The 177,955-nt window shown below is 44.1% G+C and carries 148 protein-coding genes, 3 tRNA genes, 1 rRNA gene, 1 pseudogene and 2 riboswitches; of the genes and pseudogenes, 30 read left to right on the plus strand and 123 right to left on the minus strand.

From position 1 onward, the window contains the following. The coding region (locus DWX28_RS03760; RefSeq protein ID WP_147342074.1) for a transposase at positions 1–285 on the plus strand (285 nt) is incomplete at its 5' end. Positions 286–326: 41 nt separating this feature from the next. Here the strand turns inward: DWX28_RS03760 and DWX28_RS03765 are convergent. The 12 genes from DWX28_RS03765 to DWX28_RS03820 all read right to left on the minus strand — a co-directional run bounded on the left by DWX28_RS03765 (position 327) and on the right by DWX28_RS03820 (position 9,323). Continuing rightward, complete coding sequence (locus DWX28_RS03765) at positions 327–710, minus strand: DUF4145 domain-containing protein (protein WP_118251885.1); 384 nt, start codon at positions 708–710, stop codon at positions 327–329. An 809-nt stretch (positions 711–1,519) separates the two neighbouring features. After that, positions 1,520–2,383: an aldo/keto reductase gene (locus tag DWX28_RS03770; protein WP_118251886.1), complete on the minus strand. Its 864-nt coding sequence runs from the start codon at positions 2,381–2,383 to the stop codon at positions 1,520–1,522. A 13-nt stretch (positions 2,384–2,396) separates the two neighbouring features. Continuing rightward, entirely contained in the window at positions 2,397–3,164 is a 768-nt protein-coding gene (locus DWX28_RS03775) for a carboxymuconolactone decarboxylase family protein (protein ID WP_118251887.1), read from the minus strand. 28 nt (positions 3,165–3,192) lie between these two features. Beyond that, complete coding sequence (locus tag DWX28_RS03780; RefSeq protein WP_118251888.1) at positions 3,193–3,663, minus strand: flavodoxin; 471 nt, start codon at positions 3,661–3,663, stop codon at positions 3,193–3,195. A 127-nt stretch (positions 3,664–3,790) separates the two neighbouring features. After that, positions 3,791–4,669 (minus strand): LysR family transcriptional regulator, encoded by an 879-nt coding sequence (locus DWX28_RS03785; protein WP_118251889.1) that lies wholly within the window; start codon positions 4,667–4,669, stop codon positions 3,791–3,793. 186 nt (positions 4,670–4,855) lie between these two features. Continuing rightward, complete coding sequence (locus tag DWX28_RS03790) at positions 4,856–5,698, minus strand: hypothetical protein (RefSeq protein ID WP_022213325.1); 843 nt, start codon at positions 5,696–5,698, stop codon at positions 4,856–4,858. Then, a complete protein-coding gene (locus tag DWX28_RS03795; protein WP_118251890.1) occupies positions 5,695–6,477 on the minus strand; it encodes an ImmA/IrrE family metallo-endopeptidase in 783 nt (260 codons plus the stop codon). The genes DWX28_RS03790 and DWX28_RS03795 overlap by 4 nt, the downstream gene beginning before the upstream one ends. A 65-nt stretch (positions 6,478–6,542) precedes the next feature. After that, positions 6,543–6,911 carry a helix-turn-helix domain-containing protein gene (locus DWX28_RS03800; RefSeq protein ID WP_015513317.1) on the minus strand — a complete coding sequence of 123 codons (369 nt, stop codon included), beginning with the start codon at positions 6,909–6,911 and terminating at the stop codon, positions 6,543–6,545. A 360-nt stretch (positions 6,912–7,271) separates the two neighbouring features. Next, positions 7,272–7,802: a flavodoxin family protein gene (locus DWX28_RS03805; protein ID WP_118251891.1), complete on the minus strand. Its 531-nt coding sequence runs from the start codon at positions 7,800–7,802 to the stop codon at positions 7,272–7,274. 21 nt (positions 7,803–7,823) lie between these two features. Next, positions 7,824–8,519 carry a metallophosphoesterase gene (locus tag DWX28_RS03810; protein WP_022213322.1) on the minus strand — a complete coding sequence of 232 codons (696 nt, stop codon included), beginning with the start codon at positions 8,517–8,519 and terminating at the stop codon, positions 7,824–7,826. Between the two features lie 3 nt (positions 8,520–8,522). After that, the gene (locus tag DWX28_RS03815) at positions 8,523–8,864 is read right to left on the minus strand and encodes an arsenate reductase family protein (protein WP_022213321.1); all 342 of its coding nucleotides are present in this window, start codon (positions 8,862–8,864) and stop codon (positions 8,523–8,525) included. 75 nt (positions 8,865–8,939) lie between these two features. Continuing rightward, positions 8,940–9,323, minus strand: coding sequence for a hypothetical protein (locus DWX28_RS03820; RefSeq protein ID WP_118251892.1), 384 nt, complete (start codon positions 9,321–9,323; stop codon positions 8,940–8,942). A gap of 217 nt (positions 9,324–9,540) precedes the next feature. On the opposite strand from DWX28_RS03820, the gene DWX28_RS03825 reads away from it, so the two are divergent. Then, complete coding sequence (locus DWX28_RS03825) at positions 9,541–10,389, plus strand: DMT family transporter (RefSeq protein WP_022213319.1); 849 nt, start codon at positions 9,541–9,543, stop codon at positions 10,387–10,389. Between the two features lie 78 nt (positions 10,390–10,467). Here DWX28_RS03825 and DWX28_RS03830 read toward each other — a convergent pair whose 3' ends face one another. The 4 genes from DWX28_RS03830 to DWX28_RS03845 all read right to left on the minus strand — a co-directional run bounded on the left by DWX28_RS03830 (position 10,468) and on the right by DWX28_RS03845 (position 17,501). Continuing rightward, on the minus strand, positions 10,468–13,839 hold the full coding sequence (locus tag DWX28_RS03830; protein WP_118251893.1) for an EAL domain-containing protein: 3,372 nt from the start codon (positions 13,837–13,839) through the stop codon (positions 10,468–10,470). 892 nt (positions 13,840–14,731) lie between these two features. Next, entirely contained in the window at positions 14,732–15,664 is a 933-nt protein-coding gene (locus tag DWX28_RS03835; protein ID WP_118251894.1) for an AEC family transporter, read from the minus strand. A 3-nt stretch (positions 15,665–15,667) separates the two neighbouring features. Then, a complete protein-coding gene (locus DWX28_RS03840) occupies positions 15,668–16,225 on the minus strand; it encodes an NUDIX hydrolase (RefSeq protein ID WP_118251895.1) in 558 nt (185 codons plus the stop codon). Continuing rightward, positions 16,212–17,501 carry a DNA polymerase Y family protein gene (locus DWX28_RS03845; protein WP_118251896.1) on the minus strand — a complete coding sequence of 430 codons (1,290 nt, stop codon included), beginning with the start codon at positions 17,499–17,501 and terminating at the stop codon, positions 16,212–16,214. Before DWX28_RS03845 ends, DWX28_RS03840 begins: the two co-directional genes overlap by 14 nt. Before the next feature lie 377 nt (positions 17,502–17,878). Between DWX28_RS03845 and DWX28_RS03850 the strand changes: the two genes are divergently transcribed. Next, positions 17,879–18,613 (plus strand): hypothetical protein, encoded by a 735-nt coding sequence (locus tag DWX28_RS03850; protein WP_243002322.1) that lies wholly within the window; start codon positions 17,879–17,881, stop codon positions 18,611–18,613. A 237-nt stretch (positions 18,614–18,850) separates the two neighbouring features. On the opposite strand, the gene DWX28_RS03855 is transcribed toward DWX28_RS03850, so the two are convergent. The 4 genes from DWX28_RS03855 to DWX28_RS03870 all read right to left on the minus strand — a co-directional run bounded on the left by DWX28_RS03855 (position 18,851) and on the right by DWX28_RS03870 (position 24,083). After that, a complete protein-coding gene (locus DWX28_RS03855) occupies positions 18,851–19,555 on the minus strand; it encodes a hypothetical protein (protein WP_118251897.1) in 705 nt (234 codons plus the stop codon). 137 nt (positions 19,556–19,692) lie between these two features. Then, the gene (locus DWX28_RS03860; RefSeq protein ID WP_118251898.1) at positions 19,693–22,206 is read right to left on the minus strand and encodes a glycoside hydrolase family 3 protein; all 2,514 of its coding nucleotides are present in this window, start codon (positions 22,204–22,206) and stop codon (positions 19,693–19,695) included. Positions 22,207–22,215: 9 nt separating this feature from the next. Continuing rightward, positions 22,216–22,449: an HPr family phosphocarrier protein gene (locus DWX28_RS03865; RefSeq protein ID WP_118251899.1), complete on the minus strand. Its 234-nt coding sequence runs from the start codon at positions 22,447–22,449 to the stop codon at positions 22,216–22,218. Between the two features lie 65 nt (positions 22,450–22,514). Further along, positions 22,515–24,083 carry an alpha-L-rhamnosidase-related protein gene (locus tag DWX28_RS03870; protein ID WP_118251900.1) on the minus strand — a complete coding sequence of 523 codons (1,569 nt, stop codon included), beginning with the start codon at positions 24,081–24,083 and terminating at the stop codon, positions 22,515–22,517. Between the two features lie 145 nt (positions 24,084–24,228). Here DWX28_RS03870 and DWX28_RS03875 point away from each other — a divergent pair, with 145 nt between their 5' ends. Both DWX28_RS03875 and DWX28_RS03880 read left to right on the plus strand, forming a co-directional pair. Beyond that, the gene (locus tag DWX28_RS03875) at positions 24,229–25,281 is read left to right on the plus strand and encodes an AraC family transcriptional regulator (protein WP_118251901.1); all 1,053 of its coding nucleotides are present in this window, start codon (positions 24,229–24,231) and stop codon (positions 25,279–25,281) included. A gap of 123 nt (positions 25,282–25,404) precedes the next feature. Then, positions 25,405–26,763, plus strand: coding sequence for an MATE family efflux transporter (locus DWX28_RS03880; protein WP_118251902.1), 1,359 nt, complete (start codon positions 25,405–25,407; stop codon positions 26,761–26,763). A gap of 15 nt (positions 26,764–26,778) precedes the next feature. Here the strand turns inward: DWX28_RS03880 and DWX28_RS03885 are convergent, their stop codons facing one another. Next, positions 26,779–28,584 (minus strand): glycoside hydrolase family 2 protein, encoded by a 1,806-nt coding sequence (locus DWX28_RS03885; RefSeq protein ID WP_118251968.1) that lies wholly within the window; start codon positions 28,582–28,584, stop codon positions 26,779–26,781. 325 nt (positions 28,585–28,909) lie between these two features. Here DWX28_RS03885 and pckA point away from each other — a divergent pair, with 325 nt between their 5' ends. Further along, positions 28,910–30,514, plus strand: a complete 1,605-nt coding sequence (gene pckA / locus DWX28_RS03890; RefSeq protein WP_118251903.1) for a phosphoenolpyruvate carboxykinase (ATP) — start codon at positions 28,910–28,912, stop codon at positions 30,512–30,514. Positions 30,515–30,640: 126 nt separating this feature from the next. Beyond that, on the plus strand, positions 30,641–32,428 hold the full coding sequence (locus DWX28_RS03895) for an alpha-amylase family glycosyl hydrolase (protein WP_118251904.1): 1,788 nt from the start codon (positions 30,641–30,643) through the stop codon (positions 32,426–32,428). A gap of 125 nt (positions 32,429–32,553) precedes the next feature. On the opposite strand, the gene DWX28_RS03900 is transcribed toward DWX28_RS03895, so the two are convergent. From DWX28_RS03900 to DWX28_RS03910, 3 genes are all read right to left on the minus strand, one after another. Continuing rightward, positions 32,554–34,038, minus strand: a complete 1,485-nt coding sequence (locus tag DWX28_RS03900) for an AAA family ATPase (protein WP_022213676.1) — start codon at positions 34,036–34,038, stop codon at positions 32,554–32,556. Between the two features lie 40 nt (positions 34,039–34,078). Further along, on the minus strand, positions 34,079–36,271 hold the full coding sequence (locus tag DWX28_RS03905; RefSeq protein WP_118251905.1) for a DNA topoisomerase III: 2,193 nt from the start codon (positions 36,269–36,271) through the stop codon (positions 34,079–34,081). A gap of 82 nt (positions 36,272–36,353) precedes the next feature. Then, on the minus strand, positions 36,354–37,019 hold the full coding sequence (locus tag DWX28_RS03910) for a response regulator transcription factor (protein ID WP_022213678.1): 666 nt from the start codon (positions 37,017–37,019) through the stop codon (positions 36,354–36,356). Between the two features lie 158 nt (positions 37,020–37,177). On the opposite strand from DWX28_RS03910, the gene DWX28_RS03915 reads away from it, so the two are divergent. Beyond that, positions 37,178–38,104: a diacylglycerol/lipid kinase family protein gene (locus tag DWX28_RS03915; protein WP_118251906.1), complete on the plus strand. Its 927-nt coding sequence runs from the start codon at positions 37,178–37,180 to the stop codon at positions 38,102–38,104. Positions 38,105–38,179: 75 nt separating this feature from the next. Here the strand turns inward: DWX28_RS03915 and DWX28_RS03920 are convergent, their stop codons facing one another. Next, positions 38,180–39,193, minus strand: a complete 1,014-nt coding sequence (locus DWX28_RS03920) for a glycosyltransferase family 2 protein (RefSeq protein ID WP_118251907.1) — start codon at positions 39,191–39,193, stop codon at positions 38,180–38,182. Between the two features lie 23 nt (positions 39,194–39,216). Further along, positions 39,217–40,263, minus strand: coding sequence for an A/G-specific adenine glycosylase (mutY, locus tag DWX28_RS03925; protein ID WP_118251908.1), 1,047 nt, complete (start codon positions 40,261–40,263; stop codon positions 39,217–39,219). Between the two features lie 179 nt (positions 40,264–40,442). Here mutY and DWX28_RS03930 point away from each other — a divergent pair, with 179 nt between their 5' ends. Then, positions 40,443–41,063, plus strand: a complete 621-nt coding sequence (locus tag DWX28_RS03930) for an HAD family hydrolase (protein ID WP_022213682.1) — start codon at positions 40,443–40,445, stop codon at positions 41,061–41,063. 70 nt (positions 41,064–41,133) lie between these two features. Here DWX28_RS03930 and DWX28_RS03935 read toward each other — a convergent pair whose 3' ends face one another. The 9 genes from DWX28_RS03935 to gap all read right to left on the minus strand — a co-directional run bounded on the left by DWX28_RS03935 (position 41,134) and on the right by gap (position 56,521). Next, positions 41,134–41,430: a DUF3784 domain-containing protein gene (locus DWX28_RS03935; RefSeq protein WP_022213683.1), complete on the minus strand. Its 297-nt coding sequence runs from the start codon at positions 41,428–41,430 to the stop codon at positions 41,134–41,136. Positions 41,431–41,451: 21 nt separating this feature from the next. Beyond that, positions 41,452–43,305 (minus strand): L,D-transpeptidase family protein, encoded by a 1,854-nt coding sequence (locus DWX28_RS03940; protein ID WP_118251909.1) that lies wholly within the window; start codon positions 43,303–43,305, stop codon positions 41,452–41,454. Between the two features lie 261 nt (positions 43,306–43,566). After that, positions 43,567–48,753, minus strand: coding sequence for an Ig-like domain-containing protein (locus DWX28_RS19805; protein ID WP_243002324.1), 5,187 nt, complete (start codon positions 48,751–48,753; stop codon positions 43,567–43,569). A 211-nt stretch (positions 48,754–48,964) separates the two neighbouring features. Beyond that, a complete protein-coding gene (gene gpmI / locus DWX28_RS03950; protein ID WP_118251910.1) occupies positions 48,965–50,506 on the minus strand; it encodes a 2,3-bisphosphoglycerate-independent phosphoglycerate mutase in 1,542 nt (513 codons plus the stop codon). 84 nt (positions 50,507–50,590) lie between these two features. Further along, positions 50,591–51,739, minus strand: coding sequence for a DUF2974 domain-containing protein (locus DWX28_RS03955; RefSeq protein ID WP_118251911.1), 1,149 nt, complete (start codon positions 51,737–51,739; stop codon positions 50,591–50,593). A gap of 51 nt (positions 51,740–51,790) precedes the next feature. Further along, the gene (locus tag DWX28_RS03960) at positions 51,791–53,086 is read right to left on the minus strand and encodes a homoserine dehydrogenase (protein WP_022213725.1); all 1,296 of its coding nucleotides are present in this window, start codon (positions 53,084–53,086) and stop codon (positions 51,791–51,793) included. Positions 53,087–53,278: 192 nt separating this feature from the next. After that, on the minus strand, positions 53,279–54,028 hold the full coding sequence (gene tpiA, locus DWX28_RS03965; RefSeq protein ID WP_022213724.1) for a triose-phosphate isomerase: 750 nt from the start codon (positions 54,026–54,028) through the stop codon (positions 53,279–53,281). A 153-nt stretch (positions 54,029–54,181) separates the two neighbouring features. Then, positions 54,182–55,378 (minus strand): phosphoglycerate kinase, encoded by a 1,197-nt coding sequence (locus DWX28_RS03970; RefSeq protein ID WP_118251912.1) that lies wholly within the window; start codon positions 55,376–55,378, stop codon positions 54,182–54,184. Positions 55,379–55,501: 123 nt separating this feature from the next. After that, positions 55,502–56,521, minus strand: coding sequence for a type I glyceraldehyde-3-phosphate dehydrogenase (gap, locus tag DWX28_RS03975; RefSeq protein WP_015541145.1), 1,020 nt, complete (start codon positions 56,519–56,521; stop codon positions 55,502–55,504). A 209-nt stretch (positions 56,522–56,730) separates the two neighbouring features. Here gap and DWX28_RS03980 point away from each other — a divergent pair, with 209 nt between their 5' ends. Beyond that, on the plus strand, positions 56,731–57,549 hold the full coding sequence (locus tag DWX28_RS03980) for a histidinol-phosphatase HisJ family protein (protein WP_173905207.1): 819 nt from the start codon (positions 56,731–56,733) through the stop codon (positions 57,547–57,549). A gap of 55 nt (positions 57,550–57,604) precedes the next feature. Further along, positions 57,605–59,902 (plus strand): alpha-amylase family glycosyl hydrolase, encoded by a 2,298-nt coding sequence (locus DWX28_RS03985; RefSeq protein WP_199611796.1) that lies wholly within the window; start codon positions 57,605–57,607, stop codon positions 59,900–59,902. A 145-nt stretch (positions 59,903–60,047) separates the two neighbouring features. Here DWX28_RS03985 and DWX28_RS03990 read toward each other — a convergent pair whose 3' ends face one another. From DWX28_RS03990 to DWX28_RS04090, 21 genes are all read right to left on the minus strand, one after another. After that, on the minus strand, positions 60,048–60,473 hold the full coding sequence (locus tag DWX28_RS03990; RefSeq protein WP_118251913.1) for a DUF1810 domain-containing protein: 426 nt from the start codon (positions 60,471–60,473) through the stop codon (positions 60,048–60,050). Between the two features lie 57 nt (positions 60,474–60,530). Further along, entirely contained in the window at positions 60,531–61,286 is a 756-nt protein-coding gene (locus DWX28_RS03995; RefSeq protein WP_147342075.1) for a hypothetical protein, read from the minus strand. Beyond that, positions 61,279–62,058, minus strand: coding sequence for a hypothetical protein (locus DWX28_RS04000; RefSeq protein WP_118251915.1), 780 nt, complete (start codon positions 62,056–62,058; stop codon positions 61,279–61,281). The genes DWX28_RS03995 and DWX28_RS04000 overlap by 8 nt, the downstream gene beginning before the upstream one ends. A 28-nt stretch (positions 62,059–62,086) precedes the next feature. After that, positions 62,087–63,073, minus strand: coding sequence for a M15 family metallopeptidase (locus DWX28_RS04005; RefSeq protein ID WP_243002325.1), 987 nt, complete (start codon positions 63,071–63,073; stop codon positions 62,087–62,089). Between the two features lie 17 nt (positions 63,074–63,090). Beyond that, positions 63,091–64,104: an NADase-type glycan-binding domain-containing protein gene (locus DWX28_RS04010; protein ID WP_147342076.1), complete on the minus strand. Its 1,014-nt coding sequence runs from the start codon at positions 64,102–64,104 to the stop codon at positions 63,091–63,093. A 195-nt stretch (positions 64,105–64,299) separates the two neighbouring features. Continuing rightward, positions 64,300–65,751, minus strand: a complete 1,452-nt coding sequence (locus tag DWX28_RS04015; RefSeq protein ID WP_118251917.1) for a vWA domain-containing protein — start codon at positions 65,749–65,751, stop codon at positions 64,300–64,302. Positions 65,752–65,784: 33 nt separating this feature from the next. Next, positions 65,785–65,928, minus strand: a complete 144-nt coding sequence (locus DWX28_RS19330) for a hypothetical protein (RefSeq protein WP_158565275.1) — start codon at positions 65,926–65,928, stop codon at positions 65,785–65,787. A 152-nt stretch (positions 65,929–66,080) separates the two neighbouring features. Then, positions 66,081–67,118, minus strand: coding sequence for a serine hydrolase (locus DWX28_RS04025; RefSeq protein ID WP_118251919.1), 1,038 nt, complete (start codon positions 67,116–67,118; stop codon positions 66,081–66,083). A 1-nt stretch (position 67,119) separates the two neighbouring features. Further along, on the minus strand, positions 67,120–68,376 hold the full coding sequence (locus tag DWX28_RS04030; protein WP_147342077.1) for a serine hydrolase: 1,257 nt from the start codon (positions 68,374–68,376) through the stop codon (positions 67,120–67,122). Between the two features lie 32 nt (positions 68,377–68,408). Beyond that, the gene (locus DWX28_RS04035; protein ID WP_118251921.1) at positions 68,409–71,813 is read right to left on the minus strand and encodes a hypothetical protein; all 3,405 of its coding nucleotides are present in this window, start codon (positions 71,811–71,813) and stop codon (positions 68,409–68,411) included. A gap of 15 nt (positions 71,814–71,828) precedes the next feature. Further along, positions 71,829–73,256, minus strand: a complete 1,428-nt coding sequence (locus tag DWX28_RS04040; protein WP_118251922.1) for a TRAFAC clade GTPase domain-containing protein — start codon at positions 73,254–73,256, stop codon at positions 71,829–71,831. A 21-nt stretch (positions 73,257–73,277) separates the two neighbouring features. Continuing rightward, positions 73,278–73,919 (minus strand): hypothetical protein, encoded by a 642-nt coding sequence (locus DWX28_RS04045; RefSeq protein WP_118251923.1) that lies wholly within the window; start codon positions 73,917–73,919, stop codon positions 73,278–73,280. Next, a complete protein-coding gene (locus DWX28_RS04050; RefSeq protein WP_118251924.1) occupies positions 73,909–75,864 on the minus strand; it encodes a hypothetical protein in 1,956 nt (651 codons plus the stop codon). The genes DWX28_RS04045 and DWX28_RS04050 overlap by 11 nt, the downstream gene beginning before the upstream one ends. A gap of 106 nt (positions 75,865–75,970) precedes the next feature. Continuing rightward, complete coding sequence (locus DWX28_RS20320) at positions 75,971–80,179, minus strand: tubulin-like doman-containing protein (protein ID WP_118251925.1); 4,209 nt, start codon at positions 80,177–80,179, stop codon at positions 75,971–75,973. Between the two features lie 367 nt (positions 80,180–80,546). Next, positions 80,547–83,087: a vWA domain-containing protein gene (locus DWX28_RS04060; protein WP_118251926.1), complete on the minus strand. Its 2,541-nt coding sequence runs from the start codon at positions 83,085–83,087 to the stop codon at positions 80,547–80,549. A 67-nt stretch (positions 83,088–83,154) separates the two neighbouring features. After that, the gene (locus DWX28_RS04065; protein WP_118251927.1) at positions 83,155–83,934 is read right to left on the minus strand and encodes a hypothetical protein; all 780 of its coding nucleotides are present in this window, start codon (positions 83,932–83,934) and stop codon (positions 83,155–83,157) included. A gap of 14 nt (positions 83,935–83,948) precedes the next feature. Then, positions 83,949–84,158 carry a hypothetical protein gene (locus DWX28_RS04070; RefSeq protein WP_118251928.1) on the minus strand — a complete coding sequence of 70 codons (210 nt, stop codon included), beginning with the start codon at positions 84,156–84,158 and terminating at the stop codon, positions 83,949–83,951. A 3-nt stretch (positions 84,159–84,161) separates the two neighbouring features. Further along, on the minus strand, positions 84,162–84,971 hold the full coding sequence (locus tag DWX28_RS19505) for an HNH/ENDO VII family nuclease (RefSeq protein WP_173902065.1): 810 nt from the start codon (positions 84,969–84,971) through the stop codon (positions 84,162–84,164). 30 nt (positions 84,972–85,001) lie between these two features. Then, a complete protein-coding gene (locus DWX28_RS04080) occupies positions 85,002–85,274 on the minus strand; it encodes a hypothetical protein (protein WP_118251929.1) in 273 nt (90 codons plus the stop codon). Positions 85,275–85,286: 12 nt separating this feature from the next. After that, positions 85,287–85,574, minus strand: coding sequence for a hypothetical protein (locus DWX28_RS04085; RefSeq protein WP_118251930.1), 288 nt, complete (start codon positions 85,572–85,574; stop codon positions 85,287–85,289). A gap of 23 nt (positions 85,575–85,597) precedes the next feature. Further along, positions 85,598–88,867, minus strand: coding sequence for an FtsK/SpoIIIE domain-containing protein (locus DWX28_RS04090; protein WP_118251931.1), 3,270 nt, complete (start codon positions 88,865–88,867; stop codon positions 85,598–85,600). A 400-nt stretch (positions 88,868–89,267) separates the two neighbouring features. On the opposite strand from DWX28_RS04090, the gene DWX28_RS20725 reads away from it, so the two are divergent. Further along, positions 89,268–89,588, plus strand: coding sequence for a helix-turn-helix domain-containing protein (locus DWX28_RS20725; protein WP_373090108.1), 321 nt, complete (start codon positions 89,268–89,270; stop codon positions 89,586–89,588). A 301-nt stretch (positions 89,589–89,889) separates the two neighbouring features. On the opposite strand, the gene DWX28_RS04100 is transcribed toward DWX28_RS20725, so the two are convergent. The 4 genes from DWX28_RS04100 to DWX28_RS04115 all read right to left on the minus strand — a co-directional run bounded on the left by DWX28_RS04100 (position 89,890) and on the right by DWX28_RS04115 (position 94,682). Beyond that, positions 89,890–92,427: an HAD-IC family P-type ATPase gene (locus tag DWX28_RS04100; protein ID WP_118251933.1), complete on the minus strand. Its 2,538-nt coding sequence runs from the start codon at positions 92,425–92,427 to the stop codon at positions 89,890–89,892. A 110-nt stretch (positions 92,428–92,537) separates the two neighbouring features. After that, positions 92,538–92,978 (minus strand): Fe-S cluster assembly scaffold protein NifU, encoded by a 441-nt coding sequence (gene nifU / locus DWX28_RS04105; RefSeq protein ID WP_022214975.1) that lies wholly within the window; start codon positions 92,976–92,978, stop codon positions 92,538–92,540. Positions 92,979–93,027: 49 nt separating this feature from the next. Next, positions 93,028–94,212, minus strand: a complete 1,185-nt coding sequence (gene nifS / locus DWX28_RS04110; RefSeq protein WP_118251934.1) for a cysteine desulfurase NifS — start codon at positions 94,210–94,212, stop codon at positions 93,028–93,030. 35 nt (positions 94,213–94,247) lie between these two features. Then, positions 94,248–94,682, minus strand: a complete 435-nt coding sequence (locus DWX28_RS04115) for an RrF2 family transcriptional regulator (RefSeq protein WP_118251935.1) — start codon at positions 94,680–94,682, stop codon at positions 94,248–94,250. 125 nt (positions 94,683–94,807) lie between these two features. Between DWX28_RS04115 and DWX28_RS04120 the strand changes: the two genes are divergently transcribed. Both DWX28_RS04120 and DWX28_RS04125 read left to right on the plus strand, forming a co-directional pair. After that, positions 94,808–96,145 carry a polysaccharide biosynthesis protein gene (locus DWX28_RS04120; RefSeq protein WP_118251974.1) on the plus strand — a complete coding sequence of 446 codons (1,338 nt, stop codon included), beginning with the start codon at positions 94,808–94,810 and terminating at the stop codon, positions 96,143–96,145. 204 nt (positions 96,146–96,349) lie between these two features. Continuing rightward, positions 96,350–97,390: pseudogene (locus DWX28_RS04125) on the plus strand (3-deoxy-7-phosphoheptulonate synthase); the annotation flags it as partial. Positions 97,391–97,523: 133 nt separating this feature from the next. Here the strand turns inward: DWX28_RS04125 and xerD are convergent. Both xerD and DWX28_RS04135 read right to left on the minus strand, forming a co-directional pair. Beyond that, complete coding sequence (gene xerD / locus DWX28_RS04130) at positions 97,524–98,408, minus strand: site-specific tyrosine recombinase XerD (protein WP_118251975.1); 885 nt, start codon at positions 98,406–98,408, stop codon at positions 97,524–97,526. Between the two features lie 231 nt (positions 98,409–98,639). Then, the gene (locus DWX28_RS04135; protein WP_022214969.1) at positions 98,640–99,233 is read right to left on the minus strand and encodes a stage II sporulation protein M; all 594 of its coding nucleotides are present in this window, start codon (positions 99,231–99,233) and stop codon (positions 98,640–98,642) included. A 140-nt stretch (positions 99,234–99,373) separates the two neighbouring features. On the opposite strand from DWX28_RS04135, the gene DWX28_RS04140 reads away from it, so the two are divergent. Together DWX28_RS04140 and DWX28_RS04145 are read left to right on the plus strand one after the other, a co-directional pair. After that, a complete protein-coding gene (locus tag DWX28_RS04140) occupies positions 99,374–100,525 on the plus strand; it encodes an IS91 family transposase (protein ID WP_109216978.1) in 1,152 nt (383 codons plus the stop codon). A 59-nt stretch (positions 100,526–100,584) separates the two neighbouring features. Then, entirely contained in the window at positions 100,585–100,764 is a 180-nt protein-coding gene (locus DWX28_RS04145; RefSeq protein ID WP_109216979.1) for a hypothetical protein, read from the plus strand. A gap of 149 nt (positions 100,765–100,913) precedes the next feature. Here the strand turns inward: DWX28_RS04145 and rny are convergent, their stop codons facing one another. The 17 genes from rny to DWX28_RS04230 form a co-directional block, all read right to left on the minus strand. Then, positions 100,914–102,473, minus strand: a complete 1,560-nt coding sequence (gene rny, locus DWX28_RS04150; RefSeq protein WP_022214968.1) for a ribonuclease Y — start codon at positions 102,471–102,473, stop codon at positions 100,914–100,916. A 117-nt stretch (positions 102,474–102,590) separates the two neighbouring features. Then, positions 102,591–103,091, minus strand: coding sequence for a regulatory protein RecX (locus DWX28_RS04155; protein WP_022214967.1), 501 nt, complete (start codon positions 103,089–103,091; stop codon positions 102,591–102,593). Between the two features lie 8 nt (positions 103,092–103,099). Further along, a complete protein-coding gene (gene recA / locus DWX28_RS04160) occupies positions 103,100–104,161 on the minus strand; it encodes a recombinase RecA (protein ID WP_022214966.1) in 1,062 nt (353 codons plus the stop codon). 277 nt (positions 104,162–104,438) lie between these two features. Beyond that, entirely contained in the window at positions 104,439–105,887 is a 1,449-nt protein-coding gene (glgA, locus tag DWX28_RS04165) for a glycogen synthase GlgA (RefSeq protein ID WP_022214965.1), read from the minus strand. Positions 105,888–105,981: 94 nt separating this feature from the next. After that, positions 105,982–106,791: a sporulation transcription factor Spo0A gene (spo0A, locus tag DWX28_RS04170; protein ID WP_022214964.1), complete on the minus strand. Its 810-nt coding sequence runs from the start codon at positions 106,789–106,791 to the stop codon at positions 105,982–105,984. A gap of 206 nt (positions 106,792–106,997) precedes the next feature. Next, on the minus strand, positions 106,998–108,224 hold the full coding sequence (gene spoIVB, locus DWX28_RS04175; RefSeq protein WP_022214963.1) for a SpoIVB peptidase: 1,227 nt from the start codon (positions 108,222–108,224) through the stop codon (positions 106,998–107,000). 103 nt (positions 108,225–108,327) lie between these two features. Continuing rightward, entirely contained in the window at positions 108,328–110,019 is a 1,692-nt protein-coding gene (gene recN, locus DWX28_RS04180) for a DNA repair protein RecN (RefSeq protein WP_118251937.1), read from the minus strand. Next, complete coding sequence (argR, locus tag DWX28_RS04185; RefSeq protein WP_022214961.1) at positions 110,013–110,468, minus strand: arginine repressor; 456 nt, start codon at positions 110,466–110,468, stop codon at positions 110,013–110,015. Before argR ends, recN begins: the two co-directional genes overlap by 7 nt. A gap of 18 nt (positions 110,469–110,486) precedes the next feature. Continuing rightward, complete coding sequence (locus DWX28_RS04190) at positions 110,487–111,347, minus strand: NAD(+)/NADH kinase (RefSeq protein WP_022214960.1); 861 nt, start codon at positions 111,345–111,347, stop codon at positions 110,487–110,489. Between the two features lie 25 nt (positions 111,348–111,372). Continuing rightward, entirely contained in the window at positions 111,373–112,182 is an 810-nt protein-coding gene (locus tag DWX28_RS04195) for a TlyA family RNA methyltransferase (RefSeq protein ID WP_022214959.1), read from the minus strand. Then, positions 112,179–114,041 carry a 1-deoxy-D-xylulose-5-phosphate synthase gene (dxs, locus tag DWX28_RS04200; RefSeq protein WP_022214958.1) on the minus strand — a complete coding sequence of 621 codons (1,863 nt, stop codon included), beginning with the start codon at positions 114,039–114,041 and terminating at the stop codon, positions 112,179–112,181. Before dxs ends, DWX28_RS04195 begins: the two co-directional genes overlap by 4 nt. 16 nt (positions 114,042–114,057) lie before the next feature. Then, positions 114,058–114,957, minus strand: coding sequence for a polyprenyl synthetase family protein (locus DWX28_RS04205; RefSeq protein WP_118251938.1), 900 nt, complete (start codon positions 114,955–114,957; stop codon positions 114,058–114,060). After that, on the minus strand, positions 114,935–115,150 hold the full coding sequence (xseB, locus tag DWX28_RS04210; protein ID WP_022214956.1) for an exodeoxyribonuclease VII small subunit: 216 nt from the start codon (positions 115,148–115,150) through the stop codon (positions 114,935–114,937). The genes DWX28_RS04205 and xseB overlap by 23 nt, the downstream gene beginning before the upstream one ends. After that, entirely contained in the window at positions 115,138–116,349 is a 1,212-nt protein-coding gene (xseA, locus tag DWX28_RS04215) for an exodeoxyribonuclease VII large subunit (protein WP_022214955.1), read from the minus strand. Before xseA ends, xseB begins: the two co-directional genes overlap by 13 nt. Positions 116,350–116,353: 4 nt before the next feature. Continuing rightward, positions 116,354–116,884 (minus strand): transcription antitermination factor NusB, encoded by a 531-nt coding sequence (nusB, locus tag DWX28_RS04220; protein WP_118251939.1) that lies wholly within the window; start codon positions 116,882–116,884, stop codon positions 116,354–116,356. A 58-nt stretch (positions 116,885–116,942) separates the two neighbouring features. Continuing rightward, entirely contained in the window at positions 116,943–117,329 is a 387-nt protein-coding gene (locus DWX28_RS04225; RefSeq protein ID WP_118251940.1) for an Asp23/Gls24 family envelope stress response protein, read from the minus strand. Between the two features lie 114 nt (positions 117,330–117,443). Further along, positions 117,444–119,033, minus strand: a complete 1,590-nt coding sequence (locus DWX28_RS04230) for a peptide chain release factor 3 (RefSeq protein ID WP_022214952.1) — start codon at positions 119,031–119,033, stop codon at positions 117,444–117,446. 181 nt (positions 119,034–119,214) lie between these two features. Between DWX28_RS04230 and DWX28_RS04235 the strand changes: the two genes are divergently transcribed. Continuing rightward, entirely contained in the window at positions 119,215–120,132 is a 918-nt protein-coding gene (locus DWX28_RS04235) for a LysR family transcriptional regulator (protein ID WP_118251941.1), read from the plus strand. 57 nt (positions 120,133–120,189) lie between these two features. Here DWX28_RS04235 and DWX28_RS04240 read toward each other — a convergent pair whose 3' ends face one another. The 16 genes from DWX28_RS04240 to DWX28_RS04315 form a co-directional block, all read right to left on the minus strand. Further along, complete coding sequence (locus DWX28_RS04240) at positions 120,190–120,948, minus strand: SpoIIIAH-like family protein (protein WP_118251942.1); 759 nt, start codon at positions 120,946–120,948, stop codon at positions 120,190–120,192. A gap of 10 nt (positions 120,949–120,958) precedes the next feature. After that, positions 120,959–121,342: a hypothetical protein gene (locus tag DWX28_RS04245; protein WP_227222093.1), complete on the minus strand. Its 384-nt coding sequence runs from the start codon at positions 121,340–121,342 to the stop codon at positions 120,959–120,961. Continuing rightward, positions 121,230–121,832, minus strand: a complete 603-nt coding sequence (locus DWX28_RS04250; protein WP_118251944.1) for a stage III sporulation protein AF — start codon at positions 121,830–121,832, stop codon at positions 121,230–121,232. Before DWX28_RS04250 ends, DWX28_RS04245 begins: the two co-directional genes overlap by 113 nt. A gap of 8 nt (positions 121,833–121,840) precedes the next feature. Beyond that, a complete protein-coding gene (locus DWX28_RS04255) occupies positions 121,841–123,058 on the minus strand; it encodes a stage III sporulation protein AE (protein ID WP_118251945.1) in 1,218 nt (405 codons plus the stop codon). Then, positions 123,055–123,441, minus strand: a complete 387-nt coding sequence (locus DWX28_RS04260; RefSeq protein ID WP_022214946.1) for a SpoIIIAC/SpoIIIAD family protein — start codon at positions 123,439–123,441, stop codon at positions 123,055–123,057. The genes DWX28_RS04255 and DWX28_RS04260 overlap by 4 nt, the downstream gene beginning before the upstream one ends. Before the next feature lie 12 nt (positions 123,442–123,453). Beyond that, entirely contained in the window at positions 123,454–123,648 is a 195-nt protein-coding gene (spoIIIAC, locus tag DWX28_RS04265) for a stage III sporulation protein AC (RefSeq protein ID WP_022214945.1), read from the minus strand. 18 nt (positions 123,649–123,666) lie between these two features. Then, a complete protein-coding gene (locus DWX28_RS04270) occupies positions 123,667–124,197 on the minus strand; it encodes a stage III sporulation protein AB (RefSeq protein ID WP_118251946.1) in 531 nt (176 codons plus the stop codon). Continuing rightward, positions 124,191–125,147 carry a stage III sporulation protein AA gene (gene spoIIIAA / locus DWX28_RS04275; RefSeq protein WP_179978645.1) on the minus strand — a complete coding sequence of 319 codons (957 nt, stop codon included), beginning with the start codon at positions 125,145–125,147 and terminating at the stop codon, positions 124,191–124,193. The genes DWX28_RS04270 and spoIIIAA overlap by 7 nt, the downstream gene beginning before the upstream one ends. Before the next feature lie 10 nt (positions 125,148–125,157). Then, entirely contained in the window at positions 125,158–125,925 is a 768-nt protein-coding gene (locus DWX28_RS04280; protein ID WP_118251947.1) for an O-antigen ligase family protein, read from the minus strand. 82 nt (positions 125,926–126,007) lie between these two features. Next, positions 126,008–126,556: a 4'-phosphopantetheinyl transferase family protein gene (locus tag DWX28_RS04285; RefSeq protein ID WP_118251948.1), complete on the minus strand. Its 549-nt coding sequence runs from the start codon at positions 126,554–126,556 to the stop codon at positions 126,008–126,010. After that, complete coding sequence (locus DWX28_RS04290; protein ID WP_118251949.1) at positions 126,553–128,382, minus strand: ATP-dependent helicase; 1,830 nt, start codon at positions 128,380–128,382, stop codon at positions 126,553–126,555. Before DWX28_RS04290 ends, DWX28_RS04285 begins: the two co-directional genes overlap by 4 nt. A 10-nt stretch (positions 128,383–128,392) precedes the next feature. Beyond that, the gene (gltX, locus tag DWX28_RS04295; RefSeq protein ID WP_118251950.1) at positions 128,393–129,841 is read right to left on the minus strand and encodes a glutamate--tRNA ligase; all 1,449 of its coding nucleotides are present in this window, start codon (positions 129,839–129,841) and stop codon (positions 128,393–128,395) included. A gap of 72 nt (positions 129,842–129,913) precedes the next feature. Beyond that, complete coding sequence (gene acpP / locus DWX28_RS04300; protein ID WP_022214939.1) at positions 129,914–130,147, minus strand: acyl carrier protein; 234 nt, start codon at positions 130,145–130,147, stop codon at positions 129,914–129,916. A gap of 93 nt (positions 130,148–130,240) precedes the next feature. Next, positions 130,241–131,482: an FtsW/RodA/SpoVE family cell cycle protein gene (locus DWX28_RS04305; protein WP_118251951.1), complete on the minus strand. Its 1,242-nt coding sequence runs from the start codon at positions 131,480–131,482 to the stop codon at positions 130,241–130,243. Positions 131,483–131,610: 128 nt separating this feature from the next. Next, positions 131,611–134,460, minus strand: a complete 2,850-nt coding sequence (locus DWX28_RS04310; RefSeq protein WP_022214937.1) for a hypothetical protein — start codon at positions 134,458–134,460, stop codon at positions 131,611–131,613. A 50-nt stretch (positions 134,461–134,510) separates the two neighbouring features. Next, a complete protein-coding gene (locus DWX28_RS04315; RefSeq protein ID WP_118251952.1) occupies positions 134,511–136,580 on the minus strand; it encodes an efflux RND transporter permease subunit in 2,070 nt (689 codons plus the stop codon). 229 nt (positions 136,581–136,809) lie between these two features. Here DWX28_RS04315 and DWX28_RS04320 point away from each other — a divergent pair, with 229 nt between their 5' ends. Further along, positions 136,810–137,430, plus strand: a complete 621-nt coding sequence (locus tag DWX28_RS04320; protein ID WP_022214935.1) for a TetR/AcrR family transcriptional regulator — start codon at positions 136,810–136,812, stop codon at positions 137,428–137,430. Positions 137,431–137,470: 40 nt separating this feature from the next. On the opposite strand, the gene DWX28_RS04325 is transcribed toward DWX28_RS04320, so the two are convergent. From DWX28_RS04325 to DWX28_RS04340, 4 genes are all read right to left on the minus strand, one after another. Continuing rightward, positions 137,471–138,571 (minus strand): ABC transporter ATP-binding protein, encoded by a 1,101-nt coding sequence (locus DWX28_RS04325; RefSeq protein WP_022214934.1) that lies wholly within the window; start codon positions 138,569–138,571, stop codon positions 137,471–137,473. Between the two features lies 1 nt (position 138,572). Next, the gene (locus DWX28_RS04330) at positions 138,573–139,637 is read right to left on the minus strand and encodes a FecCD family ABC transporter permease (protein WP_022214933.1); all 1,065 of its coding nucleotides are present in this window, start codon (positions 139,635–139,637) and stop codon (positions 138,573–138,575) included. Positions 139,638–139,651: 14 nt separating this feature from the next. Beyond that, the gene (locus tag DWX28_RS04335; protein ID WP_022214932.1) at positions 139,652–140,818 is read right to left on the minus strand and encodes an ABC transporter substrate-binding protein; all 1,167 of its coding nucleotides are present in this window, start codon (positions 140,816–140,818) and stop codon (positions 139,652–139,654) included. Between the two features lie 69 nt (positions 140,819–140,887). After that, positions 140,888–144,106 (minus strand): hypothetical protein, encoded by a 3,219-nt coding sequence (locus DWX28_RS04340; RefSeq protein ID WP_118251954.1) that lies wholly within the window; start codon positions 144,104–144,106, stop codon positions 140,888–140,890. Between the two features lie 184 nt (positions 144,107–144,290). Further along, positions 144,291–144,476: riboswitch (cobalamin riboswitch) on the minus strand. Positions 144,477–144,704: 228 nt separating this feature from the next. Here DWX28_RS04340 and DWX28_RS04345 point away from each other — a divergent pair. Further along, positions 144,705–147,959, plus strand: a complete 3,255-nt coding sequence (locus tag DWX28_RS04345) for an Ig-like domain-containing protein (RefSeq protein WP_158565276.1) — start codon at positions 144,705–144,707, stop codon at positions 147,957–147,959. 131 nt (positions 147,960–148,090) lie between these two features. On the opposite strand, the gene DWX28_RS04350 is transcribed toward DWX28_RS04345, so the two are convergent. From DWX28_RS04350 to DWX28_RS04370, 5 genes are all read right to left on the minus strand, one after another. Beyond that, a complete protein-coding gene (locus DWX28_RS04350) occupies positions 148,091–148,708 on the minus strand; it encodes a hypothetical protein (protein WP_243002327.1) in 618 nt (205 codons plus the stop codon). Between the two features lie 91 nt (positions 148,709–148,799). After that, on the minus strand, positions 148,800–150,233 hold the full coding sequence (locus tag DWX28_RS04355) for a sirohydrochlorin cobaltochelatase (protein WP_118251956.1): 1,434 nt from the start codon (positions 150,231–150,233) through the stop codon (positions 148,800–148,802). A 133-nt stretch (positions 150,234–150,366) separates the two neighbouring features. Then, a riboswitch (cobalamin riboswitch) is annotated at positions 150,367–150,564 on the minus strand. Positions 150,565–150,618: 54 nt separating this feature from the next. After that, on the minus strand, positions 150,619–151,269 hold the full coding sequence (gene thiE, locus DWX28_RS04360; protein ID WP_118251957.1) for a thiamine phosphate synthase: 651 nt from the start codon (positions 151,267–151,269) through the stop codon (positions 150,619–150,621). Between the two features lie 5 nt (positions 151,270–151,274). Then, positions 151,275–152,567 (minus strand): Na+/H+ antiporter NhaC family protein, encoded by a 1,293-nt coding sequence (locus DWX28_RS04365; RefSeq protein WP_118251958.1) that lies wholly within the window; start codon positions 152,565–152,567, stop codon positions 151,275–151,277. Positions 152,568–152,576: 9 nt separating this feature from the next. Beyond that, entirely contained in the window at positions 152,577–153,080 is a 504-nt protein-coding gene (locus tag DWX28_RS04370; RefSeq protein WP_118251959.1) for an NUDIX hydrolase, read from the minus strand. A gap of 166 nt (positions 153,081–153,246) precedes the next feature. Between DWX28_RS04370 and DWX28_RS19815 the strand changes: the two genes are divergently transcribed. From DWX28_RS19815 to DWX28_RS04385, 3 genes are read left to right on the plus strand one after another with little or no spacing between them, the layout of a single operon-like run. After that, positions 153,247–153,582, plus strand: a complete 336-nt coding sequence (locus DWX28_RS19815) for a spore coat associated protein CotJA (RefSeq protein ID WP_243002329.1) — start codon at positions 153,247–153,249, stop codon at positions 153,580–153,582. Beyond that, entirely contained in the window at positions 153,579–153,863 is a 285-nt protein-coding gene (locus DWX28_RS04380) for a spore coat protein CotJB (RefSeq protein ID WP_022214923.1), read from the plus strand. Before DWX28_RS19815 ends, DWX28_RS04380 begins: the two co-directional genes overlap by 4 nt. Before the next feature lie 3 nt (positions 153,864–153,866). Continuing rightward, positions 153,867–154,505, plus strand: a complete 639-nt coding sequence (locus DWX28_RS04385; RefSeq protein ID WP_118251960.1) for a manganese catalase family protein — start codon at positions 153,867–153,869, stop codon at positions 154,503–154,505. 76 nt (positions 154,506–154,581) lie between these two features. On the opposite strand, the gene DWX28_RS04390 is transcribed toward DWX28_RS04385, so the two are convergent. Further along, positions 154,582–155,121: a flavin reductase family protein gene (locus DWX28_RS04390; protein WP_022214922.1), complete on the minus strand. Its 540-nt coding sequence runs from the start codon at positions 155,119–155,121 to the stop codon at positions 154,582–154,584. Between the two features lie 131 nt (positions 155,122–155,252). Between DWX28_RS04390 and DWX28_RS04395 the strand changes: the two genes are divergently transcribed. Then, entirely contained in the window at positions 155,253–156,440 is a 1,188-nt protein-coding gene (locus DWX28_RS04395; RefSeq protein ID WP_022214921.1) for an MFS transporter, read from the plus strand. A gap of 72 nt (positions 156,441–156,512) precedes the next feature. Here the strand turns inward: DWX28_RS04395 and DWX28_RS04400 are convergent, their stop codons facing one another. After that, a complete protein-coding gene (locus DWX28_RS04400) occupies positions 156,513–157,064 on the minus strand; it encodes a biotin transporter BioY (protein ID WP_118251961.1) in 552 nt (183 codons plus the stop codon). A gap of 151 nt (positions 157,065–157,215) precedes the next feature. After that, entirely contained in the window at positions 157,216–158,139 is a 924-nt protein-coding gene (locus tag DWX28_RS04405; protein ID WP_022214919.1) for a mechanosensitive ion channel family protein, read from the minus strand. Positions 158,140–158,326: 187 nt separating this feature from the next. Between DWX28_RS04405 and trkA the strand changes: the two genes are divergently transcribed. Then, a complete protein-coding gene (gene trkA / locus DWX28_RS04410) occupies positions 158,327–159,682 on the plus strand; it encodes a Trk system potassium transporter TrkA (RefSeq protein ID WP_022214918.1) in 1,356 nt (451 codons plus the stop codon). 14 nt (positions 159,683–159,696) lie between these two features. Further along, a complete protein-coding gene (locus tag DWX28_RS04415) occupies positions 159,697–161,136 on the plus strand; it encodes a TrkH family potassium uptake protein (protein WP_022214917.1) in 1,440 nt (479 codons plus the stop codon). Positions 161,137–161,493: 357 nt separating this feature from the next. Here the strand turns inward: DWX28_RS04415 and DWX28_RS04420 are convergent, their stop codons facing one another. Continuing rightward, a complete protein-coding gene (locus DWX28_RS04420; RefSeq protein WP_118251962.1) occupies positions 161,494–163,176 on the minus strand; it encodes a glycosyl hydrolase family 18 protein in 1,683 nt (560 codons plus the stop codon). 238 nt (positions 163,177–163,414) lie between these two features. After that, positions 163,415–163,636: a hypothetical protein gene (locus DWX28_RS04425; protein WP_022214915.1), complete on the minus strand. Its 222-nt coding sequence runs from the start codon at positions 163,634–163,636 to the stop codon at positions 163,415–163,417. A 638-nt stretch (positions 163,637–164,274) separates the two neighbouring features. On the opposite strand from DWX28_RS04425, the gene DWX28_RS04430 reads away from it, so the two are divergent. Beyond that, positions 164,275–165,015: an adaptor protein MecA gene (locus DWX28_RS04430; protein WP_022214914.1), complete on the plus strand. Its 741-nt coding sequence runs from the start codon at positions 164,275–164,277 to the stop codon at positions 165,013–165,015. A 51-nt stretch (positions 165,016–165,066) separates the two neighbouring features. On the opposite strand, the gene DWX28_RS04435 is transcribed toward DWX28_RS04430, so the two are convergent. After that, the gene (locus tag DWX28_RS04435; protein WP_022214913.1) at positions 165,067–165,270 is read right to left on the minus strand and encodes a DUF1858 domain-containing protein; all 204 of its coding nucleotides are present in this window, start codon (positions 165,268–165,270) and stop codon (positions 165,067–165,069) included. A 227-nt stretch (positions 165,271–165,497) separates the two neighbouring features. Between DWX28_RS04435 and DWX28_RS04440 the strand changes: the two genes are divergently transcribed. Then, on the plus strand, positions 165,498–165,671 hold the full coding sequence (locus DWX28_RS04440; protein ID WP_022214912.1) for a DUF362 domain-containing protein: 174 nt from the start codon (positions 165,498–165,500) through the stop codon (positions 165,669–165,671). A gap of 41 nt (positions 165,672–165,712) precedes the next feature. Here DWX28_RS04440 and DWX28_RS04445 read toward each other — a convergent pair whose 3' ends face one another. The 7 genes from DWX28_RS04445 to rpsF form a co-directional block, all read right to left on the minus strand. Then, entirely contained in the window at positions 165,713–166,240 is a 528-nt protein-coding gene (locus DWX28_RS04445; RefSeq protein WP_022214911.1) for a MerR family transcriptional regulator, read from the minus strand. A 166-nt stretch (positions 166,241–166,406) separates the two neighbouring features. Then, positions 166,407–167,735 carry a replicative DNA helicase gene (gene dnaB / locus DWX28_RS04450; RefSeq protein ID WP_022214910.1) on the minus strand — a complete coding sequence of 443 codons (1,329 nt, stop codon included), beginning with the start codon at positions 167,733–167,735 and terminating at the stop codon, positions 166,407–166,409. Positions 167,736–167,752: 17 nt separating this feature from the next. Beyond that, the gene (rplI, locus tag DWX28_RS04455; RefSeq protein WP_022214909.1) at positions 167,753–168,199 is read right to left on the minus strand and encodes a 50S ribosomal protein L9; all 447 of its coding nucleotides are present in this window, start codon (positions 168,197–168,199) and stop codon (positions 167,753–167,755) included. Further along, positions 168,196–170,250: a DHH family phosphoesterase gene (locus tag DWX28_RS04460; RefSeq protein ID WP_118251979.1), complete on the minus strand. Its 2,055-nt coding sequence runs from the start codon at positions 170,248–170,250 to the stop codon at positions 168,196–168,198. Before DWX28_RS04460 ends, rplI begins: the two co-directional genes overlap by 4 nt. A gap of 200 nt (positions 170,251–170,450) precedes the next feature. Further along, the gene (rpsR, locus tag DWX28_RS04465; RefSeq protein WP_005427218.1) at positions 170,451–170,714 is read right to left on the minus strand and encodes a 30S ribosomal protein S18; all 264 of its coding nucleotides are present in this window, start codon (positions 170,712–170,714) and stop codon (positions 170,451–170,453) included. 32 nt (positions 170,715–170,746) lie between these two features. Next, on the minus strand, positions 170,747–171,205 hold the full coding sequence (locus tag DWX28_RS04470) for a single-stranded DNA-binding protein (protein WP_118251963.1): 459 nt from the start codon (positions 171,203–171,205) through the stop codon (positions 170,747–170,749). 73 nt (positions 171,206–171,278) lie between these two features. Beyond that, positions 171,279–171,566 (minus strand): 30S ribosomal protein S6, encoded by a 288-nt coding sequence (rpsF, locus tag DWX28_RS04475; protein ID WP_118251964.1) that lies wholly within the window; start codon positions 171,564–171,566, stop codon positions 171,279–171,281. Positions 171,567–171,852: 286 nt separating this feature from the next. Here rpsF and DWX28_RS04480 point away from each other — a divergent pair, with 286 nt between their 5' ends. The 3 genes from DWX28_RS04480 to DWX28_RS04490 all read left to right on the plus strand — a co-directional run bounded on the left by DWX28_RS04480 (position 171,853) and on the right by DWX28_RS04490 (position 175,776). After that, positions 171,853–173,142 carry an L-cysteine desulfidase family protein gene (locus DWX28_RS04480; protein WP_118251965.1) on the plus strand — a complete coding sequence of 430 codons (1,290 nt, stop codon included), beginning with the start codon at positions 171,853–171,855 and terminating at the stop codon, positions 173,140–173,142. Positions 173,143–173,177: 35 nt separating this feature from the next. Continuing rightward, positions 173,178–174,401 (plus strand): dicarboxylate/amino acid:cation symporter, encoded by a 1,224-nt coding sequence (locus DWX28_RS04485; RefSeq protein ID WP_118251966.1) that lies wholly within the window; start codon positions 173,178–173,180, stop codon positions 174,399–174,401. Positions 174,402–174,513: 112 nt separating this feature from the next. Further along, positions 174,514–175,776, plus strand: coding sequence for a dihydroorotase (locus tag DWX28_RS04490; RefSeq protein WP_118251967.1), 1,263 nt, complete (start codon positions 174,514–174,516; stop codon positions 175,774–175,776). Here DWX28_RS04490 and DWX28_RS20730 read toward each other — a convergent pair. The 6 genes from DWX28_RS20730 to DWX28_RS04520 form a co-directional block, all read right to left on the minus strand. Next, positions 175,706–176,098 carry a hypothetical protein gene (locus tag DWX28_RS20730; RefSeq protein WP_330417615.1) on the minus strand — a complete coding sequence of 131 codons (393 nt, stop codon included), beginning with the start codon at positions 176,096–176,098 and terminating at the stop codon, positions 175,706–175,708. The two genes, DWX28_RS04490 and DWX28_RS20730, sit on opposite strands and share 71 nt — an antisense overlap. Positions 176,099–176,338: 240 nt before the next feature. Next, positions 176,339–177,271: a bile acid:sodium symporter family protein gene (locus DWX28_RS04500; RefSeq protein WP_022213274.1), complete on the minus strand. Its 933-nt coding sequence runs from the start codon at positions 177,269–177,271 to the stop codon at positions 176,339–176,341. A gap of 122 nt (positions 177,272–177,393) precedes the next feature. Further along, positions 177,394–177,464 (minus strand) — tRNA-Cys (locus tag DWX28_RS04505). A gap of 27 nt (positions 177,465–177,491) precedes the next feature. After that, positions 177,492–177,563, minus strand: a tRNA-Glu gene (locus DWX28_RS04510). A 37-nt stretch (positions 177,564–177,600) separates the two neighbouring features. Then, positions 177,601–177,673: transfer RNA gene (locus DWX28_RS04515), tRNA-Asn, on the minus strand. A gap of 72 nt (positions 177,674–177,745) precedes the next feature. Next, a 23S ribosomal RNA gene (locus DWX28_RS04520) occupies positions 177,746–177,955 on the minus strand; the annotation flags it as partial.

Below are 177,955 nucleotides of genomic sequence, written 5' to 3' on the forward strand. Positions count from 1 at the left end.
ATGCAGGAGCAAAATATCTGCCTTTTTGCCCTGAAGCGTTCTAACAGTAAAGAAAACTGGACAAAATCTGTGCGTCAATTAATATTCAAACAGAGAAGGCGGGTAGAAACTGTGTTTTCACAGCTAACTGGTCAACTAAATGCAGAAAGAGTGCTGGCCAAAAGCTTTCAGGGATTATGTACCCGCCTGGTCAATAAAGTACTGGCGTACAATCTCTGTATTGCATTAAACAGTATTTTCAATGAATCCTGCGAACTTGGAAAAATCAAGGAATTGATATTCTAAAAATTTTAGTTTTCCAATAATTACAGGGATTCTTTGCGCATTTACAGGTTTTCATATAATTTATTTGAAGTAGCACAATAGGTTAAATTATATGCCATCTCTAGCAAAATCCTTGCCCTGTCCGTTGATTCACATCCTACATGGACAGCATCGTTTCTTGCCCTTCTGATGGAATACAGAATATTGTCAATATTTTCAGGAATGATGCTTCTGTACTTAAGTACGCGAATCAAATTGGACTGTCTGGTATCTTCAGGTAATTCAATTTTTTCATAGGCAAATATTCCCCGAACTATCTGCTCTGCCAACATTCCAATTTTAAAAATACAGGCATTTGGATCACTATACAAATAAGATTCTGCCGTTTCTCCCAGCAAAGCCAGTTCTATCCAGTATTTTTCCAGAAAACTAAAATTTGATGCCATAATATCTCTCCTTCTGTATTATCGAGATTAACTTTTATATCTATATCTTCTGTCAATACGGTATCCCTTTTCCAGACTTCATTAGGCATTTTCTTGTAATCGCCAACAACAAACCATTCTTTCCTTAAATCATTGGTACCGTACTTTAATAAGCTTTGCTGTCAACGCTGATCTTGTATGATCTATGATCACCAGAATATTTTACTATCTTCTCATCACGTAAAATATCCAACAAATTCAGTGGCTTGTTCAAACGCTCCGATACATTCCACTTTTTCGCCTTTCAGCGACAGAAAGATATTTTATCTACTCTCCTTCAACTACAATTAATATACCACGCCATCGACAACAAATCTATTTTCTTCTTTCCATGTTTTAACACCATAATCCACTTTACATATTTATATTATTTTCTAACTTTTTAACATTTCTATACTTTCATAGTATTGCTTGATTACGTGTGTAATCTACCATTCTAGCACCACCATTTTCTATCAAATCCATTGCATAATCCACAGATGAAAAGTATTTTTATCATAGTTTTATTTCTCCTTGATTTGCCCCGGAATGCCCCATGAATCAGGCCTGGATTCAATTGAGAGCACGAAAAAATTTCTTTGCCACTGCATCAGACTTTCTTTGTTACGCCCTCATATAACGAAACGCTCAGAGGGTAAAATACAATGGGCAAATGCAAAAAAAGCTATAAGACTCCTTTTTTTGAAATCTTATAGCTTTGCTATTAATGATATTAAGTTGTTATTCAATATTTAGATTACCAACGGATTGTTAGATTGTTGTTATATTTCTTACATCTTTCCACCATAAACAGGGAAAATCCCACTGTCACCATAGCTCTTAATTTTCTTAAAATTCTTTAACAGTTCCATGTCTTCAGCACTAATTTCAAAATCTAGTTCTGCATTACTCTTCATATGTTCAGGATTACTTGTTTTTGGCAGAGAAATTGCACCAAGCTGAAGCGTATATCTAATGCAGAGCTGTGGAACAGTCACACCATACTTCTTTGCAATCGTAGTTATCTCCGATTGATTTAATATTTCACCATGCGCAATTGGTGAGTATGCTTCTACAACAATATTATTCTTCTGGCAATATTCAACTAACTCTATCGGCGTATTACTGATATGAAGAAGAATCTGATTTACCATTGGCTTAATCTTTGCTGTTTCAAGAAGACTTGCAATATCTTCAATCAGAAAATTGGAAATTCCAATTGCCTTAAGTTTTCCTGCCTTATAAGCATCCTCAAGAGCTTTCCATGCTGCTCGATTTCCCTCTACATATCTGTCTTCACACTGATTAACTTTTACCCAAGGTTGCGGACTGTGGATAATCATCATATCAAGATAATCTAGTCCCATCTTTTCAAGTGTCTCATTGATTCCTGCCATTGCTTCCTCATAGGTTTTATGCTCTGCTGCAACCTTTGATACAACAAACAGCTTTTCACGCGGAATACCACAAGTTCTTACTCCTTCACCCACGCCACGCTCATTGCCGTATGCCTGTGCCGTATCAATATGTCTATAGCCAATCTCTACTGCTGCTTTTACAGCATCAGCAGCCTTATCATCATCAATAAACCATGTTCCAAGACCGAGCTGTGGAATTTTCACTCCATTATTCAATACAATACTATTATCAAACATTTCATTCACCTTCCTATTGTAATTTCCCATATTCTTCATCACTTACCGGTTCAAGCCATTCATTAGAACCATGTTCGCCCGGAACTTCTATTGCCAGATGGCTAAACCATTCATCCGGTGCGGCGCCATGCCAGTGTTTCACTTCTGTCGGAATATTGATGCAGTCGCCTGGCTTCATTTCTACAGCTTCTTTACCTTCTACCTGATAATATCCTCTTCCGGCAACACATACCAGAATCTGTCCTCCGCCACTTTTTGCGTGATGAATATGCCAGTTATTTCTGCATCCAGGTTCGAATGTCACATTAAAAATTCCAACCTGAGAAGTAGAAATCGGTGCAAGAAAACTTCTGCCGGAAAAATACTGTGCAAATCCATCATTTGGTGCACCAATCGGAAACATCATTTCTTTTGCATGCGCACACATTGCTTCCTCTTCGTATGGCAAATCTCCTTCGCCTGCTTCCCATACTTCCTTTGCAAGATTGAAAACAGCCCATGCTTTTGGCCAACCTGCATAGAATGCGACATGTGTGATCACTGCAGCAATCTCTTTTTGTGTCACACCATGATTTTTTGCATTTTGAAGATGATATTTTAAAGAAGAATCCGTAATTCCGGAAGCCATCAGAGCAACCACTGTAATGATACTTCTTGTTTTTACATCGATATTCTGGTTATTCCAGTTTTCACCGAAAAGCACATCATCGTTAAAATGTGCAAACTCTGGTGCAAATTCACCAAGTGCATTTCTTCCTGCTGTCTGTATTATTTTTCCCATATTATGTATCCCTCCATAGCACTGTTATTTATAAAGATTTTACCCAATCACTGATTTCCTGTTTAGTTCCACGATTTAACAAGCTGCCTTCTGTAATAACTGCATCTGGCGCGGACAGCTGTAATTCCTTTATAGTATTACCGAATCCGCTTCCACCGGATGTTGCAAAAAGCACGATCTTTTTACCGCCAAAATCATAAGTTTCCAAAAATGTATTGATGATTGTCGGAGCCACATACCACCAGATTGGAAATCCAAGAAGGATCTCATCATAAGAACTCATATCCATTTCTTTTTTTATAATCTCCGGTCTGTATTTCTTATCACTCATTTCCACACTGCTTCTGGATTTTTTATCCATCCAGTCAAGATCAGCCTTTGTATATGGAATCTTCGGCTCAATCTCAAATAAGTCTGCTTTTGCTTCCTCTGCAATCATATCTGCTACTTTTTTTGTTGTTCCACTTGCACTGAAAAATGCAACTAATTTTTTACACATAATACAAAACCTCTTTCCTTGCGTATTTTTCACAGAAAAAATAGATGTATAAGATTCACATTCATCTTACACATCTATTTTAAGCTCCATCGCCTCATTATGTCTAATGCTTATATTGAATTTTGTTTTATGCCCGAAAAGCATTTATTTCTTCTATTATTTTACGGACTGCCAGCGAATATGGGATGTTCCGTCTCCAGGCAATCACAGTGCTTGTCGTGATTTCAGGAGAAATTCTTCGCTGTACAAGAATATCCTCCCGCCAATACTTTGCAGCACCTTCGATCGATACCGGATACCCCAGTCCATTTGCCGCCATAACTCCGGCATTTGTTCCAAGATTACTTGTAAAAGCAATCTGCAGTTTCGAAAAGTCTTTCCCAAACCAATTGGCAAGTTCGCTTTGAACATTCATTCTTTCTGGCAGAATCAATGGTTTTCCAATGAGATCTTCTTTTTTTATAAACTCTTTTTCTGCCAGCGGATCATCTGGGCGCATTCCAACACACCAGTGGTCACAATCCGAAATCCGAATATAATCCAGCCCTTCAGTGTCAACCGGTTCCATGAATAACGCAATATCTACAAGACCCTTATTCATCATCTCATACACCGTATCTGCTGTTGCAGTATGAAGTACAATCTGAACCAGTGGGTATTTTTCTTTATATGTTTTGCATATTTTCGCCAATGTTTCTACTGCCGCAAATTCACCACAGCCAATGGTTATGGTACCCTCCACAACATCTTCTTTCCTGTTCAGTTCCTTAAGCGTCCTTTCCTCAAGATTAAGGATCTCCAGGGCACGCCTTTTTAATAGAATCCCCTCATCAGTAAGTGTAATTTTCTTCCCGCTTCGAATAAATAATGTTATTCCCAGGTTCTCTTCAAATGACGCCATTTGTCTGGAAAGCGTTGGCTGGGTAATATGCAATTGTTCTGCTGCTTTTGTAAAGCTCTGTTCTTTTGCTACTGTCAAAAAATAGCGTAATAATCTTAATTCCATATCTTTATATTCCTACAAATTTTTCTTGTAACCATTCTATCATGTTGCGTCCCAAACATCATCTATATCATTAATGTGACATTTTACAGCCTTGGAACTTATTCCTGACGTCATTGTCATTTTTTCTGAGGGACATTCCGAGGGAGATCCCGAGGGACATTGTAATTCAAATTTAGCATCACAACTTTAAAAAATAATATGCACAGTTTTATCAGAAACAAGTTTTGCAAACAATTCGTTATTTACTAATTCCGTAACCAATACGATTGCATGATCATCCTGTTCTTTACTATATGTGATTTTCCGTACATCTTTTCTATATTCATTAATATCATCTATATTGATTTTTCCTTCTCTTGCAAGTTGGCATAATATAGCATCATTACTCTTGTAAGATATTGGCACAGGCGCTTTTGCAGCAAATACTTTTCTTAAATCAGTCTCTGCTTTTCTTTGAAAATCATATGTATCACCATCTTGAGAATATATAGTCAGTGTCTTTGTTTCAGGGTAATACCATGATATTATCTCAGACAAAATCGTAATTGATACCTCACCAGCATTTTTCTTTTTTATTCTACCAGTAGACAGCATCTCTTCAGAAATTGGCCATTCATCATATAACCTTTGAATCCACTCTTCATATGCTTCCATATCAAGCGGATCCACTTTTTCAACATGACGACGCAAATAGCTTCTGATTCTTGCCAACTGGTGCGTTGATGCCAGGACTATCTGATAAAGATTTCCTTCTTCGTTATTTGTTAAATCCGAATATGATTCCTCTTTAATGCAGTATATCGGGTATCCCATTTCTATTAATCCTTGTACATAATTAGCTCTTCCCGGAGCATCATTTATTTCAGTTAACACCCATTCCGGAATCAGAATCAAATCATAATCTTTCAATATGTCCTCTGGTTGTATGCCTTTCATTTTCAGTCCCTGCATAAAAGAGATTGATGAAGTATCTAAAAGAGCGATATGCTTTTTATCATCTATGTTTTCAATTTTTTCTATATCTATCATTCGCTCCTCCTTGTTATCAGAGCTATTTCAGCCATAATATTCTTTAAATACTCCTCATTATCTTCATGATAACGAAGCTCAGGATTTTCATCTCTTGTCCTCTTTATTTTTTCTTGTAAAGAAGACGTATTGACAACATAAGAAGGGCATACCAGACTGTCGTCCAATCCAAGCATTCTGAATCTGTTTGGTAAATCATCAAACTGAAGGTCAAATACTTCTTTGATTTTGCCACAAAGCTTTTCATTTTCACTTTGTATAGCATATTCATATAAAGATACCAACACTGCTTTATATGGTGCTTGAAATGTTGACATACAATGGAATATTTTTGAAACAAACTCTGCTTCCGGAAGTTCTGTAAAATACCTGTCAACACCATTTAACAGCATACATGCTGCAAAATACTCCGCTTTTCTCTCTTCTAGTGTATTATCAGTTTCAATAAAATGGTCAAATGATACTTTATCAAATATCAAATGATATATCTCATGCCACGCTGTAAAATATTGGTTTGCTCTGGGGAGTGCAGTATTTATAACAGGAATAATCTTTTCGTCCTTAACAAATATAGCACCACTCCAATATTTATCTTCTATAGGCATCTGAATCAAACCAAAGCCCTGTAAAATTAGTAGTGCAAGTTGTGGAGCTGATGCAACTTTCATTATAGATGGATTTGTCTGGAGTCTAATTGCCTGTGCTAGAACTTCCTCTTTAATCTCATGATTCTTTTTTATAACAAGCTCCAAGTTTTGGGCAGTAATTAATTCACTCATCTAATCCACATCTCCATTTCATTTCGATTGACACAAAACTGCTATTCGGTAAATTATAGGTACCTTTAATAATAAATCGCACACAAATCAATTACATCAAGAAGTAAATTATACTGCTTCTTTGCTGTTTCGTTCATTTCATGATCCATCGGTGCGTTCTGTGAATACACCGTTGCTGTAGAGAGCTTTGAGGGAGCTGAATGATACAACATCAAGTCTTCTACCGTCATATTGAGTAATTTCAGTATTTTCTGCAAATGGCGATCAAAAGAACTCTTGCTGTCTATACTACCATTCAGCAACTTATCAAGAGTTGGTCGTGAAATATCTGCCTTTGCCGCAAAGGATACTTTTGTATACCCCATATCTCTAATACAATCTTTTAACTTCGAAGCCACCAGACTTCTCTGTTCAAATAATTCATCAAACTTCATTGTGATGACCTCCTTTTCTCTTTTCTACCCTAATTATATTCAAATAAAGAGTATTTATCAATAATATTGTAAAATATTTTTTTACATTTTAACACTATTTTTCTCTTCTATTTGTTTGCAAAAAAGCCATAAGATTTCTCTTTCCAAAATCTTACAGCTCATCTATCATGTTGCATCCCAAACATCATCTATATTTACATGTAATATCTGCACAAAATACCGTGGGTTATTTTCGGGTTATTTTCTAACCGCCTATGCCCTCCAGACCGTGATTTTACTGGCTTTTTGGCGAAGCTTTCAAAGAGTGCCGTGGCAAACGAATAAAACTCTTATCATCACTATCCCCTCTCTTCTGAGCACTTATTTCTCCAGTGCTTTTCCTAACATCTCAAACTCTTTCATCGCCTCAATATCTTTCGCCAGTTCATCTTTGCCATTTGCGGAGTATGGTTTGTAAAACAGAACATCCCATGCCAGATAGTCTGCTATGCAGTCAAACTGGCTCTTGATCAGATCATACTGTTTATCCCCTGCCGGAGCACCGCCAATAACAATGATACCGACTTTTTTCTCTTTCATCTGCATGCCACGGCAATAGCATTTGTCGATAACCTGTTTGATCTGTGCTGTGATTCCCCACCAGTAAACCGGTGTTGCAAAAAGGATCATATCTGCTGCTGCGACCTTGTCGATGGTCGGGTTTGTGTCGTCTTTGTCCACACAGCCCTTATGACATTGACAGGCGCCGCAGCCTTTGCATGGAGCGATATTCAGTTTGTCCGGATTAATGACTTCAATCTCATTTCCTTCAGATGCCCCTTTGATAAAAGAATTAATTGCTGTTAAAGTATTTCCTTTTCTTGCGCTTCCGTTGATGATTACGATTTTCATAGTTTTTCCTCTTTTCTGACTTTATAAAATTCGTTCCGGTCTGAACCTCAGATAATCTGATGAAACGAGCCGATACATGATTCCATTTACCTCTCCCTTGAAGCTGTCATCATATCTTTCCCTGCCATGGCAGTGAGAATAGATCACCTGCTCTGCGCCGTATTCTTCTGCCATCTGCGTGAAGGGGCTTTCCTGCTCTCCGATGGTCGTCGGGGGGTAATGTAAAAACATGATAAACTTAGAATATCCGTCTGCTTTTGCTTTGTCAAACGATGTCCTCAGCCGCTCCACCTCCCGCTCCCTGATCTTCAGGAAATGTTCTATTGAATCTTTTCCCTCATAACAATATCCCTTGGTTCCGACCAGCGCATAATCTCCGTAATTGTAATAATTATTCTGAAGAAACTGAAGCCGGCCCTCAAAGCTGTCATTTAATCTGGCAGTTTTCTTTGCGTCCCAGAACATGTCATGATTTCCACGGAGCAGGATCTTCCGCCCGGGAAGTTCCTCAATAAATTTAAGGTCCGTTTCGCACTCTTCAAGATTTCTCCCCCAGCTATGGTCTCCTGTGATCACGATCGTATCTGTATCCTTCACACATTTTGTGACATACTTCTGGATCTTCTTTTCATGATTCTTCCATATCGGATCAAAGACTTCCATCGGCTTATCCACCGAAAATGCCAGATGAAAATCCCCCATCGCCCACAATGCCATATCCTATTTCCACCCTTTCCATATATCCGGCTGATATCCAAGCGTTGACTGCTTTCCATTTCGAACTACAGGTGTCCTGATCACCTGCGGATTCTCTAGTATCTTTGCCAGCTTGTCCTCATCCGCAATATATTTAATCAGCGCAAGCGTATCCTTATCCTTGCCTTCCCAGTTGATCATATTTTCCAAACCACCATTTGCCTGTGCAACCGATGTAACTTCACCCTTGCTCATACCTTTTTCTTTCATGTCAACAAATTGATATTTGATGCCGCGCTCCTTGAAAAAGCGCTCTGCTTTTCTGGTATCGCTACATTTTTTGGTTCCAAATATCTGTATGTTCATAAAATTTTCATTCCTTTCTTTTCCATTACTGTAACGTATATTCATTATTTTTTCTGTATTTCAAACTAATCAACTCTAGTGTACTGCGATCCATCTGAACTCTTTATTCAGATCCAATGTTTTCACACCAATCTTATTCCCATCCATCATGTAACTTCCGTCCGGCGAAATTGCTTCTTCCGTTCTGGCATATAACAGTAGTCCTGAAACTTTCCCGTTGCCTGTCACATCCTGATTCTTTACATAGGTAAAAATCTGATACAGATTTTCAGAATGCAGTATCGCTTTATCATAATGATCTCTCAGGATTTTTTCATAATACTTGGTATCTATGATCAACACCTGATCTCTGTATTTCAGAAGAGTATCCGTCTGCATTACCGGAAGAAAACGGACCATACTTTCCTCTGTCCCCTCAGACAGATTCCACTTCACCTGCGCAGATCGGATTTCTGCCAAATACGAATGATGCTTCTATAACTGTAATCCCTTCTATCTCAATATTCAGAGAAATCATCATTGATAAAAATAATCATAGCATGGAAGCTTTTTACAGTAAAGCTATTCACAAAAAACTTCTTTCCCTCCACCGCCTGATATGTTACACTGAATTCTGATTTTACAAATAAAAAGGTATCATCCTCATCGGGATCTGCCTTCACACAGGGAGGAAAAATTGTATTATTTATTACTATCTATCACTTTCAGTGCATTCGTATCAATTACAATGCGTCTTTCAGACAAGCACATCCGAAACAATATGACCATGTTTCTCTCAAATTATGCTGTCTGTATCTTATTAGCCATATTATTTGGCTTACGTGTCAACACATCCGCATTTTCAGAAGGAGTGATTTTTCCAATAGGCATGGGACTCATCAGCGGAATTATGTACCTTGTCAATTTTATTCTGCTTCAGGTCAATATAAACCGAAACGGCATTGTATTATCAACAACATTTATGAAACTTGGCGTTATCGTACCAACCATTATGGCTGTTGTAGTTTTTCATGAAACCCTGACCCTTACCTCCATTGCCGGTATCTGTCTTGCACTGATCTCCGTCGTTATCATTAATCAGAATCCGAACGAAGTCAAAAATCAAAATGTTTCTTACCAGTTTTCTTTGTTATTGATTCTGTTAGCAGCCGGAGGTTTCACGGATTCTCTTGCAAACATCTACGACAAATGTGGTTCAGCATCCCTGAAGGATCTGTACCTGCTTTGTACATTTCTCTTCGCATTCCTGTGCAGCCTGATTATAAAGACTTACAAGAAGCAGCGTTTTACTTTCGCTGATCTCGGATGGGGAGCACTTATCGGTATACCAAATTATTTTTCCGCCAGATTTCTGCTACTGTCACTTTCACAAATGCCGGCAACCATCGTATATCCTGTATATAACATCGGTACCATTGTGTTTGTTACTATTACAGGTATGATCTTTTTTAAGGAACGTTTATCACTTAACAAATGGATCGCAATGGGAATCATTTTTCTGGCACTTTTCCTGCTTAGCATTTAACCAGCATCAGTGCCTCGATATGTAATACAGAAAAAAATATCCGATACAGAACGCTTATGTTTCTATACCGGATATTTTTTATTTCTTCTCTATAAATTGTCTTACAAACTCATCATAGCCACAAGGTCTTCCCCAGAAAAATCCCTGTCCGAAATCTGGTTCAAGCTTCTGGATCTTTGCCCATTCTTCCTGGTTTTCAACACCTTCAATACAAATCTTCAAGCCAAGATTATGGATCATCCTGCAGAACTGTTTCAGCAGATAATACTCTTTTTCATCTGCCACAGCACTCGATGTAAAAGAACGGTCAATTTTGATGATCTCCGGATCAAGTTCACTGAGATAATGGAAATTAGCATAGCCGGTTCCAAAATCATCCAGTGCCAGTTTAATTCCCATACGCTTTAATTCCTTTAGGAAATGCTGCGTATTAATATCTCCCTCCAGCAGATCACTTTCCGTCAGTTCAATATTCATTGCTTCCGGTGAAAGTCCTGCTTTTTCCATCTCGTCTGCAATATCTATGATCACATCTGACTTTGATACCTGTACCTGGGAAATATTTATATTGACTTTAAATCCAGGAATCACTTTTCTGATCTGACTACATTTTTCCATTGCTTCTTTCATCATCCAGCGTCCTACCGGAATGATCAGGCCTGTCTCCTCCAAAATTGGAATAAATTCTACTGGAGATACCATTCCAAACTTTGAAGAAGAAAAACGCATCAATGATTCAGCTCCACTGAGCCTGCCACTTTTAGCTTCGATCACTGGCTGGTAAAATGCCACAAATCCCTGGAATCCATTTCTTGTCGCCTCTCTGAGTTCCTGTGTAATTTCTCCTTTTCGAATAAACCGACTATAGTCTTTTTCATCAAATATATAACAACGATTTCTTCCGCGCTTCTTTGCCTCATTCAATGAAAAATCCGTCAGCTTCATAACTTTTGAATATTCAATATTCTCAGAACTGTGCAGAGCCAGACTTCCTCCTGAAATTGTATACATTACCTCAAAATCATTTTCTTCAACAAACTGATCGATGGACTCTCTGATCTTTATAAAAAGTTTTCCTGCCTCTTTTGTATCATCCGAGGAAACATCCAGAATTAAAAATTCATCTGCCATCAGTTTATATACTCTTTGTTTTTCTGACATACACGAAGAAATACATGCCGCTGTTTCTCTCAGTATAAAGTCTCCATATTCCATACTGAATTTCTCATTAATTTCTTTAAAATGATCAATTCCAACACGCAACAGATATCCCTTCTTCCAGGTCGGAACCGGATTACTTATGTATTCACGGAAACCAGTTTCACCCAAAAGCCCGCTGACATTGTCCGCTTTTTGTTTTCCACCAATCTCATTGATGCAGCCAATCATATAAAGAGGCTTCATTTTGGCATCACGTATCAAATGTCCCTTGCATTTGATCCAGACAGGCCTTTTTTTCAGATCCATCCAGCGATACTCCATATTGTGAGTACAGCGCTCTGTACTTAGCAGATCATCAAATTCTGCTTTCAGCTTTGCATAATCAGGCCCATAGACAAAATCTCTGTGATACTCCATTACCTTGTGAAAAGCATTTTTCGGAATACAGAATCGCTCCAGTGCCTGTGGCGCAATATAATAATAATCTGTCCTGAAATCTATAACATACGGATAATTATCGGTGGTAGGACTGATAAGATCAATCATACTGCAAAGCTCATCCAACGGCATATCCTGATATTTTTTCTCGTGGAGGATCACTTCATCAATAATATCTTCTGCAGGATGTTTTTCCATATAGGAAAATGTATTTTCCGTCCCCGTTGTCTTTGCAACTTTTTTCCTGCGTTTCTGGCGATACAGCATCGTATCACTTCGTCTTACTATGTCCTTAAAATCAATATCTGTATTCGGAATATAATATGCATATCCTGTTGAAATACTCAACTGATAACTAAGATCACGTGACGTTTCTTTCAGAGTCCGTTCCAGTACATTTATGCAGCCAGGAATCTGTTCCTTTTCCTCACTATGATACACATATGCAAACTCATCACCGCCAATACGAAAACAGTTTTTTTCATTTTTGAACGCACGCCGGATACACTGGTAGCAAAGCTTCAGTGCTTCGTCTCCCTTTTCATGTCCGAAATTGTCATTGATCTCTTTCAGATTATCTACATCAAGTAATACAACACCTGTCGTCCGCAGCTCAATTTCCTGCTCATCCAGATATTTGATCATGTTTTCGTAGGCATTTCTGTTCATCGCTTCCGTCAGCATATCCATATTTGCCATCTTCTGCAGATATGCAATTTTCTGTTTCTGAACATACTGGTCATAATATCTGTATACCTGTATCCAGATCAGCGAAACAATAAATCCCATGGTTCCAAGCGGAAGGAATATGGACGTAGTTTCAAAATTTCTGATATAATACAAAGCAAGTTCTGCCGCACCAGATACCATTATGATATACAATGGATACTTAAACTCCCGTGCTGCTTCATTTTCTATTTTTTCTGCCTCATAATGAATCAGCATCAATGTATAGACAACTGTAACCAGCATTAATATATGCGTCATCGGAAGCATAAGGAAAATATCTATGATTCCTGCACACTGAAGTATGACCTGTACTGCCATATTCAGCAGGAACAAAATTGCCAGGTATAACGCGCCTTTACGATACTTGCTTTTGCAGATATCATATAAAAGAAAAGTAAATGGCACCGGAAATAGCAAAAAGGAAAAAAGATCCACAAAATAAAGAGTTCTTCCATCCGGGATCAGAAACTGCATAAATCCACACTGCTGCAATGACCATATCGCAATCAGCAAAGAAAAGATTCCAAGATTCAATAAAATCTCATTTTTGCCCACTGATTTTGCTCTGTTCTTTTTTCTCATACTCGAAAAGTACAAAATCAGACTGACTGTCCCAGAAAACAAAATCCCACAGCTGATAAGCAATATCCCGAAACTGTCTTTCAGAATTCTCAGGACACAATCGCCCCTCGTTCCAAAAGAAAGTGAAAACTCATTTCCATAGTATTTCGAATATACCGGAAGTATCCGTACCTCCAGTTTTTTCCCTGCACTATTCTCTGGAAGATCTACAATATGCCAGCAAGAACCCGGTGATTTCAGAAATTTGGGGGTATTTTCATCTCTGCCATACTGGTAAATTTCCTCACCGTCAAGAAGGACCTCAACAGCTGTATGCGTTGTTTTAAACAAAAGCGACCGTTGTCCATTAAACTCCTCCGGCAAAACCATATTCTCTGTCCTGATCTCGCCATCCACTTCCTGCGTCGCTTCAAATGTCACCGTACCGTCAAAAGACAGCTTCTCTCTCGACGTGCTCTGATTATATATCCATGCAGAAAAAACAATGGCAAACAGCCCGAAGGTAACCAATGCGATCCATAGTCTTTTTTGTACTTTCATATTTCCCCTCATCCATAAATTTAATAAACAAGTGTAACTTTTTTAGTATACACCTTATCCGCTTATCTGACCAGAGATTACGGGGATTTTGTTCATTTTCTCTACTGTGACTCTTCCCAATACTCCTCTGCATCCTGAACATCTTCAAATTCGTCCATATGATCAAAATAAAACTCCTCTGGATCATCATAATCTTGTACATCATACATGTCCTTGGCATTAGATAATTATTCATATCCAATGCCATTACTCTATTTATTTCTTGTAAATCTTTACTTACTTTAATATCATCTTTATTTTCCTTTAACTCAACTGTCCTAAGTAATTCAGGCTCAATTATTGTTTATTCGTAACTGTTCAGTACCCTCACAGTTACGAGTCAAAATGCATTCCAAATCACCTTCGGTGATGGCATTTTGCCTTGTATGTCTCGGGATTTTGGCAAAAACATGCCAAAACACCTCGCGGGATACTACCTACTGAATAGTTATGTTTATTCATTTCTTCAATATCCTAAAAAGCGCTTGCAATACCAACAATTTTATTATACAGTATTATTGTTATTATATTTTGTTAGAACTCAGTATTTTAGGCTTTCTGAGTCTTGGAGTCACAGCGGAGATAATCACTCTATTTTTAATGATAATACAAATTGTTATCGCTTTAAAGGGAGAGATGCCTATGTGTTCAAACAATAAATTGGTGGTATACGGCGCGTACGGGGTGGTCAATTTATCTATTCTCCTTAAAATACTGGTTCAAGCGCGCTTAGGAGGTTCAAATCCTCCCCGTCCCGATTATTACAGGTTGCCTTTTGCAACCTTTTTTTATGTCAAAAGACACCAACCTCTCAGTCAGTGTCTCAATCTCTAATCTCAATTATTCAATTTCCTCACATCACCATCTCAAACAATCCCACCATCACCGGCATAGTCGCGATCGACAGCAGTGTCGTTAATACATACAGCGAACTGGAATACGCCGCGTCTTTATCATAGAGCTGTGCCATGGAAGTGACGGTTGCGCAGGCGGGTGTTATGGAGGCGAGGTAGACAGTCAGAAGAATCTGTTTAGAATCCTGTATGCTGGCGAATGTCTGGATTACTTTCATCAATCCCAAAACAAACACCGGGTAAATGAACAGGCGCAGTGCGGCGGAAAGGTAGATTCTTTTTCTGGTGAATACAGTTTTCAGTGGGACTTCTGCGATGACCATTCCTGCCAGAAGCATGCCGAGTGGACCGATCATGTTGTTCATCATGTTCAGGACGTCCTGGGCTCCGGAGGGGAGCTGGATTCGGAAGATGAACAGTACTACTCCGGCTATGATGGAGATGATGTTTACGTTCAGAAGTACTTTTTTCCACTCGAGTTTCTCTTCTTCGCAGAGCATATTTTTGCAGTGAGTCCAGATCAGGATGAGCTGGACGGCAATGTAGGCACTGGAGTAGATGACGTATTCCTGACCAAGTAATTCCTGTACCAGCGGGATTACGAGGATTCCTGCGTTTGAATAGATGAGCGTTGCGCGTTCGATCACGTCTAAATGGAGTGGTTTTTTCAGGATTGCGGTGAGGAGCAGAAACAGGATATGTACTGCAACTGCTGCCGCGCATGCCAGAAGCAGGCCTTTCTGAACATCGGGTGTGTATTCTACCTGAAAGGCATTCAGAATCACGCACGGGATGACCAGATAAACCATGATCACGGACACGCTTTTGCTCTCCGATGACTTCATAAGTCCGGCTTTTACAACTGTATATCCCATAAACATGATCACAAAAAGCTTTATGATTTCTTCCATTAATAATAAACTGATCTGCATTTTTTACACCTGCTTCTTTCTCAAAAATCTCCGTACCACCTCAAACCCGCCGCTCGGCACGCAGAATTTGTCTCGGGATTTCTGGCATTCTTCATACGTGTCTTCGAGGTCGAACCATTCTACAGATTCTACTTCTTCTTTCTGTAAAACAAGGTCATTGATGTCTACCGGCTGGCTGTAGATGTAGACGAAGGCTAGTTCTTCGTCGCGGAACAGTTTGCCGTGGAATTCTTTGGCGAAGGAGATGGGGAAAGTTCCGGCGAATTGGAGCTGGACTGGAGTGCCCTGGATGCCGAGTTCTTCGTGGAGTTCGCGGAGTGCGGACTCCAGGGGCTCATCTCCGGCCTGGATGTGACCTGCGGAGGAGGTGTCGAATTTGCCGGGGAAGGAGTCTTTGTTCTTGGAGCGTTTCTGGAGTAAAACTTCGGTTCTTCCATCTTTTTGGCGGATGATCCAGATGTGAGCGGTTCGGTGAGGGATGCCGTCTGTGTGTGCTTTCTCGCGGGTTACTGTCTTGCCTGTGGGATTTCCTTTTTCGTCTATGATGTCAAATATTTCCATTGTCGTCTGTGCCTTTCTTCGCTTGTCTGCCGCGTTTTGTTTCGAGTTCATTCTGCATCTGTGCGCGGGCTTTTCGCGCGATGCCGGAGTTGCTGTTCATGATGCTCGCGCGGGTGATCTTGTCGTTGCCGTATTTCTGCCGGATCGTATCGAGTGCCGCGTCCAGTTTCCGGTGGCGTTCTTTGTTTTCGGTGTTTTCAAATAAGGATAACTGTTCGTATTCGTCGTCGGAAAGGTTCGTGAGTGCTACTCCAATCAGCCGGAGGGGTTCGCCTTTCCAGAATTCGCGGAAGAGTTTTTTGGCCTGTTTGTATATCTCGTCTGTCACATCTGTTGCATTCTGGAAGGTTGCCTGGTGGGATTTCTTTTTGAAGTCCAGGGTACGGAATGTGACGGCTACGGACAGGCATTTTTTCTGCTGCCTGCGCATTCTTGTGGCTACTATATCGCACTGTTCCAGAAGGATCGGGAAGACCTGTTCCAGCGAGATAATATCTTCATTAAAGGTGGTTTCTGCGCTGAATCCTTTTGCTTCGTCTGCCTGTTCTTTGACCGGAGAATCATCGTTTCCGAGGGCATACTGGTGGAGCTGGTGTCCGTTTTTGCTGCCCAGTAATGCCTGGATATCAGTCTCTTTTGCGCGGGCAAGATCACCGATTGTATGGATGCCGATTTCGTTCAGTTTCTTCTCAGATGCTTTGCCAAGAAAGAGCAGGTTTCGGATAGGAAGCGGCCACATTTTTGTCTCGATCTCATCTGGAAAAAGGGTATGGACTTTGTCTGGTTTTTCAAAATCGGATGCCATCTTTGCCAGCAGTTTGTTGGTAGATACGCCTACATTTACGGTGAATCCCAGTTCTCTGTGTATCCTGTCTTTGATCTCATGGGCGGCTGCGATCGGGTCCGGATAAAGCAGGGACATTCCTGTCATATCGAGAAAAACTTCATCGATGGAAAAGGATTCCATGATCGGTGTATAGGAAGCACAGATCTCTTTAAACGCTCTGGAGCATTTCACATAGAGCTCAAAATCACTCTGTACGATCACGAGATCCGGGCATTTCCGAAGTGCCATTGCCATCGGTTCTCCTGTCTGGATTCCGTATTTTTTTGCCGGAATGGATTTGGCTACTACGATTCCGGTACGCTTCTTCGGATCACCGCCAATGCATGCCGGAATGTCCCGAAGATCCGGCAGTCCCTGGTCTATCCTTCGCACGGATTCCCAGGAAAGAAACGCGCTGTTTACATCTATATGAAAAATCAAACGGTCCATACTTATCCCTTCCTTTCGCTGTAGTTTCATCTCTTACATATGTTCGAAGTAGGTTGCCACGTCCAGATATGCCTCTATCAGTTCTTCCAGTGTCATTTTGCCCTCTACAAAAATCAATAATACCAATCTTTTCTTATTATATCATGCTCTGTCGGGCGCATCCTACAAAATTTTACATTTTTTTGTATCCAAGCAGTTGCTTTTACAATGGAAGCTCCAAAAAACTGTCGTTTATCTACTTTACAAACACGCAAATTTTTTATAAAAAAATAGAAAAAAGGGAGTTTTATTGGACTGAATAAAGAGTATAATAGAAAGTGTAAGAACAAATAGGACTTGCTCATATCAGTATAAAATAGAAAGGTTAAGAAGCAGATATGAAGATTACATCCAGCTATGGCGTAGAATTACGAAAACATAATATCCCGATACGTCAGACGCTGGATGTTTACAGGTCTGCTGTCAGCTATCTGACAGAAATTTATGAGCAGGTATGGGAAGAACTGGAAAGTATTCAAAAAGCTAAGAAACGTTTCAATGAAGCAGAACACCTGATACATACAACGAAAAAGAATCAGACCCGTTTTGATTTTGATGTTCTTTTCCCAAAGATGCCTTGCTACCTAAGAAGGGCAGCCATCCAGCATGCCCTGGGAAGCGTATCCTCTTCCAAAACTCGAATGAGATTGTTGGAAAAATCAGTCCAGATAGAAGGAAAGCCGAAACTTGTATATGAGAACCATGCAGATATAATTGTTTTCGAATACCTGAAGACAAAAGGAAAGATATCCGGGAGAAAGAAACAGAGACTGCATCTGTGGAGAAAACGGGATATCCAGAAACGCTGTGAGCATCAGGCACACAGAAACGGGATGAGAATATCAAGGATCTGCGCATGGAATACCAGCAGGCTTGCGTATGATGGAACAGGAACGGTTGCCCATGATTCAAGAACTCACAGCCTGTGTGTGTTTCAGACAGGAAAACGATATAATTGTGACTTGTCAGCATCGTACAATATTGGAGCAAGATATTTTATCAGAGAACTTTTACCCCCTTCCGGTAACGGAAAGGTCTTTGCTGGAGGCAAAAGTCCCTGCAGTAAAACGTAGAACCTCATGTGTTTATGCGGACCTGAGGAAACTCAGTTCAGAAATGAACTTAAGGGCCACATAAATGCAGGCAGATATACAGCGGACTACCTGTCATGTGGGAACCTGCCGTATCCGGCATGCACCAGTTCTGTCTGCATTGCAATTTATATGCTCGTATAAAATAATTGTGCAATATAAAAGAGAGCTCAAAAGGCAGTTTCGCATGGCCGATTCTTCCTTTTCAGGTCTCTGTTTTTATTCTTTTTTCTGGTATTTTGTGCGGAGCAGCCATTTCTGGTCGATGACTTTGAGTTCTTCTCCAAACCGGATATGAAGGCTTACGGAACCTGCTCCCTGTTCGATTTCTTCAATGCATCCTTCTCCGAATTTCGGATGACAGATCACTTCTCCCACCTCATATTTCACGATACTTGCCTGACTGTTTTTGTGCTCCTGCTGCCTCCTATATGTGTCACGGATTGCCACAGTCTTGTCGTGGATCGGACTTTTGAGTTTCTTTTCGTAGTCATGTTTCATCAGGGCTTCCCCTGCCTTGTAGTAAGGTGTCGGCGCGGCCCCTACCAGAGAACAGCAGTATTTCCACGCGCTTCCGTGAAGTCCTGGCTGCCACTGATATTCACGTGGGATCGTGATATGATGTTCCATGTAGTGGGCATATTCGTGTCTGTAGAGATCCATCCGTTCTTCTTTTGTAAGAGGATTTTTTACCCCGTATCCTACGAAGAGAAGGGAAAAATGAAAGTGTTCTTTTTCATGATGCCCTGCTCTTGTATAGGAACCCAGAGTGTCTGTTTCAAATCCAAAAGTGATCGGGATCTGGGCTCCGCGAAGATGAAATTTCCGATCCAGTTCCCGGTAGAGGGCACGGATCTGCGCCGTCAGTATTGTCGTTTCTTTCTGTAGTGTTGCATACAGATCTGTATAATTTCTGTCGTCCATGATTTCTCCATTTGTATTTCGTTCACTGATTCTCTATCATATACTGAACTTGCCATCTTGTAAACCAAAAACATGCACAAAAACAGGACAACATATAGCTTTCACTACTGCTGTCCCGTTTCTATCTCATTTATTTTTTACTGAAGATACTGGTTAGATTTCCAGATCACACTCACCAGTCGTGCGATACACGCTTTCAGGTCTTCGATCTTAAGAGTTCCCTCTGCCAGTTCTTTGTGCATATTATCGTGATCTCCGAAGCAGCCCGGCATTACCAGGTCGTTTCCTGCTCTCATGCAGCCGGATGCTGTACAGTTATCTCCCTGTTCTGTAGTCGTCCAGTCTGTCATGATCGCACCTTTGAATCCCCATTCATTTCTTGCGGACTCTGTGCAGAGATCATAGTTGTTTGCTGCATGAACACCATTGATCAGGTTGTAGCTGGTCATGATGGATATCGGCTGTGTCTGTCTGATCGCGATCTCGAATCCTTTCAGATAAACCTCGCGAAGTGCACGCTCAGATACAACGCTGTCTGATCCCATACGGTTGTCTTCCTGATTGTTGCATGCAAAATGTTTGATCGTTGTTCCACATCCATAATTGGACTGCACGCCCTCTGTCATAGCTGCTGCGATCGTTCCGGATACATATGGGTCCTCTGAGTAGTACTCGAAGTTTCTTCCACAGAGCGGATTTCTGTGGATGTTCATTCCCGGTGCCAGCCAGAGTGTCACGCCGAAGTGCTCCATCTCGGTTCCGATCATTGCTCCGACTTCGCGGATCAGCTCCTGGTTCCAGGTCTGTGCAAGCAGAGTTCCTACCGGAATCGCTGTACAGTACTGATAATATCTTTCCCCCGGAAGTTCTCTGGAATCATCATAGAATAATCCACCTTCCAGACTGAATTCGAACGGCATGCTGACAATGCTGCCTTCATTGACATGATAATATTTCATCAGTCGAAGTCCTGCCGGTCCGTCTGCAAGGACGATGCTTGCAAGTCCTTTATCTACAGCACAGCGGTGTGTCTCTCCTGCAGAACCCGGAACAGAAATGCCTGCTGCCCCAAGGTTTCCCCCCTGTGCTTTGCCCGGGTCTCCGGCTGCCAGATCGATCAGTTCTTCTTCTGTCAGGGTATTTACAAAATCCATCGCCTCTCTCTCATAGAGGTCGGCATTTTTCTTATATTCTACAGTCTCTGTCGTAATGTCTGCCGCATGAAGTTCCAGAACGGTCATCGCCTGCTCTCCGGCAAGTTTCTCTGCTGTTTCTGTGCGTTTTGCTGTTCTGGATGGTTCCTGTACGATTTCTTCCAGATCCTGTTTCAATGGGAAGAGGTTTTTGACCTGACGTTTCGTCACTGTGGCATCCAGTTTCATGCCTCCACAGAGTTTCGCACTGGCAAGGCTGTTTCCGATCCAGATGCCGTAGAAGCCTTTTTCCAGGATCCATGCTGCGCTCTCTTCATCGTAGGAAGTCAGTGCATCTACTGTCACTTTCATGGTGACTTCTTCTGTTTCGCCAGGTTTCAGTTCGGCAGTCTTGGCGTAAGCTGCCAGACGGTGTGCTTCTTTTTCCAGAGTGCCTCCCGGCAGGGATGCATAGACCTGTACGACTTCTTTGCCAGACACTTTGCCTGTGTTCTTTACAGATGCTGAAATGCTGATCTTTTCAGCGGATATTTTTACCAGACGGTAGTTGCTTATCTCAAAGTCTGTATAGGAAAGTCCATATCCGAAGCCATAGCGGACCGGAACTTCAAAGGTATCGAAATAACGGTATCCTACATAAATTCCCTCTTCGTAAAGCTCGGTCTGCACATTTCCGTTATTATGTGAAAACTTCTCAGAATTCGGATAATCCTCATATTCATATGCCCAGGTATCTGCAAGTTTGCCGGATGGATTTACCTTGCCGGAAAGGATGTCGGCAACTGCATTTCCGCCTTCCATGCCAGGCTGTACGATCACCAGAAGTGCTTTGATGTTCTCGAATTCATCCATGAAGGAAAGATCCACCTGTGCGCCTGCATTGATCAGAACAATGACATTTTTGTAATATGCACAGATGTCTGCAAGTATCTGATATTCGTCGTCGTTCAGATAATAATCGCCCTTGTCAGCAGTACGGTCGGAACCTTCTCCTGCGATCCGGCTTAGAACATAGATTGCTGTTTCCGTATCTGCGTCCTCAGCTGGTTTCTGTACCTGATCTCCGGCTGGCATTTTGAATGGAGTGGTGCTGTATACCGAAAAGAAATCCATGGTGTCCGCGCCTTCACCCGTTTTTGAAAGGATACTTCTCTTCCATTCCTGGCGTGCATTCTCGTAGATCTTGTCGTAACTTGCGATCCAGTCTTCTGTTGTCACCTGAAATCCGGCGTTTTTGATTCCCTGGAAAACGGAAACATTTTCACGTTCATTGACATCTCCGGAACCTGTTCCTCCTTTGATGGTTCTTCCTGCGCCTGCGCCATAAAGTGCAACGTTGCTTCCGGCTTTCAGGGGAAGAAGATTGTCTTCGTTCTTAAGAAGGACGATTCCTTCTGCTGCCGCACGGCGTGCAACCTTGCGGTGTTCTGTCTCCCATGGCTGAACTTTCGGATCTGTGGTGCCGGAAAATGCTCTCTCTTTCAAAATTCGTGTCATGATTATTCCTTATTCCTCTCCAATAAAATCTGCAAATGTTTCTTTTATTTTCTGCTCATCCTCCGTACCTGCATTCAGGATCAGCGGCTTGCTTAAGTCCAGGCTGAAAATTCCCATGATGGATTTTGCATCTACATAATATTTACCGCTCTGCAGATCCATATCACAGTCAAATTTACTGCAAAGTTTGTTAAATTTATCTGCGTCCTGCATAGATACGATCTTTACTGTTAATTTTACCATAATCTGACTCCTTTTTCACGCTTTTATTCAGGCGGATCTTCCGACCCGCCCTGCTTATTGTTTATTTAGTTAAAGTACTTTCTGAGAAGATAAGTCGGTGTGCAACTCCATGCGTGGCAGTAGCTGTTTACAATGCTGCTTCCATATGGGGATTCTGCCGGGTTTTCCGGATTGTAGAGTTCCCAGAAGGTATCTGCACCGTGGCTGATCATGCCGCCCCAGTAATATTTCATGTATTCCATTGCCTGGTCTTTTTTGCCGCACATCAGAAGTGCTTCCACATAATGATGGTTCATGTACGGAGAGACCATTCCTTTTTCCGGTTTCAGCTCATCCAGCTTATCGAGCATTGCACTGCCTTCTTCGATGCTGACTGCACCTGCAAGGATTAGCCATACCTGGCTTGCGTAGTTGATCTGTTTTTCCTCGCCACTTACGAACAGGCCTGTTTTCTCATCCAGAAGATATTTTCTGACTGCTGCAGTCTTTTCTTCTGCTTCTTTTGCAAGTTCTTCTGCTTTTGCTGTATCTCCAAGGATCTCTGCGATCTTCTGTACTTTTTTTGCACAGTAGATGTAAACGCCCTGCATTGCAGTCTGTTTGTTCAGTCCTTCCGTCCAGTCGATGAAGCCCCAGAATCCTTCGCCGTTTTTCATCAGATGTCTCGCATCAAACTGCTCTCCGGCGATCTCCATCTGGCGGTATGCACATTTGCTTAAATCTTCCAGCGTTTCTCTGTCGCCGGATGCCTCATAGTAATCCAGAAGTGTTGCGCCGAAAAACATGGAATAGTCCAGAAGGAAGGTATCATCTACGATAAATTTTGGCTCTGTAAACAGGCAGGCACTTACCTGACCGTTGTCTTTTGTCTGTCCTGCAAACAGGTACAGGCATCTTTTTACCAGATCCATGTTGTGGAATGTTTCGTAGTTTGCAAGTGCCTGAAGTCTCAGGTCTCCGAGCCACAGACGGCGGTCTCTCTTCGGTCCGTCCTCAAAAACGGACTGCATACAGTTGTGCAGGGTACGAAGGCTGACTTTGTCCAATTTACGGATCATTTCGTCATCACTCTCTACCGGTTTCACATCTTCCATGCGGACAGAAGAAACACTGGTGCAGTATACATCTTCCACTACCATCTGCCATTTCAGTGAGGTATCGATTGCCTCGATCTCCATATAACGGAATGCGTATCTTCTTGGAAGTTTCAGTTCTGCCGGAAGGACATCGATATGGATGAATTCTTCCTGGATCCAGCCACGGCTGATCCATCCATCATAATCTGCAGAATCCTCAGTCATCTCTTTTGCGATCTCACCAAATTTCAGTCTGAAAAATGCCGGTGCATCCTGCGGGCTTCCCACAGAATTCAGTTTCAGAGTGACATATCCTACCTGATGATCACCGAAATCCAGGCAGATCCTGTCGCCTTTTGCCATATGATAGGTGGAAAGATTTTCGATGTCATCTTTTTTCGAAACTTGCGGAAAAACCTCCTCTGTCTTTACGATATCTACGATAGAAACCGGACGGACTACTGTCTTGATAAGTTCCGGTGCACACGCTTCTGCTTTTTTTACAAAATCATCATTGGTTACTCGAACCATATTTAAATCAATACTTACTGCTGGCATTCTGCTTTTTCCTCCAATTTTTTCTATATATCACTTTACCTTTTTCTGCTGTATTTTCCAATTGTCTTTTTTTCTGTAAAACAGTGATGTTTTTTTCGATAGATATGCGCTATACTTTTATTACATAATAAGGGAGAGGTTCTATATGAAACTTACCAGAGAAGAATTTCGGAAATACATCTTTTCTTACAATGAAGATGAAGCCTTTTATAAAAAACTTTATTTACAAAAAAAGAAGGATTCTGAGACATTTCAGGACTACTGCCTCAATCTGGATCGAAACTTTATTTTGGAACATCACCTGTATGTTCCTGAACTTCTGAGCGGATCCTGGTCTCCTTATATGGAAGAAAAAGATTTCTTTCAGGATACGGTCGAGAATATCATGCTTTACAAGCACTACCGCTACACGCCTGTTTTTTCTCATAAGCATGAATTTTTTGAGATCCTTTGTGTGTATGACGGCACTGCTGATACTACGATCCAGGGGATACGGCACACGCTGCATACGGGTGATATCTGCATCATCCCGCCGAATACCACGCACAGTGTCGGGATCTTTGATGACAGCACGGCTTTTAATATCCTGGTGCGCAGTACGACGTTTCAGTCTACTTTCTTCCAGTCACTGACGGCTGACAGTGCCCTGGCGCAGTTTTTTGCACATGTGCTGTACCGCAAGACGGAGGGAAATTATCTGATCTTCCATAGTGGAGATGATGTACGGATCCGAGATATGCTGGAAAATCTCTATATTGAGTATCTCGGCCACGAGAAATACAGCTATACCTTTCTCAACTCCATGCTGGTCATGTTCTGGGCGATGCTGCTTCGTTATCACGAGAACGATATCGAATCCATACTTACAAAGGATACTGCCGGAAATTCTGTCACAGAGATCCTGAACTATCTGAACCAGCATTACCAGACAGTTACGCTGAGCGAGACAGCCAGCCATTTTGGTTACAGTATTTCCCATTTCAGCACCCTGATCAAAGAAAGTACCGGAAAAACTTTTCTTCAGATCATCCGGGATATCAAGCTGAATCAGGCGTGCCGTGCACTGCGGGAAACTTCCCTGAGCAACCCTGCGATCTGTGAACTTGTCGGATATGAAAGCCCGGAACATTTCATGCGTACTTTCAAGAAAACTTACGGGATGACTCCCGGTGAATATCGCAGGAAAAATAAGGAATAAATTTTCACAAAAATAAAGTTTTTTTATCTTCCTGACTTTTTTTGTATATCCTCTTTACAATCCTCGAATCCTGTCGTATCTTAAAGACAGGTGAGAAAATCAATCAATATCGAGGTTTATGTTATGTGTAAAAATTCAAAGAAAAAGGCCCGTTCGATCACGATGACGACGGGCTCTTTGTGGAGAAATATTTTTCTGTTCAGTATTCCGCTGATGTGCTCTCAGCTTCTGGAAGTTATCTTTAACTTAAGCGACGTTGCTGTTGTTGGCCGGTTCGCAGATTATAAGGCACTTGGAGCGGTCGGTTCTACGACGCTGCTGGTAACATTGTTTGTGGGATTTCTGATTGGTATGGGCAGCGGTGTTAATGTCCGGGTCGCCCACGCACTTGGCTCCGGGGACCGACAGGTCACTGAGGACACCATTCATTCAGCTCTGCTCCTCTGTGCACTGATGGGACTGCTGGTCGGTGCTGTGTGCTTCTTCTTTTCCGGCGGGATGCTTAAACTTTTGAACACCAAGGATGATCTGATCGGGCAGGCTTCCCTTTACCTGAAGATTTACGCGGTCGGTCTTCCTGCGATGGGTGTTTATAACTTTGGTAATGGAGTGTTAAGTGCCCGCGGAGATACGAAACGCCCGCTTTATTATCTGGCTGCAGCCGGTGTTCTGAATGTTATTTTGAACCTGTTTTTTGTCATCGTATTACATATGGCAGCCGCGGGTGTTGCCACAGCTACTGCGATCGCACAGTATGCTTCTGCCGCTCTGATCATGACGCATCTGCTTCGCCGCAGGGATGAATGCCATGTTTCACTGAAAAAAGTCAGACTGCACAAGGACACCAGCATTGCCATCCTGATGATCGGGGTCCCGGCAGGTATCCAGAATGCGATCTTTGCGATCGCAAACCTGTTCGTGCAGAGCGGTGTCAATTCCTTTGATACCTATATGGTCTCCGGAAATGCGGCGGCTACCAATGCGGACACGATCATTTATAATGTCATGTATGCTTTTTATATCGCATGTTCCAGTTTTATGAGCCAGAACTACGGTGCAAGAAACAAAAAAAGAGTTCTGAAGAGTTACTTTATCAGCCTGTTTTATTCCTTCAGTATAGGACTGATCCTTGGACTGCTCCTCTTTCTCTTTGGTCATCAGTTCCTGTCGCTGTTTGCCACGGATGCTGCCGTTATCGATGCCGGCATGCAGCGGATCAAGATCATGGCGTTTTCTTACTGTGTGTCCTCTTTTATGGACTGTACGATCGCCGCATCCCGTGGGATCGGAAAGACCATCATCCCGACGATCATTATCATCATGGGCTCCTGCGTCTTCCGTATCATATGGATCTACACGATCTTTGCCTGGGTCCACACCATCCCGGCACTGTTTCTTCTGTATCTGTTTTCATGGATCATCACATCGATCGCAGAAATCATCTACTTTACTGTCAGCTACCGGAAACTCAGCGTCCGGTAGCTGATTTTTTATTCTTTATTGAAAAGGCTCGATCTTCCGCACTTCACGATCATAAGTAAAAACACCGTTGACCTCTTCTTCCACATCTGTCCACTGTGTGTAGATACTGGCACTTAATCCCTGTGGGATCAGATTTCGCACACCACTCCATCTTTCGAGGAAACGCTTCTCGTGATCTTTTTTGTTTTTGCAGATTCCATAGCCGTATAGTTTTTCTTTTGCACAGTGACCTGGTTCCCGATAGCTGTAACCGCCAAATTCTGAAAGAACGGAAGCCCTCTCTCGTTCCGGGCGGATGAACAGTTTGAAGAAATAGTTATGCAGGCTGGAAAAATCTCCGCCTCCCTGGTCAAACCATCCACTTGCCTGATCGATCAGCCGGTTCGGATCAAGTCTGCGGACGATCCTGGTCATATCCTCTGTCTGAAACTGTCCCCAGCCTTCGTTGAAGATCACCCATGCCGCAATGCTGGGATGATTTCCAAGAAGCCGGATCGTCTCTTTCATTTCCCAGATAAATTCCAGGCGGCCGGCTTTTGCTTCTCTGGAAAGCAGTCTCGGATAAACGTCACGCATTGGGATCCGAAGCCAGGAAAGCAGAGTCGCACCGTAAGTTACAAACCAGTGTTTATAGTAACTTCCACCATTGACCATATCCTGCCAGACTACGATTCCAAGTCTGTCGCAGTGATAATACCATCTCTGCGGCTCGATCTTGAGATGCTTCCGCACCATGTTGAAGCCGGTCTTTTTCATTTCCTGGATGTCAAAGATCATCGCTGCATCAGATGGCGGCGTGTACAGACTCTCCGGCCAGTATCCCTGGTCGAGCACGCCATTCTGGAATTGTACTTCGCCGTTAAGACAGATCCGCGGGAATTCCTCATGAACTTTCGTTTCCAGAGAAAACTTCCGCATGGCGAAATAGCTGATGGCTCTGTCGTCTCCCAACTTTACTTCAAAATAATAAAGATACGGAGTTTCACAGTTCCACAGAGAAATGGACTCAATCGGGATCTCGATCCATTTGTCACTTACAGCCTGTACTGCTGTTTCCAGCATATCCTCTGTAGAAATCTGTGACGGTTTCACTACCGGATCTGGATAAAGTCCTGGTTTTCGTATTTTTATTTCTATCGGAAAATTTCTGGAAAGTTTATCCACATTCTTTTTATCTGTACTATAACTGGAACTTACTTTAATCCTGATAATCTTTTTCTCGATATCCGGAACTGTTTTTATTTCTTTTATGTAGGTTTCCGGCACTTTTTCCAGCCATACTGTCTGCCAGATGCCGCTCTGGGCGATATAAAACATGCCGCCTGCATTAAGTTTCTGTTTTCCCTTCGAATGGTAGGAAGTATCACTCAAGTCTTTGACAGCTACTATAAGTTCATTTGCGCTTTCCTGCGCGTATCTGGAAATATCCACTTCAAACGGAAGATATCCTCCCGTATGACGTTTCACCTTATGTCCGTTAATCCGAACTTCACAGGACTGATCTACCGCACCGAAATGGAGCAGGATGCGGTTTTGCCCCTTTTCTCTGTCCCAGCCCGGAAGATCGAAATTTCTCCGGTACCACAGATATTCATCTGGTTTAAGCTGACGTCCGACTCCTGAAAGAGCTGTCTCAGGCGAAAACGGCACGAGGATCCTGCCCTCATACTGCTGTGGCTGTTTATTGTCTATAGTAAAAGCATAATCCCACCAGCCATTGAGGATCTGATAATCTTCTCTCATCAGAAGTGGTCTCGGATATTCCTCCAGCACATGATCCCTGTCGAGATTTTTTCCCCATCTTGTGTAAAGCTGCTTCATAAGATTCCCGTCCTTTCTGATGATATTTCTGCCTGGTGATGCCAGCAAATGCTTTCTATATTATATATAGAAGATTTTTTTTTATTCATTGTACATTTGGGGAATACTTATGTCAAGAAAGCAGGATAATGCTGAAATCACTGCCCAAACATGACATGAAGTGTTAAATTATTATCATTTTTTCAAAATTTAATGGTTTTTTTATTGCTTTTATTGATGAATTATGTATAATTAACTCTATGAGAAGTTGGCGCGTTCCACTTCTTAGAGGTTATAGGAAGCCAGCATGTAGATGGCTCTATTAAAGAAGAGAGGTAAATGTAAGATGGCAAAAATCGATTTAACTAAGTATGGCATCACTGGCACAACTGAAATTGTGTACAATCCTTCTTATGAAGTATTATTTGAGGAAGAGACTAAAGCAGGTCTTGAAGGATTTGAAGTAGGCCAGGAAACAGAACTCGGCGCTGTTAACGTAATGACAGGTATCTACACCGGACGTTCTCCTAAAGACAAATACATCGTTATGGATGAGAACTCCAAAAATACAGTTTGGTGGACTTCTGATGAATACAAAAACGACAACCATCCGGCTACTCAGGAAGCATGGACAGTAGTTAAGGATCTTGCTAAAAAAGAACTTTCCAACAAGAGACTTTTCGTAGTTGATGCATTCTGCGGTGCTAACAAAGACACTCGTATGGCAATCCGTTTCATCGTTGAAGTTGCATGGCAGGCACACTTCGTAACAAACATGTTCATCAAACCAACAGCTGAAGAACTTGAAACATTCGAGCCAGATTTCATCGTATACAATGCTTCCAAAGCAAAAGTTACAAACTACAACGAACTTGGTCTGAACTCTGAGACAGCTGTAATGTTCAACATCACAACTAAAGAGCAGGTTATCGTAAACACATGGTACGGCGGAGAAATGAAGAAAGGTATGTTCTCTATGATGAACTACTTCCTTCCACTTAAAGGAATGGCTTCCATGCACTGCTCTGCAAACACAGACATGAACGGTGAAAACACCGCTATCTTCTTCGGACTTTCCGGAACAGGTAAAACAACTCTTTCCACAGACCCGAAACGTCTCCTGATCGGTGATGACGAGCACGGCTGGGATGACAACGGTGTATTCAACTTCGAAGGCGGATGCTACGCTAAGGTTATCAACCTTGACAAAGAATCTGAGCCAGATATCTACAATGCAATCAAACGTAACGCTCTTCTTGAGAACGTAACAGTTGATGCAAACGGAAAGATTGACTTCAACGATAAGAGCGTAACAGAGAACACTCGTGTTTCCTATCCGATCGACCACATCGAAAAAATCGTTCGCCCGATCTCTTCTGCACCGGCAGCTAAGAACGTAATCTTCCTGTCCGCAGATGCATTCGGCGTACTTCCTCCAGTATCTATCCTGACAGAAGCTCAGACACAGTACTACTTCCTGTCCGGATTCACAGCAAAACTTGCTGGTACAGAGCGTGGAATCACAGAGCCTACACCTACATTCTCAGCTTGCTTCGGCCAGGCATTCCTGGAACTGCACCCAACCAAATATGCAGAAGAGCTTGTTAAGAAAATGGAAAAGAGCGGAGCAAAAGCTTACCTCGTTAACACAGGATGGAATGGAACAGGCAAACGTATCTCCATTAAAGACACTCGTGGTATCATCGATGCTATCCTCAACGGAGATATCAACAACGCTCCTACCAAGACAATTCCATACTTCAACTTTGAAGTTCCTACAGAACTTACAGGCGTTGATACAGGAATCCTTGACCCACGTGACACATACGCAGATGCTGCTCAGTGGGAAGAAAAAGCAAAAGATCTTGCTGCAAGATTCATCAAGAACTTCGCTAAATATGAAGGAAATGAAGCTGGTAAAGCACTTGTTGCTGCTGGTCCTCAGTTATAATTTCATATTTGAACCAAAGAGGGGCTGCCGTACATACGGACAGCCCCATTATTTTTTACCGGGCATGTTCTGTTTCATGCAGCATTCCGGCGATAAAAAAATAACTACGAAACGAGATGATAACCTATGAGTTGGTACAATGAAGCAATTTTTTATCACATCTATCCACTTGGACTTTGCGGTGCACCGAAACAGAATGAGTACACCACTCCTGTCCACCGTCTGAACACTCTCCTCCCATGGATCAACCACATCAAAGAGATCGGATGCACCGCCCTGTACATCGGACCTCTCTTCGAAAGTGTCGGACATGGTTATGAAACCACCGATTATAAGAAGCTTGACTCCCGTCTTGGAACAAACGAAGACCTGACCGCTTTTGTCAAAGCATGTCACGAAAAAGGCATCAAAGTAATCTTCGACGGTGTATTCAACCACACAGGACGTGATTTCTTTGCATTCAAGGATATCCAGAAGAACCGCGAACATTCTCAGTACCTTAACTGGTACTGCAATGTCAATTTCTGGGGAAACAATGAATACAATGACGGATTTTCCTATGACAACTGGGGCGGATACAATCTGCTTGTCAAGCTGAACCAGCGAAATCCGGAAGTTCAGAATTATATCTGTGATGTGATCCGCTACTGGGTTTCTGAGTTTGATGTCGATGGAATCCGTCTGGATGCCGCTGATGTCCTGGATTTTGATTTCATGCGTGCACTCCGCCGTACTGCCGAGGAAGTCAAACCTGATTTCTGGCTGATGGGTGAAGTTATCCATGGCGATTACAGCCGCTGGGTAAATGGCGAGACACTGCACAGTGTCACAAACTATGCTCTGCACAAAGCTCTTTACAGTGGACACAATGACCATAACTATTTCGAGATCGCACATACAGTGAAATATCTCCAGAACATGGGAAATCTTGATCTGTACAACTTTGTTGACAATCACGATGTAGAACGAATCTACACCAAACTGTCCAATAAAGCGCATTTTAATCCGGTTCATGTACTTCTTTATACTCTTCCGGGAGTTCCAAGTATCTATTATGGTTCTGAGTTTGGAATTGAAGGACGCAAGGAACGTTCCTCTGATGACAGCCTGAGACCTGCCCTGGTTCTTGCAGACTACGCAGATGCGAAAGAAACAAATCCATGTACAGCTCTGGTTGCCGCTCTTGGAAAGATCAGACAGAATACCCCGGCTCTGAGCTACGGAAGTTATGCAGAACTGCAGCTTACTAACCGCCAGTTTGCTTTTGCCCGTGATCTGGACGGTGTGCGCGTGGTCGTAACTGTCAACAATGATGACAACGATGCTTGGATGAACCTCCCTGCTGGAAATGCATCTGAATATGTCGGCACTCTGACCGGTCAGAAAGTTTCTGTCGAGGGCGAACGCATCAATGTATGTGTTCATGCAAACAGCGGTGAGATCTGGGTACCTGCCGGTGATATGCCGGAGTACACGCCTGTCAAGGTAGAGGTGAAGGAAAAAGCTGTTAAAGAATCTGTCAAAGAAGAGACTCCTGCTGCCGAAGAGACTCCTGCTGCCGAAGAGACTGCTGTTGCTGAAGAGACTACAGTTGCTGAAAAAACATCTGCCACAAAGACAGAGGAAAAAGAAACTGCTTCCGAAAGTACAGATGTAAATACTATCAGCACTGCCACAAAGGAAACTGCCGCTACAGAAGAAAAAGTTACCGAGGCATCAGAAAAATCCACAGCAAAAGAACCTGTCAAGGTTGACCCGAACAAGGCTCCGGAAGCCATGACCGTCGAAGAACTCCAGGCTGCCATCCTTGCAAAGATGGCTAACAACGGACCTGTCACCGATCAGATGAAAAAGACTGTCGATGACAACATCTGGCATGATTCTCTTGTAAACTGGCTCAAGAGTTTCCGATAAAATCAAAGAAACATATCTGCAATATCAATTTACGCAGATAATATACAGACAGAGAGCATTTCCACTATGGATCTGCTCCCTGTCTGTATTCTATACTATTTTGTTTATATACTGATCTTTGCGCCTTACTCAAATAATTTCTTCACCATCTCTGCATCAAATGTTACAGAGGATACCTTATTTACCTCGATCTGATACAGCGCATTTGCTGCGATATGCTCTGCCGCCTGCTCCAAATCACGGATTCCTGTAGTATCCGCAAACTGCTCGATCACTGCATCCAGTCCATCCGGTGCGATCACGCACTCTTCTTCTCTTAAGTTCATTCTCTTGAGAACTTTTGGAAGGGCAAATTTGGAGAAGATGACTTTCTTCTCTTCTGCTGTATAATCCGGAAGTTCAATGACCGCAAAACGGGACATTAACGGTGCACTGATCTGTGCTTTGTCATTTGCTGTTGCGATCGGATATACACCGACGGTCGGAACCATACATTCCATGTAGTTGTCTGTGAATCCCAGGTTATCGAGAAGTGTCAGAAGCACGTCTGCCGGATTTCCGTTTCCTTTACCGTTGGTTGCTTTATCCAGCTCATTGATGATAAATACAAGATTGGATTCTCCTGCCATGGAAAATGCCTCCATGATGATTCCCGGTTTGGCATTGGCATAAACACGGGAACTTCCTGTAAGCTGCTCAGGATCGTTGATGGAACTCATATCAAGAGTTGTCCACGGAAGTTTCAGGATACGTGCTACGGCATATGCGATCTGGGATTTACCTGTTCCTGCCGGTCCTACAAGCAGAAGTCCATACGCCGGAAGTGTATGGGTACGGTTAATCTGAATGATCGTCTCGATGATTCTCTGTTTTACTTTCTCCATTCCGTAAAGTTCTTCGTCAAGAATACGGCGTGCCTCTACCGGGTCGATGGATTCAAAGTAATTATTCTTCCACTGGATGTTCATCATAATGGACAGTGCTCTCTGTGCATGTCTTCTTTCTTCCTGAGAGACCTCATGGGAACGTGCTACGGCAAGGTTTCGTCTTGCCCAGAGGCGGATGTTATCCGGCATGGTCCTTCCCGCACAGGTCATAAAGTCTGTGATGCTCTGGATACTGGTGAGCTTCATGTTGTCGCCCTCTTCATTCTCGTCCTCGTTCTCTGGAAGTTCTGTCGGTGCATTGCTTGCGAGCAGACGCTCGATCATAAACTGAAGAAATCCATCCTCTGCAGAAAGCTTGGTGCCGCCTCCGAATGCGGTCTCTCGGATCTTGTAGACTGCATAGCCTTCTCCAGTATTCTGTCCTGATAATCGTACACTGATATGGTTTTCACCAAGCCATTTGACAAGGCTTACGAAACGTGCATCGATCTTGAGGATATCTGCCGGGAATACGCCATCCTCTTCTTTGAATTCAAAAGAAGATTTCTGGTTTGGATTAGAGAATACGCCACAGGAATGATGATTCCACTGGCGGCTTGTGTTGTCCAGGACCAGGATCGGTTTCTCCGGAGATGGTTTTGTTTCATTGGAGCGGAATGTGGTGTAGGTGCATTCCGGATCTTTCTTTTCGGTTGTTGCATTGCTGAAATCAAATACAGGCATAACGGCTTCTCCTTTATCTTAATTATTTTGTAGTTTTGTATCAGTCGAGTTTCAGTCCTGCCAGCGCCTGTGCAAAAGCGTTGTTTACCGGCTCGTTGGCTTCTTTCTGCTGCTGTTTCAGGTATCGCTGGACATCACGTTTCTTGACTCCTGCCCCTTCTTTCTCTCGTCTTGCCTGGAAAGAAGACAGTTTTTCTTTGTAACCGCAGGCACATACGAAGGTTTCTTCTTTGCCTTTGACCAGCATTTCCATACGCTTGTGGCATTTCGGACAGCGGGCATTTGTTGTTCGTGAGATCGTCTCACGGTAGCCGCACTCTCTGTCCTGGCAGACCAGCATCTTGCTGTTCTTTCCGTTGACTGCCAGAAGACGCTTGCCACAGATCGGGCAGATCTTGTTCGTCAGGTTATCGTGCCGGAATGTTCCCGGTCCCGTTTTTATCTCACTGACGATCTCATTTGTATAGTCGCGGATATCACTCAGAAAGGTGTCCTGTCTAAGTTTTCCTTTCGCAATGTCAGAAAGTTTCTTTTCCCAGTCTGCTGTCAGTTCCGGTTTCTTTAAGTCCTCCGGAACCAGTTCCAGAAGCTGTTTTGCTTTGGAAGTCAGATAGATCTCGTTGCCTTTCTTTTCCATCATAAAGCTGTGGAAAAGTTTCTCTATAATGTCTGCCCTGGTTGCTACGGTTCCAAGTCCTCCCGTTTCTCCCAGAGTCTTTGCAGCCTGTTTGTCCTTCGTGGAAAGGTATTTGACTGGATTTTCCATCGCTGCAAGCAGTGTTGCCTCTGTGAAACGTGCCTGGGCTTTGGTCTTGCCGGAATTCAGGTGTACCTGTGTGATACGAAGTTTCTGTCCCTTTTCAAAGACAGGAAGTTTCTGGTCTTTGAGTTTTTCTTCTTCTGTGTCGTCCTCTTCCTGGAATCCACCCTCGTAGACTTCTTTCCAGCCGGCACTTAAGACTGTCTTTCCGTTGGCAGCAAAGGTATAACCGCCTGCTGTCCCCTCCATTGAAGTCTGCTCGTATTCAAATGGCGGATACAGAACACTTAAGAAGCGTTTTACCACCATATCATAGATCTTGCGCTCTTCGTTTGTCATATGGTCAAGCTGCACGAACTGCTCTGTCGGAATGATCGCATGGTGGTCACTGACCCGTTTATCGTCCACAAAACTTCCATTTGTGCGGATCGGTTTGTTCAGAAGTGCTCCTGCCAGTTTACGATACGGACCTGTACCGCAGGCCTTGAGTCTTTCTTTGAGTGTCGGGACTACATCCTTGCCGATATAACGTGAATCTGTTCTCGGATAGGTCAGGACTTTGTGATTTTCATAAAGGCGCTGCATAATATTCAGGGTTTCCTTGGCAGAAAATCCGTATTTCTGATTTGCCTCTCTCTGGAGAGTTGTCAGATCATAGAGCCCCGGTGCCATTGTCTTCTTTGGTTTCTTTGTGATAGCAGTGATCTCGATCTGTCCATTCTGGACGCTCTGTGTGATCTCCTCTGCACGTTCTTTCTGGAAAGTACGGAAGCTTCCGCTCTTTGGATCTTTCCAGGTCCACTGTACTTCTCCTGCCTGTAAAGATATTCCATAGTAATCCTTCGGTTTGAAGTTTCGTATTTCTTCTTCGCGCATTGCTATGATCGCAAGGGTAGGGGTCTGCACACGACCGCAGGAAAGCTGCGCATTGTATTTGCAGGTCAGGGCTCGTGTTCCGTTTATTCCTACCAGCCAGTCTGCCTCTGCTCTCGCCACAGCCGCTCTGTACAGGTTATTGTACTCTCTTCCATCTTTAAGATTCTGGAATCCGTCTTTGATCGCTTTGTCTGTCACGGATGAGATCCATAATCGCCTGATTGGCTTATGGCATCCGGATTTGTCCAGGATCCATCTTGCTACGAGTTCGCCCTCTCTTCCGGCATCTGTGGCGATGATGATGTCTCCGATGTCCTTACGGAAAAGCTGCGTCTTGACCGCCTGATATTGTTTCGATGTCTGGCGGATCACGACCAGCTTCATCTTATCCGGCATCATAGGGAGCGTCTGCATATCCCATTTCATGTACTTCTTATCATATTCTTCAGGATCTGCCAGAGTTACCAGGTGTCCTAGTGCCCAGGTCACAGCATAGTCCTTTCCTTCCAGGACTCCGTTCCCTTTCTGATTACAATGGAAAACCCTTGCAATGTCTCTTGCCACGGAAGGCTTCTCCGCAATTACCAATGATTTCATTTATTCTAAATCCTCTCAGAAGTTTTCTCTGAAAATGAGTATATCATAGAATTGCATTTTGACCAACAAAAAAGGAAGATTTTCATCTTCCTATCTTGTAACCGACGCCCCGTACTGTTTCGATCAGATCTCCGGCACTGCCAAGTTTCTGCCGCAGCGTACGGATATGTACATCCACTGTTCTGCTTTCTCCATCAAATTCATAACCCCAGATCTGGTTCAGAAGCTGTGTTCTGGAAAGGACCATTCCGCTGTTCTTAAGCAGCAGGCACAGCATCTCATATTCCTTAAGTGTCAGGGTAACCGGCTCCTGGTCAACAGTCACTACATGGCGGACCGGGCATACATAAAGGTTCTCAAGCCGGTATTCTTCTGCGCCTTTGTCCTCTGCTCTTCGAAGTGCTGCCTTGATCCTGGAGATGAGTTCCATCATCCGGAACGGCTTCGGAATATAGTCATCTGCACCGCTGTCCAATCCCATCACGACATCATATTCGCTTCCCTTTGCTGTCAGCATGATGATCGGAAGTTTCCTGGTGTCCGGTCTTGTCCTGAGTTTCTTAAGAATGGAGATTCCGTCCTCCTCCGGAAGCATCACATCCAGAAGGATCAAGGACGGAACCTGTTTCTCCAGTTCCTTCCAGAAAAGGGATGGGCGTTCGAATCCTTTTGCATCCAATCCCTGACTTTTTAGTGTATATACCACAAGCTCGCGGATACTTTCATCATCTTCTACCAAGTAGATCATTTATTTTTACCTCTCTCATTTTTCAATTTAAGCCAAGTATACGCACGCTTCGTAAAATCTTTAGTCTTTTGACTGTTAAATCTTTGTAAAGGCAAGTCCTGATTGTAAATTACAGAAAACAATGTTATCATAAAAAAAGAATCGTTTTGGAGGATATTATGTATTATTTTATCGTAAATCCTAATTCCCGCTCAGGGAAAGGTGCTCTTATATGGAAGGAACTTCGCAGGACTCTTCGACAGAAACATATTTCTTACAAGGCTGTCTTTACCGGATACCGCGGTCATGCGGTCAAACTGGCGGCTTCCGTCACAGCAAAAGCATCACCGGAACATCCTGTTTATCTGATCGCAGTCGGCGGTGACGGTACGATCCAGGAGGTTCTTTCCGGTGTTAAGGATCTGTCCTGTATTTATTTTGGTTATATCCCGACAGGATCCGGGAATGATTTCTGCCGCAGCATGCAGCTCCCACAGGACCCGCACGAGGCACTGGACTGCATCCTCAAAAGAAAACACATCGCATCCATGGATGTCCCGGTCATCTCCATCAAGGGACGCAAAAGTCATTTCGCGATCAGCTGCGGTATCGGGTTTGACGCTGCAGTATGCCACGAAGTAAGCGTCACCCCTATGAAAAAAATACTTAACCGTGTGGGCCTGGGGAAACTTGTTTATCTCTTTGTCGCGCTGAAACAGCTTCTGTTCCTGAAGCCTGTTCCTGTGACACTCCGGATGGATGAAGAACGTATCTACCCATTCCACAAGGTATATTTCGCGGCAGTGATGAACCAGAAATACGAGGGCGGCGGCTTCAAATTCTGCCCTGATGCCAGCCCTTCTGACGGATATCTTGATGTAATCGTTGTCGACGGACTGAGCAAGCTTAAGGTTCTCTTCTGTCTTCCGACTGCATTCTGGGGCAAGCATACACAGTTCACCGGAATCCATATCTTCCGCTGCAAAAAGGTCGAAGTATTCAGTACTGTCCCACTTGCGGTACATAAAGACGGAGAATCCGCCGGCATTCAGGAGACTTTTTCCGTTTCTATCGAGAAAGAACCGGTGAAGATCATTCTTCCGTAAACAGAAACTATTAAAGGCTTTCGACAGGAATTATCGTATCCCTGCTGAAAGCCTTTCGTTTCTTATATTATTTCTTTAGTTGAATCCATAGAATTTCTGGCATACTTTATAAGCTGCCACGAACATCTTTCTGCCGGCTCTGCCTGGAAGATTTGCTGCACGTCCGAGGACACTGTAGCGAAGTTTATGGTACAGCCAGCGGTCCAGCTCACGGATGTATTCCATGAGTTCTTTTTTCTTATCGAGTGCTTCCTGTGTGCCGGCGCGTACCAGCATGATGGAAGAAACTGTTGTGATGATATCCAGGTAACTGAGCATATATTTCTTCAGGTGCTTGTTACTGAACTGACATCTGTGGAAAGCATCTGCCATCAGTTTGTTGACTCTGATCTGCTGGTCGATCCTCTTGATCATAACCCTCTCATTTACAGACTGATCATCACGGCCAATAAAGTAACGATAAAAATTCACATCCAGATAATACATGTTCTGAACATATGGAAGCGGCTCAAATGCAAACAGGTTGTCTACATAAAACGTATGCTTCGGAAGCTCCAGACCACATTCGTGGAGCAGTTCAGTACGGTAGATCATGGAATGCATGAGGAGATATTTTCCCTTAGGCATACGCACCTTGTCCCACTCAAAGATTTCGTTTACCGGGAGACAGTGTCTGTACTGCATGACCTTTTTCCTTGCTACGCCCTGTTTCTCATATACGAAATTGCTGATCAGAAGATCAACCGTCTTTGGTCCGCGGATAAGTTCTTCCAGAGTCTTGAGGATCTGCTCATACGCTTCTGCATTTACCCAGTCGTCGCTGTCCACGACTTTAAAATAAAGTCCGCTTGCATTTCTGATTCCTGCGTTGACTGCTTCGCCGTGACCGCCGTTTTCCTGGTGGATTGCCTTGACGATCGTCGGATATTTCTTTGCATAAGCATCTGCAATCTCTGCTGTGCGGTCGGATGATCCGTCATTTACGACAAGGATCTCCACATCTTCGCCTCCTACAAGAAGGGAATCAATGCACTTCTCCATATATGCTTCTGAATTATAACATGGAATTGCAATACTTAAAATTTTCATCGGTATTATTCCTCCTGTGTGTGTTATTCCCTGATATATTTTGTGTACGCGCTGAATGCTGATGGGATCGCATATTGATCGTCGGACTGCCTTTTACCGACAAAAAGCAGATCATTCTGACGGATTTCTTCCAGTGAGGAAACACGGACCCTGTAGGCAGTCATCCTCCATTCAATATGTGAAAAAATATGCTTTGCTTCCGGAAGTGCTTCTATACGAAGCGGTTCCAGATCCATGGCTTTGACGCTCTCCAGTACTTCCTCTTCAGAGAGATGTCCCTTAAGATTCGGAAACTCATATAATCCCGCAAGAAGTCCTCTCGATGGACGCCTGCGGATTGCTGTCTTTTCTCCATCCTGGATCACAAGAACGGTCCGATCTTCCAGCTTCCTGTCTTTCTTCTGTGCTTTGACGGGAAATCTGTCGATCGTTCCATGAGCTCTTGCCCCGCAGCAAAAAGCCACCGGACAGACATCGCATTTGGGTTCGCCATTTGGCACACAGACAACTGCGCCGAGTTCCATCAGTGCCTGATTGAAATCTCCGGGGTACTCCCCTGGCATGATCTCCTGAAGCTTATTTTCTATCCGTTTCTTTACAGACTGCTTCATGATATCACCATCATCCTCTATAATCCTGGTGATCACGCGAAGTACATTTCCATCTACTGCCGGAACCGGTATATCATAAGCGATCGATGCAATTGCTCCTGCTGTATAGCTTCCGATTCCCTTAAGGGAAAGAAGTTTCTCGTAAGATGCCGGAAGCACACCATCATATTCCTCCACAACCGTCTGTGCCGCAATCTGCATATTCCGGACGCGGTTGTAATACCCAAGTCCCTCCCACAGTTTGAGAAGCTTCTCCTCCGGGCACTCTGCAAGTGCCGCCGGATCCGGAAGTTCTTCTGTGAACCTGCGAAAATATGGCTTCACTGCCTCCACTCTCGTCTGCTGCAGCATGATCTCCGACACCCAGGTATAATAGGCATTGTGCCGGTCTCTCCATGGAAGGCTGCGCTTATTCTGCCTGTACCACTCTGTCAGTGGCTTTACAATGTCATTCAGCATTCTTCTAGTCCTGTCTTGTTTTTTTGTCTTATTATTATCAGTATCAGTAAACAGTACCCTCAGTATACCATAAATCCCGCTAAAAGACAGTTGATTTTTTTTATTTTACCATATAGAATATGAATTAAGGCAATTTTACCAGTATGATAAATCTCATTTTTTCCTGAAAGGACTATATTATGGACAGTATTATTTTTGATGTAGATGGAACTTTGTGGAATTCCACCGGAATCGTGGCGAAAGCCTGGGAAAACTATCTCCGCAATGTTGAACAGATCGAACTTCCTCTGACGGCTGAGATCATTGCTTCTATGTTCGGACAGCCGCTTCCGGATATTGCAAAGCAGATTTTTCCAGATGCCTCCAGAGAAGAACAGCTCCGTCTGATCGACCGATGCTGTAACGCAGAGCATGAAGCACTTCTTAAGGAATGCGCCCCTCTGTACGAAGATCTGGAGAAAGCCCTCCAGCTTTTAGCTGAGAAATACCCGCTGTATATCGTGAGCAACTGTGAGGCCGGCTATATTGAAGTATTTCTTGAAGCCACCGGCTTCGGCAAATATTTCAAAGGTCATCTGTGCAATGGTGATAACAATCTCGATAAGGGTTCCAACATCTCCCTCATCGCCAGAACTTATGATATGAAATCCCCGGTTTATGTCGGTGACACTATGGGAGATTTCCTTTCCTGCCGCAAGGCTGGCGTTCCGTTTGTCTTTGCTTCCTATGGATTCGGAGATGTACCGGAACCGGATGAGATCATCCGTAAGCCAATGGATCTCGTCGATCTTTTTTGTTAAAAAATATCCTGAAAAGTAACAGGAGCGTGGAAACTTCGAAATCGTTTCCACGCTCCTGTTTTGATTATTTTTATTTCTTTTTGCATTTGTATTTGAGGTAAAGTCCAAGTCCTACCATAACGAGCAGTAACAGAATCACATAAATGATTTCTGATGCTATTCCCTCTGTATAGGAGTCAATTCCTGTCAGAATACCGATCAAAATCAGTGCCACGCCGGAACCCTTGGTCATCTTGGCTTCATCGTATTTCGCTTTGCGGAGTTCTGCATTTCCTCCTTTGAGTAAAAAATCTCCGTGTCCTGTCAGAAGCAGGATTCCTGCGATCAGTGCTGCTGCCGTAAGCAAAAAATCAAATGATTTTCCCATTATTTTCTCTCCTGTAATTCTTTAGTAAAAGCATACGATCGGAACGTCATACTGAATCAGATCATACAGTACCTCTGCATTTTCCGGTGGAAGATTTATGCATCCATGGGATCCACTTGTCAGATAAATATCACCGCCAAATTCGTCTCTCCAGTCTGCATCATGGAAACCAATACCTCCGTCAAACGGCATCCAGTATTGTACCGGCTGTTCATAATAATTTGCAGTTCCCTTCTGTCCGCCTCTCAGTACATCCGGACTCTTCTTATAATATAAGGTGAAGATACCGGCATGTGTCTGACGGTCAGCATAACTCATATTACCGGACACAAAATCTGATTCAAAAATATTCACACCGTCCTGATAATAGTACATATGCTGTTCACTGAGATCCACTTCAATATAAGTATTACCCAGGTCATTCACACCATAAGCATTCGCTGTCTGAGAATAAACAGGTTCCCGCGTTGTCTGTGTTCCTGACTGAATCTCCTGACTCAGCTGAGCAGTTTCTGCCGCCTGATCGATCTTCCATCCATAGACGGAACTGGATACATACACTGTTCTTCCGCTTGTTGCCTGAAACTCTCTCTCTGTACCAACAGTATCATAAGTTGCTGCAAGCTGTGCAACATAATCTGCCACGTGCTGCTGGAAAGAATTGTCATCCCATACCAGCTGACCTTTCTCATCAAACTGCATCCAGTCCTTAATCGTATTACCATCCAGTGTCGTACTCTGGTCACCAAATGTATAAGTAATGCTTGCCTTCGTATAGTTGTTGCATGCTTCCAGTGCTGACTGAAGTGCCGGATCATCCTGGGTCACTTCTGCGGATACGTAAGCATCCTGGTTATCACTGAAATCTATACTTGCTTCATTAGCTTCCACTGCCGCATCAAGAAGTTTGTATGCTTCTTTGATGTTCAGTTTGCTTCCCTCTGTTTCCGGTACGATCACAAACTGATTATCCCGAAATGCCACATAGGCATTCTCCGGTTCTACCTGATTCTCGGCCTGTGCACAATTCAGAGATTTGAGCTGTTCCTGAAGAAGTGTCTTATTATAGCCGACATTCTCGGATACGGTGTAGCTTTTCTGTTCGTAGAGACCCCTGATCCATTCATATGGTTTCTGTTTCTTAAGAAGCTGAAGGATTTCGCCAGTAGACATATACTGGTAATCAATGTCCTCGCCTCTGATCGTCTGCGCAGCTATATTTCTGGAAGAAACTTCAATGGAGTATTCACTGAGTTTTTCTGCCATAAGCTGCTCTACTTCATATGCTGTCTTCTGCGAACAGTCAACTCCATTGATCCAGGTTCCCTCAAAGAAACGATCTGTAAAATAATAACTGATTCCGCCGTAGGCACATCCACCCAGAACTATTATCATCAGCATCACCAGACCAAAGATTTTCAGGCCTTTGTGAGTTTTCTTCTTGGCTCTGGTTCCTGGTGGAACATCTGAATTCTGATCCAGCTCATCCATTGGAACATAAATTACCGGACCGGGACGTGCTGACTTGTGTCTGCTTCGAACTGCCGGAACTTCTTCCTCTTGTTCCGGTTCTTCTTCCATCACTTCTTCTGATTCCTCTTCATCTGCTTCTTCCGAAGAATCAGTCCATACTTTTGTCTTCTCGTAGTCGTCCTCAGTTTCCCTTATCTCACGATTTTCCTCGTCCGGAGCTTCATTATCTGGTTCTTCATCTTCCGGATCCTCGTAATCAACCTGTATATCGTCAAACTCATCCTCGTCATCATCCAGAATTTTATCCAATGTCGCATTGATTCTGTCTTCGATATCTGTAGTCTCATCTGGTCTGCCTACATCATCCTCCGGCAAAGTTCCCTTATTTTCTTCGTTGTTCATTCTATACTCCCCTGCAATCAGCAAAATGGATGAATTCCTCATTGCTGCCATTTTTCTGTAACGCTTCTATTATAACATACTTCTGCCTTTTTGCACCTTAAATTGCATCTTTTTTTATGAAATGCCAAATTTCTGCACAGGTGTTATATTATGTTATTTCTCAGTATAACAAAAAATCTTTTATTTATTGTATCCTTGCTTATACTTTCTATTCCCGCAAAAAACGCGGGATACATTTCTGCATCCCGCGCTTTGGTTAAATTACTTTGTAACTTTTACCGTAGTTTTGTATACTGCTTTTCCGGATTTTACCGTGATCACGGCACTTCCTGTTTTTATTCCTTTTACTCTCCCATTTGCATCTACTGTCGCGATTTTCTTATTGGAACTTGTATAGGTTATTTTTTCCTGGCTGGTAAACGGATAACGAGCAGGTTTTAACGTAATGGTTTTTCCCCGTTTTACGCTAAGACTTCTGGCAATGCCGGTAATCTTCTTTGTTGTTACCTGGTTGCTCTGGACGGTAACTGTTATAGTTCTGCTTGCACCGCCGGCGGTTTTGACCAGTACTTTTACAGCTACTGCCTTTTTGCTTGTGCTTCTCTGAGCTGTCAGCCGGATATTACCGTTTTTGAGTTTTACAGCTTTTAAAACAGAACTTTTTGCTGAACTTACCAGTTTCACGTAATCTCCGTTTTTGAGACCGGATGATTTTATGGTTACTGTTTTTCCTCTCTGAAGCGGGAATGCATATGCTGAAAGATTCAATGCAGCTTTTAATTTCGCTGTTTTTCTGGTTTCTTTCTTTTTGCAGACACTGCAGGTTCTCGTTTCCTGTCCCTGTGCAAATACGGTTGCTTTCTTGGTTACAGTGTATTTGCCCCATTTATGCTTGCCTGTCGCCGGAATATCTGAAAGAGTTTTCTTTGCCTGGCATGCGGTACATTCCTGATGGCGTTTTCCTGCTTTGCCGCAGGTTGCATTGCTGTCTGTCACAGTTTCCCAGATATGACTGCATTCTGCATCTTTGTCATATACTGTAGGGAAATAGCAGTTTTCTTCGGCAATTTTTTCCCACACTTCATTTCCATATCTGTCAATGTGCCGTTCTTCGGCAATCAGGTGGAGATCACTCTGTCCCTGAGCTATACGACGCAGTGTCGGAATTGCTTCTTCATTCACTGCCTCCCATACTGTTTCGTCGTATTCCAGACGAATTCTGACATTCTCGTCATCCTGTATTTCTTCCCATTCCTGCGTTTCATCGTTGTACTTGAAAATACCAGGATGATGTTCATTTAAATCAATTGTTTCTCCAACGTTTGGATTCGTATCAATGATCTCTTTCAGTCGGATCTGTGCTGAATACTCCTTCACTGCCTGAGCATAAATCTGTGTTTCTACACTCCACAGCGGATTATCTTCCTCATCTCTTTCTTTTGAAACTACTCTTAATCCAACAAAGATCTCCTGATCCTGAACATCTTTGGCTTTGATCGTCAGTGTATTGCCTTCGATATTTACATATTCAACAGCATTTTCGTCATAGGAATCCTCTATTAATTCAAATTCATACTCTGAACTGTCAACTTTTTCGCCATCCAAATGTTTCGCATCTCTGCGATATACGGAAAGGTCATACCGTTTTTCCTCATTTGCAAGAATAGAATCACTGTTGTTTTCCGGTATACAGTTGCACCAGTAAAAGACATCTGTTACAGAAATATTGAAAAATCCTTTTTGCTGGTTTCCATGGATATCTGTATAGGTAACTTCGATTTTTGTCTCTCCCGGTTTTTCTGCTTTCATGCGCCATCCGTTTTTGAGGTAGGCAATGCTATAAATTTGTTTATTTAAGGTTTTGACTTTTGTTATCTTTGCCTGAAGCAGTTCTCCATATGGATGCTCCGGATTTTCGACGTAGCAGTTCAGGTTCTGATTCAGCCATACGTTTTCGCCAGGAACAGTTTCCAGTGTTGCTCCAAAATTAATATAATATTCTTCAACATTTTCTTTGCCGTAAAGACCAGACTGGCATGTAAATACTTCTGTTCCGTTTATTTTTATGTGCGCCCGTACTTCAAACCAGTATTCGCTTCTGTCATTCTCCTCCAGCCATTTATCAGCTTTGCAGAGTTTTGTTCCATTAATTACAAGTACGCTGTCGTCACCTTTTTTCTCGGACCAGAACTTCTGACTGGTCGGTACCAGAGTGAACTGGTCGTTTTCATTTTCATCCACGTCTGTCCGGTATCCAACTTCCCATTCGACGGAGACATTCTTTTTGTCTTTGAGGCTTTCTGTATTTAACTGAAGTTCACCGGTTTCGCCATCAAAGAAATATGTAGAATCCTCACCCTGTCTCATATTCTCAAACCAAACAGAATAATCCAGTCCGTCAAACCAGTATTCACGGCGGCCGATTTCATTTCCATCTTCGTCTCTGGCAATTACATTTACCCGTGTACCATCTGTTGTATTTCTTCTCAGAATCGGGAACTGATCTTCGGAAGCTTCGTTTGTCCAATGGTTTGTGTCATATTCGAAATCAAAAGTCACATCGTCTCTGACATAAGGTTCTTCATTTTCTTTGATGTGTTCTACTTTGATTCCACACTGAGTCAGATCCAGCGTTTCATTTACATTAATATTCTCTATACTTTCAGGATAAAGTACATCATACTCTTCGCAGACTTCGATATGCGGGTTATTGTATGCTACATCTTCCCAGGTTTCATTTTCTGAAGGAATCATCGCTTTCAGGAGAATATCGGTTCCCCATGTTTCTTCTCCTGATTTAATCGTAAGTTCATGTCCGTTGATCTCCACGCTTTTCAGCAGGTTTGTCTCATACGCATATCCGTTCTCGTCTGGTGCAAATTCCAGTTTCCAGTCCTTAACTTCCTCTGAACCCTGGTCTTCGTCACTGTGTCTCCAGTCATGCGTCAGAACAAAGGAAAGTTTCATCTCGCTGTTTTTCAGCATGCAGCTGCCATCTGTCGGCCACTGTGGTTCCAGAATAAATCTGTCACTGTTCACATAAAGATTAAAACTATGCTGCTGTTCTTCACCGGAAAGATTATCATACGTGAGTGTTACTACCGCTGTTCCGAATCTCTTTGCCTGAATGTTCCATCCGTTTTCATCCTGATACTCAACTTCGCAGACTGGTGTTTCATCCTCTTCGTCCTCAGCATTGGAAACAGTCACATCTGCTACAGCAAAATCGAAATTTCTTCCGTCAGGATTTTCCTGATTCTGTACCCATCCATCATAATTTCTGTTTATCCAGTAATCATCGTCCATCAGGATCACTTCATCTTCTGGCAAGTAATAATCCTCACGTGTCTCTCTCGGATTAATACCCGCCTGAGTCATATATACGTTTTCCTCTCCGACTTTTACAGATGCACGTACTTCAAACCAGAAATTATTTCCTACATTTTCATCAAGCCACCTGTTTGCATTCCAGAGTTTTTGTCCATTGATTTCAAGTATACTGTTATCTTCCGTTTCTGACCAGAAAATCATCTCTTCCGGTAATTCCATATCTGAGGTAAACTTATCGTCCCCGCCATTCTGGTCATCTGTTCTATAGCCTACTTCCCATGAAATGTAGGTGTCTCTGTCATTCAGGTTCTCCGTGTTTAATTTGAGTTCACCATTTTCATCGCTGAAGAAATAGGTGGAATAGTCCCCCTCTCTCAGATTTTCAAACCAGATCGAATAATCAAGATCATCAAACCAGTATTCGCGGCGGCCAATTTCATTGCCATCTCCATCTCTGGCAATCACATTTACCCAGGTACCATCTGCTGTTTTTCTTCTCAGAATCGGAAGCTGTCCGTCTGCCGCTTCATCTGTCCACTGATTTGTGTCGTATTCAAAATCATATGTTACATCGTCTCTGATATAAGACTCTTGATTTTCTTTGATGCGTTCTACTTTCAGATCACAGGTATTAAAATCCAGAACATCTCCTGCTTGAATATTCTCTATGCTTTCTGGATAGAGTACATCATACTCTTCGCAGACTTGAACAGGGATATTGACATAACTGTATGTCGGTTCTTCTGACTCATCCTCTGACGGATGCAGTGCTCTGAGGGCAATACCAGTTCCCCATGTATTGTCTTTTGATCTGATCGTAATCGTATGTTCTTCTCCATGAACCTCAACATCCAGAAGATTTGTGTCATATGCGTATCCACCCTCATCCGGATCAAGCTCCAGAGTCCATCCAGTCATATCTTCCGATCCCTGGTCTTCATCGCTGTTTTTCCAGTCGTGATGCAGGACGAACGAAATTGTCATCTCACTGTTTTTCAGCATATTATTGCCGGATGCCGGCCACTGTGGTTCCAGAGTAAATTTATGTCCGTCTACATAAATTCTGAAACTGTGCTGCTGTTCTTCGCCGGAAATATCCTTATAAGTAAGTGTTACTATTGCCGTTCCGAATCTCTTTGCCCGAATATTCCAGCCATCTTCATCCGCCAGCTCAATTTCGCAGACTGGTGTTTCATCCTCTTCTTCGGGTGCATTTACAACAGATACATCTGTTAATTCCAGTGCAATATCACCGCCGTTCAGATACTCCTCATTTTCTACATAACAGCTGTAGTTGTATCGACCTACCCAGTAATTCCAGTCTGTCAGAAGCACCTCATCATCTGGAAGGTGATAATCTTCTACATGCTCTCTCGAATAAAGCCCTGCCTGTTCCTGATATACCGGTTCGTCATTACCTTCTGTATTCACATACGCACGTACTTCAAACCAGTACTCGTCTCCTTTGTTGTCGCTGAGCCATCTGATGGCTTCCTGTAATTTCGCTCCATCAATTTCAAGAACACTGTTGTTCTCCGCATTTTCTGACCAGAAAATCATCTCTTCCGAAAGACCTGTATCTGTGGTAAACTCATCATTTCCAAGTCCGCCCGGATCATTTGTTCTGCTTCCCACCTCCCATGAAATAGAGGCATTTTTTCCATTCAGATTCTCTGTGTTTAATCGAAGTTCCCCGTTTTCATTGTCAAAGAAATACGTAGAGTATTCGTCATCTCTGAGGTTCTCAAACCAGATTTTATATTCTTCTGGATCCTGATTATTTTCTTCTTCACCTGCGGAAAATAATGGTTCCTCCTGAATCTCTTCATCCACTTCTTCTGCCGTGATTTCTGATTCTTCTGTTTCCTCGATCTGTGGTTCTTCCGCTTCTTCCACTACAGGTTCTTCGATCTCCTCTGACTGAAAATCATCCTGAATCTGTATTTCGGCTGTTGCATTCTCATCCTGAGCAGCCTGTTCTTCCGTAGTTTCTTCCTCATGTACTTCCTGTACATCTGTAAAATCCAGTTCATCTGCCAGTACCGTAAATGAATTGCCACTAAGCGTCACCGTCGTCGCCAGCAGCCATGCCAGCATTCGTTTTCCTTTAGGTCTCATTCGCCTTCCTCCCTTTTTTATGTCGGTATTTCGATATACCGCATTCTTTTTTACATATTTTTAGTATATAGAAAATATTCAGAAAAGGCAACGTTTTTCTTAAATACGTCCAAATTTTGTGAATTTTCTCTCCCCCCCCCTTGTTTTTTGTGCAAAAAAATGCTCCTGCATACCATTTGATATGCGGGAGCGTTTTTAGAAAATTTATTATTTATTTCTCGATCAGAAGGCTTTCTCCTGTCATGTCTGCCGGCTGTTCCATTCCCATTAACTGGATCAGTGTAGGAATGATGTCTGCCAGGCATCCGTTCTCTCTCAGAGTGTATTTCGGATCTGCATTTACAAGGATGAACGGAACCGGATTGGTTGTATGTGCGGTCCATGGCTCGCCTGTCTCATAGTCGATGAGCTGCTCTGCATTTCCATGGTCTGCACAGATGAACATCTGTCCGTCTACTTCCTTGAGGGCTTCTACTGCTCTTCCAACGCATCCGTCAACAGTCTCGATTGCCTTAACTGCTGCTGCCTGAACACCGGTATGTCCTACCATGTCAGGGTTTGCGAAGTTGATGATGATCACATCGTATTTGTCAGATTTGATCGCATCTACCAGTTTGTCACAAACTTCCGGTGCGCTCATTTCCGGCTGGAGGTCATAAGTAGCAACTTTCGGGGATTTTACAAGGATTCTGTCCTCGCCTTTGTTCGGCTCCTCAACACCACCGTTGAAGAAGAAAGTAACGTGTGCGTATTTCTCTGTCTCAGCGATACGAACCTGTGTCATATCATGAGCTGCAAGATATTCGCCAAATGTATTCTTAAGCTGAACTTTGTGGAATGCAACCAGCTTGTTCTGGATCGTCTCATCATAATCTGTGAAACATACATAGGTAAGATCCAGTTTCTTAGTTCTCTCAAATCCCTTGAATTCGTCATCGCAGAATGCTCTGGTGATCTCACGTGCACGGTCAGGACGGAAGTTGAAGAATACTACGGAGTCTTTGTCCTGAATCTTGGCAACCGGCTGTCCGTCCTTCTCAATAACTGTCGGAAGTACGAATTCGTCTGTCTTGTCGTTGTCGTAAGAAGCCTGAACTGCTGCAGCTGCGTCTGTACCCTTGACACCCTCGCCCTCTGTCAGTGCTTTGTATGCAAGTTCTACACGATCCCAGCGGTTATCTCTGTCCATTGCGTAGTAACGTCCGGAAACAACACCGATCTGTCCAACACCGATTTCTTTCATCTTAGCTTCAAGCTGCTCTATGAATTCCTTACCGGATGCCGGCGGTGTGTCACGTCCGTCGAGGAAGCAGTGTACATAAACTTTGCTCAGTCCCTCTCTCTTGGCCATCTCAAGCAGTGCGTAGAGATGAGTATTGTGGCTGTGTACACCACCATCAGAAAGAAGTCCCATAAAATGTACAGCAGAATCGTTTTCCTTCGCGTTCTTCATTGCTGCGAGAAGTGCTTCGTTCTTGAAGAAGTCGCCGTCGTTGATTTCTTTGGTGATTCTGGTAAGTTCCTGATATACGATGCGGCCTGCACCCATATTCATATGACCTACCTCAGAATTACCCATCTGTCCATCCGGCAGACCTACTGCAAGTCCGCTGGCATTTCCCTTAACAAATGGATATTCTGCCATTAATTTATCCATAACAGGAGTTTTTGCTTCGTAGATCGCATTTCCCTCATGTTTGTCATTCAGTCCATAACCATCCAGGATCATTAAAACGGTTGGTTTTTTGCTCATAATGTTCTCCTTTATTGTATATAGTTTCTCTGCATTTTGCAGAATGTGTGTAGGTGTTTCTTTCTATTATATAGTACCAAAAATTTAGAATTTTTCAAGGATTTTATCGGAAAAGCTCTGCGGTAAAAATGGGATTTTTTCCATGTCAGGAAGTTTCAGCTGCTCCAGCCATCCGCCGAACAATGCGAGAAAAAGTTCCTGCACCATTTCTCTTGATTCCGGGGCAAAACTTTCAATCCGTTTTAGCATGGCAGTGAAGCTCTTGAGACCACCTGCCTGGATCTCACTTAAATTCTCAGAGCCAGACGCTTCGATCGTGGAAAAAAGATCTTCGATCAGGACTTTTTTCTGTTCTACATCCATGCCGTCGATCCACTTGTGCAGAATACTGACAAAAGTTTCTGCCCTACTGCTCAACTGTTCTTTGCTGGCGAAATGATTTCCACTGACTTCCCAGGAAAAACCGTCGTGCTGCAGCAGCCCCTTGTTGGAACTTGCAACAAGAACCGGTTCTTTGGAATGCTCCAGAAGTGTTCCGATGATCGAATATTCTGGAATGATCCTGGTGACTTTTGGAAGAAGTGCTTCTGTTTCAGGAAGTTCCAGAAATTCTCTGGAAAATCCCGGTCCGTCATTTGAGTAAACCTGAAGGATCCACGGATGGAGCTCTTTGCACATCACGGCACCGTAAACAGCAAGATTTCCACCTTTGGAGTGGCCGCCGACGCGGACCATTTCCTGTAAACTGCCGGCAATCCTTCTTAAATATTCCACTGCCCTCTCCTGCGCCGGAACAACGCCCGTACTCAGATTAAAATCTTCTTTCCAGCCGACGATCGTATCATCGGTCCCGCGGAAAGATATATAAGAAGTTCCATCACTCAGACAAATTTCCACCGCCGAAAACTGCTGCGCTTCCTCCGCCACGATCTCATTCACATAATTACGGATCACACACTGTCCGAAGCGTTCGGTCTTTGCCATTTCAAGCATCATAAACGGTGCAAAGCGGATAAAAGATTTGTCTTCTTTGAGTTCTTTCTCAGTATGAAGCTGAAGAAATTTCTCTGTGAGCGCTTTGAGTTCTATTCCATTCTGGCTGGCTGCTTCCGGGATCCCATCCAGATTGACATAGGAAAAACATGCCAAGATCAGATTGTCTACGTCATTAAATTCTGACTGTGTAAAGGGAAGATCGCCTCTCCACTCGATATAGTCCATGATATTTCCCATATGCCGCACTCTCCTTATATTTATTTCCAATCACATACGTTTATCTGAATCTTATTCCCCGTAAACGCGAAGCATGCTGCTGATCTTGCGCACGGAGCTTCTGCCGCTTAATTCTTCCATTGCTGTACGGAAATCTCCCTCACGAACCTGGGCAGTGATCACAACAACCTCTGCACTTTCCTCTGCACGGGCTGCCTTCTGGATGATCTGTGCAACACTGACTCCGTATTTTGCAAACACAGCGGTCATCTCAGCCAGCACACCGCAACGGTCCTCTACGATCAGCCGCATGAAATAACGATTGTGGGTGTCTGCCATTTTCTTTACCGGGATTTCCTTGTAGCAGGTACATCCGATACGTCCACAGCAGTCTGCTTTGATGTTTCTTGCAATCTCAAAAACATCTCCGACAACAGCACTTGCTGTCGGAAGTTCGCCGGCACCACGTCCGTAGAACATTGCATTCTCAACTGCATCTCCGTTTACAAAAACGGCATTATAAGAATCGTTGACTGTTGCAAGCGGATGATTGCTTGGGATCAGCATCGGGCAGACATATGCCTCAATCCCTTCTTCTGTATTCTTTGCTACTCCGAGGAGTTTTATGTCACAGCCCATTTCTTTGGCGTATTTGATGTCTTTGGCTGTGATCTTGGTGATTCCTTCGATGTATACGTCGTCAAAAACGACTCTGGAATTGAATGCTACGGAAGCAAGGATCGCCACTTTACGTCCTGCGTCGAGTCCCTCGATATCTGCGGTCGGATCTGCCTCTGCGTATCCAAGCTCTGTCGCAAGAGCCAGTGCATCCTTGAATTCCATTCCTTCCTGTGTCATTTTGGTCAGGATAAAGTTGGTTGTTCCGTTGACAATACCCATAACTTCTGCCATGTGATTGCCTGCCAGACATTCTTTGAGCGGACGGATGATCGGAATTCCACCTGCAACTGCTGCTTCAAAGAGGAAGTCCACATGATGTGCCTCTGCTGCATCAAGAAGCTCCTTACCGTGAACAGCAATCAGGTCTTTGTTCGCGGAAACTACGTGTTTTCCTGCATTCAGAGCTGATAAAATGTAAGTTTTTGCCGGCTCGATGCCGCCGATCAGCTCGATCACCACATCGATCTCCGGATCATTTACGATATCATCCCAATTGTTTGTCAGGATCTTCGGATCATCTACCTTGGCTGCTGCTTTCTCAAGATTGCGCACCAGGATCTTGCTGATCTCTATTTCGCTTCCAAGTTTCGGGATCATTTCTTCTTTCTGATTTTTTATTACTTTGTAAACACCTGTACCTACTGTACCAAGACCCAGAAGGGCTGCTCGAATCACTTTTTTCTCCATTGGAAAATGGCTCCTTTCTCCTCGTCCCTGTTTATTTTATTTCAGGGTGTATTCTACCACTCGGTTTTTATAGTATGGCATAAAATGGCTTTTGTCAAGCGCGGACATTTGTACGTGTATGAAAAATACAAAAAGCCAGATACTTTACACCTGACTGGTCCAAAGTATCTGGCTTTATTAATTATCGTTTTATTATTTGTAGCAAACGATCTTTCCGAAGTCTGGTTTGAGGGATGCTCCACCAACAAGACCTCCGTCGATGTCAGCCATAGCAAACAGTTCTGCTGCATTTCCTGCATTTACAGATCCGCCGTACTGGATACGGATAGCTTCTGCTGTATCTGTATCGTAGATCTCAGCTACGCACTCACGGATACCTTTGCAGATTTCCTGAGCCTGCTCGCTTGTAGCAGTTTTGCCTGTTCCGATAGCCCAGATTGGCTCGTAAGCGATAACCATAGTTTTAGCCTGCTCTGCTGTTACGTTCTGAAGGCCAACTTTAACCTGCTGACGGATCCAGTCCATAGTGATTCCCTGCTCTCTCTGCTCAAGGGATTCTCCACAGCACATGATCGGTGTGATGCCGTGCTCAAATGCTTTGAGGACTTTCTTGTTAACGTCTTCGCTTGTTTCTCCGAAGTAGTCTCTTCTCTCGGAATGTCCAAGGATAACATATTTAACACCAGCGTCTACCAGCATAGCCGGAGCGATCTCGCCTGTGTATGCACCTTTTTCTTCGAAGTACATGTTCTCTGCTGCTACAGCAATGTTTGTTCCTTTGCAAGCTTCTACAACAGGAACGATGTCGATAGCCGGAACACCGAATACTACGTCAACTTCGTCGTTCTGTACGAGTGGTTTCAGAGTTTCTACTAATTTAACTGCTTCACTTGGAGTCATGTTCATTTTCCAGTTTCCAGCGATGATTTTCTTTCTTGCCATTTTTATTATCTCCCTTTATATTGTAATTTGACCAGCCATTGTTCGCCTGGCTCTAAATTCACACTGCGTCTGCGACTTGCGTTCATTAAGAGCGGCGAACCAAGTAAACGCTAAGTTCTGCCTGCGCCTACGGCTTGTCAATCACTAAGCTTTTTACTTGTCGTTTGCTGCTGCTACACCTGGCAGTTCCTTTCCTTCGAGGAATTCCAGGGATGCTCCACCACCTGTAGAGATGTGGGTCATCTTGTCGCCATAACCAAGGATGTTAACTGCTGCTGCAGAGTCTCCACCACCGATGATAGTTGTAGCTTCAGTGTCAGCAAGTGCTTTGGCAACTGCTTCTGTACCATGAGCAAAGTTCGGCATTTCGAAGCAGCCCATCGGTCCGTTCCAAACAACAGTCTTGGCATCCTTAACAGCGTCGCAGAAAAGCTGCTCTGTCTTCGGTCCGATGTCCATTCCTTCCCAGCCATCCGGGATGCATCCACGGTCTACAACCTGAATGTTGCAATCGTTGGAGAAATCATCTCCGATTCTGTTGTCAACTGGAAGAAGAAGTTTAACACCTTTTTCTTCTGCTTTCTTGAGCATGTCTAATGCATACTGAAGGTAATCATCCTCGCAAAGGGAATTACCAATGTGTCCGCCAAGTGCTTTGGAGAATGTGTAAGACATACCGCCACCGATGATCAGAGTATCAACTTTGTCAAGAAGGTTGTTGATAACAGAGATCTTGCTGGAAACTTTAGCTCCACCAAGGATAGCTACGAATGGTCTCTCCGGATTTTCAACAGCATTTCCGAGGAATGCAATTTCTTTCTCCATCAGATATCCAACTACTGCTGTATCCACATATTTGGTAACACCAACGTTGGAGCAGTGTGCTCTGTGGGCTGTACCAAATGCGTCGTTTACGAATACATCGCAAAGAGAAGCCAGATCTTTGCTGAACTCATCACCGTTTTTGGTTTCTTCTGCACGATAACGTGTGTTTTCAAGAAGGATAACTTCTCCGTCTTTCATTGCATCTACAGCTGCTCTGACAGTATCATCAACAACAACCGGGCTCGGAACGAATTTAACTTCCTGTCCGAGAAGCTCTGTAAGACGTTTTGCAACAGGTGCAAGAGATAATTCCGGTTTCGGCTCTCCCTTCGGTTTGCCAAGGTGTGAACAAAGAATGATCTTTCCGCCATCTGCGATCAGCTTCTTGATTGTAGGAAGAGCTGCTACAAGACGATTCTCATCTGTAATTTTGCCGTCCTGCAGAGGTACGTTAAAGTCACATCTTACCAGAACTTTCTGGCCTTTTACATTGATATCATCAACGGATTTCTTGTTTAATCCCATGCTAATATTCCTCCAAATTCATAAAAAATGGGTCCGGTCCAAATCAGACCGGACCCTGACTGAGTCTATTTGTGCTATTGCTCAATGCAATAACCTGCTCCACACTCTAACTTATGGACTTGATTAAGCGTTCAGAAGTTTGCCGAAGTGTTTGATTGTACGAACCATCTGGCTTGTGTAGGAGTTTTCGTTGTCATACCATGAAACAACCTGTACTTCTGTTGTGCCGTTCTCAAGTGGCAGAACCATTGTCTGAGTAGCATCGAACAGAGAACCAAATCTCATACCAACGATATCGCTGGATACGATCTCATCTTCGTTGTATCCGAAGGATTCATTAGAAGCTGCTTTCATAGCTGCGTTGATCTGCTCTTTTGTTACGTTTCCTTCAACTACTGCTGTAAGGATTGTTGTAGAACCTGTTGGGGTTGGTACACGCTGAGCGGATCCGATCAGTTTGCCGTTCAGTTCTGGGATAACCAGACCGATTGCTTTAGCAGCACCTGTGCTGTTCGGAACGATGTTAACTGCAGCTGCACGGGATCTTCTCAGATCGCCTTTTCTCTGCGGTCCATCAAGTGTCATCTGATCGCCTGTGTAAGCGTGGATTGTGCACATGATACCAGATTTGATCGGTGCAAGATCGTTAAGAGCCTTAGCCATTGGTGCAAGGCAGTTTGTTGTACAGGATGCTGCGGAGATGATCTTATCTTCGTTTGTAAGACCTTCGTGGTTTACATTGTAAACGATTGTCTTAAGGTCGTTTCCAGCCGGAGCGGAAATAACAACGTGTTTAGCACCTGCATCGATATGAGCCTGAGCTTTGTCTTTGGAGGTATAGAAACCTGTGCACTCGAGAACTACGTCTACACCGATTTCTCCCCACGGAAGTTCTGCAGCGTTAGCTTTTGCATAGATTTTGATTTCTTTTCCGTCAACTGTGATGGAATCTTCTCCTGCTTCTACTTTGTCAGCCAGAGCGTATCTTCCCTGTGTTGAGTCATATTTTAATAAGTGAGCCAGCATTTTCGGGGATGTAAGGTCGTTGATAGCAACGATTTCAAATCCTTCTGCTCCAAACATCTGACGGAAAGCCAGACGACCGATACGGCCAAATCCATTAATTGCAACTTTTACTGCCATGATAAATTCCTCCTATGAATTAAATGGTTGATTATGGCGTTTGTTAAAGAAACGTCAACCTATTGCATATTGTATCGAATCTCGTACAAAAATTCAAGTGCATTTTAAAAAAAACATGATAAAAAATGTGTAAAATAGAAATGAAAGCGTAGCACGAAGCATTTTCTCATGCTATAATAGGTGCAGTTCATGTAAAGGAGGACAGAAAAATGTCAAATCAAATCTTATGGGACTGTCATATGCACTCTTCTTTTTCTGCAGATTCTGACACTCCTATGGAAGATATGATCCAGGACGCGATCCGACGGGGACTTCATGGTGTATGCTTTACCGAGCATCTTGACCCGGATTACCCGCCGACTCCGGATAATGAAACTTTTGAACTGGATCTGTCTGCCTATCAGGAAAACCTTTTCATGCTTCGGGACAAGTATCAGTCGAAACTGGATGTCCGTTTCGGGATCGAGCTTGGGCTTCAGCCGCATCTGGAACATTCTTTTAAGGAACTTCTGGAATCGGTTCCTTTTGATTTCGTGATCGGCTCTTCTCATGTCGTCCATGGTCAGGATCCTTATTACAGGGAATTCTTCAAGGGGCGTAAGGAATCGGAATGTTATATGGAATATTTTGAGTCCATTCTTGAGAATCTGGCTGTATTTTCGGAAATGGATGTTTACGGGCATATCGACTATGTGGTACGATATGGTCCCAACCAGAACCGCGAATACTCTTACGGACGCTATCAGGACATTCTTGATGAGATCCTGCGGACGATCATTTCCAAGGGCTGCGGAATCGAGCTGAACACCGGAGGGTTCCATTACGGGCTTGGCGAGCCGAACCCCTGCCGTGCAGTCATCCGACGCTACCGACAGCTTGGTGGGGAGATCATCACGATCGGTGCCGATGCACATGGTCCGGACAAGATCGCCTATGCATTTGATAAAGCGGCAGATATTCTTGCCGACTGCGGTTTTACATATTATACTGTCTTTAAAGACCGTAAGCCGGAATTTATAAAACTGTGATTTTATGATTCGGGCTTTATAATATAAGAAAAAACAAACAGGGAGGAAATAAATCATGGCAAAAAAACGCCTTCAGAAAAAACGTGAAGCAACCAAGACTGCTGCTTCCAAAAGTACAGCACCTGTGAAAGAAGCTGTAAAAGTAGAGGCTGAAACGGCGAAAGTGGAAACTAAGAAAGTGGAGCCGGTTAAGGTCGAAACCAAAAAAGTTGAACCAGCAAAAGTCGAGACTACTAAGACTGAGCCGGTTAAGGTCGAAACCAAAAAGGTTGAGGCCGTCAAAGTCGAAACTACCAAGACTGAGCCGGTTAAGGTCGAAACCAAGAAAGTTGAACCAGTCAAAGTTGAGACCACCAAGACAGAACCTGTGAAAGTGGAAACTGCCAAAACAGAATCCGTCAAAATTGAGTCCCACAAAGAGGACACTGCTAAAGTAGAAACTTCCAAGACAGAAGCTCCTAAAGTTCCTGCCAAAGAAGCGGCTGCCAAGATTCCTGCAAGAGATGACGATGCGATCTACTGCGAGCGTCTTTCCAGACATCTTGACGAGCTGAAATGGCTCTACTGTGAACTGTATCAGGACAATCCGTATGTTACCATGCATCTCAATGACCTGCTTACTGTACTCAAGAAATTTTATGATATGAGAAGCAATGACCTCAAAGAATCCGATATCCGCCGTGCAAAGGACCCGAAATGGTACAAGCGCAATGATCTTACCGGAATGATGATGTATGTCAATGCTTTTGCAGGTACGCTCTCCAATCTGGAAAAGAAGCTGGATTATGTACAGGAATGCAATGTAAATTATCTCCATCTTATGCCTCTTCTTGAGTCCCCTAAAGGACGCAGCGATGGCGGATATGCAGTTGCTGACTTCCGTAAGGTACAGGAAGAGCTCGGAAACATGGATGATTTTGCACATCTGACTTCCGAATGCCACAAACGTGGAATCAGTGTCTGCCTGGACTTTGTTATGAACCACACTTCTGAGGATCATGAATGGGCAAAACGTGCACGCGCCGGTGAAAGAGAATATCAGGACCGCTACTTCTTCTTTGACAGCTATGATATTCCGTCTCTGTACGAGCAGACCTGCCCACAGGTATTCCCGACTACTGCACCTGGAAACTTCACATGGCTGGATGATATCCATAAACATGTCATGACCACTTTCTATCCATACCAGTGGGATCTGAACTACAGAAACCCGATCGTTCTCAATGAGATGATCTTTAACATGCTTTACCTTGCAAACCAGGGTGTTGATATCGTCCGTCTTGATGCTGTGCCGTACATCTGGAAACAGCTTGGAACCAACTGCCGTAACCTGCCACAAGTTCACACCATCGTTCGTATGATGCGTATGATCTGCGAGATTGTCTGCCCGGGCGTACTGCTCCTTGGGGAAGTTGTCATGGCTCCTGAAAAAGTCGTTCCATACTTCGGAACTGTAGATAAACCGGAATGCCACCTGCTTTACAATGTAACTACTATGGCAAGCACCTGGCACACCGTTGCAACCAGAGATATTTCTCTGCTCCGCCGTCAGCTTGATATTGTTGCCGGACTTCCGAGAGATTATGTGTTCCAGAACTATCTCCGCTGCCACGATGATATCGGCTGGGGTCTGGATTATGATTACCTTGAGAACTTCGGAATCCAGGAAGTTCCTCACAAGAAATATCTGAACGATTTCCTTACAGGAAAATATCCGGATTCTTTTGCAAGAGGCGAGCTGTACAATGATGACCCGCGTCTTGGTGATGCAAGACTCTGCGGTACTACTGCTTCTCTCTGCGGTATTGAACGTTTCGGATTTGAAGGAAATGAAGAAGGTGTTGACCGTGCGATCCGTTATGACATCACACTGCATGCATTCATGCTTTCACAGTCCGGTATTCCGGTCATCTACAGTGGTGATGAAATCGGACAGCTCAACGACTATTCCTACAAAGATGATCCTGACAAGGCAGCTGATTCCCGTTACCTCCACAGAGGAAACTTCCGATGGGATCTCGCCGAGAACCGTAATCGTCCGGAAACTGTTCAGGGCAAACTCTTCCCTGTACTTGACAAGCTGGAACATCTCCGTATGGAACACAGCGTATTCAACAGTGAGGTACCGATCCGCACTATTGATACCTGGGATGATTCTATCCTTGCTCTCGTGCGTGAAAACGATGATGAGAAATTCATCGGTATCTATAACTTCAGTGAATTTGACAAGGTTGCATGGATCAACGAAGACGACGGTATGTACACTGACCTGATCTCCGGCCGCGAACTCGAAGCCAAAGGAGTGCAGATTCCTGCATTCGGATGCTTCTGGCTGTGCAGACGGAAGAAATAGACTTTTTCTGTAAAATAAAAATCAGCCCTGTGAATCATGAAAATTTTGATTCATGGGGCTGGTTTTTATTCCTGTATTTTCTATAGAGAATAAATCCATTTCGTAAGCGCTTACTCCATTTCAGTTCATCCACTGCATTTTCGTATTACCCATTTTCTTTCGAAAGCATTTTTAATGTCCGCCCATCTTTATGTCCATTATAAAATTTTTCCAGTACTTTCTCAAAAACAGCATTTTCCGGGTCTGCACAGGCAAATAAGGTCATGGAAGATTTCAGTTTCATGTCATCCGGTCTTCCCATGATCTGAGTTGCATTGTCATTGTCCAGATTTAATAATGCTTCTGAAATTTTCTGTAAATGCTTTCCCAGATATGGATCCTGCAAAAATGCCTTTGCCTCATCCAAGTCCACTATGCCATAAAAATCTGAAGTATAGCTTCGTCCCAAACCTTTCAACTGCGGAAAAATATACCATATCCAATGACTTTCTTTCCTGCCGTTCTGGATTTCTCTGAGAGCCTGTGCATAATCCCGCTGCTGTGCCTCCGTAAATCTTTTTAAATTATTCATACTACTTCCTGCTCCTTTCCTCAAACCTCTGGCATAGGTTGCTATCTTTTGTCACAATCACAAGCTTACTATTGATTCTCTGATCAGTTTCATTCCTACATCAAAGATAATTAACCAGATAATCAATCCAAGTACAGAACCACCAATCATCCCTGGCATTCCCTTTAAAATGCCAATATACAAAGCCAGACTCATAGCATTGATTCCATAAGATTTTATCATACCGCCCACAAGCATTCCTGTCAGTCTCCACAAAAATGCTTTTAACATAGATACGCCAGATTTTATCAATGGAATAAGCGATACCGCAAACACCCCCACTACTGAAGCAACCGCAACGATTACAGAACTGATGTTGCCCAGATTATTTTTAACGTATTCTATAATCATCGTTGTAAGATACGCTGCCAACAACGCCAGTATCGGGGCTGAAATCACATTAACAGCCAGTTCTTTCATTTTGTAGACTGCGCCTTCCATGTATTCTTCCCGTTCTTTATAATTACTCGGTACTTTAAGAAAAAGACCTGTCAGGGCAGTTCCGGCGAACGGCTGAAGAAATGCCATAATCGCCAGTTTCAATATATCTTCCAATATTGTTACATTTGAAAATACCGGAATATTATTCTGATACTTCAATATTTTACATACTATATCTGTAATCTGCTTCGCAAATGGCAATGTTCCCATAAGACCGCCAAATGCTGTATAAAACTCTTCATCCAACATCATTTTTCTAAAAGAGGATGCCAATAATACTATGACAATAACTGCAACAGTTTTACTGATTCCTTTGTTAATAATTTTAGACACGTAAATCCAAGAACCTTTCTATTATAGTTTTTACACTTTCGTCATCTGCTCCGTATTTTGAGATCATTTTTCTTTTTAAAGCTTCTCCCTCCTGTTTATACATCCTCCGTGCGTCTGTCGTTCTTGCTTCACAGAAATCCCAGTAAATTTTTTCAGCTGTATCCTTATATTCCCAATACTCATCGGATCCATTGATCAACCCATATCTTTTCTCTTCATTCACTGAATTTGAATAGTCAGAAGTACGTCTTACCTCTCTCCGGTTTACCTTTGGCTTTTTTTCGTAGTCGTCGTTATAATCATCCTCATAATCGTCTTCGTAATCATTTCCATATGAAGGAGACGACCAGTCTGAATTATACTTCTGTTTTGTTTTTTGAGTCTGCCGCTGGTATGTGGTAGTTTTCCTTGTTCCTCTTGTTTTCTGATCTGGAACTATAGCTCGATAAACAAGATATAGTGTCCCAACAGTAACCAATACCTCCATTATCGGCCAGGCCACTATAGAAATATCTCCTATACCAAATTTATAAACCCGGATTCCAAGCATCACTACTGTGCTTATCACACTTATTATAACTGGATGTGTCTTTTTTACAGCCAAAAAGACACATATAATCCAGAATATAAAACACAAAAATCCATTTACTTCTGCACCGCCTTCTGCCCTCGACACTGCCATAAATGATGCGATCATTGAAATCCATATAATACAGAAAAACATAATAAATCCATTTTTAATTTTATTAAATGCATATTTTAACTTTTCCACACCTTTTCACTCCTAACTGTCACCATTATCAGTATAACGGCTTTTCAAAATGCTGAAAATCTTTTATTCCGTTACTCCAGTCACCACCCCAGGAAAATCCGAGGTTTGTAAATATCTGGTAACAGATATCCTCATGTGTTATTACATGATCCAGCCCACTTGTTCTGTCCAGATATTGCTGTGCATTCTCATGATAACAGCTTCCATTTCCATTTCCATCATATGTCACATACGGATTCTGCTGCGAGTTGATATCAATCGCACAGCCATACGCATGATTTGAAAGTTTACTGCTTCCCGTTGCGGTTCTGTAACAAAACGCGGATGTATTATTCACTTCAATGGATGCATTGTCACTGGTGACGCCATCTCCTGTCCAATAATTGTCAATAAGATACATACTCTGGATTTCATAATGTTCTTCATATAATGATTTGAATGCACTGAGAAAATCTTCGGCAAGCTGTGCGTTGACAATCACTTCTCCTACCTGCACATTTCCATCAAAATTATAATGCAGAACTTTCAAGTATCTGAGATCTGCCAATCCTATATCGTTATTTTCTCTGTATGATTTTCCGATAATTCTGTTATAGACTGCATCTCCCTCTACAATTTCATATGCCTGAAAATAACTGTCCAGGTTTGACCAGCTTATCTTGGAAACATCTACAATGCTTCCCACTTCCAGATCTGTAATTCCACTTTGTCCACTCTGTGTGATCTGTCCGTCAACTGATTCATTTTGTTCCTGATCCTCTACTGTGGTCTTTTCTATACTTTCTCTGTTTTTATCTTCTTCCTGTTTCTTCTCGAATTCTGTGATTCTTTTCTCCAGATTATTATTGGCTTTATTCACTTCTTCGATCTGTGCTGCAATTGTCTCTATCTGCTGCTGTATGATTTCCAGAGAATTTTGGCTTTTCTGATATTCTCTTACTACCACAGTACTCATTACCGCCAGAGCAACAATGCAGATTCCCCACATAAAAATTTCCAGAATCTTTTTTTTCATTTTCACGCGCCTCCCTCTTATATTCCAAAAGCCCTGACATCTGTAATCGGAGTATCGTCCCAACTAGTTCCTGCATGAACCCCCTCGATCGTCAGGCTCAGATATTCTGTCTCATATGGGTAACTCAGTTCCACCCAAAATTCCTGATATTTATCTGGAAAATTAATTTCTGTACTGAAATCTTCCATTTGAATTCTAAGACAAGATGGTCTGTTATTTCCATAAAAATACCTGTCTGTTTTCCAGTTTCCCAGACGGAACATCAAATATTTAACCTTACAGCTTTCAGAAAAGTATCCTACAATAGATTCTCCGATTCCAGATCCTACCACACCTTCCTGCCAACTCGTCTGTATATCATCATCAAATGCATAAATCGGATCATTACTTACTTTCTCCTGTTGAATTACAGACGATGCAAGTGCAGAATTAAAAAATTTCTCATTAAATCCTTCCAGATTCACTTCACTGGCGTCTATAAGCCTGGCTGTTATTTCAGGCATCGGAGTTGGTGTAGCTGTTGGTTCAGGTGTCGGAGTTAGCGTATCCGTTGGTTCAGGTGTTGGAGTAACTACTTCTTCTTTTTCTGGCGGCATAGTTACTTCTGTGTTTGCATTATTATCTTCCTGAACTTTTTCACCGCTTTCTTCCTTCTCTGTATTTGAGACAAGTGCCTTTGCCTGCTGTTTTTCAGTCTTGTTCCCCCCATTTAATGCTATTAGGACAGAGCATACCACTACCGCCACTCCTACACATATTGCGGCAGGAACAAAAATACTGTTTCTTTTTGCCGGTTCAGCAGATTCGTCATCATGTTTACTGTTATTAAACTTTTTGTCTGCATTCCCTGACTCATGTATGTTTACCTTTTTGTAAGGATCCTCATATGTCTGCCAGTTGTTATAAGAAGGCCAGGAAAACGAAGAATCTTCTTCCTCCTGAGGAATATCTGCCGATTGCTCTTCTGCACTATCTTGTTCCTGCGGATTTTCTTCAGTATTCTCTTTTATATTTTCTTCATTTGAATTCACACTGTCATCATTATAAAATCCATCCTGATTATACGGATCTGTTTCCGGAAATTCCGGCCAGACTGCATCTGTATTTTCTTCTTTGAGTTTGTTCCCGCATTGAGGACAATATGCAAATTTATCATTTACCTCGCAGCCACATATACTGCACTTTTTCATTTGAAACTCCTCTGCTGACTATATTTATTTCGCGACTTAGAAATGCCTTATACCGATATCACCAAGTCCGCCCTGACTCATGGTCATTACAGTTTTCTCAATTGTCGTTATCATCAGTCCAAACAGTACTGACATCAAGAGACGGGCAAAAAATTCACTTAGAATCAGATTTAGACCAATTTCCATAACCAGGGCTCCTGCCACAATTCCGATCATTGAGGAAATGCAGATCATTTTTACATTGGTTGTATCATCTGTAGCTGCAAGTTTAATTCCCAGAAATCCTGCACCCAGAATAATCAGAAATATAATTCTCATAAGTGCATACAGCCAGTTATGATCCGTCCTTGCCCTTGATGACAGAAGATTTCTGCTACTGTCAGTCACCCGCACTGCAGATGCCATTGCTTTCTCCAGTTCATCTACATTATCTGTTGTTACACTGATTCCACCAGTTTTTCCGGAAATATTATTCAGTAACTTTTCATCTACATATCCCAGACCTACCGTACTGATACTAATTTTTTTCTTATTGAATTTCTTCAACGTTTTATTTAATTCAAAATTTAAAAAGCTGGTATCTGTAGCATATCCGTCCGTGAGAAGGATTACCTGGCATCCCTCATCATATGGCAGAGTTCCAGATTCCATATCTTCCATAATTTTGCTCAAAACACCTACGATCGGAGTTCCTCCTGAAGGTGACGTTGCAAAATCATCTATTCCATTGGAAATCGGATTCAGTTCACGTATACATTGAATCACATCTCCAAATGAATACACTGCAAACTGCGCATTGTCTTCACGATTAGCCAGAAGCTTCTTAATTGCCGCCACTCTTTCCTGATTTGGGTCATTATCCTGCATAGACCCAGAATTATCAATCGCAAAAATATATTTATCTGTCTGAACCATTGTAGAACCAAAGTTCAATTCATAAATAAATTCAAAAAAAATCCCCAATACCAGAAGCATAAGAATGCAGATCCCTGAAACCAGAATTTTCTTTGAGGTGATATCCAAACCAATCACTCTGGATACAATAAAAAATGCAGATGACAAAATCAGTCCGAACACAGCAAAGTAAACTCCCATAAAAAACACAGAGTTCACATCTGTAATAAGTGTTCTGTAAATAACCTCTCCCAGAAGAAAAAAAATCACTGATGCTATGATAGAAACAATCAAAAAGCTTTTTGAAAAATGCGTTTCTGTTTTTTGCTGGAGCGACGGCCTTCCACCAGTCATATTATAATTAACCGTACCAAATCCATCATTCCCGCCAAAACTTCCAGTTCCGCCAAATGGTGAACCACCAAAGTTATCCGCCCCGTTTCCATAATTATTCCCAAATGGATTTCCATTTGTATTTCCATAATCATTTCCAAAATTTCCCCAGTTCGCATTCTCTGGCTGATTCTGGAAGGAAGAAGCTGTTCCAAATCCGTTTTGTGTATCTGCCTTTTTGTTTTTTTCTAAAAGTGCCATAATATCCCCTCGTTTTGCCGTCCGTTATTCTTTCTATTCTGGTTTTACCTGTTTTTCTAAGTCCTCAACTTCTGCTTTCAAATTGTTGCATCTCTCCTCTGCAGCAGTCAGTTCTGGATTATTTTCAATGCTGTCTGATACTTGCTGCAGATCATTATTTACTTTTTTGTCTGCCACGGCCAGACCTGCTGTACCAACCAGGAGCAGAACACAAAGAACCAGACCCAGGATAATTCTGATTCTGCTTTTTTTCTTTTTTGTCATAACAAAGTTACCTTTCCTTTTAACTTTCAGATGTCGTTCCCTTCAGCCACAGGCTATTTCCTGCCTTATTCATCTTCAGAATTTGTTTCGTCTGTGTCCTCAGGATCTGTCGTCTCCCCGGATCCATCTGTGTAAAAATAATTATAGATTTCTGAAGACAGACTCTGAATGACACCCGGCGCAGCTTCCTTATTTATACCCTGAGACATAATACATATAATATAGTGTGGTCCATTTTCATTGAATACAATTGCTACTTCATTCTCAACCCCGTCAAGATCTCCGGTCTTATTTGCAAATCCTCCTGCTTGTCCAAGTCCTTCACAGATTTTGCCTGATTTTTTCTGATTTCTGAGGTCTGCCATCATTTTGTCCGATATATTTTCAGACTCACTATTCCCTGCTTCTTCTTCGCATTTCTTGTAAACGCTTTCCAGAAACTTTCCACAGTCTGACACCGACGTGGTACTTCCATCTCCAAACTGATCCCCCAGTATAGTTTCTTCATAACCATTCTCTTTTATATATTGGTTTACATACTCTATACCACCAATCTGATTCAGTATCTGATTTGCGACTTCATTATCAGAGTTTCCAATCATTGTATGTATCGACTCCACAAATTTCTCATCTGCCTGAATAGTACCATTCTGAATCTGAGTGTAGGCGGCTCCCATAACATAAAGCTTCAAAAGCCCTGCCCCCTTCATCTGTGCATCGTTAAACTTCTCAGATTGTCCATTCTCCAGGTTCTCTACATAAACAGACCAGGTTCCTTGCTGTTCTTTTAATACTGGAGTTATTCTGTCCAGCAGTCCCGGCAATCCCTCCTGAGCTTTCTGCTGCTCTTCCTCAGCTGCTTTTTTCTGTTGTTCTTGTAATTTTGAATTTAACTTTTCTTTTTCCTTTTCCAGTCCAGCTATCTCCTTATTTTTATTTTCAATCTGCTTCTGAATTTCACTTTCTGAATCTTTTTTTGCCGTCAGATCCGTCGACTGTCTTACAAAAACCTGAAGCAGAATTCCGATTCCTGTAAATGCCAGAACCAGAAAAAATATCAGGAGAATTTTTCCTATGGGCTTTCCTTTTGTTTCCGTATTCACTTTACCTTTCCCCCTTTTTCAGATTTGCCAGCACGTAGGCTGCTTCATTTGTCACACATGGAGCTGATGTTTCCTGTTTTCCATCTATTGTCAGTACTGCCATAATGAACACTTCATCTCCATTTTCAACCAGACCGACTTCATTATATCTTGTCTGCGTAACACCATTCAGATTCAGCAGATTGCCTGCATTTGTACATGCCGGATACATTCCCTTGTTGGCAGTATCACTTGCTGATATTCTGAAGTACAGTCTTAAAAAGTTACTGTCAATTTCATCGAAATTATCCTGATAGATGGCATTCAGCATCATTGCAGCATCCCTTGCACTGATATAATTCTCCTGTGATGATGTACCATTCATAATTGCCCGCTGAAGATCTACACTGTCATATCCATATTGATGACATATCGTATTAATCTGCTCACGGGTCAGATAATCCATCAGGGAATTCCAGGCATTATTATCACTGGATGTCAGGCCTACCACCAGCAGTTCTCTTATCGTCAGCATCTGTCCATTTTGCTGTGCTGTATATCCACCCCGTCCATTTTGAAACGTATACGAAAATCTGATGAGCGTATCCATACTGTAGCCCCCTCGGTCTATTCCCTCTGCAATCGTATACATAATTGGAATTCCAATCAATGCAGATGCCGGAAGCGGAGTATCTGCCTCTCCAATCGCATAATTGGTATAATTGGTAAGATCCATCACATAGACACCATATCTTGCTCCACTTGCATCCATCAGGCTGGTCATATAATTTCGATCCAGCCATGTACCTTCTTTCATCTGTGCTTCCTGCTCTTCATCCGTAACTGCTGAATGCCAGTCCGGTGCAGGCGTTGCGGTTGGTTCCGGCGTCGCTGTCGGCTCTGGCGTCGCTGTTGGTTCCGGTGTCGCTGTTGGTTCTGACGCTGCAGTCTGACTCGGTGCCCTAGCCTGTTTTACTGTATTTGCTGTTTTGCCGGTCTGTAACCTTTGGTTTAATAATTCGCTCCCGTTTCCACTGATAAACAGATATCCGCCAACGCCCAGCATAATACCAAGTACTATGCCAAGTATCCATCCGCTTTTTCTGTTTTTTTCCGGTTTTTGTTTTTCAGCAGGCTGCTTCGTCTTTTTTTTCTTAGAACCGTCCGCCAGATTTTTGTAGGGATCTTTTTCATAGATTTTGTCCAGTCCCACATAAGGGTTTACATAATCTATATCTTTTGGAAATTCTTTCTTTTCTGTGTTGTTTTCTTCCTTCACAGCAGTTTTTCCTCCCTGCTTCATCCGTCTTTCTATCGATTAAGTGAAATCAGCATACAGATAAGAACTACAATTGCTCCTACTATACCTGCTGCACTCAACAGGATGCCTGTCAGAACCGCAATGTTTATGTTTATATGATTATAAAAAATAAAAAACAGAACCTCTGCTGCAATTCCAGCCAAAACAAAAACACCGCTCAAAATTCCTGTAAGAAGCCATCCTGATTTATTTCTTTCGCTTCGGACAGCATAGTCCTGCTGCCACTCTTTTGGCAGTTCCTGCAGACACTGCATGATTCCGGACTGTTCCATAAGAATTTTGTTTGTACGATTCAGTTTTCGATATTCATTTACCAGCTGTTTATCCTCAAATACCTCGATTTTGTTCTGAGCTATCGCAAACAATTCCCGTAAAATACTTTCTTTTACATATTCACCATCGTATACACCATAGTCTTTCTGATTTCCATAACACAGAATAATTTCCAGTAACTGAAATGCAGTAAGTATCTTTTCTTTCTCTATTCTGGTTCTCCAGACAGCCATTGTCACACTTTCAAGAACCGACCTCTCTGTGCCTTTCAGATCCTGACGAATCTGCTCCTCCAGAAGAGCAACATTATATGTAATTTCTTTTTTTATGTTATCTCTCAGGAGCATCTCACGCTTTTCTGTCAAAGCCGACAGATATATTTTTTTTATTATATCATTATGTTCAAGAACAATTTTATTTCGAATCTGCAGGAATTCTTCTGACTGATAATTCGGATCAGCATCATATAAAGTGCCAACCACATCCAGAAATCCCCAGTTTGCTCCCAGAGGCAGAATTTTTTTCTCTTTCAGGAACAAAATATCACCTATACTCAGAGCCTCTGCTGACTCCTGTGATGTCGCTGCCATTCTCTGACGGAACAGCTTGATAACATACGCATTAAAACTTATATTCTTTGAAATAGTTTCTATTTCATGAATTTCATTTCTGCAAACCCAGCACCACGCATCCAGTGCATCTGCATTTTTGTTATTTTCTCTGATATACTTCTCACATAATTCAAAATAAATGTCTGCTGTTTTCTTTAACTGTTCTTTGTCAATCAGTTCCAGTTTTTTCGCAACACTGAAGAATTCTTTTCGCATACCTGCAAATTCTTCTTTTACTTTACTCAACAGTTCATCTTTATTATCGGAAAATTCATTGCTAAAGAGCAGCATCCACTGTTCTTCCCTGTTCAATTCATTGATAAAGAAAGACTTTTTCTGTTCCATTTCTTCCAGAACACTATAACGTCTGTAAAGCAGATTTGTTGCTGACTGATATCTTCCATTATTTTCCAGGAACTTCATTATCGAACGCAGTTTCTGCATAGTTGGACAATATTCCGGATATCCATAAAGCAGATTATTGGCTTCCGTTACCGCAACCGCACTGCATATCAGCGGAAGTTTCTTCTCATCACTGTTAGATATCCATCCTCTAAAATCTTTATAGATTTCCTCAAAAATTTCTCTTTTATATATGTTTCTGTATTTAACAACAAGATCTTTGTGAAGTGGTCTCCAGTGTTCATGTAAATAAACCTCATCTCCGGACACAGCAAGATAAGTCAACTGCCAGATTATTCCGTCGCCTATACTGATTCCGTTTTCACGGACTTTCTTTTCAAAGCACTCACGGAACAGTTTCAGATTTCGCGGATATACAGTAAATTTCCGTTCTTCCTGTTTCAGAATATCCGAAATCTGTTTTTCAATTTCTTTCTCTCCGGAAAGCAGTACATCCAGAAGATTTTCATATATTTCTTTTCTGTTTTCTTCTCTCAGTTCCGGATTTTCCAGCTGTGCCGCAAGAATGCTCATAATTGTGGCACAGTTCTGCCAGTCTCCTTTAATAAATAACTGTATATGCCAGTCTGTCAGAATTGACAAAATCTCACTTTTTACACCTTCATCTGCCCCAAGTTCTGAATTTTTGCAGATTTCCATATACAGCTTCAGGAGTGATTTTTTTTCGTACCATATAATACTGTCTTCATTCTGCAGCACATACTGGTTTGCTTCTCTGAGTTTGCTCACAACCATATCGTTCTGTATTTCCCGGCAGATCCACTGAATGCTTTCTTCCCTGCCATTACCATTCAGAATATTCTGCAGAAGAACGGTTACAATAAACGGTTTTAACTCTGACGGACACGTTTCCTGCTCTGCCAGTTCCAGAAGAGCATTCTCCAGTCTAGTATCATACTGTGGCTCCCGAATTTCCAGTTTCAATATTTCAGCTGCAACATATGTACTTCTCTCCGTCCAGCCTTCTTCGTTATAATCTAACAGATCAAATAACAGGCGGTGTCTCTTGTGGATATCAGCAAATCCATCCGTTTCCTGGCAGTGCAGATCCAGAAGAAAACTGAATTTCTCCGGTGCCTGATCCTGTTCCTCACTTTTCCCTTCATTGAACAGACTTTCATATTCTTTCTCAAACTTCTCTCTGACTTCCGGAGCATTCAGATAATTCCAGAGAAATTCTCCATACGATGTATCCAGATCTTTAGAAATCCAGCTTTCCTGCTGATCCAGATCAATAACAGAATATTCACTCAGTTTCCAGCTCTTTGTATTACATGGCTCCATAAATACAAGCTGATATCCATCCAGTACAGGAGCCGTTGGATCTTCTCTTCCACCGGTTGTTGCATTCAGCTGTTCTTCCACACATGTCGGGAGAAGTTTCATTGTTGCCACCAGTATTTCTTCTGCATAGGCATTTCCACCGCTTCTTTCCCATCCCTGGTTGTATGCCCGCGGCAGAATTATAAGTACCTTATCATTCTCATGTCCTGAATAATGTGAAAGAGAAACCCTCTGAATAATACTGGAAATATATTCTACAAAAAGCTCTTTTGTAAAACCTGCTTTCTGAAAAATATCTGTTGAAATTTCCAAAGCATTGCTTCGAAACAGAGAATATTCTTCGTTTGCCTCAATTTTTCCTCCGTTTCCCTGCATTCTGGATTCCTGAATTCGCTGCATAACTGAAGGATATGCCTCAAAATCCTGAATATTCAGTACATATTCCGGTGATTCCAGGAAATGTTCCTTATCATCTCCTGCAAGGATATAACTGCTTCCATATGTAAAATCTCTGCTTTCACCGCTTCCTGTGGAATGAAGGCGATAAGAACGGCACACCACTGTAATCTGCTGATTTAATCTTCGGATTTTGAGTACTCCCCGATATGCTCCCTGTATTTCCTGTGGAACAGGACGGATATCTTCCAGCGTACTTATTTTTTCGCATTCTTTTGCAACCAGCTTTGCCTGTTCCATTCTCGCAAACATATTCATGCTGATCGTCACAGTTGTACTGTCGGCATTCAGACCAGATTTTGAGAAATATCCTTCCAGGCATCTGGAATATATATGCTGACCTATCATGGCAAGTCCCTCCTATTATTTACCTTTGTTCCAAAAATGTTTTTTTGGCTGATCCATTGCTTCTTTTTCTACCCAGTTTTCTGCAAAATCCTTTCCCCACTCATTCATGACTCCCTGTTGATCTGCATAATATTCATCACTGCAGAACTTTGGAAGGAAATTAAAATCCATCAGTAATTTAAGAATCGGTTCTTCTACACGAACTGGTCGTATCTTTGCAACATTATCCAATTTATTTCCACTTATATTTACAAAGCTTCCCAATGCAGAAAGTGATACAAAATACGGTTCCTTAAAAGTAGTTTCCAGAAATGATGTAAAACTTCCCGAAAGATATGAAATACAGGATCGGGTTGATTTGCTCATCGGCTCATAGTAAGATGCCTTAAGATTTGTACCTTTGACTGGTCTGAAATTTGGTGCAATTACCGGCTGGTTAAGTGGGATTCCAAGCTGCTGGTAATTTCTGCAAAGAATATCCTGCTTTGCAAGTGCCACTACACTTGGTTTTTCAATACATCCCATCTCTGCTGTGATACAGTTTATGATCGTCTGTCTCATTGACCCAAGAGTCTCATCCAGCTGTTCAATGCTTCTTCCTCCAAAATACTGTTCCGGAAGATGGTTATAGACGCCCTCCAGAGTCTCCGGATCAACCATCATGATAAATCCATTCGCTTCTTTAAACTGTGGAAGGTTAAAATCCATCAGATCATCATCATGATCCCCATGAAGCATCTCACCTCGCATATCTATCAGCCCGATAAGACACTGTTTATTCACTTCCTGAGAATTATCATCTGCAATATAATTCACACGCAGAAGATATGGATCTTTACGGTTTTCTGTTGTTGTACTTGGCAGAGTTCCTGTTCTGTTAAGATCAAGAGCAAATTTACGGAACTCATTACTCATCTCTCCAAAATTATCGAATGACAAATGTCCCTGCGGCAGCGGATAATTTTTTCCACCCAGAAGCTTATGAAGTACTGTAAGATATACCGTTTTTCCGGCAGAACTCGGTCCCATAATGCTGATCAGATACATTGGCAGCTTGCCTGCCATTGAAATAATCTCATTATGACAGTATGGACAGTAAAATTTGCGAATCGTACCGCTCATCTTTGTTCCATTAATTTCCAGATCCTTCACATCAATCGACTGAACAAAATCTTTTCTACATTCTTCAATGTTCTGATACTCCCCGGAAATCTTAATTGGATGAATTTCCTCATGTTCGATAACATGACTTTTTCGAAGTTCTCTCAGACTTTTGTACTCAATCTGCTTGTTTTTCTTACTATTATTTAAGACTACTATCGGCTGTGATCCGTCGAGTCTTGAATTGAACGTTTTAACTTCTTCCGGTACCATTTTTACGCATCTTTCATCCATTGCTACAGAACGCATACAATGGACACACTTAATCGGATAATATCCCATCGCTTTCTCTCCTTGTTCCTCTTATTTTCTGAACATATCTGCAAATTTTCTAAAAAATCCCCCGCCTCTGGGTTCTTCTTTCCCAACCGAGAGCATAATATTCGGTTCTCTGGACTTTAATACCGGTGGTTCCTGTAAAGCCGGAAAATAAATACCTTTATAACTGTTTTCACCGTAATTTATTTCTCCCGGTATTTCAAATTGAAATATTTTATTTCCATATCTATATTCATAATACAGAATATTTTCCGGTATTTTTTTGTTGCTGTTCATAAGAAGGGTCATTCCTGTAGGTTCCTGTGACCATCTCCATTTTACCTCCCCGGTCCCGCAGCATACTTCGCAGATATATTCCGAATCCTGATACAGGCTGGCAAGATCTTCTCTTGAAGGAGCTCTCTGATCTTCCGACAGAAAAACCAGAAAACGGATTTTTCGTATCTCCTGCATAGGAATATTATTGTATTGAAATGCCACCTGTATATGATTATCTATACACTGTGCATACGAAAACATCCTTGGATTGTTTAGCTCATCTTCTTTGTATATCCAGATGAAATGAACTCTGGAATCATTTCCGGCAGAATCCCAGGAAAATTGAAATCTTGTAAAATCCGCCTGCATCTGTATTCCTCTTAATCCTTTCAGCGGTTTATAATTCAACTTTCTCACTCTCCTGTTCTTTTGTTATAATCTGTCCTTCTGTCATTCTGTCAGAAACCCTTACAATTTCCAGACGATCATCCAGTGGGCACTCTTTAAATGCGATCTGATAGTGCCCCTCCTGCTCCCGTATTCTTCTGCACAGGTAATTGTCCCTGTTTCCCATAACATACAGTTTCTGTTCTTTGTTCTGATCTACGCTTCCGATCATACGGAGAGGATACCGCCAACTCTGCTCCAGCTTTGTGAGCAGCTGTTCCATATCAGATGCTGCCAGATTCGTCAGATTCTTTTTCATGTAAGCTTCCCGGCTTTCAATACTTCCGGAAACAATCTTGCTGTAATTTTCCAGAAGATTTCCGCTCATAGTTCCGGTATGATTCTCGTTTGACTGGAACATCCTGCACAAGATTGTCTGATAATCTTTGTAAACTTCTTTTACTTTCGTCGGTACAGTGTTCTTATAGTCCTGAAACCAGTGTTCTGCCTCATCCTGTGCATTTGAAATATGACCACCACCGGTATTCAGCAATAATTCTGTCTGTTGCAGACGTTTTATCTCTCGCTGCATCGCATCTTCCATCTTTTGAAAAATATCCTGCAGAAATTCTTTATTCTGACGAAATGCTCTTACATAAATACCTTCTGGTTTCATTGCCTCCTCAACCATCTTTTGTGGAAAGACTCTGAGTTCATTGATCAGCCAGGCCTCACAGCTCTTTCTCATGTCATTTATAAACTTGTTCTGTGGACTATTTATATTCAGCTTCGGTACTTTATCTATAATTTTTTCCCGGTTCTCTTCAATTTTGTCCAGACTCTCCATAGATCCTGCCAAATGCAAAAAAAATTCTTCCAGAAATGATTTCCACCATTTCTTTAATAATTGCTCTCTCTCCTCCGAAAGAGGTTCAAAATAATATTTCTGGCAGAATTTTCTTAACATCTGCTCATACATTCTGTTATCTGCAAGCGGTATATTGCTGTAAATAGACTCTGTCAGAACTGTATAATTCTGATCATGAGCGACTTTATCCAGTTGTTCCTTCCATTCTTTCCCTTCAAAAAAAGAATGTTCCAGATTGTCGAACAGTTTCTGCTGCGGAAACAGACCATTCTGGAAGCATCTGTGGACTGCCAGCAGACGGTTCAGCATCAATGATTTCACTGGTTCGCAGATGGAAACTGCTCTCGCAGAAAAGAAATATTCCTTTTCATATTCCTGAACCGGCATCATAATTGATGCCAGAGTATCTTCATTTTCACAGCTTGTATTTCTGAATACGGTAAGCATCACTATAATTTTGGCTGCCTGCTCTATGGAAATTGCCTGCCCTATTTCATTCACATCAGAAATTACACATGCCGGACAACAGCAGTCCAGAAAAGCCTTTCTGCCTTCTTCCATGATTCTTTCCATAAACTGAACAGAAAACTGAATCTGATTTCTTGTCATATCAATGTCTTCATCGCTTGTCAGAACAAAAGGACTCCATTCAATGTAACGATGTCTCTTTTTCATTTCTTCCTGCACATAAACAGCTGCCTGTATAAAATGCTCTGCATTTTCTTTCTGTTCAAAACAGCCTTTAAGAAGGATCGGGCAGACCATCAGATGATCCATATCTACCCCAAGATAATTTGTTGATGCACATTCTATTCCTTCATAGATTTTGTGATAAATATCTTTATCTGTTATATCGGATGGATCACTGTGTATGATCCAGATGGAGCGTCTGTCTTCAACAATGCTCTGAATTTCTGATTTTAAATACTGCACTATCTGATTATCGTTGCCAACAATCCACAAAAAAACAAGTTTTCGCATAAAAACATAGTTTTTCTTACTGAATGGATGCTGTGCTTCTGCAGATTCAAGAATCAGATCTAATTTTTCTTTAACTTCTGTTCTGTTTCTTCCTGTCTGTGCATTGTTACTGCCCATGAAAGTTTCCTCCCAAATTGTTTCTGAAAACGAAGCATAACGCTGTGTTCTATGACAGCGTTATGCTTCACCGGTGTTACCTTCCGGTATTTAAAATATATTTTTTTTACTGCTGGTTATTCTCATCGCCGCCTGGCATTCCCGGATAACCTCCCTGCACTGGCTGCTGACTCGGCATTCCCGGATAGCCTCCCTGCACTGGCTGCTGACCCGGCATTCCCGGATAGCCTCCCTGCACTGGCTGCTGACCCGGCATTCCCGGATAGCTTCCCTGAGTCGGCTGCTGACCCGGCATTCCCGGATAGCCTCCCTGCACTGGCTGCTGACCCGGCATTCCCGGGTAGCCTCCCTGCACTGGCTGCTGACCCGGCATTCCCGGATAGCCTCCCTGAGTCGTCTGCTGATATGGATTGTAATAAATCATCTGATTTATCTGTGTATCAAATACTGGCTGTCCTGGCTGTGGATTCTCAATTGGCTGCCATGTCTGCGGATTCAGATATCTCGGTGCTTTCGGTGCCTCCGGTATATATGCGATCATCTGTCCCAGCTTTGTATCAAACACCTGCTGACCCGGCTGTGGATTCTCAATTGGCTGCCATGTCTGCGGATTCAGATATCTCGGTGCCTCCGGTGTATATGCAATCATCTGTCCCAGCTTTGTATCAAACACCTGCTGACCCGGCTGTGGATTCTCAATTGGCTGCCATGTCTGTGGATTCAGATATCTCGGTGCTTTCGGTGCCTCCGGTGTATATGTGACCATTTGACTCAGTTTTGTGTCAAATACCTGCTGACCCGGCTGTGGATTCTCAATTGGCTGCCATGTCTGTGGATTTAAGTATCTTGGTGGAGTTTGCGGTTCTGGTGCCGGAGTTGGAGCTGGTGATGGAGCTGGAGTTGGTGCTGGGTCCGGTTCTGGTGTTGGAACTGGGTCTGGTTCTGGGTCTATGTCTATAGGAAGCATACGTTTTAATTCTTCAATGCAGCCCTGATAAAATTCAATTTTCTCAAGGAATGCCGGTCTTTCTTCCTTTCCGGCGTTGTACATCTCATTGCGAGCCTTTTCTGTCTGTTTCTCGTAGGTCTGAATATATTTTCGAATTTCCTCAATATATTCCTCCAGTGCACTCGGACTCATTTCAATACGTTTCTTAAGGTTGTCATACTGGAGTTCAATTTCTTCCTTCATATCTTTATTCAGACTTCTGCAAAAACTCTGATAAATCTGATATTCTTTATAATCCGGATGCATTTCATGGCCTTCTGTCAGTTTGACCGGAAACGGATCTGTATCTGTTTTCTTATAAGAAGTATCTCCCGTATACTTATTTACCCGGATCATATGATTCATATTTGCCATTGAGAAATATTTCGGATAATGCAATTCTTCCTCAATTGTCTCAATTCTGTCTGCCAGCTCGCTTTCTTTTTCCAGAATATCCAGGATAAGTGGAAAACGAAGCATATTTTCTTTTACGTTCTGCATTTCTCCATCTGGCTTGCCTATCATATAAGTACCACAGGTAAATAATTTTATGCCGTTTTTGTCATCCCACAGTTTTGACTTAATTTTTTCAAACTGCTCCATCTTTTCAAGAATTGTAGGAGCTGTCAGATTTGCTCTGCTCACTTTTTTTGCAACTTCTGGATTTGATCTTCTCAGGAAGAAACAGTCTGTTCTTCTGTCAATGATCTTATTTGCGTAACATTTGTCAAACAGGGCTTTGTATTTCTCATTTCTTTCTTTTGTTCTTCGACATTCATACGGATATTTCCAGGCCAACTGGATGCATGGAGACGGCAGCTGATCTCTCCATTCCGGTTTCAGATGTTTTCCGCTGGTAGTACTCTGATTTCCCATTTGTTTTTCATATTCTTTTTCCATTTCCTGAAGGTAATCATTAGAGTATAATGGATAGCCGCTTGTAATCTTGATGATATACATACGACTTTCTTCCTTGCTCTTCTTTACCTTTATCTTGTCAAGGTTTTTGGATTCAATATGCTCTTTTACTACTTTATAGATTATCGGACAGTTGCTCGGCACGGAAATCATGGAAAACTCTGCTACTTCACCTAAAATTCCGGTGGATTCTTTATACATTGGATAAGAGGATTTCAAAAGATCCTCTACGCGGTTCCTTATGTAATTTTCCAGACTTTCTCCATTTTTCAGTTTGCTGTTCATGACAGATTGCATGTTTATTGTCAGCAACGCCTGGAAGTTTTCGGATACAAAGTTAGAAATAAACCCGGAAATATCCATACCCGTCCCAATATTTGCATCAACACCATCAATATCTCTGCCTATCCATTTGCGAATATTTGTAGAAAGACTTTCCAGGAAATTATTCTCAGCCTGTACCACTGCTGCTTCAAACATATTCTTTCTGGTCTGTTCAAACTCGAGTGGATTGATCAGAATATCTGTGCCTTCATCCACTTTACTGGAATTTACTCTGATATATTCCACATTTCTGTCAAAAATATCCGGCAATTCCATCAAAATATCTGTCAGCGGTTTTAAGATATTGTTATAGTACAGTTCTAATCTGCTTTGTACAGTCTCCAATACTTCTACAATCTTCTCATTCAGGAATCCATGTTCCTCATTTCTGTACCAGGCATTTAACGCCTTCAAATATCTCTCTACAGCCTTAGTTTTACTATCCCAGGCTCCCAGATTGCTTCCTGCCGCAAAAGCCTGATTCATGTTATCCCGCAGCTCTTTTGATTTTGACGCACACTGTGTCTGCAGCTCGGAACAATATTTACGAAATCCCTCGAGCATATGATACAAACAATAATTTTGCTGTGATTTCATGTAATATCTGAGGTAAACTGGTCCTGTCTTCTTATCTTTGAGATTTCGTTTTATAAATTCTTTTAATTTTCCCTCTAAGTACGCCGGAAGATTTGCTGCCTGTGGCACAACAGATCTCTGGAACATAGCAATCCAGTTGTGGACTGCCTGATATGGGGCATTGTTTGGCCAAATATCTGCATATTTATAATTTTTTACTTCAAGAAGAGGTCTCTGAGCAGTCACATTTTTATAAAGCGTGCTTCGAATACACTCTTCCGTCATCTCAAGATCCTTAAATACACTTACATTAAACTGATTTTCTGTCGGTCTGTTTTTGAACATTCCCTCATTAAGCCGCTGAAATACTCTGGCAGCAACCAATGTTGAAATTTCAGTATATGGAATTTCTATTTTGGAGGCTCCCAGTGAAAGAAACTTGTAGCCTGCCGGATATTTTGCAGATGCAGTAAGTGTTGTAATATATCCCTGAATATTATCATACAGAGAAGCCATCGTGCTTGTGGAAGTATCGCCGCCTGCCTCGCCTGCAATATAGGCAAATACATTTTCTGCTACAGATCTTAAAATTTTGTCATAGTTGAAATTATGTCCGCCAACATCAGATGCATCCAGCAAATGACAGAAATCAAATGGGCAATCGTGCTCATTTAATTCAAAACCATTTGGAAATTTCTGATAATAGCGATCTTCATGCTCTCCTGAATTCATCCAGTAATCCAGTTCTTTCAGACAGGAAAATCCATTGGTTCTCAAAGCCTCTTTTTTACCGCCATTCAGTTCATTCACATCTGTCATTAACAGATATCCCATAATATTTACATTTGGATTTTTGGCTTTGGCTATCTTTCTCAGAATATATGCCATATCCAGAAATGTACCTGCACCAGTTCCGCCTGAGATACCTGAAAATACATAAACCAGCAATCTCTCAATATCCGGGTTATTCTGAGTCAGAAGATCAATCTTTCCTGAAACAGAATTAATCACCTTTGCAATATTGTTCATCAGAAGCATTCTACCAATCTGGCGTATTCCACCGGCTCCTTTGGAACCTGCAACCTGATTTACATCATCATCAAACCACTGCCAGCATTCCTCACCTGCGGCTTTTGCTTTTTTGATGTCTGCGATTACATCTGGTGTTGATTTTACTGAAATATCACAGAATTCTTTTCCAAACTGATCAAAATGAGCAGTTCCATAAGTGGCTGCCTGACCACTGTTGTCTGTATCGATTTCCAAATATCCAATATTTTTTGGCTGATCTGCAACCGGAGCACCTGTCTTATCTGCCGGAAGGATCATTCTGGTTTTTACCTGATCTTTAATACGAAGCAGAGCATCCGCGCCACTTCCTCCAAGACCAACAAACAAAACCGCTGTCCGTTCGTCAGCCTCTACTCGTGCCCCTCCATAATAGATGCCACCATTTTTTGAAAGACTTAATGACTTTTCTAATAAGCTTACCTTTACTTCTTCTGCCATGTCCTTACTTTCCTTTCTTGTCTTTTTATCGTAATTGTAATTATTTTTTTATTTTCCAGATCTGTCTGTTCCGATATCATCATCGAACAGGATATCTTTGCGCTCTGGCTGCAAATCAATTCCAACTGAAACAGCTGTTGCTTTTATTTCTTCAATTCTTCTTTTCAAGAAATTTTTGTGACATCATAGAGTTTCCCCACAGATGCAGGAACATACAATATAACAGCCTTCCTATCGTAACTATAGTTCCTGGAACTATATATCAAAGATGCTTCTTTCAATAAACTTTGAAGTAGATTTTCTGTATCCTTTTCAGGCGATGTTTGCTTCATATTCTGATTAGAGTCTCCCTTTAGGGAGGGGGATTTTAGATGAATCCCCCGAAACCATTATCAGAACTGTTGCCACCGAAATCGAAGTTATTGTTTTCTCCGGCATTATCGTTTGCACTGCCGAAGTCATCCTGTGATGGATTTCCAAAATCATTCGGATTTCCCGCCATATTTCCTGTGCCAAAATCATCTGCACTGTTGTTTCCTGGCTGACCTCCATCAAATCCACCCATGTTGCTGCCTCCTGGCTGACTTCCATAAGATCCTCCGGCACCGCCGAATGGATTTCCGGAATTTCCGGTGTTTCCACCAAATGGATCACCAAAATTGCCTACACCACCGCCACCAAACGGGCTTCCAAAATTATCATTTCCAAATGGATTATCACTTGGGGAATTATCCCACGGATTAGGATATGGTTCAGGATTGCCATCCCATCCACCTTCTCCGCCAAGCTGTAATGTTACTGTACTGATTGAATTTCCATCTGTTGAGAATTGAATCGCAATTCTGTCTCCCTTGTTCATTGGGTAAGAAATTCCTTTTGCATTATCCACATTCTGGTTGTTGATCATGATCATTCCCGGTGTTTTCGGTAAGATTTTTACTGTAACTGTGCCTCCTTTGCATGCAACCAGTTTGATCTTATTTACAAGTGTTGTCAGTCCTGCCTGCATGATCGGATTTCCCAGGGTGCTCTGTGCAAATGTATCACCCTGAATCAGTTTTCCGAGAATTACCTCTGATTTCTTAGCTGGCATTGCCAGTGTTGCCGGTGACGGTGTAAGATTTGCAAGCATCGGCGGTAAAGAAAGTTCTACGGTTACCGAATCCTTAAGCACCGGTTTTGTTGCTTTCATAATACCCGCAATCAGTGCCACAATCACTGCCAGAATAGCAAATGCGACAATAAACCATATCCAGGACGATTTTACAGTGACGAATACCGTAAGCTCTGCACTCTGACCATATGCATCAGAAAAAATCAACTTCAGATATCCTGTGCCGGTTCTCAGTGGCGTGATATTAAGCATTCCTGTGTCTTTGTTGTAATCTGCTGTTACAATATTATTTCCATTATCCTCTATACTGCAGTTCAGTTCTGCAAGAGACTCGCTCTTTACATGCTGGCTGATATCAACCGAGGCCTTTGTTTTGATTGGATTGCACCACATGCTGACATCTGGTCTTCCAGATACGGTCAGTTTGGCTCTTCCTATGGATAACTGATACTGTGCAGCTTCTTTCGAGAAGCTTCCATCTTTGCCTTCCAGATGTGCTGTCACATAGTAGTTTCCTGATTTTTCAAGATTCGTTTTACAAATGAAGACATGTTTTTCTTCATTGTAAGTCATCGGAAGATTCTCTCCGACAATATTTCCCTTGTTATCCATAATAGTACAGATTGCCATAGCTCCCGAAAGCAGGTTTGAATCTGTGATATTTTCATCTCCACGTACAAGCTTTCCGTAAATATTGATATCATTTCCTGCAATCGGATCCCTGCTGTTGAGAAGTTTAAAAGAAATATCATATGTAGTCAGAAGGTTTACCTGTACTGCATCGTCGGCTTCACCCTTTACACTGACTTTCCATGCTCCCTGTACAGGATACATGATTTTGAGGATCGTATACGTCGATACTTTATTCTCATCCGAAGTATCCGTCGAAACAATCACTCCATGGTCTGCATCCAGAGGAACCACCGCTCCGGTTGGATCTATAAGCTGCGGATCACTTACGCCTTTATCTGTAAGAATAACAATATTGGCCATCAGTACACTGCCATTGTCAATCACAAAATCTGTTACAAATCTTCCATCTATATACGCTGGATTCAGACCTGTCAGATCACCATCTGCAACATTTCCAAAAATATCTGTCATATATTTGTTGAAATCTGTTGCGGTAGTGATATTATAAAAGGCTCCACCTGTCTGATTGGCAATATTCTGCATGTAATCTACATCCAGTTTTCCATCATAGTTAAGGCCAATAGAATAAATCGGAACACCAAGAGAAGCTGCCTCACTAAGAGTTCCTGTCAATTCTGCATTGGATTCCTCTACGGTTCTCGGTCCATTTGGAAGGTCTGTGTTTCCATCACTGAGAAGAATAATCATAGGATTTCTGTCTCCATTGAAGGAATCACCCTCTTTTAACAGATTTAAAGCCTGTGTCAGTCCCAGAGAAATATCTGTATCCCAGCTTCCTTTTACAGAATCCTGCAGTCCTGACAGGCGGTCTCTGAATGAAGCTTTACTGTCTTCTGTAGACAGGTCTGTCAGTCCCTGGCTATCCATAATAATATTAGTGAACTGCACAAATCCAGCTCTTGATGTGTTAGAATATGTCATTTCCGTGAACAGCCGTCCTGCTGTCAGCCTCAATTTCAACGCATCTGACTTTTTCATGGAGCCACTTCCATCAATGGCAAAAATAACATCAAAACTCATGTTATCCGCAGTCGTCTGCTGCGCCACTTCTTCACCTTCTGCCCAAACTGCACTTACTGACATACAGATAAGCATCACTGCTGCCAGTAAAACAGTCAGAATTTTTTTCATGTGTCTCATACTCTTTTCCCCTTTTTTGTAAATTTTATATTGAAACCTCTGTACAGAGGAATTTCGTTATTATATTTTATCTTCTCCAACCCGGCAAAAACATTTTGATAAGCACAGCCGCTATGATTACTGTAAAAATTACCGACTGATAGGTTTTTACCACTCCGAAAATCCCAATTACCAGAACACAGATTATACCAATAACCACATAGGTAATCAGAACCCCTGCTGCAAAACTTAATACTGCCATTAAACAGTATTTCTGAATGGTATCCATATCTCCTCCGGTTTTGCGCTGATACAGCACCAGTGCCGCAATTCCAACAGCCCCCGGAAGTATTCCATCAAAGGAAAGTCTCGCACATCCTTCACCTGCCACCTGTGAAATATTCTCGTAAATAAAAATCAGGAGATATCTGTTCAGCAGATTTTTCATAATAAAAAGCATCAAAACGCCTATAACCACAAGAATTATCAATTGTGTTACTCCTGACGTTGATCCTGATGTCGAAACCGGCGGCTTCGAAAAGTCCGGAATATCTGGATTATTAACAGGCGGAATCCCCGTATCCTGTTTCTTTTCCGGGACAATGTCCATATCCGGTCCATAAAAGGTATATCCGACAAATTTGCCTTTTTCATCTGTCAGTAATTCAATTGGTCTCTCAAATCCTGTAGAACCATTTCTGGTTATCAGGTTATAAATTTCTGCTTTTTTGGTCTCTGATTTATCTCTCAGCAGCTTTGCCCATAAGTTTCTTTCACCGGCAATAAGATATCTGATACCATCTATATCCTTTTTTCTGGTTTTATCTACCAGCTGATATTGTCGGTAATTTCCCTGAACTACTTTCATTCGTCTTTCCCCACTTATTCCGGTCTTGTGTCTGCCAGAATACTTTCTGCGTTTGTAAAAAACTTCTCTGTTTCTTCCAGTGCTGTTTCCAGTTCATCCAGTGCTTTCAGCATTTCTGTCAGTGCAACATCCTCAAACTTCTTACCCACACCGTCTGTCCAATTGCACTTGTCAAAATCATCTTTTACTTTTTTTCTCACATAATAAGAAACTGTTGTGTCCATATCTTATTTTCTCATTTCTTTCCTCAGTGTCTGTGCCCGCCGCTTCCAGTATGCACTTCGGAGCATCTGAAAGCTGGAACGGTTAATTCCAGATGGTATATCTGACGTATTAATATGTAATGTTTTATGATTCTCTCTGTGCATGCTCCCTGAAATTTCTACGACACTGCCGCTCTCGGACTGAATCAGATGGTGCAGTTCTATCGGATCACCATCGTATCCTATCGGGGCTCTTCCCTTTTCCATTCGCTTCAGATTATCTTCTGTTGGTGCATAAGCACTTCCACTGCAGTAAAATGTAGTTCCTCGAAACTGCATTACTCCGTATTTTCCCGGTGTTCCACTATATCCACATTCCCTCATTCTGGTCATTACATTATATTCTTCTACCATCTTGAGATAGGCATTCAGAATTCTTTTGGATTTTGTAAATGAACGTCCAGTTCTCCTTTGTGCGTTTGTAAGCAGATCCACATAGTCAGGAATTTTTTTTATGATGGATATGATTTCTTCATCCTGTATATCCAGCTTTCTTATCCTGGCTTTGGCTTCTTCTATTTTTTTCCTGTAATCTTCCTGTTTTTTCGGATCCTGCTCAGATTCGCTTTCATCTGCATAAAAACGAATCTGATCTTCCCACTCTGATCTCTTATCTGCAATAGAAGACCGTTTCTGGTTCAGCCGCTGCAGCAGAGATTCCAGTGCATCTTTTGCACCTTTGACAGCTTCATCAACGTATTCCTTATTCTCATTTAATGAAACCACATAATTCCAGACTGCATCCGGATCTGACTTTAAAACTCCATCACTCATTTTGTATCAGCCTGCTATCTGTATGTATTTTCAGGGTTTCCCATGTGACTCAAGAAATTCTGCATATTCCTCAAGAGCCCCACTCACATCCTCCAGAGGTTCTTTGCCCAGTTCTACTACTTTCTTTGTATACTCTACAATCTCTTTTGCCTGCTCATAGAGTTTATCAGACTCAGCACCTTCAATCGTTGACAACAGTGTACTTCCTCTGTTATTGTTTTCTGAAATTGCATCCATGCACATCTTTGTGATTTTCGCCAGGCTTCTTACTTCTGAAGCATTTCCAAATACCTTTCCAGCCATGTCAATTCTCTCCTATCTGATTCGACCTTCTATACGTTCTTTTTCATCAAGTTCTCTTTGAGCTCTCTTTTTCAGTTCCAAAATCCGTTCCTCACCTGTTTGTGTGGCTTTATACAATGCATCTGCAATCATTTCAAGCTTCACAGAAGACTTGGTTGCCATTTCCGTTCCTTTAAGAGTTTCTGTTACACTTGATGCAGCAACCTTTAATCTTTGTGCGTTTTGATGCAGAATTTCCAGATATTCTTTTTCGAATTTATCACAAAAGTTGATGACGGTCTCAAGATCAATATCTACCATTTTGTTTCCCCTTCCTCTTCTGTTTATAATTTGTATGGAACGAATCGGTTTCCGGATCTTCCATTATGATAGTATGCAAGCTGTCCGGAAAGTTCTCTTATCAGTCTTGGCTGATCAAGAAATTCTCCCGCTTCATAATCACTCATCGGAAATGCAATTTTGTGATTGAAATCCAGTGTCTTTACTTCTCTGAAATCTCTCAGTGCAGAAGCTGAATCGTAGATCACCAGATTAAATACATTACATGTAGGTCCCAGATGTATAATTCTGGCTATATCATTTCTGGCATCATATAAATAAGAGGTCTGTGCTTCTTTCCCGGTTTCCGGCTCTTCTTCATTAATATCTTCTTCTCCAAACAGATCCATATCACCAAACAGAGCACTGAATTCGTCCAGTGCCGGGTCATTAAAATCTGTTTTTTCTGATTCTTCCTCAGAAACGCTCTCCGATACTTCCGACTGCGTTGCTTTCTCTTCTGCTTTTTTTAGTACAGGTGTTCTTTTGTTTCTTTCATCTGCCAGAATGTCTGCCATAGAATCCAGCCCAAGCCATACGATCAGTTGTTTTCTGGTATTACTCCTGTCTTTTATGATTTCTAATGTTTCAACGATTTTGTAACAGATATCTTCCAGATCATCATGCACCCTTATCTCCGGATAATTTTTTCCAAATTCCAGAATTTCCGGTTTGTATTCACGATATACACTTGCATAACTGTCTGCCATAATATCAACTGAAAAGTCGGACTGTCGTGCGAAGCTTGAAATAATTGCTCTCAGAATACGCATCTGCTGTTCTTCCGTTCCAGAAGCACACATGATATTATTTCCCTTCCGCTGAAGCAGTGGAAAATGAAGTGCAAATCCGAGATTCACAGGTCGTCCCAGATAAATATGAATATCTTTGCTGCCATCTCTGTGAGAAATCACATTTTCCTTCTCCCACTGATCGATCTCTTCGATTTTCATAGGATCCACAACACGATCATCAAAAACATCTGGCACATAGTCCTCTGCATGATAAATTGTTCTTGCCTTCTCATTCACATTATAACGACACGTTCCATTAATATAAATTGCCATGGCACGTTCGATTGTCGGAACCTCTTCACGATCTTCATTTTCCTGAATCGTCTGGACCGCAACCTCTCCGACTTTCATATGTATGAAAGAACGAATTTTATCTGCTTCTTTTTCATTCAGAGTTTCTTCTAGTTCATCCTTGTAATTAGAGAGTGCGATTCTAGCTTTTATCTGTTTCTTTCCCTTATCCGAAAGTCCTCTCAGGCCATCTACGATTGCCTGATCTGAAAGCAGCAGGATAATTCCAAGAGCTCTCGCCTCTGACAGAATATTCTCCAGCTTTGTCTTGTATTCTGTTTCCAGCTGTGCATGCTGACTCATCACATGAAATTCATCTACAATGATGAGCAGTCTTGTCATGGAGTTCTTGCCATATACTTTCCTGTAATCACCAAATGAAGTAATATTGCTTTTACCGCCTCCGGCTTTGTAATCGTAATCTGCCTGTGCAATGATTGTCTGTCTGCGGTTCATCTCGTCTATGATCTTATCCAGAAAAGCGTATGAAAAATCAGATGTCTTTGACAATCCAATAAACCGTATATGTGGAGGTGTATTGGTCTTGTAAGAATAAAATTCTGTAATCTTATAGTCAGACAGCCAGATTTCCACGTCTTCCGGAGTATAATTCATCACAATAGAACTGATCAGCATATGTAAAAGCGAACTCTTACCAGATCCGGTACCACCGCAGATCAGACCATGCGCATTCAATGCCTGTCCAAGTGAATATGAAATAATATCTCCTCTCTGGTTGATTGCAAATGGAATATGAAGACCATTTGTGGAATCCATCTGTCCGAAAGGAGCATTTATGTCAAAAATACGCTGAAATTCATTGTCCAGCTTCTTTTCTGCCACAAGCTGCTCTACGATATTTTCGATAAATTCCAGATGAGAACCACCGGTCTGCCAGTGTCGGAAATCACTTTCGACTCCCCTCACACATGTTGACGAAATATCTGTCCCTACATCAATCCGAAAAAGATTCTGTATTGCCTCTGCTGAAAAACAGCTCTCAAGATCTTGTCTTCTGCTGTGTGTGGATTCGTTTTCCCAACGGTCTACATTATTTAATATAACTACAAAGACACCCAGATTTCTTCCATTTTCGATCAGATACTGGATATTCTTAAAATCACTGTCAGAATATCCTTCGTGAAGATTCTGCACGATTATCATCTGATATGGAATCCATGCGTCCATTCCCTGTTCCGCATTGTATTCCGTTACAGTTGTATAGGCGGCCTTTTCATTAATAACCGCTGTCATCCTCTGCACCAGTGCTGTCAGTCCCCGGCTGATATCCTCACTTTTAAGGTAAGACTGTGCAAGATGATAGGAACCACCTGTTACCTTTCTGTTCAGCATAACAATATCGTTCTTTTTTACCTGCTGTAAACGGATAAAATCTCTGAAATCATTTCCGGATGTAACTGCATCCATAAAATGAAATTCCATATAGTACTGCGGTATACTGCGCAATGTCTGATAAATGATTGACTGAAGGATCTGTCTTGCCCTGTCTGTGGTCCTTGTTCCATAGTCAATGCGAAGCTGTATCGGTGCTGACAATAAAAATCCCCACGGTACAGCAATTTTCTCACCATCCCTGCACAGATTAAATAAAATCTTTCCATCACCAGACAGTTCCCGCTGTTCTTCTTCTGTCATAAAAGGTTTCAGGAGATCTCCCAGAAAAATTCTTGGATTCTCGAGAGTTTCTGGTATAACATAACTGGTCCAGTCAGAATCACTGGTACATCCTCCATAACACATGGCACTTTTATATGCCTGTGTATATTCCTCGGATATCTGCTGAAGCTTATACCAGATTGTATCAGCCTCACTTCGACATTCCCGAATCTGGTCTTCCATAAAGTTAAGAAGCCCCGTCAGTTTCCCCATTAACTCCCGGTAAACCTCTCTCTGACTTTTCCCAAATCCAAGCATACTCTTAATAAGAGGCCATAAGCCCGCACTGTTCGCCAGTTCGAGCCTCAACTGTGTCAGTTCCTGTTCTGTATAAACTCTGGCCTCACTGTCCCCGACATTTCCATATCTGTTTCCAAAACGTGCAAAAAGTTCTGCTTTCTGATGGTTATAGATTTCTCTTTCATCAAACAATTCCGTTGCATTTCTCTTTATTGTACGATAATTTCTTATTAATTCTTGAATTTTCTGATAATTATTGTTAAAGTCAAACATTTCTCTTTTTCACTCCTTATTTGTAAAAGGATTTTTGTAATACAATTCGGAAGACGCATTGCCCGATTTCGATCTTTTGGACAAGCAATAGATATGTTTCTCTTTTTTGTTTATTATACAATTTTAGTGTGTTGAAATCAACCTTATAGTAACTATTTTATATTACTATTAGTAATATTATTAAACAAACATGACATTTCATTTTTTTGATTAAATAAAAAGACTTCTGATATATTACTTATACTTTGAATTTTTTCCACTAATTCAACTATTGGTAATTTTTTTCTATTACCAACGGTAAGTTGTTTGTCAATTATATTCCTTTTACAATATTAAGAATAATCATCTTATAATTATTTCAAAGGAGGGATTCCTGCTGAAAAAAGACTTAAACGTTCAAATTGGGCAGCGGGTCAGATTCGCACGAAAACAGGCTCATCTTTCCCGGGAAGCCCTTGCCGAAAAGCTGGACATATCCACTCTTTTTCTTGGGTATATTGAATGCGGTCAAAAAGGGATGTCTTTATCCACACTCCAGAAACTCTGCCAAGTTTTGGGAGTGTCTTCCGATTTTATTCTTATGGGTATTGATGATGATTCTGTCCATAAAAATAATTTTATGTTGCTTATGGATTCTGTCGATCCCAAGTATCATCCACTGCTTGAATCTAATCTGCGATGTACGATTGATGCAATCAATGAAACAAAAAAAATGAAGTGATACATTAAATAGAAACAGCTTTTTACTTTCGGCATCTTTTTTTGTATCGGGTCTGTTTTCATGGATTTCAACTGGGTTTCCGCAAAATACAATTGTAGAAACCCAGATTAAATTCCAGTAATCGTCTTTCGTCCTATCTTCCTCAAAAATCCCTCTGTTCTTTCCACCTCCTTTTCTTTGATATTCAGCATCTTAGCATAGGTTTTACACAAATTTGTTTTTTCAAAAGCTATTCTGCCGAAATTTTGCAAAAAAAACAGCATCCTAGCTTCACGCTGCAATGCTGTTTTCTTACTTATCGTTATTTATTTTTTTTACTGAGTTTATTCACAAATCCTGTAAACTTTCCTGGTTTTTCCTTATCCAGAGACTTTGCATAAATCCCTTTGAGCCAACTTGTGATCACATCGATCAGAACCGGTGCAAATGTCATCAGGATAAATACCAGTATGATCAGTCCGAAGTCCAGGGAACCAAGGGCCAGCAGTTTCTGAAACATGACTGCCGCGGCAAAAAAAATAAACTGCATTCCATAAATGATTACCTTACGGTAGGTATTCAATGGTGCATAAACCGTTTTTAATGCTGCCATATAGTTCCATCCTGTGACCAGTACACAGGCCGTACTCAGCATGGCATTGGAATGATATACATTCTGGCAGACAAGCATGATCGCAAATACACAGGATGAAATAGTGATTGCTGCCGGAAATGCATTCAGGAACACATGCCGGAGAAACGTATGATCGATCTTGTCATAATTGTTTTCCTGTGCAAGAAGAAAGGTTGGAATTCCGACTGCACAGGCACTGATCAGTGACATCTGGATCGGTTCGAACGGATACGTGTTTCCAAAAAAGATTGTCAGAAGCGACAGCATGACAGAAAACATAGTCTTGATCAGAAACATAGATGCCGCTGTACGGATATTGTTCACGACTCTTCGTCCCTGATTCACGATATGTGGCATGGAGGCAAAATTCGAATCCAGAAGAACTACGTTGGCAATGTTCTTTGCCGCATCACTTCCCTGTGCCATGGCAATACTGCAGTCTGCTTCTTTGAGAGCAAGAACATCGTTGACACCATCTCCTGTCATGGCAACGGTATGTCCCTGTTTCTGAAGAGCCTGTACCATTTCTTTTTTCTGCTGCGGTGTCACTCGGCCAAAAACACTGTATTTCGAAACAGCCTCTTCTAAATCTTCCTCTGTTTCCAGTGTTGTCGCATCCACATAGCTTTCTGCATTCTTAAGACCTGCCCGCTTCGCGATTGCAGAAACGGTGACAGGATCATCTCCCGAGATCACCTTGAGGTCAACTTCCTGGCTGTCAAAGAATTTCAGTGTATCCGGAGCTTCTTCTCTGATCACATCTGTCAGAAGAAGAAGTGCCACCGGTTCAAGATCAGCCGGAAGTTCTGTACCTTCTGCCATCTGACTGCTGTGTGCCAGTGTAAGAACTCGAAGTCCTTCCTGTGCATATTTCTGGCAGACTTCCAGGATTTCTTCTCTTCCCTCCGGAAAAAGGAACTGTGCCGCTCCCATAAGATAAGTTCCTCTGTCCACAAATACAGCTCCACTGTATTTTCTGTCGGAAGAAAACGGAATAATATGCTCCGGCGTCATAGATGTTTTGGTTGGAAAGCGTTTACGCAGGGCATCAATCGTTGCATTCTGATCTTTAAGAACATACATGAGATTTCCCATCATGTCCTCAATTTCATGAATATCCTGCAGAACTGCCGTTTCGTCTGTGATTTCTGCCTGATCCGCTTCCGTTTGCGAACCGGTATCTGGATTCTGTGTTTCAGCATTCTCCGGCTGTATTTCCTGATCCTGGAGCATTCCGCCTTCGTCTGGCTCTTCTTTGTCTTCTGTCAGATTTCTGAGAAGACTCTCACTCCACGGCTCCACACGCCCTACACACATGGTTCCTTCAGTGATTGTTCCGGTCTTGTCCAGACAGAGTGTATCAACTCTTGCCAGAGTCTCAATACAGTATAACTCCTGTACAAGAGTCTTCTTATTGGCCAGAACCAGTGCTCCCAGTGTCAATGCCACACTGGTGAGGAGTACCAGACCTTCGGGAATCATTCCCAGAACACCTGCGACCATACTCACAACAGAAGCCTTGAACGTATTTTCTACAATATAGTACTGTTTATAAAACAGCAGTGCGCCCAGCGGAACGATGATGATACTGATCACTTTCAGGATCGCATTCAGGGAATTCTTAAGTTCTGAGTTATGACGCTTGAATTCCTTCGCTTCGCTGGTGATCTGTGCTGCATAGTTATCCTTGCCAACATGAATGATCTGACAGCAGGCTTCTCCTGATGTCACGAAGCTTCCGGAAAAAAGCTCATCACCCACGTTCTTTGGAAGGTTGTCGGATTCACCGGTCAGGAGAGATTCATTGACCTCTACACTGCCCTCCAGCACCTTCGCATCCGCCGGAACCTGATCTCCGGTCTTGAGACAGACCAGATCATCAAGTACCAGGTCTTCGGTAGGAACGGTCCATTTCTTTCCTTCCCGGATGACGATGGATTTCTTCGCTGTCAGGATAGCCAGCTTGTCAATCGTCTTTTTCGCACGGATCTCCTGTGCGATTCCGATCAGAGTATTGATGATGATGATCCCTACAAAAAACGCGTTCTTGTAAGAGCCAACCATCAGTACCAGGATAAGGAGCACCAGATTCAGGAAGTTGAAGAAAGTCAGGGTGTTTTCTCTGACGATCTGCTTGTAAGTCCTGGTATTCGGATTCTCGTCCGCATTGACCTTACCCTGCTCGATCCGTTCATTTACCTGTTCGTCTGTAAGTCCTGTCAACATTTCACCTCACAATTTACTGATCACTTTGTTCACAGTCAATTTCCTGCAAACAGTGATTTCTATTTTACCGTCGATGTTTCGATGTTTCTCCCCTCACAGCCGCTTTTTAATTAATATTCTTCTTCCTCTTCGCCTTCGCTGATGTCTGACTTCGGTTTGTCCAGTCCTTCGATCACGATATTATGTTTCTGTGCGTAGTCCCACAGAGCTGCATGGATTGCTTCTTCTGCAAGAAGGGAGCAGTGTACTTTGACCGGCGGAAGTCCGTCAAGTGCTTCCATAACGGCTTTGTTTGTGATCTGCATTGCTTCTTCGATCGTTTTTCCCTTAACCATCTCTGTTGCCATGCTGCTTGTTGCAACTGCTGCACCACAGCCGAATGTTTTGAATTTACATTCTTTGATGATATGTGTTTCGTCATCAATGTCAAGGAACATTCTCATGATATCACCGCATTTTGCGTTACCAACTGTTCCTACACCGCTTGCGTCCTCAATTTCTCCTACATTCCTTGGATGCTGAAAATGATCCATAACTTTTTCACTGTACATAATATTTATTCCTCCTGTTTTCGTCTTTTATCCGATTATTGTCTTATTATTACTGCTGATGTTTTTTCATGAAATCTTCATACAGAGGAGACATGCTTCTCAGATATGGCACGATTTCTTTCAGTTTGTCTACTGTGAAGTCAATGTCTTCCTTAGTTGTCTCTTCACTTAAGGTAAGTCTCAGAGAACCATGAGCAACTTCATGAGGCACGCCGATAGCAAGAAGTACATGGGACGGATCCAGGGAACCTGATGTGCAGGCAGATCCGCTTGATGCACAGATGCCGTTCTGGTCGAGCATCAGAAGCATGGATTCTCCCTCGATGAACTGGAAGCTTACGTTTACGTTGTTCGGAAGACGTTTCACTCTGTCACCGTTCAGTCTGGAGTATGGGATCTCTGTTGTAAGACGGTTAATCAAATAATCTCTCAGTTCGATCTCCTTCTCTGTACGCTCTTTCATGTTTTTCATTGCACGCTCTGCTGCTGCGCCGTATCCTACGATTCCAGGAACATTTTCTGTACCTGCACGACGTTTACGCTCCTGTGCGCCGCCATGTACGAAGGATCTGATCTTAACGCCCTTACGGATGTAGAGGAAACCGATTCCCTTCGGTCCATTGATCTTGTGTCCGCTGGAGCTTAACATATCGATGTTGCATTCATCTACATCGATCGGAACCTGACAGAATGCCTGAACTGCATCTGTGTGGAACAGGATGCCGTGTTCTTTGGCGATACGTCCGATTTCTTTGATCGGCTGGATGGAACCGATCTCGTTGTTTGCAAACATAACGGAGATCAGGATGGTCTCTGGTGTGATCGCTTTCTCCAGTTCATCAAGGCGGACGATACCGTTCTCATCTACATCGAGGTATGTGATCTTTGCGCCTCTTTTTTCGAGGTATTCACATGTATGAAGGATCGCATGATGCTCGATCTTGGTTGTGATGATGTGGTTTCCTTTGGATTTGTATGCTTCAAAAGTAGCTTTGAGTGCCCAGTTGTCAGCCTCGCTTCCGCCTGCTGTGAAGTAGATTTCTTCTTTCTTTGCGTTCAGAACATCTGCGATCTGCTGTCTTCCTTTGTTCACTGCTTCTTTGCTTTTCTGTGCAAAATCATAGATGCTTGACGGGTTTCCGTAGTATTCTGTAAAATATGGCAGCATTGCCTCAACAACTTCCGGAGCAGTCTTTGTTGTAGCTGCGTTGTCCAGATAGATTAATTTACTCATGTTTTTTTCCTCCTGCTTAAAAATAAAAATGAATTTTACATTTTTTCTTTTTGTTTTTTCCGGCTTTCCTCGATCAACTGATCCAGCATCATGGTGTCTACCGCCTGTGTGATACTGTCGTTGATTCGTTTCCACACATATTTCGTGACGCAGATATCATGGTTCTCACAGGTACTCTCATCTTCCATCCCGGAACACTGTGCCGCTTCCAGGCTTCCTTCTAGAACCCTCAGGACATCTCCCACGGAAATCTCCTCTGCCGGTCGACCCAGACGATAACCGCCGCCCGCACCTCTGGTGCTCTCTACCAGACCTGCTTTCTTGAGCTTCGCCATGAGCTGTTCCAGATAACTGTCTGAAATATTCTGTCGGCCTGCAATGCTCTGAATGGAGACGGCTTCTGTTTCACAATGCAGACCCAGGTCGATCAGTGCTTTAAGACCGTATCTTGCTCTTGTTGACAGTTTCATCCACTCACCTCTTTAATTCCTAGTGTTTTCGTCGGATTTATTTCAAGACTTACTTTAACAGAATACATTTGTTCTGTCAAGGAGATTTCGTGCATATACTGACAAAAAAGCACCAGGTGCTTTCTATGTCAAAAAAAGCTTTTTTTAAGGGGACTTTTCTTCTCACATGCGCCGGTCTTTTGAGCCGCGTGATCGGCTTTTTTTATAGGATATTCCTGTCTCATGCGATTGGTGCAGAGGGGATCGGCCTGTTCCAGCTTGCCATTCCGCTTCAGACACTTCTGCTTGCCGTCACTGCCTCTGGAATACAGACCGCCCTTTCACGGCTGGTCGCCGCTCATCTCGCAACAGGTGAGGACAAAAAAGCCCGGGACTTTTTCTGTCTGGGGACTTTTTTTGCCTTTGCACTTTCCTGTGCAGCCTCTGCCCTGCTTTATCTGCGGGCAGATTTTTTTGCTGTGCAGATCTTAAAGGAAGCACGCACGGAGGAACTTGTTCGGATCCTTTCTTTCAGTATTCCCTTTGCCACGCTCCATTCCTGCACCAACAGTTATTATTTTGCCCGTAAAAAAACGGAATTTCCTTCCGGATTACAGCTTATTGAGCAGATCGTACGCGTCGGTTCTTCGTATCTTCTGTATCTTGTCTGTATTTCTGAAGGTACGCCTGTGACTGCCGTGATTGCTGCTGGCGGCACACTGGTCTCGGAACTCGTTGTAGCTGTTCTGGCTCTGCTTATGATCTCTCTGCATTTTCAGAAATATGCGCATAAAATTTTTCACATTGAACTGCCTTTTGCCTGTCTGACGGAAATCTGCCGGACTGCTTTCCCTGTGACGCTGAACCGCCTGCTGCTTTCTGTACTCGCCGGTATCGAGGTCGTTCTGATCCCGCAGCGACTTCGGATGTATGGGCTTTCCGTTTCGGAATCACTCAGTATCTACGGGATTTTTACAGGACTGGCGCTTCCGTGCATTCTTTTTCCGGCTACGATCACAAACTCTGCTTCCATGATGCTCATGCCTTCTGTTGCAGAGATGCAGGCGCTTGGATATCGGAAACGTATCCGGTATGTTACCTGGCAGACGATCCGTGCAAGCCTTTTGCTTGGATTTCTGTGCGCGTTTGGTTTTTACTGCATCGGTCCGTTTATGGGGACAGTATTGTTTCACAGTCCGACTGCCGGGACTTACATACAGACGCTTTCTTTCGTCTGCCCGTTTCTTTATCTGAACACAACGCTTACGAGTATCCTACATGGGCTTGGTCAGACAGGACGAAGTCTTGTACACAGTGCTCTGGGGATCCTTGTCCGGATCCTTTTTGTAGTATTCGCGATTCCGCTTGCCGGAATCCGCGGTTATCTATATGGAATCCTTTTCAGCGAGATTCTTTCCAGCAGCCTTCATATTTATGCACTTATGCATAATTCCATTGCATTACCTATCGACAAGAAGTTTTGAATCGTTTATAATAGTTAATTGACAACTGTTCAGTAGGTAGTATCCCGCGAGGCGTTTTGGCATGTTTTTTGCCAAAATCCCGAGACATGCAAGGCAAAATGCCATCACCGAAGGTGATTTGGAATGCATTTTGACTCGTAACTGTGAGGGTACTGAACAGTTACGTTAGTTGTATACAAAAGCGTTGCGTTAAAACGCAAAAGGGAGGAAAACATGGGATTCAATTTTATTAAGAAATTACCTACACCTGCTGAAATCCGCAATCAGTATCCCATTGATGCTGAAATACAGGCATTAAAAGAAAAACGTGATCAGGAGATCCGTGATGTCTTTACAGGCAAATCAGATAAATTTCTCGCAATCATCGGTCCATGCTCTGCTGACAATGAAGATGCTGTCTGTGACTATCTTCTGCGTCTCCGCAAGGTTCAGGAAAAGATCGAAGACAAAGTTCTGATCATTCCACGGGTTTACACCAATAAACCGCGTACTACCGGTGAGGGATACAAGGGTATGGTCCATCAGCCGGACCCGGAGAAAGCTCCTGACATGCTCGCAGGACTGGTTGCTATCCGCAAAATGCATATTCATGCAATCCAGGAAAGTGGATTTACCTGCGCAGATGAGATGCTCTATCCGGAGAACTACCGTTATCTCTCCGACATCCTTTCCTACGTTGCAGTAGGTGCACGTTCTGTTGAGGATCAGCAGCATCGTCTGACTGTCAGCGGTATGGATATCCCTGCCGGAATGAAAAATCCTACCAGCGGTGATTTCAGTGTTATGATAAATTCTGTTGTTGCAGCTCAGGCTTCTCATCGTTTCATCTACCGAAGCTGGGAGGTGGAGACAGATGGAAATCCTCTCGCACATACAATTCTGCGTGGTGCGGTCAATAAACATGGTGAGGCAATGCCAAACTATCATTATGAGGATCTTCGTCTTCTTCTTGAAAAATATCAGGAAAAAGATCTCAAGAACCCGGCAGTGATCGTGGATACCAACCACTCCAACTCCAACAAGCAGTACGACCAGCAGGTTCGTATCGCCAAGGAAGTTCTGCACAGCCGCAATGTTGATCCGGAACTTCATAAACTTGTCAAGGGTCTGATGATCGAGAGCTATATCGAGCCAGGCAACCAGAAGATCGGCGGCGACCATATTTATGGAAAATCCATCACTGACCCGTGTCTTGGATGGGATGAGTCTGAAAAACTGCTTTATACGATTGCTGAACTTTGCTAAGTATTGTTATTGTTCTGATCAGAAGCAGTAACTTTTGAAATAGTAATTTATGATGCAAAAACCCCGCAGTACAGAACCGTGATATTCTGTACTGCGGGGTTCTTATTTCATTGCTTTGTTGTCTATTTTAATTTCAGTGTCTCGGATGTGCCTTCATATAGACATCGCGCATTTTTGCCACATTCATCCCAAGATAGATCTGCGTGGATGAAATATCGGAATGACCGAGCATTTCCTGCACGCTCTTGATGTCTGCTCCATTCTGAAGCATATGTACTGCAAAGGAATGCCGGAGTGTATGCGGCGTGATATCACGGTAAATGCCTGCCGCCTCTGCATATCCCTTGAGGACTTTCCAGAATCCCTGACGGCTCATGGATCTGCCGGAACAGTTGGTGAACAGGGATTTCTCATTCTTGTTCTTGACGAAATAATCCCGGCCGTGCTCCATATATTCTGCAAGTGCTCTCTTGCTGACGTTTCCGATCGGGATGATCCTCTCCTTATCCGTATCATGACAGATAACATACCCAAACTGCAGATTCAGATCGGACATCTGCAGATGGATCAGTTCACTTACACGCATGCCTGTCGCATAGAGGAGTTCCAGCATCGCACTGTCGCGAAGTCCCTTCGCTGTATTGATATTTGGCTGCTTCAGGAGACGGTCCACTTCCTGAACGGATAAGATCTCCGGCATCTTCTTCTCTACCTTGGGCGGTTTCAGTTCTTCGGACGGATCTGCTGTAACCCTGCCTTCCTTGAAAAGATACTGAAAAAGTGCACGGATGGACGCAATATTCCTGGAAATCGTGGAAGATGCCAGATTCTCAGCCTTAAGTTCGCTTAAGTAGCCCTTGAGATCCAGACTTGTCACTTCTGCGAAATCATGAATATTCTGTCCGTCCAGATAACGGATCAGTTTCTTTAAATCCCTCTGATATGAAATTTCTGTATTATTTGATCTATTCTTTGTCGTATGTAAATACGCAATAAATTCCGCGAGTGTTCTTTCCATTTCTTTTATTTCCTGCCTAACCCTGTACCATGTCTGTCCAACAGGAGGATAATCCTGTCGATTCTTGTTATATATCTGATGTACCATGATTATACTTGCTATTTTACATAAAATCAAACCATTTTTTCGCGAAATTTAACGTAAAATCAATGTTTTTGACGGTTTATACAAAATATCGTTCCGATTATGGTAAACCATACTATATATTGTATTTTTGAAAATATTAATTTTTTATAACACTTTTTTTACCAGCCATTCCAGGATAAATGGATTGCAGTATGCTTCTGTTATCATCCCTCCCAGATACAGGATACCGCACAGAAAAACACGTAAAAAGTACCTGGAGACGCCCCCGGTAAGCATTCCCCTGTTCTTCCAGATCCTCATCGACTGTTCATAACTCTGCCTGTAAAGATAAAAAATACACGGAATATACAACAGATACTGTGGAAACAAAAGTCCCACACCGACCATCCCTCCCTGAAATCCAAACTGCAGAACAGACATGGTAAGCAGAAGCCCTATTTTAATTCCAAGATACATACTGCCTGCGACAGCAAACGGTACTCCAAAAACAGAGATTCCACAGGCTGCCCCGAGGAGATAAACACTTCCTCTCATCCCCAGCACTTGCAGAAAGTACTCCACTCCTGCTTCACTTCCTGCTGCAAAACTCCTGAGAAGGTACATTGCAGAGATCGTCTTCTGATGCCATTCCATCTTCCACGCGATATCCGGCAGGATCATCCCAATAAGGAAGCCTGCCATAAACAGGATCTGCACCGGGCATCCTGTATTCCTGTGCCAGTTCGGAATTTTTTTCATAGCTTCACCCTGTACCAGTCTACGGATCCCAGACAGGAATTAGAACATAAAAAAGTGTCTTCGACACTTCAACTCCCCTGCCCCTCACTCATGAGGGGTAAGGGGTTTCTTTTTTATTAATAATCATTCATAATAGTCTCATGAGTAATGTATTACAGGATATTTTCAAAGACCATTATGAAGAAATGCTTTATATTTTACATCCACGCAAATCCGTCATCGAAAATGTTGACCGCATGATTAATTGCGGTGATCCTTCTTTTGGTGGTGCAATGTATGGTTGTTCTAAATGTGGTACTTTCAAATTCGTTCCTTTCCGATGCCATAGTCGTTTCTGTCCTATCTGTGGAACCAAGTACTCCATTGACCGCACTACCTCTATGTCTTTTAAGATAATCAATGCACAACACCGGCACTGTGTTTTCACCATTGATTCTGAACTCAGACATTTCTTTTTAGAAAACCGAAAACTCCTCGGTCTTCTTTTTGATGCTGTTCAAAGTGTTATTTTCCGGGCTTTCTATAAAGATAATAAGTCTGAATGTTTTACTCCCGGATTTATTCTTGTTCTCCACACTTTTGGTCGTGACTTAAAATGGAATCCTCACATCCATTGTCTTGTCTCTGAAGGTGGTATTGGCAACTCCGGTCTCTGGCGCTCCAAAAAGCATTTCAACTATACCTTTCTTCGTAATGCATTTCGTACCGCACTTCTTGATCTTATGGAAAAGGAACTTGGTGTTTCCTTCAAGAAAGTGAAAGCGCGTTGTTACCAGGAACACAAACATGGCTTCTATGTCTATGCCAAACCAAACAAATGCAACCCTAAAATCGTCACCAAATACATTGGCCGTTATCTTGGTCGTCCAGTCATCGCAACCTCACGTATAGATCATTACGATGGTGAAACTGTCACCTTTCACTATAACCGGCACGAAGACAACCGGCTTATTACCGAATCTGTTCCTGTTATGCAATTCATTCAGCGGTTGATCCAACACATCCCTGAAAAACATTTCAAGCAGATCCGATACTATGGTCTATATGCTGGAAATCATAAAAATGATTCCAAACTAAATCTTGCCATTGCAAAAGAAAAACGAAAGATATTTCTTTCCTTCAACCGCTGGCGCGACTGTATTTTACATTCCTTCGGATATGATCCTCTTAAATGTCCATGCTGCGGTGAGACCATGACTTTTCTTGACCTTTATTATAATCATCAGCATATTTCTCTGAATGAAATGTACGAAAGGACAATGCACAGATTTCATGCACACTCATCTGCCTGACCACTGTTCATGTTTCTCCGTCTGTGATAGAATAATTTAAAGATCGGAGGTACAAAACTATGTCAAAACATTCAGATGAAATCAGAAATAAATATATAAAAAATCCACCAGAAGGCATGACCGCTGATGACATCCGTCACATGGGTGAGGATGATTTGCTTGATATGGATTACTTTTTAAACGAAGACGATGTGTTTGATGAAGATTTTCCCGGTGCTGAAGGTTTTTATATCTTCTAAAAACTTATCGTTTATTTGCTATGCCCGCCTCTGTGCGGGCTACTTTTATATCAAGCGTTCTCCAAAGGAGAACTTTCCTATAAAGCAAAAAAGAGTGCGACACTTTATGTATCACACTCTTTGTAAGTATTTCTATAATCCAGAATTGATTACTTCGCGTAATCTACAGCTCTGCTCTCTCGGATGACATTTACCTTAATCTGTCCCGGATATTCCAGTTCAGCTTCAATCTGTTTGGCAATGTCTCTTGCCAGCAGAACCATATCTGCGTCTGTCACGTGTTCCGGTACTACCATAACACGGATTTCTCTGCCCGCCTGTATAGCAAAGGACTTGTCTACACCCTTGAATTCGTTGGTGATATCTTCCAACTGTTTCAAACGGTTTGTGTAGGTCTCAAGTGTCTCTCTTCTTGCGCCCGGTCTTGCTGCTGAAATTGCATCGGCAGCCTGAACGATACATGCAATAAGAGATTCCGGTTCAACATCTCCATGATGTGATGCAACTGTATTGATAACAATCGGAGATTCTTTGTATTTCTTACAAAGATCCACACCAATCTGGATATGAGAGCCCTCAACTTCATGGTCAATAGATTTACCAATATCATGAAGCAGTCCGGCACGCTTCGCCATACGTACGTCTACACCGATCTCTCCTGCAAGAATTCCGGAAAGCTGTGCTACTTCGATAGAATGCTTCAGTGCATTCTGTCCATAGCTTGAACGGAATTTCATGCGTCCAAGGAGTTTGAGAAGTTCCGGATGGATACCATGAACGCCAACATCCATTGCTGCGTTCTCACCATCCTCACGGATCTGTGCTTCTACTTCTCTCTGTGCTTTCTCTACCATCTCTTCGATTCTTGCCGGATGGATACGTCCATCAACGATCAGTTTCTCCAGAGCAACTCTGGCGATCTCACGGCGGATCGGATCAAAGGCAGATAAAACAACTGCTTCCGGAGTATCGTCAATGATGAGATCTACACCGGTCAGTGTTTCAAGGGTACGGATGTTACGTCCCTCACGTCCGATGATTCTTCCCTTCATTTCATCACTTGGAAGCTGTACTACTGAAATTGTGGTTTCAGCCACATGATCTACTGCACATTTCTGAATGGCATTGACCACGTATTCCTTAGCCTTTTTGTCTGCTTCGTCTTTTGCCTTGTGTTCTAATTCCTTGTAGAGTCTGGCTACGTCTACCTTGACATCATCTTCTACACTTCTGAGCAACTCGTCTTTTGCCTGGTCGGAGGTCAGACCGGAAATTCTTTCCAGTTCCTGTACTCCTTTTTGTTCAAGTTCTTCTACTTTCTTTTCTCGTTTTTGTAACTCAGCAATCTTTGCTGTGCACTCAGCCTCACGCTTCTCAACTACATCAGCTTTCTTATCAACGGATTCCTCCTTTGATAATACACGCCTTTCGTATTTTTGCAGTTCGTTTCTACGTTCCTTGGTTTCCTTCTCCAGTTCGTTTTTCGTTCTGAGAGATTCTTCCTTTACTTCCAATAATGCTTCTCGCTTTTTTGTTTCAGCAGCTTTTAAAGCTTCATCTATGATGCTTCTTGCTCTGTCTTCTGCTGTGCCAACAATTTCAGCGTCCTTCTGAGTTTTATTGTTAACAGCAACCTTGCAAGTAACAGGAACCGCAATAAGCAGTGCGACCACTACAGCGACAATTGCAACAATAATTGTGCTTGCCACAGGAGCACCTCCTTATTTAGTTTTCATTGTACAAATACAGGTACCGCCCATGCTGTGAACAGTAACCAAATACAACAATACAAGTTTAGCGGTTTTTAGGAATTATGTCAAGTTTTTCTATCCATTTGTTTGAATATTTTTACATAATGTAATGTGCAGTTCTTCCAGTGCAGAGGTGATCTCACCCTGCCTGAATCCTCTCCTTGCAAAGTATCCCAGAAGACGGCGCATCTGCCGTTCATCAATTTCTGTATCCGGCGGATATTTCTTCTCGATCTGGCTCAGAAGAAGTGCGTGTTCGTCAGGGGCTTCAAGTTCCTCTGCTTCCTCCCAGGCAGACTGGATCGTCTGTCTGTCCACCCCCTTCTGCTGGAGCTCCTGAAAAATCTTCTGGCGGCTCTTGTCATGTATCCGGTACATGATGTAATTGAATGCATACCTCTCATCATTAATATAGCCAAACTCTCTCACATAGGAGACGGCATCCTCTGCTGCTTCCTCCGAAAAACCAGCCTGGCGGAGACGGTCTGTAAGTCCCCGCTCCGTCCTGTCCATATGTTCCAGAAGACGGAGGGCCTTCCTGCGTGCCTGCTGCTGTTCCTGATAATAGTCTGTCATGGTACTGCTTATTCTTCCTCAGTCTCAGCCGATGCTGCTGCCTTGTCTGCTTCCTTAGCGGCATTCTCTTCCTCCGGGAGCAGGTGGTACTGGATCCTTACCTGCTTCTCGATCTCATCGCAGATCTCCGGATGATCCTTAAGATAGATCTTGACATTCTCACGTCCCTGACCGATCCGCTCACCGTTGTAAGAGTACCATGCGCCGCTCTTATTGACTACGTTGCACTCTGCTGCAAGATCCAGGATCTCACCCTCTCTGGAGATACCTGTACCAAACATGATATCAAATTCTGCCTGCTTGAATGGCGGTGCAACCTTGTTCTTGACTACCTTGACCTTGGTATGGTTGCCGACCATCTCACCGCCCTGCTTGAGAGTCTCAGTCCTTCTGACATCCATACGGACAGATGCATAGAACTTAAGAGCACGTCCACCTGTGGTGGTCTCCGGGTTACCAAACATAACACCGACCTTCTCACGAAGCTGGTTGATAAAGATGACCACGCAGTTGGATCTGCTGATCGCAGCTGTGAGCTTCCTGAGTGCCTGCGACATCAGTCGTGCATGAAGACCTACATGGCTGTCTCCCATGTCTCCCTCGATCTCAGCCTTCGGAACAAGGGCTGCAACAGAGTCAACGATCACGATGTCCACGGCTCCGGAACGTACCATGGTCTCTGTGATCTCAAGTGCCTGCTCACCGTTATCCGGCTGGGAAATATAAAGGTTATCAATATCTACACCGATATTCTTGGCATAGACCGGATCAAGTGCATGCTCTGCATCAATGAATCCTGCGATCCCGCCGCGCTTCTGAACCTCTGCAACCATGTGAAGTGCAACGGTTGTCTTACCACTGGATTCCGGTCCGTAGATCTCGACGATACGTCCCTTCGGAACGCCGCCTACACCGAGTGCGATATCCAATCCAAGAGATCCTGTCGGAATCGCTTCTACCTGCATATGTGCACTGGAATCTCCCAGTTTCATTACCGAGCCCTTGCCATACTGCTTCTCGATATGTCCAAGTGCCGCCTCCAGTGCCTTCTGTTTCTCTTCGTTTATCATACCTGTGGATCTCCTTTTTTCTAAATTTCAACTCACTACCTCATGCATAGGTAGACAAAAGATTATTCAAAATAGAATCTGATTATGAAAATATGGTTCATGCGAACTTATGTTTCACAAACCTATGTTCGTTTTTCTTCTTATATGCTATTATAAATCCCCTCCGATGTCAAGGAAAACTTTTCGCCAAAATCTCTGTTTTTTCGATTCCGGAAAGAAAAAGGGGATACCGTTTTATCTGGTATCCCCCGAAAAATCCTGTTTGTTCAGATACGATTTATTTGTCTCCGATCAGCCAGTTGTACATTTCTTCATACTGTTTTGCTGAATGATTCCATGAGAAGTCTGCTGCCATCGCACGGTCGACCATCTTGTTCCACTCGCGTTTGTTGTCGTAGAAGACACGCTCTGCATTACGTACAGTTGCAAGCATCTCATGTGCATTGTAGTTTGTGAAGCTGAATCCTGTTCCTGTTCCTTCGAACTCGTTGTACGGCTCTACAGTATCCTTAAGTCCACCTGTCTCACGAACGATCGGAAGTGTTCCATAGCGAAGGCTCATGAGCTGGCTGAGACCGCATGGCTCGAACAGTGACGGCATAAGGAATGCATCGGAAGCCGCATAGATACGATGGGACAACGGCTCATCATAATAGATCTGTGCTGATACCTTGCCGTGATATTTCCAGTCGAAATGACGGAACATATTCTCATAACGCTCTTCACCTGTTCCAAGAACAACAATCTGTACTGCATCCTGACAGAGTTCATCCATTACATAAGCGATCAGGTCAAAGCCCTTCTGGTCTGTCAGACGGGAAACGATACCAATGAGCATTGCATTCGGATCCTCATTGAGTCCGAGATCACGCTGGAGCTGGATCTTGTTTTTGACTTTTTCTTTGCGGAAGTTCTTTGCGTTGTATTTCTGGGTGATACAGGCATCTGTCTCCGGATTGAATACATCGTAATCAATTCCATTAACGATACCACGGAGATCATGAGATCTCGCACAGAGAAGTCCATCCAGACGCTCTCCATAGAATGGTGTCTTGATCTCCTCTGCATAAGTGTTACTTACTGTTGTTACTGCATCTGCAAAGACGATACCGCCCTTTAAGAAGTTTGCATCCTTGTAAGCCTCCAGCTTGTCCGGTGCAAAATAGTAATCGGAAAGTCCTGTGATTCCCCGAACGGTCTTAACATCCCATACACCCTGGAATTTGAGGTTATGGATCGTCATAACAGTCTTGATGCCCCAGAAGAATTCATTCTGCTGGAAAGAGTCATGCAGATAAACCGGTACAAGACCTGTCTGCCAGTCATGACAGTGGATCACATCCGGACGGAAGTTGATGACCGGAAGCACAGAGAGGACTGCTTTGGAGAAGAATGCAAATTTCTCCAGATCCCAAGGTGCGCTGTCGTATGGTTTCGGTCCACTGAAGTAGTATTCATTGTCAATGAAGTAGAACTGGATTCCATCATACTCCATATGCATGATTCCTACATAACAGTTCTTATATCCCAGATCCATATAAAAATGGGTGATATATTCCATTTTGTCTTTCCATTCCTGCTTCATGCAGGCGTATTTCGGCAGAATAACTCGCACATCAAAGTAACGCTTGTCAAAGCATTTCGGAAGTGCTCCTGCTACATCGGCAAGTCCTCCTGTCTTTATAAACGGCACTGCCTCTGATGTTGCAAATAAAATATTTTTCATCTGTGATTGCCCTCCTTGCTTCCATTTCTATAAAAGCTGTACAGATATCTCAGTCCTGAAACGGCTTTTTTGTTTATTATACCCTAAAAAGTACTTATTGGAAAGAGCGATTTTTATATTCCAGACGAATTTTGTCCGCAATCAGGGCAATGAACTCAGAATTTGTCGGTTTACCCTTGCCCGTACTTACTGTATAGCCAAACAGAGCATCTATCGTATCCATCTTGCCGCGGCTCCACGCCACCTCGATCGCATGGCGGATCGCACGTTCGACACGGCTTGGCGTTGTCTGGTGTTTCTTGGCGATCGTCGGATAGAGGACTTTGGTGATCGAATTGAGCATTTCGATGTCATTTACTGCCAGGATGATCGCATCTCTTAAGTACTGATAACCTTTGATATGTGCCGGAACACCGATCTCATGGATAATATTTGTGACATCTGTCTCCAGGTTTCTTGTTCCGTATGCGCCCGGTTCTTCTCTCACAACACTCGGACGGACATTTTCGCGGATCCTGCGGTCGCTTCTTCGTCTCAGGTTCTTAATGCGGTTCAGAAGGACCTGATTGTCAAAAGGCTTCAGCATATAATATTCTGCGCCAAGGCTGAAAGCGTCCTCTGTGATCCGTTCCTGTCCAACCGCTGATACGACGATAAACGCCGGCGTTTTCTTGAGCATATGATCGTGCTGACAGTTTTCCATGACAGTAAGCCCGTCCATCTTCGGCATGATGATGTCAAGAACGACAACATCCGGTTCTCTTTCTTTTATGATATTACAGATTTCTTCTCCGTTGTGTGCTTTACCTACCAGGGTGAGGTCTTTGTCTTCTTCGATCATACGACCAAGTATTTCTACCATTTTTTCGTTATCGTCTGCGATTGCTACATTTAACTTTTCCATGAGGCCCGTTTCCTCCTAACCTTACTTCCACTTATCAAATATTTTATGTGCTGACAGGAAATATTATAGAGTAAACTTCCCTGCGAAATCAAGCCGAAACAGGGAGAAACACTGAACTTTCGTTCACTTTAAATCTACCTGTTTCGACTTTTATGATCACCAGAAATCCTTTATTTTGATTTTTCGGCGGCATTCTCTGTGACTTTTTATGCGGCTCGTTCCTGCACGTTTTCTTCATTCTCCAGCATAGTCTCCGCAAATATTCCATAGCCGCTTGTAGAATCCTGTACAAATACGTGAGTGACTGCCCCGGCAAATTTCCCGTTCTGGATCACCGGGCTTCCACTCATTCCCTGTACGATCCCTCCTGTTTTTTCAAGCAGATCCGGATCAATCACACGGATCACAAAACTCTTGTTTGTATCCTCGTGGTTGAGGTCGATCTTCACGATCTCCGCATCGTATGCGGACACACTTCCATCCACACAGCATAGGATCTTGGCCGGTCCTGTTTCCAGTTCCTGTTTGTAGGCAACCGTCATCTTTGTCATTGCGATCTTGTCCGCCAAGCCGGTAAATTCACCATAAATGCCATTCTCCGTATTCTTTTGTATCGTCCCGATCACCCTGTCAGGATCATAGCGGATCAGTCCGGCAAGCTCCCCCGGGCTTCCGTTGCTTCCCTTCTGGATCCCAAGGATCTCTGCCTGGTACAGAGCGCCTTTTTCTATCTTGAGGAGATCTCCTGTATCCACATCGCTGATCCCATGTCCCAGTGCACCATAACTGCCGTTTTCATCAACAAAAGTGATCGTCCCTATACCCTGTGTATTATCTCTGACCCAGATTCCAAGTTTATAAGAGCCCTGCATATCTTTTACCGGAGTAAGTGAGAGCGGAATGATCCTGTCATTTCGAAGCACCTCCAGTTCTACACTTTCTCCATTGAGATTCCTGATATCCTCGATCAGATCTTTTTTGGAACGGATGGTCTGTGAGTCAAAAGCTACGATATAGTCTCCTGGTTTTACAACGTCTTTCGCCGGTTCTTCTGTCGTACCTTCTTCAGACAGGATCTCGCCGGTATCAATGATAAGTACGCCGTCTGTTTCCATGTAAATGCCCGCGGTGCTTCCGCTAACATAAACCGATGGGCTGACGGACGGTGTGACCTTGATCTCTTTGAACGGAATCACTCCGAGAATGCTGCATTTCAGCGTATAACTGCCCTCGCCGGAAACGGAGACTGAATCCTCAAAGGTCAGAAGCGGATGCTCCAGAACCTTTTGAACCTGACTTTCCTGGTCTTCTTCGACATGGAGTTCATCCGGAATCCTCCGGTCCAGATAACGATACCCAAGGCACAGCATTGCAATGAGATCAAGCCCCAGACACCAGAGGATCAGCTTTCTGTACCGTTTTTTTGTATTCACTCTGTCACATCCTTTCTTTTGTGATTATTTCTGCATCAAAAAGCAATAAAAAAGAGAAGAGATCTCTTTCGGATCTTCCTCTCTTATTATGCTGTAATTCGTTTTATTTGAGTCTTGTATTTTTATGTACCTGTGCCAATTCTTTCATTTCTTTTGCATTCTGGTACACAGCCTGTGTGATCTCTGCACCGCCGAGAAGTCTCGCGAGTTCCTGGATGGAATCCTCACCTTCAAGCGGATGGATCTCCGTGATCGTCTCCGTACCCCTCTGGTGCTTCTCTATCTCAAAATGCGTGTCCGCCATCGCAGCGATCTGTGGCAGATGTGTGATGCAGAGTACCTGATGATGTCTTCCTATGACAGACATCTTCTCTGAAACCTTCTGTGCTGTCCTTCCGCTGATACCAGTGTCGATCTCGTCAAAGATCAGTGTCTCGATCTGGTCTCTGTCTGCAAGGATCGCCTTGATCGCCAGCATGATCCTGGAAAGCTCACCACCGGATACGATTCTTCCAAGCGGTTTCACAGACTCTCCCGGGTTTGTCGAAATTTCGTATTCAATGTCGTCAAATCCGCCTGCTGTATATTCTTCTTTGCGTTTAAAATCAATCCTGAACTGCACGTCCAGGAAATTGAGATCTTTGAGACCTTCGATGATCTTGTCGGTAAGTGTCTTACTGTATTTTTGCCTGATCTCTGAAAGTGCATACGAAACTTCTTCAAGTTTTTTCTGGGATTTCAAAAGATTTTCTCTGGCTTCCTGGAAAAGTTCCTCATATCTGTCAAGATCTGACAGTTTCTGCTTCTGGCGTTCACCATATTTCTGGATCTCTTCTATGCTCTGACCGTATTTTGCCTTGAGATTATTAATAAGATCCAGACGCTTCTCTGTCTCAAAAAAAGTCTCATCATCAAAATTCAGATCCTCCACATAGGAAGAAAGCTCTCTGTTGAAATCATTCAGAAGGCTGTCCACTTCCTGAAGAGTCCCTGACATGGATTCCAGCTGGCTGTCGAATTCTGTCACTCTGGTCAGTTCTCTCACTGCCATTCCAACAGAGTCCCCTGCCCCCTGTGCGGAATCATATCCGGTCAGGTCACGGACACTCTGGAGTGTCTCGAGGATCTTCTTGCCATTGTTTAATTTACGGTAAAGAGTTTCCAGCTCTTCGTCCTCTCCCGGGCGAAGCTGTGCTGTCTCGATCTCGTTGATCTCAAATTCCAGGAAAGCTCTCTCCCTGTTTCTCTGTTCCTCATCTGTATCGAGTTTCTTAAGTTCCTGCATGCATTTGCGGTATGCTCTGTATGCCTCCTGGACTTTGTCCCTTGCAGGATAGATCTCGTCCTTGCCGTATGCATCCAGGATCTCAAGCTGCTTGTCCTGGTACAGAAGAGACTGGTGCTCATGCTGTCCGTGGATATCAAGAAGGCAGGAAGCTGCCGCCTTCATCTGGCTTACCGTGCAGGTTTCGCCGTTGATCTTGTTGATGCTCCTGCCGTCCATCAGTTTACGTGTCAGAAGGATCTGTCCGTCCTCCAGTTCTACTCCAAGTTCCCCAAGAGCTTCCTCTGCACGCGGATTCTCCACCTGGAACAGTAATTCTACAAGTGCATAGGATGCTCCTGCCCGGATCATATCCCGGGTGCTTCTGCCGCCCAGGATCAGCTGCATCGAACCAAGAAGGATCGACTTACCTGCACCTGTCTCACCGGTGAGGATATTCAGCCCCGGACCAAATTCTACTTCAATATCTTCAATCAGTGCGAGATTCTTCACATGAAGATGTACTAACATAATTTCAAGATTCCTTTCAGTTTCCTTGCCGCAGTCTGTGCCTGTTCTCCATCCCGAGCCACGCACATCACAGTGTCATCCCCTGCGATGCTGCCCAGGATCTCTTTCCATTTCAGTGCATCCAGTGCTGCCGCCACCCCCATCGCCATGCCCGGAACCGTCCGGATCACGATCATATTCTGACCTACGTCAATCGATGTGAGTGCATCGTGGAGCACTCTTGTATATTTGTCGCCCAGTTCCGCGGAAGAACCTGAGAGGATCGCATAATGCGATTTCCCGTCTTTTCCTGCGACCTTTGTCATCTTGAGTGCACGGATATCTCTGGAAACGGTAGCCTGAGTTACTTTGAACCCGGCTTCATTGAGCCGTGCTGCCAGTTCCTCCTGTGTGTCTATATCGTACTGACGGATCAGTTCTATTATTTTTTCATGTCTTGCTACCTTCACATCCAACCTCCATTACACTTAACTGTCGCGCATTTTCTGGCGAAGTACTTCAACAAAACTTAAATGATTTAACTTGAGTATTTTTGTGCTTACAGCTGCTTTCTCTATCACAATCCTGTCTCCCGTTACCATCGGGATCACTGTATCTCCATCAAAAGAAGCCACACCGTATTCCTGAACCTGTCGTCTGCCCTCACCGATCTCCACCGTGATCACATCTTCCGCCGGAAAGATAATACTTCTTGTATTCAGCGTATGTGGCGCGATCGGAGTCATCAGTGTCATGGAACCATTCGGTGCCACGATAGGGCCTCCACAGGAAAGGCTGTATCCTGTCGACCCTGTCGGTGTCGAAATGATGATACCATCTGCATTATAGGAATTCAGGTACACATCATTGACATAGTTCTTGAAGCGGACAACTCGAAGATGTCCGTCCCTGCCGATCACGATGTCATTGAGAGCCACATCCCTGCCTATGATCTTACCATCTCTCCAGACAGTTCCCGTAAGCATCATTCTCTCCTCGATCTCGTAATCGTCCTCCATCAACTTGTCAAGTGCACTGTAAACAGACTGTTTGTCCACTTCTGCAAGAAATCCCAGTGTTCCAAGGTTGACACCAAGCATCGGGATCTCTCTGTGTACAACATCTCTCGCCGCCTGAAGAAGTGTACCGTCACCGCCGAGAACAAGGATACATTCTGTGTCCTCCGGTATCAGTGCAGGATTGGTGTAATGATACGCACCTTCCTGCTTGCGCTCCGCCTGCTGTACCATGCACTTCCTGCCATTTGCCTTCAGATATTCTACGATCTGGCCTGTGAATTCAAGGTCTTTGTCCTTGTCACTGTTGGTAATGATATAAAATTTATCCATCCCTCAATTCTGCCTTCCCCGGTCATCAGTCGAGCTGACCGTGCGCTTCCTGCACCACCGCCTCCGGTGATACTTCCAGTGCGGATTCGCAGATCGTGCCTTCCGGTCTTTTCCTGAGATGAAGCAGATATTCGATATTTCCCTCTGGTCCCTTGATCGGAGAGAAAGAAAGATGCTGCGGCTCCAGCGCGATCGACATCGCATAAGCCATGACTTTCTCAATGACCTCGAGATGGACTGCCGGATCACGGACTACGCCCTTCTTGCCGACCTTTTCCCTGCCGGCTTCGAACTGCGGTTTAATCAGACAGACGATCTCTCCATCCTCTGTCAGAAGATTTCTTACCGGAAGCAGGACCTTGGTCAGAGAAATAAAGGAAACATCAATGGAAGAAAACTGCGGTGCTTCCTGAATATCCTCCGGAACCACATAACGGATGTTTGTTTTTTCCATGCAGACAACTCTCGGGTCGTTGCGCAGACCCCAGTCAAGCTGACCATAGCCTACATCGATAGAATATACCTTGACTGCCCCGTTCTGAAGCATGCAGTCGGTAAAACCACCCGTGGAAGCCCCTACGTCCATGCTGACCTTGCCTTCCAGGGAAACGCCGAAATTGTTCATGGCTTTCTCGAGTTTCAGACCGCCGCGGCTTACATATGGAAGTGTGTTTCCACGCACTTCGATCTTTACTGTTTCCTGGAACATGGTTCCTGCTTTGTCTTCTTTCTGTCCGTTTACATATACATCTCCGGACATGATATATGCTTTTGCTTTTTCTCTGGAAGGTGCAAGTGCACGCTCAACCATCAAAAGATCCAGTCTTTTTTTCATTGTTGCTCCTCATATTCCTCTATTGCATCGAGAATGTCCGGTGCTGACAGACCGATCTTTGCCCGCAGGCTTCCGACTTCTCCATGCTCTACAAAACGGTTCCAGATCGCGATCGGAAGAACACGTACTTCCGGATGACAGGCTTCCATATAGGCTGCCACATGTTCGCCGAATCCGCCGTTTTTGACATTTTCTTCTACTGTTACGATTAATTTGTGATCTCTGGAAAGTTCATCCAGAAGCGCAGTATCCAGTGGTTTGACAAATCTTGCATTGACAAACGTCGGCCTTCTGCCACGCTCCTTAAGTTCACGACAGACCTGTTCACAGATCTCAGTCATGCTTCCTACGGAAATGACTGCCAGATCTTCGCCTCTGTACAGGACTTCACTTCTGCCATACTGGATCGGGCTTTCGAATTCTTCAAGCCCCAGATATGCGCCGCCTCTCGGGTAGCGGATCGCAACCGGTCCACTGGCGCAGACTGCAAACTCCAGCATTTTCCTGAGTTCCCATGCATTCTTTGGTGCCATCACGGTCATGTTTGGCATCATCGTGAGATAAGAAAGGTCGAAACATCCCTGATGTGTCTCTCCGTCCGCACCGACAAGACCCGCGCGGTCAATGGCAAAGATCACATGAAGATTCTGCATACAGACATCATGCATCATCTGATCCACTGCTCTCTGCAGGAAGGAAGAATAGATCGCCACAACCGGAATCATCCCGCCAAGTGCCAGTCCTGCTGCAAAAGAAACAGCATGCTCCTCTGCGATTCCCACATCAAACAGTCTGTCAGGATATTTCTTCTCAAATCTGACAAGTCCGGTTCCTTCTTTCATGGCTGCAGTGATGCCGACCAGTCTGTCATGTTCTTCACCGAGATTCACCATCGCATCCGCAAAAACATCCGTATAGGTCGGTCCTTTTTTCTGCGATAATGCTTTCCCTGTTTTGATGTCAAACGGTCCTGTTCCATGGAACTGATCCGGATGCTTCCGTGCCGGTTCGTATCCTCTGCCCTTCTCTGTCAGGACATGAACGATCACTGGTCCCTCAACTCTCTTCGCCTCATTAAAAAGGCGCATCATCTGGCGCATATCGTGTCCGTCCACCGGTCCCAGATATGTGATCCCCATGTTTTCAAAAAGCATTCCCGGGATGATGAGCTGCTTGATGCTGCTCTTGGTCTTGCGCATCGTATCTACCAGTGCAGTTCCGACACGTGGTATCTTCTTGAGATTTTTGGTCACATTGATCTTCATTCCCGTGTAGGATTCCGCTGTCCGGAGTGCACTTAAGTAGGAAGATATCCCGCCTACGTTCTTGGAAATGGACATATTGTTGTCATTCAGGACAATAATGAAATTTGTCTTAAGTTCCGCGGCATTATTTAGTGCCTCATATGCCATTCCGCCGGTAAGCGCACCATCTCCGATCACTGAGACCACACGGTAATTCTGTCCCAGAAGATCCCTTGCCCGCACATATCCCAGACCTGCTGAGATAGAGTTCGAACTGTGTCCTGCATCAAATGCATCACAGTCACTCTCGCTTCGCTTGGGAAAACCACTCATGCCGCCTTCCTTGCGAAGTTTCTTAAAACCCTCTTTCCTTCCGGTAAGGATCTTGTGGGTATATGCCTGATGGCCTACATCCCAGACGATCTTATCCTGCGGAAGTTCCAGTACATTATGGAGTGCCAGTGTCAGTTCCACTGCCCCCAGATTGGATGCCAGATGACCTCCTGTCTGGCTTACAGATTCGATCAGGAACTGACGGATCTCCTCTGCAAGCTGTGGAAAATCTGCTAAAGCTATTTTGTGTATATCATTTGGCTTATTGATCTTTTCCAACATCCTTTGTATCCCTCTTTCATTTTCTGCGGCTTGCCATCTCCATAACAAGTGCCGTCAGAAATTTATTTTTGCTGCTTAACCCTTCCAGAACAGTCTCTGCCTGCTCTGAAAGTTTCTGAACCTGTTCAGATGCCTTCTCCACACCAAACAGTGTCACATACGTGACTTTATTATTTTTCTCGTCGCTGTGGACCGGTTTGCCAAGCTCCTGGCTGGTGCTTGTCACATCCAGAATGTCATCCTGGATCTGGAATGCCAGTCCGATAGCAGAAGCTGCCTTCTCAATCTGTGCTGTCTGTTCTTCATCCGCTCCGCCAAGGATGGCACCTGCCATCATGGAAGCCTCGATCAGCGCAGAAGTCTTGTGCTCGTAGATATAATCCAGCATCTCTCTGGATATCTCCTTGCCGTCATTCTCGACATCCACGCTCTGTCCTCCGAGCATTCCATAAAGCCCTGTCTTATCTGACATGATCTTCAGTGCACGGATCACTCTGTCCTTATCGGAAGTCAGATCAAATGCACCGAGCATTGTCTCATATGCATAATTGAGCAGGCTGACACCGCTTAAGACTCCCATTGCTTCTCCGTAAACTTTGTGGGTAGTCAGGCGTCCTCTCCTGTAATCATCATTGTCGATCGCCGGGAGATCATCGTGGATCAGGGAATGTGTATGGATCATCTCAATCCCTGCCATAAAAGGCTCTGCAACACGCTCATCCTCGCCAAACATCCGGAATGTTTCCAGAAGAAGGATCGGTCTCAGGCGCTTGCCGCCGGCACACATGCTGTAATTCATCGCCTCTGCCATTGTCCTGGCAAATCCGGCTTCCTCCGGCAGATATCTGCGGATGATTTCCTCTGCATGTGCTGTTCTTATCTGCAATTCTTCTTTAAAATTCTCGTAATGTTCCATCCTCGTCCATCTGGAGCATCTTCTTCTCTACTGTGTCCAGCCTGCCGCTGCAGTATTTGAGCAGCTCCATTCCTTCTTTATAAAAACGAAAAGAATCCTCCAGGGACGTTTCACTGTCCTCCAGCTTCGCAGCAAGAGTATCCAGTTCCTGAAAGACCTCTTCTATTGTCTTTGATTCTGTTATTTCTGCCATGTTTCCCTCCTGCTGTCCGAAACTTCCGCCTGGATCACACCGTCTGTCACAGAAATTTCGACTCTGTCCCCGGGCTTGACCTGTGAAACAGAAGTGATCCCTCTGCCATCAGTATCTGCAACAAAAGAATATCCCTGATTCAGCTTCGCAAGTGGTGACAGTCCCTGGTAGCGTTCCAGATAGATTCCCAGACGATGACGGTACTGCTGGAGTTTATTATCCATCGCCCTTCGCAGTGTATCCTCAAAATCCACAAGGGTCTGCCGCCGTTCTCTGAGACGGCTTTCCGGGCTTAAATATTTAAGCCGCATCTGATACTGCCCAAGCCGTACTCTCTGAAACTCGATTTCCTCCCTCATGTCACGCTGGAAACGCTCCTGATAACTGGAAAGCGTATACATCACCTGCGCCATATCATCCACTGCAAGCTCTGCTGCTGCTGACGGTGTCGGCGCACGGAGATCTGCCACAAAGTCAGCGATCGTAAAATCCACTTCATGTCCAACTGCTGATATGATCGGTGTACGGCACTCAAAGATTGCTCTGGCAACCTTCTCCTCATTGAACGCCCACAAATCCTCGATCGAACCGCCGCCACGTCCTACGATGATCGTATCTACGCCGGCCTCGTCAAGCATACGGATGCCTTTCACGATGCTGTCTGCTGCTCCATCGCCCTGTACCAGTGCCGGATAAAGGATGATCTGCAGGTACGGATTTCTCCGCAGGGAAATATTCCGGATATCCTGCACAGCCGCGCCGGTAGGCGCAGTCACCACTCCCAGTCTGCGGATAAACCGCGGGATCGGCTGCTTATACTCCGGTGCAAACATTCCCATTTCCTCCAGTTCTGCCTTCAGTGCAAGGAATCTCTCATAAAGTGCGCCGGCGCCCTCCAGAGTGATTTCCTTCGCATACATCTGATAACGGCCGTCTCTCTCATACACATCCACGGCGCCGCCGACTACAACACGGTCTCCGTCCTTCATACGGAAAGCAAGTCCGCGTCTCTGTCCCGCAAACATGACACAGGAAAGCACCCCTGTCTCATCCTTGAGCGAAAAATAAATATGTCCGCTGGTATGATATTTGCAGTTGGATACTTCACCCTTGACGTATACTTTTCTTAAAACATAGTCCTGTATGAACATGTTCTTGACGTAACGGTTGACCTGTCCTACGGAATAAACTGTTTTCATTTAATTAATTATCAGAGTTTTCTTCTGGCTCTGCCTTTGTTTCGGATTTCGGTGCATCTTTCTTGGATGAACGGATGATGATCTTGGCCTGATGGGTCGGACGGCGTCTCTTCGGTGCCTCACCGGAGTCCTTCTTACCGCTGGCGATCTTGCCGAGGATCCCGTTTACGAAAGAACCGGAATCGTCTCCACCAAACATCTTGGCAAGTTCTACTGCCTCGTTGATCGCAACGCCAACCGGAACGTCCTCATCAAATTTCATCTCATATACTGCCAGACGGAGTGCTGTCAGGTCAACTCTGCTCATACGGCTTGTCTTCCATCCACGGCTGTAGTCGTTGAGGATCTGGTCGATCTCGTCAAGCTTCTCCAGGATCTTCTGATACTTCTCCTGCATTGCCTCCTGGTCCTTCTCTTCCAGCTCTCCAAGTGTCTCAAAATACATGGACACCTGATCTGACATTTCATCTTCTGAATTAAACTGTGTCATGAACAGCAGTTTAAAAATATGTTCTCTCTGCTCGCTTCTTCGCATGTTTCCTCCTAAACCAATATCCCCCTCCGGGACTTTTATAAAGAAAAAAGGAAAGAGTTTACTTTCCTTTTCCGTTTTCCATATCAACGCCTGCGATGCGGATATTTACATCTGCCACTTCCAGGCCTGTCATGTTTTCAATGGACGATTTGACCTTGTCCTGAACCTTCTTGCTTACTTCAAGAATATTCTTGCCGAACTCGATATTCAGTGTCAGGTCAACAGTAACAACGCCCTCAAGGACGGTTACCTTAACTCCTTTGGAAAGGTTCTTCACTCCAAGCTTGCTTACCAGCTCGTTTGTAATATTTCCTCCCATGGATGCAACGCCGTCAACTTCGGTTGCTGCCAGTCCTGCGATGACTGTTACTACTTCATCTGCGATCTTGACTTCACCGATCCCTCCTACATCCTGTAATTTATAGGTTGTTCTCTTTTCTGCCATATCTAATACCTCCTGCGGGCTCCGACTCATAGCTGCAAGAAATCCTCTCACAGCTATCAAATTCTAATTTTGCATAGGTTTAGTATATCAAATTTGTCCGCAAATTAAAAGCGTTTATTTACTGAATTCTGTCAGTACGAGATTCGGATTTCGGTCTTCTGTCATGCCGACGCTCCATGCATTGACGAACAGAAGAAGCGGGTTGCCCTTGAGGTCTGTAACCTTCTTCATGTCTGAAGTTCCTGTGATCTTGGCCACATCGACTTCTTCTTTGTTTGCGATCCAGCGGATATGCTCATATGGAAGGTTTTCCAGACGGATCTCGACATTATATTCGTTTTCCAGACGGTATTTGAGGACATCAAACTGCAGGACACCGACAACGCCTACGATGATCTCTTCCATACCGGTGTTGAATTCCTGGAAGATCTGGATCGCACCTTCCTGCGCGATCTGGTTGATACCCTTGACAAACTGCTTACGCTTCATGGTATCAAGCTGGCGCACACGTGCAAAATGCTCCGGTGCGAAAGTCGGGATTCCCTCAAATGCAAACTTACGTCCCGGCGCACAGATCGTATCACCAATGGAAAAAATACCCGGGTCAAAGACTCCGATAATATCTCCGGCATATGCCTCATCTACCACATGACGGGATTCTGCCATCATCTGCTGAGGCTGGAGAAGACGCATCTTCTTGTCTCCCTGTACATGATAGACTTCCTGGGATGCATCGAATTTACCGGAGCAGATACGCATGAATGCGATCCTGTCTCGATGTGCCTTGTTCATGTTTGCCTGGATCTTGAATACGAATGCGGAGAAATCATCAGACATCGGATCAATCTCGCCCTCATCGGATACTCGCGGAAGTGGAGAGGTTGTCATCTTGAGGAAGTGCTCAAGGAAAGTCTCCACACCGAAGTTTGTAAGCGCGGAACCGAAGAATACCGGTGTCATATTTCCCTTGCTTACCTGTTCCTGGTCAAATTCCACACTTGCTCCGTCCAAAAGCTCGATCTCATCCATGAGCTGTTCCTTCTGATCCGGATCTACGATGTCGTCAAGTCTTGCATCGTCAATATCGATTTCTTCGATCACACCTTCCTTGGTTCCCTTCTGTGTGTCAGAGAAGGTCAGGACTTTGTGTGTATTTCTGTCATAAACTCCACGGAATTTCTTACCGGAACCGATCGGCCAGTTGATCGGGCAGGTTGCGATCCCGAGTTCCTTTTCTATTTCATCCAGAAGATCAAACGTATCATTTGCATCTCTGTCCATCTTGTTGATAAAAGTAAAGATCGGAATGTGTCTCATGACGCAGACCTTGAACAGCTTTCTTGTCTGTGCCTCGACACCCTTGCTTCCGTCGATGACCATGACTGCGGAATCCGCTGCCATCAGAGTACGGTAGGTATCCTCTGAGAAATCCTGATGTCCCGGTGTATCCAGAATATTGATACAATATCCATCATAATGAAACTGTAATACGGAAGAGGTTACGGAAATACCTCTCTCTTTCTCTATTTCCATCCAGTCAGATACTGCATGGCGGGCAGTTGCCTTACCTTTAACACTACCTGCCAGGTTGATCGCACCTCCATACAGCAGAAATTTCTCTGTCAGGGTTGTCTTACCGGCATCCGGGTGAGAGATAATGGCAAAAGTTCTTCTTTTTTCTATTTCGTTCGCGTACTTAGACACGTTTTTCCTCCTGTCTGTTATCCTATTTCCAATTTCTATACAACTTTTTATTTTATTATAGACTATGCCGGACTGTCAAGAAATTTCCCTATATGAAGGATATAAAGTTATAATTGAAAAGAAAATCTTTTCTCTGTATAATAGAGGCATATTTTTTGAATACGTGCCAGGAGGAAATTTTATGAATCTCGCAGAAATAGAAACTTTTTTGACTATCGTAAACACCAAGAGTATTACCCGCACCGCTGATCTTTTATTTCTGTCCCAGCCAACTGTCAGCCATCGTCTGAATTCCCTTGAGAATGAACTGGGATTTCCTCTTGTCATCCGAAACAAAGGACATAAGCAGGTCGAACTCACACCCAAAGGAATGGATTTTGTCGTCCTCGCCGAACGGTGGATGTCCCTGTGGAAAGAAACACTCACACTTCAGCACAACCAGGAACGGATGCTTCTGACAATCGGCTGCACGGACAGCCTGAACATCGCCGTATTTGCTCCGCTGTATGATGAGATCCTTCAGTCACATTCTCATCTGGATCTGGATATTGAATCTCATCACTCCAATGAACTGTACGATCTGCTCAGTGAGCACAAATTTGATATCGGTTTTGTCTATCAGCATCTTCATTACAAAAACATCATCGCAGAGCAGATCTTTGAAGAAAAACTTTATCTGGTGCAGTCCGAACATCCGGTGATCCCGCGGGCGCAGGTACATACGGATGAACTGGATTCCTCCATGGAACTGTTTCTGAGCTGGGATGACAATTTCCAGATCTGGCATGACCGCTGGCTTTCTTCTGTTACGAGACCTCATATCTCAGCAGACACGATCACTCTGCTTGACCGCCTGTGGAAAAAGGACGAAAACTGGATGATCGCACCGGAATCTGTCATTCAGGAGCTTTCGCATTACCGTTCTCTGTATGTCAGCGAACTGGTCAACACCCCGCCAAACCGTGTCTGCTACAAAATCCGGCATCGTTATCCCAAGGTTTCCAACAAGCTCGCTGTTGAATATTTTGAGCACGAGCTGGAACGTTTTCTTGAAAAACGGCATCTCCATATCCCAGTCGGCGTTGTATGGCATTCTTAATGCTTTTTATGTCAAAACAGAGAGGAAGCTCCCCTCTGTTTTGATCTGTGTCATTTCTTAATCATAGATACCGTCTGTCTGGATCACCTGATCGGTGGAAGTTTCCTGGTCTTCGTATGTAGTATCTGCTTCGTCCGTGCTGTCATAGGCCGCGGTCTCGTCAGCATTTTCTTCCATCGAACTGCTTTCTTCCCCTGTATCCTCTGTCTGGTCAAGCGGCGTGATCACGATATTTTCTGCTGCGATCCCTGTCTTTCTCTTGATGATATCCTCGATCTGTGCTCTTTTTGCATCTTCGAGGTCTGCTTCCGGCACAACTACGTCTGCAGTCTCTCCGGTAAGATTTACTACCGCATTCTCGAATCCTTTGGCTTCAAGAAGCATTTCTGCTGCAGCTTCTTTTTCGGACACGTCTGTCATCTCTACCATGGTGTTGATGGCGGTCTGTTTCTGATCATCCGAGATATCCGCATTGTTGATGATCTCCTGCAGGTCCGCCTTGTTCTGGGAGCGCACCTGTTCACGGGAAAGCTTTGCCTGTGCCGCAAATCCGGATGCCCCTGTCAGCACCGCCTCCCCCGGCGTTGTCGTGTCTTCTTCTGTATCGGTAAGACTGCTCTGACTGTTTTCTTCCAGAAGTGCGCTTTCGTCGGTAATGTCATAATCCACCTGATCCAAAATACTTGCACTGTCCGTGCTCGCTTCTTTGTCCTTGAATCCCAGATCCACGTCTGCAAAATTCAGGTATCCCGCCACTGCGATCAGGATTGCCAGTGAAGTGATGATGACCTGATTCCTTTTTACGATTTTTTTCACTTTACTCTCCTCATTTCATTTTCATTATTTTTATTTTATGGGCTTCGATCTGAAATAATGCCATTACCGCCTGCTGAATTTTCTGCACGACCACCGGATCAGAGGCTCCCTCTGCCGCGATCAGCACTCCTCTGACTTCTGTTTCACCGGAACGATAGATTCCCTGCTGTTCCTCCGTCATCAGCATCACTTTGACTTCACCAACTCCTTCTACATTCTCCAGAATATTCTGAAGCCTGCGTTCCAGGGAGGACTGGATTTCATCTGTGCTCTGTGTACTGTTATCCATCAGGATCGTCTGCTTTGGTGTACTGCTCTTTTTGGATACCGGAAGTGCGATCACCGACAGAAGAAGTCCCAGAAGCAGGATCACGATCCACTGCTGTTTCGTCATTCCCTTCTGCAAAAATTCTGATATTCTGCTCTTCGATCCCGAAGCTCTGCCGGAGTTCATCCTGGATCCTCCTTTCCTGTTCGCCGTCCATGTTCTGATCTGCCTTCAGTTCCACCGATATCGTCTCTCCTTCTATATCTACGATGGTCTCCTGTATTTTTATTCCTGCATCTTCACATTTTTTTGCAATCTGGGATGCAAGTTCCTGACGAAAGCCTTTACGGATGTAAAAGCCCTGAAGATCCTGCGTTTCTTTCTGCTCCAGAAGGTGTACTTCCTCGTTATAATAGTCTGCGAAATCCCCAATCATCTCCCTGCTTCCCCGCAGGAAAGAAAAAAGCGGCGTGCACAGCATGTAGATCAAAAGAAGTCCCATGAAAGACCGGATGTACCGTTCATATTTTCTGTCCGGCATCAATTGCAGGACCGCAGTAAATAAAATATAAAACGTCGCCAGGATCCTGACCCACTGATAGATTTCTGCCTTCATCTGCCCTCCTAACTCTGGATCCCTGCCATCAGGACAAGGAATGCCAGCATGCACAGAACTTCCGCAGTAAAAACGATCCGAAGAAGCAGGGTGCATCCCTCGCCCATTGCACTGAGCGCGCTGACCATCCGTTTATCTGAGATCGGCTGTGATACCGCCGAAAGAAAGCGATACAAAAGCGACAGGACACCATAATGCAGCATCGGTCCTGCTCCCGCCAGTACAAATACGACGAGTATCACAACGCCAAGACAATTTCGAATCAGGACTGCGCTTGTCACGACCAGCTCTGTCACCATATTTACGGCGTTTCCTACTCCCGGAAGTGCCCCTGCCGCCCTTCCGAGAAGCCCTCGTTTCAGGTTGTCCATGACCGGTGCAACCAGATTTCGGATGATCTGCAGGCCGACCACTGCCGCGAGGAGTGTTTTGAGGCTCCAGGAGATCGCCGTGTTGAGGAATTCTGCCATTTTTCCGAGCATTTCTTCTTTTGATAGGGAGTTTACGAGCTGTAAAAGGACATACAGGCTGGACGCAGGCAGGATGACAGTCGCAAGAAGCCACTGGATCAGCCATACCAGAATCAGAACCCCCTCATAAAAAACTGCCGCTGATGCCGCGCCGGACGAGGCACAGACTGTCATGTAAAACGCCGGTGCCAGCCCTTTCATAACTTCCGTCATCCAGTCGATCGTCTTTTCCAACGACAGGCTCATTTCAGAAAAGGAATCTGTCAGCAGTGTAAAAACCAGCAGATAAACGACAAAAAAACTGATATTTCCAACCTGTTCGTTTTCGAACACATCCGCAAAGCTGGAAAAAACAGCCGCAAACAGTACCAGAAGGAGAAGTTTGACCAAAAGTCCCCTCTCCTGTTCCAGACGATAAAAGAAAAAGCGGTACACCACTCCCTGTACCGCTTCTTTTGAAAATGCTTGTTCACCTTTTGTCAGTTTTATGAGCGCATCTTTCATGGAAAAACTGTCTTCGCCCAGAAGTTCGTCCAGCATGTTCTGGACATCTGTCAGTTCGATCTCGTTCAGAAGTTCCTGTGCGATGTCTGTGTCGTTTTGATTAGAATCAGATATGTCGTCTGACTGGCTTTTCTTTGGTGTCTGGCTCTGAATTCCTGTACTGCTTCCATAAACTTCTGCTACACATGCTACCATCAGAATTACCAGACATACCACACGCACCAGCACCGCCAGCCAGTTTTTCCCTCTCATGCCATAAACTCCTGAATCGTTTCCAGTAGTGCCAGAAGAATTGGAACACTCTGTACCAGTACAGAAAGCCGGCAGAATAATTCAATCTGCGCCGCCGTAGCCTGATGCCCCGCATCCTTGCAGATTCCTGCCGAAAACTGTCCGATGTAAGTGATTCCGATCATTTTAATTAACGTCGTCAGGTACTCCTGCTCCACAGGCAGGCTGTCCTTGAGCTGCCGCAGCGTTCCGAAAAGATATTCCAGCTTTCCGACAGCCAGTCCCAGGATCATGATGCCAATTCCCATCGTGATAAAAGCGGTATATTCCGGCCGGGTTTCTTTCAGAAAAAAGCATAATATAACACCGCAGATCCCCAGAAGAGAAATTTTTATAATATCCATCTTTCCTCCTGCTTACAGCACAAACAATTTCTGAATATCCACAAACAATTCATAAATATACGGTACGATCCAGAATAATACGATAAGAAGGCCGGCGAGACTTACAAGAAATGCCTGTTCATCTCTCCCGCTGTGTTTCAATACCTGAGAGAGAATGGAAACCAGAATCCCGACCGCCGCTATTTTGAAAATAATGGTGACTTCCACGCTCTCCCCCTTCTCCTCTTACCAAAACAATACTGCAAGCAAAATGCCTCCCATAATCCCTAAGGACTGGCAGATTTTCTTCTGCTCCGGCATTTTTTCTCTGAGCTGTCTTCTTTGTTCTTCCACATCCGTTTCCAGAAGTTCGATCTGTTTTATCTGCATTTCTCTGTCAAGATAGCCAAGTCTGCGCCCAAGAGTCCGAAGAATCTCCATTTCTTCTTTCCTCTGCGACCCTCCGGGATTTCCCTGATAAAAATTTCTTTGTATACAAAATTCCATGATCTCTTCCAGATTTTTGCCTCCGGTGTCTTCCATTTCCTGTGCGGCATCCCGAAGGATTGTCCCAAAAAATCCACTGATTTTTGCTGCAATCTCCCGGAATGCGTCTGGAAGAGAACTGTTGCCGCATCGGATCTCTCCTTTCAGAAAAAAAAGAATCTGAAGCAAAATCTCCAGGTTCTTTTCTCTTTCTGTGATCTCCCGACTTCTGGCATACCCGATTCCTGCTCCACCCAGGATCAGCAACAGGCTTGCCGCCATTTTCAGCATTTTTGTCCTTTTTCATCGTAGATTCCTTTTATGATACCGATCTGCTTCCTGTCTCCGAGAACGATATATTTTTCAAATATTTCCATCTTTTTTAACTTCTGAAAAAACGGCTGGTTTAAGATATCCTCCACGGAATTTCCATGTGCCGTGGCAATCAGCCTGCATCCACAATGGATCACGCTTTCAACCGCCCGGAAATCTTCTTCTCTGCCAAGTTCGTCTACCGCCACCACATCCGGCGACATCGAACGCACCAGCATCTGCATTCCTTCCGCTTTCGGACAGGCATCGAGAATGTCTGTCCGCATTCCAAGGTCATTCTGTGGAACACCCTGCCAGCTTCCGGCAAGCTCACTTCGTTCATCCACCACCCCAACTGTCACTCCAGGAATGCCCTCTCTCCCGTTACTGAGCTGTCGGATCACATCCCGCAGAAGTGTCGTCTTGCCACACCTCGGCGGTGAGATGATCAATGTGTGTGAAATATGGTTTCGACTTTGAATATACGGCATCACTGCATCTGCACAGCCCGGGATCTGATGTGACAGCCGGACATTGATGCAGGAAATATATTTCATTCCACGGATCCTGTCGCCATTCAGAAGTACCTTGCCGGTAACGCCCACTCTGTGTCCGCCCTGTACGCTTATGTATCCCTGCCGGATCTCATCTTCATACGCATACAGCGAATATCCGCACACATACTCCAGCGTTTCCTTAAGATCCTGCCGCGTCACAAAATACGGCTCGCCTCTTTTTATCTGCAAAAAGCGTTCACCCCCTGCATATACAAGAAACAGGGGGCGTCCCACCCGGAGTCGGATCTCATAAAGTTTCTCATAATCCGGTCCCGCCTCAATGAGAAGTTTGCGGATATTTCCTGCAAACAGATTCTGAATACTCTCCCTGTCGATCGTCCTCACCTCTTTACAGTTAATATATGTGGACAATCTGTTTTTATTACCGGGAAAAATCCGTTTTTTTCATGGCACAGCCAAGTCCGAGCATTCCCCAGAACAACGGGGATACTGCCAGGTTGGAATCATTCATAAGCCCCATGAAAAGAAAAGCAGTCACACTCAGCAGAATCACAGCATCCACTGCAAAAAAACTGCTGTCTTTTTTCTGTTTCAGGCTTCGAACAGACGAAACTGCATAACTTCCCCAGAATATCAGAAGACAGAGCAGCGACAGAATGCCTGTCTGAAGTGCACTCTGCAAATACAGACTGTGCGCCTTGGACGGAATCTGCTCCAGCATCCAGCGTCCTGTGTTTGCTTTCATAACATAATCCTGCTGTGGAAATTCTTCTACGAAAGTATCCGGTCCGCTTCCGACCAGAATATGCTCTTTCAGAAGTGGAATCGCCCTGCCCCAGATATAGCCTCGTCCGGTAAAAAGCTTTTCATAGCCTTTCAGAACGCTGTCGGCTGTCCGGATCTCGTCTCCGCGTTTATAAAAGTTAATATATACAAACTGTGGTGATCCATTTGCCTTGACAAATTCCCAGGTGATATCCTGATACTGCATCAGAAGATTCTGCGTACCTGAATCCATGTAGCTGTCAAATTTCAGTTCTTTCAGCGCGTCATCCTGCGCGACAAAACATTGCTGATCCATGTCCCAGTATGCAGGAATTCTGTTCCTGTCTTCATCATAGATTGTCAGAGAATCTCCCTCATCTGACGATACCGGACAGAATTCATAAAAATGCCCTCCCTGTACCAAAAGTAGTTACATTCAGTATAAGGAGGGTATTTTTATTTGTCCAGTCTGTTATTCATTGTTTCACTTTAATTTTTACGCACGATTACGGCAGCTGTATCTCCTCATGCACCCACCGCAGTTCCAACGGGTCGCGGGACCAGACGGCTCCGCTGTAGCCTGGTTCCATTTCAAGCATCAGGTAGCTGCCTTTGTCCAGGGAGATCTTGCGGAGGTCTTTGGAAAGACCTTCTCCCGTCCATTTGATGTAGGCTTCTCTGAGCACCCACTGAGCAAAAAAGGCTTTCTCCATCTGCTCGCTCTCAAGAATCTCGCGTACCATGTCTGCCGGGACCATTCTGGTGAGCATTCGTTCGTAGTTGACTTTCTTGTGTTCCTGGACATCGATGCCGACTTCTTCTCCGGCGATGATGCACATTACATATTTGCCGGAATGGCTGATGTTGTAGTGGATCTTTGGCTGCAGGGTCAGGAATGGTTTGCCGTGCTCTCCTGCTGCCCGCGGCTCAAATGCAAGCTTCAGTCCATATTCCTTGTAAAGTCCTGTCGCAAGTAGTTTCTCTCCGATCATATGCTCCATATTCTTGTGGAGATATTTCTCCGGGACCTCTGTAAAATAAATCACTGCCTTCATATGTGCACCTCCTCCAGAAAGCGGGAAGGCTCCCGTTTCTTCTCATGCTGCTGCCTCACGTAACACAGATCAAGTTCCTTCCTGGCACGGGTCATCCCTACATAAAAAAGCCTCCGTTCTTCTTCGATCGCCGGTTCCAGGACTGCTTTCTTGTACGGCATGCTGCCTTCATTTACATTCAGGATATATACCTTGTCATATTCCAGACCTTTGACTCCATGGAGTGTTGAGATCAGTACACCCTCTCTTTCCTGCTCCTGTTTCTTCGCCTGTTCTTCCAGTTTCCTGGTGTAATCTTCTATGTAGGCTTCCCAGTCTCCGAGGCTGTCCATCCCCTTCGTGCTGTCGGTCAGCCGATCCAGGATCTCACTTAATTCTTCTGGTTTTATTTTACGATATTCCGCGTATTCCCGCAAGTATTCTTCGTATCCCATGCCCTTTCGGATGAAATTTATCGCCGCAAAAGGTGTCAGACCCCGAAGGATACGCAGATGCGTCTCAAATGTCGTCAGACGGTCACACATCCAGTCCTTATCCTTGTAAAAATCCTTGAGCTGGTCGAAGGAGATCACAGGGGAAAGTGATACCGCATCTCTGGCTATATAACGGTTCGGGCGGTTCATAAATTCAACAAAATTCTTCCGGCTCTCATCGCCCGCCGCAAATCTCAGATATGCCAGAATGTTCCGGCAGATCCAGTGGTGGAACAGGTTCGGAAGTTTTTCTTTCATGTTAAATGGAACCTGACGTTCCATCAGCGCACCGACCAGACCTTCCGCCTCCTGGTTCGTGCGAAGAAGGATTGCTGTGTCTTCCAGCTTGTCGCCCTGTTCCAGACGCGCCCGGAGTTCTGATACAACTTCGAGATATTCTTCTCTCGGATTTTCAAATTCACGGATCTTTACCGGATCACCTTCCGGATTGGGAGTCTGCAGATGCTTCTGGAATCTTTTCTTGTTCGTTCCGATCACCTGCATTGCAGAAGAAAGGATCCTCTTGCTACATCGGTAATTCACATCCAGTGTCACCGTCTCTGCCTCTGGATAATCCTTTGTGAAATTCAGCATGATCTCCGGTCTTGCTCCACGGAAATGATAGATGGACTGATCATCATCCCCCACGATAAACAGATTATCCTGCGGCTTCGCAAGAAGCTTCACGATGTCATACTGAAGCTGGTTGATATCCTGAAACTCATCGACCAGGATATACTGAAATTTATTCTGCCACGCTGCCAGAATATCCTTCCGCTTATCAAAAAGGTCATAACAGTAGAGGATCATGTCATCAAAATCCAGTTTCCGTCTCGCCTGACAGGTTTTGACATATTCCCGGTAGATCTGACGGAAAACCTCATCCGGACAGCACGAAGAATAATAATATTCCAGCGAAATCCTGTTTCCCTTGACAACACTGATCTCCTTGGCAACTTCTTCCGAAAAATCACCTTCCTCTGCCAGTTCCCCGCCATGGTTCAGTGCAAGTTCCCGGAGAATTGCAGACTTCTCCTCCTCTGACAGAATATTCGCCGCAGTAAATCCATACGCCTGCTTCAGAATTCCATAAAAAACGCCATGGAAAGTCCCGAATGTGATCGGTGTATACTCCTGACCGGTAAAATTCAGAAATCGTTCTTTCATTTCCTTCGCCGCTGCCCTTGAAAAAGTCACGACAAGGATATTGGAAGGAGAAATCCCGCCCTCGGTTGTCATATATGCTGTTCTTTCTACAATTACGGAAGTTTTCCCCGAACCAGGGCCTGCCAGAACCATCATGGGTCCTGACAGGTGGGCGATTGCCCGTTGTTGAGATGGATTACGTTTCATATATCTGTGATCAGCTGAGTTTTTCGATAGCTGCTTTGACACGTTTCAGTGTTTCTTCTTTGCCGATGATCTCCATGATCTCAGTTGCTCCTGCCGGTGTCATCTGCTTGCCGGATACAGCGGTACGAAGCGGCCACATAACATAACCGTTCTTGTATCCTTTCTCCTTAACAAACGCACTTAAAGATGCGAACAGCGGATCATTAGTATAGTCCTCCTGAGCTTCCAGAACCGGAAGAACTTCTTTGAGGACTGCCAGAGATGTCTCCTCGTTGGTCTTCATCTTCTTGTGGCAGTACATTGCGCTGTCGTATTCCGGAACTTCCTCGAAGAAGTCGATCAGTGCCGGGATATCCGGGAATGTCTCGATTCTTGTCTGAACCATTCCTGCGATTTTGCGGAAGTTGTAGTCTCGTTTGAGGACCTGCTTCATGTATGGAAGTGCTTTCTCGTAGAATTCTTCCGGATCCATTTTTTTGATGTACTCGCCGTTCATCCAGCGGAGTTTGGTGATATCAAAGACTGCCGGTGATTTGCTGATGTGATGATAATCAAATGCCTTGACAAGTTCCGGAAGAGAGAAGATCTCCTGGTTGTCCTGCGGGCTCCATCCGAGCAGAGCTACGAAGTTTACGATCGCTTCTGTCACAAATCCCTGCTCCAGAAGATCCTCATAAGAGGAATGTCCGGAACGCTTGGAAAGCTTCTGATGCTCCTCGTTGGTGATCAGTGGGCAATGAACATAGACCGGGATCTCCCATCCGAATGCTTCGTAGATACGGTTGTATTTCGGTGCAGAAGAAAGATACTCATTTCCTCTGACAACGTGAGTGATTCCCATCAGATGGTCATCTACAACGTTTGCAAAGTTGTAGGTCGGGTATCCGTCAGACTTGATCAGAATCAGGTCTTCCATTTCTTCGTTGTTTACTGTGATGTCTCCGTAAATTACATCGTGGAAAGTAGTGGTTCCCTCTGTCGGCATATTGAAACGGATAACATGCGGTTCGCCTGCATCCAGACGTCTCTGTACTTCTTCTTTGGAAAGGCGCAGACATCTCTTGTCATAGATGGAGATCTCCTTGCCTGCAACGACACGTTTCATGGATTCCAGTTCCTCCGGACCGCAGAAGCAGTAGTAAGCATCACCCTGTTCAATAAGCTGCTGTGCATATTTGAGATAGATTCCGGATGCCTGTCTCTCACTCTGTACGTAAGGACCTACGCCGCCGTCCTTGTCCGGACCTTCATCGTGAAGAAGTCCTGTACCTGCCATGGTACGATAGATGATATCTACAGCTCCTTCTACATAACGCTCCTGGTCTGTATCCTCGATTCTAAGGATAAAGTCTCCATCTTCATGTTTTGCAATCAGGTATGCGTACAGTGCGGTACGCAGATTTCCTACATGCATCCTGCCTGTCGGGCTCGGTGCAAATCTGGTTCTGATCTTTGTCATTTTATTATTTCCTGCCTTTCAAAAATGTAAAACCCCTGAGACAATTATATGCCTCAGGGAGTGTTTTTGCAATTATGCCTCAATTCCTCTGCCTTTAAGATACTCGATCACGTCTCCCACTGTTTCCAGTTCTGTCAGTTCCTCAGCAGGTATCTCGATGTTGTACTCATCTTCCAGTGCCATAACCAGTTCGAACAGGTCAAGGGAATCTGCTCCAAGGTCATCTTTAAAAGAAGTATCTGCTGTGATCTCGTTTTCGTCGCAGTTTAACTGTTCTGCGAGCATTTTTTTCATTTCATCTAACATTGCTTTTCTCCTTTATCAAGTATGCTTTTTCACTACTTTGATGTGCAAAGTATATATTCTGGAAAACTATTTGTCAATAGATTTTCTGTTATTTTAGGCTGCCCTTTCGGGTGTCTTGAGTTTAATCTGCCTGGACACGCTTAAGGCCAGTCCCATCTCGGCCATGAGGAACATGATCGAGGTACCTCCATAGCTGATAAACGGCAGCGTGACACCGGTATTTGGCATCAGATTTACTACGACTGCAATGTTCAGAATTACCTGCAGTGCAATATGTATAAAGATACCGCTGACAATCAGCGACCCAAAAAGATCCGGTGCATTCTGTGCGATAAAACACAGCCTGTAAAGAAGATATCCAAACAGAAGCAGAAGAATCACGCCCCCTACGATTCCAAGTTCTTCACAGATGATAGAAAAGATCATATCGTTCTGTGCTTCCGGTACGCTTCCAAGCTTCTGAATACTGTTACCAAGTCCACGTCCCAGAAAGCCTCCGGAACCAATTGCATAAAGCGCCTGTATGGTCTGGTATGCCGCAGTTCCTGTGGCATTCTCAGGATGAAGCCACGCGATGATTCGATTCAGACGGAAATCATCTGTCTCCTTTACACTCTGACCAATAACAAATACAAGAATCGCCAGAAACGCAATTGCCACCGCCACAAGAATCAGAAAAATCCTGGTCTTGGGATGTGCCACAAAAATCATTCCCACTGTAATACAGAAAATAATAATGGCTGTACTGAGGTTATCTGTGCAGACATATGCCAGCAATGCAAGAAATGTTCCCATTGCCCCAAGTGTCATACATGCCTTGAGTGAATTCATCTTCTTGCCCATGTGAACGATCATGTAGGAAAGACAGACGATCACGGCGATCTTGGCAATCTCTGCCGGCTGAAACTGAATCGGTCCGATTCTGAGCCATCTCCTGGCACCATTGGAAACAGTTCCCAGAGGTGTTCTTACCAGTACCATAGAGCCGGCAGCAACACCATACAGAACCCCTGTAAACCTTGCCAGGATATGATAATCAAACATGGATATAAACAGAGCACCGGCAATACATACAAAGCTGATCGCCGCCTGTTTCTTAAAGAAATACATATCATCACCATACTTGATCGTTGATGTGTATGCGCTGGTACTGTACAGCATAACCAGACCGAAACAGGTCAGAAGGATAATCGCCGCTACCAGATTGTAATCATAATACTCTGGTTTCTCTATAAGCTTCACTCCGATATTATTTCTGGATCTGGATTTGGTTTTGGATTTCTTTTTGGTCTTTTTCGAAACCGGTACATTGCCCCGCTGTTTCGTTTTTTCCATTTTATCACCTGATACTTTCTCTGTGATTTCTATGTCCTGCTATACAGTATAGCAGACTCCCTCCGCCATCGCAAGACAAAACAGGGGAACGGTCTGAAACCGTTCCCCTGAAAAAGTTATCATCATTATCAGTCGTTGTCAATTGCTTCTGTTTCAATGACAAACTTCACATTTCCATCCATCTTATCGGACTTTCCTGCATAGCTTGTGTATGCATTATCATCAGAACGAAGCGCATCCAGACGATCCAGAACATCCTGAAGATCATCATTTACAGCTTCATCAAGTTTCTTGATTCCCTTGTCATTGAATTCCTTTGTTCCGTCAGCCAGTTTCTTGGCTCCTTTGGCAAGCGTATTGATTCCGCTCTTAACCTGCGAACTTCCACTTACAAGTGTGCCTGTTCCACTTGCAAGCTGCTGTGTTCCGCTTGCAAGCTGACTTGCTCCGCTGTTCAGTGTACCACTGTTTGCAGAAAGCTGGTTTGCTCCGCTTGTCAGAGTACTTGTTGCACTGTCAATCTGACTTGCTCCGCTCTGAACCTGCTTGCTTGCACTTGTAAGCTGGTTTGCTCCACTTGTCAGCGTTGTTCCTGATTTCTGAAGCTGACTTACACCATTTGTAAGCTGTTTATTGGTAGACTGCAGTTTCAGTGCACCAGATTTCAGCTGTGTTGCTGACTTCTTTGCTGTATTATAACCTTCCTGAAGCTGATCTGCACCAGTCTGGAGTTCTTCTGCACCTTTCTGAAGTTTAGTTAACTGGTCGCCATCCAGCATACTTCCGACTTCTGTCTGAAGTGCTGCTGTTCCTTCTTTTACCTGAGCGGAAGCATTTGTCAGGGATTCTCCCTCTCCGGTTCCGTTCGTGATCAGATTGTCAGCTACTGTCTCTAACGCTTCATTATTACCGGTAAGCTGTGTCAGGGCTGCATTCAGACCTGCTGCAAGCTGTGCTGCACTGTCAATTGCATCTCCTGTGGAATCAGCATCGTCATCCTCATCCAGACCATCAGAAATCTGATCCAGACCATCCTTAAGCTGTGATACTGCATCTGCTGCCGCCTCATTCTGGCTGCTCTGTGCACTGATCGTAGCTGCTGCTGCCTGAACTTCTCCAGCCTGTTCAGAAAGACCAGATACCTGATCTGCATGTTCCTGAAGACTGTCAACTCCACTCTGCGCGGTATCCACACCACTGGAAATTGCTCCGATCGCACTTTCCACTGCGCTGTTTACAGCCGCTGCTGTTACATCATCCATAGAAGAAGTATCAATGCTGCTCAGAATATCAATTGCAGATTCTGCACTTGCAAGACCGCCGGCGATCGTTCCTGCATCACCCTGAATTGCTGCTCCTGCACCCGCTGCTTCGCTGATTGCATCTGCTGCTTCACTCACCTGATCCGCTACGGAATCATCTGTAGATGCCTCAATGGAATCTGCTGCCTCCATTGCCTGTGCAAGACCGCTTGTGATCTGCTCTGTTTTGGAGTCTTCACTTTCGCTGCTTCCTGTCATGCTTCCAAGAAGCTGTGCAAGCTGTTCAGCAACCGGCTGTGCCTGTGCAACGCCTGCCGCATATGTTTTTACGCTGTCTGCAAACTGTGCTGTTCCCTGTGCATAAGCACTTACACTGTCTGCATATGTGTTGATCTTTGTAACTGTATCGGAAAGTTCTCCTACCATTGAACCTGCTTTTTCTGCAAAAGCACTGATTCCTGCTGCCGCTTCCTTGACACCCTTTGCGCTCTTTCCAACACCCTCTACCAGTGTTCCGATTCCATCAACATACGTAGTAATTCCGTTTCCAAGCTGTGTAGCGCCCTGTACATAAGCCTTTACACCACTCCCAAGAGTGTTTGTTCCGCTGACGTAAGCTTTTGCACCGGCTGCAAGAGTATTTACACCCTGATTATATTCTGTGAGGGAACTGGTCAGCTTACTTACACCGGATGCATACTGATTTACACCGGACGCAAGGGTATCTGCACCGGAAGTATAAGATGCAACACCACTCTTCAGGCTTGCAGCACCGCTGTTTAATGTACTTACGCCGCTTTTCAGTGAAGCAATACCGTCATCCAGTTCTTTGTATTTCGTATTCAATGTGGTAGTACCATCAGAAAGTTCCTTGGCTCCATCCACCAGCTTAGTTGCAGAATCTGTAAGTTCTTTCATGGAATCCTTGAGATCATCCAGACCGTCAATATCATCTGTATCAATGGAATCCAGAAGGTCTGTCATTCCGAAAGTAAAGGTAGAACTCATGCTGAAATCTGTCACATCTGCTTCCATTGTGAAGCCTTCCGGAATGTCAATGTCGATATCCTTATCGATGCTCTTGAGATCCAGGCTGTCTGCCAGTCCCGGGAGACCTACGCCGACTGCAATGTTTCTCTGTCCGTCAGAAAGGACTTTACCATTGTCGATCGTTACATTTGTGAAATTATCGACCGGAAGGATCATTGCTGTCACCATGACGAATGGTGAATACATGTCTGTCTTTTTCTTGCCGACTTTTACTTTGTTCTTGGCATTGTTTGTGTATTTTACTTCGACCTTGAGATGACCGCTCTTGCCTGCCAGATCATCCGGACTTACCTGAACACCGTCCAGGTAATAGGTAAGTTCTACAGATGCCGGCAGTTCCTTGGTAGTAGTTCCCTGATAATAAATATCCTTATCCTCTGTATTCCAGGTCAGGTCATCGCCGTCCTGGTCAAAGGTCTCATCACCTTTGACATTCTTGATATCTTTAAGATCGGACACATCGCTTAAATTTCCTGAGGAAGCTGAGTTTTTCAGCCATTCAGATACAGTGATTTCCTGCGGAGTACCACTTGCTGAAGCGTTTACATATACAGTTTCCTGTTTTGAAACACTGCTGTCCGCAGCCAGTACCGGCACTGTTCCCATAACAACTGCCATTCCTGTTGCCAGAGAAGCTACCACTACTTTCTTTCTGTTTCTGTTCATATCTTGACTCCTTTTCCAGCCCGGGGGCTTCATTCATTTATGTGTTGATTTTATTTTTTGTCCGGCAAAAAGCCTTTTGATGTACGAACAATGATCGGGTCAAATACCATAAACATCGCCGGAAGTACAAGCAGTACAACGACCGTACTGATCACCGCACCTCTCGCAAGCAGAGTGCAGATCGAACCGATCATATCTACCTGTGAGTAAAGAGCTACACCGAAGGTTGCTGCAAAGAAGCTGCATCCGCTTACGATGATAGACTTCATGGAGAATTTATGTGCAATAGAAATAGATTCCTTCTTGGTCTTGCCAAGATGACGCTGTTTCTGGTAATTGCTTGTCATCAGGATCGCATAGTCTACGGTTGCTCCAAGCTGGATCGCACCGATGACGATACTTGCAACGAACGGAAGGGTTACACCCTGATAATACGGGATTGCCATATTTACATAAATCGCAAACTCGATAACCGCCAGAAGTACAAACGGCAGGGAGATGGATTTGAATACAAACAGGATGATCACGAAGATTGCTGCCATGGAAAGGATATTTACTCGCTGAAGGTCGACATCTGTCGTATCCTGAAGGTCCTTCATCAGAGGTGCCTCACCGATGACCATGGAGTCCGGACTATATTCCTTAACGATCTCCTGAATGGAAGCAAGCTGTGCGTTACATTCATCTGTTGCAGATGAATATTCAGAGCAGACAAACTGCACTTCGTAGTTGTCTGATTCCAGCATTTCCCTGATATTGGAAGGGATCATGGATTCCGGGAAACTTGGTCCGATCAGGGAGTTCATACCCAGAGACCATTTTACTCCGTCTATTTCATCGATCTTGTCGAGCATCTGTGTTTTCTGTTTGCTGTCCAGACCATTCCTGAGCAGGATCATATGCATCGTGCTCATATCAAAATCCTCTTTCAGTTTATCATTTGCAACATTACTTGCCAGGGTTGCCGGAAGAGATTTATCAATATTGTAGTAGATCTGTGTATGGTTGTTTCCATAGATTGCCGGGTACAGAAGTACGAGGAATACGATCAGCCATACTTTGTAATGTTTGGTGATAAAACCGGAAGCTTTGTCCATGTTCGGAAGCAGAGCCTTGTGTTTTGTCTTCTCGATTGCCTTGTCGAATACGAGGATCATTGCCGGAAGAACAGTTACACAGCAGACAACTCCGATCACAACACCCTTCGCCATAACGATACCCATATCACGTCCCAGGGCAAAGGTCATAACACACAGTGCAAGGAAACCGGCGATCGTAGTAACGGAACTTCCCGCTACGGATTTGAAGGTATCTGCGATCGCATGTGCCATCGCACGTTCTTTCTCATCATATTTCTTCTTATATGCTTCAAACGAGTTCAGCAGGAAAATGGAATAGTCCATTGTAACACCAAGCTGAAGTACCGCCGTCAGTGATTTGGTAATGTAGCAGACCTGACCGAGAAAAATATTACTTCCAAGGTTATACAGGACCGCCAGACCTACACTCAAAAGGAACAGAATTGGAACCACGAGTGAATCCATTGCAAGAAGCAGTACCAGAAGGGAAAGTCCTGCTGCGATCACAACATAGATCGGCATCTCCTCCAGGGCAATGTTCTTGATATCTGTTACAACACCTGACATACCACTGATAAAGCACTGTTCATTTGCGATCTTACGCATGTCTGTAACTGCTTCCATCGCAGCATCAGAGGAAGTTGTATTGTCAAACAGTGCGATCATCATGGTCGCATCGCCATTAAAAAATGCATCTTTGAATTTATCAGGGATCATGCTTACCGGGATGCTTAAGTCAGCCACACTGTCATACCACAGAACATCCTTTACATGCTCTACATCCTGAAACTTTTCTTTTAATGCTGCTACGTCCTTGAGGTCCATATCTTCCACAACGACCATGGAAAACGCACCCATTCCGAACTCATCTACCATGATATCCTGGCCTTCTACAGTTTCCAGGGAATCCGGCAGATAACTAAGGATATCATAATTGACTCTTGTTGCCGCCATACCGATCACTGACGGTATCAGCAGAATCATACTGATCAGTACGATCAGCACTTTATGCTTCGCTATCCATTTACCGACCTTAATCATCATGTCCTCCTTGTTGACTATCTTTTTCATTTATGACTATCAGTCATTTTCTTTTCATCATTAAGAGTTATATACCAAAACTGACTGTTAGTCAATATACGATTATGCGAAAGTGTCCAAAAAACAACTTATTTTTTTCATTGTGTTGATTGGTCCGTAATTAATATTGACTTCTGGTCATTTTTGATTATAATAAAGCACAAAAGGTATGGTCAGAAGGAGGGATTTTATGGGAAAAGTAGAAGTAAAAAAGCAGAAAAAGAAAGATGCGCTGTTCAATACTGCATTCGAGCTTTTTACCACCAAAGGCACCAACCAGACGACCATCTCTGATATCGTAAACAAAGCAGGCGTCGCCAAGGGGACCTTTTATCTTTATTTTAAAGACAAATATGATATTCGAAATAAACTGGTATCACACAAGACCTCGGAGCTTTTTTACCAGGCTTACCGTGCCGTGATCGACCAGGAGATCACAGGCTTTAGGAATCAGCTTCACTTTATGATCGATTTTATTCTGGATGCCCTGGAAAGTGACTCTCCTCTTCTGATGTTTATTTCCCGCAATCTTTCCTGGGGTGTCTTTCAGGCAGCTCTGGATGACAAAGTTCCAGACGAAGATCTTGTATTTTATGATGCATATCTCGGACTTCTTGAGAAGGATGAACATACGTATGAACATCCGGATATGATGTTGTTTTCGGTGATCGAGCTGGCAAGCTCCACCTGTTACAGCTGTATTCTTTATCAGCAGCCGGTTTCACTCAGTGAATATAGGCCGTATCTGCATCGGTCGATCGATGGGATACTGGATAGTTATACCCATGACGAACCACGGGGACGGAGTTAATGGCCCTGAAGTGCCATATAACTCCGTCCCCGTGATTCTGTCATCTTTTTTCAAGTTTTTTATCATTCTTTGCTTTTTCGATCAACTCTGCGATTCTGCTGTTCGTTTTCCCCACTGTTACTCCGGCATCAATGACTTTTTCACAGGAATCCACCAATTTCATGGCTTCTGCAAATGTCTCATCACTGATCTCCTCAAACGGCTTCTCTGTCACAGTCCGTACAGCGAGAAGGCGTGCCAGCTGATAGTCGATGTCATTGGTATAGAGAATCCCGGCTGCAAATGGGATATTTTTTCTCTGCAGTTCTCTGTAAATTGGGATTCCGGTTCCACCGCTGGAGATGACCAGGGTCTTTGGTTCTCCTTCTGGTCTTGGAAGTTCCAGGCTTCCGAAGACCGGGTCAAAATATCCATTGTCAATTCCATAAAGATCACGGATCGCTTCTTCCTTAAAGATCGTTTCCGGTTTTCCGTAATGTGCAATGCGGTCGCCTTTTACGCAGATGATCTTGTCGGCCACTTTTTCAGCCAGATCGATCTCATGGAGCGACATGATCACGGTGATTCCTTTTTTCTTTGCCATATTTCTGAGGATTGAAAGCAGTTCCAGTTTGTAACGCACATCCAGGAATGAAGTAGGTTCATCCAGAACGATGATCTCCGGTTCCTGACAGATTGCCCTTGCCAGGAGAACTCGCTGCCGCTGTCCGTCACTGATCGCGTTAAAATCACGGTCGCCAAGTTCCTGTGCATGGACTGCTTCCATCGCTTCATCAACCTTCTGCTCATCTTCCCTGCTCAGGATTCCAAGCTTGCCGGTATATGGATAACGTCCGGTAGCCACAATATCATGGCAGGTCATAAGTTCCGGTTTCATACGGTCCGTCAGGACTACCGCCATCTTGGTAGACAGGTCACGGAAAGACAGCTTAGAGAGATCTGCATCTGCGATCTTTACATTTCCGGAAATGATCTTGAGCTGGCGTGTGATACTTTTGAGGATCGTGGATTTGCCGGCACCATTCGGTCCGATCAGTGTCACGATCTCTCCTTTTTCGATTCCGATACAGATGTCATGGATCAGGGCTTTTCCGTTATAGCCAACTGCCAGATTATCCATATTTATATATTGCTCTGCCATATCACTGTTTTCCTTTCTGACGTTTCAGCATCATTGCGATGACAACCGGCGCGCCAAAGATTGAAGTTACGGTACTGATGTTCAGTTCCAGCGGTGCAAATGCTGTTCTTGCGATCAGGTCACTGAGCATACAGAAGACTGCTCCTCCCAGAAAGGTTCCCGGAATGACGACCAGTGGCCTGGAAGTATTCAGTGCCTGTTTTACCAGATGTGGAACTGCGATTCCCACGAAAGAGATCGGACCCGCAAAAGCAGTTACTGTAGCCGAAAGGATACTGGACAGAAGGATCAGTGTCACACGAAAGACCTTGATATCAACGCCCATGCTCTGTGCATAAGCTTCGCCCAGCTGATAGGCACCGATCGGTTTGGAGAGCATAAATGTCAGTGCGACTGCAACAGCTACGATCACTGCTGCAATATGTACATTACTCCAGCTCATACCGGAGAAACTTCCCTGGGACCAGCCATGAAGGTTTACGATATCGGAATCCTCTGCAAACGTAACCATAAAATCCGTGATCGCAGAGCAGATATAACCGATCATAGTTCCGGCAATCAGAAGTGTCGCCATATGTTTGATGCGTCTGGATACCAGAAGGATAAATCCTGTTGCTATCAGAGATCCGATAAAAGCGGCAATTACTAATGTATAGGAAGAAACTTTGTTGAATTTCTCCAGGAAATAGATCATTGCCAGTGCTACGACCATTTTGGCTCCGGAAGAAATACCCAACAGGTATGGTCCGGCGATAGGGTTTTCAAAAAAGGTCTGTAACAGAAATCCGGAAAGGGACAGTGCACCGCCCAGGATCGCCGCCATCAGAAGACGCGGCATTCGGATCTTCCAGATAATATTGTATTCTGTCTGTGCACCTTCCCGCAGGAAAATGATCTTCAGGATACGTGAGACCGGAATGTTTGTCGTTCCGGTATTGATGTTTAATATCAGAATTGCAAAAAGTGCCGCTGCAAGTACTGCAAATACTGCTGCGTAACGTGAACGCCGCCGGAAGTTTTCCATGTGGAAGGTTCCGGTGCCCTCACCTGTCTGTGCTTTCATCATGTTTTCTCCTGTATTTAATCAATTTTTGTCATAAAGGTCATCTGGCTCGCATCTCCGCCGGTGAGCATCAGATGAATGTCTGTGATCATATTTCCTACAATGTCGGTTGCCTGGTAGAGATATTTGCCGGCACACCATACATTGCCTTCTTTGACAGCCTTGAAGTCTGCAAAAAGTTCGCTCTTCTGCAGAAGGTCATCCACGCTGTTAATCGGATCATCAATCGTTCCATTGTATACCAGATAATCCGCATCGATCGCCTGTGTATAAAATTCTTCCATCGTCATCGGCACGGAAGAACGCTTTGTTTCTTCCTCAGAGTCCACCTGTGTCGGAACGTAACGACCGCCTGCGATCTCGATCATCTTCGGCACATAGTCGGATGGTTTTCTTACGACTACGGAGCCATCTGTATTAATATAGAAGAAAGCGACTGTTTTTTCTGTATTTTTGAAATCTTTCAGATCAGAGATGATCTTTGCCTGTTCGTCAAAGAATTCTTTCGCCTCATCTCTCTTATCAACCATTTCTGCATAAACTTTGATCCATTCGGTACGTCCAAGCGGATGGTTTTCGTAACTGGAACGGTCTGTGAATACAGGGATTCCCATCTGCTCGATCATCTCCTGTACCTTCGGGGTGTGAAGGATCATCGTTGATTCAATTGCCAGATTACATCCGGAATTTACGAGAAGTTCATAATCCGGCTCACTGTATTTGCCGGCAAAAACGATGTCGCCGTTTTCCATTGCCTGTTTTGCCGCATCAACATACCATCCAGATGCCTGGAGGGAAGAAAACTTGATGTCATCCAGTGCGTCCAGGGAAGAAAAAAGAGACATTGCAGATGTCGCTGCCAGGTAAATATTATCCAGCGGCTTCTGAAGCACCACGATATCCTCATCCAGTCCGTCAGGGGCACTCTTTCCTTCCGGTACCAGAAGGAACTGGCCGCTGTCCGGCACATCGATCAGAGTATAGTCATCGTTGTAATAGTATATATGGAAGCATTCTGCAAACTCATTCTGCATTTCTGACTGAAAAGTCAGACCGGGGATCTCCGGTGCAGAGGAATCGTTATCTGCTGCTTTTGTGCTCACGGACAGGCTGAAAATCCCCATCATGAGAAGGCATGCTGCCATAAGCGGCAGCCACAGTTTTCCTGTACTTCTTTCTTTCATATTCTTATTTTATCCTCCGATTTTTATATACGGGCGATCCGAAGACCGCCCGCTCCCATGATTACTGTGTTACTGTTCTGTATCTGTATTTTCTGTTGTATCTGTACTTTCCGATGTGTCTGAGCTTTCTGAGTTATCTCCGCTATGTCCGCTTACAGCAGCTTCATAAAGTTTGGACGCTTCCTTCTCACATCCGAACAGAGCCCCATATACTTTGCTCCACTCATATTTTGCAAGGACATCCTTCTCATCTTTGGAACGATCCAGGATCATCGGGATCTTGAGGATTGCAAGTTTTTCTGCAAAAGCAGTCATTTCCGGATATTTCGCTGCGATCTGGTTTTCATCGCTCTGTGCATCATCCGTCTGTTCTGCATCAGCAGTATCTTCCGTACTGTCGTCCCCTGTATCCTCTGCTTTCGCTGTCAGGATATCGGACGGTACAATCGCCAGTTTGCATTTATTTTTTACAAGTTCTTTCAGGTCTGCTTTATCATAAGTGCCTGCTGAAATGATATCGCCTTTTCCAAGGGATTCTTTGATTGCAGCGATCTTGCAGTCGTCTGCTGTCGCAGAAACCGCAGATACATTTTTGTCTGCACCGATCTTATCGATCATTTCCAGTGCCACGTCAGAAGCAACATATGTCTTGTCCATCGGAAGCTGGATCACAATAATGGATTTGTCGATTCCTGCCGGAATCTGATCGGCTTTGTCCTCAGGAACAAGAAGGTAGCGGATGACTTCCTGCTTATAAAGTTTTGCGTAATCCTGTTCTGTCGCTGCGTTCTCCTCTCCATCCGCACTGGAAGTCTTTGCTGTACTTTCTTCATTCGTGCCGTCTGCGGAAGTCTGTGCCGCGTTATTCTGTGTAAGATCCACACTGTCCTTGCCAAACTCATCATTCAGAGTGATCTCAAGCACGGTCATATCGTTGTTGTAATAATGGATCTTGAACATTTTGGAATGTTCCAGTTTCAGGGAGCTCATATATTCCAGACCTGTGATCTTTGGCGCCGCATCATCCTTGTATACGGTGCCAGCATCTGTCTCGGCTTCCTGACCGTCTGCAAGCTTTGTGGAATTTCCTGCTGCCTTTGCAGTCACACTGCTGCCACCGGAACTCTTACTGCCGGAACTGCTGTCCGGGATATCCATGCCGAAATACAGAGTATATTCAATCTCGTACGGCTTGGACATCGCTGTTGTACAGCCTACGACTTTATTGTTGGCATTCAGCTGGATCGGGATCTTGAAGGTACTGTATTTGTCCCCCTGATCTACCGGATCATACTGGTTTCCACTTGCTTTCACATAGATCCATTTGCCACTGTTGAATGTCACATACGCCCATGCCTGTCCATCTTCGACGCTGATCTTGTCGCAGGTAATATTAAGACCATGCGTACCTGTTCCACCTGACCAGGAGAAAGAGAACTGATCAGAGCCATATTCCCCATCCTTTAAGCCGCCGGCAGAAGAATCTACTTGGCTTGTCTTGCCATCTGTATTTGATTTGTAGTTATTTGTACTCGAGCTGCTTCCACCGGATCCACTGCTTCCGCCGGAACCAGTTGAACTGCCGCCAGAACTGCTTCCATGAGAACCACTTCCACCGGTGCTGCCTCCATTGGAACTGTTGCTGCCGCTGGAACTGCTTCCATTGGAGTTACTTCCATTGGAACTGTTATTTCCATTAGAGTTATTCCCTGAATTATTTCCGTTCGAATTATCATCTTTGGAACCATCTCCGCCAGTTCCGGAATTGCTGGTATCTACGTTGAATTTCAGCGTATGGTCATACCACATTTTATCCTTATCACCAGCCTCATAGTAACGATGAGAGCGCGCAGCCAGTTTCGTATCTTTGTTCAGACCTTCCAATGCAAATTCATAGGTATATTTACCCTCTGCATCAACTTTGTAGGAAATCAGCTTGCTGTCTGCCGCCTTCAAAGCCTCTTCTTTGGTTCCAAGAAACAGCCTGTCGTATCCTGTTCCACTCAATGTGATTTTTGCAGTAACCTTACCATTCTTGACCGTAATCTCACATGCATTGATCTTGAACATCGTAGCCGTACCAGATACATGTGTCACCGTGCCTGTATAGGTTCCATCCTTCGGAATATCACTGGATGGTGCAGAAGTCGGCTTCGGTGTGGCTGTCGGCTGTGGTGTGACTGTCGGAGTGGCATCCGGTGTGTCTGCACCGCTCTTTGTGATATGGATAACGTATTCAATATCATGCGGCTCTGTCATGGCGATCGTCGTTCCGGTGATCGTCATATCTGTATTTAAAGTCACCGGAATCTCAAAGTAAGAACCGCCTTCGTTACTTGCAGGCTGATATTCTTTGCCGTCCACAACCAGTTTCGTAAAACTGCTGCTGCTGAATTTGATCGTTGCATAGGTCTGACCGTCTTTTACAGTAATCCCTTCACAGGTGATCTTTGTTTTTCCTGTACCGCCGCTGAATGAGAAATCATCTGCTTTATACGTACCATCTGTCATGGAAACGGCATCTGCTTCTGTCTCAGCAATACTGTCTTCTGTCGTATTGTCTTTTTCCAGACTTTCAATACGATAGTCCTCGGCTGCTGTAGTCTGCTCTGCACCAGTCTCTTCCAGTGCTCCGATCTGCCAGAGAGAAGCAGAATCGCCGTCTGAACTGTCTGAGCTCTTTGAAATCATTCCTTCGCCGGAATTATCTGCAGAAGTATTTTCTTCTGCTGTCGGTACTGTTTCAGAAGGTTCTGCTGTATCCGTTGTTTCCTGTACAGGTGTTTCTGATACTTCAGACGGAAGCATAAAATACAGTTCTTCCTCTGTATACCAGCTGTCATCCTCTGTATTTCCCGGGACATAAGCCGCTTTTTCACCAAGGTACTTCGGGTCGATATAAAACAGATAATGATATCTGCCCGCTTCATCCAGAGAGCCCTCAATTACCGGTGTGCGGTCTTCGTCTGTTCTGTTTCCGATATATACTCTGTTATAAGTTGTATTGGCAGAGACAATCTCGATCAGAATGGAATCATCCTCTGCATACGCTTTTTTGTCTGTTATCTGAAGGAATTCTTCTCCTGATGATACATCGTCTGTGTTCTGCTCTGTTTCGCCCGCATCAGTTTCTTCTGTTTCCTGAGCTGTATTTTCATCAGATTCTCCTGATGAGTCTTCACTGCTTTCCTGCGCCGATGCATTTTCTGCTGATGCCATGACCGATGCCTGTGGTGCAGCTGTTATACTCAATGCAAGGAATGCAGCGAGAAATTTTTTCGAATGCATATGCCTCTCTCCTCTTATAAAACGCATTTCTGTAAGTATCTCATATAGGATTTTTCCTCTTACACTGCAAAAATATAAAGCCTACTCTCCGATCCAGATGAGTAGACTTCAGTCGCACAAATAAAACATCCTTCTTTGCATAACCGGATGTTTCGTTTCTGTGAAATTCTGCTTTCTTCGGAAGCTTTTCACTGATTCTCCAGCAGGTTTCCTGACTTGCAGAGTATTCTAAGATCACGCCTTCTCACACAACTTCACATGCAATGGCTTCTGCAATCCTCTCTTACGCTTACAGTGACCGGATCGTTCAGGATTCGCACCTGATTCCCTATTATCTGTCAGTGACAGCACTGGAGTTCCTATATTCTGCTTTATTATAGCAATATATGCATCCTAGTGCAATAGTCTGAGCCTGATTTGTACTGCCAAAAATGTGCCAATATGCACAGAAAAAGCAGTGTTTTTTCTTGTTAGCATTTGTTATTTTTAACAAGAAGTGATATGATTAATAACAGAATGTAATTCGCGGGACATTCCAGTTGCACAGGGCATCCTTCATGATGCCTCAATTTTATTCAATAATAAGGAGATTATGAAAATGAAACAAAGAAGTAAAATTCTGACAGCATTGTTTCTCAGTGCATCACTGGCAGTTACTCCGGCAGCTTCAGTCTCAGTTCTTGCGGAGGATCTGGATTTTGCAGCAGTCGAAGAAATTGACGTAGTACCCGAAGAAGAAATTTCTGATTCAGAAGAAGTTTCCACTTCCACAGAGGATTCTGTTTTAGCGGCCGACATTACGACAGAGGATTCTGACCTGACAACTGATGAATTTACAGCAGATACATCTACCTTCAGTGCGGATGAAGCAGATGTATTTACATCTGGTGAGACATCTGAACAGGATGTCTCAGAAGCCAGAACTCATTCTATCAAAGTTTCTGTTATCAACAGTTCAGGGGTTGTTTCCGGCATGTACGCTATGGACAGTGCTGTTGTCACCAGACAGGACGATGGCACTTATCTGGTAAGAATGCACCAGACAAGCGTAAACAGAAACTACATGGCTCTCACAGATGATAAAAACAAAGCAACCAATCATGAGGTTGACTGGTATGTTGCTGGTGGAGACGACGGCTACTGGTATACCATTCCTGTTGCCAGTCTGACAGATCCCCTCTATGCAAGTTTCAGCTATACCAAAAATGTAAATGCAGGCAAAGCCTGGGGAAATGTTCAGACAATCACCTTTGATGTCAGTTCCATGGCAGAAACCGAAGAAAGAGATGCAGTTGCATCCGATATCAACAAACTTCCGGCTACAAACGGTCCTGCTGATTACACATCTGTAGATGCAGCTCTGGCCACTGTTCCGGAAGACCTCTCCATCTACACTGATGAAACAGCTGATGCTGTAAGAGCTGCCGTTGCAGCAGTTAAAAGAGATTATACTATGGCACAGCAGGCTGATGTTGACAAGATGGCACAGGCCATCACCGATGCGGTCAATGCTCTGGTCAAAAAAGCTGTAGAAGAAGCCAAGACTCATTCCATCAAAGTTTCTGTTACCAACAGTGAAGGTGTTGCTTCCGGCATGTATGCCATGGATGATGCTATCGTTACCAAGCAGGACGACGGCACTTATCTCGTAAAAATGCATCAGGCAAGCGAGAACAGAAACTACATGGCTCTCGTAAATGGTACAACGGCAGACGACATAGCTGCTGCTACTCAGCACAAGATTGACTGGTATGTTGCGGATTCTTCCTACTATTATACCATTCCTGTTGCAAGCCTCAGTGATACTGTTTATGCAAGCTTCAGTAAGACCACAAACGTCAACAAAGGCTCAAAATGGAGCAATGTCCAGACCATCACTTTTGACACCACCTCCATGGCAGATACTGACAAGAACGATGTTGATGCTTCCGGCATGAACAAACAGGCTGCCCTGGATTATTCTTCTGTAGATGCTGCTCTGGCAACTGTTCCTGAAGACCTCTCCATCTATACAGACGAAACAGCCAATGCTGTTACTTCTGCCGTGAAAGCACTTAGCGGTACATACAAAGCTGCAACACAGGATGACGTTGACAAACTGGCCACCGCTATCACCGATGCGGTCAACGCTCTGGTTGAAAGAGGACTTCTCACTGTTACAAACGAAACATTAATGTTTAACGTTGAAAAAGCTATTCTCAGAGACGGCAATCTCATCCTTACCCTTCACGGAACAGGTTATCATTATCTGTACAAAGGTACTTATGAAGAAGCTGTTGCAAATGGTGATAACAGAGACAACTGGATCGCCGGTGAAGAAGTTAACGGTAAATGGCAGTTTACTGTCCCTGTAGCAGAAGGCGAGACATACCTTCCGATCGTAGCTATCTCCAACAGCTACCTTACCAAATATGAAGAAGGCAAGAACTCTCTGGAAAGAGCTTTCTATCCTCGCCAGGCTGTGATCGATCAAGACGCTGCTACTTTAGTTACCGGTGATTACGATCATACAAAAGATCTGACCGTTGACAACAGCGTTAAGATGTTCAACGTTGCCGCTGCTTCTCTTGAAACCATCGGCGGACCAAATTCTAACAATTATAAGGAAATCCTTCACCTGACCATGGGCAGCGACAGCTTTGACAAAGTATTTATCGGTTTTGCCAAAGATGCAGCAAAAGCTGAAACAACGGCTGACATCACAGACCGCAAAGTTTCTTTCGATATGAAGGCAAACGCTATGGGTGGAGCAGCTACTACAGATTATCTTGACAAAGAAGTAATCTTCTCTTTCCATTCTGTAAAAAATGGTACCTGGTATGAGCGTGTCTTCAATGTAAGCAAGACAAATGGCACACTTACCATTACACCGGTTGCTGCTGCTGATTACACCGCTGTAGATGCGGCTCTGGCTGCTGTTCCAAAGGATCTCTCCATCTACACTGACGAAACGGTTGCTGCTGTAAGAGCTGCTGTAGACGCAGTTAACAAAAACTGTACCGTATACCAGCAGGCCGATGTTGACAAGATGGCTTCTGATATTACAGCAGCTGTAAAAGCACTGGTTAAGAAACCTGTAGCCGCTGCCAAAGTTACGCTGAATGCTACAAGCAAAAAAATCACTACCGGTAAGTCCTTTACATTAAAGGCCACTGTTGCACCTTCCAATACAACAGACAAAGTTGTATGGAAATCCAGCAATACCAAAGTTGCAACTGTATCCGCTAACGGTACTGTAAAAGCAGTGAAAGCAGGTACTGCTGTGATCACCGCTACGGCAGGAAAAGTAAAAGCAACATGCAAAGTTACTGTTGCCAACCCAGTTTACAAAGTAACCAGCATCAAACTTGCAGCTGCTCCTTCCCGCTACATCACAGCAGGCAAAAGAGTACAGCTCAGAGCTACAATCACTCCTTCCAATGCAACAAACAAAGCAGTAACCTGGAAATCCAGCAATACCAGAATCGCAACTGTCAGCTCTACCGGTATTGTAACCTTCAACAAAAATGCAGGCGGCAAAAAAGTCACCATCACAGCTACTGCAAAAGATGGCAGCAAGAAATATGCAAGAATCACCCTTGCCTGCATGAAAGGTTCTGTAAAGAGCATCAGGCTTTCCGGAAAAACTACCGTTACCAACGGTCAGTCCACAAAAGTAACCGCAGCCGTTACTTCTCAGGGCGGAAGCGCAAACAGATCACTTGCATGGTCTTCCAGCAATACAAAACTTGCTACCGTTGACAAATACGGTAAAGTCAAAACCATCAAAGGCAAAAAAGGTACAGTTACCATCACTGCCAAAGCAACAGACGGATCTGGAAAGAAAGCAACATTCAAGATCCGCATCAAATAATATCCCTCAGTTTCACTGATCGATATTACTACATAAAAAAATATCCTGGCGGGTTCAGTTATGACACTGGATCCGTACAGGATATTTTTATTGTACTGCATATTTGGTTATCGTTTTGTCCAAAGACAATTTTATTTCTCTGACGCTTCTTTTGTATCGTCTGTTGAAGTGTCCTTCGTCTCTTCTGTTGCTGCTGTCTCATCAGATTCTTTCTGAGGATTGGTGACTTTTACCTTATGGTCGTACCATTTGTTTTTCTTTCCGATCAGGGCAAGGTCAAATTCTTCGTCAATAGCTTCAACCGGAATATCAAAACCATAAACTTCTTCTGACATTCCATCGCTGTATGTAACAGTATCTGTTGTCGGCTGGAGAAGTTCTGCACCATCTTTCTGTGCATCCTCTGCTGTTCCCACAAACAGATTTACGATATTTTTGGAAGCCAGACTTACATGAAGTGTCATCTTACCGTCTTTGACTGTCAGGACTCCCTTGCCATCGTTTGCTTCGTTTACATGGAACATTCCGCTGTCTGTGTCAAACTCAGCACTGTAGGTGCCATCTTCCAGAACTGCATCCTTTGCATCGTCCTTCTTATCGGTTGTATCAGCCTTGGCATCATCCTTCTTGGCATCTGCTGTTGCTGTAGAAACTGACTTGACTTCTGTTTCTGCCAGAACCGGCGTAAAGCTTCCAAACATAAGTGCTCCGCTTAATACGCATGCCATCATTGCCACTGAACGTTTCATAATATTTTCCTCCTGCTTTTACAGGAAATGCCCGGAAAGACCTAGATCCTCCCGGGCAGCCCCGTTATCTTACATAAAAACTGTTTCTTTATTATTCTGCTGCTTCTTCTGTAGTATCAGCTGCATCGTCTGTTGTTTCCTCTGCTGCTGCATCATCAGAAGCTTCTTCTGTGTCATTTGTTACTTCTGCTGCATCATCAGCTGTTCCCAGAGAATCGATAGCATCTTTTGTATGTGCTACATACAGATCCTCAACTGCTGCGACTCTCCCAAGACCTTCGATCTGGCAGTCAACACTGTCAAATGCTCCGGATGCCTCGAACTGGCTCTTCCAGGAATCTTCATCATCACCAGCCATATCGTTGTTTGCATGGTCACCAGCTACAACCATAAGCGGACGAAGAACAACTTTCTTGAAGCCTGCATCTTTAACCTTAGCGATAACTTCTTCGCATGCGGTGTCTTCCGGCTCACCTTCAACAGTTCCGATGAAAGCGTTTGTGAATCCAAGGTCTCCCATCTGTGTCTGCATCTGATCGTATGTTACGTTTGCTGTATGAGAAGTACCATGTCCCATGAATACAAATGCTGTTCCGTCTTCTGCGGCTGCTTCCATGCTGTCATATCCTGCTACCTTGCAAGCTTCATCTGTGATAGCCTGTGCAACTGCTTTCTTGTCGTCGTTGATCACAGTAGCGTCATCACCAACTTCACCAAGCATTGGCTCTGCGATTGCTACAGATTCGAATTTGTCTTTGTAGTTGTCGATTACTTCTACCATCTCATCGTACTCAGCACCATGCATCAGATGTGTAGGCTGAACAACAAGGTTCTTAACTCCGTTTGCTACTGCACGGTCAAGAGCCTGATCCATGTTGTCGATTGCTTCATCATCTCTTGCCTCTACATGGTTGATGATGATCTGTGCTGTGAAAGCACGTCTTACGGACCAGTCCGGATAAGCTGCTGCCAGAGCATCTTCGATTCCTTTGATATCCTGTGCACGGCTGTCGTTGAAGGAAGTACCAAAGCTTACAACAAGAAGTTCGTTCTCACCGATCTCATCCTGGTTACGCGGATCATCCTTGGAAGCATCGCCTGTGTCACGTCCGAAATATTCCGGGCTTGCTTCTTCGCCTTCTACCAGTTCTTTCTGTGCGTCTGTCAGAGCATCCCATGCTTCTTTGGCTGCCTTGCAGTCCTCATCTGTTGTGTCATTTCTTTCCTGAACGTAGATCTTGTCGATCAGTGCTGCAACGTTGTCTGCTGCTGCCTGGTCATCATCAGATGCCTCTGCTGTATCGTCTGCAGCTTCTGCGTCATCTGCTGCTGCCTCTGTTGCAGTGTCCTCTGTCTTGTCGCTCAGTAGTGCAACGTCATCTGCTGCTTCTGCGTCATCTGCTGCTGCCTCTGTTGCAGTGTCCTCTGCTGTGTTGTCAGAAGCCATAACTCCTGCTGTACCCATCATAGATACAGTTGTGATCGCTAACAGTATTGCAAGTGCTTTTACAGTTTTGTTTTTCATGTTTTTGTCCTCCTTTGACATTACAGTACGAAAACTGAACAGAATCCTGCACACAAAAAAAGCCCTCAAAAAAGGGGTAAGTGGTCTATCAAAAAACGGTACGACCAATTACTCGTGATCTGGAATCCTATATTCCCGTACCAGACAACAGGCAGGTTTCCTGACTTGCCGCTCAACATATGGTTCTATCTTCCCAGTTTCCCAGTGATCATGCTTAATGCATACAGAACCGTACTCCGTGCTTACAGTGACGAGATCGTACAGGTTTCTCACCTGTTTCCCTTTTAACCTCATGAACAATGCCCTCGGCACCTGTTATCTTCTTTATTCAATTTTCTATACAGTATCATATTTTTTGACAAATTACAATACATTTGGGCTATTTTTAACAAAATATATCGGTCAGCCTGCTCATCTGTGCTGTTTTTGCTGCCGGATCTTCCGCTGCAAAGATCCCCGAGATCACGGCTGCACCGTTGACTCCGCTGCCCTCAAGCTGTGAGACATTTTCGCTGTTGATCCCGCCGATCGCCACGACCGGAATACTGACAGAGGCTGCGATCTTCTTCAGTTCTTCCATGGAAAGATATTTGGCATCTTTCTTTGTCGTGCTGCCAAAAACCGCCCCTGTTCCGATGTAATCTGCTCCGGCTTTTTCGGCTGCGATCGCCTGTTCAACAGTCTTGGCTGTCATCCCGAGGATTTTGTCCGGTCCTATCATGGCACGGATGTCTCTTTCCTTAATGTCTGACTGACCGACATGTACACCGTCCGCATCCATTTCCAATGCGATTTCCACACTGTCGTTCACTACAAAGGGGATATTGTACCTGCGGCAGAGTTTCTGAAGTTCTATGGCTTCTTTTCTTGTCTCTTCTGCACCCAGTTCTTTTTCTCGGAGCTGAAGGAAGGTTGCCCCGTTCTGGATCACCTTTTCGCAGACAGAAAGAAGTGTCTCGTCTTCTTTCAGCCAGCTTCGGTCCGTAATGACATAAAGTTTCAGCGCTTTTGCTATCTGTTCTCTTGTAAATTTCATTTTTCTTATCCTTTCTTCCGAATTCCATCCAATACCCTGCAAAGCGGCAGCAGATACAGGAAAAACGCGAATAAAATACTGCTCTGTGGTGCACCGACTGCCGTAAGCGGAACTGCCCCCGCGATCGACCATGGGATCATTGGTGCAAGGATCACGACACTGTCCTCCAGGTCATTCGCAAACCTTTCTTTGTCTCGTTCTGTTCTGGCGCAGAGCTGCTGTGTCAGCATGATCGCAAGTGTCTGGTTGCAGGCGATCGCGCTGGCTGCTGCTGATGTGAGCAGGATCGCAAGAAACGGAAATGTTTTTTGTGCCAGAGTTTCTACGGTCGCCTGGATCCCGTCGAGGATCCCCGTTTTCTCAAAAATCCCTGAATAGGATGAGGAAAGACACACGATCGCACCGACCCTCAGCATGGAAACGATCCCTCCTCCATCCAGCATGGAAGCGATCTCTGCATTTTCGCTGTGAAAGCCAAAGATAAGGATGTGCGGGAGTTCCATAAGCGGCATCCCCTGTATCCAGACGCATAAGACAAGTGCCACGGCAATGCTTGCAAGCATAGAGATTTTGACTCCGAGCTGCGCCACGGACAAAGCCAGGATCACCAGTGCCGGCAGAAGTGTCCACCAGACGATCCGAAATTCCTGATGAAAAACTCCGGTAAGATCCGGCAGTTCCTGTGTATGGGAAGTCTTCATTCCGATCATTGTATACAGGATGCAGACCAGTACAAAGGGGATCAGTGCACTGCGGAGCATATTTCTGATGTTCCTGTAAATGCTGGTCTCTGTCAGTTCTGACACAAGAAGGGCGCTGGTCGAGACCGGTGAACAGCGATCACCAAAAAAGATTCCCGAAAGGATCGCACCGCCGCAGAGCCACGGAGATACCGAAAGGACAGAGCCCATCGTCGCACAGACAACGCCTACTGTTGCCGCTGTCCCAAACGAAGTTCCGGTCAGCACCGAAACCAGCGAGTTCAAAAGAAATACCATCAGAAGAAAGACCGATGGTTTTATAAAATGGATCGTATAGCAGATGATCACCGGGATCGTTCCTGCCTGTCTCCAGAGTGCGGTCAGCATTCCGATCAGCATAAAGGTGATCAGGATGTTTCTGACCTTCCAGATTCCCTCGCCCGCCATATGCAGGATCTCTTTTACTGAAAATCCTTTTTTCTTTGCATAACAGCCAAAGATCACGAAACCTGCCAGTAATGCATATATAATAGAAACATTACATACAATACACAGAATAAGGATGCCGCAAAACAGCCCTAATACTGCAAATTCCATGGCAGCCTCCTACATCTCGAAGGCTTTGCGGATGCTGTCGTAATGGAGGAATTTGCCTTCTGCTGCAAATGCCTGGATCTGTTCCAGAGTTGCAAACATGTGTCCGTCTGTCTCCTCCGTCTGCAGTGTCAGGTCTTTCTCATCAATGTCCATGACAAAGCGGTAAACGTCTACAAAGTAGTTATCGCCCTCGCCCGGATTTTCTCTCTTATAAGTAAAAAGATAACCGCCTTCTGCGTTTCTTGCATCCAGACCGGTTTCTTCTTTTACTTCACGGAGCACTGCCTCATAGGAATCCTCTCCTGCCTGTGCCGCGCCGCCGGAAACTTCCCACCAGCCCGGAGCCCAGGCTTTTGTCATAACTCGTTTGGTGATCAGGAATGTGCCGTTCGGTCTTGCAACAACACCAAGCACGGTCAGATGATACTCTCCGTCTTTCAGACACCAGTCGTTTCTCTTCATTGTGCGGCCTGTCGGCTGTTTATTTTCATCGTAGATATCCCAGTATTCCATTTATCTTTCTCTCCCTGTCTGTCTTTTTTGTCCCTGCTTCTACTGGCGGGGATTTTTTTCGGTTTTATTTTACCAGAGTAAAGTGTAAATGACAAGGAATGTTATGTATGCACCATTCTTTTTTGCTCACATAAAATATAAAGAGCTCTTCTGAAAGGACTTGTTTATGGAAATCTACCAGACATCCCGGCCCTGTGGCCGCCCATATAATGCAACCTGCGGTATGGCACGTGAAATGATGGGGAACCAGCCATGTTCCTGCCGTCCATCACCGCGAAACCAGAGAACACCGTCCGCACCATGCCCATCCTGCCGCATGCCTTCTGCCTCTTCCAGAGATTCTGAAATGTATACACACATTGACGAAATGCAGATTGCAATGGCATATGTACCCTGTCAGAAGTTTTCGACAACTTACGACCTGGGGTATGCTTTAAATGTCGGAACTGTTTTTCCTGAGCTTTGCAAACCATTCTGCGGAAAGCGAGGTGGCAGACGATGATGTGTCCGAATCAGTGTACTCCGAAAGAAAAACTCCTTCAGCGGATCAATGAAGTCAGTTTTGCTGTCAACGATATCCTTCTCTACCTCGACACGCACCCCTGCTGCCAGGAAGCGCTTGCTTTTTATCAGGAATGTGCTGCCGAGCGCAGGAAACTGATGAAAGAATACGCCCAGTGCTACGGACCTCTGACCGTTGATGATGCTCTGGAAACAGACGGCAGCACCTGGAAATGGATGGAACAGCCATTCCCGTGGGAGCAGGAAGGAGGGTGCAGATAGTCTATGTGGAATTATGAAAAAAGATTGCAGTATCCGGTAAATATCAAGACACCCAATGCGAAGATCGCGCAGTATATCCTAAGTCAATATGGCGGTCCCGACGGGGAAATTGGCGCATCTCTCCGCTATCTCTCCCAGAGATTTACCATGCCGAACCGCATGGCTGCCGCCGTTTTAAATGATATCGGCACGGAGGAACTCGCACACCTCGAGATGGTCTCCACTATCGTCCATCAGCTTACACGAGACCTCTCAATGGAAGAAATTGAAAAGAGCGGTTTCGGACCGTACTATATTGACCACACGGTAGGGGTATGGCCGCAGGCGGCGGGCGGTGTTCCGTTTAATGCATGCGAATTCCAGAGTAAAGGGGATCCGATCACGGATCTGTTTGAAAACCTCGCTGCCGAACAGAAAGCCCGCTCGACTTACGACAATATCCTCCGGGTAGTACGTGATATTCCGGAGATTGCCGACCCGATCAAATTCCTGCGTGCAAGGGAGATCGTTCATTTCCAGCGGTTTGGTGAAGCTCTCCGAAGTATTCAAGAAGAACTGGATGCCAAAAACTTCTATGCTTTTAATCCAAGTTTCGACAATCCATGCACAGCTTCCTGCAAAACCGCCTGCCAGAAGTCCTGAATATTCCCGGACAAAAAATAACGGCTCCCCGTTTTCATGCGGGGAGCCAATCTGTGTAATCTGAGATTATCTTTTATTATTCTTCAATAATATACGCATTTACGATCTCACCATAATATGCCACATGGGTATCTCTGTTGGAGCCGGTAAATGTGCTGTCTACATTCTGTGGATAGAATTTTCCCTGGTCTTCTTTGGTCATTGCGCTGATGTCCTGGGTCTGTTTGTAGACTACTCTGCATTCCAGAGTCAGCGGAAGTTCCTTGATTCCAGGTACGGAAATGGTTTCCGGTTCTTCGTAAGTAAGACCGAGTTCTTTGGCTTTGTCCACATCTCTTCCTGATTTGGAGCCGCAGAATGTAAGGATTTTCTTTGCGCTGTCGTCTACCGGGATGTTAACGGTGAATTCGCCGTTTTTCTCGATGAGGCTTCTGGTGAAGCGGCTTTCTCTGATGAAGGTTACGAATACAGGTTTCGCCCATTCGATACCAACCATTCCCCAGGAAATTGTCATGGAGTTTACTCTGTCATCTGCCTTGCCTGTTACCAGGACACCAGATTTCACTCCTTTGAGGATTTCTCCCATATGTTCATATACGTCTATTTTTTTCTTCATAATATGAATTCCTCCTGATCTGTCTTTGTTTTCTGCTATTAATCATAAAATAATGACCGCTTTTTGGCAAGCTTTTTGTTCTCTGTTGTTGTATAATAGAAATAATTATTCATACATAAGGAGATTTTATCATGTCATCTGCCAAAAGCAAAAACCTCACGGGATCTTATTCCTGTATCCAGGCTCTGTACTGGATGTATTTCGCTGCGATCATGAGTTTTTCCGGATTTTTCCTTTTGGGAGGGGGATTTTCCAATACTCAGATCGGCATCATCGCCGCTGTTGCCGGCATTATGTCTGCACTTTTGCAGCCTGTGCTCGCGGGTTACGCAGACCGCCCGGACAGCCCATCCCTCAAAAAGATCATCCAGATTCTCTATGTCATCCAGCTGCTTCTCGGAATCGGGCTGTTTTTTTCCAGAACGCTTATCCTGACCGGACTTCTCTACGGGATCAGCATCGCACTGCTGCAGCTTATGACTCCTTTCATCAACGCGCTCGGCATGGAGAGCATCAACCAGGGTCAGAAGCTGAACTTCGGACTTGCGCGTGGAATGGGCTCTGTCGCCTATGCAGTCATCTGCTATGTACTCGGGATCATCACCGTCAAAGCCGGCGTGCTTTCCATCCCAGCTTCCGTGACGATCATCACCGTCCTGTCACTTGGCTGCCTGATCATCTTTCCTTTCGTCAAGACACAGAAATCTGCCCAGACATCATCCGACAGCAAAAGCCTGGCAAACCCTCTTCTGTTTTTCCGGAAATACAGACGTTTTTCACTGGTACTGATTGGCTGTATTTTTATCTACCTCAGTCATGTGCTCCTGAATAACTTCAATTTCCAGATCGCACAGGGTAAAGGCGGAGGAAGTGCAGAAATGGGTACTGCATCCGCGATCGCAGCAATGTGCGAACTTCCTACGCTGTTTCTCTTTGGATATATCATCAAAAAGATCCGCTGTGACCTCCTGGTCCGTTTCGCGGGGATCTTCTTTGTGCTGAAGGCGCTGGGGACTTTCCTTGCTCCCGGAATTTCCATGTATTATGGAGTTCAGGTTTTCCAGATGCTCGGCTGGGGACTTCTGACTGCGGCTTCTGTCTACTACGTAAACGCCATCATGGAACCGGAAGATGCCATCAAAGGACAGGCGTATTTCACGATGACCTATACACTTGGAAGCGTGATCGGTTCCTTCCTCGGAGGTGCGCTTATTGACTTCGCGAGAGTCAGTTCCATGCTTCTGTTCGCAACAGTCTCTGCACTCTTCGGTGCCGTGATCGTATTTATCTTTGCAGAACGTACACCTCTTAACAAATAAACGCTTCATTACCATATAAGAAACAGCCGGAACATATCATCCGATACGCTCCGGCTGTATTTGTTTTATTTTTTATGCTACGTATTTACGCAGTTTTCGGGAAAGCACATAGGCAAGTGCGATCTTGATAAGATCCGGGATGATGAACGGAAATACACACCATCCAAGGGCTGTTACAAGTCCTACCGGTCCGTTTGCTTTGCCATAGACTACCATGAACCAGGCGGTTCCGAATGCATAGCATACGACCAGTCCTACGACCATGGACACGATCTGCATAATGGATTTCTTACCAGGAAGTTTCTCCATCGCCCACATCACAAGTGCGGAAAATAAAAATCCGATGATATATCCGCCTGTAGGTCCCACCAGGACTCCGATCCCACCGGAAAAGTTTGCGAATACCGGGATTCCTACTGCACCGAGCAGGATAAATACCAGAACAGATAAAGTTCCTCTCTTGCCTCCCAGAACACCTGCTGCGATAAAAACACCAAATGTCTGTAATGTAAACGGTACTGCTGCCGGAATGGAAATCCAGGAACAGATTGCCATGATCACTGCAAACACTGCAATGTAAACAATATCATATGTTTTGCTTCTTTGAACTGCCACCGTACTCATCTTGTCCTCCTCGTGATAAACGTTACTGTTCACAGTAACTGATAAACAACTGTTTTCACAGCTTCTGTAATTTCTGTGCATTACTTTACCACAGGAAAGTTCAGATTGTCAACCTATTATTTATTTCCAGTTTACGTTTTCTCATAAACAGCTATTTGCGTGGATGTACGTAAACCTCCAGCTGGTTGTATGGGATCGCGATTCCGTTTGCGTCAAATTCTTCCTTGATCCGCTGGTTCAGTCTCCACTTCGTTGCCCAGTACGCTTCTGTCGGTACCCAGACACGAAGTCCCATGATGACCGCACTCTCTCCCAGTTCATCTACAAAAACCACCATCTCTGCATTGTCGCTCTTGGTGTCCGGGTCTGCCTTCAGGATATCCTCAAGAATTTTTTTTGCTTTGCGGATGTCGGCTTCGTAGGAGATTCCTACTTTGATCTCAAGCTTACGGTTTTCTTTTGCTGTCACATTGATGATCGTGCTGTTTGACAGAGTTCCGTTCGGTACTACGATCTTCTTGTTGTCAATACTCAAAAGTGTGGTATAACAGATCTCGATTTTGGAAACAGTACCTTCACAGCCATTTGCCTGGCCCTGAATGATATAATCCCCCACAACAAAAGGCTTGAACATCAGAAGCAGTACACCACCTGCCAGGTTCGCAAGACCGCCCTGCAGTGCAAGACCTACCGTAACACCGGCAGTTCCGAGAAGTGCTGCAACAGAAGATTCCTTGACTCCCAGGCTGATCGCAATATTAAAGATCAACAGTGTATACAAAATAGCCTTGCCCGCCGATGAGATAAACTGGACAACTCCAGCATCCACATTGGCACGCTCCATAGAACGCCTCATAATGCTCACGATCCAGCATATGATCTTGCGGCCTACAAAAAATACAATGATCGACAGAACTACCTTGATACAGAATCCGGTAAATGCAGGCAGCTGCTCTGCCAGATATTCCTTGAAATTCAGAAAGTCCCTGATGCTCTGCTTCACGGAAGTTCCGTCAATCCCCATATTCTGGAGACTCTGATCGACTTTATCCGCGGTTTCACTCAGTGTATCCATTGTCCGTCACTTCCTCTCTTTTTTCCATACTATAACATTTTTCTCATTAACTTCTGTAAGCTGCTGTTCACAGCGGCTTCTGCAGCCAGTATACCATGAAATTTACATTTTCTCTATTTAAAAACCTTATGTAGAGTGATATAATAGATTGGCTTATAATAATTATTTTTTATTACTGGAGGAAATCATGCATATCATAATTGTCGGGTGCGGCAAAGTTGGACGCACTCTTGCAGAACAGCTTCAGGAAGAAGAAACTGACCTGACTCTGATCGATATGGATGCCGATGTTATCAACGATCTCACAGAAGATATCGACGCTATGGGAATTGTTGGAAACGGCGCAAGTATCAATACTCTTATGGAGGCCGGTGTTCAGACTGCCGATATCCTGATCGCTGTCACCGCTTCTGATGAACTGAACCTTCTCTGCTGCCTTATCGCACAGAAGACCGGTCATTGTCAGACGATCGCGCGTGTAAGAAATCCGATCTACAGCAAGGAGATCGGGTTCATCAAGGAACGTCTGGGACTTTCCATGATCATGAATCCTGAACTGGCTGCTGCACGGGAAATCTCCCGTCTGCTCCGTTTTCCGGCCGCGATCAAGATCGATCCTTTTTCCAAAGGCCGTGTAGAACTTCTCAAATTCAAGGTCCTGCCTGAATTTGGACTGGATGGCATGTCTGTTTCTCAGATCACAGACAAATACCGCTGCGACATTCTTTTTGCCGCGATCGAGAGCAAAGATACCCTGACGATCCCAGGTGGTGATCATCTTGTTCATAATGGAGATTTTGTTTCCATTATCGCTGCCCCTAAGAATACCGCTACTTTCTTCAAGAAGATCGGTCTCAAGACCCATCAGGTCAGAAATACACTGATCATCGGAGGAGGTACTATTTCTTATTACCTTGCCAAAACTTTGTCCGATCTCAAGATCAATGTCAAGATCATCGAGAAGGATAAGGAACGCTGCGAGGAATTAAGCGACATGCTCCCGGAGGCAACGATCATCTGCGGAGACGGAACTGAGCGTTCTCTTCTTATGGAGGAGGGGCTTGCAACTGTCGAATCATTTGTAACCCTCACCAATATGGACGAGGAAAACATCTTCCTGTCACTTTCTGCCAAGAAACTTACCAACGCCAAGCTGGTTGCCAAGGTCAACCGCCTGCCGTACAAGGATGTTATTGACGACCTGGATCTCGGAAGTGTGATCTATCCGAAATATATCACTTCGGATTCCATTCTCCGTTATGTCCGCGCCATGCAGAATACGATCGGAAGTAATGTAGAGACTCTGTATCACGTCCTGGACAACCAGGCAGAGGCTCTGGAGTTCATCATCCGTGACAACTCTCCTGTTGTCGGTATTCCGCTTGCCGAGCTGAACCTCAAGAGCAATCTTCTGGTCTGCTGTCTTACCCGCAAGGGTACTGTCCGTATTCCACGAGGCCAGGATACGCTTCAGATCGGGGATAATGTTGTCATCGTAACCACCAGCAAGGGACTTCGCGACATCCGCGATATTCTTGCATAGAACGGGGTGGTATTATGAATTTTCGTATTATCGCCTATATTGTAGGCTGGGTATGTAATTTTCAGGCGGCCTTTATGATGCTGCCTCTTCTTACGGCAGGAATCTATCGTGAAAAGGATTTTTCAGCCTTTTTGCTTGTCATGCTGGTGTGCCTTGTCGTTGGCGTTCCGCTTACCCGCAAGAAACCCAAAAACAAGGTCTTTTATATCAAGGATGGCTGCGTTGCCGTTGCACTGAGCTGGCTTGCCTTATGTATTTTTGGTTCGATCCCGTTTGTTGTCAGCGGATGTATCCCACATCCGATCGATGCACTGTTTGAGACTGTTTCCGGATTTACAACGACCGGTTCCAGTATCCTTTCAGATGTGGAAGTCCTCCCTCATTGTATTTTGATCTGGAGAAGTTTCACTCATTGGATCGGCGGTATGGGCGTCCTCGTGTTCCTGCTTTCTCTTCTTCCGCTTGCCGGAGGTTATCATATGAACCTTATGAAAGCAGAGAGCCCGGGGCCTTCCGTCAGCAAACTTGTCCCGAAGGTACAGTCCACTGCAAAGATCCTTTATACGATCTACTTTGGAATGACACTGATCCAGCTGGCTCTGCTTCTGATTGGCAGGGTTCCGCTTTTTGATTCTCTGTGCATTACCTTTGGTACTGCCGGAACCGGTGGATTCGGTATTGTCAATGACAGTCTTGGAAGCTACAGCACTTACTGCCAGGTTGTTACTACGATCTTTATGATCCTGTTTGGTGTCAACTTCTCCGCATACTATCTGATCCTGACCAAGAAATTCCGCCAGGCATTCAAATATGAGGAGGTTCGTTATTACTTCGGGATCATCGCTGTAGCGATCGTGATCATCGCCCTGAATACAGCCCACCTATTCCGCAACCTCCTGACTGCATTCCAGCAGGCTGCATTCCAGGTAGGTTCCATTATCACAACGACCGGTTTTTCGAGCACCGACTTCAACCAATGGCCTGCTCTGTCCAAGACGGTTCTGGTCCTTCTGATGTTTGTCGGAGCCTGTGCCGGAAGTACAGGCGGTGGAATCAAGGTTTCCCGTATTCTGATCCTGTGTAAAGCTGCCAAGAAAGAATTCCAGCTTTACCTTCATCCGAATGCAGTCAAGAAGATCAAGATGGATGACAAGGTCATCACCCATGATATCCTGAGATCCACCAATATTTATATCAGTCTGTATCTTATGATCTTCGCCGCATCTGTTCTGCTGATCGCGATCGATAATTTTGATCTGATCACAAACTTCATGGCGGTAACAGCTACACTCAACAACATTGGTCCGGGATTTGAGATCGTTGGTCCGATGGGAAATTTCAGTTCTTTTTCCTATCTGTCCAAATGTGTCCTTATCTTTGATATGCTTGCAGGACGTCTGGAGATCTTCCCGCTTCTCCTGCTCTTCTTCAAAGGAACCTGGAAAAAATTCTGATGCAGTAATCCCTTCCTTGCCCTTACATTTAAGCGGCAGGGAATTTTTTTTGCTTTTTCACGTAAAAACGCTGTATAAAGCACGTTAAATTTTATGTTTTCTTCACGTTTTCTTCAAAAGTTCATCACACTTTCTTCACATTTATAGGGTATAGTATTAGCCATAGAAGGCGATATGCTTTCTATAAAATATTTTTCTTTTTCATACGCGCCGGTACGAAAGTACCGGCCTCCTTCCATTTATGGAACTTTTTTTATTTTCCCATTTATATAATTAACAAAAAACACACTCTGCATCCCCTGCAAAGTGTGTTTTTTATTATGCTCTCATTCTATTATCATATAGAAAATTTCTTATTTATGAAGCACTCTGAAGATTCTCACTGATCGTGCTCCATATATCATTACTCTCGAATCCCAGTCTCCACTGTGCAACTCCGGCAAGATCGTATTTCGGGATCAGCTTGACTTTCTCTGCGATCGACTGTGCATCCTCCATCCAGATCTGGTATGTAGAGCCGTCCTTCTCGTATTCCCCGTAATTCTGGCTTATACTTCCATCCCATACAGTCTCTACCTTATTCTCTGTAAGGACATTCTGGGCCTCTGTCATACCGATCGCCTCGCTTGTCACAGCGCCGCCTGTTGTCTTCCACAGTCTGGTGTAGAATGGGATCGCAAGAATGGTCCTCTGCGCCGGAACTTCTGCCAGCGTATCCTCTACGCCCTGTTCTACCCACGGAAGGGACGCAACAGAACCTGCATCGGAACCGACATAATGTTCATCATATCCCATAATCACGACATAATCTACAACCAGTCCCTGCTCTCTCCTGTCATAATGGCTTGTAAAATCCTCTGGAACCGGATTATCTACGGAAAGAACGAGATTGTTCTTATGGCATTCGATCGAAAGTTCTCTCAGGAATTCCAGGAAATGCGGACCCGCATCTTCACTGAGCGATTCAAAATCGACATTGATGCCGTCCATTCCGATATTGGCTGCTGTCTGCACCAGATGCTTAATGATATTCTGTCTGGAAGCAAGCTGTGACAGAGTCTCTGTCGTACTCACATCTGCTGTAAAGTTATCCACCAAGCCCCATACCTTATAGCCCTTCTGATGTGCCTGTGTCACATAATCTGCGGAAGAAAGATCCCCAAGATTGCCTGAAGTATCCTGAATATAAAACCAGGTCGGAGAGATCACATTCAGACCGCTGACATTCGCTGTCATATCCGCGAAATAAGCATTTGCATCCGTGTTGGTGATCTGGTGCCAGGTCATATTGACCTTGTCATCCATAGTGAGATAGGTATAATCTTCTTTCTCAAAACTTCTCTCGAAATCAGTCGTCTCCATACCGGAAAGAACCTTCTTCTGTACATATCCGATATAGCCGTCCAGGGTAGAAACCTGTACCCAGTCCTCCAGTGCCTGCATATAGATCAGGGTATCGCCCTTGCTTACGTCTGTAAGTATCGGTGATTTGATACCTCCACGATAACGGACACTTGTGTCCTTCTGGACAGTTGCTGTATTGATTCCTGTAAATTCATGCTGTATCACGATCCTGGATGGATCTTCGTAAGTATAAGTATCGAGATCTGTGTATTTCTGTACCAGTGCGAGATTCAGATAAACGGTCCCATCCTTAAGCCAGACATCCCCGTCTCCTGATTCTGATGCCGGATAATTCTCAAGTGCTGACGGTGTTGCATACAGAATCTGCTGGTTAGCGCTGTCCCAGTAATATCTCTGATTCAGATAGGTGCTTACCATAGTCTGAGGCAGATAGATCTGATCTCCTGATTTCAGAGCCCGCTCTTCCATGATATCTGTACCAAGTACAACAACCATCTCACCGTCTGACGGCTGACCATAGTACTCTGTCAGACTCATATGCTCCCTGGATGGGATATAATTCTGAACAACGTGTACACCCAGTCCGATCGCTGCCAGCAAAAAGATCAGAATAACAATGGTGATCCTGAGTTTAAGCTGCTTACGCCGGCTCTGTATATCGTTTGACTTTTTCATTCGTTCCTCTCTTTCGGTTCAAAATGTATAAAATCCTGTTTTTTGTAAAGATTCTGTATCATTATATCATGTTTTGTTTTGAATGTATTGTTTATTTATATATTTTAGGAGTTTTTATAGTTTTTTCACTTTTGCAGGAGGATTTTCCCAAATGGTCAAGTATACGGAGGAAACCTTTTTCTCCGGGAGATCCCCCTGCCTGCTCTTATGTATTTCCACAGGATCTGCACTCCGGTGTTTATCTGTATCGGTATTTCTTACGGGGAGCTTCACTGATCCGGTCAAAATCAACTCTCGCGATCCTGCCCGATTCATCTTCGGTGTAATCTCTCATGTAGCCTCCGCCCTCTGCGATCAAACAGGCTTTCGCAATATCTTTGGGCGTACTTGGCTCTCCATCCATAAAAAGCTGTATCCCGCTCTTCTGATAGAGTTTCAGTTCTTCTCTGAGAGGCTTCATGGATTTCCTGCTGCACTTTGCATGTGACATATTTTCGCTGGTCTTTCCTCCTTTCTCTCGGAATAAGATTTTAGAAAACACCTGCAAGAAAAAATAAGCCTCTATAATTGAATTTAATCTCATGGAAATTGCATCTGCCGCAGCCTGAAACGCTGCATGACATGTAAATGATGGCAATGACTTGTTTGTAGAAATAAGAAAATGATGGTTACTATGTAAGTTAGATGTTACGTCTTCAGTTGTCCAATCACAGAATCTGTATTTTTTCTTATCCTTTATTATACAGATTTATTCTGTGCTTGCAAGGACTTTTCTCTATTTGACGAAAAATTCCCGCTTTATTTCCAAATATTTTAGAAATAGGTAATTCTAATTTCTTTACATTCGCTATGGTTGTGGTATATAATATACACAAGGTTACTGTGAACAGGTAGTATCCCGCGAGGTGTTTTGCCATGAATATGGCAAAATCCCGAGACATACAGGGCAAAATCCCATCACCGAAGGTGATTTGGAATGGATTTTGACCAAGTTACTGTGAACGTAGTGAACAGTAACCATATAAGTCATGGACTATATCCTGATTTCTATATATATTCATATAATACAACAGGATCCGAAGAATAGGATGTGATGAAATGAAATTAGAGAAAATCAACGACAATCAGATTCGTTGTACCTTAACACGAGAAGATCTGGAAATGCATCAGGTAAATTTACGTGAACTGGCTTACGGCTCAGAGAAAGCCAAGAAACTTTTTCGCGATATGATGCAGCAGGCTCAGATAGAGTTTGGTTTTGAGGCGGACAACATTCCGCTGATGATCGAGGCGATTCCTGTAAATCTTGACAGCATTATCCTCATCATTACCAAAGTCGAAGACCCGGAAGAATTAGATACCCGCTTTTCCAAATTTTCTCCATATAAAGAGAATACCCAGGCGGAACCGCTTCAGCTTGACGGAGCGGACAGTATCATTGATATCTTCCAGAAGATCTGCGAATCCAAGCTCAAGGGCAAATCTTCACAGGCCTCAGAGTCTCAGGAAACAGAAGATTCTTCCGATTCCGGCGAATCTTCCGCTGTAAATCTGATCCGTCAGTATACATTCACTCATCTGGATGATGTAATCGCAGCATCTCATGGACTGAATGGATTCTTTACCGGCGAGAACAGCTTATACAAGATCCCTGGCAATGGCAGCTATCAGCTTATCATTCACCAGTCTTCTCACACAGCACAGGAATTCAACAAGGTCTGCAATATTCTTTCTGAATATGGCAAGGGACGCGCCTGCACACCTGCCGGCGAGGCTCACCTGATCGAGCATGGAGAACTGATCTCCACCAATGTTCTGCAACAATTAATACAGCTTTAACCATGACTTAAAAAGACTGGCATCTCTGCCAGTCTTTTATTTTGGTATTAATTAGTTGTTCTCAAGAAAATCGTTGATCTGCTGAACCAGAACATCAGCGTCCATTCCATGAACCATAGCTGCTTCTTCCAGAGATTCCATCTGTGAAGACGGGCATCCAAGGCAGTGCATTCCTGCTCTCATAAGAATCGGTGCAATATTCGGATCTAAAGTGATTAACTGGCCGATCAGCATATCTTTTGTAACCTTTGCCATTATATTTTCCTCCTTTTCTCAGGGATGAGACCGAAATCCGTATTCCCAGTGATAGATTTCATTATAATATAAAACCCACCAGTACGCAACGCCCGACATCAAAAAAACTGTACATAATTTATAAAAATTTGTTTATAAATTAATACTTGTATTCTTGCCGGATATATATTAGAATAGCCTTATGGATACCTGTAAAGGGTACGAAAGATATAAAGGAGGATATCATTATGGCATACGTAATTTCTGACGATTGTGTAAGCTGCGGAACATGTGCAGCAGAATGCCCAGCAGAGGCTATTTCTGAGGGCGCAGAGCATTTCGAGATTGATGCTGATGCATGTCTTGACTGCGGAACATGTGCAGATGCCTGTCCAACCGAAGCTATTCACCCAGCTGAATAAGCTTCATACAGACAGAATTGAGAGAAGCTGTAGCAATTATGCTACAGCTTCTTTTTTTGTCTTTTTTCAACAGTTGCCGCGGCTTCTTTCCTTGCCATCTGCTGTCTGCGGATTGCAAGATCCAGAGAGCGGCATCTCTCTTCATCTTCGCTTTCATTCTGAAGCTTCAGTTCCTGCGCGATCAGACGCTCGAGGATCGTCTGGAATTCCAGGATCTTCTCATCATTGTCCTTATGTGGATCTTCTATGATCTCTTCTGTCACAACTTCTTCTTTGTCCGGCGGTATTTCCACCATCTCTCCTTCCAGGAGTTTCGTTCGGCTTTCTGTGGAGCCTGGTGCTGTCCGGGCAAGTTTCGGGATCAGCTCGCGGATTGCGCGGAGCTGGAGTCCACGCTTCTTCAGTTCTTTTATATTCATAAAAAGCTGAATATCATATCCGGTGTAATAGCGATGACCAAGTTCGTTCCGGTGAATCCGCAGTTCCAGTTCTTCTTCCCAGTACCGCAGGACATACGACTTCACTCCGGTCATCTCCACTGCCTGTCTGACGGTATACCTCGTTTCCATGGCGGTGCACCTCCCTATGAAATTCATCACCTATCATTATAAGCAGGAATCCCGGTAAATTCAACGAAAACCGTTTGACAGAACTTCACAGGATTTCCTGATAAATCACAAAAAAACAGACATAGAGATAAAATATTGCTACTTTCATCTCTATGTCTGTTTAATTTTACTTCTTCATATTTACAAACTGCGTATATCTTGGCAGCCATACCAGTTCGATGGTTCCGATCGGGCCGTTTCGCTGTTTGGCGATGATGACTTCGGCAATGTCTTTCTTCTCTGTGTCCTTGTGATAGTAATCATCTCGGTACAGGAACATTACCACATCGGCATCCTGCTCGATCGCTCCAGATTCTCGAAGGTCTGAGAGCATCGGTCTGTGGTCCGGGCGCTGCTCTACTGCACGGCTTAACTGTGACAGTGCAATGACCGGAACATCCAGCTCTCGTGCCAGAGCCTTGAGCGAACGAGAAATATCAGAGATCTCCTGCTGTCTGGAATCACTCTTGCCACTTCCACTCATCAACTGAAGGTAGTCGATCATGATGATTCCAAGATTATGCTCGAGCTTATATTTCCTGCATTTGGAACGCATCTCCGCAATACTGATCCCCGGTGTATCGTCAATGATCAGGTTGGAACGCCCAATGATATCTGCTCCCTCTACCAGCTTCGTCCAGTCCTCATCCTTGAGGTTACCTGTACGCATATTCTGGGAATCCACATGGGATTCCATCGCCAGCAGACGGTTCACGAGCTGTTCCTTGGACATTTCCAGACTGAAGATCGCAACGGTGACATCCTTGCGGAACGCCATATACTGTGCGATATTCAGAACGAACGCCGTCTTTCCCATGGAAGGACGGGCCGCGATCAGCACCAGGTCTGACGGATGCATACCGGAGGTCTTGTAATCCAGATCGATAAAACCTGTCGGGATTCCTGTAACGCTGCCCTTGAGTTTGGATGCTTTCTCGATATTATTGATCGCATTCAGGACAACCTGCTGGATCGGGACGTAATCTCCGCCCACCGTTCTCTGGAGGATATTGAATAATTTCTTCTCTGCTTCCTCCATGATCGTCTCTGTGCTGTCCTTCTCAAGATAGCAGGCATTCTCCACTTCCTCCGTCGCACGAATCAGTTTACGGAGTTGTGCCTTGTCACTTACGATATTGGCGTAATATTTGACATTCGCGGAAGTCGGAACTGCTTCGAGAAGTTCCCTCACATACTCCATACTGCTGATATCCGGTGGAACATCCTTCTCCTTCAGACGATTCTGAAGTGTGATCGTATCAACCGGCTTGCCCTCATTACAGAGCTCCACCATCGCATCAAAGATGATACCATACTGGTTCTGATAAAAATCGTCGCTGGTAAGGATTTCTGATGCCACGAGGATCGCATCACGGTCAAGAAGCATGGAACCGATCACCGACTGCTCTGCCTCGATACTGTGAGGCAGGATACGCTTTATCAGTGCTTCTTCCATTTAGTTTCTCCCGGCACTTACGCCTCTTTGATCCATACTTTCAGGCTTCCTGTTACCTTCGGGTGAAGTTTGACCGGAACCTGTGTAACGCCCAGGTTTCTGATCGGGCTTGGAAGCTGAAGTTTCTTTTTGTCGATATCCAGACCAAGCTGTGATTTGGCAGCTTCGGAAATTTCCTTGGTAGATACGGAACCGAAGGTTCTTCCGCCCTCTCCTACTTTCAGTGTGAGGATGATCTCCTTTGTCTCGAGATCTTTGGCAAAAGCCTGTGCTGCTTCCAGGTTTTCCTGTGCTACCTTGGCTGCATTTGCCTTCTGAAGTTTCAGATCATTCAGGTTCTTCGGAGTTGCTTCCAGACCGAGTTTCTTCGGAATGATCATGTTTCTTGCATATCCGTCACTGACATTAACGATTTCGCCTTTTTTTCCAAGAGATTTGACATCTTCCAATAAAATTACTTTCATTTCTTGTTTTCTTCCTCCTGATATAACTCATCAATGATTTCTTTTAACATATCTTCTACTTCGTCGATCGGACGTTTTACCTGGGCTCCGGCGATATTGATGTGACCGCCGCCGCCAAGTTTCTCCATCATAACCTGGACATTGACTTCATCGATCGCACGGGCACTGACATAAACTTCTTTGTTATATGTTGTAAGTACAAATGAAGCCTTGACTCCGGCAATATTCAAAAGTTCATTGGCCGCCTGTGCACCGACAACAGTAGGGCTCTCAAGTCCCTTGCTCGGGCATTTCGCGATGGCAAAGCAGCCACGGTAGATCTCAGCAGTACGCACTGCTTCTGCCCTTGCCTTATAAGAATCAATGTTGTCACGGAGCATCTTGCGCACTCTGGTCATATCTGCTCCGGAACGACGCAGGAATGCTGCTGCCTCGAAGGTACGCACTCCGGCTCTTGTGATAAAGTTGTTCGTGTCAATCATGATCCCGGCATAAATACAGTCTGCCTCGATGTTGCGCAGACGCAGATCGTCTGAAAAATACTGCAGGATCTCCGCTACCATCTCACAGGTGGAGGAAGCATACGGCTCTACATAGGACAGGACTGCATTCTGGATGACCTCATTGCCTCTGCGGTGATGATCCAGAACAACGATCGTCCTGGTCATGTAGAGAAGTTCCTCACATTCTGTATAGCTTGGTTTATTGGTATCTACAACGACTACTACCGTATTATCATCTACAAGCTCCATCGCCTGGTTTCGGTCGATGAACATGGACGGCTCATAGTCCGGGTTGTTCATATATCCTGCCATCAGCGGACGGATGGATGTAGACGGGTCATTCACTACGATATGGACCGGTTTGCCAAGTGTCTTACCTGCACGGTAGATACCGATGGCCGCTCCAAGTGCATCGACATCTGTGATCTTGTGTCCCATGACTACAACGCGCTCCTTGGTGCTCATAAACTCCTTGAGGGCCTGCGCCTTGACACGCGCCTTGACACGGGTGGTCTTCTCCATCTGCTGTGCCTTGCCGCCATAGTAAGTGATCTTGTCGCCATTCTTGATCACGACCTGATCGCCGCCTCGTCCAAGTGCCATCTCGATCGCGATACGGGAATATTCATAATCCTGAAGATAAGTAGCGGCATTCAGTCCGACACCGATACTTAAGGTCACATTCATCTCATTACCGATATTTACGGTCTTGACTTCCTCGAGAATATGGAACTTCTGCTCCTTGAGTGCCTCAAGAGAACTCTGTCTCATGATCAGGAAATACTTGTCCTTCTCCAGCTTACGTACCAGACCATCATAGTTGGAAAAATATTTAGTGATCTTTCTGTCGATCAGAGCGATCAGAAGAGAACGTCTTACATCCTCCACACTCTCCAGTGCTTCCTCGTAGTTGTCGAGATATGCCAGTGCAACTACCAGTTTGTTGTCCTCATTCGCCTGAATATAATCCTTAAGTTCTGTCTCGTCATAGAGATACATGGCGATCAGGCTGGTGCTGTCCGGGATATCCATCAGAAGTTTCGATGGTGCCACGGATTCTCCAAGGAGGACTCTCTGCATGGATACACGATAAATGTGCTCTCCAAACTGTGTACTGATCTCTGTGATTTCTCTGTCAGGTCCTGTCGGAAGCTTGTCTGCTGTGATGTCTGCAAAAATCGTATTGACATTTTTGCGGTAGAACTGATCCCTGCCGGTGATCTGTGAGAATACCTTGTTGGACCAGATCATCCTTCCCTGCATATCCATTACTGCATATGGAAGAGCAAACTCCTCCAGAACCCTTTTTTCCAGAAATTCATACTGGCTGGCAAAAGCTATCAGATCATTGAACATCAGTGGCCGATGGTAAAAGAGCAGCCCGATCGCTGCACCTACATACAGAATGATTCCCATTGTAACCACTATTCCGGCTTTGATGCTGATCACATACACCAGAACGTTCAAAGCTATCAGCAGAACAGACAAATACAGAGGCCAGCGTGCAAGATGCTTCAGATGACCTTTTAGTTTTAATTTTCCACTCATAACATTCTTTACCATTCTTTTTATAATTTTTTCAAGATGCTATCTGCTATTATAGCAGATTTCTATACATTTTACCATATGAATGTCAATAATCGTGTTTTATAAGCGTTTTATTGAATAAAAAAAGCTGCCATTCGTCTGCGGTCCACATGCAAATGCTTGTCCGACAGATTCATGGCAGCCTGATGTTCAACTAAAAATTAGTCCTGAACGTATGGCATCATGGAAAGATGACGTGCTCTCTTAACAGCAACAGTCAGAGCTCTCTGATGTTTTGCACAGTTTCCTGTGATTCTTCTCGGAAGGATCTTACCTCTCTCAGAAACATATTTTCTGAGTTTTGCTACATCCTTGTAATCGATCTCATTGTTTTCTTTACCGCAGAATACACAAACTTTTTTTCTTCTGCGTCCGCCTCTTCTTTTCATAGGAGAGTCCGGTCTTTCGCCTCTATTGTAAGCCATGATGGTTTCCTCCTTATATAATTTCTTTCAGTTTAATTAAATGGAAGTTCTTCGTCGATTCCGTCCGGAATGTTCATAAATCCGTCAGCAGATGCTGAAACAGGATTCGGCATGGATGGTGCAGACGGTGCACTCTGCTGAGGATGTGATGCTGCATAGCTGTCACTGGATGCTTTGCTCTCGGCAAATTCCTGCTCCTCAACAACAACTTCTGTTGTGTAAACCTTCTGTCCTTCTCTGTTGGTGTAGCTTCCGGTCTGGATACGACCGCTCACTACGATCCTGATGCCCTGATGGAAGTACTTCTCTGCGAATTCCGCGCCACGTCCGAATACTACACAGCTAATAAAATCAGCGGTCGCCTCGCCGTCACGACGAAATCTTCTGTCTACTGCCAATGTGTATCTTGCAATTGCCAGTGCGTTTTCTCCTGCGGAATATCTCACCTCAGGATCTCTTGTTAAGCGTCCCATTAAAATTACTTTGTTCATTGTAATACCTCTTTCTTCTTAGTGAGTGAACGGGTTTCTTAATGGTGCTTTCTAAAATCCATCTGTAAAAAGATTATGCGTCTTTACGAACGACTAAGTATCTTAATACGTTGTCCATGATGCGTACATGTCTTTCTACTTCTGCCGGACACTGTGCGTCTGCTTCAAACTGAATGAAATAGTAGAAGCCTTCATGCATTTTCTGAATTTCGTAAGCTAATTTCTTCTTACCCCATTCTTCTACTTCTGTGACGTTTCCGTTGTAACGAGCGATGTAAGCTTTTGCTTTCTCTACTACTGCATCGCGAACTTCGTCTTCAACTTTAGCGCTCACAACTAATGCTAATTCGTACTTGTTCATGCTTTCTTACCTCCTTATGGTCTTTAAGGCCCTCTGCCTGTTACAGAGAGCAAGGATATGAAAATATATCACACAGCTAAGTATTCTAACATAGGAATTTGTGCTTGTAAAGTATTTTTTTGTCGAAACACAAACTTTTTTTGAAAATTTTTTTATTTCCAATAAATACCAACTAACTCGGTTTTATTTTTGTCGTTATTTTGCATAAAGCATTGTATTATTTGTCGAAATAGACTATACTATCTGCACAAACGCATTCGCGTGATCAATGGAAAGGAGAAAAACTATGGACTCTGCATTATATGCAAACTATCTGAACATCCTGAAACAGGAGCTTGTTCCTGCCCTTGGATGTACAGAACCGATCGCCATTGCCTATGCAGCGGCAAAAGCCCGGCAGGTCCTCGGAGAGTTCCCGGAGCATGTGGAAATGCACCTGAGTGGCAACATCATCAAGAATGTCAAGGGGGTCACTGTTCCCAATTCCGGCGGACTCAAAGGAATCGATGTAGCGGCAGTTCTTGGTATCGTCGGCGGTAATGCTGACCGTGCCCTTGAGGTACTCAGTGAAGTCACCCCTGAAGATATTGCCAGGACCCGCAAGCTCATCGCACAGAAAGTCTGTTCCTGTACCCTGGTCGAAGATGTTGATAATCTTTTTATCACAGCCATCGTTACCAGTGGTGAGCACACCGCTTCTGTCACGATCGAGCATCAGCACACCAACATCACAAGGATTGAGAAGGACGGCGAGGTGATCCTTGACAATCCTTATCAGTCTGCTGTCACAGCAACCGTTGACAAATCTCTTCTTACAGTGAAGGATATCCTGGATTTTGCCGATCAGGTCAGAATGGAGGATATCCAGCCGACCATCGACCGTCAGATCAAAATGAATTCTGCGATCGCACAGGAGGGGCTTGACAACAACTATGGTGCACAGATCGGCAAGACACTGATGCATGTATGGGGCAAAGGTGTCACCACGAGAGCCTGTGCCAGAGCTGCTGCCGGAAGCGATGCACGTATGGGCGGCTGTTCCATGCCGGTTGTCATCAACTCCGGAAGTGGAAACCAGGGAATGACGGTTTCACTTCCTGTCATCGTCTTTGCCGACGAATGGGAAGTTTCGCACGAGAAACTCTGCCGTTCTCTCGTTGTCAGCAACCTGATCGCCATCCACCAGAAATATTATATAGGAAGTCTTTCCGCTTACTGCGGTGCAGTCAGTGCTGCCTGCGGTGCCGGTGCAGGGATCACCTATATGTACGGCGGAACTTATCAGCAGGTTTCTCTGACGATCATCAACACGCTTGGAAATGTAGGCGGTATCGTCTGTGACGGTGCCAAACCATCCTGCGCTGCCAAGATCGCATCTTCCGTCGATGCGGCTCTGATGGCATTCCAGCTCAGCATCCAGAACAAGAGCTTTCTGCCAGGCGAGGGTATCATCAAGGATGATATTGAGGAAACGATCAAGAGCATGGGCTATATCGGACGTGTGGGAATGCGCGCTACCGATACGGAAATTCTCAATGTCATGATTGACCAGGCAGATATCGATCAGGACTGCTGAAATTTATTCAAACTTTTACAGGGGGGATCAAATCCATGAAAAAAAACAGTTTTTTTACCAGCCTGCCTTTTAAACTTCTGGTAGGCGTTGTACTCGGCATTATCGCAGGACTTATCCTTAGCAGTACAGATTCTTCTTCTGTCACTATGGCAATCCTGAATATTGTCGTTACTCTGAAATATGTCCTTGGGCAGCTTATCAACTTCTGTGTACCGCTGATCATCATCGGCTTTATCGCACCTTCCATCACCAAACTCGGAAACAGTGCTTCCCGCATGCTTGGTGTTGCTCTGGTGATCGCTTACGTTTCTTCCATCGGCGCAGCCCTGTTTTCTGTTGCAGCCGGCTATACGCTGATCCCGCATCTTTCTATCGTGACAAACGTAGAAGGACTGAAAGAGCTTCCGGAAGTCGTATTTGAACTTTCTATCCCGCAGATCATGTCCGTTATGAGTGCACTTGTATTCTCCATCATGGTTGGTCTTGCCGCTACCTGGAACAAAGCAAAACTCATCACAGGACTCCTTGATGAATTCCAGAAGATCGTCCTTTCCATCGTATCAAAGATCATCATTCCGATCCTTCCATTCTTCATCGGACTGACTTTCTGCGGACTGGCATATGAAGGTTCTATCACCAAACAGCTTCCTGTATTCCTCAAAGTCATCATCATCGTGCTGATCGGCCACTTTATCTGGATGACACTTCTGTATGTCCTCGCAGGTGCATACTCTCACGAAAATCCATGGGAAGTTGTACGCCACTACGGTCCTGCATACCTTACTGCAGTCGGAACCATGTCCTCTGCTGCCACTCTCGCCGTTGCATTACAGTGTGCAGGCAAGGCAAAGCCGCTTCGTAAAGATATGGTGCAGTTCGGTGTTCCGCTTTTTGCCAACATCCATCTGTGCGGTTCCGTTCTGACAGAAGTTTTCTTCTGTATGACGATCTCCAAGATGCTCTACGGTTCCATCCCGTCTCCGGGAACCATGGTCCTGTTCTGCCTGCTTCTTGGAATCTTCGCTCTGGGCGCTCCTGGTGTTCCTGGCGGTACTGTTATGGCATCACTTGGTATCATCACCGGTGTCCTTGGCTTCAATGAAACAGGAACAGCTCTGATGCTTACTATCTTTGCTCTTCAGGACAGCTTTGGTACAGCCTGCAACGTAACAGGCGACGGTGCCCTGACCCTGATCCTTACAGGATATGCAAAGAAACACAATATCAAAGAACAGCATATTGATACTGTAGATCTTTAATTAAGTAGTATTTCTAATAATTATTCCGAAACCGGAGGGTTCTGTCGACTTGACAAAGCTCTCCGGTTTCTTCTATACTGATTTTAATATTTTCCGTCAGGAGGGCAAAATTATGCTTTTGAAAAATGGTCATCTTATTGATCCTGCTACAAAAACCAACGAACCTGTGGACATCCGCGTTGAGAACGGAACGATCGTCGAACTCGGAAAAGATCTTTCTGCCAAAGATAATGAAGAAGTTCTTGATCTTTCCGGTCTGACTGTCGCACCGGGACTTGTTGATACACATGTACATTTCCGTGACCCGGGACTTACTTACAAAGAAGATATCCATACCGGTTCCCTTGCCGCGGCAAAAGGCGGTTTTACCTCCGTCATCTGCATGGCAAACACCAAACCTACTGTTGACTCCGTAGGCACGCTCAAAGACATCCTTACACGTGCCCAGGACGAAAACATACATATCTATCAGACTGCCTCCGTCTCCTACGGCTTAAGCGGCGAAAAAATGACAAATTTCGATGCCCTGGCAGATGCCGGTGCCTGCGGATTTACCGATGACGGGATCCCGCTTCTCGATGCCACTTTCTGCTATGAAGCAATGTGTAAAGCTGCTGAACTTCATATGCCGATCAGTCTACACGAAGAAGACAAAGCATTCATCACCAATAACGGAATCAACGCCGGAGAAACATCTGCCAGGCTTGGTGTCGTCGGTTCACCTGCGATCGCCGAGGAAGTGATGGTTGCCCGTGACTGTATGCTTGCCCTTCGAAGCGGTGCCGCTGTCGTAATCCAGCATATCAGTTCCGGAAACTCCGTAGAGCTTGTCCGCACAGCGAAAAAACTCGGTGCTGACATCCACGCAGAGGCAACCCCGCATCACTTCACACTTACAGAGGAAGCACTTCTTGAGCACGGTACACTTGCCAAGATGAATCCGCCTCTCCGCACCGAAAAAGACCGCCAGGAGATCATTCAGGGTCTCAAAGACGGCACGATCGACCTGATCGCCACCGACCACGCTCCACACAGTACTGAAGAAAAATCCAGGCCTCTCACAGAAGCCCCAAGCGGTATCACAGGCCTTGAAACTTCTCTTGGTCTTGGCATCACTTCCCTTGTAAAGCCAGGATATCTCACTCTGACAGAGCTTCTGGAAAAAATGACCTGCAATCCGGCTTCTCTCTACAAACTTCCGGGCGGCAGTATCCAGGCAGGCGCTCCTGCTGATTTCGTGATCTTTGATCCTGATGAAAAATGGACCGTTACAGACTTTGCCTCCAAAGCCTCCAACAGCCCATTCAAAGGCGCAGAACTTTATGGAAAGATCCATTACACGATCTGCAATGGAAAGATCGTTTATCGTGGATAAATAAATTATTTTCGGCAAAAAATCTCCCCCGGTGCAGCGGTCCTGCTGTCCTGCCGGGGGAAATTTTTATTTGCTCTGAAATTGCAACTTCCAGTGCCTGTTTGCCTGAGCCGCCGTGAGACTGTGTCACTTCCACCTCCTGTCCTGTCTGTTCTTTCCAGTGCTCTGCAAATACCTTATTGTACTGCTCATATAATTCTCTGGTCGGATCGTAGGATACGTTTGTGATCTCCACCTTATCTGCCGCCCACACTGCTGATGTGCCTGCGATGTTTGCTCCAAGAACTGCCGCGAGTCCTAATGCTAAAAGTCTTTTTTTCATAATACTCTTCCTCTCTTTCCTGTATGGTTTCGTGTTGTGTTTTGCTGTGACACTATAAAACCATATTTTCTGCGAGAAAGAAATCATAAGATCAGAAAACGATGTCTTTTTCTACGTAAAAAACTGCAAGATCCAGTTGTTTTTGAACTGAAATCTTGCAGTTTTTCGTGTATTTTTGCTTATTGAGGTTTATTTTGTGAAAACGTTATCCGTATTTATTTTGTTGGGTTCTGAGACACTTTATTTGTTTTTTGTCAGCATTTTTCCTGAAATCGCCGCGAGAATCTGCTGAAAAAGGGTTCCGATCATGACTGGATATACGACTTCACTTGGGAAGTAAGCTACCGCAAGGACAGCTCCTGTACTGATGTTTCGCATGCCGGTTCCGTATACCATGGAAATGGTCGTCTTCTGATCCTGATGTGTCAGTTTGGCGATGAGCCAGCCAAGGAAGTAACCGCCTGCCGCCAGTACAAGGATCGCTACCGCTACCGCAACGCGCTGTAAATTCATCTGGCGGATATATGGTGCTACTTTAGATGAATTTGAAGTCACGACAAACATCAGTGCCATCTTGGAAAAAGGTGCCAGTTTCTTTGGCCAGGTTTCCATGACTTTTCCGTGGCTCAGTTGGTTCAGACACATTGCTGCGACTGCCGGCAAAGCCACCATATAGAGCAGTTCTTTCATCATGCCCCCAACATCAATTGATACATTGGAACCGATCAGAAAATGCAGGGTAAAGGGAATGATAAACGGTGCAAGAACCGTGTCGATCACGACCAGTGAAAGTGACAGGGAACTGTTTCCATCAAAGATCGATACCCACATCATACTGGCGACTGCTGTCGGAATCGAAAACTCCAGTACCATTCCCGTGATCAGGTTCATATTATTCGGAAACAGCAGATGTCCCATCCCGTAGGCCGCTGCCGGGATCGCTATATGAAGCATAAGCATGATCGTGATCAAACTTCCGGGATTACGGATCACATTTGCCACATCCCGGAACCTGGACTTCAATGCTCCTGTGAATGTCATAAATGCAAATACATATGTCACATATGGAAGGCCATGTTTCGCAATATCCGGAAAACACACTCCTACCAGCAAACATAACGGCGTAACAAAAGCCATCCATTTCTCTATAAATTTATTAAATCTGTCCAGCATTATATTTCCCCTCTCTCGTTACATTATAAGAAGATTATAGCATATCGCTTTTGTGTGATGAAGTCCGTAAAATATTTATATACGCAAAAAAGTCCAGAGCATTAAACTCTGGACTCTGGTAGAGGTGCCACCCGGATTTGAACCGGGGATAGAGGTGTTGCAGACCTTTGCCTTACCACTTGGCTATGGCACCATATTTAATTGTTTCCTTAAAGGAAAGTGACTCCAAGGGGATTTGAACCCCTGTTACCGCCGTGAAAGGGCGGTGTCTTAACCGCTTGACCATGGAGCCAATTCTATTGCTATCGGCTCTAGGTCCGAAAAGCTAACTCCCCCTGTTGGACTCGAACCAACGACACTGCGGTTAACAGCCGCATGCTCTACCGACTGAGCTAAGGAGGACTATTAAAAGATATATCGTATCTTCAAAACCACATACATGTTGACTAAGCAATTATATCATAACCAAGCTTGTTGGTCAAGCCCTCACCCTATTAGTAGCAGTCAGCTCCATGTGTTACCACACTTCCACCCCTGCCCTATCAACCTCGTCGTCTTCAAGGGGGTTTACTCCTTTCGGATGGGATATCTCATCTTGAGGGGGGCTTCACGCTTAGATGCCTTCAGCGTTTATCCCTTCCGGGCTTGGCTACCCGGCTATAGACTTGGCAGTCTAACCGGTGC

The sequence above is a fragment of the Blautia sp. AF19-10LB genome (assembly GCF_003461245.1).
Taxonomy (GTDB): domain Bacteria; phylum Bacillota; class Clostridia; order Lachnospirales; family Lachnospiraceae; genus Blautia_A; species Blautia_A intestinihominis.

Bases quoted from the DNA above. Each gene is read 5' to 3' on its own strand.
- DWX28_RS03900 (WP_022213676.1), bottom strand. From the start codon at position 34,038: ATGCCTGTATTTGATTTCAGCAATGCAACAACCGAAAAGAAAGATCCG.
- DWX28_RS04425 (WP_022214915.1), bottom strand. From the start codon at position 163,636: ATGAAGCCTCTCAGAGAAGAACTGAAACTCTATCAGAAGAGCGGGATA.
- DWX28_RS04310 (WP_022214937.1), bottom strand. From the start codon at position 134,460: ATGAACAGAAACAGAAAGAAAGTAGTGGTAGCTTCTCTGGCAACAGGA.
- trkA (WP_022214918.1), top strand. From the start codon at position 158,327: ATGCATATCATAATTGTCGGGTGCGGCAAAGTTGGACGCACTCTTGCA.
- DWX28_RS04250 (WP_118251944.1), bottom strand. From the start codon at position 121,832: ATGAAGGCAGAAATCTATCAGTGGGTCAGGATCCTGGCGACGTTTTAT.
- DWX28_RS04080 (WP_118251929.1), bottom strand. From the start codon at position 85,274: ATGGCTGGAAAGGTATTTGGAAATGCTTCAGAAGTAAGAAGCCTGGCG.
- spo0A (WP_022214964.1), bottom strand. From the start codon at position 106,791: ATGGAAAAGTTAAATGTAGCAATCGCAGACGATAACGAAAAAATGGTA.
- rpsF (WP_118251964.1), bottom strand. From the start codon at position 171,566: ATGAACAAGTACGAATTAGCATTAGTTGTGAGCGCTAAAGTTGAAGAC.
- DWX28_RS04065 (WP_118251927.1), bottom strand. From the start codon at position 83,934: ATGAAAGTAGTTCAGGGAAATTACCGACAATATCAGCTGGTAGATAAA.
- DWX28_RS04365 (WP_118251958.1), bottom strand. From the start codon at position 152,567: ATGGAATTTGCAGTATTAGGGCTGTTTTGCGGCATCCTTATTCTGTGT.
- DWX28_RS04040 (WP_118251922.1), bottom strand. From the start codon at position 73,256: ATGGGATATTATCCGATTAAGTGTGTCCATTGTATGCGTTCTGTAGCA.
- gltX (WP_118251950.1), bottom strand. From the start codon at position 129,841: ATGACAAAGATCAGAACCAGATTTGCACCGAGCCCGACAGGCAGGATG.
- DWX28_RS04345 (WP_158565276.1), top strand. From the start codon at position 144,705: ATGAAACAAAGAAGTAAAATTCTGACAGCATTGTTTCTCAGTGCATCA.
- DWX28_RS04340 (WP_118251954.1), bottom strand. From the start codon at position 144,106: ATGCATTCGAAAAAATTTCTCGCTGCATTCCTTGCATTGAGTATAACA.
- DWX28_RS03905 (WP_118251905.1), bottom strand. From the start codon at position 36,271: ATGAAATCATTGGTAATTGCGGAGAAGCCTTCCGTGGCAAGAGACATT.
- DWX28_RS04320 (WP_022214935.1), top strand. From the start codon at position 136,810: ATGGGAAAAGTAGAAGTAAAAAAGCAGAAAAAGAAAGATGCGCTGTTC.
- DWX28_RS04005 (WP_243002325.1), bottom strand. From the start codon at position 63,073: ATGAAAAAAAAGATTCTGGAAATTTTTATGTGGGGAATCTGCATTGTT.
- DWX28_RS04390 (WP_022214922.1), bottom strand. From the start codon at position 155,121: ATGAAGAAAAAAATAGACGTATATGAACATATGGGAGAAATCCTCAAA.
- DWX28_RS04370 (WP_118251959.1), bottom strand. From the start codon at position 153,080: ATGGAATACTGGGATATCTACGATGAAAATAAACAGCCGACAGGCCGC.
- pckA (WP_118251903.1), top strand. From the start codon at position 28,910: ATGGCAAAAATCGATTTAACTAAGTATGGCATCACTGGCACAACTGAA.
- DWX28_RS04480 (WP_118251965.1), top strand. From the start codon at position 171,853: ATGGACTCTGCATTATATGCAAACTATCTGAACATCCTGAAACAGGAG.
- DWX28_RS04285 (WP_118251948.1), bottom strand. From the start codon at position 126,556: ATGAAGGCAGTGATTTATTTTACAGAGGTCCCGGAGAAATATCTCCAC.
- DWX28_RS04090 (WP_118251931.1), bottom strand. From the start codon at position 88,867: ATGTTTGACTTTAACAATAATTATCAGAAAATTCAAGAATTAATAAGA.
- xerD (WP_118251975.1), bottom strand. From the start codon at position 98,408: ATGGAAAGAACACTCGCGGAATTTATTGCGTATTTACATACGACAAAG.
- DWX28_RS04490 (WP_118251967.1), top strand. From the start codon at position 174,514: ATGCTTTTGAAAAATGGTCATCTTATTGATCCTGCTACAAAAACCAAC.
- DWX28_RS04145 (WP_109216979.1), top strand. From the start codon at position 100,585: ATGTCAAAACATTCAGATGAAATCAGAAATAAATATATAAAAAATCCA.
- DWX28_RS03855 (WP_118251897.1), bottom strand. From the start codon at position 19,555: ATGGACGACAGAAATTATACAGATCTGTATGCAACACTACAGAAAGAA.
- dxs (WP_022214958.1), bottom strand. From the start codon at position 114,041: ATGTTGGAAAAGATCAATAAGCCAAATGATATACACAAAATAGCTTTA.
- DWX28_RS04035 (WP_118251921.1), bottom strand. From the start codon at position 71,813: ATGATAGGTCAGCATATATATTCCAGATGCCTGGAAGGATATTTCTCA.
- DWX28_RS04400 (WP_118251961.1), bottom strand. From the start codon at position 157,064: ATGAGTACGGTGGCAGTTCAAAGAAGCAAAACATATGATATTGTTTAC.
- DWX28_RS03845 (WP_118251896.1), bottom strand. From the start codon at position 17,501: ATGGACCGTTTGATTTTTCATATAGATGTAAACAGCGCGTTTCTTTCC.
- DWX28_RS03935 (WP_022213683.1), bottom strand. From the start codon at position 41,430: ATGGGAAAATCATTTGATTTTTTGCTTACGGCAGCAGCACTGATCGCA.
- DWX28_RS04190 (WP_022214960.1), bottom strand. From the start codon at position 111,347: ATGGATAAATTTTATATCATTACCAACAGTGACAAGGACAAAGACCTT.
- DWX28_RS04120 (WP_118251974.1), top strand. From the start codon at position 94,808: ATGTCAAAAAAAGCTTTTTTTAAGGGGACTTTTCTTCTCACATGCGCC.
- DWX28_RS04315 (WP_118251952.1), bottom strand. From the start codon at position 136,580: ATGATTAAGGTCGGTAAATGGATAGCGAAGCATAAAGTGCTGATCGTA.
- nifU (WP_022214975.1), bottom strand. From the start codon at position 92,978: ATGTACAGTGAAAAAGTTATGGATCATTTTCAGCATCCAAGGAATGTA.
- DWX28_RS04060 (WP_118251926.1), bottom strand. From the start codon at position 83,087: ATGAGACACATGAAAAAAATTCTGACTGTTTTACTGGCAGCAGTGATG.
- glgA (WP_022214965.1), bottom strand. From the start codon at position 105,887: ATGAAAAATATTTTATTTGCAACATCAGAGGCAGTGCCGTTTATAAAG.
- thiE (WP_118251957.1), bottom strand. From the start codon at position 151,269: ATGAAATTTACAAGAGAACAGATAGCAAAAGCGCTGAAACTTTATGTC.
- DWX28_RS04235 (WP_118251941.1), top strand. From the start codon at position 119,215: ATGAATCTCGCAGAAATAGAAACTTTTTTGACTATCGTAAACACCAAG.
- DWX28_RS03885 (WP_118251968.1), bottom strand. From the start codon at position 28,584: ATGAAGCAGCTTTACACAAGATGGGGAAAAAATCTCGACAGGGATCAT.
- DWX28_RS04330 (WP_022214933.1), bottom strand. From the start codon at position 139,637: ATGATGAAAGCACAGACAGGTGAGGGCACCGGAACCTTCCACATGGAA.
- DWX28_RS04325 (WP_022214934.1), bottom strand. From the start codon at position 138,571: ATGGCAGAGCAATATATAAATATGGATAATCTGGCAGTTGGCTATAAC.
- DWX28_RS04100 (WP_118251933.1), bottom strand. From the start codon at position 92,427: ATGTTGACAGGACTTACAGACGAACAGGTAAATGAACGGATCGAGCAG.
- DWX28_RS03785 (WP_118251889.1), bottom strand. From the start codon at position 4,669: ATGGAATTAAGATTATTACGCTATTTTTTGACAGTAGCAAAAGAACAG.
- DWX28_RS03930 (WP_022213682.1), top strand. From the start codon at position 40,443: ATGGACAGTATTATTTTTGATGTAGATGGAACTTTGTGGAATTCCACC.
- DWX28_RS04255 (WP_118251945.1), bottom strand. From the start codon at position 123,058: ATGAGAGGGAAAAACTGGCTGGCGGTGCTGGTGCGTGTGGTATGTCTG.
- DWX28_RS04335 (WP_022214932.1), bottom strand. From the start codon at position 140,818: ATGAAAGAAAGAAGTACAGGAAAACTGTGGCTGCCGCTTATGGCAGCA.
- tpiA (WP_022213724.1), bottom strand. From the start codon at position 54,028: ATGGCAAGAAAGAAAATCATCGCTGGAAACTGGAAAATGAACATGACT.
- DWX28_RS04195 (WP_022214959.1), bottom strand. From the start codon at position 112,182: ATGAAAAAAAGACTGGATCTTTTGATGGTTGAGCGTGCACTTGCACCT.
- DWX28_RS03910 (WP_022213678.1), bottom strand. From the start codon at position 37,019: ATGATCTACTTGGTAGAAGATGATGAAAGTATCCGCGAGCTTGTGGTA.
- DWX28_RS03865 (WP_118251899.1), bottom strand. From the start codon at position 22,449: ATGGTAAAATTAACAGTAAAGATCGTATCTATGCAGGACGCAGATAAA.
- DWX28_RS03860 (WP_118251898.1), bottom strand. From the start codon at position 22,206: ATGACACGAATTTTGAAAGAGAGAGCATTTTCCGGCACCACAGATCCG.
- xseB (WP_022214956.1), bottom strand. From the start codon at position 115,150: ATGGCAGAAATAACAGAATCAAAGACAATAGAAGAGGTCTTTCAGGAA.
- DWX28_RS03810 (WP_022213322.1), bottom strand. From the start codon at position 8,519: ATGGCATTGTGGGCGATGGGGGATTTTCATCTGGCATTTTCGGTGGAT.
- DWX28_RS04085 (WP_118251930.1), bottom strand. From the start codon at position 85,574: ATGGTAGATATTGATCTTGAGACCGTCATCAACTTTTGTGATAAATTC.
- DWX28_RS03895 (WP_118251904.1), top strand. From the start codon at position 30,641: ATGAGTTGGTACAATGAAGCAATTTTTTATCACATCTATCCACTTGGA.
- DWX28_RS04225 (WP_118251940.1), bottom strand. From the start codon at position 117,329: ATGGCAGAAAAGAGAACAACCTATAAATTACAGGATGTAGGAGGGATC.
- DWX28_RS04435 (WP_022214913.1), bottom strand. From the start codon at position 165,270: ATGGCAAAGGTTACAAAAGATATGCTGATCGGCCAGTTAATCACTTTA.
- rpsR (WP_005427218.1), bottom strand. From the start codon at position 170,714: ATGGCTTACAATAGAGGCGAAAGACCGGACTCTCCTATGAAAAGAAGA.
- DWX28_RS04385 (WP_118251960.1), top strand. From the start codon at position 153,867: ATGTGGAATTATGAAAAAAGATTGCAGTATCCGGTAAATATCAAGACA.
- xseA (WP_022214955.1), bottom strand. From the start codon at position 116,349: ATGAAAACAGTTTATTCCGTAGGACAGGTCAACCGTTACGTCAAGAAC.
- DWX28_RS04395 (WP_022214921.1), top strand. From the start codon at position 155,253: ATGTCATCTGCCAAAAGCAAAAACCTCACGGGATCTTATTCCTGTATC.
- DWX28_RS20730 (WP_330417615.1), bottom strand. From the start codon at position 176,098: ATGAAAAAAAGACTTTTAGCATTAGGACTCGCGGCAGTTCTTGGAGCA.
- DWX28_RS03875 (WP_118251901.1), top strand. From the start codon at position 24,229: ATGAAACTTACCAGAGAAGAATTTCGGAAATACATCTTTTCTTACAAT.
- DWX28_RS04115 (WP_118251935.1), bottom strand. From the start codon at position 94,682: ATGAAACTGTCAACAAGAGCAAGATACGGTCTTAAAGCACTGATCGAC.
- DWX28_RS04430 (WP_022214914.1), top strand. From the start codon at position 164,275: ATGAAATTAGAGAAAATCAACGACAATCAGATTCGTTGTACCTTAACA.
- DWX28_RS20320 (WP_118251925.1), bottom strand. From the start codon at position 80,179: ATGGCAGAAGAAGTAAAGGTAAGCTTATTAGAAAAGTCATTAAGTCTT.
- DWX28_RS03870 (WP_118251900.1), bottom strand. From the start codon at position 24,083: ATGCCAGCAGTAAGTATTGATTTAAATATGGTTCGAGTAACCAATGAT.
- DWX28_RS04260 (WP_022214946.1), bottom strand. From the start codon at position 123,441: ATGGATATTATAAAAATTTCTCTTCTGGGGATCTGCGGTGTTATATTA.
- DWX28_RS04015 (WP_118251917.1), bottom strand. From the start codon at position 65,751: ATGGCACTTTTAGAAAAAAACAAAAAGGCAGATACACAAAACGGATTT.
- DWX28_RS04050 (WP_118251924.1), bottom strand. From the start codon at position 75,864: ATGGGCAGTAACAATGCACAGACAGGAAGAAACAGAACAGAAGTTAAA.
- DWX28_RS03960 (WP_022213725.1), bottom strand. From the start codon at position 53,086: ATGGAGAAAAAAGTGATTCGAGCAGCCCTTCTGGGTCTTGGTACAGTA.
- DWX28_RS04205 (WP_118251938.1), bottom strand. From the start codon at position 114,957: ATGGAACATTACGAGAATTTTAAAGAAGAATTGCAGATAAGAACAGCA.
- DWX28_RS03765 (WP_118251885.1), bottom strand. From the start codon at position 710: ATGGCATCAAATTTTAGTTTTCTGGAAAAATACTGGATAGAACTGGCT.
- DWX28_RS03840 (WP_118251895.1), bottom strand. From the start codon at position 16,225: ATGGAAATATTTGACATCATAGACGAAAAAGGAAATCCCACAGGCAAG.
- mutY (WP_118251908.1), bottom strand. From the start codon at position 40,263: ATGCTGAATGACATTGTAAAGCCACTGACAGAGTGGTACAGGCAGAAT.
- DWX28_RS04135 (WP_022214969.1), bottom strand. From the start codon at position 99,233: ATGAAAAAAATTCCGAACTGGCACAGGAATACAGGATGCCCGGTGCAG.
- DWX28_RS04420 (WP_118251962.1), bottom strand. From the start codon at position 163,176: ATGAAAAAGTCAAACGATATACAGAGCCGGCGTAAGCAGCTTAAACTC.
- DWX28_RS03915 (WP_118251906.1), top strand. From the start codon at position 37,178: ATGTATTATTTTATCGTAAATCCTAATTCCCGCTCAGGGAAAGGTGCT.
- DWX28_RS03880 (WP_118251902.1), top strand. From the start codon at position 25,405: ATGTGTAAAAATTCAAAGAAAAAGGCCCGTTCGATCACGATGACGACG.
- recA (WP_022214966.1), bottom strand. From the start codon at position 104,161: ATGATAAACGAAGAGAAACAGAAGGCACTGGAGGCGGCACTTGGACAT.
- DWX28_RS04460 (WP_118251979.1), bottom strand. From the start codon at position 170,250: ATGAGTGGAAAATTAAAACTAAAAGGTCATCTGAAGCATCTTGCACGC.
- DWX28_RS03770 (WP_118251886.1), bottom strand. From the start codon at position 2,383: ATGTTTGATAATAGTATTGTATTGAATAATGGAGTGAAAATTCCACAG.
- DWX28_RS04270 (WP_118251946.1), bottom strand. From the start codon at position 124,197: ATGCTGAAAATGGCGGCAAGCCTGTTGCTGATCCTGGGTGGAGCAGGA.
- DWX28_RS03775 (WP_118251887.1), bottom strand. From the start codon at position 3,164: ATGGGAAAAATAATACAGACAGCAGGAAGAAATGCACTTGGTGAATTT.
- DWX28_RS03850 (WP_243002322.1), top strand. From the start codon at position 17,879: ATGAAGATTACATCCAGCTATGGCGTAGAATTACGAAAACATAATATC.
- DWX28_RS19815 (WP_243002329.1), top strand. From the start codon at position 153,247: ATGGAAATCTACCAGACATCCCGGCCCTGTGGCCGCCCATATAATGCA.
- DWX28_RS03955 (WP_118251911.1), bottom strand. From the start codon at position 51,739: ATGGGAAATATCATGGACTATATCGAGTGGAGAGGCGATCTTCCCTTT.
- DWX28_RS03795 (WP_118251890.1), bottom strand. From the start codon at position 6,477: ATGAGTGAATTAATTACTGCCCAAAACTTGGAGCTTGTTATAAAAAAG.
- DWX28_RS03835 (WP_118251894.1), bottom strand. From the start codon at position 15,664: ATGCAGATCAGTTTATTATTAATGGAAGAAATCATAAAGCTTTTTGTG.
- DWX28_RS19505 (WP_173902065.1), bottom strand. From the start codon at position 84,971: ATGAGTGATGGAGTTTTAAAGTCAGATCCGGATGCAGTCTGGAATTAT.
- DWX28_RS03805 (WP_118251891.1), bottom strand. From the start codon at position 7,802: ATGAAAATCGTAATCATCAACGGAAGCGCAAGAAAAGGAAATACTTTA.
- DWX28_RS04405 (WP_022214919.1), bottom strand. From the start codon at position 158,139: ATGGATACACTGAGTGAAACCGCGGATAAAGTCGATCAGAGTCTCCAG.
- DWX28_RS03920 (WP_118251907.1), bottom strand. From the start codon at position 39,193: ATGAAAATTTTAAGTATTGCAATTCCATGTTATAATTCAGAAGCATAT.
- DWX28_RS03970 (WP_118251912.1), bottom strand. From the start codon at position 55,378: ATGGGATTAAACAAGAAATCCGTTGATGATATCAATGTAAAAGGCCAG.
- nusB (WP_118251939.1), bottom strand. From the start codon at position 116,884: ATGCGAAGAAGCGAGCAGAGAGAACATATTTTTAAACTGCTGTTCATG.
- DWX28_RS03985 (WP_199611796.1), top strand. From the start codon at position 57,605: ATGGCAAAAAAACGCCTTCAGAAAAAACGTGAAGCAACCAAGACTGCT.
- DWX28_RS04380 (WP_022214923.1), top strand. From the start codon at position 153,579: ATGATGTGTCCGAATCAGTGTACTCCGAAAGAAAAACTCCTTCAGCGG.
- DWX28_RS04290 (WP_118251949.1), bottom strand. From the start codon at position 128,382: ATGAAACGTAATCCATCTCAACAACGGGCAATCGCCCACCTGTCAGGA.
- nifS (WP_118251934.1), bottom strand. From the start codon at position 94,212: ATGAGTAAATTAATCTATCTGGACAACGCAGCTACAACAAAGACTGCT.
- DWX28_RS04070 (WP_118251928.1), bottom strand. From the start codon at position 84,158: ATGGACACAACAGTTTCTTATTATGTGAGAAAAAAAGTAAAAGATGAT.
- rplI (WP_022214909.1), bottom strand. From the start codon at position 168,199: ATGAAAGTAATTTTATTGGAAGATGTCAAATCTCTTGGAAAAAAAGGC.
- DWX28_RS04500 (WP_022213274.1), bottom strand. From the start codon at position 177,271: ATGCTGGACAGATTTAATAAATTTATAGAGAAATGGATGGCTTTTGTT.
- DWX28_RS04155 (WP_022214967.1), bottom strand. From the start codon at position 103,091: ATGACAGACTATTATCAGGAACAGCAGCAGGCACGCAGGAAGGCCCTC.
- DWX28_RS04140 (WP_109216978.1), top strand. From the start codon at position 99,374: ATGAGTAATGTATTACAGGATATTTTCAAAGACCATTATGAAGAAATG.
- DWX28_RS19805 (WP_243002324.1), bottom strand. From the start codon at position 48,753: ATGAGACCTAAAGGAAAACGAATGCTGGCATGGCTGCTGGCGACGACG.
- DWX28_RS04355 (WP_118251956.1), bottom strand. From the start codon at position 150,233: ATGAAAAACAAAACTGTAAAAGCACTTGCAATACTGTTAGCGATCACA.
- recN (WP_118251937.1), bottom strand. From the start codon at position 110,019: ATGTTAGTACATCTTCATGTGAAGAATCTCGCACTGATTGAAGATATT.
- gpmI (WP_118251910.1), bottom strand. From the start codon at position 50,506: ATGAGCAAAAAACCAACCGTTTTAATGATCCTGGATGGTTATGGACTG.
- DWX28_RS03940 (WP_118251909.1), bottom strand. From the start codon at position 43,305: ATGAACAACGAAGAAAATAAGGGAACTTTGCCGGAGGATGATGTAGGC.
- acpP (WP_022214939.1), bottom strand. From the start codon at position 130,147: ATGTTAGATGAAATGAAAAAAATGCTCGCAGAACAGTTAAACTGCGAC.
- DWX28_RS03830 (WP_118251893.1), bottom strand. From the start codon at position 13,839: ATGAAAGTACAAAAAAGACTATGGATCGCATTGGTTACCTTCGGGCTG.
- DWX28_RS03815 (WP_022213321.1), bottom strand. From the start codon at position 8,864: ATGAACATACAGATATTTGGAACCAAAAAATGTAGCGATACCAGAAAA.
- gap (WP_015541145.1), bottom strand. From the start codon at position 56,521: ATGGCAGTAAAAGTTGCAATTAATGGATTTGGCCGTATCGGTCGTCTG.
- DWX28_RS04415 (WP_022214917.1), top strand. From the start codon at position 159,697: ATGAATTTTCGTATTATCGCCTATATTGTAGGCTGGGTATGTAATTTT.
- DWX28_RS03800 (WP_015513317.1), bottom strand. From the start codon at position 6,911: ATGAAGTTTGATGAATTATTTGAACAGAGAAGTCTGGTGGCTTCGAAG.
- DWX28_RS04350 (WP_243002327.1), bottom strand. From the start codon at position 148,708: ATGAAACGTTCAGTGGCAATGATGGCATGCGTATTAAGCGGAGCACTT.
- DWX28_RS04305 (WP_118251951.1), bottom strand. From the start codon at position 131,482: ATGGAAAAAACGAAACAGCGGGGCAATGTACCGGTTTCGAAAAAGACC.
- DWX28_RS04470 (WP_118251963.1), bottom strand. From the start codon at position 171,205: ATGAACAAAGTAATTTTAATGGGACGCTTAACAAGAGATCCTGAGGTG.
- DWX28_RS04445 (WP_022214911.1), bottom strand. From the start codon at position 166,240: ATGGAAACGAGGTATACCGTCAGACAGGCAGTGGAGATGACCGGAGTG.
- DWX28_RS04245 (WP_227222093.1), bottom strand. From the start codon at position 121,342: ATGACGAAACAGCAGTGGATCGTGATCCTGCTTCTGGGACTTCTTCTG.
- DWX28_RS03780 (WP_118251888.1), bottom strand. From the start codon at position 3,663: ATGTGTAAAAAATTAGTTGCATTTTTCAGTGCAAGTGGAACAACAAAA.
- DWX28_RS03990 (WP_118251913.1), bottom strand. From the start codon at position 60,473: ATGAATAATTTAAAAAGATTTACGGAGGCACAGCAGCGGGATTATGCA.
- DWX28_RS04440 (WP_022214912.1), top strand. From the start codon at position 165,498: ATGGCATACGTAATTTCTGACGATTGTGTAAGCTGCGGAACATGTGCA.
- dnaB (WP_022214910.1), bottom strand. From the start codon at position 167,735: ATGGAAGAAGCACTGATAAAGCGTATCCTGCCTCACAGTATCGAGGCA.
- DWX28_RS03790 (WP_022213325.1), bottom strand. From the start codon at position 5,698: ATGATAGATATAGAAAAAATTGAAAACATAGATGATAAAAAGCATATC.
- DWX28_RS04485 (WP_118251966.1), top strand. From the start codon at position 173,178: ATGAAAAAAAACAGTTTTTTTACCAGCCTGCCTTTTAAACTTCTGGTA.
- DWX28_RS03980 (WP_173905207.1), top strand. From the start codon at position 56,731: ATGTCAAATCAAATCTTATGGGACTGTCATATGCACTCTTCTTTTTCT.